The organism is Marinifilum caeruleilacunae (genome assembly GCF_013141825.1).
Taxonomy (GTDB): Bacteria; Bacteroidota; Bacteroidia; order Bacteroidales; family Marinifilaceae; genus Marinifilum; species Marinifilum caeruleilacunae.
The window spans coordinates 1-230,686 of record NZ_RZNH01000003.1; the positions used below are offsets into that span (position 1 = coordinate 1).

199 protein-coding genes, 1 tRNA gene and 1 pseudogene (1 of these 201 cut by a window edge) are annotated in these 230,686 nt (G+C 37.5%); 110 read left to right on the forward strand and 91 right to left on the reverse strand.

Annotated elements, in window-relative coordinates:
* Positions 1-578 precede the first annotated feature (578 nt).
* The 8 genes from ELS83_RS02675 to ELS83_RS02710 all read left to right on the forward strand — a co-directional run bounded on the left by ELS83_RS02675 (position 579) and on the right by ELS83_RS02710 (position 13,271).
* Positions 579-3,896, forward strand: coding sequence for a SusC/RagA family TonB-linked outer membrane protein (locus tag ELS83_RS02675; RefSeq protein ID WP_171593983.1), 3,318 nt, complete (start codon positions 579-581; stop codon positions 3,894-3,896).
* Positions 3,897-3,908: 12 nt separating this feature from the next.
* Complete coding sequence (locus ELS83_RS02680; RefSeq protein WP_171593984.1) at positions 3,909-5,654, forward strand: RagB/SusD family nutrient uptake outer membrane protein; 1,746 nt, start codon at positions 3,909-3,911, stop codon at positions 5,652-5,654.
* Positions 5,655-5,663: 9 nt separating this feature from the next.
* A complete protein-coding gene (locus ELS83_RS02685) occupies positions 5,664-6,572 on the forward strand; it encodes an endonuclease/exonuclease/phosphatase family protein (RefSeq protein WP_171593985.1) in 909 nt (302 codons plus the stop codon).
* A 71-nt stretch (positions 6,573-6,643) separates the two neighbouring features.
* Positions 6,644-7,786, forward strand: coding sequence for an FISUMP domain-containing protein (locus ELS83_RS02690; RefSeq protein ID WP_171593986.1), 1,143 nt, complete (start codon positions 6,644-6,646; stop codon positions 7,784-7,786).
* 73 nt (positions 7,787-7,859) lie between these two features.
* Positions 7,860-8,780 (forward strand): glycerophosphodiester phosphodiesterase family protein, encoded by a 921-nt coding sequence (locus ELS83_RS02695; protein WP_171593987.1) that lies wholly within the window; start codon positions 7,860-7,862, stop codon positions 8,778-8,780.
* A 97-nt stretch (positions 8,781-8,877) separates the two neighbouring features.
* A complete protein-coding gene (locus tag ELS83_RS02700; protein WP_171593988.1) occupies positions 8,878-9,831 on the forward strand; it encodes a hypothetical protein in 954 nt (317 codons plus the stop codon).
* A 25-nt stretch (positions 9,832-9,856) separates the two neighbouring features.
* Entirely contained in the window at positions 9,857-12,085 is a 2,229-nt protein-coding gene (locus ELS83_RS02705; protein ID WP_171593989.1) for a glycerophosphodiester phosphodiesterase, read from the forward strand.
* On the forward strand, positions 12,072-13,271 hold the full coding sequence (locus ELS83_RS02710; RefSeq protein ID WP_171593990.1) for a T9SS type A sorting domain-containing protein: 1,200 nt from the start codon (positions 12,072-12,074) through the stop codon (positions 13,269-13,271). The genes ELS83_RS02705 and ELS83_RS02710 overlap by 14 nt, the downstream gene beginning before the upstream one ends.
* 379 nt (positions 13,272-13,650) lie before the next feature.
* Here the strand turns inward: ELS83_RS02710 and ELS83_RS02715 are convergent, their stop codons facing one another.
* On the reverse strand, positions 13,651-13,809 hold the full coding sequence (locus ELS83_RS02715; protein WP_171593991.1) for a hypothetical protein: 159 nt from the start codon (positions 13,807-13,809) through the stop codon (positions 13,651-13,653).
* A 332-nt stretch (positions 13,810-14,141) separates the two neighbouring features.
* Here ELS83_RS02715 and ELS83_RS02720 point away from each other — a divergent pair, with 332 nt between their 5' ends.
* The 10 genes from ELS83_RS02720 (at position 14,142) to ELS83_RS02765 (ending at position 29,527) form a co-directional block, all read left to right on the forward strand.
* On the forward strand, positions 14,142-17,393 hold the full coding sequence (locus ELS83_RS02720; protein ID WP_171593992.1) for a SusC/RagA family TonB-linked outer membrane protein: 3,252 nt from the start codon (positions 14,142-14,144) through the stop codon (positions 17,391-17,393).
* Between the two features lie 19 nt (positions 17,394-17,412).
* A complete protein-coding gene (locus tag ELS83_RS02725; RefSeq protein WP_171593993.1) occupies positions 17,413-18,825 on the forward strand; it encodes a RagB/SusD family nutrient uptake outer membrane protein in 1,413 nt (470 codons plus the stop codon).
* A gap of 30 nt (positions 18,826-18,855) precedes the next feature.
* Positions 18,856-19,956 carry a glycerophosphodiester phosphodiesterase family protein gene (locus ELS83_RS02730; RefSeq protein ID WP_171593994.1) on the forward strand — a complete coding sequence of 367 codons (1,101 nt, stop codon included), beginning with the start codon at positions 18,856-18,858 and terminating at the stop codon, positions 19,954-19,956.
* Positions 19,957-20,038: 82 nt separating this feature from the next.
* Positions 20,039-21,541 (forward strand): outer membrane protein assembly factor BamB family protein, encoded by a 1,503-nt coding sequence (locus ELS83_RS02735; RefSeq protein WP_171593995.1) that lies wholly within the window; start codon positions 20,039-20,041, stop codon positions 21,539-21,541.
* 64 nt (positions 21,542-21,605) lie between these two features.
* Entirely contained in the window at positions 21,606-22,472 is an 867-nt protein-coding gene (locus tag ELS83_RS02740; RefSeq protein ID WP_171593996.1) for a glycerophosphodiester phosphodiesterase family protein, read from the forward strand.
* A gap of 98 nt (positions 22,473-22,570) precedes the next feature.
* Positions 22,571-23,806 carry a prefoldin domain-containing protein gene (locus tag ELS83_RS02745; RefSeq protein ID WP_171593997.1) on the forward strand — a complete coding sequence of 412 codons (1,236 nt, stop codon included), beginning with the start codon at positions 22,571-22,573 and terminating at the stop codon, positions 23,804-23,806.
* Between the two features lie 155 nt (positions 23,807-23,961).
* Complete coding sequence (locus ELS83_RS02750) at positions 23,962-25,548, forward strand: glycerophosphodiester phosphodiesterase family protein (protein ID WP_171593998.1); 1,587 nt, start codon at positions 23,962-23,964, stop codon at positions 25,546-25,548.
* Positions 25,548-26,576, forward strand: a complete 1,029-nt coding sequence (locus ELS83_RS02755; RefSeq protein ID WP_171593999.1) for a T9SS type A sorting domain-containing protein — start codon at positions 25,548-25,550, stop codon at positions 26,574-26,576. The genes ELS83_RS02750 and ELS83_RS02755 overlap by 1 nt, the downstream gene beginning before the upstream one ends.
* A 57-nt stretch (positions 26,577-26,633) precedes the next feature.
* On the forward strand, positions 26,634-27,806 hold the full coding sequence (locus tag ELS83_RS02760) for an aspartyl protease family protein (protein WP_171594000.1): 1,173 nt from the start codon (positions 26,634-26,636) through the stop codon (positions 27,804-27,806).
* 122 nt (positions 27,807-27,928) lie between these two features.
* A complete protein-coding gene (locus ELS83_RS02765) occupies positions 27,929-29,527 on the forward strand; it encodes a sulfatase family protein (protein ID WP_171594001.1) in 1,599 nt (532 codons plus the stop codon).
* Between the two features lie 80 nt (positions 29,528-29,607).
* Here ELS83_RS02765 and ELS83_RS22670 read toward each other — a convergent pair whose 3' ends face one another.
* The 3 genes from ELS83_RS22670 to ELS83_RS02780 form a co-directional block, all read right to left on the reverse strand.
* A complete protein-coding gene (locus tag ELS83_RS22670) occupies positions 29,608-29,844 on the reverse strand; it encodes an MscL family protein (protein WP_171594203.1) in 237 nt (78 codons plus the stop codon).
* Positions 29,845-30,084: 240 nt separating this feature from the next.
* Positions 30,085-30,303, reverse strand: coding sequence for a large conductance mechanosensitive channel protein MscL (mscL, locus tag ELS83_RS02775; protein ID WP_171594002.1), 219 nt, complete (start codon positions 30,301-30,303; stop codon positions 30,085-30,087).
* A gap of 148 nt (positions 30,304-30,451) precedes the next feature.
* The gene (locus tag ELS83_RS02780; RefSeq protein ID WP_171594003.1) at positions 30,452-31,516 is read right to left on the reverse strand and encodes a putative type IX sorting system protein PorV2; all 1,065 of its coding nucleotides are present in this window, start codon (positions 31,514-31,516) and stop codon (positions 30,452-30,454) included.
* A 124-nt stretch (positions 31,517-31,640) separates the two neighbouring features.
* Between ELS83_RS02780 and ELS83_RS02785 the strand changes: the two genes are divergently transcribed.
* Positions 31,641-32,384 carry a CDP-alcohol phosphatidyltransferase family protein gene (locus tag ELS83_RS02785; protein WP_171594004.1) on the forward strand — a complete coding sequence of 248 codons (744 nt, stop codon included), beginning with the start codon at positions 31,641-31,643 and terminating at the stop codon, positions 32,382-32,384.
* A 52-nt stretch (positions 32,385-32,436) separates the two neighbouring features.
* Here the strand turns inward: ELS83_RS02785 and ELS83_RS02790 are convergent, their stop codons facing one another.
* The 7 genes from ELS83_RS02790 to ELS83_RS02820 form a co-directional block, all read right to left on the reverse strand.
* Positions 32,437-33,261: a CPBP family intramembrane glutamic endopeptidase gene (locus ELS83_RS02790; RefSeq protein WP_171594005.1), complete on the reverse strand. Its 825-nt coding sequence runs from the start codon at positions 33,259-33,261 to the stop codon at positions 32,437-32,439.
* Between the two features lie 12 nt (positions 33,262-33,273).
* A complete protein-coding gene (locus ELS83_RS02795; RefSeq protein WP_171594006.1) occupies positions 33,274-35,211 on the reverse strand; it encodes a transglutaminase family protein in 1,938 nt (645 codons plus the stop codon).
* 218 nt (positions 35,212-35,429) lie between these two features.
* Entirely contained in the window at positions 35,430-37,349 is a 1,920-nt protein-coding gene (locus ELS83_RS02800; protein ID WP_171594007.1) for a transglutaminase family protein, read from the reverse strand.
* A gap of 163 nt (positions 37,350-37,512) precedes the next feature.
* Positions 37,513-38,604 carry a chorismate mutase gene (locus ELS83_RS02805; RefSeq protein ID WP_171594008.1) on the reverse strand — a complete coding sequence of 364 codons (1,092 nt, stop codon included), beginning with the start codon at positions 38,602-38,604 and terminating at the stop codon, positions 37,513-37,515.
* A gap of 220 nt (positions 38,605-38,824) precedes the next feature.
* Positions 38,825-39,958, reverse strand: a complete 1,134-nt coding sequence (cydB, locus tag ELS83_RS02810) for a cytochrome d ubiquinol oxidase subunit II (RefSeq protein ID WP_171594009.1) — start codon at positions 39,956-39,958, stop codon at positions 38,825-38,827.
* Positions 39,959-39,960: 2 nt separating this feature from the next.
* Positions 39,961-41,511: a cytochrome ubiquinol oxidase subunit I gene (locus ELS83_RS02815; protein WP_171594010.1), complete on the reverse strand. Its 1,551-nt coding sequence runs from the start codon at positions 41,509-41,511 to the stop codon at positions 39,961-39,963.
* 9 nt (positions 41,512-41,520) lie between these two features.
* A complete protein-coding gene (locus ELS83_RS02820) occupies positions 41,521-41,745 on the reverse strand; it encodes a DUF4492 domain-containing protein (protein WP_171594011.1) in 225 nt (74 codons plus the stop codon).
* A 648-nt stretch (positions 41,746-42,393) separates the two neighbouring features.
* On the opposite strand from ELS83_RS02820, the gene ELS83_RS02825 reads away from it, so the two are divergent.
* Genes ELS83_RS02825 through ELS83_RS02835 form a run of 3 tightly spaced genes read left to right on the forward strand, consistent with a single transcriptional unit; the run spans position 42,394 to position 45,655 of the window.
* Entirely contained in the window at positions 42,394-43,329 is a 936-nt protein-coding gene (locus tag ELS83_RS02825; protein ID WP_171594012.1) for a 4Fe-4S dicluster domain-containing protein, read from the forward strand.
* A gap of 52 nt (positions 43,330-43,381) precedes the next feature.
* Positions 43,382-44,722 carry an NrfD/PsrC family molybdoenzyme membrane anchor subunit gene (gene nrfD, locus ELS83_RS02830; protein ID WP_171594013.1) on the forward strand — a complete coding sequence of 447 codons (1,341 nt, stop codon included), beginning with the start codon at positions 43,382-43,384 and terminating at the stop codon, positions 44,720-44,722.
* A gap of 12 nt (positions 44,723-44,734) precedes the next feature.
* Positions 44,735-45,655, forward strand: coding sequence for a c-type cytochrome (locus tag ELS83_RS02835; protein ID WP_171594014.1), 921 nt, complete (start codon positions 44,735-44,737; stop codon positions 45,653-45,655).
* On the opposite strand, the gene ELS83_RS02840 is transcribed toward ELS83_RS02835, so the two are convergent.
* Positions 45,652-45,789, reverse strand: a complete 138-nt coding sequence (locus tag ELS83_RS02840; RefSeq protein WP_171594015.1) for a hypothetical protein — start codon at positions 45,787-45,789, stop codon at positions 45,652-45,654. The genes ELS83_RS02835 and ELS83_RS02840 overlap by 4 nt on opposite strands.
* Positions 45,790-45,826: 37 nt before the next feature.
* On the opposite strand from ELS83_RS02840, the gene ELS83_RS02845 reads away from it, so the two are divergent.
* The 22 genes from ELS83_RS02845 (at position 45,827) to ELS83_RS02955 (ending at position 69,022) form a co-directional block, all read left to right on the forward strand.
* Positions 45,827-48,292 (forward strand): heavy metal translocating P-type ATPase, encoded by a 2,466-nt coding sequence (locus tag ELS83_RS02845; protein ID WP_171594016.1) that lies wholly within the window; start codon positions 45,827-45,829, stop codon positions 48,290-48,292.
* 46 nt (positions 48,293-48,338) lie between these two features.
* Positions 48,339-48,539 (forward strand): cbb3-type cytochrome oxidase assembly protein CcoS, encoded by a 201-nt coding sequence (ccoS, locus tag ELS83_RS02850; RefSeq protein ID WP_171594017.1) that lies wholly within the window; start codon positions 48,339-48,341, stop codon positions 48,537-48,539.
* 4 nt (positions 48,540-48,543) lie between these two features.
* The gene (gene ccoN / locus ELS83_RS02855; RefSeq protein ID WP_171594018.1) at positions 48,544-50,688 is read left to right on the forward strand and encodes a cytochrome-c oxidase, cbb3-type subunit I; all 2,145 of its coding nucleotides are present in this window, start codon (positions 48,544-48,546) and stop codon (positions 50,686-50,688) included.
* A 76-nt stretch (positions 50,689-50,764) separates the two neighbouring features.
* Positions 50,765-50,965, forward strand: a complete 201-nt coding sequence (locus ELS83_RS02860; RefSeq protein WP_171594019.1) for a cbb3-type cytochrome oxidase subunit 3 — start codon at positions 50,765-50,767, stop codon at positions 50,963-50,965.
* Positions 50,966-50,981: 16 nt separating this feature from the next.
* Positions 50,982-51,545, forward strand: coding sequence for a cbb3-type cytochrome c oxidase N-terminal domain-containing protein (locus ELS83_RS02865; RefSeq protein WP_171594020.1), 564 nt, complete (start codon positions 50,982-50,984; stop codon positions 51,543-51,545).
* A 76-nt stretch (positions 51,546-51,621) separates the two neighbouring features.
* Positions 51,622-53,022 (forward strand): cytochrome c oxidase accessory protein CcoG, encoded by a 1,401-nt coding sequence (ccoG, locus tag ELS83_RS02870; RefSeq protein ID WP_171594021.1) that lies wholly within the window; start codon positions 51,622-51,624, stop codon positions 53,020-53,022.
* A gap of 30 nt (positions 53,023-53,052) precedes the next feature.
* On the forward strand, positions 53,053-53,499 hold the full coding sequence (locus ELS83_RS02875) for a FixH family protein (protein ID WP_171594022.1): 447 nt from the start codon (positions 53,053-53,055) through the stop codon (positions 53,497-53,499).
* Between the two features lie 73 nt (positions 53,500-53,572).
* The gene (locus ELS83_RS02880; protein ID WP_171594023.1) at positions 53,573-53,965 is read left to right on the forward strand and encodes a GxxExxY protein; all 393 of its coding nucleotides are present in this window, start codon (positions 53,573-53,575) and stop codon (positions 53,963-53,965) included.
* A gap of 58 nt (positions 53,966-54,023) precedes the next feature.
* Entirely contained in the window at positions 54,024-54,749 is a 726-nt protein-coding gene (locus ELS83_RS02885) for a sulfite exporter TauE/SafE family protein (protein ID WP_171594024.1), read from the forward strand.
* Between the two features lie 93 nt (positions 54,750-54,842).
* On the forward strand, positions 54,843-55,232 hold the full coding sequence (locus ELS83_RS02890; protein ID WP_171594025.1) for a hypothetical protein: 390 nt from the start codon (positions 54,843-54,845) through the stop codon (positions 55,230-55,232).
* 3 nt (positions 55,233-55,235) lie between these two features.
* A complete protein-coding gene (locus tag ELS83_RS02895) occupies positions 55,236-55,616 on the forward strand; it encodes a DUF1801 domain-containing protein (RefSeq protein WP_171594026.1) in 381 nt (126 codons plus the stop codon).
* A gap of 66 nt (positions 55,617-55,682) precedes the next feature.
* On the forward strand, positions 55,683-56,582 hold the full coding sequence (locus ELS83_RS02900; protein ID WP_171594027.1) for a DMT family transporter: 900 nt from the start codon (positions 55,683-55,685) through the stop codon (positions 56,580-56,582).
* Between the two features lie 3 nt (positions 56,583-56,585).
* On the forward strand, positions 56,586-57,092 hold the full coding sequence (locus tag ELS83_RS02905; protein ID WP_171594028.1) for a YkgJ family cysteine cluster protein: 507 nt from the start codon (positions 56,586-56,588) through the stop codon (positions 57,090-57,092).
* 48 nt (positions 57,093-57,140) lie between these two features.
* Positions 57,141-58,172, forward strand: coding sequence for a type IX secretion system protein PorQ (gene porQ / locus ELS83_RS02910; RefSeq protein ID WP_171594029.1), 1,032 nt, complete (start codon positions 57,141-57,143; stop codon positions 58,170-58,172).
* A 147-nt stretch (positions 58,173-58,319) separates the two neighbouring features.
* A complete protein-coding gene (gene cmk / locus ELS83_RS02915; protein WP_171594030.1) occupies positions 58,320-59,015 on the forward strand; it encodes a (d)CMP kinase in 696 nt (231 codons plus the stop codon).
* Positions 59,016-59,039: 24 nt separating this feature from the next.
* Positions 59,040-60,887, forward strand: a complete 1,848-nt coding sequence (pfkA, locus tag ELS83_RS22420) for a 6-phosphofructokinase (protein ID WP_283242709.1) — start codon at positions 59,040-59,042, stop codon at positions 60,885-60,887.
* Between the two features lie 246 nt (positions 60,888-61,133).
* Positions 61,134-63,608, forward strand: coding sequence for a replication restart helicase PriA (gene priA, locus ELS83_RS02930; RefSeq protein ID WP_171594031.1), 2,475 nt, complete (start codon positions 61,134-61,136; stop codon positions 63,606-63,608).
* Between the two features lie 108 nt (positions 63,609-63,716).
* Positions 63,717-64,718, forward strand: a complete 1,002-nt coding sequence (locus tag ELS83_RS02935; RefSeq protein WP_216616336.1) for a bifunctional heptose 7-phosphate kinase/heptose 1-phosphate adenyltransferase — start codon at positions 63,717-63,719, stop codon at positions 64,716-64,718.
* Between the two features lie 217 nt (positions 64,719-64,935).
* Positions 64,936-65,739 (forward strand): ParA family protein, encoded by an 804-nt coding sequence (locus ELS83_RS02940; RefSeq protein ID WP_171594033.1) that lies wholly within the window; start codon positions 64,936-64,938, stop codon positions 65,737-65,739.
* Positions 65,740-65,758: 19 nt separating this feature from the next.
* Entirely contained in the window at positions 65,759-66,634 is an 876-nt protein-coding gene (locus tag ELS83_RS02945) for a ParB/RepB/Spo0J family partition protein (protein ID WP_171594034.1), read from the forward strand.
* A gap of 26 nt (positions 66,635-66,660) precedes the next feature.
* Entirely contained in the window at positions 66,661-67,320 is a 660-nt protein-coding gene (locus ELS83_RS02950) for a DUF5683 domain-containing protein (RefSeq protein ID WP_171594035.1), read from the forward strand.
* A gap of 16 nt (positions 67,321-67,336) precedes the next feature.
* Positions 67,337-69,022 carry a lytic transglycosylase domain-containing protein gene (locus ELS83_RS02955; protein ID WP_171594036.1) on the forward strand — a complete coding sequence of 562 codons (1,686 nt, stop codon included), beginning with the start codon at positions 67,337-67,339 and terminating at the stop codon, positions 69,020-69,022.
* Between the two features lie 371 nt (positions 69,023-69,393).
* Here the strand turns inward: ELS83_RS02955 and ELS83_RS02960 are convergent, their stop codons facing one another.
* From ELS83_RS02960 to ELS83_RS02970, 3 genes are read right to left on the reverse strand one after another with little or no spacing between them, the layout of a single operon-like run.
* Complete coding sequence (locus ELS83_RS02960) at positions 69,394-70,908, reverse strand: GldG family protein (protein WP_171594037.1); 1,515 nt, start codon at positions 70,906-70,908, stop codon at positions 69,394-69,396.
* Positions 70,909-70,924: 16 nt separating this feature from the next.
* Entirely contained in the window at positions 70,925-71,650 is a 726-nt protein-coding gene (locus ELS83_RS02965) for an ABC transporter permease subunit (protein WP_171594038.1), read from the reverse strand.
* A 7-nt stretch (positions 71,651-71,657) separates the two neighbouring features.
* The gene (locus ELS83_RS02970; RefSeq protein ID WP_171594039.1) at positions 71,658-72,587 is read right to left on the reverse strand and encodes an ATP-binding cassette domain-containing protein; all 930 of its coding nucleotides are present in this window, start codon (positions 72,585-72,587) and stop codon (positions 71,658-71,660) included.
* A gap of 201 nt (positions 72,588-72,788) precedes the next feature.
* Between ELS83_RS02970 and hxpB the strand changes: the two genes are divergently transcribed.
* Positions 72,789-73,442: a hexitol phosphatase HxpB gene (gene hxpB, locus ELS83_RS02975; RefSeq protein WP_171594040.1), complete on the forward strand. Its 654-nt coding sequence runs from the start codon at positions 72,789-72,791 to the stop codon at positions 73,440-73,442.
* On the opposite strand, the gene ELS83_RS02980 is transcribed toward hxpB, so the two are convergent.
* From ELS83_RS02980 to hpt, 7 genes are all read right to left on the reverse strand, one after another.
* Positions 73,414-73,941: a shikimate kinase gene (locus ELS83_RS02980; protein ID WP_171594041.1), complete on the reverse strand. Its 528-nt coding sequence runs from the start codon at positions 73,939-73,941 to the stop codon at positions 73,414-73,416. The two genes, hxpB and ELS83_RS02980, sit on opposite strands and share 29 nt — an antisense overlap.
* Before the next feature lie 57 nt (positions 73,942-73,998).
* Entirely contained in the window at positions 73,999-76,599 is a 2,601-nt protein-coding gene (locus ELS83_RS02985; RefSeq protein ID WP_171594042.1) for a DNA gyrase/topoisomerase IV subunit A, read from the reverse strand.
* Between the two features lie 56 nt (positions 76,600-76,655).
* Positions 76,656-78,488 (reverse strand): DNA topoisomerase IV subunit B, encoded by a 1,833-nt coding sequence (locus ELS83_RS02990; protein ID WP_171594043.1) that lies wholly within the window; start codon positions 78,486-78,488, stop codon positions 76,656-76,658.
* A 264-nt stretch (positions 78,489-78,752) separates the two neighbouring features.
* Positions 78,753-79,445 (reverse strand): phosphatase PAP2 family protein, encoded by a 693-nt coding sequence (locus ELS83_RS02995; protein WP_171594044.1) that lies wholly within the window; start codon positions 79,443-79,445, stop codon positions 78,753-78,755.
* Positions 79,446-79,459: 14 nt separating this feature from the next.
* A complete protein-coding gene (obgE, locus tag ELS83_RS03000; protein ID WP_171594045.1) occupies positions 79,460-80,449 on the reverse strand; it encodes a GTPase ObgE in 990 nt (329 codons plus the stop codon).
* A gap of 12 nt (positions 80,450-80,461) precedes the next feature.
* Positions 80,462-81,067, reverse strand: coding sequence for an adenylate kinase (locus ELS83_RS03005; RefSeq protein WP_171594046.1), 606 nt, complete (start codon positions 81,065-81,067; stop codon positions 80,462-80,464).
* 3 nt (positions 81,068-81,070) lie between these two features.
* Positions 81,071-81,610, reverse strand: a complete 540-nt coding sequence (hpt, locus tag ELS83_RS03010; protein ID WP_171594047.1) for a hypoxanthine phosphoribosyltransferase — start codon at positions 81,608-81,610, stop codon at positions 81,071-81,073.
* A gap of 291 nt (positions 81,611-81,901) precedes the next feature.
* Between hpt and purE the strand changes: the two genes are divergently transcribed.
* From purE to ELS83_RS03030, 4 genes are all read left to right on the forward strand, one after another.
* A complete protein-coding gene (gene purE / locus ELS83_RS03015) occupies positions 81,902-82,408 on the forward strand; it encodes a 5-(carboxyamino)imidazole ribonucleotide mutase (protein WP_171594048.1) in 507 nt (168 codons plus the stop codon).
* A gap of 180 nt (positions 82,409-82,588) precedes the next feature.
* Entirely contained in the window at positions 82,589-83,398 is an 810-nt protein-coding gene (locus tag ELS83_RS03020; RefSeq protein ID WP_171594049.1) for a PorV/PorQ family protein, read from the forward strand.
* Between the two features lie 9 nt (positions 83,399-83,407).
* Positions 83,408-85,441, forward strand: coding sequence for a helix-hairpin-helix domain-containing protein (locus ELS83_RS03025; RefSeq protein WP_171594050.1), 2,034 nt, complete (start codon positions 83,408-83,410; stop codon positions 85,439-85,441).
* 53 nt (positions 85,442-85,494) lie between these two features.
* Complete coding sequence (locus ELS83_RS03030) at positions 85,495-85,968, forward strand: PaaI family thioesterase (protein WP_171594051.1); 474 nt, start codon at positions 85,495-85,497, stop codon at positions 85,966-85,968.
* A 3-nt stretch (positions 85,969-85,971) separates the two neighbouring features.
* Here the strand turns inward: ELS83_RS03030 and ELS83_RS03035 are convergent, their stop codons facing one another.
* Positions 85,972-86,877, reverse strand: coding sequence for an RluA family pseudouridine synthase (locus ELS83_RS03035; protein ID WP_171594052.1), 906 nt, complete (start codon positions 86,875-86,877; stop codon positions 85,972-85,974).
* A 344-nt stretch (positions 86,878-87,221) separates the two neighbouring features.
* Between ELS83_RS03035 and ybaK the strand changes: the two genes are divergently transcribed.
* From ybaK to ELS83_RS03065, 6 genes are all read left to right on the forward strand, one after another.
* Complete coding sequence (ybaK, locus tag ELS83_RS03040) at positions 87,222-87,713, forward strand: Cys-tRNA(Pro) deacylase (RefSeq protein ID WP_171594053.1); 492 nt, start codon at positions 87,222-87,224, stop codon at positions 87,711-87,713.
* A complete protein-coding gene (locus tag ELS83_RS03045; protein WP_171594054.1) occupies positions 87,707-88,345 on the forward strand; it encodes an HAD family hydrolase in 639 nt (212 codons plus the stop codon). Before ybaK ends, ELS83_RS03045 begins: the two co-directional genes overlap by 7 nt.
* Before the next feature lie 55 nt (positions 88,346-88,400).
* Entirely contained in the window at positions 88,401-89,054 is a 654-nt protein-coding gene (locus ELS83_RS03050; protein WP_171594055.1) for a DUF5020 family protein, read from the forward strand.
* Positions 89,055-89,076: 22 nt separating this feature from the next.
* The gene (locus tag ELS83_RS03055; RefSeq protein WP_171594056.1) at positions 89,077-90,375 is read left to right on the forward strand and encodes an NCS2 family permease; all 1,299 of its coding nucleotides are present in this window, start codon (positions 89,077-89,079) and stop codon (positions 90,373-90,375) included.
* 153 nt (positions 90,376-90,528) lie between these two features.
* Complete coding sequence (locus tag ELS83_RS03060) at positions 90,529-91,188, forward strand: outer membrane beta-barrel protein (protein WP_171594057.1); 660 nt, start codon at positions 90,529-90,531, stop codon at positions 91,186-91,188.
* Between the two features lie 117 nt (positions 91,189-91,305).
* On the forward strand, positions 91,306-92,157 hold the full coding sequence (locus ELS83_RS03065; RefSeq protein ID WP_171594058.1) for a hypothetical protein: 852 nt from the start codon (positions 91,306-91,308) through the stop codon (positions 92,155-92,157).
* Positions 92,158-92,325: 168 nt separating this feature from the next.
* On the opposite strand, the gene ELS83_RS03070 is transcribed toward ELS83_RS03065, so the two are convergent.
* From ELS83_RS03070 to lipA, 4 genes are all read right to left on the reverse strand, one after another.
* Positions 92,326-93,561: a uracil-xanthine permease family protein gene (locus tag ELS83_RS03070; RefSeq protein WP_171594059.1), complete on the reverse strand. Its 1,236-nt coding sequence runs from the start codon at positions 93,559-93,561 to the stop codon at positions 92,326-92,328.
* A 216-nt stretch (positions 93,562-93,777) separates the two neighbouring features.
* Positions 93,778-95,487, reverse strand: coding sequence for a single-stranded-DNA-specific exonuclease RecJ (recJ, locus tag ELS83_RS03075; RefSeq protein WP_171594060.1), 1,710 nt, complete (start codon positions 95,485-95,487; stop codon positions 93,778-93,780).
* Positions 95,488-95,510: 23 nt separating this feature from the next.
* On the reverse strand, positions 95,511-96,215 hold the full coding sequence (lipB, locus tag ELS83_RS03080) for a lipoyl(octanoyl) transferase LipB (RefSeq protein WP_171594061.1): 705 nt from the start codon (positions 96,213-96,215) through the stop codon (positions 95,511-95,513).
* The gene (lipA, locus tag ELS83_RS03085) at positions 96,208-97,086 is read right to left on the reverse strand and encodes a lipoyl synthase (protein ID WP_171594062.1); all 879 of its coding nucleotides are present in this window, start codon (positions 97,084-97,086) and stop codon (positions 96,208-96,210) included. Before lipA ends, lipB begins: the two co-directional genes overlap by 8 nt.
* Positions 97,087-97,507: 421 nt before the next feature.
* Here lipA and lysS point away from each other — a divergent pair, with 421 nt between their 5' ends.
* The 3 genes from lysS to ELS83_RS03100 all read left to right on the forward strand — a co-directional run bounded on the left by lysS (position 97,508) and on the right by ELS83_RS03100 (position 101,837).
* Positions 97,508-99,229: a lysine--tRNA ligase gene (lysS, locus tag ELS83_RS03090; RefSeq protein ID WP_171594063.1), complete on the forward strand. Its 1,722-nt coding sequence runs from the start codon at positions 97,508-97,510 to the stop codon at positions 99,227-99,229.
* A gap of 128 nt (positions 99,230-99,357) precedes the next feature.
* On the forward strand, positions 99,358-100,353 hold the full coding sequence (locus tag ELS83_RS03095; RefSeq protein ID WP_171594064.1) for an NAD(P)H-dependent glycerol-3-phosphate dehydrogenase: 996 nt from the start codon (positions 99,358-99,360) through the stop codon (positions 100,351-100,353).
* 143 nt (positions 100,354-100,496) lie between these two features.
* Complete coding sequence (locus ELS83_RS03100; protein WP_171594065.1) at positions 100,497-101,837, forward strand: glucose-6-phosphate isomerase; 1,341 nt, start codon at positions 100,497-100,499, stop codon at positions 101,835-101,837.
* Between the two features lie 32 nt (positions 101,838-101,869).
* Here ELS83_RS03100 and ELS83_RS03105 read toward each other — a convergent pair whose 3' ends face one another.
* The gene (locus ELS83_RS03105) at positions 101,870-102,172 is read right to left on the reverse strand and encodes a hypothetical protein (protein WP_216616338.1); all 303 of its coding nucleotides are present in this window, start codon (positions 102,170-102,172) and stop codon (positions 101,870-101,872) included.
* A gap of 95 nt (positions 102,173-102,267) precedes the next feature.
* On the opposite strand from ELS83_RS03105, the gene ELS83_RS03110 reads away from it, so the two are divergent.
* Positions 102,268-103,173, forward strand: a complete 906-nt coding sequence (locus ELS83_RS03110; RefSeq protein ID WP_171594066.1) for a DMT family transporter — start codon at positions 102,268-102,270, stop codon at positions 103,171-103,173.
* Here the strand turns inward: ELS83_RS03110 and ELS83_RS03115 are convergent.
* Complete coding sequence (locus ELS83_RS03115) at positions 103,170-105,656, reverse strand: PAS domain S-box protein (RefSeq protein ID WP_171594067.1); 2,487 nt, start codon at positions 105,654-105,656, stop codon at positions 103,170-103,172. The two genes, ELS83_RS03110 and ELS83_RS03115, sit on opposite strands and share 4 nt — an antisense overlap.
* Before the next feature lie 225 nt (positions 105,657-105,881).
* Positions 105,882-107,237 (reverse strand): cyclic 2,3-diphosphoglycerate synthase, encoded by a 1,356-nt coding sequence (locus ELS83_RS03120; protein WP_171594068.1) that lies wholly within the window; start codon positions 107,235-107,237, stop codon positions 105,882-105,884.
* 239 nt (positions 107,238-107,476) lie between these two features.
* Between ELS83_RS03120 and ELS83_RS03125 the strand changes: the two genes are divergently transcribed.
* Positions 107,477-108,100 (forward strand): acyl carrier protein phosphodiesterase, encoded by a 624-nt coding sequence (locus ELS83_RS03125; protein ID WP_171594069.1) that lies wholly within the window; start codon positions 107,477-107,479, stop codon positions 108,098-108,100.
* On the opposite strand, the gene rodA is transcribed toward ELS83_RS03125, so the two are convergent.
* The 8 genes from rodA to rsmA form a co-directional block, all read right to left on the reverse strand.
* Entirely contained in the window at positions 108,054-109,478 is a 1,425-nt protein-coding gene (gene rodA / locus ELS83_RS03130) for a rod shape-determining protein RodA (protein WP_171594070.1), read from the reverse strand. The two genes, ELS83_RS03125 and rodA, sit on opposite strands and share 47 nt — an antisense overlap.
* An 8-nt stretch (positions 109,479-109,486) precedes the next feature.
* On the reverse strand, positions 109,487-111,355 hold the full coding sequence (mrdA, locus tag ELS83_RS03135; protein ID WP_171594071.1) for a penicillin-binding protein 2: 1,869 nt from the start codon (positions 111,353-111,355) through the stop codon (positions 109,487-109,489).
* Between the two features lie 16 nt (positions 111,356-111,371).
* Positions 111,372-111,875, reverse strand: a complete 504-nt coding sequence (gene mreD, locus ELS83_RS03140; RefSeq protein ID WP_171594072.1) for a rod shape-determining protein MreD — start codon at positions 111,873-111,875, stop codon at positions 111,372-111,374.
* The gene (mreC, locus tag ELS83_RS03145) at positions 111,872-112,699 is read right to left on the reverse strand and encodes a rod shape-determining protein MreC (protein WP_171594073.1); all 828 of its coding nucleotides are present in this window, start codon (positions 112,697-112,699) and stop codon (positions 111,872-111,874) included. Before mreC ends, mreD begins: the two co-directional genes overlap by 4 nt.
* Positions 112,700-112,741: 42 nt before the next feature.
* A complete protein-coding gene (locus ELS83_RS03150; RefSeq protein ID WP_171594074.1) occupies positions 112,742-113,764 on the reverse strand; it encodes a rod shape-determining protein in 1,023 nt (340 codons plus the stop codon).
* Positions 113,765-113,844: 80 nt separating this feature from the next.
* Entirely contained in the window at positions 113,845-115,377 is a 1,533-nt protein-coding gene (gene purH, locus ELS83_RS03155) for a bifunctional phosphoribosylaminoimidazolecarboxamide formyltransferase/IMP cyclohydrolase (RefSeq protein ID WP_171594075.1), read from the reverse strand.
* A gap of 267 nt (positions 115,378-115,644) precedes the next feature.
* A complete protein-coding gene (gene mgtE / locus ELS83_RS03160; RefSeq protein ID WP_171594076.1) occupies positions 115,645-117,003 on the reverse strand; it encodes a magnesium transporter in 1,359 nt (452 codons plus the stop codon).
* Positions 117,004-117,027: 24 nt separating this feature from the next.
* Positions 117,028-117,819: a 16S rRNA (adenine(1518)-N(6)/adenine(1519)-N(6))-dimethyltransferase RsmA gene (gene rsmA / locus ELS83_RS03165; protein WP_171594077.1), complete on the reverse strand. Its 792-nt coding sequence runs from the start codon at positions 117,817-117,819 to the stop codon at positions 117,028-117,030.
* A 218-nt stretch (positions 117,820-118,037) separates the two neighbouring features.
* Between rsmA and ELS83_RS03170 the strand changes: the two genes are divergently transcribed.
* The gene (locus tag ELS83_RS03170) at positions 118,038-119,057 is read left to right on the forward strand and encodes a lysylphosphatidylglycerol synthase transmembrane domain-containing protein (protein WP_171594078.1); all 1,020 of its coding nucleotides are present in this window, start codon (positions 118,038-118,040) and stop codon (positions 119,055-119,057) included.
* 1 nt (position 119,058) lies between these two features.
* Positions 119,059-120,237 (forward strand): hypothetical protein, encoded by a 1,179-nt coding sequence (locus ELS83_RS03175; RefSeq protein WP_171594079.1) that lies wholly within the window; start codon positions 119,059-119,061, stop codon positions 120,235-120,237.
* A gap of 53 nt (positions 120,238-120,290) precedes the next feature.
* Here the strand turns inward: ELS83_RS03175 and recQ are convergent, their stop codons facing one another.
* On the reverse strand, positions 120,291-122,468 hold the full coding sequence (gene recQ / locus ELS83_RS03180) for a DNA helicase RecQ (protein WP_171594080.1): 2,178 nt from the start codon (positions 122,466-122,468) through the stop codon (positions 120,291-120,293).
* Positions 122,469-122,728: 260 nt separating this feature from the next.
* Between recQ and ELS83_RS03185 the strand changes: the two genes are divergently transcribed.
* The 8 genes from ELS83_RS03185 to clpX all read left to right on the forward strand — a co-directional run bounded on the left by ELS83_RS03185 (position 122,729) and on the right by clpX (position 131,724).
* A complete protein-coding gene (locus ELS83_RS03185; protein ID WP_216616340.1) occupies positions 122,729-123,697 on the forward strand; it encodes a KpsF/GutQ family sugar-phosphate isomerase in 969 nt (322 codons plus the stop codon).
* A 27-nt stretch (positions 123,698-123,724) separates the two neighbouring features.
* Positions 123,725-124,555 carry a twin-arginine translocase subunit TatC gene (gene tatC / locus ELS83_RS03190; protein ID WP_171594082.1) on the forward strand — a complete coding sequence of 277 codons (831 nt, stop codon included), beginning with the start codon at positions 123,725-123,727 and terminating at the stop codon, positions 124,553-124,555.
* Positions 124,556-124,624: 69 nt separating this feature from the next.
* On the forward strand, positions 124,625-127,135 hold the full coding sequence (locus ELS83_RS03195; protein ID WP_171594083.1) for a DUF5686 and carboxypeptidase-like regulatory domain-containing protein: 2,511 nt from the start codon (positions 124,625-124,627) through the stop codon (positions 127,133-127,135).
* A 54-nt stretch (positions 127,136-127,189) separates the two neighbouring features.
* A complete protein-coding gene (gene lptB / locus ELS83_RS03200; RefSeq protein WP_171594084.1) occupies positions 127,190-127,924 on the forward strand; it encodes an LPS export ABC transporter ATP-binding protein in 735 nt (244 codons plus the stop codon).
* Between the two features lie 140 nt (positions 127,925-128,064).
* Positions 128,065-128,146 (forward strand) — tRNA-Leu (locus ELS83_RS03205).
* Positions 128,147-128,251: 105 nt separating this feature from the next.
* On the forward strand, positions 128,252-129,601 hold the full coding sequence (gene tig / locus ELS83_RS03210; RefSeq protein ID WP_171594085.1) for a trigger factor: 1,350 nt from the start codon (positions 128,252-128,254) through the stop codon (positions 129,599-129,601).
* Between the two features lie 146 nt (positions 129,602-129,747).
* Positions 129,748-130,422 (forward strand): ATP-dependent Clp endopeptidase proteolytic subunit ClpP, encoded by a 675-nt coding sequence (gene clpP / locus ELS83_RS03215; RefSeq protein WP_171594086.1) that lies wholly within the window; start codon positions 129,748-129,750, stop codon positions 130,420-130,422.
* 87 nt (positions 130,423-130,509) lie between these two features.
* A complete protein-coding gene (gene clpX / locus ELS83_RS03220; protein WP_171594087.1) occupies positions 130,510-131,724 on the forward strand; it encodes an ATP-dependent Clp protease ATP-binding subunit ClpX in 1,215 nt (404 codons plus the stop codon).
* Between the two features lie 91 nt (positions 131,725-131,815).
* Here the strand turns inward: clpX and ELS83_RS03225 are convergent, their stop codons facing one another.
* The 5 genes from ELS83_RS03225 to ELS83_RS03245 all read right to left on the reverse strand — a co-directional run bounded on the left by ELS83_RS03225 (position 131,816) and on the right by ELS83_RS03245 (position 135,414).
* Positions 131,816-132,634, reverse strand: coding sequence for a hypothetical protein (locus tag ELS83_RS03225; protein WP_171594088.1), 819 nt, complete (start codon positions 132,632-132,634; stop codon positions 131,816-131,818).
* 61 nt (positions 132,635-132,695) lie between these two features.
* Complete coding sequence (locus tag ELS83_RS03230; protein WP_171594089.1) at positions 132,696-133,181, reverse strand: dihydrofolate reductase; 486 nt, start codon at positions 133,179-133,181, stop codon at positions 132,696-132,698.
* A gap of 18 nt (positions 133,182-133,199) precedes the next feature.
* The gene (locus ELS83_RS03235; protein WP_171594090.1) at positions 133,200-133,559 is read right to left on the reverse strand and encodes a four helix bundle protein; all 360 of its coding nucleotides are present in this window, start codon (positions 133,557-133,559) and stop codon (positions 133,200-133,202) included.
* Positions 133,560-133,579: 20 nt separating this feature from the next.
* Positions 133,580-134,374, reverse strand: a complete 795-nt coding sequence (locus ELS83_RS03240) for a thymidylate synthase (protein ID WP_171594091.1) — start codon at positions 134,372-134,374, stop codon at positions 133,580-133,582.
* A gap of 74 nt (positions 134,375-134,448) precedes the next feature.
* Positions 134,449-135,414, reverse strand: a complete 966-nt coding sequence (locus ELS83_RS03245) for a nucleoside recognition domain-containing protein (protein WP_171594092.1) — start codon at positions 135,412-135,414, stop codon at positions 134,449-134,451.
* 250 nt (positions 135,415-135,664) lie between these two features.
* Between ELS83_RS03245 and ELS83_RS03250 the strand changes: the two genes are divergently transcribed.
* Entirely contained in the window at positions 135,665-136,921 is a 1,257-nt protein-coding gene (locus ELS83_RS03250; RefSeq protein WP_171594093.1) for a nucleoside permease, read from the forward strand.
* Between the two features lie 37 nt (positions 136,922-136,958).
* Here ELS83_RS03250 and ELS83_RS03255 read toward each other — a convergent pair whose 3' ends face one another.
* From ELS83_RS03255 to ELS83_RS03275, 5 genes are all read right to left on the reverse strand, one after another.
* Positions 136,959-137,891, reverse strand: a complete 933-nt coding sequence (locus ELS83_RS03255) for a 5-oxoprolinase subunit C family protein (RefSeq protein ID WP_171594094.1) — start codon at positions 137,889-137,891, stop codon at positions 136,959-136,961.
* Positions 137,892-137,893: 2 nt separating this feature from the next.
* Positions 137,894-138,574, reverse strand: a complete 681-nt coding sequence (gene pxpB / locus ELS83_RS03260) for a 5-oxoprolinase subunit PxpB (protein ID WP_171594095.1) — start codon at positions 138,572-138,574, stop codon at positions 137,894-137,896.
* Entirely contained in the window at positions 138,571-139,329 is a 759-nt protein-coding gene (locus ELS83_RS03265; protein WP_171594096.1) for a LamB/YcsF family protein, read from the reverse strand. Before ELS83_RS03265 ends, pxpB begins: the two co-directional genes overlap by 4 nt.
* Before the next feature lie 10 nt (positions 139,330-139,339).
* Positions 139,340-140,578, reverse strand: a complete 1,239-nt coding sequence (locus ELS83_RS03270; RefSeq protein WP_171594097.1) for an Nramp family divalent metal transporter — start codon at positions 140,576-140,578, stop codon at positions 139,340-139,342.
* A gap of 191 nt (positions 140,579-140,769) precedes the next feature.
* Complete coding sequence (locus tag ELS83_RS03275; protein WP_171594098.1) at positions 140,770-141,372, reverse strand: bifunctional nuclease family protein; 603 nt, start codon at positions 141,370-141,372, stop codon at positions 140,770-140,772.
* Between the two features lie 436 nt (positions 141,373-141,808).
* Here ELS83_RS03275 and rplU point away from each other — a divergent pair, with 436 nt between their 5' ends.
* The 7 genes from rplU to ruvC all read left to right on the forward strand — a co-directional run bounded on the left by rplU (position 141,809) and on the right by ruvC (position 147,605).
* Complete coding sequence (gene rplU / locus ELS83_RS03280; RefSeq protein ID WP_171594099.1) at positions 141,809-142,120, forward strand: 50S ribosomal protein L21; 312 nt, start codon at positions 141,809-141,811, stop codon at positions 142,118-142,120.
* A 19-nt stretch (positions 142,121-142,139) separates the two neighbouring features.
* Complete coding sequence (gene rpmA / locus ELS83_RS03285) at positions 142,140-142,400, forward strand: 50S ribosomal protein L27 (RefSeq protein ID WP_054716802.1); 261 nt, start codon at positions 142,140-142,142, stop codon at positions 142,398-142,400.
* A 117-nt stretch (positions 142,401-142,517) separates the two neighbouring features.
* Complete coding sequence (gene serS, locus ELS83_RS03290) at positions 142,518-143,792, forward strand: serine--tRNA ligase (protein WP_171594100.1); 1,275 nt, start codon at positions 142,518-142,520, stop codon at positions 143,790-143,792.
* An 88-nt stretch (positions 143,793-143,880) separates the two neighbouring features.
* Entirely contained in the window at positions 143,881-145,698 is a 1,818-nt protein-coding gene (locus tag ELS83_RS03295) for a tetratricopeptide repeat protein (protein WP_171594101.1), read from the forward strand.
* 153 nt (positions 145,699-145,851) lie between these two features.
* Entirely contained in the window at positions 145,852-146,154 is a 303-nt protein-coding gene (locus ELS83_RS03300) for a DUF4286 family protein (RefSeq protein ID WP_171594102.1), read from the forward strand.
* Between the two features lie 10 nt (positions 146,155-146,164).
* Positions 146,165-147,058, forward strand: coding sequence for a DMT family transporter (locus ELS83_RS03305; RefSeq protein ID WP_216616342.1), 894 nt, complete (start codon positions 146,165-146,167; stop codon positions 147,056-147,058).
* On the forward strand, positions 147,051-147,605 hold the full coding sequence (ruvC, locus tag ELS83_RS03310) for a crossover junction endodeoxyribonuclease RuvC (protein WP_171594103.1): 555 nt from the start codon (positions 147,051-147,053) through the stop codon (positions 147,603-147,605). The genes ELS83_RS03305 and ruvC overlap by 8 nt, the downstream gene beginning before the upstream one ends.
* 72 nt (positions 147,606-147,677) lie before the next feature.
* Here ruvC and ELS83_RS03315 read toward each other — a convergent pair whose 3' ends face one another.
* The 3 genes from ELS83_RS03315 to ELS83_RS03325 all read right to left on the reverse strand — a co-directional run bounded on the left by ELS83_RS03315 (position 147,678) and on the right by ELS83_RS03325 (position 149,227).
* Entirely contained in the window at positions 147,678-148,073 is a 396-nt protein-coding gene (locus tag ELS83_RS03315; protein WP_171594104.1) for an HIT family protein, read from the reverse strand.
* A gap of 36 nt (positions 148,074-148,109) precedes the next feature.
* Positions 148,110-148,583, reverse strand: a complete 474-nt coding sequence (gene greA / locus ELS83_RS03320; RefSeq protein ID WP_171594105.1) for a transcription elongation factor GreA — start codon at positions 148,581-148,583, stop codon at positions 148,110-148,112.
* A 176-nt stretch (positions 148,584-148,759) separates the two neighbouring features.
* Positions 148,760-149,227, reverse strand: coding sequence for a hypothetical protein (locus ELS83_RS03325; RefSeq protein ID WP_171594106.1), 468 nt, complete (start codon positions 149,225-149,227; stop codon positions 148,760-148,762).
* An 86-nt stretch (positions 149,228-149,313) separates the two neighbouring features.
* On the opposite strand from ELS83_RS03325, the gene ELS83_RS03330 reads away from it, so the two are divergent.
* Together ELS83_RS03330 and ELS83_RS03335 are read left to right on the forward strand one after the other, a co-directional pair.
* Entirely contained in the window at positions 149,314-149,793 is a 480-nt protein-coding gene (locus ELS83_RS03330) for a Rieske (2Fe-2S) protein (RefSeq protein ID WP_171594107.1), read from the forward strand.
* A 202-nt stretch (positions 149,794-149,995) separates the two neighbouring features.
* Positions 149,996-152,515, forward strand: a complete 2,520-nt coding sequence (locus ELS83_RS03335; RefSeq protein ID WP_171594108.1) for a sodium-translocating pyrophosphatase — start codon at positions 149,996-149,998, stop codon at positions 152,513-152,515.
* A gap of 388 nt (positions 152,516-152,903) precedes the next feature.
* On the opposite strand, the gene ELS83_RS03340 is transcribed toward ELS83_RS03335, so the two are convergent.
* The 4 genes from ELS83_RS03340 to ELS83_RS03355 form a co-directional block, all read right to left on the reverse strand.
* Entirely contained in the window at positions 152,904-153,077 is a 174-nt protein-coding gene (locus ELS83_RS03340; protein WP_171594109.1) for a hypothetical protein, read from the reverse strand.
* 165 nt (positions 153,078-153,242) lie between these two features.
* The gene (locus ELS83_RS03345) at positions 153,243-153,593 is read right to left on the reverse strand and encodes a TlpA family protein disulfide reductase (RefSeq protein ID WP_171594110.1); all 351 of its coding nucleotides are present in this window, start codon (positions 153,591-153,593) and stop codon (positions 153,243-153,245) included.
* A 758-nt stretch (positions 153,594-154,351) separates the two neighbouring features.
* Positions 154,352-154,855: a hypothetical protein gene (locus ELS83_RS03350; protein ID WP_171594111.1), complete on the reverse strand. Its 504-nt coding sequence runs from the start codon at positions 154,853-154,855 to the stop codon at positions 154,352-154,354.
* A gap of 725 nt (positions 154,856-155,580) precedes the next feature.
* Positions 155,581-156,510 (reverse strand): bifunctional riboflavin kinase/FAD synthetase, encoded by a 930-nt coding sequence (locus ELS83_RS03355; RefSeq protein ID WP_171594112.1) that lies wholly within the window; start codon positions 156,508-156,510, stop codon positions 155,581-155,583.
* Positions 156,511-156,830: 320 nt separating this feature from the next.
* Here ELS83_RS03355 and ELS83_RS03360 point away from each other — a divergent pair, with 320 nt between their 5' ends.
* The 5 genes from ELS83_RS03360 (at position 156,831) to ELS83_RS03380 (ending at position 162,056) form a co-directional block, all read left to right on the forward strand.
* Positions 156,831-157,985: a TlpA disulfide reductase family protein gene (locus ELS83_RS03360; RefSeq protein WP_171594113.1), complete on the forward strand. Its 1,155-nt coding sequence runs from the start codon at positions 156,831-156,833 to the stop codon at positions 157,983-157,985.
* Positions 157,986-158,081: 96 nt separating this feature from the next.
* On the forward strand, positions 158,082-158,849 hold the full coding sequence (locus ELS83_RS03365; RefSeq protein ID WP_171594114.1) for a UDP-2,3-diacylglucosamine diphosphatase: 768 nt from the start codon (positions 158,082-158,084) through the stop codon (positions 158,847-158,849).
* 74 nt (positions 158,850-158,923) lie between these two features.
* On the forward strand, positions 158,924-160,297 hold the full coding sequence (locus tag ELS83_RS03370; protein ID WP_171594115.1) for a DNA recombination protein RmuC: 1,374 nt from the start codon (positions 158,924-158,926) through the stop codon (positions 160,295-160,297).
* Positions 160,298-160,498: 201 nt separating this feature from the next.
* Entirely contained in the window at positions 160,499-161,311 is an 813-nt protein-coding gene (locus ELS83_RS03375; RefSeq protein WP_171594116.1) for a DUF3575 domain-containing protein, read from the forward strand.
* Positions 161,312-161,360: 49 nt separating this feature from the next.
* Positions 161,361-162,056: a DUF2927 domain-containing protein gene (locus ELS83_RS03380; RefSeq protein WP_171594117.1), complete on the forward strand. Its 696-nt coding sequence runs from the start codon at positions 161,361-161,363 to the stop codon at positions 162,054-162,056.
* 64 nt (positions 162,057-162,120) lie between these two features.
* Here the strand turns inward: ELS83_RS03380 and ELS83_RS03385 are convergent, their stop codons facing one another.
* The 9 genes from ELS83_RS03385 to ELS83_RS03425 all read right to left on the reverse strand — a co-directional run bounded on the left by ELS83_RS03385 (position 162,121) and on the right by ELS83_RS03425 (position 172,601).
* A complete protein-coding gene (locus ELS83_RS03385) occupies positions 162,121-163,290 on the reverse strand; it encodes a trans-sulfuration enzyme family protein (protein ID WP_171594118.1) in 1,170 nt (389 codons plus the stop codon).
* A 79-nt stretch (positions 163,291-163,369) separates the two neighbouring features.
* Positions 163,370-164,695 (reverse strand): 4Fe-4S dicluster domain-containing protein, encoded by a 1,326-nt coding sequence (locus tag ELS83_RS03390; protein WP_171594119.1) that lies wholly within the window; start codon positions 164,693-164,695, stop codon positions 163,370-163,372.
* Between the two features lie 119 nt (positions 164,696-164,814).
* Positions 164,815-166,848: a molybdopterin-containing oxidoreductase family protein gene (locus ELS83_RS03395; RefSeq protein WP_171594120.1), complete on the reverse strand. Its 2,034-nt coding sequence runs from the start codon at positions 166,846-166,848 to the stop codon at positions 164,815-164,817.
* Between the two features lie 124 nt (positions 166,849-166,972).
* Positions 166,973-168,127, reverse strand: coding sequence for an outer membrane beta-barrel protein (locus ELS83_RS03400; RefSeq protein WP_171594121.1), 1,155 nt, complete (start codon positions 168,125-168,127; stop codon positions 166,973-166,975).
* Positions 168,128-168,315: 188 nt separating this feature from the next.
* Positions 168,316-169,536 carry an aminotransferase-like domain-containing protein gene (locus tag ELS83_RS03405; protein ID WP_171594122.1) on the reverse strand — a complete coding sequence of 407 codons (1,221 nt, stop codon included), beginning with the start codon at positions 169,534-169,536 and terminating at the stop codon, positions 168,316-168,318.
* A gap of 51 nt (positions 169,537-169,587) precedes the next feature.
* Positions 169,588-170,496: a thiamine pyrophosphate-dependent enzyme gene (locus ELS83_RS03410; RefSeq protein ID WP_171594123.1), complete on the reverse strand. Its 909-nt coding sequence runs from the start codon at positions 170,494-170,496 to the stop codon at positions 169,588-169,590.
* Complete coding sequence (locus ELS83_RS03415; RefSeq protein ID WP_171594124.1) at positions 170,489-171,679, reverse strand: transketolase C-terminal domain-containing protein; 1,191 nt, start codon at positions 171,677-171,679, stop codon at positions 170,489-170,491. The genes ELS83_RS03410 and ELS83_RS03415 overlap by 8 nt, the downstream gene beginning before the upstream one ends.
* A gap of 76 nt (positions 171,680-171,755) precedes the next feature.
* A complete protein-coding gene (locus ELS83_RS03420) occupies positions 171,756-172,049 on the reverse strand; it encodes a 4Fe-4S binding protein (RefSeq protein ID WP_171594125.1) in 294 nt (97 codons plus the stop codon).
* Between the two features lie 12 nt (positions 172,050-172,061).
* Complete coding sequence (locus ELS83_RS03425) at positions 172,062-172,601, reverse strand: 2-oxoacid:acceptor oxidoreductase family protein (protein WP_171594126.1); 540 nt, start codon at positions 172,599-172,601, stop codon at positions 172,062-172,064.
* Between the two features lie 291 nt (positions 172,602-172,892).
* Between ELS83_RS03425 and ELS83_RS03430 the strand changes: the two genes are divergently transcribed.
* A complete protein-coding gene (locus ELS83_RS03430; protein ID WP_171594127.1) occupies positions 172,893-173,351 on the forward strand; it encodes an Lrp/AsnC family transcriptional regulator in 459 nt (152 codons plus the stop codon).
* A 71-nt stretch (positions 173,352-173,422) separates the two neighbouring features.
* Here ELS83_RS03430 and ELS83_RS03435 read toward each other — a convergent pair whose 3' ends face one another.
* The 8 genes from ELS83_RS03435 to ELS83_RS03470 all read right to left on the reverse strand — a co-directional run bounded on the left by ELS83_RS03435 (position 173,423) and on the right by ELS83_RS03470 (position 182,201).
* Positions 173,423-173,770 (reverse strand): chaperone NapD, encoded by a 348-nt coding sequence (locus ELS83_RS03435; protein ID WP_171594128.1) that lies wholly within the window; start codon positions 173,768-173,770, stop codon positions 173,423-173,425.
* A 117-nt stretch (positions 173,771-173,887) separates the two neighbouring features.
* Complete coding sequence (locus ELS83_RS03440) at positions 173,888-174,466, reverse strand: nitrate reductase cytochrome c-type subunit (protein WP_171594129.1); 579 nt, start codon at positions 174,464-174,466, stop codon at positions 173,888-173,890.
* A gap of 44 nt (positions 174,467-174,510) precedes the next feature.
* Entirely contained in the window at positions 174,511-175,308 is a 798-nt protein-coding gene (gene napH, locus ELS83_RS03445; protein ID WP_171594130.1) for a quinol dehydrogenase ferredoxin subunit NapH, read from the reverse strand.
* Between the two features lie 11 nt (positions 175,309-175,319).
* Positions 175,320-176,111, reverse strand: a complete 792-nt coding sequence (gene napG / locus ELS83_RS03450) for a ferredoxin-type protein NapG (protein WP_171594131.1) — start codon at positions 176,109-176,111, stop codon at positions 175,320-175,322.
* 61 nt (positions 176,112-176,172) lie between these two features.
* Positions 176,173-178,962: a nitrate reductase catalytic subunit NapA gene (gene napA, locus ELS83_RS03455; RefSeq protein WP_171594132.1), complete on the reverse strand. Its 2,790-nt coding sequence runs from the start codon at positions 178,960-178,962 to the stop codon at positions 176,173-176,175.
* A gap of 49 nt (positions 178,963-179,011) precedes the next feature.
* Positions 179,012-179,899 (reverse strand): c-type cytochrome, encoded by an 888-nt coding sequence (locus ELS83_RS03460; protein WP_171594133.1) that lies wholly within the window; start codon positions 179,897-179,899, stop codon positions 179,012-179,014.
* Between the two features lies 1 nt (position 179,900).
* Complete coding sequence (gene nrfD, locus ELS83_RS03465; protein ID WP_171594134.1) at positions 179,901-181,229, reverse strand: NrfD/PsrC family molybdoenzyme membrane anchor subunit; 1,329 nt, start codon at positions 181,227-181,229, stop codon at positions 179,901-179,903.
* A gap of 78 nt (positions 181,230-181,307) precedes the next feature.
* Entirely contained in the window at positions 181,308-182,201 is an 894-nt protein-coding gene (locus ELS83_RS03470; RefSeq protein WP_216616350.1) for a 4Fe-4S dicluster domain-containing protein, read from the reverse strand.
* 639 nt (positions 182,202-182,840) lie between these two features.
* Here ELS83_RS03470 and ELS83_RS03475 point away from each other — a divergent pair.
* Both ELS83_RS03475 and ELS83_RS03480 read left to right on the forward strand, forming a co-directional pair.
* A complete protein-coding gene (locus ELS83_RS03475; RefSeq protein WP_171594136.1) occupies positions 182,841-184,232 on the forward strand; it encodes an OmpA family protein in 1,392 nt (463 codons plus the stop codon).
* 46 nt (positions 184,233-184,278) lie between these two features.
* A complete protein-coding gene (locus ELS83_RS03480) occupies positions 184,279-186,258 on the forward strand; it encodes an outer membrane protein assembly factor BamD (protein ID WP_171594137.1) in 1,980 nt (659 codons plus the stop codon).
* Positions 186,259-186,359: 101 nt separating this feature from the next.
* Here ELS83_RS03480 and ELS83_RS03485 read toward each other — a convergent pair whose 3' ends face one another.
* The 4 genes from ELS83_RS03485 to ELS83_RS03500 all read right to left on the reverse strand — a co-directional run bounded on the left by ELS83_RS03485 (position 186,360) and on the right by ELS83_RS03500 (position 189,800).
* Positions 186,360-186,719: a nuclear transport factor 2 family protein gene (locus tag ELS83_RS03485; RefSeq protein WP_171594138.1), complete on the reverse strand. Its 360-nt coding sequence runs from the start codon at positions 186,717-186,719 to the stop codon at positions 186,360-186,362.
* Positions 186,720-186,763: 44 nt separating this feature from the next.
* Entirely contained in the window at positions 186,764-187,036 is a 273-nt protein-coding gene (locus ELS83_RS03490) for a hypothetical protein (RefSeq protein ID WP_171594139.1), read from the reverse strand.
* Positions 187,037-187,105: 69 nt separating this feature from the next.
* Positions 187,106-188,449 carry a sensor histidine kinase gene (locus tag ELS83_RS03495; protein ID WP_171594140.1) on the reverse strand — a complete coding sequence of 448 codons (1,344 nt, stop codon included), beginning with the start codon at positions 188,447-188,449 and terminating at the stop codon, positions 187,106-187,108.
* The gene (locus tag ELS83_RS03500; protein WP_171594141.1) at positions 188,439-189,800 is read right to left on the reverse strand and encodes a sigma-54-dependent transcriptional regulator; all 1,362 of its coding nucleotides are present in this window, start codon (positions 189,798-189,800) and stop codon (positions 188,439-188,441) included. The genes ELS83_RS03495 and ELS83_RS03500 overlap by 11 nt, the downstream gene beginning before the upstream one ends.
* 213 nt (positions 189,801-190,013) lie before the next feature.
* Between ELS83_RS03500 and ELS83_RS03505 the strand changes: the two genes are divergently transcribed.
* From ELS83_RS03505 to ELS83_RS03525, 5 genes are read left to right on the forward strand one after another with little or no spacing between them, the layout of a single operon-like run.
* Entirely contained in the window at positions 190,014-190,706 is a 693-nt protein-coding gene (locus ELS83_RS03505) for an ABC transporter ATP-binding protein (protein ID WP_171594142.1), read from the forward strand.
* 50 nt (positions 190,707-190,756) lie between these two features.
* Complete coding sequence (locus ELS83_RS03510; protein WP_171594143.1) at positions 190,757-193,075, forward strand: ABC transporter permease; 2,319 nt, start codon at positions 190,757-190,759, stop codon at positions 193,073-193,075.
* Between the two features lie 34 nt (positions 193,076-193,109).
* A complete protein-coding gene (locus tag ELS83_RS03515) occupies positions 193,110-195,515 on the forward strand; it encodes an ABC transporter permease (protein WP_171594144.1) in 2,406 nt (801 codons plus the stop codon).
* A gap of 12 nt (positions 195,516-195,527) precedes the next feature.
* Complete coding sequence (locus ELS83_RS03520; RefSeq protein WP_171594145.1) at positions 195,528-197,891, forward strand: ABC transporter permease; 2,364 nt, start codon at positions 195,528-195,530, stop codon at positions 197,889-197,891.
* 23 nt (positions 197,892-197,914) lie between these two features.
* Positions 197,915-200,287 carry an ABC transporter permease gene (locus ELS83_RS03525; RefSeq protein WP_171594146.1) on the forward strand — a complete coding sequence of 791 codons (2,373 nt, stop codon included), beginning with the start codon at positions 197,915-197,917 and terminating at the stop codon, positions 200,285-200,287.
* Positions 200,288-200,332: 45 nt separating this feature from the next.
* On the opposite strand, the gene ELS83_RS03530 is transcribed toward ELS83_RS03525, so the two are convergent.
* The 3 genes from ELS83_RS03530 to ELS83_RS03540 form a co-directional block, all read right to left on the reverse strand.
* Positions 200,333-200,701 (reverse strand): four helix bundle protein, encoded by a 369-nt coding sequence (locus ELS83_RS03530; RefSeq protein WP_171594147.1) that lies wholly within the window; start codon positions 200,699-200,701, stop codon positions 200,333-200,335.
* Positions 200,702-200,723: 22 nt separating this feature from the next.
* Positions 200,724-201,254: a GNAT family N-acetyltransferase gene (locus ELS83_RS03535; protein ID WP_171594148.1), complete on the reverse strand. Its 531-nt coding sequence runs from the start codon at positions 201,252-201,254 to the stop codon at positions 200,724-200,726.
* Between the two features lie 297 nt (positions 201,255-201,551).
* Positions 201,552-202,223 carry an inorganic pyrophosphatase gene (locus tag ELS83_RS03540; RefSeq protein WP_171594149.1) on the reverse strand — a complete coding sequence of 224 codons (672 nt, stop codon included), beginning with the start codon at positions 202,221-202,223 and terminating at the stop codon, positions 201,552-201,554.
* Positions 202,224-202,515: 292 nt separating this feature from the next.
* On the opposite strand from ELS83_RS03540, the gene ELS83_RS03545 reads away from it, so the two are divergent.
* On the forward strand, positions 202,516-203,307 hold the full coding sequence (locus ELS83_RS03545) for a phosphatase PAP2 family protein (RefSeq protein WP_171594150.1): 792 nt from the start codon (positions 202,516-202,518) through the stop codon (positions 203,305-203,307).
* 50 nt (positions 203,308-203,357) lie between these two features.
* Here ELS83_RS03545 and ELS83_RS03550 read toward each other — a convergent pair whose 3' ends face one another.
* Positions 203,358-203,894, reverse strand: coding sequence for a hypothetical protein (locus ELS83_RS03550; protein WP_171594151.1), 537 nt, complete (start codon positions 203,892-203,894; stop codon positions 203,358-203,360).
* A gap of 265 nt (positions 203,895-204,159) precedes the next feature.
* On the opposite strand from ELS83_RS03550, the gene ELS83_RS03555 reads away from it, so the two are divergent.
* Positions 204,160-205,299: a hypothetical protein gene (locus ELS83_RS03555; RefSeq protein ID WP_171594152.1), complete on the forward strand. Its 1,140-nt coding sequence runs from the start codon at positions 204,160-204,162 to the stop codon at positions 205,297-205,299.
* Positions 205,300-205,471: 172 nt separating this feature from the next.
* Here ELS83_RS03555 and ELS83_RS22210 read toward each other — a convergent pair whose 3' ends face one another.
* Entirely contained in the window at positions 205,472-205,798 is a 327-nt protein-coding gene (locus ELS83_RS22210) for a magnesium chelatase subunit ChlI family protein (protein ID WP_283242714.1), read from the reverse strand.
* 30 nt (positions 205,799-205,828) lie between these two features.
* Positions 205,829-206,146: pseudogene (locus tag ELS83_RS22215) on the reverse strand (ATP-binding protein); the annotation flags it as partial.
* A gap of 122 nt (positions 206,147-206,268) precedes the next feature.
* Between ELS83_RS22215 and ELS83_RS03565 the strand changes: the two are divergent.
* The 11 genes from ELS83_RS03565 (at position 206,269) to ELS83_RS03615 (ending at position 220,314) form a co-directional block, all read left to right on the forward strand.
* Entirely contained in the window at positions 206,269-206,970 is a 702-nt protein-coding gene (locus ELS83_RS03565; protein WP_171594153.1) for a TnsA endonuclease N-terminal domain-containing protein, read from the forward strand.
* Complete coding sequence (locus tag ELS83_RS03570; RefSeq protein WP_171594154.1) at positions 206,955-208,814, forward strand: helix-turn-helix domain-containing protein; 1,860 nt, start codon at positions 206,955-206,957, stop codon at positions 208,812-208,814. The genes ELS83_RS03565 and ELS83_RS03570 overlap by 16 nt, the downstream gene beginning before the upstream one ends.
* Positions 208,795-209,679, forward strand: coding sequence for a TniB family NTP-binding protein (locus ELS83_RS03575; protein WP_171594155.1), 885 nt, complete (start codon positions 208,795-208,797; stop codon positions 209,677-209,679). The genes ELS83_RS03570 and ELS83_RS03575 overlap by 20 nt, the downstream gene beginning before the upstream one ends.
* Positions 209,676-210,656 carry a TniQ family protein gene (locus ELS83_RS22675; protein WP_171594156.1) on the forward strand — a complete coding sequence of 327 codons (981 nt, stop codon included), beginning with the start codon at positions 209,676-209,678 and terminating at the stop codon, positions 210,654-210,656. The genes ELS83_RS03575 and ELS83_RS22675 overlap by 4 nt, the downstream gene beginning before the upstream one ends.
* Before the next feature lie 326 nt (positions 210,657-210,982).
* Positions 210,983-211,459 (forward strand): type II RES/Xre toxin-antitoxin system antitoxin, encoded by a 477-nt coding sequence (gene parS / locus ELS83_RS03585; protein ID WP_171594157.1) that lies wholly within the window; start codon positions 210,983-210,985, stop codon positions 211,457-211,459.
* A 228-nt stretch (positions 211,460-211,687) separates the two neighbouring features.
* Positions 211,688-212,149 carry an RES family NAD+ phosphorylase gene (locus tag ELS83_RS03590; RefSeq protein ID WP_171594158.1) on the forward strand — a complete coding sequence of 154 codons (462 nt, stop codon included), beginning with the start codon at positions 211,688-211,690 and terminating at the stop codon, positions 212,147-212,149.
* A 1,295-nt stretch (positions 212,150-213,444) separates the two neighbouring features.
* Entirely contained in the window at positions 213,445-213,609 is a 165-nt protein-coding gene (locus ELS83_RS03595; RefSeq protein WP_171594159.1) for a hypothetical protein, read from the forward strand.
* A 66-nt stretch (positions 213,610-213,675) separates the two neighbouring features.
* Positions 213,676-215,067 carry a radical SAM/SPASM domain-containing protein gene (locus ELS83_RS03600; protein WP_171594160.1) on the forward strand — a complete coding sequence of 464 codons (1,392 nt, stop codon included), beginning with the start codon at positions 213,676-213,678 and terminating at the stop codon, positions 215,065-215,067.
* On the forward strand, positions 215,055-216,758 hold the full coding sequence (locus ELS83_RS03605) for an ABC transporter ATP-binding protein (protein WP_171594161.1): 1,704 nt from the start codon (positions 215,055-215,057) through the stop codon (positions 216,756-216,758). Before ELS83_RS03600 ends, ELS83_RS03605 begins: the two co-directional genes overlap by 13 nt.
* A gap of 23 nt (positions 216,759-216,781) precedes the next feature.
* Positions 216,782-219,163: an FtsX-like permease family protein gene (locus ELS83_RS03610; protein ID WP_171594162.1), complete on the forward strand. Its 2,382-nt coding sequence runs from the start codon at positions 216,782-216,784 to the stop codon at positions 219,161-219,163.
* 581 nt (positions 219,164-219,744) lie between these two features.
* A complete protein-coding gene (locus ELS83_RS03615) occupies positions 219,745-220,314 on the forward strand; it encodes a recombinase family protein (protein ID WP_171594163.1) in 570 nt (189 codons plus the stop codon).
* Positions 220,315-220,391: 77 nt separating this feature from the next.
* Here the strand turns inward: ELS83_RS03615 and ELS83_RS03620 are convergent, their stop codons facing one another.
* Genes ELS83_RS03620 through ELS83_RS03630 form a run of 3 tightly spaced genes read right to left on the reverse strand, consistent with a single transcriptional unit; the run spans position 220,392 to position 223,193 of the window.
* Complete coding sequence (locus ELS83_RS03620; RefSeq protein ID WP_171594164.1) at positions 220,392-220,820, reverse strand: type II CBASS E2 protein; 429 nt, start codon at positions 220,818-220,820, stop codon at positions 220,392-220,394.
* A complete protein-coding gene (locus tag ELS83_RS03625; protein ID WP_171594165.1) occupies positions 220,813-222,039 on the reverse strand; it encodes a nucleotidyltransferase domain-containing protein in 1,227 nt (408 codons plus the stop codon). The genes ELS83_RS03620 and ELS83_RS03625 overlap by 8 nt, the downstream gene beginning before the upstream one ends.
* Positions 222,040-222,041: 2 nt before the next feature.
* A complete protein-coding gene (locus tag ELS83_RS03630) occupies positions 222,042-223,193 on the reverse strand; it encodes an SAVED domain-containing protein (RefSeq protein ID WP_171594166.1) in 1,152 nt (383 codons plus the stop codon).
* Positions 223,194-223,418: 225 nt separating this feature from the next.
* On the opposite strand from ELS83_RS03630, the gene ELS83_RS03635 reads away from it, so the two are divergent.
* Both ELS83_RS03635 and ELS83_RS03640 read left to right on the forward strand, forming a co-directional pair.
* Complete coding sequence (locus ELS83_RS03635; protein WP_171594167.1) at positions 223,419-224,081, forward strand: RNA polymerase sigma factor; 663 nt, start codon at positions 223,419-223,421, stop codon at positions 224,079-224,081.
* Positions 224,074-224,817: a YbgA family protein gene (locus ELS83_RS03640; protein WP_171594168.1), complete on the forward strand. Its 744-nt coding sequence runs from the start codon at positions 224,074-224,076 to the stop codon at positions 224,815-224,817. Before ELS83_RS03635 ends, ELS83_RS03640 begins: the two co-directional genes overlap by 8 nt.
* Before the next feature lie 42 nt (positions 224,818-224,859).
* Here ELS83_RS03640 and ELS83_RS03645 read toward each other — a convergent pair whose 3' ends face one another.
* Positions 224,860-225,645, reverse strand: coding sequence for a Fic family protein (locus ELS83_RS03645; RefSeq protein WP_171594169.1), 786 nt, complete (start codon positions 225,643-225,645; stop codon positions 224,860-224,862).
* Between the two features lie 698 nt (positions 225,646-226,343).
* Here ELS83_RS03645 and ELS83_RS03650 point away from each other — a divergent pair.
* Entirely contained in the window at positions 226,344-226,577 is a 234-nt protein-coding gene (locus ELS83_RS03650) for a type II toxin-antitoxin system Phd/YefM family antitoxin (protein WP_171594170.1), read from the forward strand.
* A gap of 1 nt (position 226,578) precedes the next feature.
* Here the strand turns inward: ELS83_RS03650 and ELS83_RS03655 are convergent, their stop codons facing one another.
* Entirely contained in the window at positions 226,579-226,770 is a 192-nt protein-coding gene (locus tag ELS83_RS03655) for an amidohydrolase family protein (RefSeq protein WP_171594171.1), read from the reverse strand.
* Between the two features lie 72 nt (positions 226,771-226,842).
* Positions 226,843-227,757: a DNA/RNA non-specific endonuclease gene (locus ELS83_RS03660; protein WP_171594172.1), complete on the reverse strand. Its 915-nt coding sequence runs from the start codon at positions 227,755-227,757 to the stop codon at positions 226,843-226,845.
* A gap of 577 nt (positions 227,758-228,334) precedes the next feature.
* On the opposite strand from ELS83_RS03660, the gene ELS83_RS03665 reads away from it, so the two are divergent.
* Entirely contained in the window at positions 228,335-229,219 is an 885-nt protein-coding gene (locus ELS83_RS03665; RefSeq protein ID WP_171594173.1) for a TniB family NTP-binding protein, read from the forward strand.
* Here the strand turns inward: ELS83_RS03665 and ELS83_RS03670 are convergent.
* Positions 229,201-229,803, reverse strand: a complete 603-nt coding sequence (locus ELS83_RS03670; protein ID WP_171594174.1) for a recombinase family protein — start codon at positions 229,801-229,803, stop codon at positions 229,201-229,203. The two genes, ELS83_RS03665 and ELS83_RS03670, sit on opposite strands and share 19 nt — an antisense overlap.
* A gap of 72 nt (positions 229,804-229,875) precedes the next feature.
* Positions 229,876-230,686, reverse strand: the 3' portion of a protein-coding gene (locus ELS83_RS03675) for a YifB family Mg chelatase-like AAA ATPase (RefSeq protein WP_171594175.1). It continues 32 nt past the right edge of the window; 811 of the gene's 843 nt are visible here — the last part of the coding sequence; its start codon lies beyond the right edge, outside the window; its stop codon occupies positions 229,876-229,878.

The following is a 230,686-nucleotide window of genomic DNA, read 5'->3' on the forward strand; positions in this document are numbered from 1 at the left end:
ACTTTCATACAAAATAACTTGTTGAACACCTACAACCAAGTCATTTAGACCAGAATATCTAACTTTTTTATTCTCACATGAGATTAAAAAGATAATTGCTAATATGAAATAAACTATTCTCATTCTTCATCAAATGGTTGCCAACGTAAGTGTAAAGTGTAATGCACTTTATCTACCTTATCTGTTGGTTTTTGTATTGTATTATTATATAGTCATTTGTCCTTCAAAATAGTCTCCAAAGGACTTTTTATTTTTACAAGAGACATTCCCCACACACAACTGCAAACCTCCCCTGCCTCATCAATGAAAAATAACCGATTGAATTTAACAAGATCTTATTGAATAACAAAATTAAAATTATACGCGACCTATACATTCAAAAACACCCCCTCTTACTCATCAATTTTTCATGCCAATAAAAACTTAAGTCGATGCTCAGTATGCGTTCGTCGATGCTCAGTATGCGATTGTCGATATCGCTTGTATTGTAAAATAGAAAACATTTGGTTTAGAAGTTAGAAATATTCCACGCACTGTCCCTAAGTACCAAGTGTATAATAAACTAAATTATAATTTCTATGAACAAAAAAATGAAAAAAGCCTCAAATTTTGGGCTTATCAGGCAATTGCTAAAGTGTAAATTGCTACTTCTGTTTCTGCTCTATTCCTTTACGGGTTTGGGTGCGAATTTCAAGTCTCAGCAGAGGTTTGCTGCCCCTCTACAAAAGGCAAGTGCAAAAGAGGTATACCAAACCATTACAGAACAAAGCAAATTACACAAGAAAACCATTAGCGGAAAGGTTAGCGACAGCAATGGCGAGCCTTTGCCAGGAGTAACCGTTATTGTGAAAGGCACCACAAATGGGGTTATTACCAATATCGACGGTGCTTATGAATTGCAAGTTGCTCCATCGGCAAAGCTACTCCACTTCTCCTTTATAGGAATGAAAGCCCAGGATATTGAAATTTCGGGGCGCAGCGCAATCGATGTCGTAATGGAAGAAGAGACGATTGGATTGGAAGAATTGGTTGTTATTGGATATGGTACTCAGAAAAAAGAAAACTTAACAGGTGCAGTAGACCAAGTATCGGCCGAGGTACTTAAGAATTCCCCAGTTGGTAGTATTGGAGAAGTATTACAAGGCCAAATGGCCAATGTAAATATTGGGATTGCAGATGGTAAACCAGGTCGAAATGCCAGTTTTAATATCCGAGGAATGACCTCGATCAATGAAGGAGATCCACTCATATTAATCGATGGAGTTCCTGGTGGGGATATCAATTCATTACCACCCCAAGATATTGAAAGTGTGTCCGTATTAAAAGATGCAGCATCCGCAGCTATTTATGGAGGTAGGGCAACTTTCGGTGTCATATTGGTGACAACCAAGCAGGCTAAAAAGGGAAAATTCTCAGTTGATTATTCAAACAGTTTTTCATTTAGCAAACCAATCATCACTCCCGATGTTTATATGGGAAGTGATTATATGGAGGTACAAGAAGAGTTTAGTACCAATATTAATCAAACTTTTTTCACCTCCCAGCAAATTGATTACGCAAAACAAGTTGCCATTGATCCATCCCTACCTCATGCAAAATATGAAAACGGGCAATTGTATTGTGGAGGAGAAGTTCACAACTATTACAAAGAGTGGTTCAGAGAATATACCCCAAAGCAACAGCATCACCTCGCCATAAGTAGCGGTGGAGAAAAACTTGACCTGTATACATCAGTTGATTATAACCATACAGAAGGTCCATTAAAATTGAGCCCTACAGTGATTGATAAGTATTACGTACGTACCAATGCAAAATACACGGTAAGTGACGATTTCTCAATTTTCCAGAACATATCGTTCAGCAAAAAAAAGTCTGATATTCCTGATACTGACATCTATGCATTTCAATCCAACATCTTTCGTTTCTTAGACTTTGTTTGGCCTATGATGCCTGAATATGTAGATGTTAATGGTGAAAAAGTTGCTACAAATACAGGTTGGATGAGAGAATACCTGGGAGAAAAATCTTTCAGGTATGAAGACAAACGTAACCTTCGAAACACCTTCGGCTTTGATTGGTCACTTTTTAATGATGTTGTAAAAATTCATGGTGACTATACCTACGAAAACGTGAACTGGAATAAGGAACGCTTTCGTGATAATTCAGGACCTTTTATCGATAATATCGCAAGTAACAGGAACAATATCATTCCAGCTCACCCAAAATTCAGCTCAGAATATTACCGATCCTCATATCGTATCACAAGGAATGTAGTTAACTTATACGGTTCAGTCGAGAAAAAATTTGAAGACCATTACTTTAAAGGCTTACTTGGTTTTAATCAGGAAGATTACGAAAAAACAAACTATTGGGCTAAAGTTGAGTCTCCCTTAAATATACTTCCTGCAAGATCATTAAGCTTAGGAACGGGAATCCAAACTGCCGATGATGGTGACACTAGCAATGCCTTAAGAAGTGCCTTTTTTAGATTGAATTATAACTTCAAAGAAAGGTATTTGTTAGAACTTAACGGGGCTTATTTTTTATCTTCTAAATTTTCAAAAAGCAAACGATCATCTTTACAACCTTCAGTTTCAGCTGGCTGGATCGTATCAAACGAAAAGTTTTTTGATCCACTTAGTGATGTTGTGAATCACCTTAAATTAAGAGCATCCTATGGAACTCTTGGGAATCAAAATATCGGCTCGTTCGATTACCTGGAGAACATACCAATTGGGACATTGAATTATTTACTGAATGGTAACACTGTAAGTACAGCTACTAGTCCTAACCCTAAATCTTCAAATTTCACGTGGGAAAAGGTTACCACCGTAGACCTTGGGTTTGATATGCATTTGTTGCAAAATCGTATTACAACAACATTTGATTACTATCGAAGAACAACAAGCGGTATGCTGGCAAAATCTTTTTCGCTGCCATCGGTTTTTGGAGCTCCTGTACCTAAAGAAAACAATGCTGAACTTTTGACCAAAGGCTGGGAAGTAAGTATCAATTATAAAAACAGGTTTGAATTAAAAGGAAAACCATTTCAGTATGGGTTCAGACTTTCAGTTTCGGACAACACCAGCGAAATTACCAAGTATAATAACCCAACCGGATATCTGGGAGATTATTACGAAGGGCAAAAGTTAGGTGAAATTTGGGGTTTAACTACTCTTGGCTTATTTAAAGATGACCAGGAAGCTGCTGCCTGGCCTACCAGCACAAGGTTTTATGCCTATAAAAAAGGTGGCATTAAAGCTGGAGATTTGAAGTTTGCAGATAAAAATAATGATGGGGTAATCAGTAAAGGAGAATGGACACTTGCTGATCATGGTGATTACACAAAAATAGGAAATGAAACACCTCGCTATCAATTTGGCTTTACAATGAATGCAAGTTGGAATAATTTCGATTTCAATGCATTCTTTAATGGTGTAGCAAAACGAGATTTTTATCCTGAAAAAGAAACCAACAATTTCTGGTCAGCCTATAACAGAAAGTATTCTGTATTGTTAGATCATGTTGTTAAAAACAGTTGGACAGAAGATAATCCCGATGCTTATTTCCCTAGACGAAGAGGTTATATCGCACAAGGCGGATATGAATTAGACATCCCACAAACAAGATATCTGCAAAATGGGGCTTATATGCGCTTAAAGAACTTAACTGTAGGTTACACTCTTCCTCAACACATTTCTCAAAAAATCAAATTAAAGAAACTTCGGGTTTACTTCAACGGACAAAACCTATGGGAAATTAGCAGCTTGAAAAAGCACTTACTTGATCCTGAGGGACTGGAAAGAGATCCAGATGCAAACTCAAGATATACAGGAAATGGTACTGCTTATTCTCTATCACGAGTGTATTCATTCGGGATTCAGGCAAACTTTTAAAATTCAAATACGATGAAAAAATATTCAATTATAGTAATATTAGCATTTGTGGGGATCTTAAGCTCATGTAATGATGACTACCTAGAAAGATTACCGGAAACAAGCCCCACTAAGGAAACATTTTTCACCTCTGCCGAAGCCTTGGAATTGTATACCAATTCTTTTTATGGCTACTTATCCAAGAATGAATACGAGAATGATTATCAAAGTGATAATATGGCCGAGCAATCTACACCCGAAGCTGTAAAAACAGGTTTATATTCTATGCCAGTAGAATTAGGTTCTGGAGGTTGGAAGTGGACACAATTAAGAGACATCAACTATTTTATTGAAAACTGTAAAGCCTCCAAAGGTATTGCACAGGAAGACAAAGACAAGTATTTGGCTGTTGCCAGATTCTTTCGTGCCAGATTTTACTTTAGAAAAGTAAAACGCTTTGGTGATGTTCCCTGGTATTCTAAAGTATTAGGTTCAAATGATGAAGAATTGTACAAAGCCAGAGATCCAAGAACAATGGTAATGGATTCGGTATTAGCCGATCTAAATTTTGCCGTTCAGCATGCCGAAGTAACCACTTCTAAAAACAGGGTAAACAAGTGGACGGCTTTGGCATTAAAGTCTAGAGTTTGTCTATACGAAGGAAGCTGGAGAAAATATCACACCGAAGCAGGTCTTGCTGATGCAGATAAATTTCTGACCGAAGCAGCAAATGCAGCAGGCGAAATAATAAACAGTGGGCTATATTCAACATACAACACAGGAAGCAGTAAAGATTACTACAATTTGTTTAATGCCGAAAAGGCTGATTCAGATGAAGTAATTATGGCCATTGATCTGGCTGAAGGTAACATTTCGAATTACAATAAAAGCTTTACAACTACTTCTGTGGGTAGAAGAGGCATTACCAAATCACTGGTTCATGAATACCTGATGTCTAATGGAAATACTTTCCAATCAAAATATGCTGATGTTGAAACATTGCCATGGTATGATGAGTTTACAAACCGTGACCCTCGTCTTGCTCAAACTTCGATGCCACCCAACTTTCACAGGATAGATGAAACGGCAATTGTGCTGCCCTGGTTTGGACAAAACCATACGGGTTACCAGGTTGTTAAAAGAGTTGGACCAGCAATATACGACAATGGCGATCCACGTGATATCATTGTATTCAGATTGGGTGAAGTTCTCCTGAATTATGCTGAAGCGCTTGCTGAATTGGGAACCATAACTCAAGCCGATTTAGACAAATCAATTAACGAGCTCAGAAAAAGAGTTCGAATGCCAAAACTAAGCTTAACTCCTGCTTTAGACTCCTATCTGGATGGACAGTATAAAAGCACCTCAAATCCACTCATCCTGGAAATTAGGAGAGAAAGACGAGTAGAATTGGCAATTGAAGGCTTTCGATTTGACGATTTGATGAGATGGAAAGAGGGACACTTACTTCGTGATAACGCAGAAGGCATTTATGTAACACTGAATACATATACCGACAGAGATCAGAATGGAGTTTTCGACTTGTATATCTATGATGGAAACAAGCCTTCGGATGCGGGAAGTTATCCAAAGGTAGATTTCTTCAAACTTGGCGATGCAATGTCTTTAAGCAATGGTGCAAATGGTAGGTTATTACCTTATAACAAAGCACTTCCCTCTTTTGGTGACTGGGAGTATTTATCGCCAATTCCTTTAGAAGAACTTACACTTAATCCTAAGCTAAAACAAAATCCTGAATGGGAAAAAATTAATCCTTAGAAAATGATGATGAGAACTTTATTACTAATATTTACTATTACACTAACAGTATTTGCATCTGCTTGTGACAAAGGCAGTCCTGGAGGCGAAAAACCAGAACCTCCAAGCCCTCAGCCCTCTTCTTCCTCTGATTTTATAAATGCGGCCAGCCTTAATATAAGGTACAGTAATAATACCGATGGTATAAATAATTGGGATCACCGCAAGCAATGGGTAGTCGACTTTATCTATTTTTTTGATATTGATCTAATTGGATTACAGGAAGAAAAAAACGATCAAACGGCTGAATTGAGAACACTTTTATCCGCTGATTATGGAATGATCGGTAAAGCAAGCAGCTCTCAACCAGGTTATGAGTACAATGGCATCTATTATAAAACCGAAAATATTGAACTTTTGGAATCTGGACGTTTTTGGTTATCCGAAACACCAGATGTTGAAAGTGTTGGTTGGGATGCAAAATATCACCGCCAGGTTACATGGGGGAAATTCAGGCATAAAGCAAGCAACAATGAGTTTTATTTTTTTAACACCCATTTTTCGCATGTTGGTGAAACTGCTAGAGAGAATAGTGCCATACTACTAAAAAATAAGATTAAATCCATTGCAAAAGGAGCTGCTGTGATTGCTACTGGCGATTTCAATTTACGCCCTAACTCATCATCATACAACATTCTTACCCAAGACTCTGATTCAGCCAAAAAACTAAGCGAAGGAAGAATTCTGGTAGATCGTCCATACAATGCGTTGTGTACAGGCCATTGTTTCGGAACATGCTATAAGGTTGGCAAGATTGTAGACTACGTCTTTGTCAATGACAAAATTGATGTTGAGAAATATGGAATCTTAACGGAACAAAGAGAAGGTGTTTTCCTGTCTGATCATTATCCTATTTTGACACGATTACGCTTTAAATAAAAGACAACGATTGTAATAGAAGTAATCCTGATTCAATATGTTGATTTTCTAAACAATTATAAAATAGAATTATGAAAGCTAATATAAATAGATCAATAATCTACTACATTTTTATAGTAATGCTTATCAGTTGCGATAAGTCAGATGATATCCCTTTGGACACCACTCCCCCGGCAGAAGTTACAAATCTAACTGCAAGCGCGGGTGATTCAAAAGTGGTATTAGAATGGACCGAGCCTTCAGACCAGGATTTTGCCCAGGTACAAATCACATTTACTCCTGAGAATAATCTGGTACAACCCATACCATTAAGCCCTGGATTCCCAACCAAAGAATTTTCTGGTTTAGAAAATGGGGTTGAATATACTTTCACAATCCAAACTGTAGATTCGACTGCAAATAAATCGACAGGAGTAAGTGTAAAGGCAACTCCTGTTGAACCAGTTGTTGAAGAGCCAACCGAGATGGTTGATGAAAGAGATGGCAAGCGTTATAAAATTGTAAAAATTGGAGAACAGGTTTGGATGGCTGAGAATCTTGCTTACCTGCCTACCGGAGCAAGTTTATCGGCTAACAATGTAGGTAGCAATAAATCCAATTTCACAAAACACTATTATGTATATGGACTAGATAATGGAGGAAGCATGGCTGATGTGAATGCAAACCCTGCTGTAAAAGAGAACTTCGATAAATATGGTGTAATGTATAACTGGTTTGCAGCCATTGACATACCAAGTACTGTAACAGATACAACAACGCTTAAAACATACCTTGAATCATCAGCTACCCTACAAGGAATTGCTCCAAAAGGATGGCACGTACCAACCGATGAAGACTTTAAAGTTCTTGAAGCTACATTGGGTATGAGTGAAGAAACACAGGACAAGACCAGTTACAGAAACGATAACTCGGAGGGAATGAAGCTGAAATCAGAAACAGGTTGGAAAGAAGATTCAGGAACAGATGAGTTTGGTTTTGCCTTATTACCAAGTGGACGTTGGAAGAAAGACAAGTTCCAGTTCCTGACAGAATATGGATACCTATGGACATCTTCTCTTAGCCATTTCAAGAGCAAAACCGATGCTAATGGTGATGAATATTTTGAAACCAGGGCATGGTTACGATATGTAAAATACAACAACAATGGTGTTGGACGTGCCAATTGGGAACATTTTAATGGTTATGCCATTCGATGTGTGAAAGATAGCGAGTAAACTTTTCAAATATGAGACTTATCCCTTTCTAAGGGTAAGTCTCATATAATATCACAAAACAACAGATAAATTTATGAATAAGATATTATTGGTTTTATCACTTGCAATATCATGCTTTGCTTGTTGTACAGAATGCAAGAAGAATGATGATAAAGTTAAAAATAAGGATACATCAGTCTTACTGGATGAGTATGTAAATGGAAGTAATGTTTTGGTCATAGCGCATCGGGGCGATTGGAGAAATGCTTGCGAAAATTCCATTCTCGCCATCGAAAATGCCATTAAAATGGGCGTTGACATTGTGGAAATAGACCTTAAGAGAACTTCAGACAAGCAATTGATTTTAATGCACGACCATACTCTGGACAGGACGACTACCGGCTCTGGTAAAGTAAAAGATCACACACTGAAAGAGATACAGGAGCTTTTTTTAAAAGACGGAGCAGGACACCGAACAGAGTTCAAGATTCCAACTTTAAAGGAAGCCCTATTAAGCACCAAGGGCAAAATATTGGTCAACCTGGATCAGTCCTACAAGTATTTCGAAGAGGTTTTACCGATTCTGAAAGAAACCGGGACAATGAATCAGGTGATTATGAAAGGCTATAACGTGCCCATTGAAGAGGTAAAAAGTAAGCTGGGTGTTTTCTACGACTCTATTCAATATATGCCGATTATAAAATTGGGTGCAAAGGGCTACAAAGAAAGAGTTTTGGAAGTAAAGAAGAATCATTTCGAGGCCGTCGAATTTACTTTTACTTCCGACACCATTCCTACGGTTCATGAGTTTTTTGATTTTCAAGAAAAAGGCACACGAGTATGGGTAAATTCTTTATGGTCGCATCATAACTCTGGACATCACGACGACAGAGCCTATACCGAAAATCCTGATGTTGCCTACGGTTGGTTGGTTTCAAAAGGAATTAATATGATACAAACCGATCGTCCCCAATTGCTTTTAGAATACCTACGCTCCAAAGGCTTGCATCAATAAGCGATAAAACCTCTATGAAAGGCATGAAAACTTATGCCTTTCATACTTCAATAAAATACAACTAACCAATTATTTTTTAATCTAAAACGATTCGAATATGAAAACACAAAAAACATTAACACAGTTTCTTGCAATTGCATTATTAATCTTATCAGTCAATAAATTATCAGCACAAAGAGCAAATGATCGTGATGCAAAAGATGATTGGACCAATCACAATTCATGGTCCTGGACCCTTGATGATGACAACAATGGAAATGGGGCAGGATTCAGGTGGTGGAAAAATGGAGGAAATGATCTGGATGATCTGATGATGAGACTAGATGAAGACAAGAATTTATATAAATATGGCAATACCTTTGTTCAATACAAGGCTTCACAGCGTATTTTTAAGGGATTGTATTTTGTCTCGGATAATATTTCCCCAAAAACAGCCATGCTTGGCTGTAATGAAACCACCCTTTACTTAAGTTCAGATATTGCAAGAAACGAACATCCAAGAAATTTAATCATAAATAGTCTGGGAGACCTTAGCTTACAGAGTAGTTCTGTAACCATTAACGCTACTCCTGAATGCCAGGTATCCATTAATACCGATGCAAAAGTAGAAGATGCTGCTTTAACAGTGGGAGGTGCTATGTATGTTGGACCCAAGTTAAACCTTACCAGTAGTGAAAAATTTTCAGAAGATCACATTACCAATTATAAACTTTGGGTTGAAGACGGAATTGTTACCGAGGATATTGCAATCGTATCGGTTAATACCTGGAGAGATGACGTTTTTGAAGAAGATTATTCATTACCAAGCTTAGCTGAAGTTGAAGGCTTTATTAAGGAACATAAACATTTGGTTGGGATTCCATCGGCCGAAGAGGTTTACAAAGAAGGATATTCTATGCAGGAATTGGATGTGGCACTTCTAGGCAAAGTAGAAGAACTAACCCTGTATACAATTGAACAAGACAAGAAAATTGAAAGCCAGGATTTGAAAATTCAGGAATTAACTGAAAGGCTGCATTTACTGGAGAAGTTACTCGACAAGAACAAATAATTCTCACCTTTAAAAATCAGATATTATGAAATTATTTAAAATATCCTGTTTTGTATTTGGAGTATTCCTTATGTTCTGGTCGCACCAAGCCAATGCCTCTGTTTATACCATTCATACCAGAGCAAAAAAAAGTTTGGCTTTTCCAATTACAACAGATATAAGACAAAATTTTGGAATAAAAGGGAGAGCATCGCAAGGTGCAATTACAGTTCGTATGTATTATGAACCCATGTATAATGATGGTGGAAATCATAGTGATGGACTCATTTATGGTATAAAAATAACGAGAGATTACATTACCAATTTTGGAGGTTTAGGATGGATCATTACTGATGAGACCCCCTGGTACTGTAATCTTGGTGTTTGGACTTGTGGTGATAGAGACTATACTGTCTGGAGCACGGCTTATAAGAACAGATTTTTAAAAGCGATAAGTCGGGAAAGCAAGGGCTTTTTAGATCTAAGTTCTTTAGTACGCGGAGAAAAGGATGAGGACAACGAAATATCAGTCATCATTGAGGTGGAGTTTACTGGAAATACCCATATTGAAGATTTGATTGAAATAAAAGTCCCTGGTATATCGGAGACCATTACCAAGGAAAATCTAGCTGTACTAAAAGTAAAAGGAATTAACTTTCAAAAAAGACCACTTGCCACTAAAGAGCAGCTAGATGCAGCACATGAAGAATACAATGATAAAGCTGTAAATGCTTTTCCAATTGCTGTAAATTATCAGACTGGATCGTTGGAAAGAGCATACACTTTTCTCATTCCACGCCTACCCGATCAAGGCTCGATAAGAAGTAGAGTATATGATACTAATATAGCTCTTCGTCCTCTTTACAATTCCCAAATTGATAAATATGAATATTTTGTGGCCTCAAGCACAAATGCGTTCCTTTTGCCTCCACAAGCCATATCCACAAAGGGAGAAAAACTTTTTCGGGCCCATGCAGAAGGCACCGAACGCGATTTTTATTTATACAAAATTACACTTCCTTCAGGATGGCTGTCAACTCAAAGGGTTTTAATTCATAACATAAACTCAACAGGACCATTTCCGATCTATAATGGCGAAATTCAGATTGAGAGGCCCAGTATTACTAATATCAACCGTAAGATTTACCATAAAAAAAGTCTTTTAGGGGTCAATCGACATTTAATTGCATGGCACAGGGGAGATTGGAGAGGAGCCCCGGAAAATACCATGGAATCTATTGCTGCTGCAGCGGATTATGACTTACTGGAATTAGATCTTGCTCGTGCAGGAGGAGACTTGTCACATGATGGCATTCCACACTACGTTCTTTTTCATGATCCTTTCATGTTTAGAGAATCCAGTACAGGGCCATCTGACCCATGTGTTGATCCCTACGATAAGCTTTTGGTTCCCTCAACATTGCTGGCATTTGCCAAGCGTCAAGAACTACGGAACGAGTTGAAAAGGAGATTCCCAGGCTATACGGAAAGTCAGTACGACGATTGGATTAAAAAACCAGAAGACTTTACTTTTAATGAGTTGACTCAGATGACTGTGAGAGACAGGTTTGGATGTTTAACCGAGGTTACCATTCCATCTTTTCATGAAGCCATCAACCTGGCAAGGGATTTAAACCTTGGTATCATGATAGATAAAGGTTGGGATGATATTGATGGAGTATACTGGACTGCCATTGAGCACAATTATGAGAACAATATATTTTTTAAAGGAGGTCCCAATAGGAATGTAAGTAAACTGGTAGCACAATATGGAGATGAATTAATGCAACAGGTTGGATATACACCATTTTATTTTGATAATCTAGCTCAAAAAGCATCGTCGGTAAATGAGAATGGAGAGATCATATTCCTTGAAGAATTTATTGACAAACATGACCATCATAAATGGAACATCCCTGGATTCGAATTGCAAATTAAAATGATGGCAGAAGATGGAAGTGCTGAAGATGGTTTCTCACCGGATGGTATCAACCGCTTGCTTACCTTCAAAGACAAGTACAAACCAAGCAAATGGATTGGAATCACTCAAATTAACCCAACTGCCAGTAATGGATTTGACAATAAGTTAGTCTATATGGATGCCGGATCTGATCCAAGACAAGCAAATCCGTATTCGTCGAGGTTTGACAGAAGAGCTGATGTAATTTTTAACATTAATTATTTGGAATGTGATTACTGGACTTCCGATCGTCCTGATGTGATCATTGACTTTTTAAAAACACTTGGTAAATTTTCAACTCATGAAGAACAATAAAGCATATATCATTGGGCTATTTCTTATTTTTTGGATGGCAATTAATTTTTCATCTAAAACCCATGGACAATCACTTCCGAAACCCAGCATTCATTGGACTTTTGACTATAATGATGCACTGTATCACCAAAGATTGACTTTTCAGCCAAAAGATGGGGATGGAAATGTACTTCATTATTATGATGGTAACTGTGCGATGCGTGCCCCATCAATTGCAAGTCAAGATGCTCACGGGTATGAGAATTCACATACTGCTTACAGGCTTGAAGGAGATGAATATTTTAAAATTGTTAGCACAACAAATCAGTGTTCTTTTTTTGGCTTATCCAATAATAACGAAGTAGATGCATTTACGCTTACCCTTTGGGTGAAAATGACTTCAGAATCTGCGGAGGAAAGAATTTTGTTTGGAGCAAAATACAGAGAAGACGATGTGGATGTTAAGTTTGGACTGTCTTTAATAGGTCAAACACTTTACTTGAAACAATACTTTGAGGAATGGTGGCGTGATGATCGTTCTAAAACCGTTTCAAGACCATGGAAATACAGGTTATTGGAACCTGCGGCATTTGATGCAGGCCCTGGGTGGTATTATGTCTGTGCCGTTTTTGCTAAAACCCAAAAATACATGCGAGTTTTTGTTGGCAAGCCGGGAGATGGAACCGAATATGGCTATGGCACAAACAAAGTTAGACGCAAATTCGATGGTCGACTCATTTGGATCCCAGGAATTAGAGAAGGTTTGCCTGATTTTTCTGAATGGGTAATCGGTCCGGCAGATGGTCTGGTCTTCTCAGACATGAAAATTTATCACTATGCTCTTGATTTGTTGGAAGCCAGAAACATTTACTATGAAGAGCATGACGAACCCGGCAACATGCGAAATTCATCCAAAACTGCCAGTCTGGAATCAAAAGAGGATCTAAGTGAAGAAATAAATCCCGGAACTCTAAAAGTTTATCCAAACCCCACCGATGGAGAAGCCTATATCGAATTTCCGAACCCCAAGAATACAACTTATCAATTACAGGTGGTTCATGCCGGAACATCGAGTGTGGTTTATTCCAACGATAAGGTAAGTGGAAACCGGGTAATCATAGACCGCAAGTACATCCAGTCTTCGGGTCTTTACATTATCATACTAAGAGGTGAGCAAACCTACAAAGCGAAGTTAATTGTGAAATAAAGTAGTCTATGTAAGGTGCATAGAGAAAAACGAGAAGGTGTCCAAAAAGAATTGGGCACCTTTTTTATTCTGCTAAGCTCCTGTTTTTAACTTACTAAACCATGATATTTCAGATAAAAACCCTCCGCTGCCGCACGAATCCTTTCGTGTGGCTTCTACACAATTGGATTAACTAAATAATATCATATTAAATGTTTATTTTAATTTGCTCAAGTTATTATTCTGAAAAAACCTCAAGTCTTTTATAGAAACATTTTGGTAGTCTCACCACACGAAAGGATTCGTGCGGCAGCGGGGGTTTCCCAACCAAAACTAATGCGAGTGAAAAAGCTCGAAAACCTCTGAAACCCTTATACACTAAACACATTGTTAGCGGTTGTTATTCCGCTATTTTATCATCAACAAAATCATTAATTGCATTTTCAACTTTTTCCGTTTGCTTTTCAACAATCCTCTTAGATTTCCTATCCAGAACTCCTGATAGTTTTGATAAACCAGGAATCTCTGCAAGTTTCACGCTCTTATCTAAAGCATCCATAAGTAAATGGTCCGATTTGTTATAATCAGAAATCAGTTTACCAGGATTTTCAGAACTAACTTCTACAACCGACTGAATTTAACAAGATCTTATTGAATAACAAAATTAAAATTATTCGCGACCTGTTCATTCAAAAATTACCCCTCTTCCTCATCATTTTTTCATGCCAATAAAAACTTAAGTCGGTGCTCAGTATGCGTTCGTCGATGCTCAGTATGCGATTGTCGATATCGCTTGTATTGTAAAATAGAAAGCATTTGGTTTAAAAGTTAGAAATATTCCACGCACTGTCCCTAAGTACCAAGTGCATAATAAACTAAATTATAATTTCTATGAACAAAAAAACGAAAACAGCCTCAAATTTTGGGCTTATCAGGCAATTGCTAAAATGTAAACTGCTGCTTCTGTTTCTGCTCTATTCCTTTACTGGTTTGGGTACGAATTTCAAGTCTCAGCCGAGGTTTTCTGCACCTCTACAGAAGGCAAGTGCAAAAGAGGTATATCAAACCATTACAGAACAAAGCAAATTGCAAAAGAGAACCATTAGCGGAAAGGTTAGCGACAGCAATGGCACTCCCCTGCCAGGAGTTACTGTAATTGTGAAAGGCACCACAAATGGAGTCATCACCAATATCGACGGTGCTTATGAATTGCAAGTTGCTCCATCGGCAAAGCTACTCCACTTCTCTTTTATTGGGATGAAAGCACAGGATATTGAAATTTCGGGCCGCAGTGCAATCGATGTCGTAATGGAAGAGGAGACAATTGGATTGCAAGAGGTGGTTGCCATTGGTTATGGAAAATTGTCAAGACGGAAAGTGCTTGGTGCTGTGTCTTCAATAAAATCAGAAGACATTTCACAATTGCCAGTTGCCAGTGTAAATGAAGCTCTTTCTGGTCGAACTGCAGGTGTTCAAGTGATAACATCGGGTGCCCCGGGTAGTGCTTCAAGAATACAGGTAAGAGGAGTTGGTAGTATTACTGCTGGTCGTTCTCCTTTGGTTGTTGTTGATGGTTACCCACTTACAGAGGGCAGTGACTTAAGCGCTGTGAACCCGCAGGATATTGAAAGTATTTCTCTATTGAAGGATGCTGCATCTACTGCCATTTATGGTTCAAGGGGAGCCAATGGTGTACTGATGGTGACAACCAAAACAGCAAAGTCGGAGAAGGTGACTTTTAATTTTGAAGGATACTACGGATTCCAAAACGTTTTAAATCCTATGGAACTGATAAATGCCTATGAGTTTGCACAACTCACAAAAGAGGCCAGGGACTGGGGATATGTATCTGATGATCCATCAAAAAGATTTGCAACTGATGATAGAGCGACCCGTGAATTAAAAGGAGCATCCTCTAGACAAATTATGCCCGCAAACGTTTCAAAATATCTAGATGGTACTCCTGGCTTAACGGATAACAATTGGTTGGACGATCTGTTTCGCGATGGCAAAATTGAAAGCTATAACCTTTCGGTTTCTGGAAGAAATGGAAATACCAAGTGGATGGTTTCAGGTGGCTATTTTAACCAGGAAGGGATTATTTTAGGATCGGATTACAAACGCTACACTACCAAAATTAACCTTCAAACAAAACTTCATGAGAAAATAAAATTTGGAATCAACCTTGCACCAAGTTTATCCTACCAAAATGCCATAATTGATGGCTGGACCGACAGCCCCTTACAACAGGCTTTTTTAATGGAACCCTATTTTACGCCATATAACGACAAAGGAGAATTGAATATTAGCCAACAAATCAGGTGGCACAACAATGAAGGAACAGGTGGTGCTTTGGCTGAAAATCCCATAGCAATCGCCCTGCAAAAGAAAGATGAAAAAAATAAATTCCGATTGTTTGGAAGCACCTTTATTGAAGTAGAGATCATCGAAGGGCTTACTTTTAAAACCTTACTTGGAGGAGATTTCGACTATACTTTAAGAGAACAGTTCAGACCTTCAACAATAGGAAAATACCGAAAAGATGTAGATGCTGTCGATCCCTGGGCAAAAGAACAAACCAAGGTAAGACAAAACATTCTCACTGAAAACACTCTGACTTACACCAAAAGTTTTGACAAGCACAACCTGAATGCTCTGGCAGGCTATTCTTATCAGAAAGAAAATAAAAAGTACATTACTGTAGATGCCCCGGTATTGGATAACAACTACATTACCAATGTTGCCGGAAGCGCTACAACCAAAAGCAAAAAGGAGTATTACGATTGGTATTTGATTTCCTACTTTGGGCGTATCCAGTACGACTACGACTCAAAATACCTTTTGAGTGTTTCTGCAAGAAGAGACGGTTCTTCCCGATTTGGTGATGATACTAAATTCGGATCATTCCCTTCCCTATCTGCTGGTTGGGTGGTTAGCAATGAGGATTTCTTCCCGAAAGATTTATCGATTAACAATCTGAAATTAAGATACAGCTGGGGAAAAACAGGAAACAATCAAATTTCCGATTATGGCGCAATTGCCACACTAAAAGCCTCGAATGCCTATTTAGATGGGAAACTGGCACCGGGACAAATCCCAGACACTTCTCCAAACTCAGGCCTCTCTTGGGAAACATCAGTTACCAATAACTGGGGTTTCGACCTGGGATTGTTTAACAACAAACTGCTTTTGCAAACCGATTATTTTATTGCCAAAACCAAGGATATGCTCCTGAAACTCCCCGTGTTGGATCAATCAGGATTTTCAAGTTCCCGACAGAATGTTGGCAAAATGGAAAATAAGGGTCTTGAATTTGTACTCTCTGCCAATAATATTAAGCTGGGGAAAGTAAAGTGGACCAGTAGCATCAATTTTTCAAAAGTGAAGAACAAGGTTACGGCTTTGGGACCTGGTCAAACTCAAATTCCAGGAGGGGATACTAATCTAACACAAATAGGAAGAGAGATTGGCGAATTCTACGGTTATGTTGTAGACGGAATCTATAAGTCGCAGGCAGAAATTGATGCGTCAGCTCAAAAAGGCAGCACTGTAAAAGTAGGTGATTGGAGAATTGTGGATGTTTCAGGAAATGGTACTGTTGGTGAAGAAGATAGAAAAGTAATTGGCTCATCGTTGCCTGATTTCACTTATGGTTTCAACAACAGATTCTCATATAAAAATTTCGACTTAAATGTATTTATCGACGGGGTTTACGGCATTGATGTTTTAGACAAAACAGTGCGAAATGCCACGAATGGGCAAGGTTTTTCCAACCAACTTAAATGGTATTACAAAAACAGGTGGCATCCCCAAAATAATCCAAATGGTACATTGGCAAGACCCGATGCAACCCAATCAAGCGAAAGGTTAAGAGCCAATGTTTCAACCGCATTCTTGCAGGATGGTTCCTTCATGCGTATCAGAAACATCACATTAGGGTATAATTTGCCAAAATCTTTATGCTCTAAAATTGGTGCGGATAAATTGCGCTTGTATGTAACCGCAAAAAATCCGGTAATGTTTACAGATTTTAAAGGATTTAATCCTGAACAAGCTACCTCAAACGCACTAAATCCAAGTAATACGCAAGGTGCTTATCCTCAAAATAAATCCTTTGTATTTGGTGTAAATCTATCCTTTTAAACATTAAGAATATTTTATCATGAGAATTTCAATATACTTATCATTAATTGTAGCAATTGTCTTGAGCACAGCTTGTGAAGACGATTTAAACACAGTCCCGGAGGTGAAAAATACCAGTGCCGGATTTTATAAGACTGAAGCCGATATAGAGGCTGCGGTAAATGCTGCTTACGCAGGATTGCAAAAAAGTGGACTCTATGGATACAACTATCACATTTTAATGGAGTGTAGGTCCGACAATACCTTTGAAGAATCGCCAACCAGTTCTGGTGGGTATGGCGATATTGATCTCTTTAACAAGAACACTTCAAATTCGGTAATCAAAAATACCTGGAGTCAGACCTACAAAACAATTCAGGCAGCAAACATTGTCCTGAATAGGATTGACGTGATAGACGACATGTCTGCTGATCTTAAATCAGCCAGGAAAGGTGAAGTAAAATTTATTAGAGCCTTACTTTACTATAATCTTGTTAACCTATATGGAGATGTTCCTTTGGTAACAAAAGAAACAACTGATCCAACAGACTATTTTGGACAGGGAAGAACACCGCTTGCCGAGGTATATCAACAAATCATAACAGATTTAACAGAGGCTGCAAGCGAGCTTCCTTCAACAAATGGTACAGGGCGTGCCACAAAAGGAGCTGCCAATGCTTTACTGGGAAAAGTTTACCTGACTATTGGAGATCCGGCAAAGGCCGAAACTGCATTACGATCAGTTACAGGCTATAGCTGGATTCCAAAATATTCGAATCTGTTTGGTGTTGACAATGAAAACAATGCCGCTTCCATATTTGAAGTTCAGTATGAGTCAAATATCAATGGAAACAGTGAAGGAAGTAAATTTGCGGCAAAGTTCACTGCACAGGCAAATCCAGGTTCAAAAGGGAACAATATCATCACACAGGATTTAATTGATTCATTTGAACCAGGCGACCTAAGACGAAATGAAATTATACCCGACCGCCAAAATTCATCTCTCTTTATATCTACCAAATATATAGATGACAACCGAACTGTGCTTGAAGATGGGGCAAACAATGTGATTGTCTTGCGCTATGCCGATGTTGTATTAATGCTGGCCGAAGCATTAAACGAAAAAGGATATGTGGCCGATGGCGAAGCTTTTAGCTTAATCAACCAGGTTAGAAAAAGAGCTGGGCTGGCAGATTTAACAGCAGCAACTGTAAGCAGCCAGGAGGCATTTAGGGCAGCCTTGTTAAAGGAAAGAAGGCATGAATTTTTCTATGAGTGCCATCGCTGGTTCGACCTGAAACGCCTGGGAGATCCTGTAAAGGTTATGAATGCACACTTTGCTGGTATTCCAGGTCGTAACATCACGATTGCAGCAACTGATTTATTATACCCAATCCCTCAAAATCAGATTGATACTGATCCAGATTTCATGAAACAGAATCCGGGTTACTAGAAGGGTAAATCTTGATTAAAAAAGTACCACATGAAACAATATTTGATATACCTGCTCACTTTCATACTTGCTTTACCCGCATGCACAAAGGATGATAATGATGTATTGAAAGCATCTTTCACATTCTCACCGGAGAATGTTGTAGTTGGAAATGCAGTACAGTTTACCAACGAGAGTTTGGGAACAGATGAGTACACGGTTTATGCATGGAATTTTGGAGACGGTACAACATCCGATTCCAAAAATCCAATCCATACCTACCGGGATATTGGAAAAGGAATTTATGAAGTAAGCCTGACCATTAAAGGTGGCGGTACCGAAAACACCTTTAAGCAGGCCGTTCAGCTTTCCTTACCCGGAACAATAACAGGCAGAAAATCTTTAAAAGAAAGGCTTGCTAGCGATGCAATCGTAGTTTGTGCCCACAGGGCTTGTCATCAGCAAGTGCCGGAAAACTCTATTGCAGCCATACAAAATGCTATTGATGCAGGGATTGATATGGTTGAAATTGATATTCGCAGCACAAACGATGGAGAATTGGTTTTGATGCACGATGCCACAGTCGATAGAACTACGAATGGTACAGGAAAAGTTAGCAATCTGAGTTTAGAAGCAATTCGAAAATTAAAACTGTATGACAATAGCGGCAGGCTTACCGATGAACAAGTACCTACTTTGAAGGAGGTGCTGAAGTTGGCAAGAGGTAAAATCTATATCGATTTGGATATTAGTAAAAAAGCCACATTTGAAAAGGTGTACCCTCTTGTAAAGCAGTTTGGAATGCTGGAGCAGGTCATGTTCTATTCTTCCGAACTCCAGGTAATCAGCAATATGAGCAGTACAGATGATGAGGTATTGGCAATGCCAATGATTCGGGACGAATCCGATTTTAACACTTATTCCAATATGGATATCAATTTGCATGTGGTGCATTATTCCAGTAGTTCTTTTAACGAGAGGCTGGTACAAAAAGCCAAAGATAAAGGGTGGAAAGTTTTTGTGAATGCCTATGTAAACTCCTCTACTACGCCAAGCACAGATAATTACGGAGCAGTAGATAAGGCTCGTGCATTAGAAGGCAATATTATTCAAACCGACTACCCCATTGAAATCAAACAATATTTACAATGAAACTTTCCCGGGCAATTAAAAAAATCGCTCACAAATGTGAATGGAAAGTTTCATCAGGGAAATAAAAACAAATTGAAAACAGATGAAAAACAAGTATAAGATAAGCGTAACAACACTGGCAATTTTAGCAATGAATTTGCTTCTGGCCTCTTGCGACGACGAACCTGGAAGTGTTCATACCATAGAGCCTACTGCTAAATTTTCGGTTGAAGCCGAGAAGATGGAAGCGGAACAAAAAATTATTTTCAAAAGCCTGTCAAACGACGAAGATGGATTTATTACATCCTGCCAATGGAATTTGGGCGATGGAACTACCGCAACAGGAGAAAAAGTAGAGCACTTTTATGCTGTTGGTGGTGAGTATACAGTAAGCTTGGTAGCTACTGATAATACCGGAAGTTCGGGAGAAGCAGCAACAAAAACCATTACAATAGCAGATGCTCCTGCTGCCGGTAGCATTGAACCGGAGAAAGTCTGGAGTTTTGATTTGCCGGGCAAAGTTCACTACTCATCGCCCGCAATTGGAGATGATGGTACATTGTACATTGGCTTTAACCAGGCCACCCGAGAAAACGGCGGTCCAAACCTCTTTGCCATTAAAGACGGAAGCAAAGTATGGGAGCATGCCTTCCTGGAAGGGTCTGCAAACAAATCGGACAAAGTGAGTTCATCACCTGCCATTTCAGAAGATGGCTCGCTATACATGGCAAGCTTTTACAGTAGAAATATTTTCAAGTTAAATGCAGGAACCGGAGCTGTTGACGGAGAATTTTATACCGATGCAAGAATTAGATATTCCTGCCCTGTATTTGCTGCAGATGGAACCGTATACGTTGGTGGTTACAGCAAAGGAGGGAAAGGCTTTTATTCTGTAAATGCACCATTAACCACCCAAAACTGGGTGTTTCAGGCTGGAGAAGATTTTAACTCTACACCTGCTGTTGCAAGCGATGGTACAATCTACGTAAGTTCAACCAACGATTATATCTATGCTGTAAATCCTGATGGTACAGAAAAATGGAATGCCCAATATGGAACCTGGAGTGCTACAGCAATAGCAATTGGTGCTGATGAGACAGTCTATTTTGCGGGAGAAACTTCTACAGGAGGGGTGTTAATTGCCTTTAATCCTGCTGATGGTACCGAAAAATGGAGGGTTGATTTACCTCAGAAAGTAAGTCATGGTGGTCCTGCCATTGCTAGCGATGGTACAATTTACCTTGGCGGATATGAAGAAAAACTAAAAGCTTACAATCCGGATGATGGTTCTGAGAAATGGTCTTATACCGCTAATGGTGCTATTGAAGTCGTTCCTGCCATTGATAACGACGGAAATATCTACTTCGGTGATAAGGCAGGCTTTTTCCATGTGGTAAATCCTGATGGTGAAAAGCAGAGAAAAACAATAAAAATAGGTGATGAAATAATCTCTTCGGCTGCCATTGATTCCAATGGAATCATATATGTGGCTGCCAACGAAGGAGAAATAGGGAAAGTTTTTGCCTACAGAACAGATGCCACCGGACCTGCAAGCGGCGGTTGGCCGATGTATGCCAAAGATGCAAAACATAGTGGAAGAAAATAATTGAATCACGAAAGCCCCTGGACTTCATTGTGGAGTCTAAGGGCTTTTTTAATACTTACATTAAATGCAAAATTTATTAACTGAGAGATATTTGTTAGGGATTGGGATTGTGCTACTTGCAAGTCTATGCCTTAATTCCTGTAAGCAGAATGAATCGACAATCGAAAAAATTGAGTCTCGTTCGAAAAGCGAAGTCTTGGTTTGCGCCCATAGGTCTTTCCATAAAAATGCTCCTGAAAACTCCATGCAATCTATTTTGGATGCCATTGATGCAAAAGTAGATATTGTTGAAATTGATGTTCGCACAACAATAGACGATAGTCTTGTTTTAATGCACGATAAAACCATAGACAGGACCACTACAGGCAAAGGAAAATTAAAAGATTTCACCTACCAGGAATTGCAGGCTTTCCAATTAAAAATGGGCGATTCTGTTACCACACACAAAATTCCGACACTTTACCAGGTTATGATCAAGTTGAAAGACAAACCTAATACAATCGCTAATCTTGACCTGAAAGGTGTTCAACCAGAACATTTAATCAAAAAACTAAAGGAATGGGGCGTGGTACACCAGGTAATAAGCTATACAGGCTCTCAAAAAAAGACCATGGCAATTCTTAAAGAAGACTCCTTGTATGCTGCTATGCCCTTAATTAAAAAAGATGAGGATATTCTGTTTTATAAAGAACATATGAGTTCTCCCTTTATACATTTTACCGATTCAACATTTACAGAAAAAAATGTAAGACTGGCAGTAAAGAACAGGCAGTTGGGCTTTGTAAATATCCTTTGGAATCAGGACAAGGATCTTGTAAAAGGTGACTTTTCTTCGGTTGATAAAGTGATTGCCTTACGACCTGCCATTATTCAAACCGATCATCCCAAATTATTGGTGGATTACCTAAGGTCAAAAGGATTGCATCGATAATTTACAAACATACAAATGAAAGGCATGAAAGCTTATGCCTTTCATACTTCAATAAAATACTATTAAGCAAATATTTTTTAATCTAAAATGATTCGAATATGAAAACACGACAAACATTAACACAATTAACTGTTGGCATCATCTTTCTTTTTTGTACTAACATGCTTTCAGCTCAAGTCGTCTTAGATATCACTAATGCAAACGATCATGATGCATATACTTATCGTAAAAATCAGAACTCTATGTCATGGGTATTGGATAGTGACGACAGTGGAATAGGTGCAGGATTCAGATGGTGGCGCGATGGTGGGCGTTATAAACAGACGCTAATGATGCGACTAAGCGATAATGGAAACCTTGGAATAGGACGTGGACCATCATTAAATCCGGAAGAAACTTTACATGTTAGTGGTAACTTAAAATTAGATTGTTACGGTCCTGACGGAAAAGAAGGAAACATTAAAGGGGTAGATGCACTTGTCGGATATAATGATATCAGGTTCTATAGCACTCTAGCTAGTTATGAGGCAAGCCCCGATGTGGGGGCGCGCATGTTTCTGAGTGCAGATGGAAAACTTTCAATTGGAATGGGAGAACGACAACCGGATGAAAAATTACATGTTTATGGCAATATAAAATTAGATGGCGATAACAGTCAAGGAGACATTAGTGGTATTGATGAAATTAAGGGGCATGATGATCTTCGCTTTTCAGGAAATCCAAATGCAGAAAATCAAATGTACCTATCCTCCGATGGTAAATTGGGAATAGGATGTATACCTACGGTAGCTTTTGATGTGGTTGGACAAGCCAGATTTGTTCGAAATGAAGTTGAAATATGTATTTCAAACAACAAAAATCACAATCAAGGTTGGATAGGAACAAAGTCAAAACATAATTTAAATTTAGGCACAAGGGGCACCGCAAACATTCTTTTAGACACTCTTGATAATGTTGTTATAGGCGGTAATCTTTCAAGAACCATAAATGACCGTCTTTTAAGCTCATACAGCCTATTTGTAAGCGGTGGAGGTATCCTGTCTGAAGACCTTGCAATAGCTTCCGCAAGCAATTGGGCAGATCATGTTTTTTCCGAAGATTACGATTTAAAACCTTTAGAAGAAATTAATGCGTTTATTGAAGAAAATGGCCACTTGCCTAATATTCCTTCTAAGCAAGAGGTAGAGAAGGAAGGGTATTCCGTACATGATATGAATGTTCGTTTTTTAGAAAAAATCGAGGAGTTAACACTTCATATCATCAAACAGGAAGAAAAAATAAAAGCCATGAGTACACAGCTAAATGAACTTAATGCGAAATTAAATCAGGAATAATGCTTATAAATAATTATACAAATACGAAAATTAGAAGAGTTGTATATTGTTTTTTGCCTATATACCTGTTCTTATCTTTATCAATCTCATTCAGTCAGAGGCATTCGTATTCCTCCCCGGTAACATTAACGGGTAACAATGTTCCAATAGAGGACATGATAAAGTTAGATTATAAAGCACTTTATAATCTGGACTATGATATGTCCGAAGGGATTATTGGTCTTACAAATGGAGGGCGAATAGATGTTAGAGTTTACGACTATGACCCATCACAAACAAATGGTAAAGGAGTTGCTATTTACGGGATATATATTACCGAAAATTCTCCTGACTCCTACAGCGAAAATCATATAAATGCACAGGTTGTATTATCGGGAGCCAATATCGATCAATTTAATATTGAAGCAGCTGGTAATGATATCAAAAAACGGGCCCAGGATGCAAGGGTGTATAGTCCCGGTCAATGTAATTTAGATTCCTGGACTGATACTTTTTTATCAATATGGTTTAATGATTGTGTTGGCAATTATGCACCTCCGGTTCAACCCGTGGTGGTAGAAGTAATAAGTTCAGCAAATGCTGAATTTATTAAAGCAAAAATCCCGGGTATTGGAATCATTAGTATTGATGATCAGAACATTGTAAGACGCCAGGCTGTTGCAAGTTTTTATGATTACTGCGAGGATCATGCTAACACTCCACTTTGCCAATTGTTTCACAAAATTATGAATCCCAGCGATGACATCGATGAGGAGGATATTCTTATTGCTGCTCACAGAGGGTGGTGGGGATACAATATGGGCGATGGAGATCCTGAAAATACCCTTGCTTCTTTAATTGCCGCACAGGAACAAAAAGGCATTAACATTGTTGAGATGGATGTTACTACAAGTGCAGATCATCAATTGGTATTGATGCATGATTATGTGATGAGTCGATTAACCAATTATACAGGCAATGAATTCTCTTTTCAATTGCCATGGTTGACCATGAGTCAATATAAAGTGCGAAAAAGAAACGAAAGTGTGAGTGATTTACCCTTAACACAATTCTCAGAAGTACTTTCTGAAGTTCATCACAGAAGTATGATCTTAATGCTTGATATCAAAGAGTTAATAAGCAAAAAAACAGGAAACCAGTGTACTGCAAATTGTGATTTCCAAACCAAGGAACAAAAAAACAGAAGTTGGGTTCAAATTCTGCGTCAGAGCATTCGCCAGGCTGAATCATTAAATGCAAAAAAGAACTTAATCATTAAAACCTATTTTCACTATGATGATTTGTATGGGTTAATTGGCAATCAGGTAGGAAATCTACTTTGGACACCAATGATTGTTCCCAATAACTTTAAAAATGAACACAAGCAACCGGATATTCAATTAATGGCTGATTTTATCGATTCCTGGAATACCCCGGAGAATCAGCACATTGTTGCCTGTTTTGAAACCAATTTTTTTAGAGAAGATGATGTAATGTTACAACCTTTTACACGTAACGGACACCATTACGATAATTTATTGCATTACATCTATGCCACAACAGGGAAACGTAGTGGGATATTTTCAGAAGAGCCTGTCGGTCCAAAAGGAACCGTTAACAGGTGGGGGGATTGGAAGGTGAAAGATGGCACTAATGACATCCGTGGTGATCATTTTAAACTGATGTCAGTTCCCTATGCCAATAAAATGTTAATTACATCCGACCGATTGGATGTATGGCAGGAAATACAAAATATATTCTAATGAAAAGCGACATGATTAACTTAAGAAAAAGCATATTGGTTATAATTTTTGCTGTATTTGCTTTATTTAGCCATGCACAATATTTAACTCCCGAATATAGAACAGTATATACTGCCGATGGAGGTAGCCTTCCAAATAATAATGCTGTAGATTTTGAACAAGAAGTAAGGAGTTTTACAGGCGATGGATTTGCGGTTTACATAGAACCTTCCAAGCTTAAGCCATTACCTTCACCTCAGCAAACAAGTACGCAAATTCCACTTTATGAACTTCGTGTAAATGATCAGGTTATTTTAAGGGTATCTGTTTTAGACAGAACACTTGTTTTAGAACGATACTGGTCAGCCAACAGCTTTATTCACTATCCTCTGTTCGATGAGTTATTTGTTTTTCCTGAACAGAATGGCGAGGCAGGTATGTTTTATGATGTTACCCTATATTTTACAGCCAGTTTTATTTGGGTAGAAACCAAGAAACACAACTCGGAGGAGTCAATTTTTGTGAAACACTCGCCCTTGTTTTGGGGGCTGAACTTTGGAAGGAACTCTTACATGAGTAACTTCTTAAATCGAGATAGAGCAAGTATACATTTTTTTACAGACCCTGCCTGGGAAGATGTTAAAATTTATGATTTTGATACTGCCAGTTTGGTAAATGATATCCAACAACACTTCTGCAAAGGACTTCCTAGAACTGCCGCAGCTGCAAGAATGAAAAGCAGTGTTCTAAACATAGAAAATATTGCTGAAGAAACAGCTTCTGAGCAAGATTTGACAGGAAATCCCGGAACTCTAAAAGTTTACCCCAACCCCACCGATGGAGAAGCCTATATCGAATTTCCGAACCCCAAGAATACAACTTATCAATTACAGGTGGTACATGCTGGAACATCGAGTGTGGTTTACTCCAACGATCAGGTAAGTGGAAACCGGGTAATCGTAGACCGCAAGTACATCCAGTCTTCGGGTCTTTACATTATCATACTAAGAGGTGAGCAAACCTACAAAGCGAAGTTAATTGTGAAATAAAAGTACGATAGCATGGCGGAATAATTTCCGCCTGCTTTCAACACATACACAGAGAAAATGAAAATAGTTATTACATTGTTATTAGGAGTTTTGAGTGTTTATAGTGTAAATGCTCAAATTGCTGTAATTCCATTTGATTTAAAGGATGGAATGATATTTCTAGATGTAAAAGTTAATGATAAAACAGAAGCCAGAACATTTATTTTTGATTCTGGCGCAGTTACCGACGTAATAGATAGTACAATTGCAAATCAATTACATTTAAAAGGTGATTATAAACTAGAGGTTTCCGGTGCGAGTGGTAAAAAAGCACATGATGTTATTTTGAATCAAAAGATAAGACTTCAAAATAACATCGAAATAGACAGCACCCATTTGGTTCTTGCCAACTTAGAAAAACTACGTGCGAAAATCGAGCGTAATTTTGATGGAATTATGGGCTATAGTTTACTTCGGAAGTACATTACAAAAATTGATTATGAAAATCGGAAATTAGAGTTGTATCATAAAATTCAAAATGTGGATACACTTGACTATACAGCGATACCCTTTGTGTTTGATAATGGAATTCCAATACCCCAATTCGATATTTCTTTTACATTAAGAAATGGAGAGTCATTTACGGGTAAGATTTTATTTGATAGTGGTGCATCCTTAACTCTATTCATAAACACTCCTTATAACATACATCACAATATTATCGGAAAATCTGACAAAAGTTTCATATCAACATCCGAAAACATATACGGAGAGACAATTTTTAATAATGTTGCAATTCAATCATTAAATATCTGTGGATATGACTTGGGTGAAATGATTATTCCGATATCACAAGATAAAAATGGGATCAGTAGTCATAAAGATTACCTGGGTCTCCTGGGAGCAAAAGTGATTAGTAGGTTTCATGTAATTTTAGATTACTCATCCTTTACCTTATACTTAAAGCCAAATCGTAAATTCAGTACCCCTTTTGAGTTTCCAACTAGTGGGATAAAACTTAAAATGAAGAATGATTGCATTACTGTAGATCAGGTGGCGAAGATCAGTCCTGCTTATCAAAAAGGAATTCGAAAAGGAGATCAGTTATTATCAGTTAATAAAGATTTATCGGGTAATATCGATACTTACCGAACCCTATTGAAAAAAGAAGGCCAGAAAGTGCACTTAGAAATTCTAAATTCAGAGGGGGAAACAAAAACCATAAGAATTAAATTAGAACGGCTGTTGTAAAGCGCTATCGTTCTTTTCTTTTCAATTATTAGAAGCATAAACACAGGTACATAAAAAGTGAATTTTAATCAAATTCAATAGCCTTAATAATTGCTTCAAAAATTCTTAACAATCGAATCATTATGAAAATTATAAAAAAGAAGGTTATACTCCTGTTCAGGCTGGCACTTGGCTTTGCAATCTTTCTAAACCTGGCCTCCTGCACCAAAGCAAAACAAGAATACAAGCGTCCAAATATTTTAGTCGCCATAATGGACGATGCCAGCATGGAACACATTGGAGCCTATGGTTGCCAATGGGTGAATACACCAAGTATGGATCGACTGGCCACAAACGGTATTCTGTTTTCCAATGCCTATACGCCCAATGCCAAATGCGCACCATCCAGAGCTTCTATTCTAACGGGGCGCAATTCGTGGCAGTTGGAATCGGCAGCAAATCATTATTGCTACTTCCCCAATAAGTTTAAAACCTATTCTGAAGCCTTGGCCGAAAAAGGCTATCATGTTGGATATACTGGCAAAGGCTGGGCTCCCGGCGTGGTAGGGAAAGTGAATGGCAAAAAAAGAAAACTTACCGGGAAATCGTATAACAAGATTAAAAAAAGCCCGCCTACCACATCGATCAACAAAACCGATTATGTGGCAAACTTTATCGAGTTCCTGGATTCCAGAAAAGAAGGAAGCCCCTTCCTCTTTTGGTTTGGCTCAAAAGAACCACACCGTTCCTACGAATATGGATCGGGAATCAGCAAAGGAGGCAAGAAAAAATCTGATATTGATAGTGTTTACTCTTTCTGGCCCGACTGCGATACAGTAAGAACCGATTTGCTCGACTATGCATTTGAAATTGAGTATTTCGATACTTGTTTGAACAAAATTATCGATGAATTGGAAAAAAGGAATGAGTTGGAAAATACACTGATTGTGGTGACTTCGGACAATGGAATGCCTTTCCCCAGGATCAAAGGTCAGGAGTATGAATTTTCAAATCATATGCCCTTGATTGTAATGTGGCCAAAAGGAATTAAGAGGCCAGGAAGAAGGATTGACGATTTTATCAGCTTTATTGATCTTGCTCCTACCTTTCTCGAATTGGCAGAAATTCCCGAAAGTGAAAGCGGCATGCAAGCCATTACGGGAAAAAGCCTGACATCCATATTTTACTCCAGGAAAGAAGGAGTGATTGATACCCAAAGAAATCATGTATTAATTGGAAAAGAGAGACATGATGTGGGTCGCCCGCATGATTGGGGATATCCCATTCGGGGAATCCGAAAAGGAGATTACCTCTACATTCATAATTTTGAACCTTCGCGTTGGCCTGCTGGAAATCCGGAAACGGGTTACCTGAATTGCGATGGAAGCCCTACAAAAACCATTTGCATCGACACAAAAGATCGCGACAGCACACAACAATACTGGCAATGGTCGTTTGGAAAAAGAGCTGAATATGAATTGTATGATGTAAAAAATGACCCGGAATGCATGACTAACTTGTACAAAGACAGTGCATACCGATCGATTGCCAATCTATTGCAGTCGCAGCTGATTAAAGAATTGACAGAACAGCAAGGCCCACGTATATTGGGACACGGAGAGGTGTTCGATACCATAAAATACGCGAAACCTTCGAATCGTAATTTTTACGAAAGATATCAGAACAAGGAAGCGATGGAAGCGGGTTGGGTGAATTCCAGTGATTTTCAAAAAATGCCATAAAAAGCCAATTGGTTTCCTGTTCACATGAGACAAATCCGCTGCAAGGACCTCAAGCATCTGGACAGGAAAGCATTTCCTTTCTACTTCTCACTCTTCTGCTTTAGCAAATCCCTTATTTCAGTAAGCAATTCAATGTCTTTTGGGGTAACCACAGTTTGGTCTTTCACATCCTCCCCTTTTCTTCTGATTCTGTTGATTACTTTCACTACGGCAAAAATAACCAGGGCAATAATGAAAAAATCGAGAGTGACCTGAATAAAGTTGCCATACTTCAGTTCTACCAGGTCTTGGATTAACCTGAGTTCGAATAAAAATATCGGTCACAGAAAATCATATTTATTCGGGATTTGCATTAAAAAATCAGAAAGAATACCGGGGTATTTTGAGGAGTTTTTAATGTAAAGATTGGATGAAGATGATTTTTAAAAGAATTTACCTGCTTTTGGCATAAATTTCCTCAATTTCTCTCGAAATATCCCGATATTACTTCGAGTATTTGAGAAAATTTCTACTCAAAACCAGAACAAACTGTGACAATATTTTTAATCGAACTCAGGTTATAATTTTCCATCGGCATTGAGCTGTTTTTCTTGCAAAACAATGCTTAAACCTTGCAGGTTCACCTTACCAACGATGACACTAAAAACAGGCATCAATATATCATTCACAATTGACGATACAATTTTATTGAAGGCCACACCAATAATAATACCTATGGCCATATCAAACATATTGCCCTTAATGGCAAATTCTTTGAATTCGTTTATGATCTTCATCCTAAAAAACAATTTGGTTAGAAGCTCAATTAAATCATTTTAAGATAGGAAGATATTTTTAGAATTGTGCATTTGCGTTCAGGGCAAATCACATCACAAAAAGGCAAGCTCAATGAGAACCTGCCCTGTTCCTATGCTGTTTATGGCTTTAATCGAAAGAATAAGCCAAAGAGAATACATTGGAGTATCGGGCAATGGACTGATCGCCCACATCGGTTAATGCATAATCGAGGCGGAAGTTTTTGTAATTGATGCCAAGGCCTAAGTTGGGCTGAAAAGTCCAGCTTTTGCTATTGTCGAAATCTGTTTCTTCCTGGAAGTTGTTGACACCCGCTCGCAGGAAAATAAACTTTTTAAAGGATGCTTCTATTCCCATGTGTGGATCAATACTGACAGGATCGCCTTTTACCAGTACATTTCTTTTGCCATCGAAGGTAAAATCGGCATCGAATTCGGCCAATAAGGCAAATTTATCGGACAGTTGAAACTCTCTGCTTACGCCTAAAATTAGTTTCGGCAAAGTCAATTCTGTTGAATTTTCGGGTATTTCGTTTCCGGTAACCGCAAATACTTCTTCGAGCTGATCGGTTTTAAACACCCAGGAATTAAAAGTACTTGTGGCATCGCGCAAAAGCGCACCAAATTTCCAGGACGAAGTGCTGTAAGTTGCTGCCAAATCGATACCAAAACCATAAGCCGAAGCAAAATCGCCAGTATGGCGGTAAATCAATTTCACGTTCCCACCAACATTCAGGCCCTTAATTCCGGTTTTCCTGGCATAGGAAATCAGCAAGGCATAATCGGCCGAAGTAAAAGTGGTAATTCTATCGTAACGCAGGTTTCCTTCCTTATCGATCAACTCCAGGGTATTGGGAATATCATCTACTCCAAAACGAATTAAGCTAAAAGCAATGGCACTTTCCTTGTTCAGTTTCACCGATAATCCTGCATAATCGTAGGCCGATAAACCACCAAAATACTCGGCATGCATGGCAGCCACATCGTATTTTTTATCGATTTGAACCAAAGATGCTGGATTCCAATACGCCGCCTCCACATTCGATTGGGATGCAACACTGGCATTTCCCATGGCAAATGATCGTGCACCTACACCAATGGAAAGGAACTCGTTACTGTAAGTTGGAGCTGTAGTTTGTGCCATCGACAAACTAAAACATCCCAGTATAAAAAAGAGTGTGAGTAATACTCGCATATCGTAAAATTCTTGAATGGTAAAAATAATATGCTTTTTTTAATCTGATGCATAATTGCTTTGTAAATAAGCAGAATCGAAAAAATCACTTATTTTTGTGATTCCATAAACAAAACAATAATTCATGAGCATTGTAAAACACATCCCCAATACCATTACCTGTTTAAATTTATTTTCTGGCTGTACGGCAAGTTTGCTTGCGGTTGAAGGCCATTTGGAGTTGGCTGCTGCATTTGTATTAATTGCTGCTGTATTCGACTTTATGGATGGATTATCTGCCAGGTTATTGAAGGCTTATTCGCCAATGGGTAAAGAGTTGGATTCTCTTGCTGATATGGTAAGCTTTGGATTTACCCCCGGATTGATTGCTTTAGCTTATTTAAAATATGCTGTTTTGGGTGATGTTCATGCCGATTTTAATCCCGCAGAATTGGAGGCATCTCAAATTGCCATCCTATTATCGGCTTTTCTTATTCCTGTTTTTTCTGGATTGAGGTTGGCTAAATTTAATATCGACACCCGTCAAACTGAATCGTTTATAGGGGTAAACACTCCAACCAATGCGATGTTTTGGGCATCAATTCCTTTGGTTTTGCACTTTGGCGATTATCCTTTTATTCAGGAATGGCTTAGCAATCCTCTGTATATTATCATTGCAATTGTAATTACATCACTACTATTGGTTTCTGAAATTCCAATGTTTGCGCTTAAGGTTAAAAACCTGACCTGGAAAGATAATAAAGTGAGATACCTGTTTTTAGCATGCTTAATTCTACTTGCTGTATTGGTAAAATGGCTGGTAATTCCGTTGATTATTTTTGTTTACATCCTGTTTTCACTGATTGATAATCTGACAAAGAAAAAATAAAACCCAGTATAAACAGAAAGGCCGCAATTGAATAATTGCGGCCTTTCTGTTTTTATAGTTCTGATGCTGGTTTTTGACTAAAATACCTTTCAAAATACAGGTAGCAGGAGTACAAGATTACAAGTGCCAGGATAAATATTCCTGTTCTCTCCCATGCATTCAAATCGAAGATTTCAGCATAATTTTCTACTTCCGAAAATTGTAAGGAAACGAAGTAAGCCAATCCATTATTGATGGCATGGATGAGAATACACAAAATCAGCGATTTGGTTTTCCAGTACAGGTAACCGATGGCTACACCTGCAATAAAAGCAGTCACTAATTGCCAGGGATTCAAATGCATTAACCCAAAGAAAAATGCCGACCATAAAATGGCTTTCCAGGGATGATAATTTTTCAACAAGCCGTTCAGAACAATGCCACGCATCAATATCTCCTCGATAATGGGAGCAGCTACCACAACAGTTAAAAATCCCCAAATACTTGGTTCCAGCATACTTTCGAACATCTCTTTCAACAAATCGGGAAGAGGCACCCAGGATGAAATTTCCACATTCAAACTAATGATAGCCAAACACATGATTACAACCACAGGGATAATGGCAAGTGGGAAAGCCTTCAAATTTAATCTGCTCTCATTTTCCTCCTTGCTTTTCCACCACTTGCGGGTAATTAAAATCAGCACCACAAAAGGGATTGCATAATTCAGCAAGAGGAAAGGACCTTTACCGATGTCCTCGTATACCAGGCTTATGAGTCCAATTGGAAAACTGTAAGCAATAACTACTAAAACTAAAATCCCAATTATTCCCCAGCCTTGCTTAATACTTGGGTAAGCATTTTTCTCCACAACAGGCATCTCCTGTTCTTCAATCATTGTATTCTCCATTTACTTCTCCGATATTGTATTGTTCTTTTTGATCACTACCTGTCCTTTTATCGATGATAACATCTGACTGTACAACTCTCTTAATTCACCGTAATAATCTATTGTAAAGGAAGGTTGTTTAATTTCGAATACAGTTCTTAACTGCACTCCATTTGTTTGTTTTTGCGCAGTAATTCTAAAATAACCCAAATTATTCGAAAGTTTTACCAATCGCGATTTAGGGCAGTCTTCTACCATATACTCTTGTGGTAGCTTAATGTTTACCACAATAGATTGATATCGGTTGTAGTTAAAATCTACCCTGTATTGCCTATCTTCTTTCTTAAAAGGATTGTTGTCTAAAACAGCAGGAAATGGCTCAAAATAGATGATGTCATTCTCCAAATCGATTTCTGCCATCGGAAAGTTAGCCTTCACCAACAATGGCTTATTTACATTATCGAGATTTTCAATCGTAAGCGAATCTTTGTGCAATTCCATCTCCGATTCATCCACTACTGTTTTTAAAAATTCTTCTAAACCAAATTCATTAATTAGCTCCCTGGTTTCAGCTGCATAATAACCATTTTCATTCATTTTAAACTGACAGGCAGGCCTCTCTTTATTTGTGAAATCATAATTCAGAATTAACTGGCTACGCGATTTGTTAAATGCCTTCACTTTCTCCCAGCGGGTTTTGTTTTTCTCAAGTACAAAGGCATAGAAATTCAAATCTTTTTCGGCCAGTATCTGATAAGGTCTGAAGGGTGAAGTTGCATTTAAAAATAGCTTATTATTAAAAATTTCAACATAAGCCAATGCTTGGTTAAACTGGCTCATTAATGGATAATCTTTTTGCAGCAATCCCAAATTATTGGTTCTCGACAGTGCAGGTTCCGCTTTAATACCAGCTTCTCTCAATAACAAAACCAAAAGGAAGTTGATCTCGCAATTGGAAGCAATTTTTTCTTCGATAATTTTTGGAGGTGAATTTTCTGGGTAAATTCTGTATTTCCCATCCCATTTGATATTGGTTCTTACATAGTCGTAAATTTTTTCTACTTTCTCCCAGCTGTTTTCATCGCCGTCCAGAATTTGGGCAACAGTTTTCTGAGCAAAATTTTTCCTTCCAAAAAATTCAAATGCATCCAGGTATTCTTCGGCCAGCTTTTCCCAGGTCGATCGGGCAGTTACAAACTCAACACCACCAGACATGTCGCTCCTGCTTTTGTAATATCCAGTCAACTGAAAGCGCATTTGCTCCACAAAATCCATATAGTTGTTCACATAGGGCTCCTCTCTAATCGATTTTAGGTTGGTAAGAATCCACTCGTTGGATTTGCTCATTGGGTATTTCGATTTTAATCGATTCCCGAACATTACAAGGTCATATCGAAAGGATTCAGGCATGTTTACTTTAATAGAACTCCAAAGTGTTGGGATATCATCCTGGAAATACCAGGTATCCAAATAGGTATAAAAATTAGAAATTAAGCTGTATCTGTATTCAATAATGGATCCAACTTTCACATTTGGCATTCCAAATCGAACTGCTCCATAATTTTCATTGATATCAACTTTAAAAACCGATTTTTTCTCAAGAGCATCATCTGTTTTGCCCCCTTTGGCGTCTATATTTACAGTATGAGCCTTTACTCCTGTAATATTCTCCAGTCCATCTTTTCTCCAGTAAGGAATTTCAATATTGGCACGATCCAATCCTTCTTCTTTCAGAATTTTAATTCTAACCAGGTAATTGTACGTTATGGAGCTGTAGCTAATATTAACAGTACAGGTTCTGCTAAGAATGACTGCCTCGGCATCGGGTTCGTAGGCACATTCGGTGAGTAGAATTTCCTCTTTGGAAAACTTTCCATACTTAAACCCCTTAGCATTAACAATATAGACTGACAACAGAAAGCAACAAAAGACAAGTGTGATTTTTATAGATGTTTTCATAGGTGAGATTTTTTGATCACCTTAAACTAAATAAAATCGTAAAGATTGTAAACTTAATGATTCAAAATCATCACCTGTTTTTTCAATATAGATTCTGTAAAAATAAAACAGCTGATCGCATTTTTGCACTTCGCAATTGAAATAGGAAGCTGTTCTGTATAAATACATTAATAGAGCCTTGAGGTAATTTTAACAAGAATAAACAGTAGCCCGAATTTTTATTTCGAAGAATAGGAATTGTCTGTCTGAATCACTACCTGTGCGCTAAGAGATGATAACATGTAGCTAAACATCTCTCGCAAGAGCGGATAATATTCCTTCGAAAATCTGGTTTCTTTCAACACGAATTCACTTCTCAATTGCAGGTATTCATCCTTGTTCTGCCCCATTATCTTAAAACTTCCCAGAGATTTTGGCAATTGAATGGTTTTATTGCCTGGGAAATTTCTTACCTGGTAAGTACTCGGAAGCTTAATATTAATGAGAACTGTTTGATGCATGGGATAGTTAAATTCGATAGGATACAGCCTATTTTCACTTAAGAAGGGATTCTCCCCAAGAATTTTAGGAAAGGGTTCAAAATACAGAATGTCATCCTCTCTCCATTTGGAGTCTATTAAAAACTCACTTGTTAGCATGATCGGCTTATCGATATCATCCGCATTTTTCACCTGGATTTGCTTATCGTTTATCTCATAATTCAGATCTCCAATCAACTGATTTATAAACCATTCAAGTCCATCATCTTTTTGAATCAATTCTCTTTTGCTCAAGGCGTAATAGCCGGTTTCCTGTATTCTAAGCTTACATTTTGGTTTCTTAATATCCGATAAATCGTATGACATCACAATTTGGCTCCTGGAATTGGAGAAGGCTTCGATGTCTTTCCAATAGCCTTTTTCTTTCTCCATTACAAATGCATACAAATTAAGATCATCTTCGTCCAAAACCCAGTAAGGCCTACATTCCGATGTAGCATTTAGAAATAAACTTTCACCATCTATTTCAACATAAGCCAAAGCCTGATTGAATTGACTTAACAATGGAAAATCTTTTGTGATATAACCCGATTTATTTGTTCTTGTTAATGCTGGCTCCGACTTAATTCCTGCCTCCCTTAGCAAAAGCACAAGTAGGAAGTTAATTTCCGAATTGGAACCAATCTTATCTTCCAAAACCCTTTTGGGAGATTTTTTTGGATAGATCCGATATTTCTTGTTCCACTTCACCTGTGTTCTCACAAAATCGTAGATTTTCTGGAGCTTATCCCTGCTGCTATCTGTTTCTGAGCAGATCTCATTTACTATTTTTCGGGCGGCATTTTTTCGTGCCAGGAATTTAAAGGATTCCAGGTATTCTTTCGCCAACTCATCCCAGGTGGCACCAAAAGGTACATAACCTGTACCTGTTGCATAACCCGCCAGTTGAAACCTGATCTGCTCTGTATAATTCTTGCAGTTATTTACAAATGCTTCTTCTTTTATCGATTTCAGATCGTACAAGGTCCATTGATCGATTTCACATCCCCAGTATTTACAGTTAACCCTTTCTCCAAATAAAATTGCTTTAAACTGATATATGGAATTTTCATTGACCTTGATGGAACTTTTTAAGGTTGGGATTTTTTCCTGAAAATACCAGGTATCCAGGAAAGGATTGATCTTCGAAACAAGAGTATATTTATATTCGATAATGGATCCAACTTTAATTTGAGGCAAAGAAAAACGGACCGCTCCATAATTTTCATTCACATCGAGGAAGAAAAATGATTCCTCATTTAACACATGAGTAGTTCTTTTTCCATTGGAATCAAAATTAACGGTTTGTCCCTTTAACTTTATTATTTTTTCCAATTCGTTATTGCGGAAGTATGGAAGTTCTACATCTGCCCAATCGAAGCCTTCCTCTCTCAAAATCTTGATTCGCACATGATAATTGTAATGAATCGATTCTCTTTTGATATTTACCTCGCAAAACTTACCCAACACTACTGCATTAGCATCTTTTTCGTAATCGCATTGGGTCATTTTAATCTCGTAATCCGAGAAGTAAGCAAACATATGTTTTTCACTTCTGCTTTGAAACGAAATCAGCACAATACAAATAAAAATAAGAGAAAGTTTAATTGAATGCTCCATATGGCGGATGCTTAGGTCATCATAAGATAATGAATATCAAAGACATTACAAACACATCAATCAATGATCACTCGAATCCATACAATTTAGATTTTATCAATAGAAATAAAAAACGCCACAATCAACAATTGTGGCGTTTTTCAGATTTATGATAGATCTATGATTATCGATTCATCACCTCATTCTGTTTCAGAATGGCTTCCTTATGGATCATGCGTAACAATTGGGTGGTAAATTTTTCTGTAAGTCCTAAGCTTTTTGCCAGGTCTATCCCTCTTTCTCTCACTTTTTCCCAACGCTCCAATTGCAAAATAGTCATGTTTTTTTCCTGCTTGTAAGCGCCAATTTCTTCAACAATATTCATTCGCTGAGCAAGCAATTCAATCAACTGGGCATCTACCGAATCAATCTGACTGCGGTATTTAACCAACTGATCGATTTCGTCCTCTCCCACTACATCGACACGGCAAACCAAACTTCTCAAAATCTGGTTTAAATCCTGTGGTGTAAGTTGCTGTTCGGCATCACTCAAAGCCTCATCCGGATTGATATGACTTTCAATCATCAAGCCATCCATATTCAAATCCATGGCCTTTTGTGCCATTTCCTGAATGTACTTTCGGCTTCCGGCAATATGACTCGGATCGCAGATAATAGGCAAATTATGAAAACGAGATTTCAATTCGATTGGAATTTCCCATTTTGGGATATTTCGCAGAATGGTTTTTTCGAATGGATAAAACCCACGATGAATAGCAGCCAGTTTTGTAATGCCTGCCTTATGGATTCTTTCCAATGCCCCAATCCAAAGATTGATATCAGGATTAATTGGATTTTTAACCATTACCGGCATATTCATTCCCTGCAAGGCACTGGCCAACTCCTGAACCGAAAACGGATTAGAAGTCGTTCGTGCACCGATCCATAAAATATCTACATTATGGCGCATACACATTTCAACATGCTTTGGCGAAGCAACCTCTACCATGGTAAGCAATCCCGTTTCCAACTTTACGCTGTTAAGCCATTGCAAAGCATCCAAACCTCTTCCTTCAAAAGAATTTGGTCGGGTTCGGGGTTTCCAAACACCTGCACGAAATATCTGTACCTGTTCTGTTTTGTTCAACTCCTTAGCGGTCGATACCAACTGCTCTTCAGATTCTGCACTACACGGACCACTAATTACAATCGGATGAGTATCCAATTTTTTATTGAACCAGTTATGTATAGGTTTGATATTTTCCAATCCACTCATATATTAAAAATTAGGCTGCACAAAAATACATTTTTAGTTGAGATCCTAAAATGATTCAAACAAGATTCGGCAAGCGAAAAAGGGCTACCTGTCAAATTTATTCATCCAATTTCGCCTCTAATTTTAGCAATGCATAACGTACCGCTTTATAGCTGATATAAATGAGCAATGGCCAGGTAAGCAGCCAGATTATTGATGATATATACATAATTTCCCAGTTTTAATATTTATGCTCTTCCGCATTTAATTCTTCTACATCAAGTTTTTTGTTGTTTATGGCTCTCCAGGCCCACACAATATAAGCCGCTACAAAAGGAACCATTAAGGACACGTAACTCATTGCCGTTAAGGTATAATGAGATGATGAAGCATTTTGAATGGTCAACGACGATTGCAAATCGGCTAGCGATGGGTAAAATGCAGTATGATTTAATCCTGCCACCAAAAACAGGGCAAACACAACAAATATGGTTCCTGCACCTGTAAACCAAAATCCTTTGCTATATTTTTCAATCAGGTAAGATTTAATAAGGCCAAACAGAACCAGGCAAACACCTGCCAAAAACAGGAATATAAGCAATGGCATTTCCAGAAAGTTATTCAAGTACTTGTACGCTTCAATGCTTACCAATCCGTTTTCCGGATGAACTGCAAATCCATCCATCAGCAATAAGCGAATGGCAAAAAACAAGAACATGACCAAAAAAGGGATCCCACAATATAAAAGTTGTTTTCTCGATCGCTTTACAATTTCATCCTGATCGATATGATGAATGAAATACAAACTTCCCAACAGGCGAGCCAGAAAAAATACGCTTAGGCCAAGTGCCACATTGTGGATATTCAGTACCGCTTCCAAGCCCCCGTATGGCGTTGCCCATCTCGATTGATTCAAATCATTTACAGTAAATTCGGCTCCATTGAAAAAGGTTCCCACAGCGGTACCAATTAGAATTGTACCCAATAAACCATTGATAAAAAGAAAGATCTCAAAGGTTTTTGCTCCCCAAACATTGGAAGGTTTCGAACGAAACTCATACGATACTGCCTGAATGATAAAACAGAACAAAATTGCCATCCAAACCCAGTAAGCTCCGCCAAAAGAAGTGGAATAGAACAAGGGAAAAGAGGCAAACATAGCTCCTCCAAATGTTACCAATGTGGTAAATGTGAACTCCCATTTTCTACCCAGCGCATTAATCAACAAACTGCGCTCCTCTTCTGTTTTCCCAATTCGGTAAATTAAGGTCTGTCCACCCTGAACAAACATCAGGAACACCAAAATACTTCCCAAAAGTGAGTCGATTACCCACCAATATTGCTGTAATGCCAAATGCGATAAATTCTCAAACATGATTAATGTCCTCCATGATTAGGTCCGATTTTAATTTGCTTTAGCATGATTTTAATTTCAGCAATTAAAAGTCCGGTAAACACAATTAAAAACAAAAAGAAAGTAATCTTAACCGATGTGGTATCGATATTGGAAACTGCCCTTAGGGTTGGCATTAAATCCTGAATTACCCAGGGTTGTCGGCCCATTTCTGCCACAATCCAACCGCTCTGCGAAGCGATATAGGCCAAGGGAATACTCCATATGGCAGCACGCAAAAACCATTTCCTATTTACGATTGTCTCCTTGAACACAAACAAAAGAGCCAATACAAACAAAAGCAGGAACCACATGCCCAGGCCAACCATTATATGAAAGCTATAGAATGTGATCGAAATTGGCGGAACAACATCGTAAGGATCATTAAAATACCCGTATCCAAAATATTTGAAGTTCTCATTTAACACCGCTAATGACGATTGTGCCAATTCAGTATCCTCTTCTTTTTGAGCCAGCTTGTAGTTCTTTAAAGCCAAAATTGCCTTTTGTCCCATCACAATCTTCTCATTTACCGATGGATGAACTTCTCCCTCATTATCGGTATAGCCATTGATAATATCATTTACACCCGGAACAAAAGCATTTTTATCCATATAAGCCATGTAGGACAACAGGTTTGGAATTTCAATCTTAAAATTAAAATCCTTCATGTTCTCATTGCCCGACTCGGAAGATGAAGACATAAATCCCAATGCAACCAGGCCAGCTCCTTCCGATCCATCATATAAACCCTCCATAGCGGCAAACTTCATGGGCTGGTCTCGTACAATTTCCCGAGCCGAATTATCTCCGGTCATCACCGTAAACAAAGAGGTAATTAAACCAAAAACGGCAGCTACCACAATACTCTTTTTTGCAAATGCAACATTCAACTTTTTCAGTAAATACCACGAACTTACTCCGATTACAAAAATTGCAGCCAAAGTATATGCCGACGAAATGGTATGTAAAAACTTATTCACTGCTGTTGGAGAGAAAAGAACCTCCCAGAAGTTAAGCATCTCATTTCTTGCAGTATCGGGATTAAATTGCATTCCAACAGGATTTTGCATCCAACCATTTGCTACCAAAATCCACAATGCCGAAAGGTTCGAACCAACAGCTACCAACCAGGTCGATATCAAATGAAATTTCTTACTCACCTTATTCCAGCCAAAAAACATGACTGCTATAAAAGTTGATTCCATAAAAAAGGCCATTATGCCTTCTATCGCGAGGGGTGCACCAAAAATATCTCCTACAAACCAGGAGTAATTAGACCAGTTGGTACCAAACTCAAACTCCAGAATAATACCTGTTGCTACCCCGATGGCGAAATTGATTCCAAAAAGTGTCATCCAAAATTTGGTAATCTTTTTCCACTCAAGATTACCGGTTTTGTAATAGATGGTTTCCATGATGGCAATAATAAATGCCAAACCCAGTGTTAATGGTACAAAAATCCAATGGTACATTGCCGTTAGTGCAAATTGAGCCCTCGACCAATCGACCAATGACATGTCAAAGTTTTCCATTTCCGTATATTATTTAGGATTAGTTAATTGTTCAATCACGTAATCACCGCGATCTTTATCATTAGAATATTTTGATTTCAGAAAATTGGGAAAGAAGAAAAATTTTAAAATAAAAAACATAATAAATAATTTCAGAATAATAATGAACCACACTTGCCTGCTCCACTCTTTCTGATGGACAAATCCCTCATAATAGAAAAACCATATTTTTCTAAGTATAATCAATGGTTTCATAATTTTTACCCTAAATTAATTTCTTCTAAGTTGATGACACCCACATGATAAATTAAAGACTAATTCATCTCTTATTATTTATCAATAAACAATCCAAATGTATACTATATTCTGCACCATTCATGCACCATCACATAGATACTTTTTATAACAGCATCTAAAAAATCAATAAACATTTAATAAACAGACGGTTGCACAAGGTGTGAATTATCCCACATCTACCTATTAATCTTGATTTTAGCTACATCACACCAGTACAATTCGAGTATAATTAACAGACAATGCAGTATTTCACTAAATAATAGTTGGTGAGCTCAATAAAGCTCCCAAATCACCCTAATTGTCGATCTTTCAAGACATTAGATCAAATCATCGAGAAAATGAATTAAAATAATAAAAAAGGCAGTGTCATTCTTAATGCTAAATAGCACGAATATGAATTCGATATATTTCTTTATATTTGAATGACCACGCAAACGTTGGTATAACATAAAAAGATTAAACAAAAAGCCTTTAAAGCCAGCAGCAACAAGAATTGCCTCTTCTTATTTAGAATGGTTTTAAAGAGTAATTTGAATGATCAATGATACGGATCAGCGATCGGTATTTTGACATTATTTTTTGAAAAAAAACTAACCTTAAAGCATAATGAAAGAAGAGACATCAAACCACAGCAGAAGAAAATTCCTGAAAAGTTTTGGTATTTCGGTTGGTGCTGCGGGCGTTGTCAGTAGCTTTTCTCTAATTGGAGCAGCTAAGGCAGCAGCAAAAAAACCAGCAGAAATGGTGAATTTACTTACACAAGACGGACAACTTGTGCAAGTGGACAAAAACCAGTTGCGACCTACGGTTACTGAACCACTTGATGAACTTCAGAAAAGAGGTCGCGAAGGGATTCCTGGAAAATCATTCGTAATGGTGATTGATTTGAGCAAGTGCCGAAATGCGAGAAAATGTATGGATGCCTGTCAGAATCACCACCAGTTAAGACAAGATCAGCATCACATTAATGTTTTGCAAATGCAGGATGCCGAGCACACAGCTCCTTACTTCATGCCAAAACCTTGTCAGCACTGCGACAACCCTCCTTGTACAAAGGTTTGCCCGGTTGATGCAACTTTCAAGCGTCAGGATGGTATCGTGCTAATCGATAACGAAAGATGTATTGGTTGCCGATTCTGTATTGCAGCTTGTCCTTACTCTGCACGTATTTTCCAATGGACAGAACCTAAGGATGCAGAAAAATACAAAGATCTTACCTATAATATTGAAGCAAACGTTCCTCAGAAGAAAGGTACAGTGAGCAAGTGTCTGTTCAGCGCCGACAGGTTGCGCGAAGATAAGCTTCCATCCTGTGTATCGGCCTGTCCGAATGGCGTATACTACTTTGGTGATCAGAACGAGGATGCCGTTACAAACGGAACCACTGGTGAAACTGTTCGTTTCTCAAAATTAATTGAGGATAACGCTGGTTACACTTTAATGGAAGAATTGGGAACCAAGCCAAGAGTGTACTACCTACCTCCTAAAAACAGAGCCTTTGAATTTAATGGCGATTTGTTAAACGAAGAGAACCTTCACTAGAATATCAATTAAAAAACAATAGATAATTATTTGCCCTAAATAACTTAATCTTATGAATGACTTACCAAAACAGAAAGAAACTACTCTTTCGTTTGAGAAAATAAAAAAAGACATTCTACATCCAATGCAAAACCACAAAGGTCTTGAACTTTGGATTGTATTTCTAATTACTGTAATTAGTGTTTGCGGTTGGGCCTACTATATTCAATTGAAAGATGGATTAGGTGTTACCGGAATGCGCGATTACGTGTCCTGGGGATTATACATTGCCAACTTTGTGTTCTTTGTAGCGGTTAGTTTGGTTGGAATGTTGATTTCCTCAATATTAGGATTGCTTCGAATCGACTGGATAACACCCATTTCCCGAATTGCCGAAATTATAGCCGTCGCCTTTGTGGCCGTGGCAGGTTTGGTAATTGTACTTGATATGGGTCGACCAGACAGAGTGCTAAATGTAATGATTCACGGTCGTTTTCAATCTCCAATTCTTTGGGATGTTACCGTAATCACCACCTATTTAACGGTGAGTGCTTTGTTATTGATTTTACCAATGATTCCCGATTTGGCAATCTGTAAAAAAGAATTAACCAAGGCTTCTCCTATTATGAAGAAGTTGTACAATATTCTTTCTTTAGGATATATTAATACACCAGCACAACACAAGCACTTACACCGAATGATTCGTACCCTGATGGTTCTGATCGTTCCTATCGGTTTGGCAATTCACACTGTTACTTCATGGTTGTTTGCTGCAACATTGCGCAATGGTTGGGATACCACAATTTTTGGTCCTTACTTTGTTGCCGGTGCTTTTGTAGCGGGTTCAGCAGCTTTAATTATTGCCATGTATTTCTTTAGGGTGAATTATAAACTTCAGGATTATATTACCGAATTGCAATTCGATAAAATGGGTAAGCTATTGGTAGCTGTATGTTTGGTATACCTGTATTTCAACTTGAACGAATTTTTGGTTCCTGGATATAAAATGAAGACTGGTGATGACATTCACCTGAAAGAGTTGTTCTATGGAAATTGGGCAATCATGTTCTGGGCTTCTCAATTGCTGGGTAATATCATTCCAATTATCCTATTGGTGAATAATAAGTTCAGAAAGCCACTTCCAATCATGATTATCTCATTATTTGTTTTGGCCGGTGCATGGTTCAAGCGTTACGTAATTGTAATTCCAACAATGCTTCATCCACATTTACCAATTCAGAATGTACCTGAAAACTTTGTACACTACTACCCAAGTGCAATCGAAATTTCGGTTACCGTATTAAGTTTTGCATTGGTATTGTTGATTATCACTGTACTTTCAAAAATTTTCCCTGTAGTTCCAATTGTAGAAACTGCAGAAAGTAAAGGAATTGAAGTAAAAATTGATGCCTAAACGAATCGAATCATGAAGAATACAATGAAAAATATAGCTGCTTTGTTCCTGATTTTTGTTTTCTCAGGCTCAATGGCAAATGCGCAGGGATGGACAGTTCCAGCTTCTGCAAAAAAGAAACAAAATCCTTACGAAGCTACTTCTAAAAACATTAGCTCTGGTAAGAAAATTTATAATATCCAGTGTAAGTCTTGTCATGGCGATCCAACAATGGCAAATATGTTACCATTGGCTCCTGTTGCTCCAACGGATTTAGGAGCCCAAAACTTTTTGGTACAAAGCGATGGTGAAATTTTCTACAAGGTGAATAAAGGTCAAGGAGCAATGCCGGCCTTCGAAAAAACCATTAGCGACGAAGACAAATGGATGGTGATTGCATTTTTAAGATCCTTTGACAAAAATAAAAAGGTGAAACAACAGGTTGCTGAGGTAAAAAATCCAGAAGTAACTGATGTTAAGCTTGAACTAAATGTTAACGAAGAAGACAAAACCATGTTGGCCAAATTAAGCGGCCTAACGGACAAAGGAAAACGCGTGGGATTGCAAGGCATCGAAATGAGCTTTCTTGTAAAGAGAAGCTTCGGATATCTTGATGTATCGGGCGAAGACCCATACACAAACGAAACGGGTGATGTTCAGATTCAGTTTCCTGTAGATCTTCCTGGCGACAGAGAAGGACAAGTAAACATGCTTGTAAAGGTAACTGATGATGCTTTCTACGGAAAATTGGAAGAAGCCAGGGTGGTAACGCTTGGTGTTCCTACCGACCCGGTAAATCCGCTTGACGAAAGAGCAATGTGGGGAACAAGAGCTAATGCTCCAATCTGGATCATTGTCACTTTTGTAGGTGGTGTACTGGCCATTTGGAGTGTGATCTTTATGGTACTGTTCCAAATGATCAAACTGCCAAAATTGGCAAAAAGCAAAGACTAATCGGTTTCTTCACTTTCATCCTTTTTGGATTTTGACGGTCTTCCCAGTTTATACAGAAGATATCCAATACCAAATAGAAAGTGAAGGGCGGTTATCGCAACAACAATATAAATTAAACTTGAATCTGTTCTCATAGTCAGAATTTAAATTACGCTCTGCAAGATGGCAAATATGCAGCAAGAAACAAAAAATCAAATTTGTGTACACTGTGGCGACGACTGTGGCAAACATCCCGTTATGTGGAATGATAAGCCATTTTGTTGCAACGGTTGTTCAACTGTATACCAGCTCTTGCACGAGAATGAACTTTGTTCGTACTACGATTTTGAAGCCAATCCGGGAATTAAAATCGAAACGGCCAGGTTCAAGGAAAAATTTGCATTCCTCGATGAAGATGAGATTGCAAATCAGCTCTACGATTTCTCTGAAGGAAATATCAGGAAACTCAACTTATACATTCCTGCAATTCATTGTAGTTCTTGTATTTGGTTGCTTGAGAATTTAAATATCCTGAATAAGGGTGTGCTAAAATCGGTGGTTAACTTTGTAAAGAAAGAGGTGAGTCTCACCTTCGATTCGGAGCAGCTAAGCATTCGCCAGCTGGCAGAATTGCTTTCGTCGATTCACTATGTGCCTGAAATTACCCTGGACAAGTTGCAGCAAAAGCAAAACAAGGATGCCAACAAAAAATTGCTTTACAAAATTGGAATCGCAGGCTTTTGCTTTGGAAACATCATGCTTTTAAGCTTGCCAGAATATGTACCCGGGAATGAATACCTGGAAACACATTTCAAAAATTTCTTTGGAATGATGAATTTCTTCCTGGTTCTTCCGGTATTTCTATATAGTGGAAACGACTACCTGTTTTCGGCATACAAAGCCATTAAGCATCGTTTTGTAAACATCGATGTGCCCATTTCATTGGGGATTTTAACCCTCTTTATTCAAAGTTCCTTCGAAATTTTTAGCGGCACTGGCGCAGGTTATATGGATTCCCTTACTGGATTGATCTTTTTCCTACTGATTGGAAAATGGTATCAAAACAGAACCTACCAGGCTTTATCATTCGAAAGAGACTACCGTTCCTATTTCCCTGTTGCTGTAAGTAAAATGGAAAAGGGGCAGGAAGTAAGCACTCCTATCGAGAAACTGAAAAAAGGTGATATCATTCTAATCAGGAACCAGGAATTGATTCCTGCCGATAGTATCTTAACCAAAGGAGATGCCCAGATTGATTACAGCTTTGTTACAGGAGAATCGAAACCAGTATTTAAAGAAGCTGGCGACCAGATTTTTGCCGGAGGAAAGCAGATGGGTAGTGCCATTGAACTGACCATTGAGAAAGATGTGGTTCAAAGCCGTCTTACCCAGTTATGGAACCAGTTTGAAGAAGAGAATAGTGAAGCTTCCAAATTGAATTCATTGATTGACAGGATTAGCAAACATTTTACACTTATCATTATTGCCATTGCAGTATTAAGTGGTGTTTACTGGCTGTTTAATGATACCAGCAAAGCCATTTACGCCTTTACTTCTGTGCTTATTGTTGCATGCCCTTGTGCCCTGGCACTATCGGCACCATTTGCATTGGGAAATACCATGCGCTTAATGGGACGTGTGGGAATTTATTTAAAATCTTCCCACGTAATCGAAAAATTAAATGCCATTACAAGCATCGTTTTCGATAAAACGGGAACCATTACCCAGGCCGACGAAGTAAAAATTTCTTTTAAAGGTGATAAACTGACTGCAGAAGATTATGTAGCTGTAAAATCCTTAACCAGGCATTCTACCCACATCTTAAGCTCATCCATTTACGATTACCTAAAAGATATTAGTCCAGAAAATGTAGAAGACTATCATGAGCTTCCATCAATGGGGATATCGGGTAAAGTGAATGGACGTGAGATCAAACTCGGTTCAGCAAAATTTATATCGGAAGGAATCTCAGAAAGCAAATCGCTAACAACAGAGGTTTACTATTCTGTTGATGATAAAGTGAAAGGTCATTTCAGTTTGAGCAATCAGTACAGGCATGGTTTATCTGACTTGATCAACAGCTTATCATCGAAGTACGATTTGCATGTACTTACTGGCGATAATGACTCGGAAAGAGAGAACCTGGAAAAAATATTCCCGGCCTCATCCAACCTGAGATATGACCAGTCGCCTAAGGATAAATTGGATTACATTAATAAGCTGAAGAGCGAAGGAAAAAAAGTGCTGATGATTGGTGATGGCTTGAATGATGCAGGTGCATTAAAGTCGAGCGATGTAGGAATTTCAATTGCAGATGATGTCTATCATTTTTCACCTGCTTGCGATGCCATTCTGGAATCATCTAAGTTTTCTGATTTGACTCGTTTCCTATCCATTACAAAAAAGAGCATTTGGATTGTAAAATTGAGCTTTTTGCTTTCTTTTATGTATAACTTTGTGGGCCTTTATTTTGCCATACAAGGGATATTATCGCCAATTGTAGCGGCATTATTAATGCCAATTAGTTCGGTGTCGATTGTTGCATTTACGACCATCACAACCAATTTAATTGTAAAGAATAGAGAGAATCAGATCAATAGAAAAAAATCGGATAGAATGGAGATGTATCAAACATCAAAATCTGTTCAGTTGAATTAATATAAACCAGCTGAAAGCATAGGCAGACAGCTAATAGATAATAAACATGAGTGTTTTGTTCGTTTTAATCGGTGTGAGTATGATCGTGGCAGGAGGATTCCTATTCGGATTTCTATGGGCCGTGAAAAAAGGACAATACGATGACTCTTACTCTCCTTCGGTAAGAATTTTATTCGAAGACAAAGAGAAGAAATCAGAAGAATTACTTGAATTAGAAAACACAGCAAAGAAGAACCATAAATCTTAATTTAATGGAAACACAACATTTTTCGTACGATAACAAAATCGTTAAATATTTTGCCTACGCAACCATACTTTGGGGAGTAGTCGGAATGTTGGTAGGGTTATTGGCAGCATTACAGCTTGCTTTCCCTGTTTTTAATTTTAATTTGGAATACACCACTTTTGGTCGAATTCGTCCAATCCATACCAATGCGGTAATTTTTGCCTTTGTTGGTAATGGAATTTTCGCAGCGGTATACTATTCGCTACAGCGATTGCTAAAAGCCAGAATGTTTAGCGACAAGCTAAGCTGGGTTCACTTTTGGGGATGGCAGGCGATTATCGTTTCAGCTGCAATAACATTTGTACTTGGTATCACTACAAGTAAAGAATATGCCGAGCTTGAATGGCCAATCGATATTGCAATTACCATTATTTGGGTTGTATTCGGATGGAACATGTTTGGTACAATTCTTAGACGTAGAGCTGACCACCTTTATGTTTCCATTTGGTTCTACATTGCAACATTTGTAACTGTTGCCGTGCTTCACATTGGAAACTCTATTGAGCTTCCATACAGCTGGATTCAGTCTTACCCTGTTTACGCAGGTGTTCAGGATGCATTGGTTCAGTGGTGGTACGGTCATAATGCAGTAGCATTTTTCTTAACCACTCCATACCTGGGATTAATGTACTACTTCCTGCCTAAGGCTGCTAACCGACCTGTATATTCTTACAGATTGTCGATTATTCACTTCTGGGCATTGGTATTCCTTTATATCTGGGCTGGTCCTCACCACTTGTTATACACTGCTCTTCCTGATTGGGCTCAATCATTAGGAGTTGTATTCTCAATCATGTTGATTGCACCATCCTGGGGAGGTATGTTCAACGGTTTGCTTACCCTTCGTGGTGCATGGGATAAAGTTCGCGATAGCGCAACACTGAAGTTTATGGTAGTTGCCGTTACAGCTTATGGTATGTCAACATTCGAAGGTCCAATGATGTCCTTGAAATGGGTAAACTCATTAACTCACTACACCGACTGGACAATTGCTCACGTACATATTGGAGCAATGGGTTGGAACGGTTTCTTAACATTCGGTATGCTTTACTACTTGTTCCCTAAAATGTGGAAAACCAAGTTGTATTCAGAAAAGCTTGCCAACGCACACTTCTGGATGGGTACATTAGGGATGATTTTCTACGCTCTGCCATTGTACTGGGGTGCAGTAGTTCAAACTTTAATGTGGAAAGAGTTTACTCCTGACGGATTATTGGCTTACCCTAACTTCCTTGAAACAATTACACAAATTCTTCCAATGTACCACGTTCGTGTACTGGGTGGATTATTATACTTTGCAAGTTTGTTCCTGATGGTTTACAACCTTCTTAAAACAGCTGCTTCAGGTAAATGTGCCGACAATGAAGAAGCTTCGGCTCCTGCATTGCATGCACCTAAAAAACGTGAAAAAGGAGAAGGTTTACACCGTTGGTTGGAAAGAAAGCCTATACAATTTATGATATTGTCGACAGTGGCAATTCTAATTGGTGGTGCCTTCGAGATTATTCCAACTTACCTGATTAAATCGAATGTTCCAACAATTGAAAGTGTAAAACCATATACTCCACTTGAATTACAAGGTAGAGATATTTATATCCGTGAAGGTTGTAATACTTGTCACTCGCAAATGGTTCGTCCGTTCCGTTCAGAAACTGAACGTTACGGTGAGTACTCTAAAGCTGGTGAGTTTGTTTACGATCATCCACACCTTTGGGGATCGAAACGTACAGGTCCGGATTTGGCTCGTACAGGTGTTCCTGGTGGTAAGATGTACAAGACCAATGTATGGCATTACAACCACATGCTGGACCCTCAAAAAATGAATGCTCAATCCATCATGCCGAAGTATCCATGGTTGATTAAAGACGAGTTGGATATTTCATCAACCCCGGCTAAGATTAGAGCAATGACAACACTTGGGGTTCCTTACGATGAAGAGCCTTATCCTGCTAATTACGACCAGGTAGCAAACGAAGACTTGAAAAAACAAGCCCAGGAAATTGCTGCTGATTTGAATGCAAATGGGATCGATGTAACCAGCGATAGAGAAATTATTGCTTTGATTGCTTACCTACAGCGTTTGGGTAGAGATATATCAGTAAAAGAATAGACATGAGATACAGGATATGAGAATTGAGATAAAACTTGTCTCACTTCTCATGTCGCTCATCTAAAATCGAAAGAATATGAAATTAGTTAGTCATTACTTACAAGGAATAGCAGATGTGGGATTCTTTCCAAGCATTTCACTGATGATTTTCTTCCTGTTTTTTGCAGGAATGGTTTGGTGGGCTTTTAAGAAAAGCAACAAAACCTATTTTGCTCAAATGGAAAGCTATGCTCTTGATGAAGATGATATGAATTCTTCTGAAATAAATAATAATTGACCCTAAATCTATAGCAATGGATAACGATAAATATATTGAAGAAAACAAACACCTGATTAGCGACCACGATTACGATGGTATCAGAGAATTGAATAATCCTATGCCAAAATGGTGGCGATACTTATTCTATGCAACAATCGTATTTTCGGCTGTTTACATTTTCCGTTACCATGTATTCGGTGACGACTTACAAATCGCTGAGTACAATAAAGAAATGGCTTTGGCAGAAGCAAACAAACCAAAACCAAAGTTCGATGAAAGCGCATTGGTTTTAATGACAGATGCTGAAAATCTTGCCAAAGGAAAGGAAATTTACGACAAGAACTGTATTGCCTGCCATGGACCCGTTGGAGAAGGAAATGCCATTGGTCCAAACCTTACCGATAAATATTGGTTAAACGGTGGTTCTTTAGAAGATGTTTACCAAATTATTAAAGTTGGTAGACCACTGAAAGGAATGTTAGCATGGCAAAATCAACTTTCACCAGAACAAATGTTACAAGTTTCTAGTTACACCATGAGTTTGCAAGGAACAAATCCTCCTAATGCACGAGAAGCTCAAGGTGAATTGGTAGAATAAAATTCAAAATACTCAAAAGAGTCATCAGCATAGGCTGGTAGACTCTTTTGCTTTTATATCCGACAATAAACAAAAAATGACACCCGAAAATCCTTACAACACTTATCGTGATCAGTTGGCCACACTGAACGATAGTGGAAAGCGAAAATGGGTTTACGCCCAAAAACCCAAAGGTAAACTTTACAACTACAGAAATGTGGTAAGCTACATCCTGCTTGCGCTGATGTTTGGCCTGCCATTTGTGAAAATTGGCGGCGAGCCATTGTTTCTGTTTCAAGTTCTGGAGCGTAAGTTTATTGTATTTGGGGTTCGTTTTTGGCCCCAGGATTTCCATATCTTCCTGTTTTCGATGATTACACTCTTTGTATTTATCGTATTTTTTACGGTGAGCTATGGTAGAATATGGTGTGGATGGACATGTCCGCAAACCGTATTTATGGAGTTTATTTTCAGGAAAATTGAATATTTAATTGAAGGATCGCACCAGGAACAACGAAAGCTTGATGCACAATCGTATAACTTCGAGAAATTCTGGAAAAAATCGCTGAAAGCAATCATTTTTTACGCGATCTGTTTTCTCATTACCAACACCTTTCTGTCATACATCATTGGAATTGATGAGCTTTGGAAAATCATGAATGATCCCATTTCAGAACACAAAGTTGGATTTACAGTAGCATTGGCCTTCTCGGCTGTAATGTACTTTGTATTTGCAAAATTGCGCGAACAGGTATGTTCCATGATTTGTCCTTACGGCAGATTACAAGGCGTTTTGTTGGATTCTAACACCATTGTTGTAGCATACGACTACAAACGAGGTGAAGAACGCGCTCCGCTAGAGGCAGGAGAAGATCGAGAAGAGGAAGGTAAAGGCGATTGTATCGATTGTTATCAGTGCGTTGATGTTTGTCCAACAGGTATCGACGTAAGAGATGGCACACAGCTGGAATGTATCAATTGTACTGCTTGTATTGACGAATGCAACTCGGTAATGGAATGGGTAGGAAAACCTAAGGGATTGATTCGTTTCGATTCTGAAAAAAACATTGCCGAAGGGAAAAAGAACAACTGGCCAGTGCGAAAAATTGCCTATACCATCGTGCTAACGGCATTAATTGGAGTTGTAATTGCTTTGTTTGCTTCCAGAACCGATTTAGAGGCAATCATTCTACGCACTCCTGGATTAATGTATCAGCAACAGGATGATGGTAAAATCAGCAATATGTATAACTTTAAAGTGGTTAACAAAACCACACAGGAGGTGCCAATTCACTTTAAAATCATGGATCATGAGGGCGAAATAAAAGTGATTGGAGAAGAACTAAAAGCAAATGCAAGCTCCATTAGAGAAGGAGTCTTTTTTGCCATTCTTCCTATGCAGGAAATAAAAGGAGATCAAATTCCAATTCAAATTGGAGTTTATGCCGATGATAGATTAATAGAGGAAGTAGAATTAACTTTTGTTGGACCCAATTAAAAGTCGAACAAAAATATAGAGGGTTAAAACATGAAGAAAATCAATTGGGGAACAAAATTGGGAATCATGGCATCGATATATGTGATTGGTGTATTGATTTTTGTGGGATTTAGTACCACTCAAAAAATCAATTTGGTTTCGAAAGATTATTATCCAACAGGGGTGAAACATCAGGATAAAATCGATAAAATAAGGAATGCACAACAACTTGAAACGCCTGTTAGCATTAAACAAACTGGAGAAAGCATTGAAATTAGCTTTCCATCTGAAATGAAATCCGGCATTGAAGGTAACATTATTGTGTACCGCCCTGCCGATTACGATTTAGATCTAAAGTATAAGCTGGCTGTAAATGATAGCGGAATTCATACCCTAAAAACAGATCAGCTCTTACAAGGTAGATATACCATTAAAATAGACTGGGTTCACAACAATATTCCATACTATAAGGAAGAGGCGATTTATTTGAGTAAGTAATTAACCACTAAGGACACAAAGGCATTTCACAAAGAACACAAAGTTTATAATTAACAGTTAGTAACATCAAAGTATGGTACCACGCACTTCAATCTTAAGCAGAGAAATAATCTATAAGAAAGTTCTCGACTGTGCATTTAGAGTTCATACGGCTTTAGGGCCTGGCTTATTGGAAAGTGCCTATGAAGAGTGTTTATTTTATGAACTTTGTCAGGAAGGCTTGCATGTTGAGAAGCAAAAAGCGCTTCCTCTGGTTTATAAAGATGTAAAACTTGAAAGTGGATATAGACTAGACCTTCTAGTAGAAAGCTCTGTAATTGTAGAAATAAAGGCTGTTGAAACTTTAAATGATGTTCATTTGGCACAGATATTAACATACCTGAAACTTTCCAAATGCAAATTGGGCTTGTTGGTTAACTTCAATGTCAAATCTCTAAAACATGGTATTAAAAGAGTAATATTTTAAAACTTAGTGTTCTTTGTGAATGAACTTAGCGCACTTTGTGGTTAATAATAAAAAATTCATGGTATACATATCAGCATTAACATTAGGACTTTTAGGCAGTTTTCACTGCGTTGGAATGTGTGGACCTATTGCATTGGCCATTCCACTGAAAACAGATTCTTGGCTGGCCAGAATCTTTGGAGGCGTTTTGTACAATTTAGGCAGAGCCATTACCTATGCAGTAATGGGAGCTGTATTCGGACTTTTGGGGCGCGGCCTGGTAATGAGTGGTTTCCAACAGTGGGTTTCCATTATTATGGGTGCCATTATGATTCTTTCGGTAATTACACCATCGATTTATAAAAACCGATTCAACGCCGATAAAGGTGTATTCTCTTTTGTTGGCAAGCTAAAAATGTCGCTGGGCAAACTATTTGCACAACGCAGCTACGGATCATTACTTATGATTGGCTTGCTAAATGGCTTATTGCCTTGCGGTTTGGTCTACTTCGCCATAGCAGGAGCCATTGCAACCGGTTCGTCGGCAAGTGGTAGCTTATTCATGTTTATTTTCGGATTGGGTACACTACCCATGTTATTGGCCATTTCGCTTTTGGGCAATATGATTACATTGGAACTCCGAAAAAAAATCACCAAGCTCATTCCTTACGCCATAGTATTTATTGGTGTGCTATTTATCCTTCGAGGATTAAGTCTTGGTATCCCTTACCTAAGTCCGCCAGAAAAGGCAATGACTGTACCGGTTGAAGAAGCTCAGCAGGAAGAACCTTCTTGTTGTCATTAAATCGATCAAAAAAAAATAAAATTTAAACTTTCATAAACATAGCTTTGTGAAAGTTTTTTTATTTTTGGTAAGCCCACATTACCAAATTAAAATATGATTACTACCCACTTAAACCCTACATCCAAAATTCTGGAGGTTACCTACACTGGTGATATTTTTTGTGAAGATATAATTGAATACATTCATGCTACCATGAATCGATCGGATTACCCAAGAGATCTGAAAATTTTAACCAATGCCATTGATGCAACAATGTGTTTTGGCCCCGACGACATTCCAAAAATAGTTGCGGCCAACAATCAATCTCTCGAAAAATACGATAGCATCACCGATGCTTTAATTGTTGCAAACCCAAACGAAACGGCACTTACTATCTTTTTCAAATTTCTTTCCGAGAACGATAAGTACGCCGTAAATGCATTTGCAACCGAAGAGGCAGCACGTGAGTGGTTGCAATTCAAAACTCACATAAAAGAATATTAAAATATGGATCATATTGAGGAATACATCTACAATTGTGAAGGAGAGCAAAGAGAAATTCTTTTACAAGTCCATCAATTGCTTTTGTCTTATCCTCATGTAGTTGCAAAATACAAGTATAAAACTCCATTCTACTACCGAAAATCGTGGATTTGCTACCTGCTTGCCAATAAAAATGGAAGTGTAGATCTCTCATTTACAAGAGCGCTCGAATTTGCCGACGAAAACAAAAAACTTGATTTCAGAGATCGAAAAATGGTCGGCAGCATCTGTCTTAGCAAACTTACAGACATTAATGAAGATGTAATGCTCCTGATTCAAGAAGCACTTCTGATTGATGATACAGTGCCGTATACAAAAAAGTGGTTTGGGAAGGATAAGAAGTAATTCTCCAAACTCAAAAGCTCAAAATAATTCAGTAATTTCGCCTCAAATTTCTGAAGCTAACTGAAAATGAACAAACAATCTCTTATGGTATACGCCAGTATTGTATTGGCGATGCTTTTCTGGAGTTTCTCTTTTGTATGGGTAAAAATTGTGTACCTGGTGTACAATCCAATGACAACAGTTTTATTGCGCCTTATTATTTCGTCTGCACTTTTATTCCTAATTGGCAAAAGTCTAAAACGAATTCAAGGCATAAGAAAAGAAGACAGAATGCACCTGGTTCTCCTGGCATTTTTTGAACCTTTCTTGTATTTCCTGGGCGAGAGTTTTGGGTTAAAACTGGTCTCATCTACACTAGGTGCGGTAATTATTTCAACCATACCACTCTTCTCCCCTTTCGGCGCTTACTTTTTCCACAAAGAAAAAATCAGTCCGAAAATTGTGCTGGGAATTCTCTTTTCGGTGATTGGTGTGGGTGTAATCATTTTCAACAAACAATTCGATTTGGTAGCTTCGCCATTGGGCATTGCCTTAATGTTTGTAGCGGTAGCAGCCGCAGTTGGCTATTCCATTGTGCTAAAAGGCCTGGCTTCAAAATACAATCCGCTTACGCTGATATCTTATCAAAACCTGATTGGAATCGCATTCTTTTTGCCTTTGTTCCTCACATTCGAATTCAATCATTTTATGAATGCTGAACCTACGGCCGAAGTGTGGATTGCATTGGTAGAATTGGCAGTTTTTGCATCATCATTGGCCTTTATCTTTTTTACTTACGGAATAAAACACCTGGGCATTAACAAATCCAACATTTTTATCAATGCCATTCCTGTGTTTACTGCAATCTTTGCATTTTTTGTACTGAACGAAACACTAACATTTCAAAAAATGCTTGGAATTTCTATCGTAATTTCCGGATTGTTCCTATCGCAGGCCAAACTAAAATTCTCAAAAGTTAAAAAGTAAATCATGAGCAAAATAAAGGTCGATTTAGAGCAGTTGAAGGTTAAAGCCAAAAACACCGAGGCCGATACCAAAGAGTTTTTTGCCAGGTTGAAAAAGAAGAAACCAAAACAACTGGATACAATTGTTCATGCACTTCACGACGAAGTATTTGAAGAACTGGACTGCCTTGAATGTGCCAATTGTTGCAAAAGCATTAGTCCAATTATTATCGATAAAGACATTGAACGCCTGGCCAAACATCTTCGTATGAAACCTGCCGAAGTCATTGATCAATATCTGGAAATGGACAAGGACAACGACTACGTATTTCGCGAAGCTCCTTGCCCATTTTTAATGCCCGATAATTACTGCATGGTATACGAGAGTCGCCCAAGAGCTTGTCGCGAATACCCGCACACCGATCGAAAACGCTTTTACCAAATTCTGAATCTTACCTTAAAAAACACACATTATTGCCCGGCAGTGTACGAGGTAACCGATCGATTGAAAAAGAAAAAAGATCAATTGTAAGCCTCGTTTCAATTCGGATTTATATCTTTAGATTTCTTAAAATATAAGATGAACAGAACACTTTCCATATGTCTCTTCCTAATCCTGTTTGGTTTTCAGACTTTTGCCCAGTCTGCAGGCGAGAACATCTATGAATTCCTGAACCTGGGAAGCTCGGCTCGTGTTGCCGCTTTGGGTGGCGACCAGGTGGCTTTGGGAAATGTTGATGCCGACTATGCCTTTTATAACCCGGCGGCTCTTCATCCTGAGTTGGATCAGTCAATCAACCTGAACTATGTAAGTTATTTGGCCGATATCAATTATGGATATGCCTCCTACACAAAAAGCTACAAAAAGATCGGAACCTTCTCATTGGGCATGCACTACGTAAACTATGGGAAATTTACCGAAGCCGACGAACTCGGCGATATCACAGGTAATTTTAAAGCTTCCGATTATGCTCTTTTTATCAGTTACGGAAAACAAATCAATGAAAATGTAAGGATTGGAGTAACGCTTAAACCCATTTATTCTTCGCTGGAAAAATACAATTCATTTGGTTTGGCAACCGATATGGCAGTAATTTACGATAGTTCTGATAAACTTTTTAGGGCGGCTCTTGTTGCCAGAAATTTTGGATACCAGGTAAAACCTTACTATGGTTCGCACCGTGAAGATCTTCCCAACGAAGTGCTAATTGGACTCAGCACTAAATTACAGCATGCTCCTTTCCGATTTGCCTTAACCTATCGTCATCTCGAAAAATTTGATCAATCCTACCAATCGGAATTGAACCAGGTGGATGATTCGTTTTCCAATCAATCTTCGGAAGATGGATTTGTGGAAAAAGCATTAAAGCACGTAATTTTAGGAGCCGAATTTCTTCCTACCAAGAATTTCTCGGTACGATTGGGATATAATTTTCAAAGAAGAGACGAGCTAAGCGTAGAAGAAAAAAAATCGACCGTTGGCTTTACATGGGGTTTTGGTTTCAAAATTTCTCGCTTTCGCATCAATTTTGCTTCGGCCAAATATCATTTGGCTGGTTCGAGCAATCATTTTTCTGTAAGTACACGACTTAGTGACTTTAATTTTAGGTAATTTCCGAATATAAATATCGCATTGCAATCGTTTACAGGCGAGTAAGCGCAGGAATAGTCTGCATTTTTTAAACCACGAAACCTATTTTTGATCGATTTTCTTACTACTTTTGTACCCAATTGCACAAAAAAATCAGCAATACAAAGAATGAACATATCTGAAAAGAAACTAATTATAGCGATTGATGGCCATTCATCTTGTGGTAAAAGCACAGTGGCCAAAGATTTAGCAAAAAAAATAAATTACACTTATATCGATAGTGGAGCAATGTACAGAGTGGTTACCCTGTTTGCCATGCGAAACAATCTGGTAAGTAACGACAAGGTAGATGAAAATAAACTGAACCATTTAATCGATCAGGTCTCTATCTCGTTTCAGTATAATGATGCAAAGCAACGACATGAAACCTATTTAAATGGTGAGTTGGTAGAAGATGAAATTCGTTCGCTTGAAGTATCGAACAATGTAAGCTTAATTGCAAAAATTAAGTTTGTACGAGAAAAAATGGTTGCTTTTCAGCGTGAGTTAAGCAAAGAAGGCGGAGTGATTATGGATGGTCGCGACATTGGAACAGTAGTATTTCCCAATGCCGAACTTAAAATTTTCATGACTGCCGATGTTGAGGTGAGAGCCGTTCGTCGTTATAAAGAACTGAAAGATAAAGGCGAAGATATATCACTTGATGATATCCGTGAAAATGTAAAGAAAAGAGATTATATCGACGAAAACAGAGATGAAAGTCCATTGCGAAAAGCCGATGATGCCATTGTTTTGAACAATAGCAACCTGAGCAAGGAAGAGCAATTGGATTGGATTGTTGAAAGAATGAATGAAGTCGTTTAATTTGCTTTTAATACAAATAGAAGAATGAAGATTGAAATTGATCCTAATGCAGGTTTTTGTTTTGGTGTAGTAAATGCCATTGGTAAGGCTGAAGAAAACCTTAGCAAAGATGGTCAGCTATACTGTATTGGCGATATTGTTCACAATAGTATTGAGGTAAATCGCCTTAACGATTTAGGATTACAGACAATCGAGCACGATGAGTTTAAAGGCTTAAAAGGGAAAAAAGTGCTATTTCGAGCACATGGCGAACCGCCATCTTCGTATCAAATGGCGAAGAAAAATAAAATCGAAATTATAGACGCTACTTGCCCGGTAGTATTAAACCTTCAGAAAAGAATCAAAAAAGCCTACCGTGCCATTAAAGAAGAAAAGGGCCAGATTTTAATTTACGGAAAAAAAGGCCATGCCGAAGTAAACGGCCTGGTGGGTCAGACAGAAGGAAATGCAATTGTAATTGAAACAGTTAAAGACCTTAAATCTGTAAATCTTGAATTACCCGTTGAATTGTTTTCGCAAACCACAAAAACACTTGAAGGTTTTAAGCTGGTAAGGGAACAATTGAAAAACACAATGAAAGCCTCTTTTAAGGCGCATGATACCATTTGCAGAAAGGTGGCAAACCGGGTTCCTTACATCAAGGAATTTGCACAAAAACACGATGTAGTAGTTTTTGTAAGTGGTAAAAAAAGTTCAAATGGCAAATTGCTGTTCAATGTTTGCAAAGGAGCAAATCGAAACAGTTATTTCATATCGGAGCCACAAGATATCGATATGAGTTGGTTTGCCAATGCCAAATCGATTGGTGTTAGTGGTGCTACCTCTACTCCAGCCTGGTTGATGAACGAGATTAGTGAGAAAATCAAACTTGAAAATAAAATAAATATTAGCATGTCAAGAATTAAGAAAATAGGTGTGCTTACATCAGGAGGTGATGCTCCGGGAATGAATGCAGCGATTCGCGCAGTTGTTCGTACTGCAATCTTCAACAAACTTGAAGTTGTTGGTATCAAACAAGGTTATGAAGGACTGATCAATGGTGATTTCAAAAAAATGAAATCTCACGATGTAAGTAACATCATAGGAAAAGGAGGAACTATTCTTCGTTCGGCAAGAAGCCAGGAGTTTAGAACTGTAGAGGGAAGACAAAAAGCTTATCAGCAAATGCTTGATAACAAAATCGATGCTTTGGTTGTAATCGGTGGTGATGGTACTTTTTCGGGTGCTCGCATCTTTACCCAGGAACACGATATTCCTGTGGTAGGAATACCAGGAACGATCGATAACGATTTGTATGGTACTGACTATACAATTGGTTACGATACTGCCATCAATACTGTAATCGATGCTGTAGATAAAATTCGCGACACTGCAAGTGCTCACAACCGTTTATTCTTTATCGAAGTAATGGGTCGTGATGCTGGTTTTATCGCTTTGCGTAGTGGTATTGCTACTGGTGCTGAGGCAATTCTGATTCCAGAAAAAGAAACTCACGCAAAAGAGTTGCAGTCTTACCTTGAAAAAGGATACAAAGAGCACAAATCAAGCGGTATTGTAATTGTTGCCGAAGGTGATAAATCAGGTGGTGCTTATACCATTGCCAAAGAAATTGAAAAAGAACATCCTGAATATGATATTCGCGTTTCGATACTTGGTCATATGCAGCGTGGTGGTTCTCCATCGGCTTTCGACCGTGTAACAGCTTCTACTTTGGGTGTTGCTGCTGTTGAAGCATTATTGGATGATCAAAAAAGTATCATGGTAGGATTGGTTCATGGTGATGTAACCCACGTTCCATTCAACAAAACCATTAAGAACAAAAAGAAAGTAAAGGATACTTACTTACACATCAACGAGATTCTTTCTATCTAATTGTTTCGTACTGAACTTGAATTGTTTGAAAAGCTTTTGGCCATAAGCCAGTTTCAAACAGCTAAAAGCTTATCTGATTCTGTTAAGCAGATCTAAATCAGACCAGAACCAAAGCAATACCAAGCTCGAAACGAACTTAGTTACATAATTTGCGACAGCTATTGTTCAAGATATATTTCTTCTGATTGGAATTCCAGCCTTGGGATTTCAATCAGAACTAATAACTTTGGGAAAAATGCCTTAAGAATGAACAATCATCCTAAATTCGCAGATATCATACTGCCGCTTCCACTGGCCGGAGTTTTTACTTATTCTATACCAGGAGAGTTACAAACCGAATTGGCCATTGGGAAAAGGGTAGTTGTTCCTTTGGGAAGCAAAAAAATGTACACAGGCATTGTACAATCACTTCACAGCAATGCCCCAGACGATTATCAAACCAAAGACATCCTGTCATGTCTCGATCATTTTCCGATAATCAATCACATTCAATTGAAATTTTGGGACTGGATTTCGCAATACTATCAAGCCGTATTGGGCGATGTTTATAAAGCTGCCGTACCTTCCGGCCTTAAACTCGAAAGTCAGACAAAAATTACATTGAACGAAGCTTTTATGGCCGAAAAGGCACTCAGCAAAAGTGAAGATCAAATTCTGGACATTTTAGGCAATTCAAAAGATGTAAGCATTGCCAGCTTAAACCAGGCAACGGGTTTAAAAAATACGCTTCCGCAGATTAAATCCCTTTTGGAAAAAGGTGCAGTTTTTGTCGAAGAACAAATATCATCGAATTACAAAGAGAAAAAACAAGAGTATGTTTGCTTGCATTCAGATTTCTCTGAAGAGCAAATTGGAGACATTCTCGATGGATTAAAAAGAGCAAAAAAACAACAGGAACTCCTGTATTCATACCTGAATTTATCGAAACATTATTTCGAAGATATCCCTGAAAAAGTAAGTAGCAACGACCTTCTGCAAGCAAGCAATTGCTCAAGAGCTATTCTTAAATCGCTGGTAGAAAAAAACATTCTCAAATTTTACTTTGAAAAGTTAGACCGACTCGATTTAAGCGAGACTCCACTAAGGGGTTTAAAACAATTAAATCAGCACCAGGAAAAGGCCATTCACGAAATTCGTGAGAATTTCGAAGAGCAAAATTGTGTGCTCTTGCATGGGGTAACATCGAGCGGAAAAACCGAGATTTACATTCACCTGATTGAAGAGCAAATCAAACAAGGAAATCAAGTTCTTTACCTGCTTCCTGAAATTGCACTTACCACTCAAATTATCAATCGTTTAAAATCTGTTTTTGGCAACAAAGTTGGTGTTTACCATTCCAAATTTAACGATGCCGAACGCGTTGAAATTTACAATAACGTACTCGAAAATAAATCTGATAAAGCTTACCAGGTAATTTTAGGAGTTCGCTCTTCGGTTTTTTTGCCATTCAGTAAGCTGGGATTGATAATTGTAGATGAAGAACACGAAAACACCTACAAACAATTCGATCCTTCGCCACGCTATCACGCACGCGATGCTGCTTTATACCTGGCCAACCTGCACGGTGCAAAAACCTTGTTGGGTACTGCAACTCCGGCCGTTGAAAGTTACTACAATGCTCAAACTGGCAAATATGGCCTGGTAGAACTGTTTAAGCGACACCAGGAAATTGAAATGCCAGAAATTATTGTGGCCGATATCAAAGAAGCCCGAAGGAAAAAGATGATGAAATCTATTTTTTCTCCCGAGCTTATGGCACACATGACCGAAAGTCTGGAAAATAAGGAACAAATCATCTTGTTTCAGAACCGAAGAGGTTATGCGCCTTACCTGGAATGTAAATCCTGTGGCTGGGTTCCTCACTGCCCAAATTGTTCGGTAAGCCTTACCTATCATCGTCATAATAACCTACTGGTTTGCCACTACTGTGGTCATGGTATGGCTCCACCCAACAATTGTGATCATTGCAGATCGACAGGAATGGAGGATCGTGGTTTCGGAACAGAAAAAATAGAAGAAGAACTACTCTCCTACTTCCCCGAAGCACGAGTTGGAAGAATGGATTTGGATACTACACGTAAGAAAAATGCTTACGAAAAGTTGATATACAAGTTCGAGAAACAAGAGTTGGATATCCTGGTAGGAACCCAAATGGTTTCGAAAGGTTTGGATTTCGATCATGTTGGACTGGTTGGGATTCTAAATGCCGATTCGATGTTGAATTACCCCGATTTTAGAGCCTATGAACGCAGCTTTCAGATGATGGCCCAGGTTTCGGGGCGTGCTGGAAGAAAAAAGAAAAGGGGTAAAGTGTTAATTCAGACCTATACTCCCGATCACGAAATCATTAAAAATGTTGTAAAGAACGATTATTTTGAAATGTACTCATCACAGCTGTCCGAACGAAAAGAGTACATCTATCCCCCATTTTATCGTTTAATCAATATCAGTTTAAAACACAAAAACCAACGTTTGGTAAACGAAGCGGCCAACTACCTGGCTCAATCGCTTCGAAAGATTTTTGGTATCCGGGTTTTTGGCCCTCAGTCGCCTGTAATTAATCGAATCCAAAATTCCTTTATTGTGAACATTCTTTTAAAAATTGAAAAGAAAAGTTCTCCCGCCAAGGCAAAATGGATACTGAATCAACAAGCCAATTTCCTAAAAGAGATCGAAAAGTTTAAGAGCATTCAAATTCATTTTGATGTAGATCCAATGTAATAAGCTGAGTTCGATTAAGTGTTAAAAAAATATAAGGCATTTCCTACCTGTTTCCTAACAAACGAATTTGTTTATCTTTGCTGACATAACTTCGAAAATCGAATGATCGTGAACAAAATAGAACTTGAAAAAACTTTCGAAAGTTTTGCTGATTATAATGTGCTAATTATTGGTGATGTAATGGTTGATGCCTATGTATGGGGCAAAGTAGAACGTATTTCTCCAGAAGCACCTGTACCCATTGTTTCGTGCGCAAATCGCGAAAGCCGATTGGGAGGAGCAGCCAATGTTGCTTTAAATATCAAATCGATGGGCGCAAATCCTATCCTTTGCTCAGTAATTGGAAAAGATGAAAAAGGAAAAGAATTCCTGGAATTGCTAACCGAAATTCAGGAAGAACAATATGGAATTGTAAGCAGCGATCACAGGAGAACCACTGTAAAAACAAGATTTATCAGCGACAACCAACACATTATTCGAGTTGATGAAGAAGATACGCATGAGTTGGCTGATGAGATCGAAATTGAATTTATCGATCACATTAAAAGTTTAATAGACAAACACGAAATTCATGCGGTAGTATTCGAGGATTACGACAAGGGAGTAATCACTAAAAAGTTAATTGAAGAGATTACTGATATCGCCAATAGCAAGAACATTCCGATTCTTGTGGATCCTAAAAAACGACACTATTCTGATTATAAGAATGTGACCTTGTTCAAACCCAATTTCAAAGAGTTTGTTGAGGGGTCGAACCTTCAGCTTGAAAAAGGTGATATTGAAGGATTATTTGCCGAGGCTAAGAAGTTTCAGAACGAAATGGGTATCCACAAACTGTTAATTACGCTATCTGAATTGGGCGTTTTTATCAGCAATGAAAATACATATGAACACATTCCGGCTGTAGTTCGCGAAATTGCAGATGTATCGGGTGCTGGAGATACCGTAATTAGCGTTGCAACCCTTTGTTTGGCTGCAGGAATGGAAGCAAAAGATATTGCCGCAATCTCGAATTTGGCCGGTGGTATTGTTTGTGAAATTCCGGTTGTAGTACCGATTGAAAAAGATCAATTACTGAAAGAGAGCGTTAAATTATTTGCGGAAGCATAAATTTTCGGAGCATGCTTTTATTGATTATGAAAATCGCTGAATTTGACCTAGTTCAGATTTAAAAGCCTTTCTAAAAATCATGACAGAAATATGTTGATAAATTAATTGTTTCGAGTGCTATTTTAGAATGACTCAAAATTTTAAATGTCGCTTAAAATTGTATCTTTGGAACTACATCAAATCATTTAATTTTAAATCCTTGTAATACGAATTGTTTATGGCTAAAATTATTGCTCTGGCGAACCAAAAAGGAGGGGTTGGAAAAACCACAACGGCTATCAACCTGGCATCGAGCCTTGCCGTTTTGGAGTATAAGGTTTTGATCGTTGACGCTGATCCACAGGCAAATTCTACATCGGGTATTGGTTACGACGTACGCACCATCGAGAAAAGTATTTACGAATGCATCGTTGATGGAATTGATCCGAAAGAAGCTGTTCTTACAAGTGATATTGAAGGATTTGATATCATCCCTTCTCACATCGATTTGGTTGGTGCCGAAATTGAAATGCTAAACCTTTCGAACCGTGAGAAAATTCTTTCGAAAGTATTGGAACAGGTGAGCCCTGATTACGATTTTATTTTGATAGACTGTTCTCCATCATTAGGTTTGATTACCGTGAATGCTTTAACAGCTGCCGATTCGGTAATTATTCCTGTACAATGCGAATATTTTGCTTTGGAAGGACTTGGAAAACTTTTAAATACAATTAAAATTATTCAGTCTCGTTTAAATACTGAATTGGAAATTGAAGGCTTCCTTCTAACCATGTACGATAGCCGTTTAAGATTATCGAACCAGGTGGTTAGCGAGGTTAAAAAACATTTCCAGGATATGGTATTTGAAACCATTATCCAGCGTAACACCAAGCTTGGAGAAGCGCCAAGCTACGGAAAACCTGCAATTCTTTACGATGCAGACTCGGCAGGTGCAATTAATTACTTAAATTTGGCTCGTGAATTGTTGCAGAATAACAACATGACCAAAATGAGTAATAAAGAAAAGATTATCAGCGAATAACAAATATTGAAAGAGTAAGATGGCAAAGAAAAGCGCACTAGGAAGGGGATTAGGAGCACTAATCGACGATGTTGATGACGTACAGGCAAAACCGGAAAGAAATTTAAGCAACGAAGTTGAAATTTCAAAAATCGAAGCCAACCCATATCAGCCAAGAACAAAATTCGACGAGGAAGCTTTGAATGAACTTGCACAGTCGATCAAAGAACTTGGTATTGTTCAGCCTTTAACGGTACGCAAAATCAACAACAACTCCTACCAGTTGATTGCCGGGGAACGAAGATTTAGAGCAGCAAAAATTGCTGGTTTAAGCAAAGTTCCTGTATACATTCGCGTTGCCGACGACGACAAAATGTTAGAATTGGCCCTGGTGGAAAATATTCAACGTGAAGATCTTGATTCTATCGAAGTTGCCATTAGTTACCAACGCCTGATTGATGAAATTAAGCTAACCCAGGAGAGTTTATCCGAACGTGTCGGAAAAAAACGATCTACCATATCCAACTATTTACGATTACTTAAGCTACCTGCTGAAATTCAGAAAGGAATTCGAGAGAAAAGACTACTTATGGGCCATGCTCGCGCTCTGGTAAATGTTGATGATCCGAAATCGCAGCTTGATATTTTCCAGTTAACAGTTCAGAACGATTTCTCTGTAAGAAAAGTAGAGGAACTGGTTCGTGAACTAAACAATGGGAAAAAGGAGAATAAAGCTCCTTCGAAATCTGCATTGCCGAAAGAATATGAATCGTTGAAAGATCATCTTTCTAATCATTTTAAAACCAAAGTTGATTTAAAGCGTACCAACAATGGGAAAGGAAAAATTATCATTCCATTTAAATCGGATGATGATTTAGAGCGTATTTTGGCCGTTATGGATCAAATGAATTCGTAAATAGTAATAAAATAAAACAATACAAATTGAACAAATTACGCCCACTTTTAAGTACAGTGGCGGTTTTGCTTGTATTCATCTTTGCCGGAAATTTTAAAGTTCAGGCTCAGCGTCTTACAGCAGATACCGTGGAGGTGAAATCGAGTGTAAAAGTACACTCGCCTCATAAGGCTACCATGTATTCGGTAATGCTTCCGGGTTTAGGACAAGCTTACAACAAAAAGTACTGGAAAATTCCTATTCTTTATGCAGGAATCGGTGCAACCATCTATGCAATAAGCTGGAACACTTCTCGTTATAAAGAATATAAAAATGGATTTAGGGATTTTTCAAATTTCTACGATTACAAATACCAATCGCCAGATTTAGAAACTCCAATTCCAAAACCTACTGCGGATAGTTACAACGAAATATTGGACCTGGATTGGGAAAATACTGATTTAGGAAGAGACAATTGGTTCAAAAATCAATTACAGAACAATAAGGACTCCTATAAACACGACAGAGACCTGAGCTATATCATTTTAGCCGGAGTTTACGTATTAAATATCATCGATGCAGCAGTTGATGCCCATTTGATGAACTTTAACGTGAACGATGAACTTACTCTTAGAGTAGAGCCTGCTGTTAGTTATTCAGCATTTACGGGCAATTCGTTAGGATTTAGATGCCAAATTACTTTTTAGAAGAGAGAAAGAGACAATGAGAAGAAAGATTTTTTTTATCCCCCTGATTTTATTGGGAACTAGTTTTGCGTGCAGTACAATTCAGCCAAACACAACACAAAATATACAAGAGGAAAGGGTAGTAACAGAAAACGTTCTTTCCGAAATAGATACCGTAAAAACCGAAATTGTTGCCACCGAAACGGCTCAGGAAACCGATACTTTGGCATTTTTAAAACTGAATAATGTTGATGTTCGCTACGATTTAGATGACAAGATCAACCCTAATTTTTCGAGTAATTTAGACAGTTTATTGCATTTGTGGTACCTAAACCATAACGAATCGCAGTACAGCAACGAAACAGTTAATACCAATGTTCCACTTAACGATTCTGTTTACATTAATCGCTTAAAAGAAATTCCTTCATTAATCGATTTATCGTATAACAAAATTGTAAAGAACTACATTAAACTCTATTCTGAAAAAAGAAGATCACAGGTAGAGTACATGATGGGTTTATCGGAATATTACTTCCCTTTGTTTGAAGAAATTCTTGACAAAGAAGGACTTCCACAGGAGTTGAAATATTTGCCAATTATTGAATCGGCATTAAATCCGAAAGCTTTATCGCGTGCTGGTGCCAGCGGACTTTGGCAGTTCATGTACGGAACCGGAAGAATGTACAAGCTGGATATCAACTCATTTGTTGATGAGAGAAGAGATCCTGTTAAGTCGAGTTATGCAGCGGTAAAATACCTAAAGGATATGTACAAAGTGTATGGCAACTGGCATTTGGTAATTGCCGCCTACAATTGTGGTCCTGGAAACGTAAACAAAGCAATTCGCCGCAGCGGTGGCAAACGTAACTATTGGGATATTTACTACAGGTTGCCTCGCGAAACAAGAGGTTATGTTCCTGCATTTATTGCAGCAATCTACACATTTAACTACCACAAGGAACACAATTTATATCCGAAGAAATCGAATTTCCCAATTGCCTGCGATACTTTAATGATTGACGAAACTCTGCATTTCGATCAGGTTTCGAATGTAATTCATATCCCAAAAGAGCAATTAAGAGATTTGAACCCACAATATCGTGCAGATATTTTGCCAGGAGGAAAAGCATATTCGCTGAAATTGCCTTTGGAACTGACATCGAAGTTTATTGATATGCAGGATTCAATCTTTGCATACAAAAAAGACTATTATTTTAGCCAAAAAGACAAGGTTGTTAACCCTAGAGACAGATATCAGAAATTTGCCCATGTAACACCTAAAAACAAGGCTAAAGTCTATTATAAAGTGAAACCGGGTGATGCAGTAGGATTAATTGCCTCATGGTTTCATGTAAGAACATCTGATTTGAGATATTGGAATAACATCAGAAGAAATCTGATTAAAGTGGGACAAAAACTTGTGGTGTATGTGCCAAAATCGAAAGCTGATTATTACAAAGGATTCAACACGATGAGCTACGCCCAAAAACAAGCTACATTGGGTAAATCGGTTAGTACCAGTAAAACAGTTAGCAAAAGTACTCCTGCTCCAACAAACGATGGTTCCTATGTTTATTACACTGTTCGCCGTGGAGATAACTTCTGGACAATCGCTAAAAAATTCCCTGGTGTATCTAACTATGATATCATGAAATTGAATAATATTAAAGATGCACGAAGCCTGAAAGTAGGTCAGAAATTAAGAATTAAACGAAAGAGTTAATCCATTAATTGATATAAGAAAAGCGAAGAGAAATCTTCGCTTTTTTTTATGCCAGTTATAAACATTACATGCTAACTTATTAACATTGAGCTTTTAGCATTATTTAAATGGAATTTAAATTACAAAACTCTACAATATCGGATAACATTCATATCCTGCTACTTACATCATTTTAAAGAAAAATATCGAATCGCAAGCAAGTATTTTTTTTGATTACTCATTTTAATATAATTAAATTGCTTTCGATAAATAAAAACCAAGCGTTTTTATTTGTTCCCCGATTCATTGATATGCTAATTAGCTTCCGGTAAAATCGTTCCCCGGTTTACCGGAAGCCGGGAACAAAATACCTTTCTTAGCACAATTTTTCCTTACTTAATAAATCCAGGTCGCATTCTTTTCGTTCTCTTTAGCGTTCTTCGTCTAAATCGTATTGCCCCATAGATAATCAGCAATACAACAGGGATTAGAAAATTAAAGTATTTGATCATAAATACTTTACCATCTGTAATTTCTCGCAATGGACGTGAAGAAACTCCTTTGGTTCTTAAGCTCATTAAACCTGAATCATCCGAGAGCCAGTCGATGGCATTGGCAAAGAGGTTAATATTGTCTTTTTGAATCGAAATTTTATTGGCGCCAAAACCATTTACAATAAAGTCGCCATCACCAATCAGGCATATTTTTGCTTCTTCGTTTCCTCCCATTGTACCTGAAAGTGTGGCTGCAACGGTTAAATCAGGATATAAAAAGTCTTGAGTGCGCCAATCTCTTCCAATGTTAAAACTAATAGGCGCCATTAGTTTCCCCGAAACTTTTGAAGTGTAAGCCAATGGGCGGTATTCCATTAATGTATCGCCAACGTATTTTATCGGACTGGCAAACTGCAGGATCAAGGTTTCAATACCATCAGTAATGCTATGATTGGCAAAGCGCGAAATCACGGGTAGATATGGGAAATTAATTTGTCTTGGGAAGGAGAAAAATCCTTGCTGTTGAACTGTAACCGTACCACATTTTTTATCTACAATAAAAGAATCCTCGACATATAAACCTTTATTTTGTAGCCATTTTTCAAGACCAGTATTTACGCTAACACCAATTCCTTCATTCAACATCCCTCTTACACGTTCCATGGCAATCATCAGCGATCCACCTTTTTGCAAATAGTTATCCAAACTACCCAACTGTGTAGGAGAAATGGTTCCGGTTGGTCCAATCAACATCAGGCATTTGTATTTCTCCAAATCTGGCTCAGAGAGCAGGTAAACTGGCTTTACGTCATAGAGTATGGATAGTTCGTCCAAGACCTGCTCGATGGCAGCAAATTCGGGCTCTCCATGCCCCATAATGTAACCAATCTGAGGTTTGTCTTTAATGGTTAATCTTTTAATCAAAGTAGACAAGGTATACTCCATTGCAATCCCTGGCTTAATCAATGGAATTGCCTCGAATTCATCTCCTACCTGTATCACAACACCCAAAAAAACACGTTGAACTTTGAGTTGGTCTTTCTCCCTGATCTCCAGTGGTACAGGGTGAATTCCAGCCTCGATGGCCTCTTGTTCCAACTTCTCGTTTTTATTTGGATTTACATATTCGAAAGAAATTTTTCTCTTGCTGTAATGATTGTACTCGGTTAAGAGGTTTTTAAAATCCTGAACTGTTCTGTTCACATCTGGTGGCAGATCATCAGAAATGTACAAGGTGATGATGATAGGCTCGTCAACCTCGCTTAGAATTCGTTTCGTTGATCGATCTAAGGTATATCTTTTATCTTCCGTAAAATCGGCTCTAAGAAAGAAAACTGAAGACAGGGCATTCAGCACGATCAGAATGCCGGCTACCATTAAAATATTATATAGAACTTTCCTCTTTTTTATCATACCACGTATCTAACGATTAAACTTGTAGATTTCTATTAGAGAGAATCATTTTTGATGCATACAGGCAAAAGAATGCAATGGAAAAGAAATAAATTAAATCTTTTGTATCCACTACACCACGCGTAATTGATTCGAAATGTGTTGAAAGGCTAAGAAAGCTAAATAAACTTCCGGCAAAACCAACAAAGTTCGAGGCCAAAACATCAAAAATAATATGGAAAAATATACCTATCGATAAGGCTGTTAATGAAGCTACAATAGGATTTGAAAACAAACAACTGGTAAGCAAACCAATGCTGATATACACCATACTCATGAGCAGCAAACCAACATATCCAAGAACAATAGCCGAATGATCGACCGGACCAATGGCCCATAAGGTAAAGTAGTAAAATAATGTAGGTGCCAGTGCAATGCCGATTAGGAAAAAAGTGGACAGGAATTTTCCAAGAATCAATTGCCAGTCGCTAACCGGTTTTGTTAATAGAAGCTCCAAAGTTCCGGCCTTTAATTCCCCGGCTATGGATCTCATGGTTAATGCAGGAATAAAGATGAACAAACTCCAGTATGCCACGGTAAAGAACGTGCTCAGGCTGGCTTGTCCAACGAAAAATACATCTGCACCATATATCCAGGTAAAAAATCCACTAAAGCCCAAAAAAATTACAATAAGTACATAAGCTGTTAATGAATCGAAAAATGTATTTAATTCGCGATTTGCAATGTGTAAAATTTGCTTCATATTTCTATTAATGAAGAGTTAATTGACGGAAGATATCTTCCAGTTTTTTCTCGCTTGGCGTTAATTCCGAAATATAATAATTGTTTTGCACACAAAGGTCGAAGATGGATTTTACCGAACTTACCTCTTCTTTTGACTGTACCTCGAACAATTGACGGTCTACATCAATAAAATCAACAGCGTCTACAGTTTCAAGATGAATCAGGTTTTCGAAAATGTCATTGACATCGCCACCCTGTATTCCCAATTTCAGAATTTCATTTCCGGCAGCCTGCTTTCTTAGCTCCTCGGCTGTACCATCCACCACTATTCGTCCATTATTAATGATTAAAATACGATCGCAGGTGGCCTCTACCTCGGCAAGAATATGTGAGCTTAATATAACTGTTTTCTCCTTTCCAATTCGTTTGATTAATTCCCTGATTTCTACAATCTGATTAGGATCCAGACCTGTTGTAGGCTCATCGAGTATTAAAATTTCAGGATCATGAATTAAAGCCTGTGCCAAACCAACTCTTTGTTGATATCCTTTCGATAACTCACTAATTAATTTGTGTTTCTCGCCTTCCAGGCCACAAATCCTTACCATATCCAGAATTCGTTCAGGTATCAGGTATTTTGGAATGCCATGAATTTTTGCGATAAAATCTAAAAAATCAATGATATTCATATCCTGATAAAGAGGATTATTCTCTGGTAAATAACCAATATTCTTTTTGATGATTTCAGGATGTTCCTTAATGGAATAACCACCCACTTTAATATCTCCCTCTTCGGGATTAATATAGCAGGCAATGGCTTTCATTGTGGTTGTTTTTCCCGCACCATTGGGCCCCAAAAAACCTAATACTTCGCCAGCTTTTACTCTAAACGAGACATTGTCTACTGCTTTTTGTGGTCCATATCTTTTGGTTAGATGCTCAACAACTATATCCATACTTAGAAAATTTCATTTGGTACACTGTAAAACTGTATCCCACCATTCAATTTGTACATGCGCTCTGGTGCAATCAGTTTCTAACAAATTTAAAAAAATCGCCTCCTATATAATTGACTACATAGGGATTTAACAATTATTAACAATTTGATAAAATCTATTGATTTTAAATATCATTTAAAAAAAGACTACTTTTGCCCCATGATTAAGGCAGTAATATTTGATATGGATGGGTTGTTGATCAACTCTGAACCATTTTGGCAAGAAAGCGAGAGGCTGGTTTTTAATGCTTTAGGTGTAGCAACCAGTAAAGAATTGTTCGAAATTTTTATGGGCAAAAGAATCGATGAAGTGGTTGATGCCATGTGGGACATTCAAAGCTGGAATCACAAATCAAAAGCCGATGTGGTGGAAGATATTGTAAACAATGTAATCAAGCTTGTGAATGAAAAGGGAGAAGCCTTAACAGGCGTTTACAATATTTTAGAATCTTTAAAGCAATCTTCCTTAAAAGTTGGCCTGGCTTCCTCTTCAAAAATGAAAATTATAGAAGCTGTTCTTGATAAACTGAAGATTCGCGAATATTTTGAAGTAGTTCATTCTGCTGAATTCGAAGAATATGGCAAACCTCATCCGCAGATTTTCATTTCAACTGCAAACATGCTAGGTGTACAAGCACATGAATGTTTGGTGTTTGAAGATTCGTTAAACGGTGTAATTTCTGCTCTTGCAGCTAACATGAAATGTTACGCGATACCGGAATCAGGCGCACTAAACCTTAACAAGTTTATTATTGCCAATAAAACTTTAAATAACCTGGACGAATTTAAGCTTTCTGATTTAAAGAGTTTATAATTGGATCTAAAAGCTGGATAAAACTTTCCAATTCTAAATCACCTGAAATGATTTTATACTTTGCCTGTTCATAAAATCCTTTTCTTGAATCGAGGTGCTTTGTGATGTATTCAAGAAGTTCATCATGAGAAAAGTTTTTCACAAGCGGACGCTCTGTCTTTGAGCTTGTTATGCGCTCTCTTAACAGTTCAGGAGATCCTTCAATATAAAGGGTTTCTCCCATCTTGTTCATTTGCTCCATATTATTGTTGAAGCAGGGTGCTCCTCCTCCTGTGGCTACGATAACCTGATCAAATTCGGCGATAGACTGTAAGGCAGCATATTCTCTTTCACGAAATCCTTTTTCTTCAAATTTTGCAAATATTTCAGGAATAGTCATCCCTTCACGCTCCTCAATATGCGTATCCAAATCAAGAAATCGAAATCCATAATGATTGGCAATCATCTTGCCCCATCTCGATTTTCCACATCCCATATATCCTACTAAGAATATTCGCATAGCTATCAGAAAAAACAGGTGTCTACGACACCTGATTGATTACATTTTTATTTCCATTTAATCGTCACTACTCTGGGTTTCGGGCTCATTCACCTCAACCGTCTCGGCCTGATCTTCTGTAATTTCGTTTTCGCGCGGAAGCGGTTCAAGCTCCTTAATCTTGGCAATTTCGTAGATACTTAAACGTTTCCCTCTTGCCTTGTAAGATTTAACGCCAATAAAGTCCTCACCTTCGATAATTTCATTTGGACGGTCTTCATTCTTTCCGCCAAAGGCAATCTCGAATCTCGGATATTTTTCGTCGGTAAGAATCAGCATTTTGTTTTCCGGATTATCACCGATAAAACCAGTTGGTTTACCATTTCCTTCCATGGTAAATCTTTTCAGGTACCAATATTCCTGATCGGCATCATAAAATACGGCCGACCATACTTTTTCCGCTTCGAATTTTTCAATTATGCTGATATTATCAGAGTAATGATTGCTCAAATCGAAACTTGTAAAATGGAAAGACGCCGGTCTGCTAACAACCAAAATTCGATCATCGCCAAGGAATTCTCCAAGGAAATCTCCTCGCTGATCGGTATTCAATCTCAATACATCAGGATCGAACCAAATTTTACGACCTCCCAGGGTCGAAACACCTTCATGCTTCAGAGTGATTTTATGCACATCATTTCTGGATAAAATGTTACCCATCGATGCTCGTCCTTTTACTGCCAATTCTGCAAAATCGAACTCGAAGTTCAATTTCTTCAATCTTGGTTTTGGTTTCAAGACAACGCGAATTATTTCCGCTTCACCATTTGGATTGGCAGTAAAGTATAAAATTCTGGAACCTGCACTACCTTTTGTAAGGTCGTATTCTTTATCCCTGGTAATACTAGTTACCGAGAAACGTTTCACATAGCAAATTCCACCTCTGCCATCGCGATAAGCGACATTGTAAATGGTTCGTTTATCGTTTTTACGGAAAACGGCTATGTGTAGTATATTTTTACCAATGAATGACTTCTCTGCAACCTTGGTTACAAAGTAAGTTCCATCTTTTCTAAATACGATAATATCATCAATATCAGAACAATCGCAAACATATTCATCTTTTTTCAGACCCGTTCCCATGAAACCATCTTCACGGTTGATGAATAATTTTTGATTGGCCACCACCACTTTGGTAGCAACAATATTTTCGAAAGATCTGATTTCTGTTTTTCTCTCTTTTCCTTTGCCATATTTCTTCTTAATGGCCTGGAAGTAACGAATTGTAAACGGAATAATGTTAGCAATGTGTACATTGATTTCCTCAATTTCGTCCTCAATCGATTGGATGTAATCCTTGGCTTTATCGATATCGAATTTCGAAATGCGCTTGATTTTGATCTCTGTTAATCGAACAATATCGTCGTGGGTTACAGCTCTCATTAAGTGCTTTGTATGAGGTTTCAATCCCTCATCAATGGTTTCAATGATTGCTTCCCAGGTTTCACATTCCTCAATATCGCGATAGATTCTGTTTTCGATAAAGATTCTTTCCAAGGATGCATAATGCCATGCCTCTTCCAGCTCACGTTTGCGAATTTCCAGCTCAAGTTTCAGTAGGGCAACTGTATTATCTGCCGAACGTTTCAGAATTTCCGATACTCCAATAAATTTTGGGGTATCATCTTCGATAATACATGCATTTGGCGAAATTGATGTTTCACAATCGGTAAATGCATAAAGTGCATCTATGGTTTTATCTGATGAAATACCATTCCCCAAATGAATTAGGATCTCAACATTTGCGGCAGTATTGTCATCGATTTTTTTGATCTTGATTTTTCCCTTATCATTGGCCTTAATGATTGAATCGATCAGGCTGGAAGTAGTCTTCCCGTAAGGTATTTCAGTAATCTTTAGTGTCTTGTTATCAACTTTCTCAATTCTGGCACGAACTTTAACTGCACCACCTCTTAATCCATCATTGTAACGACTTACCTCTACCATACCGGCAGTTGGGAAATCCGGATAAAGTTCAAACTCTTCCTCTTTAAGATAGGCAATACAAGCCTGAATCAACTCATTGAAGTTGTGAGGTAGAATTTTTGATGCCAAACCTACAGCAATCCCTTCAACACCTTGTGCCAGCAACAATGGGAATTTTACAGGAAGGGTAATTGGCTCCTTGTTTCTACCATCGTAAGACAGTTTCCAATTGGTGGTTTTAGGATTGAATAAAACCTCGAGGGCAAACTTCGACAAACGGGCCTCGATATAACGAGGTGCTGCTGAAGAATCTCCGGTAAGTATGTTTCCCCAGTTCCCCTGGGTATCTATCAACAAATCTTTTTGTCCCAACTGAACCAAAGCATCACCAATGGAAGCATCACCATGCGGATGATACTGCATTGTGTTACCAATAATGTTCGCTACTTTATTGTAACGTCCATCGTCCAGTTGTTTCATGGCATGCAAGATCCTACGCTGAACAGGTTTAAGACCATCGTTCACGTATGGAACAGCACGTTCAAGGATTACATAAGATGCATAATCGAGAAACCAATCCTGGTACATACCTGACAGGTAGGTCACATTTCGCATGGCTTCTGATTGGGCACCGTTCAACTCATTGTCCAACTCCTCCGGGTTCTCCATATCTTGTCTCTCTTCGCTACTCATAGAGATTTTAGGGTTTAAAGGTTTTTATTCGATTTGCTGCTTTGGGTCATCAAGGATTAGATCTCATCTTTCTCTACATACAAGTTGTCGATAATAAACTCCTGTCGTTTCGGAGTATTCTTACCCATGTAGAATTCCAGCATTCCTGATACTGAATCATCTTTCTTCATCACAACAGGATCAAGTCTGATGTCTTTACCAATGAAATTTTTGAACTCATCAGGTGAAATCTCACCCAATCCCTTAAATCGTGTAATTTCTGGTTTTGCACCTACACGTTTAATTGCTTTTTCTCTTTCCTCATCGGAGTAGCAATAAAAGGTTTTTCTTTTATTTCTCACCCTGAACAAAGGGGTTTGCAAAATGTAAAGGTGTCCTCCTCTTACCAAATCAGGGAAGAACTGTAGAAAGAAGGTGATCAACAACAACCTGATGTGCATACCATCCACATCGGCATCCGTTGCGATAATTACGTTGTTGTAACGTAATCCTTCCATTCCATCCTCAATATTTAAAGCTGCTTGCAGCAAATTAAATTCTTCGTTTTCGTAAACAATCTTTTTGGTTAGTCCATAAGTATTAAGCGGCTTCCCTTTCAAGCTAAATACCGCTTGTGTGTTTACATTTCTTGATTTTGTTATCGATCCACTTGCAGAATCACCCTCGGTAATAAAAATGGATGTTTCTGATTTTTGTTCATGCTTTGAATTGAAGTGAACTCGACAATCGCGTAATTTTCGGTTGTGCAGACTTGCTTTCTTCGCTCTCTCTTTGGCAATCTTCTTAATTCCCGATATGGCTTTACGCTCTTTCTCGTTCTCAAGAATCTTTTTGTACAGAACATCGGCTACCTCCGGATTTTTATGCAAGTAATTATCCAGGTTAGAGGTTACAAAATCCATAATGAAATTACGTACCGACGGACCATTCGGGCCAATATCTTTCGATCCCAATTTGGTTTTGGTCTGCGACTCGAAAACCGGTTCTTCCACTTTCACACTAATGGCAGCAATAATGGAAGTTCTGATATCTGAAGTATCGAAATCTTTTTTGTAAAAGTCGCGAATTGTTTTCACTACTGCCTCGCGAAATGCGGCAAGGTGTGTACCACCCTGTGTGGTGTGCTGCCCATTCACGAAAGAATAGTATTCCTCTCCATATTGGCGACCATGAGTCAGGGCAATTTCAATATCGTCACCTTTCATGTGAACAATATTGTACAATCCCTCTGAGTTCATATTTTCTGTCAGAAGGTCTAAGAGACCATTTTTCGACAAGAATTTTTCCCCGTTAAAGTAAATGGAAAGACCAGCGTTCAGATACACATAGTTCTTAAGCATGGTTTCGATGTACTCCGAAATATAACGGTAGTTCGGAAACATCTCTTCGTCGGGGTGGAAAGTAATTTTCACACCATTTTTTTCTTCTGTTGACTGTACCTCTTCTTCGTTTAAAAGCACACCTCTTGAGAAATGGGCTTTTTTAACCTCTCCTTCCCGATAAGATTCAATCACGAAATCGTCCGAAAGGGCATTCACAGCCTTAATCCCGACACCATTCAAACCAACAGACTTTTTAAAGGCTTTGGAATCGTACTTTGCCCCGGTATTCATTTTAGAGGTTACATCAATCACCTTTCCTAAGGGAATTCCTCGTCCGTAATCACGAACGGTTACTTTGCGATCGGAAATGGTAACCTCAATGGATTTACCAATTCCCATTGCGAATTCATCAATGGAATTATCAATTACCTCTTTTAATAGAATATAGATACCATCGTCATGGGAAGATCCATCGCCCAATTTCCCGATATACATGCCGGGACGTTTACGAATGTGTTCTTTCCAATCGAGTGTACGTATTGAGTCTTCAGAATATTTTGCAGTCATGAAAATTTCGCGTTTTTACAAATATAGCTAAAAGAACGTTTCCTAAGAAAGTAGTTTATCAACAGCCTGTTAAAAGGCAGTAGGAATCATACATTCGAGAAAGAATGCCTCAAACATATTTCTCTAAAAATCAACCCAAATGATCATGAAAATCAAAATCATTCCAAATTAAGGGGAAGTTTAATTTTATCGAAAATGCAAGCTTCTATTTATCAATAATCGCATGAAAATGATATTTGAAGCTTCGAGAAAGAAAATATCAGCTTAAAACAAACCGTACTTTAAGAGCTTTCTTACCACCAGGCAAATGGTTAAGATTTCGACTGATGCAACAGCAACAATCAGCCAGACTGCGGAGTAATTTAAGACATCTATACTTCGTCTTCCTCTCGATACAGATCCACTTCGAGAACTTGTAAACCACTTGCATAAGCGATAAACTGCGTAACCCAAAATTAAGCCTAGAATCATACCTCCAATAACATCTCCGGGAAAATGAACACCAAGATAAATACGCGTGTAAATCACCAACAAAGACCAGGAGAAAATGAAGAATGTGTACAATTTATTCCTGAACAAAAGGGAGGTAAATAGCGCAAACCCAAATGAATTGGTTGCATGAGAAGATACAAATCCATATCTCCCTCCCTTGTATCCACTTACCAGGTTTACAATACCTTCCAGGCTTGGATCGTGACTTGGACGAAATCGTTCAAACACATTTTTGAACAATTGTGTTGAAATCTGATCGCATAAAAAGATCAGGAAAAATGCTCCCAGTATCCACCACAAAGCTTCTTTGCCTTTCACTTTGTAGATTTGATACAGCAGGAGAAGGTACAAAGGAATCCAAAATTCTTTTCGGGTAAAAAACATCATTACAACATCCCAAAATGGTGTATTATGGCTGTTCAACCATATTAAAAGCTCTTTATCCAATTGAATTAGGGTATCCATTCGCAAGTTTATTTTTATTCGTTAATTGCTTTCCAAATCATGTCTTTTAGTTCCATGATTCCTTTTTGAGCCACTGAAGATATGAAAACAGATGGAACATCAGGCAAATCCTTCTTAATTTCATCCATTAATTCCTCATCGAGCATATCCGATTTGGTAATTGCCAGCAAACGTTGCTTATCCAGCAGCTCAGGATTGAATTGCTTTAGCTCGTTTAAAAGTATCTTGTACTCGTTGTGGATATCGTTGCTATCTGCAGCCACCATAAACAACAGTACGGAGTTTCTTTCGATATGACGCAGGAATCGTAATCCCAGTCCTCTTCCCTCATGAGCCCCTTCAATAATTCCAGGAATATCAGCCATAATAAAGGAGCGATCGTCGCGATAGGCTACAATTCCAAGGTTGGGAACCAGTGTGGTAAAATGATATTCTGCAATTTTTGGTTTTGCTGCCGAAACAACAGAAAGAAGTGTAGATTTTCCAACACTCGGGAATCCTACCAAACCAACATCAGCAAGAACCTTAAGTTCCAAAATCACCGATCGTTCTACTCTCTCGCCTCCCGATTGAGCATATCGTGGTGTTTGGTTGGTTGAAGATCTGAAGTGCCAGTTTCCCAGTCCTCCACGGCCACCTTTCACCAAAACTTTTTCTTCGCCATCTTCGGTTACGTCGAAAATTACTTCGCCGGTTTCGGCGTCGCGGGCTACTGTTCCAAGTGGTACTTCAATTACTTTATCTTCACCATCGAAACCGGTACTTCTACTCTGACTTCCCGATCCACCATCGCCAGCAAATACATGTCGGCTAAACTTCAGGTGAATCAAGGTCCAAAGTTGCGCATTGGCACGTATAACAATGTGACCACCACGACCACCATCACCACCATCAGGACCTCCTTTCATCGTTAATTTATCACGATGAAGGTGTGTTGAACCATTTCCTCCAGCTCCCGATCTACAAAAAATCTTTACGTAATCAACAAAATTAGATCCCGACATAGTTTTAATTTTCTATCGCACTTCTGCATAAACAGGTTTTATCGATAATTGTTCCTCAACAAGTACCGATACTCTATCCAATACTTCATTCATCGATCCCATGGCATCGACAGAGAAATAGACTCCTGCTTTCTTATAATCTTCTGCAATTGGTGCAGTTACATCATCATAAATTCGCAAACGCTTTTCTATTACTTGACGTCCGCTATCATCTGGTCTACCCGAGGTTTCTCCACGCTTCAACAGTCGCTGAACCAACTCCTCTTCCTCTACCTTAAGTTCGACCACAATATCAACCTTACTGTTTCGTTTGCTTAGCATTTCGGCAAAAACGGGAACTTGTCCTACATGTCGAGGCATGCCATCGTACACAAAACCTTTCGCTTCGCTATTGGAATCGATAAATTTCTCAACAATACGGTATGCCAACTGATCTGGAAAAAAGTTTCCTCCATCAATCAATCTTTTCGCCTCTAATCCTTCAGGAGTCGCTTTTTTAATCTCTTCCCTGCAAACATCTCCGGTCGAAAGATGAATCAAGCCAAATCGTTCTTCCAACAATTTAGATTGTGTTCCTTTTCCCGAGCCCGGAGGTCCAAACAAAACAATATTCAGCATTCTTTATTCAATTACAGTATAGATATCCGGAAGGTTACGTCCCATTCCATCATAATCTAATCCTCTACCAACAATAAAATCATTAGGAATATCCATTCCAACATAGTGCAATTTCACATCTCTGATTAAGGCATCAGGCTTGAATAACATTGTTGCTACCAATACCTCTTTTGCTTCGTAATCTTTAATTTGCTCTAGGGTATTCGAAATGGTGATTCCTGTATCAACAATATCTTCCAGTAAAACAACAGTACGATCTTTTAAATCTTCGGTAAAGCCCATCAATTTTTTCACTTTACCAGTTGTACTTGTTCCTTCGTACGATGACAAACGCATGAATGTAATTTGAGCGTTATCAACGGTAATTTGCTTCATCAAATCTGATGCAAACATGAAAGAACCATTTAAAATACAAATGAATAATGGATCTTTTCCTGCCAGTTCCTTATTCATTTTTTCAGCCATTTGGGCAATTACTTTATCAATTTCCTCAGCTGGAATTGATACTCGAAATTCTCGATCAAGAAGTTTTACAGTTTTCATTAGTCTTTAATAATTTGTCTTAGTTGTCCGATTTCCCCCTTCAAATAACCTGAATTATCGGGCGATTAAGGCAATGCCCTAAGCTATCGTTAATGTATTCTTATCCAATTTCCGATCAGAAAATAAAAAATGTTTCAACTCCATATGGAACATACATATTTTTTTTTCATTTTTACGCCATAAAATTAGCGACGGATGCAGGTTCACATTTTGGAATTAAAACAATTCCTGATTTTGCTGCAAAAGTACAATTTTTTGTCATTTTATTTATTAAATCCACGAAAAAACCAGATGAAAGCAAAAGTTAGTATTATAATGGGCAGCACATCGGATCTGCCAGTTATGGAAAAAGCGGCAAAAGTTCTTAATGATTTTAAAATTCCTTTCGAAATCAATGCATTATCTGCTCACAGAACGCCGGAACAAGTAGAAAAGTTTGCTAAAAATGCCAAAGATAACGGTATCCAGGCAATTATTGCAGGTGCAGGAATGGCAGCTCACCTTCCGGGTGTTATTGCAGCAATGACTTCAATTCCTGTTATTGGTGTACCGATTAAGGCTTCTCTTGATGGAATGGATGCTCTTTTGAGTATCGCTCAGATGCCTCCGGGAATTCCTGTTGCAACAGTTGGTATTAACGGTGCAATGAACGCAGGTATTTTAGCGGCACAAATTCTTGCTGTTGGTGATGAAAATTTGCAAGAAGCTGTGATCGAATTCAAAGAAGGCTTGAAAGATAAAATCGTAAAAGCAAACGAAGAACTATCGACTGTAAAGTACGATTTCAAAACAAACTAGGATAGGATATACCTAATTTTCAAAATAAATCTGCATTTCTTTATGATTTGCAGATTTTTTTATTTTATTTTAACAATAAGATCCTCATATTGATAATCTAAGATTAAGCCATAAAGCGCATAAGCGGTTTGAGTTCAAGTCAAATGATTGAAATTTGATTCATGAATTCAAGACAAAACCATGCGCAAACTGTTACTCATTCTGCTAATTGCTCCCTTTGCAGCTAGTGCTTCTGATGGCAACAGACCTTCAGGAGCCAGGGCATTTTCTTTAGGCAATGCTTCTGTTGCTCTTTTTGATGAATGGTCGGGCTTTTATAACCAGGCAGGCCTCTCATTGCTGAAGAAAAAATCCTTTGGTGCATACTACGAAAACCGTTTCTCAATTAAAGAGTTAAGCACCAAATCTCTTCACCTCAATTTTCCAGGCAAATTTGGAACATTTGCCGGAAGCTACTCACAGTTTGGGTTTGAATTATACAAAGAATCTAAAATTGGCATTGCCTATTCCAGAGAATTAGGCAAAAATCTCTGGGCTGGCATTCAATTCAATCAGCACAGTAAAAAACTGAGTTCGGAATTTGGCTCTCAATCGAAGTATACATTTGAAATTGGTTTACTTGCCGAAATCAGCTCAAATTTTTATTTGGGATTTCACATCTCAAATCCCAACCAGGAAAAATTCCAATACACGGATTACGATGAGCCTATTCCCACAATTGGTCGGTTTGGATTTTCATGGAAACTTTCCAATGGAGCAATGATCTGCTCCGAAATACAAAAAAATCTAGATGATGATCTCCAAGTAAAAGCTGGCATTGAATACCCTATTCATAAAAAACTATCTCTGCGTGTCGGTGTACATAATCATCCAAACTCGATTTGTTTAGGCCTTGGTTTCAACTTTAGCCATTTAAAAGCAAATATTGGCTTCTCTCGCCATCCTGTTCTTGGTTACACCCCTTCTGCCGACATTAGTTTTCAATTTTAAATCCAGAAAATGAAATCAATTCGAATCTTATTGCCAGTTTTAATTTTGATCTGTTTTTTGAAGGTCGCACAAACCCAGAACACTGCCAATGAACAGGATATCATCGAGAATATCATTGAAAACATTGCGGCACAGGATGAAAACAACACAGATTTCACAAATTTGCTGGAAGAAATTCGCAGCTTGATTCAAAATCCGATTAATGTAAATACGGCCCATTCGCGTGAATTAGAGAAGCTTTACCTTTTAAATAAAAACCAAATTGAACAACTTTTAAAATACCGTGAAGAGAATGGAGAAATTCTAAGCATTTACGAACTGCAATTAATTCCAGGTTTTTCAACTGATCTTCTGAGAAATATCGCACCACTGATTTCTACAAAAACAAAGCTAAAAAGCTACCAGTCCAAATCCTTATGGCAACTGCTCTTGCTGCGAAGCGAATACAGTTTCGAAAAGGAAGAAGGATATTTCACCGCAAACAGCAATTCGAGATATTTGGGAAACGCCTGGAAATATTATAGCAGATACCAGCTGGAAACACCAAAATCAGGTATTCAATTTGGTATCACTGCAGAAAATGACAAAGGCGAGGCTTTTTTTACACATCCAAACTCCACGGGTTTTGATTTCTACTCTGCTCATTTGCAGAAAAAATCGAATGGATTTATTCAACAAATCAATCTGGGCGATTACCAGGTTAAATTTGGGCAAGGACTAATTTTATGGTCGGGAATGGCCGGTAAAAAATCTTCATTTACCACCCAAAATGCAAAGAAATACCAGGGGATCAGAGCCTATAAATCAAGCGATGAAAATCGTTTTTTTCGAGGAGCTGCAATAGTACTCAATCCTTTCAAGCAAATTCAACTGGCTACTTTTGCTTCCTATAAAAAAATAGATGCAAGCACTGAAGATGTTCCAAACCCTACTTATATTTCGAGCATTGTAAACACCGGTTTGCATCGCAACAGAAATGAGATGAAGCAAAAAGACGCCTTGGAAGAAAATCTTTATGGCGGATGTGTAAACTGGAATATCAAGAATTTCGAGCTCGGGATCTCCTACATCCAATACACTTATTCACCAAAAATTAAAATCAATGAAAAGGCCTACTCCCAGTATTATTTCAAAGGAACACACAATCACAACTTAAGTTTTACCTACCAATGCCAAATCAGTAATTTTCATTTGTTTGGAGAAATTGCCCAATCAAAATCCGGGGGCAAGGCAATTTTGCAAGCTGCAAACATCCATATCCATCCTAAATTAAATCTGGAAAGCATTTATCGCAAGTTCGAAAAGGATTACCATGCACATTTTTCAAATGCTTTCTCGGAGCAAAGCAAAAATCAAAATGAGGAAGGATTGTATTTTGGCATCACTTTTCATCCTTTTCCTAAGTGGACCATTAAAGCTTATTACGATCAGTTTGAGTTTCCATGGTTGCGTTACAAGGGTAGTGCTCCAGGCACGGGACATGAGTATTTCTCACAAATTGAGTATACAAAAAATGAAAACCTATCGCTTTATTTTAGATACAAACAAGAAAATAAAGCAGAGAATACAGTTTCCGAATTTATTAGTACGCCGCTGGAATTTGAAAAAACACAATATCGTCTTCACCTTTCGGCAAAACCAGGCAGCCAGTGGGAAATTAGAAACCGGGTGGAATTTTCACATTATAAACAGTCAGAAAAAAGTGAAAATGGATTCTTAATCTACCAGGATATTATTTACAGAATGCAGCAAATCCCCCTGCAATTTAGTTTGCGATATGCCATATTCGATACAGATTCGTACAAGACCCGAATTTACGCCTATGAAAGCGATATTTTATACGCCTATTCGGTTCCTGCTTACTACAAAAAAGGCAGTCGATTTTATTTCAACATGTCTTACAAAATCAGCAAGAAATTAAGCCTGTATGCAAGGTATGCACAAAGCAAATATGCACATACCGAAGGCATTGGCACAGGCACCTCGAGAATAAAAGGCAATGTGAAATCCGACTTAAAAGTTCAGCTAAAATTCAGATTTTAGATTTTTCTCTATCGAATACTTGTTGTACTTTCGAACTCATAAAATTGAGAATAATGAAAAAAATAATCAACCCATATCGTTCCACTGAAAATGGCAAGTGTTTTGGCTGCTCCACTGATAATGAGCAAGGTTTACAAATGGAATTTTTCGAAGAAGGCGACTATGTGATCTCTGAATGGGAACCAAAATCCCATTTATCTGGTTTTAAGAATGTACTACATGGTGGGATTCAAACTACCATACTGGATGAAATTGCTTGCTGGGTTGTTTTCGTAAAGTGCGAAACAGCTGGTGTGACCACTGCTTTAAATGCAAAATTTAAAAATTCGGCTTTTACCGATAAAGGAAAACTTACGGTTCGTGGCAAACTTATTTCCAAAGACAGACGGTTTGCAAATATTCATGCCGAAATTCTCGATCCGGAGGGAAAAGTTTGTTCGGAAGCCGAAGTTCAGTATATGATTTTCCCACAAGAAATGGCCATTAAAAAATTTGAATATCCAGGAATTGATGCATTTTACCAGTAGGCATTAGACCTTTTCAGTTTCTGAATTGTATTTCAACCATCGCTTCTCCTCCATTTCCATAAATCGACCGAATTTATATGGAGGATCGATGGTAATTCTCATCTCCTCTGAGCTATCGGGATGGATAAATTGCAATTCGGTGGCGCATAAAAACAAACCTTTTCCCCTCAGAATTTCACCTTCGGTACCATATATTTTATCGCCCAAAATTGGATTTCCCAATCCTGCCATATGAATTCGCAATTGGTGTGTTCTTCCAGTTTCGGGATACAAATCAACCAAACTTAAAAATCGGTTTCGAATGGAAGGTGACTTTTTTACAAGTCGGAAGGTACTTACCGCATCCTTACCATCGACCTGCATATCAATTTTACCTCTCTCGGGTAGAGAGCCGATTACCACGGCAGTATATCGTTTTTTGATGACTCTTTCCTCGAACTGCTGTCCCAATTTCGCAGCAGCATCGCCCGTTTTTGCGATCAACAACAAACCACAGGTTGGACTATCAATTCGGTGAACCGGGCGAAAAACTGGCAGGGCATTCTTCCTCATAGAAGGACGCAAGTTGTAGGACAAAGCATTTTGAATGGTTCGAAATTGATTTCCACTCACCGAAATTCCACCTGGCTTATTAATCAAAGCGATATAGTCATCCTCGTAAATAATTTCCAATGGCAATTTATACACTTTACTTGGAGGGAGTTCCAGGTCGCATAATTCAATTTTAAATCCTGCTTTTACCCATAAACCAGTTGAAGCTTCACTACCATTTACCCTGATCAATCCTCTTTTTATGGCCTTTTTAATTCCTTGATTGGTATTGATACTTTCGAAAATTTGCAAAGCATATTCTTGCAATCGAATGGTTTCCGTTCCTTCTGGAACAACGTGAGCTTCAATGACTACCATGACTCAATAAAATAGTTAGGAAATGTGATTTCTTTATAAAAGATAGCAAATTCGGAACAAAAAATAATTTTAAATAAGATATCAGCAATGTAAATGTAAAGAAAGTCCGAAATGTTAAGACTAGCCCAATTTTAATTCAATAAAAATTAAAACTACATTTTTTTAAGGTCTCGAATCGGCCTTAAAACAGGACATTTGGGACAAACTGTTTTGCAAATCGTCTTGAAACAATTTTGAAATTTAAAATTTTTACTATTTTTGCCGCTCATTAAAAAATATCATCTGGGAAACTGGTAATTCCCGATCCGAAGAAAATCTTCAGGCTCGGGCCAAAAAACGAAAGGATGAAGAAAACCAATGCAGCCCGTATACTAGACAGGGCAAACATAGAATATGCGATTATCGATTACGATACAGATCCAATCGAATTGGGAGCTGAACGCGTAGCCGAGAAAACGGGTCAGCATATTCGTCACATCTACAAAACTCTTGTACTTTCCGGAGACAAAACGGGAGTTATTGTTGCCTGCATACCTGGTTCATCCGAACTCGATCTTAAATCCATCGCACAAATTAGCGGAAATAAAAAATGTGCAATGGTTCCTATGAAAAACATTCAAGAACTTACCGGTTACATCCGTGGTGGATGTTCTCCCCTTGGCATGAAAAAAGATTACCCTTTATATCTCGATCAATCGGCATTAGAAATGGATTATATCCTGATAAGTGCTGGTTTAAGAGGCAAACAAATCAAAATAGATCCTACCGATCTTCATTCGGTAACCAAAGCAACCTCTTGTTTCATCTCAAATCCCAAAAGCGAAAAAGCATGTTAAATTATAAAGCATTCATATGGGATTACAACGGAACTTTACTCGACGATTTATCGATTGGAGTTTTGAGTATCAACAAAATGCTTGAAAAAAGAGGATTGCCTTTGCTAACCATTGAACATTATCGTGAGGTTTTCACTTTTCCGGTGAAAAGTTATTACGAAGCTGTAGGATTTGATTTCGAAACCGAAGATTGGGATAAAGCGGCAAACGAATTTATAGATCATTATACTGAGTTGTTGCCACAATCCGGAATTTTCCCGGAAGCCATCGATCTGCTTTCGCTTTTTAACAAAGAAGGCAAAAAGCAATTTATTTTATCGGCAATGGAACAAAATATGCTTCACAATTCGACACAAAGTGAAGAAATCAGCCAGTATTTTGACGAGATATCAGGAATTGATAACATATACGCAAGCTCGAAAATTGACAACGGCTTACAATTGATGAAAAAACATGAATTACAAGCAAATGAGGTATGCCTTTTTGGCGATACGACTCACGATTTCGAAGTGGCAAAAAAATTGGGTTGCGATTGCATTTTAATTGCTTCCGGTCATCAATCCTATCAAAAATTAAAGGAAACTGGTTGTCCTAAGGTAGTCAACCACATTAAAGAGATCATAAAGAATTAAACAACCATTTATAATATTTTTACCTAATTAATTTCTATTAAACAATCATTTTATTATGAAAAAACTAATTGCAATTTTCGCTGTTTTGGTATCTTTTGCTGCTAATGCACAAAACTTTCAAATTCACCGCGATTTCGACAGAGGTCATTTCACTTCTACTTTTGAAATGTTCAAAATGGACAAGTGGGGTAACACTTTCACATTCATCGATTTTGATTACGATGCTGAAAACGGAATCAACCAGGGTTACTTTGAAATTGCTCGTGTATTGAAAACAGAAAAAATGCCTATCGGTTTGCATATTGAGTACAATGGTGGTGTAGGTAGCGCAGAAACACCTGTTGGTAATTTTGGTTACACAATCAACAATGCATGGATTTATGGTGTAAACTATGCTAAAGGTGGTGCTAAGAGCGGTTTCTCAACTTATGCAGGTTACAAAGCAATTAAAGATGCTGGCGAAGCTAACTTCCAAATCACTGGTACATGGTATGTTAACTTCTTCGAAGGTAAAATGACTTTCTCAGGATTTGCTGATCTTTGGACTGAAAATGGTTTGTCTGATGACACTGTATTCCTAACAGAGCCACAATTGTGGTACAACTGTTCTAAAAACATCTCATTTGGTGGTGAGGTTGAAATTTCTAACAACTTTGCAGGTGGCGATTTCGAAGTTCGTCCAACCCTTGCTGTGAAATGGAATTTCTAATCAATTTTAAAAACAAAACATCATGTTAGATAAGTTTTTTAACATTACAAAACAGGGTTCGAACGTAAAAACTGAGGTTGTTGCCGGTATCACTACCTTTATGACAATGGCATACATCCTAGCGGTGAACCCGGATATTTTAAGTGCAACCGGAATGGACAAAGGAGCTGTATTTACTGCAACTGCTATTTCGGCGATTATCGCAACTTTGGTAATGGCCTTGGTTGCCAAACTTCCTTTCGCATTGGCTCCAGGTATGGGTTTGAATGCATTCTTCGCTTTTACCGTAGTATTGGGAATGGGATACAGCTGGCAATTTGCATTAACAGCAGTATTTCTTGAAGGTATTATCTTCCTTTTACTTACAGCGTTCAACATTCGTGAGCTCATAGTAAACTCCATTCCGTTAAACCTAAAACATTCTGTTTCGGTAGGTATCGGTCTATTTATTGCATTTATTGGTTTAAAAGGAGCTGGTGTAATTGTTGATAACCCTGCAACATTGGTAAGCCTTGGCGATATGAAAAGCCCAAGCGTAATTGTTGGGTTAGTTGGTATCCTTGTAACAGGTGTTCTTTTTGCAAGAAATGTAAAAGGATCTTTGTTAATCGGTATTCTTTTCTCAACAATTTTAGCACTGATTTTAGGTGTAACTCAAATGCCGGAAAACTACAAGTTTGTAAGTCTTCCGCCATCTGTTTCTCCAATTTTCTTCCAGTTCGATTTCTCTCAGATCTTGACCATTGACATGGCTATCGTACTTTTCACATTCTTATTTGTGGATATGTTCGATACTGTTGGAACTCTTGTTGGTGTAGCTTCTAAAGCTGATATGTTGGACAAAGACGGTCGTGTACCACGCGTGAAGCAAGCATTATTTGCTGATGCTATTGGTACTTTCTTCGGATCAATCTTAGGTACTTCAACCGTAACTACTTACGTAGAGAGTGCTGCTGGTGTATCTGAAGGTGGTAAAACGGGTATGACTGCTCTTACAACAGCTGGTATGTTTGCTCTTGCATTGTTATTTGCTCCTGTATTTATCATGATTCCTTCGGCTGCTACTGCTCCTGCTTTGGTTATTGTAGGTTTGTTCATGATGTCGCCAATTTTGAAGGTAGACTTAAACGATTTTACAGAAGCAATTCCTGCATTCCTTTGTATCATTATGATGCCATTAACATTTAGCATCGCTGATGGTATTGTATTCGGAATGTTGGCATATGTAACCTTGAAGTTACTAACTGGTCGTTACAAAGAAATTAGTCCGGTAATGCTTATAATCGCGGTATTGTTTATAATTAAATTCTATTTTGCCTAATTGATAGCTTAATTCAAAATAGAATTTTCCATATTCAAAATCCCTTTTCACTTCGGTGGAAAGGGATTTTCTTTTGCCCACAATGCATCTCTTTTCAACAATATCAAAATCTATTTGTTACAAGAGAGATAGAAATTAATAAAAACTCCAGCTATGAGATTAGTACAATTCATTGCAATAATTATGTCTGTATTCTGTTTTTCAAGCATTAAAACAGAAGCTCAGAATAAAAATCAAGAGCGTAAATTTTTTCTGAAACTGTATGGTGGTGGAAGCCATGTTTCCAACATGAATATCAACGGACAAGATGCTGAATTGTTGAATTCAATAAATGTAGATACAAAAATTGGTTTTTCATCGGGCATCTCGATCGGATATCAATGGAACGAAAAAATAGCAACTGTTTTGGGCTGGGAATACAAATCAAACAGTTCGTCCACAAGTATCGACAATATGGAATACGATGGAAATTATGCCTCAAACACCATTTATCTAGATGGACTTTATTCATTGTACAAAAATGACAAATCAACCCTTTATACCGGGGCAGGATTGGCGATGATAGAAGAAATAGATTTAGATTATGAAACCAATGGTTCAGAAGTATCATTCTCAGACTCTGGACGTATTGGGGTTCATTTAATTCTGGCATACGATTATGAATTAAGTCGAAGATGGATACTCAACACTGAACTGAGAAAATCCTTTTTCTCAAAATTCGACCTTAAGGAGGAAGGCGGTTCAAACCAAACACTTGTTGATTTAAAATACAACCCAACGACTTTAAATATTGGCATCAAGTACATGTTCTAATGCTTGCTTGTTCTTACTTCAAAAACATTTCAAGTCATCTGCTTGATTTTATTCTTGTATAACTTTTCTTAAACAATTTCGTAAACCTCTGCATATCACCCTTAAAGAAGTTGCTGTATGAGGATAAGAAAAGAATTATGCTACTTTGTAGCCTCTATTATCATGTTTGGCTCATGCGATTCTACAGAGCACGAATTGGAGGTCAACATTACCAACCCGGTAAACGTTGAAGAAAATGCCATGGTAAATTGCATTATCGAAAATATCTTAAACGAAGTTGAATACAATGTTCTGAGCATTGAAAACGGTTTTACCACAAAGCAAGATTCCCTTCCACAGGTTAAGGTTGTATATAATGACAATTCAGATCAGGCAAGTTCCGTAATTATAGACTATGGCAGCGAAAACAGAGCTGATTACCTGGGCAGATTAAAGAGAGGAAAAATCAGCACCAAGCTAGATGGGATTATCTCTGACAAAAACTGTTGTCTCGCTATTGAGTTCCAGCATTTTTACATCAATAATCTTAATGTATCCGGGCATATCGAACTGAATGGTTCAGGCTTGTCATCCAATCAGAATTTACAATTTGAAGTAATATTTAATGATCTGATTTTTACCGACGAAAAAGGCAATTCCTATTCATTGGAAGGTACAAAAACAAGAGAATGGATTGAAGGTTTCGAAACGGCGGATAATCCCTGGGACGATCAGTTTCTCATTGGTGGAATAACAACAGGTGTCAATTCTGAAGGCAGGGAATACAAATCAGAGATATTAACACCATTGTTAATAAGTCATGCCTGCCAATTTATTCCTGTAGGCGAGGTTCTTTTTTCTCTCAAAAACGAAGAATGCACCTACAATTATGGCTCAAACTTATGCGACAATAAGGGTTTCTACATCAAAGAAGATGAGAAAATAGACTTCGAATACGGAAGGTATCAGTTCCGCTACCAAAGCAAGTAAACACATCCATCAATTGAATAAAATAAAAAAGCCCCAAAAAGGGGCTTTATATATAAAAGGGATGTTAAAACCTAAACTAAGATTCAGGTTAACAGAATCAAATTTAATCAATTTTTAACAGAATACTTATTAAAAGAGCAATTATTTCAATAAGCATCTAATTATCAGCTATTCTTTTACTTCACTTCCTTTAATTGGATTCGATTTATCTGGCAATATCAGGTTTAACACAACGCCTACTACCGAAGCCAAACCAATTCCTGCTAAAGAGAAGTTTCCATAACTAATTTGAGCACCACCAATACCAACTGTTAAAACAACAGAGATAATTACCTGGTTTCTTGTTTTTGTAAAGTCGGTTTTTGCATCAATCAATGTCTTGATACCAATACCAGCAATCATACCAAAAAGCAATAGCATAATACCACCCAATACAGCCTGTGGAATGGTTTTTAAGAATGCACTTACCTTACCAATTAAAGAGAAAACCAAAGCGGTAACCGCCGCAATTCTCAATACTCTAGGGTCAACAACCTTTGTTAATGCAATTGCACCTGTTACTTCCGAATAAGTGGTATTTGGAGGTCCTCCAAAGAATCCTGCAAAAGCAGTAGCAACACCATCGCCCAATAAGGTTCTGTTTAATCCTGGCTTTTTCACAAACTCTTTGTTTGCTACACCACCAATTGCGTACATATCACCAACGTGCTCGATAATTGGGGCAAAAGCAACCGGAATCATATACAAAATTGCACTCCAGTTTAATTCCGGACGAACAAACTCAGGCAAAGCGAACCACGCAGCTTCTTGAATTGGCGTAAAATCAACCTGTCCTAAAACCACAGATACGACATAACCCACAACAATTGCCGAGAAAATAGGAATCAGCTTAAGCATTCCTTTGGTATACACAACAATTAAAATTGCAGTTAACAAAGCAACCGAAGAGATAATCCAGTTGGTTTTAGCCATATTAACAGCAACTGGTGCCAATGACAAACCAATAATCATGATTACAGGTCCAACCACAATAGAAGGGAAAATTTTCTCAATTACTCGCAATCCCCAAACTTTAATAATTCCTGACACCAGGCCATAAACCACACCAACGGCGATTAATCCCGATAAGGTTCCAGGCAAACCATAAAGTTCTGTTGCTGCAACAATTGGAGCAATAAAGGCAAAACTACTGCCTAAAAAAACAGGAACCATACCTTTTGTGATTAAATGAAAAATCAAGGTTCCGATTCCTGCTGTAAATAATGCGACTGCTGGGTCAATACCAACTAACAATGGGACTAGTACTGTTGCGCCAAATGCAACAAAGAGAAATTGTACTCCCAAAACAATTCTTTTCGTGGGACTTTGGAATCCCGGAGCCGTAGCTTCTTGAGTAAGGATCATAAAATGGATTTAAAAATTCACAAATTGGCGCAAAGATAATAAGCTTCGCGAAACTGACAAATTTGAAACCCCCAATAAATCAACGCAAAGGAGTGCATGAATCAGAAAAATCTCAATTAGATCCTTGATTAGAAAAAATTAATCTTTTAATCTGTTTTTTCTTAAACAGATCGAGACTAATTAAACTGTAAACAATAATTTTTGGAAGTATAAATTCTAGAATTTAATATCGCGAACCATCAATTGGGTCTCCACTTTCCCCATATATTCATTCTCTTGTACCGAGTAACAAACATCGAAAGGTGAACCGCTTGATATTTTAGAATACAAATTCCCCATCGAAAAAGCAATACCGCCTTTTACATCTCCTTCGCGGATATCATCAACCACCGAAAGTTTCAGGTGTTCCTTATTTCTGCCAACTGGTCGGCTGTAGCCATAATCAACCACTTTCTCGCTAATAAAAACAGGAGTCATATTTTTAGGACCAAATGGCTCAAATTGTTTCAAGATGCGGAAAAATTTAGGTGTAATGTCAGATAGTTTAATACTGGCATCAACCTTAATTTGAGGAACCAACATGTCGTCGGTAATGTTCTCGCAAACATACTCTTCGAAACGCTGTTGAAATGCACTTACATTTTCAATTTTCATGGTTAATCCGGCTGCATATTTGTGTCCACCAAAGTTTTCCAACAAATCACTGCAAGCCGAAATGGCATTGTACAAATCAAAGCCATCAACCGAACGGGCACTACCCGTTGCAAAGCCATTCGATTCGGTAAGAATTACTGTTGGCTTGTAATAGGTTTCGATCATACGAGATGCTACAATTCCAATTACTCCTTTGTGCCAGTTACGATCGAATAGAACAGTACTTTTCTTTTCAAGTAAGGCTTTGCTTTTTGCAACACGATCCAGGGCATCATCGGTAATGGTGTGATCCAACTCTTTTCTATCCTCGTTTAAACCATTAATGGTATCTCCAATTAAAGTTGCAGCTTCTTCCCTTTCGGCGATTAGCAACTGCACGGCATGATTTCCAGACTGGATTCGACCTGCTGCATTAATTCTCGGGCCGATCTTAAAAACGATATCATTCACACTTAAATCCTTGGTTACCCCTGCAAGATTTAAGATCGTTTTTAATCCCAGGCGTGGACTTTCATTCAGCTGCTTTAAACCAAAATAAGTCAACACACGATTTTCGCCGGTAATGGGAACAATATCCGAAGCAATGCTTACCGCGAGTAGATCAAGCAAAGGAATTAAAGTTTCAAAGTCCCAGTTTTTCTTTTGGGCTAATCCTTGCATCAATTTAAATCCAACACCGCAACCCGAAAGTACATCACAAGGGTAGTCGCAATCACTTCTTTTCGGATCAAGAACTGCCACAGCATCAGGCAGAGTTTCATCTGGTGTATGATGATCACAAATGATAAAATCTACCCCTTTTTCGCTTGCATAGGCAATTTTTTCGATGGCTTTAATACCACAGTCCAAAGCAATTATTAGGCTGATATTATTTTCGGCAGCATAATCGATTCCGGTTTTCGAAATTCCATAACCTTCCGAATAACGATCTGGAATATAGTAATCGATAAAATCGAAATGAGATTTTAGATAAGTGTATACAAGAGCAACAGAAGTGGTTCCATCAACATCGTAATCGCCATAGACCATTACGCGCTCTTGTTTTTCCATAGCAGTCACCAAACGATCTACTGCATGGGTCATATCTTTCATCAGGAATGGATCGTGCAGATCTTCAAGACTGGGACGAAAAAAAGCCTTGGCCATTTCGAAGTTTGTGATTCCTCTCTGAACTAACAGATTGGCAATCACTCGGTCAACACCCAATGATTCCATTAGTGCGCCAACCGTTTCTTCTTCGCCCGGCTCATTTATTACCCATCTTTTTTCCATACCCAAGATTTTAGCTAGCCAAATTAGTCAATTTCCAGCTTCATATCAAACAGATTTGCGATATGATTTTTTAAATTATGTTTTACCTCTTCAATATCAAGCTCTTTGCCTAGCTCTTTTTTTAATGAAGTTACACCTTTATCAACAAATCCGCATGGGTTTATGTAATCGAAATACTTTAAATCGGTATTTACATTGAAGGCAAAACCGTGCATACTTACCCAACGGCTTACACGCACACCTATGGCACAAATCTTTCTCACTCTTGGAGTACCTACATCTAACCACACACCAGTTGCACTATCAAGGCGTGTTCCTGTTAAGCCATAATCAGCAATACAGTTAATCACGGCCTGCTCTAATGTTTCGATGTATTTTTTAATTCCCATATCGTAAGTTTCCAGGTTTAGAATCGGATATCCCACAATTTGTCCCGGACCATGATAGGTGATGTCGCCACCTCGATTTATTTTATGAAAACTTGCCTCTTTTGCTTGCAACTGCAGCATATTAAGCAACATGTTCTGCTCTTTTCCACTTTTCCCTAAAGTGTACACATGCGGGTGCTCACAAAACAAAAGGTAGTTGTTCGATAATTTTTTCTCTTCTGCAGGAAGATCGGCATTGGCCTGACGCGATTGTAATACTTCCTGAAACAAGTTCTCCTGGTAATCCCATGCCTCTTTATAATCGATTGAGGCCAGGTCTCTGAAAATCGTATTAATCATTTTTTAAAGCCTGCTTTAAGTTCAGCGCATTCACATGTCGCTCTGCATGATATGATGAACGAACAAGAGGTGTACTTTCCACAAAAGAAAATCCTTTTTCAAGTCCTACTTGCTCATATTTTTTAAACACTTCAGGTGTAATATACTCCTGTAACTCAAGATGCTTTCGGGTTGGCTGTAAATACTGACCTATGGTCATAACTCTTACACCTACTGCCAACAAATCATCCATGGTCTGATATATTTCCTCTTCGGTTTCACCAAGCCCAAGCATGATACCTGATTTTGCAACAATTCCCGAATCTGAAATTTGCTTCAGAACCTTAAGGCTGACATCGTAACGTGCACGACTTCTTACCTCTGGGGTTAGTCGGCGAACGGTTTCCAGGTTATGAGAAATTACCTCAGGTTTTTCTTGAATCACGCGATCCACATCTTCTGGTTTCCCATTAAAATCGGGAATCAAAACTTCTAATGTAGTACCAGGAGTGGTAGCTTTAATCTCTTTGATACATTCTGCCCAAATTCCTGATCCTCCATCTTCCAAATCGTCACGATCTACCGAAGTAATTACAGCATGTTTTAGTTTCATCAGCTTAATGGAACGAGCCAATCGCTTTGGTTCTTTCGTATCCACCGGAAGTGGTTTTCCGGTTGGAACATTACAAAACTTACACGCCCTGGTACAAATATTCCCCAAAATCATGAAAGTAGCCGTTCCATTTCCCCAACATTCTCCTACATTCGGACATTTACCACTAGAACAAATGGTATGCAATCCGTGTTCCTGAACAATGCCGTTTACATAGGCATAATCATCTCCTTTTGGCAACTGTATTTTTAGCCAATCCGGCTTTCTTTTTATTTTCATTTTTACTTCTCCCTATTTCAAGCGAAAATCGGTTTTTACACCTGATTATCAAGCTAAAAATTCTACAACAATATGAATTTTTGCAATAAAATTTCAGTTCATGCAAAGGTATTCGAAAGGATTGAATTAGCACTCAATTTCAAAAGTTTTTTCCTTGTTTTTGAGGATCGATATTATTTTGATTCAATCTAAATACCGTTAATTATGATGCAATATTAAAAAATAAAATTTTGACTACCATGCCATTTGCATGGCAATTAAGAATTTTTAACCCGATGGGCTCTAAATCTGCAATTTGAGTGCCACTATTTCCGTAAAAATCACAACTAGTTTATTTTTTTACAAGTATTTATAGCGATGAATTCACAAATTGCTCAGGTTATTATATCTTTGTGCCCGAATAAACTTTATTGAGATTAAGATGAATGCGTTAGAACTTAGTGAACAAGAGATCATTAGAAGAAATTCCCTAAAGGAAATGCAGAGTTTGGGTATCGATCCATTCCCTGCGGCACAATATCATGTAAACAATTATTCTACAGATATTTTGAAAGACTTCGATCCTGAAAAAAACAACCTACAAGAGGTTTGTATTGCAGGTAGAATTATGAGTAGAAGAATTATGGGTAAAGCTTCTTTTATTGAACTTCAGGATTCAAAAGGAAGAATTCAGGTATACATTGCCAGAGATTCAATCTGCCCTGAAGAGGATAAAACTCTTTACAACACAGTATTCAAAAAGCTTTTGGATATTGGTGATTTTATTGGAATTAAGGGATACGTATTTAAAACCAAGGTTGGTGAAACTTCTGTTCACACCACCGAAATGACTGTTCTTTCAAAATCAGTTCGTCCGCTTCCGATTGTAAAGGAAAAAGATGGAAAAGTATACGACTCATTCAGTGATCCTGAATTGCGTTACCGTCAGCGTTATGTAGACCTTGTGGTAAACCCGGATGTAAAAGATGTGTTCCTGAAGAGAACCAAAATTATCAACTCAATGCGTGAATTATTCAACAGCAAAGGATACCTTGAAGTTGAAACTCCAATTCTGCAGGCAATTCCAGGTGGTGCATCGGCTCGTCCGTTCATTACACATCACAATGCTTTGGATATTCCTTTGTACATGCGTATTGCAAACGAGTTGTATCTGAAAAGATTAATTGTTGGTGGTTTCGAAGGTGTTTATGAGTTTGCAAAAGACTTCCGTAACGAAGGTATGGATAGAACTCACAACCCGGAGTTTACGGTAATGGAAATCTATGTAGCTTACAAAGACTACAACTGGATGATGGATTTCACCGAAGAGATGATTGAAAAAGTTGCTTTGGATCTTCATGGAACTACAAAAGTTCAGGTTGGCGATAAAGAGATCGACTTTAAGCGTCCATTCAAGCGTATTTCGATGATTGATTCGATAAAAGAACACACCGGAATTGATATCAACGGAATGGATGAAAGCCAGCTTCGAGATGTTTGCAAGCAATTGGAAATTGAAGTGGATGAAACTTTTGGAAAAGGAAAGTTAATTGATGAAATTTTTGGGGAGAAGTGTGAAGGAAACTACATTCAGCCAACTTTCATTACCGATTATCCGATTGAAATGTCTCCTCTTTGTAAGAAACACAGAGAAAATCCGGAATTAACAGAACGTTTTGAGCTGATGGTGAACGGTAAAGAAGTATGTAACGCATACTCTGAGCTGAACGATCCAATCGATCAGTTGGAAAGATTCCAGGAGCAAATGAAATTGAGCGAGAAAGGTGACGATGAAGCAATGTTTATCGACATGGATTTTGTTCGTGCTTTGGAATATGGTATGCCTCCAACATCGGGTATGGGAATTGGTATCGACCGTTTAGCCATGCTGATGACAAACTCTCAGTCGATTCAGGATGTACTTTTCTTCCCTCAAATGAGACCAGAGAAGAAAGCTGCTGTTGACAGCGATGAAAAATTTGCTGAAATTGGAATTGCACCTGAGTGGATGCCAGTAATCAGAAAAGCAGGTTTCCAAACAGTAGAGGCATTGAAAGAAGAGAAGCCAACAAAACTACACCAGGACATTTGTGGTTTAAACAAAAAACTAAAAATGGGCTTAAAAAATCCTAGCCAGGACGAAGTAAAAGCGTGGTTAGCTTAAGCTTATTTTTATCAGAATATTACATGATCGGAGGTCGGGGATTTTTCCCTTCCTCCGATATTTATTAAATTAGAGATCTGATACTTACAAAAACAACTCTCTATTTAAAACAGACTTAGCATTATTATATGAACGAATCTTCGAGAATTGCCATTATTGGCGGTGGTAGTTGGGCAACAGCCATAGCGAAAATCCTTCGCGAAAACGAGCTTAAGCTGAACTGGTACATGCGAAACCCTGACACCATCAGTCAATTTAAACAATTGAGTCACAACCCAAGATATCTTACAGGAGTAGAGTTTGACCTGGATCAGATTGATTTCTACAACAACCTGGATGAAGTGGTAAAAAATTCGGATGTGATAATTTTTGCAGTTCCTTCGGCCTTTCTGAAAAATGCACTAAAAAGATTAACTGTTAGCATAGAAGATAAGTTCATTGTTTCGGCCATTAAAGGGATTGTACCCGATGAAAATATGATTATCGGTGAATTCTTTAATGAACACTATAATGTACCTTTGGATAGCATTGGTGTGATATCAGGCCCTTGTCATGCCGAAGAGGTTGCCATGGAAAGATTATCATATCTTACCATTGCCTGCCAGGATACCAGGAAGGCCCGTTCGCTGGCCTTAAACCTTGAATGTCCTTACATCAAAACTACCATATCAGATGATATTTACGGAACCGAATATGCAGCCGTACTAAAAAATGTATTTGCAATTGCAGCAGGCATTTGTCATGGCCTTCGATATGGTGATAATTTCCAGGCTGTATTGATATCGAATGCAATTCAGGAAATTAAACGTTTTGTAGATACAGTACATCCAATTAGCCGTGATATCAAAAGCTCGGCTTATCTTGGCGATTTGCTGGTAACCTGTTACTCGCAATTTAGTCGTAACCGTACCTTTGGAACCATGATTGGGAAAGGATACACCGTTAAATCGGCACAACTTGAAATGCATATGATTGCCGAAGGTTACTATGCTGTAAAATGTATCAAAGAAATCAACGACGAGTACAATGTAAACATGCCAATTACCATGGCAGTTTACAACATCTTATACGAACGTATTTCTCCAACTATCGAGATTAAATTATTAACGGAAGATTTACGTTAGACTAAAATATTCGCTGTATTTTTGCAGCTGATTATCGTAAAAATTAACTTTTTAAATACAACTTTTACATTCTGCAACTGTCAAACTATTTGGAGGGGTATCGGTTCGGACAGCAGCAAAATGTAAGGCTTAATTTCTACACAATGGAACACATTAAATTGAGTATCGACAAATCTCTTGATTTTGTTAGTAAGGAAGAGATTTTCAAGTTTGAAGAAAGCAGTAAGAAACACCTTATTTCCCTTCACGAAGGAACCGGAAAAGGGAACGATTATGTAGGTTGGGTTGATCTACCATCGAGAATTACCGAAGCTGAATTGAACGACATAGAAGCAACGGCAAAATCGTTGAAAGACAAAGTAGAAGTATTGGTAGTTGTTGGTATTGGTGGATCTTACCTTGGTGCCAAAGCTGTAAACGATGCACTTGCTCACTCATTCGATCACCTGAATGCAGGCGACGAAAATCCTTTGGTGCTATACGCAGGCCAGAACATTAGCGAAGATTATTTATACGAGTTAACTGATATCCTTAAAAGCATTGAGTTTGGGATCTGTGTAATTTCAAAATCGGGAACTACAACTGAGCCAGCTATCGCTTTCAGATTGTTAAAAGAGATGTTGGAAGAGAAAGTTGGTAAGGAAGAAGCTCGTGAGAGAATTGTTGCCATTACCGATGAATCGAAAGGTGCTTTAAGAACTCTTGCCGATCAGGAAGGATACAAGACATTCGTAATTCCAGATAATGTTGGTGGACGTTATTCGGTTTTAACTCCGGTTGGTTTGTTGCCAATCGCTGTAGCGGGACACGATATTAAAGCTTTGGTAGCAGGAGCAAAATCGATGCAAGATTATTCGGTTGCTGCAGCTTTTGATGAGAACCCTGCTTTGCTTTATGCGGCTACAAGAAATGCTTTATACCAAAAAGGAAAAGGCATTGAAATTTTGGCCAACTACAATCCAAAACTTCACAATGTGGCTGAGTGGTGGAAACAACTTTATGGTGAAAGTGAAGGAAAAGAAAACAAAGGTATTTTCCCGGCTAGCGTTGACTTTACCAGTGATCTTCACTCAATGGGTCAGTACATTCAGGAAGGGCAAAGAAATATTTTTGAGACCGTAATTTCTGTTGCCAAGCCAAATCACACAGTTTTAATCCCGGAAGACAAAGATAATCTTGATAAACTAAATTATCTTGCTGGAAAACGTGTTGATGAAGTAAATAAAATGGCTGAGTTGGGAACTCAATTGGCTCACGTTGATGGTGGTGTTCCTAATCTTCAAATTGAAATGCCTCAGCTAAACGAATTTTACCTTGGTGAGTTGCTTTACTTCTTCGAAATTGCTTGTGGAGTAAGCGGGTACATTTTGGATGTAAATCCGTTCGATCAACCAGGTGTTGAAGCATACAAGAGCAATATGTTCGCCTTGTTGGAAAAACCAGGATTCGAAGAGGAAACAAAGAAAATTAAAGAGAGATTATAAGATTAATCTTAATGATATGATAAAGACCGGTTTTAGGACCGGTCTTTTTTTGTATCTGTAAGTTCAACTTCTTGTTTTAGTTTTTTGGCATCGAAATAAATTCTGGTTTTCTTTCCTGTAAATTGCCCTAGAAAAAAGGCTGACACCATAATTGGATAGGTGTACAATTCGAACCCCAATCCGAAAAGGTGACGAAATAAAACGACAAATGGTATTGGAGCATGAATGGCAATAAACCACATCACTGAAAACTTCTTATATCCCTGCCGCACATATCCGAAGGGCACATTTAACACATAAGTTGCAAGTGCCGCCAATATCAAATTCATTTCCATACGAACGAATATATCAATAATAATTGTCAATGCGCAGCACACGCTTAGAAATCATTAAAATTTAGATACATTTGTGGCCGTAAATTCTAGTTCTTATGGGTAACAAGTCGAAGCTAAAAGGGATTGTTCTGGCCATTGCTGCCACCATCAGCTTTTCAAATGTATATTTGTTTAGCAAAATGGCCATGGAAGACAGCAACCTGGCTTCTTTTGGGGTGCTTTGGTTTGGCCTGGCTTTGGTTTACAACTTGATTTACAATCGTTTTTTTACCCAACGAAAAAGCTTTGGTGCATTAGCGCGAAAATCAAAAAAAATCCTACTTCTGATTGGTTGCTCTGAGTTCATTTCCATTTCAGCCTTTTTCCTTTCCATTCAGCTCACCGAGAATCCGGCAATCGTATCCTTTTTGGCCAATACCAGTCCGATATTTGTAATCATTATTGGTTTTTTATTCTATAAGACACGATACAGTTTGGTCTCGATATTAGGCGTTGTAATTACCCTAAGTGGAGTTTTGATCATGAACACGTCGGCATCGGAATTCAACTGGCAAAGTTTATTGAAGCCTTCGAGCATTAGCGCATTGATATTTGCGTTGTTTTATGGGGTAAGCCTGGTTTTGGCACGATCAGAAATTAAAAATATTCCTACCACAATGATTAGTGTTTGCCGAAACCTGTTCCTTTTTATTGGTTTTACCATTTACCTTTTGTGGATGTGGGAAATGCCTCAATACAGTTCGGAGTCGGTATTTTACATAGCTCTTGGATCGCTACTTGGCCCATTTCTTGGCATTCTTTTAACCTATGCATCACTTCAATTCGTCGATGCCTCCATCACCACACTAATTGGAACTTCGAGAAGTATTTTTATTGTAGCAGGTGCATTTGCATTCATGGGAATATTGCCCAGCACAAATCAATTGTTGGGTGGCACTTGTACCATATTGGGGATACTAATAATTACCATTGCCGATATCAAACTGGCAAAATCGACTTAGGCCATTGCTTTTCGCACCTGGCTAAAAAACTCTTCCTTGCTAAAAGGTTTTATTAAATAACCATCGCATCCGGCATCTAAACAACGCTCCTCCTGTCCGTTTAAAACAAAGGCTGTTTGTGCAATTACCCTGGTCGAAATCTCCGTTTTTTTTATCTCATTCAAACACTGCATGCTATCTCGCCCGGGAATATTTAAATCCATAATTAACAAATCGGGTGAAGTTTGTTTTAACTTATCCAGCATCACATTGCTGTTCTCGGCATACAATATTTCCACATCCTCATCATCAAATAACTTTTTCACGTACAAAAATGAGTTGTAGTCGTTTTCAGCAATCAGTATTTTTTTTGAAGTACTGGATTCAGAATCGATTGCCGACCTCTTTACAAATTCATCACTTAATGGTATGCTAAAATAAAAAGTGCTTCCTTCTCCAACTTCCGATTCAAATCGAATTGTTCCTCCAAGTAACTCAACCAATCCTTTACAGATGCTTAATCCAAGGCCTGTGCCATCAATAAAATGTTCCTCATCGCCTTGTCTAAACCTCTCAAAAATCACTTCATGTCGATCTTCTGGGATACCAATTCCATCGTCTTTTACATACACTTCGGCAAATGCACTGTTTTCTTTTTCAATCAAATTACAACCAATTTCAACGATGCCCGAATCGGAAAATTTAATGGAGTTATCAATCAGGTTATCCAAGACTTGTTGAATTCTAGTTTGATCAGAACTTAAATCCAGCACTTCCAGTTCAGGATTCGATTTGATTCTTACATCGAGGTTTGGTTTGCTTCTTAGCTGTTCACTGTTTTTATGAATTTCAATACACTCACGCATCAGGCAAAACAGGTTAAACTCCGAATTTTTAACTGCAATCTGATTCATTTCCAGTTTCGAAAGATCTACAATATCATCAATAATCTGTAACAATCTATTTCCCGATTGCTGAATGATATTTACGTACTGCATGCGCTCAACCTCTTCGATGCCGGAATCGATCAGAAGTTCAGAGAATCCCATGATAGCATTCATAGGTGTACGAATTTCATGACTCATATTGGCCAGGAAAATCGATTTTAACTTGTCCGATTCTTCGGCTTGTTCTTTAGCTCTTCTTAACTCTTCTTCAGCCTTTTTAATTTCGGATATGTCTCTGGAAACTCCCAACACTCCAGTGATATTGCCTTTCGAATCGTACATTGGGGTTTTTATGGTTTCAGTAAGAATTTCCCTGTCGTTAGTCGCCGATTTTGCCACATTAACGAATCGAACCGTACTGGCCGATTTAATGACATCAAGGTCTTTCTGAAAATAAAAGTCAGCTAATTCCTCACTATCATAAATCATATGATCTGAATGTCCGATCAAATCTTTCTCTTTTACCCCCAGAAAATCGGCAAAATTATTATTGCAAGCCAGGTATTTTCCTTCACGATCTTTCAGCCAAATCATTTCAGGAACTGTTTCCAAAATGGTTTCTAATCGGGCTCTCTCATTGTCGATTTCATTCAGTGCATTTACCCTAATGCTAATATCTCTGATAATGGCCCAATATCCTTTGGGCTCATCATATTCATCTCTCAATAAATGAACTCGAAGTTCAACAGGAACAATGCTGCCATCTTTTTTCACACATTCTTTTTCATACAAACGCGAACTCCCCTTTTGATGCACTTCCCGGGTGATATTTTCATCAATATCCAGCCATTTATCCGGCGTAATCTCTTTGCAATTCATTCGCAATAGTTCGGCCTCAGAAAAGCCTAGTATCTCTTGAAGGGCATAATTGCATTCCATGATATTGTGTTCGATATCCATTACCACATAAGCATCGGACATACTTTCATACAGTTGCGAATATTTTTCTTCTGTATTAGACAAATTGGATCTGTTTTGGGCATTTTGTATTTGTCGGTTCATAAACAAACCCAGCAGCATATTTACAAAAGGGTAGATGGTTAATAGCGGCAATACCATATAGGATAATACAGCATATATTTTCTCTGAAGGCAAGAGGAAAGTACAAAATAGCATCACAATATGAACCACGAATCCCATTAGGAGCAACTCGATCCATTTTAGCTGATTTCCAATTCTGGGGAACATATATTTCCAAATAATCCCAATACTTCCCGAACAGATGATTACCGCAATTCCCATGACTACGCCATCACCTCCCATCCATAAACGATACAAGCTGGTAATCAGCATGGCAACAAGGGTTGGAATCGCACCAAAAAATAATCCTGAAATTGAAAGGGCAACAGACCTGGTATCAAATACAATTCCCGATGATGCTTTCCACGAAGTCATCATGAGAATAATACAGATAACACCGAATATCATCCCGAAAAGCACTTGTTTGCTTCGCGAATTGGTTTCGGTCTTATTCACCCACAAATACTCGTTAAGAATGCTCAGGCTCAACAAAATTGCGGCATTCTGAACGAGCCCTAGAAGAATAGAGTCGCTCATAAGTTAGTCTTCAAATAGTAGTTTTTTAGTAATAGTCGTTTATTGCTTCATCTTAGGGGCAAAGCAATATATTTTATACTCGAATTCTTCAAAAAGGTTATCATGAATTGAACTATTTTATAACATCTTGTTAATTGCTCTCCTCTTTTCACCAAATCTATTAAAATTAAAAGGGAGCAGTTCTAAAACCACTCCCCTTATTTCACCTTTAATCAATTATTATAATCACTCAACAGTTTCTTCAACTAGGTTATGCTCTTTAACAAACTGGTTAATAATGTGTGACATTTTTGGATATCCAATTTCTTCCAAATCGTAATACACTCGTGTATTCGGCTTCTTAATATTAATGATACGATTCAAATCTATCGGAGTACCAATAATTACGGTATCGCAATCACTCGCATTAATGGTTGCTTCAAGATCCTTTAATTGTTGATCTGAATAACCCATTGCAGGAAGAATATTGCCAATCTCAGGATAGATTTCATAAGTTTCTTTCAACTTACCAACCAAATATGGACGAGCATCAATTTCTTCTGCGGCACCAAACTTACGAGCTGCAATTGTACCTGCACCAATCTTCATTTCACCGTGAGTCAATGTAGGTCCATCTTCTACGATCAATACCTTCTTACCACGAATCATTTCAGGATCATCAACGCTGATAGGCGATGCACCGTCAACCACCTGGGCAGTTGGATTTGCATAAGCAATACTTTCACGAACTTCCTGAATTCCTTCAGGAGCAGCAGAATCCATTTTATTAATCACAACAACATCGGCCATTCTTAAATTTACCTCTCCAGGATAATAGCTCAATTCAGCTCCCGGACGATGTGGATCGGCAACAGTAACTGTCAGGTCAGGCTTATAGAATGCGAAATCATTGTTTCCACCATCCCAAAGAATTACATCACATCCATCAGGATCTTCTTCGGCAGCTCGAACAATTGCTTCATAATCTACACCTGCATATATTACATTACCTCTTGTTACATGTGGTTCATACTCTTCCATTTCTTCAACAGTACATTTGTGCTTTTTCAAGTCTTCAACTGTTGCGAAACGCTGAACTTTCTGTGCAACCAAATCGCCGTAAGGCATTGGGTGACGAATTGCAATTACTTTTAATCCTTTTGCCATTAACTCTTCTATCACCTTACGTGAGGTTTGAGATTTACCGCAACCTGTACGAGTTGCAACAACAGCAATAACTGGCTTATGGCTTTTAATCATTGTATCACCAGGACCTAATAACTTAAAGTTCGATCCGGCAGCATTAACAATCGCACTTACGTTCATTACTTTCTTATACGACACATCCGAATAAGAGAAAACGCAGTCATCAATACAATATTCCTTTATCAACTTAGGCAGATCTTCTTCCGCATAAATTGGAATTCCATCCGGATAAAGCGAACCTGCTAGCTCGGCAGGGTATTTTCTTCCGTCGATGTCAGGAATCTGAGCAGCTGTAAAAGCTACAACATTGTACTCTGAATTGTCTCTGAAATAGGTGTTGAAGTTGTGAAAATCACGACCCGCAGCACCCACGATAATGACATTTTTTTTAGCCATAATTTCTCTTTCTTTAGTTTAAATTCAACATTAGGTGTATGAGTTTATAAAATTATTACTTTAAAAGAATTTTGCTAATTTTATCGACCTTTAGTTCCTTATTTAGAGCGTGTTGCTTAACACGGGCAAAAAACTTGACATTGGTTAAAAATCGCCGTAACTTATAAAGTTATGCCCTGTTTAAATAATCATAACTCGCCTTTTAACTGCATCAATTTGCTTTTTTGTATTTTTGCTTCATGAATTTTTTAGCGCATTTGTATTTGTCCGGGGAATCGGAGAAGGTTAAAGTGGGAAACTTTATCGGTGATTACATCAAAGGAAAAAAGTATATGAACTATCATCCTGATGTACAAAAGGGGATTATTCTGCATCGGAATATTGATCATTTTACCGATAAGCACCCTTTGGTGATTCAGAGTTCTCAAAAATTAAAAGATGGCTTCGGAAGGTATTCGGGAGTGGTGGTTGATTTGATATACGATCATTTTCTGGCCAATTACTGGTCGGAATATCATAGCTCTTCCATTGAGCAATTTGTTACAAAATCGCATGAGATACTGGTAAAAAACTACCTAATACTTCCCAATAAGGTGAAGATGTTTCTTCCCTTTCTCATTCAAAGCCGACGATTGGAAAGCTATGCCCATCTTGATGGATTACAAACTGCCCTTGACATTATGGCACGCAGAACAAGCTTACCAGATCAATCTGAATATGCCATTGACACTTTACAGGAGCACTACAAAGATTTCGAAGAGGAATTCAAATCATTTATGAAAGACATGTTAATATACGTTACCAATGAACACCATATTAACGTAGCAACTCCAAACGGTTGGCATCCAAACGAAGGAAGATAAATAACAGAATGGTAAATGACCAAAGTGAAGATCCACCATAGCTAAAAAATGGCAGAGGTATCCCAATTACCGGTGCAAGACCAATGGTCATACCAACATTAATAGCGAGGTGAAAAAACAGGATACAGGCCACACCATAACCATAAACCCGGCTAAATGATGATCGTTGTCGCTCAGCCAAAAACATCAGTCGCAATATCAGCGTAAGCAATAAAAGCAAGACTACACTGGAACCAACAAAGCCCCACTCCTCGCCTACGGTACAGAAAATAAAATCGGTACTTTGTTCCGGCACAAACTTAAATTTAGTCTGTGTTCCATTTAAAAACCCTTTCCCGCTAAATCCGCCCGAACCTATGGCAATTTTCGATTGAGCTACATTGTATCCCGATCCGTAAGGATTTGATTCAATTCCCAGCAATTCGTTGATCCTGGTTCTTTGGTGAGCTTCCAGAATGTTATCGAAAATATAACCTACCGAGAAGGTGTAAAAGATGCTTCCGAATACGATTAAAACGATCCAGGCTACATTTTGCAGCTTATTTTTATAGGTATGAACCAAAAAAGGAATGGCACATAAGACTAGTGATATGATTAGAATCAAATAGTTCGACAATTCTATTTTCAGGCCTTTTGCAGCCAACCAAATTAATCCTGAGCTAACAGCCAACATGGCCAGAGCCTTGGCAAAGGCCAACCATTTTAGCCCACTGGCTTTCGCTACCAAAAGACTTACTCCTACAATAATTATTAGCACTGTGAACTTCGGCCATATAAGGGTAAACACAAATAAAAGGGCAGCCAGAAAAGCTAAAAACAGTACAATTCCCGAAAGGCCTTCTCGATACAAAACAAGCAGAAACACAGAATACACCAGGGCCGAACCAGCATCACCCTGCAATACAATAAGGGCCATTGGGGTAAACAATATCACTCCTGATATAAAGAGGGATTTAATATTATGAATTTTGAAATTGTACTGCGTAACGTACCTCGATATGGCCAAACATGTAGCAAACTTCGCAAATTCGGCAGGTTGAAAACGAATTGGCCCCAACTCGAACCACGATTTTGCTCCCTTAATATCGCGCCCAAGCACGAGCACTGCCACCAGAAGAACAATCATGAATATATAGGTGGGATATGCAAAGGCGGAGTAAAATTTACTCTCAATTATCAAGATAATGATGGCCAGCACTGCCGCAGCACCTATCCACAACAATTGTTTACCATATCTTTGACTAACATCTAAAATACTCTGGTGCTCTTCGTTGTACACCGCTGCATATATGTTGATCCATCCCAAAAAAACAAGCACGGCATACAATAAAATTGTCCACCAATCTAAATTTTTTATCAAGCTTACTCTCCTGGTCATATCTCTTCTTAGTGATTATTCGATTCTGAAATTTTCTTCTCTGCATCTGCCTGGTGAATCAGGTCAGCTTCCAACATGCGTTTCTCTGTCCATTTTTTACTATCGGATATGTCTCCACGAATGTATTTTTCTATCATTAAACCGGCAATAGGCGCACCGTATCTCGATCCCCAAACTCCATTTTCAACATATACCAAAATGGCAATCTGTGGATTTTCACGAGGAGCAAATGCAACAAATACAGAATGATCGTCGCCATGAGGATTTTGAACGGTTCCTGTCTTACCACAGACACGAATCCCTGGAATGGCTGCCAAGCCTCCGGTACTTCCTTCACCTCCGGTAATTACCATTTCCATACCATCAATAATTGGAGTGAAATACGATGAATCGACACTGGTTTCGTTTCTTTTTATGTATTTCTCATCAATGCCTTTTTCTTCGCCTACGGCTTTAATAATATGAGGTGTATAGTAATATCCTCTATTGGCAATAGCAGCACACATATTGGCCATTTGCATGGGTGTAATTAATAGCTCACCCTGCCCTATCGAGAGAGAAATTACATTTAATGCTCGTAAATTCTTTCGTCGGTAAAGCTTTAAATAAGAATCGAGAGTCGGAATACTTCCTTTCAACTCGTGAGGCAAATCGGTACCCAAGGATTTCCCAAGACCAAATGACATGACATGATTTCTCCAAACATCGTAACCATTGTTAACCGAACCAAACTTTGGTGATTCTACGATATAACGAAAGGTATTCGCATAGTAAGCATTACATGAATGCATAATGGAGTGTCTCATATCCAAAGGTGAAACATGGGCATGACATCCCATGGTAAAAGAACCTACATGATAACCACTGTGGCATTCGAACCTTGTAAAAGGGCTTATCACCTTTTCCTGCAGCCCGATTAAAGCATTTACCATCTTAAAAATAGATCCTGGCGGATATTGAGCCATTAATGCGCGATCGAACAATGGATTTAAACTATCGTTTTGTACCAATGCTTTGTAATTTTTTCCCATGACTCTACCCACAAGCATTTCAGGATCGTAGCCCGGACTGGAAATCTTGGCTAAAATCTCACCACTTGAAGGTTCTATAGCAACAATACCTCCTTTTTTATTCTGCATTAATAGTTCACCATACTCCTGCAGGTCGATATCCAGGGTAGAAACCAAATCTTTTCCTGATACGGGTTGCTTATCGAATTTTCCATCGCGATAAGAACCTTTGATTCTATTGTAAACATCCACCCAATAGATTTTCTTGCCTTTCTCTCCTCTCAGGTCTTTCTCGTAGGTAAGCTCGATACCACTTTTACCAATGTAATCGCCTTGTTTGTAGTAAGAGTCGGCCTTAATTTCTTTATTATTTACCTCGTTTAGGTAACCCAAAGCATGGGCTGCACTCTGGCGAGGATACTTTCTAAGGGTACGTGGCTGAACGAAGAATCCGGGAAACTTATACAGTTTTTCCTGCAGCACAGCATAGCGCTCCGAAGACAACTGTTTTAAAAAGACAGATGCTTTTCGACGGGAATATTTTTTTGCTTTTGCCAATTTTTTAATGGCATCGAGCTTTTCGATTCCCAGAAGATTGCAAAAATCAAGCGTATCGAAAACTTTAACCTGCCTTGGAATAATCATTACATCGTATACCGCCTGGTTGTACACCAGCAACTTTCCGTTACGGTCGTAAATTAATCCCCTTGCGGGATATTGGGTAACCTGTCGTTGAGAATTGTTCTCTGCCGATAATTTATAGGAGTCGTTAACAATTTGGAGGTTAAATAGTTTGATCATAAAAATCAGAACAACCAGAACAAAGATTCCTCCTATTACATATATTCGATTTGAGAAATTATTCATTTGCTATTGTGTTGATCTATTTTTTGAACATCAAAAACTGAGAAGTGATTATTAAGGTTAACGTGAAAAAGGTACTAAAAATTATACGCATTAATGTTTCGCTAAAGTTAGCAAACGAGAAAGCTTCGATAACAAACAGGAAGGTATGATGTGCTACAATAAGTGTAAGCGCATATTTAAAGAACCATGCAAATCCGAAATGAGCAATTCCCGGATAGGTTCCCACTTCGTATCCATCGCGAAGCGAAAGGTAGTTTAGAATATAAGGGCGAATATATCCCATAAATACACAAGCCGAGGCATGCATTCCCACAGTTCCACTAAAAATATCGATGCTAAATCCTAAGAAAAAGGACAATACCAAAAGCAGCCAGTTCGGAATTTCAAATGGCAACAACAGAATAAACAAGATATACATGTATGGATTCACAAATCCACTCACCTGGATATTGTTTAGGATTGCTACCTGTATCAAAACAAGAACTACAAAACGAATGATATTTTTTAAAATGATGTTCATTCTTCAGCTTCCTCCTCTAATTGTAAACGCTCTTCCTTCATCAAATCGCCAACTACTTTCACATAAGAAATGCTTTTAAAATCGTTGGATAGCAAAACCTTCACATCCTGAAAATTGCTTCCCGATGATGATAAAACCTCATCCACAACACCCAACTGCACACCTTCAGGGAAAATTGCAGAAAAACCACTGGTAACAATAGTATCTCCTTTGGCAATATTTACATGAAAAGGAATATCTTTTAACAAAGCTTTACGGTAATCGACTCCATCCCAAGTTAATGAACCATGGTAGTTGTTCCCTTTTAGTTTTGCAGATACCCTAAGGCGATTATTCAAAAGCGAAATCACCGAAGAAAAATTCTCCGAAACACTTTTTACTACCCCAACAACACCATTATCGGTAACAACTGCCATTTCTCGCTCTATTCCGTGAACTTTCCCCTTATTTAGGGTGATATAGTTCAACTGTTTATTAACAGAGTTGTTAATAATTTTTGCAGTACGATAAATGTATTGCTGTTTATAAAGAGTATCGGTAAAAGTAAAAGAAGAATCAGCCGATAAAGAGTAGGATGATTTCAAAAGGTTTCTCAAACGCACGTTTTCGCGATTTAATTCCTCATTGGTTCTGGCCAGGGAAAGATAGTCAGTAACGGAGGATACTTTTTGGTAGATTCCTCCGCTAATGGCATTACTTGAATTCAGGAATTGTGATTTTTGATAGTTGTTGTAGTTGACCAATAACAACAAACAAAATATTTCGAATACAATAAATAAAATCGTAAAGTGAAAACGTACGATAAAGTGCAACAGATTCTTCATTCGAAAATCAATTCCTGACTATAACATATGGTTCGTTCCCGATTATCTTCTCAGGAACGAAAATTTATCAACATTCTTAAGGGCTATTCCGGTTCCACGTGCTACCGCTCTTAACGGATCTTCAGCAATGTGGAAAGGAATATTAATCTTATCGGTCAGTCTCTTATCAAGACCTCGCAATAAGGCTCCACCACCGGCAAGGTAAATACCTCTGTTTACAATATCGGCGTACAATTCTGGCGGGGTTTGTTCTAATGCACTTAGAATTGCAATTTCAATTTTAGAGATCGATTTCTCCAAACAGTGCGCTATTTCCTGGTACGAAACCGGCACTTCAATTGGTAATGCAGTCATTTGGTTTGGACCCTGAACACGGTAATCAGCCGGAGGATCTTCGAGCTCCGACAATGCCGATCCAACGTGGATCTTAATTTCTTCCGCAGTTCTCTCACCAATTTTGATATTGTGCTGATGACGCATGTATTCCTGGATATCCACAGTTAAATCATCACCTGCAATACGGATTGATTTATTGGTAACAATACCACCTAATGAGATAACTGCAATTTCGGTGGTACCACCACCTATATCAACTACCATGTTTCCTTCCGGAGCTTCTACATCAATTCCGATACCTATAGCTGCTGCCATTGGTTCGTAAATCATGTAAACATCTCTACCGCCTGCATGCTCCGAAGAGTCGCGTACCGCACGCATTTCTACCTCGGTACTGCCCGATGGAATACACACTACAATTCTTAATGATGGAGGAAACAATCGTGGCTTTTTATTGATCATCTTGATCATTCCACGTATCATTTGCTCTGCCGCGTTAAAGTCGGCAATAACACCATCCCTTAGTGGACGAATGGTTTTTAGATCTTCGTGTGTTTTACCTTGCATTTGGCGAGCTTTCTCACCAATCGCAACCATTTTTTCGGTGCGGCGATCGAGAGCTACGATCGAAGGTTCGTCAACAACAATTTTATCATTACAGATAATGATGGTGTTAGCGGTCCCCAAATCAATAGCAATCTCCTGAGTTAAAAATGAAAATAATCCCATATGGTAGCTATATCTCTGTTATCTTATATATGTTGTGATTCGGATATGGTGTGCGTATCATATCCGAATCAGCAAATTCTTTAGTGTTTAAAATGTCTCATTCCGGTAAACACCATAGCAATACCGAATTCGTCAGCAGCTTTAATTGAATCTTCATCCCTAATCGATCCACCTGGCTGAATAATTGCGGTAACACCTGCTTTATGAGCTGCTTCAACACAATCCGAGAATGGGAAGAATGCATCAGAAGCCATAACGCTTCCCTGTATTCTTTCTGCTCCCTGGCGAATTGCGTTTTCCAAAGCCCAGATGCGACTCACCTGTCCTGGTCCAACACCAGTTGTGGTTTTGTCTTTTGCTAAGGCAATACCATTCGATTTTGCATGCTTCACGGTTTTCCATGCAAACATCAAGTCTTCCATCTCTTTTTCAGATGGCTGTCTTTTGGTAACTACTTTTAGTTCTTCTCCGATCAATTTCTGATCCTGATCCTGAACCAATAATCCACCCAATACAGTTCTGCCTTTCATTGCAGTATAATCTGATTTTAGGATTTCTGGCAATTCCAAAAGTCTTAAATTTTTCTTCTTGGTCAATACTTCAAGAGCTTCCTTGCTAAACGAAGGTGCAACAATTACTTCCAGGAAGATGCCGCTCATGATTTCAGCTGTTGCCTTGTCAATTTCGCGATTCGCTGCTACAATTCCACCAAAAATTGAAACCGGATCGGCATCATAAGCTTTTTGGAATGCTTCAGAAATGCTATCTGCACTCCCAATTCCACATGGATTTGCATGCTTGGCAGCTACAATTGTTGGCTCATCGAATTCTTTCAATGTTTCCAATGCTCCATCGGTATCACCAATGTTGTTATACGATAATTCCTTACCGTGAATTTTATTGGCCGCAGTTAATGTACCTTCTGTCTCTTGAATTTGAGCGTAGAATGCAGCATTCTGATGCGGGTTTTCTCCGTAACGTAAATCTTGTTTCTTTTCGTATGTAAGCGTTAAAGTTTTTGGCGATTTCACATTCAATTTTTTATTGAAATATCCTGAAATCAATGCATCGTAGTGTGCTGTGTGTTCAAAAACCTTAGCTGCCAGGTATTCTTTTGTTTCGTGGCTTGTATCACCTGATTCTTTTAGTTCTGCAATTACTTTTGTGTAATCTGCAGGATCGGTAATTACCGAAACAAAATTATAATTCTTGGCTGCTGCTCTTAACATGGTTGGTCCACCTATATCGATATTTTCAACAATGTCTTCGTGGCTTGATTCCGGGTTTAAAACAGTTTGCTTAAACGGATAAAGGTTACAAACTACAATATCGATTGGATCAATTCCCAACTCAACCATTTGCTTTTGATGAACTTCATTATCGCGAATTGCAAGAATTCCACCTTCTACATGCGGATGTATGGTTTTTAAACGACCATCGAAACATTCCGGGAATTTCGTTACATCCGAAATATCCATTACAGGGATTCCTTCTGCCTTAAATTTTGCAGATGTTCCGCCTGTAGAGATAATTTCCCAACCCATTTCGCTTAGGTCTTTTGCAAACTCAACAACATTTGTTTTATCAAAAACACTGATAAGAGCTCTCTTCATAATTCTTTGTTTTGGAGGTATTTTATAAAATGGTATAAATTAAATTTTCCTACGAAAATACAATTCTGGCTCATCGATTTTGCAAATCATTCACTTACAATAATTTACAAGACCCCTGAAAACCTCATGCAAAGTTAAGAAAAACCTAAAAAAATCCACTTCATGAAAAGAGTTTTTATTGATCTTTTTTTCTTCATCATAATAAACCGAATGGTTTACAATAAGCATTGAAATCCAATTGGGAATATTCAATTCCTCAATCAAAAATTATAAAGAATTAAAGAAATAGACACTAATGCCAAAATAAATGAAAATACCTACAATATCGTTCAATGTTGTAATAAACGGACCAGTTGCCAAAGCAGGGTCAATTTTTGCCTTATTTAGCATTAATGGAATTAAGGTTCCCGCAATTGCCGCAAAAATAATAACTGCAAATAGCGCAACCGAAACAGCTATGGTTAAGGTAAAATCTCCAGAGTAAAAGTAATTGCATACGAACAGCAGCAACGAACAGGTTAAACCATTAATAATAGCTCCTCCCAGTTCACGCATAATTCGGCTAAAAACACTTTCGAAACCTAAGGAATTACTTGCAATACCTTGCACAATAATCGCCGATGACTGAACCCCAACATTACCTGCCATTGCCGTAATTAGCGGAATAAATATTGCCATTTCAGGATTCAACCCGATATCACCTTCGTAGTTATGAATTACCATTGCTGCAAAAATTCCACCAATCAATCCGATTACAAGCCATGGTAAGCGTGCTCGTATTTGAAGCCAAACAGAGTCACTGGCTTCAACATCTTCGGTAAGACCCGATGCCATCTGGTAATCTTTCTCTGCCTCGTCACGGATTACATCTACCACATCATCGATGGTGATTCGTCCCATTAAACGGCCAATACTATCGACTACTGGAATTGCTACGAGGTCGTACTTTTCCATGATCAAAGCAACTTCCTCATCTTCTTCGTCGGTATGCACTGACATAACGTCTGGTGTGTAGATATTGATAATTTTAGCTGAGGTCGGACTCAGAATCATTTTCTTTAAGGAAAGGGTTCCTTTTAGAATCCCATCATCATCTACAACATACACATAGTAGATCTCATCTATATCTTCGGCCTGTCGACTTAGTTCTCTCAAACAGGTTAAAACGGTCCAGTTTTCATTAACAATTACAAGCTCTTTGGCCATCAGACCACCGGCTGTATCTTCATCGTAGTGCAAAAGATCCACAATATCGCCAGCTTGCTCAATATCTTCAATATGGGAAAGAATCTCCTCCTGTTTCTCATCCGATAAACCGCCAATCACATCGGCTGCATCATCGGAATCCATATTGTCGATAAACTTTTTGGCAACTACCTCGGCAGGCAGTGCTTTTACGAACCGCTCACGGTCGTCTTCTTCCAATTCTGCCAGCACATCGGCAGCCGTGTCTCCATCAAGTAAAAGGTATAGGAATTTTGCCTCATCAATACTCAAATCGTCGTAGATTTCGGCAATATCTGCTGGATGCAATTCTTCCATTAAACCAATTGCCTCAGCTTCATTCTTTTCTTCGATTACTCTTTTTATTTCATCGATATATTCGCGAGTCAATTCAAATTGCATAACAAAAAATTTTAGGTGTAAATTTTATTCTCTTAACTGCGTATTCAGTAACTCCTGAATTTTATTGGTCAAGTTCACAAACTCTTCGATACTTAACTGTTCAGGTCTTTTCGACATGATTTCGTCTTCAAGCTTGTGTTCTCCCAATACCGGTTTCAAGGAATTTCGTAAAGTTTTACGGCGTTGATTGAACCCCGTCTTCACGACTCGAAAAAATAATTTTTCATCACACTCTAAATTAGAGGTTGTATTGCGCACCATTCTAATTACAGCGGATTTTACTTTTGGAGGTGGATCGAATACCTTTTCACTTACAGTGAATAGATATTCTATATCGTAAAATGCCTGCATCAGGACACTTAAAATTCCATAGGTTTTATTTCCCGGAACCGCGCTCATACGTTCAGCAACTTCTTTCTGTATCATTCCCACAACTTCAGGAATCTGATCGCGGTGCTCCAGAATCTTAAAGAAGATTTGTGAAGAAATATTGTATGGGAAATTCCCAATTACAGCAAATGGCTCATCGAAAAGAGATGCCAAATCATATTTCAGAAAATCTTCACCAATAATTCGATCTGAAAGTTCAGGATAATTCTCCTGCAAATAAGCTACCGATTCGGTATCAATTTCCACTACATGCGTTTGGAAATTATTGTTTTGTAAAAGATATTGAGTCAGCACACCCATACCAGGGCCAATTTCAAGGACTTTGGAAACTTTATCGGCCTGCATTCCTGCCACAATTTTTTTAGCAATATTGAGGTCTTTCAAAAAGTGTTGTCCCAGATTTTTCTTTGCCCTAACGTATCCCATACCTATCCTTTTTATTCTCTTTTTACGTAAAATCCCAGATTAACAAAAGTTAAATTCGGAATCTTTTCAAAGGAGATTACAAACATTTACTTATTTTTGTAGCTTATTTTAATGCTCGGCAAAATTAGGACTTAATACCGAATAAGTCGGTATTCGCGCCGAAAAATTAATCATTGTTAGTTTTTTCTGTAAAAATTCTAACATTAAAAATATTAAAATTGAAGAAAAAGCTCGCAAATACTCTCAAATTTTTAATCTTCTTTTCGATAGGAGCCTTCTTATTTTGGATCACATATCGCGATCAAAATGCATCGGAACTGCTTCACACGATTAAACACGATGTTAATTATTACTACATTTTACTTTCATTATTCTTTGGTTTGCTCAGTCATATCAGCAGAACCATCAGGTGGAACTTATTAATCGAATCGCTGGGTAAAAAACCACGTACAGTCAATACTTTTCTGGCTGTTATGGTTGGGTATTTTGCAAATCTTGCACTGCCCAGAATGGGAGAAATTTCGAGATGTGGGATTATCAGCAGGTATGAAAAAATTTCCTTTTCGCAGTTGGTTGGTACCGTAGTACTCGAACGCGTTCTGGATATCATCATGCTTTTCGTTTTCCTTTTGATCGCCTTATCTACACAATTTTCGGTTATCGCGAACTTCTTTACCAACAATCCTGAGGTGAGCGAAAAACTATCAAATGTTTTTGCTTCGGCATATACCTTATATACTGTATTGGCAATTGTTCTTGTTGTTTGGCTGCTTCGAAAAAAATTCAAGCACACAAGATTTTTCAAAAAAATAGATCAAACCCTAAAGAATTTCATGGATGGTTTCAGAACCATCAAAAAAATTGAAAACAAATGGCCATTTGTACTGCATACCGTTTTTATCTGGCTGATGTATTACTTAATGACCTACATTTGTTTCTTTAGCTTTGGATTTACTTCTAACCTTCCGGCATTGGCAGGTTTAACTGTTTTTGTAATGAGTGCATTTGGTATGGTAGCTCCGGTGCAGGGTGGTATTGGTGCCTGGCATTTTATGGTAATAGGAACATTGCTTGTTTACCTTCCGGGTGTTCAAAATATTGAAAGCATGTCGAGAAGTTTTGCCTTGGTAGTTCATGGTGCACAAACAGCCATGATTATTATTGTTGGGGCACTCTCTGTAATTGCTCTTCCTTTTGCCAACAGAAAAGAATTAATCAAAAACAAAGCTCAAGCTTAAGATGGGAAGTTTTACGATCATAGAGGTAAACGATGATAAATCCAGAAAGGAATTTCTCGAATTGCCTGTTCGATTGTATCGAAATGAAAAAAACTGGGTAAGACCTCTCGATTTTGAAATCGATAACATTTTTAATCCTGAAGTAAATAAAATGTTTCAGCATGGAGAATGTGGTCGTTGGATTCTAATGAACGATTCCAATGAAACCATTGGTCGTGTTGCCGCTTTTATCGATCACAAAACAAAAGATTTGAATGATCAGCCCACGGGTGGAATGGGTTTTTTTGAGTGTATCGAAGACAAAGAAGCTGCTTTTTTTCTTTTCGATCATTGTAAAAAATGGCTACAGGAGAGAAATATTGAGGCAATGGATGGCCCAGTCAATTTTGGCGAAAGACACCAATGGTGGGGATTACATGTAGAAGGAGATCATCGTCCGGTGTATAACATGCCATATCACAAAGCTTATTACAAAAGTTATTTTGAAGAGTATGGATTCCAGGTTTACTTCAAACAGTTTACCTACAAAACCATATTTTCTCCTGATAGCGTAAGCGATATCATCAAATGGAAGGCTGATCGATTAACAAAAAATCCGGATTATAAAGTAAAGCACTTTTCAAAATCAAAAACAAATGGGTTTATTAAGGATTTTGTACATATCTACAACGAAGCATGGGTAAAAGAAATACCCGGAATCGAAGGCATTAGCGAGTATCAAACCCAAAACTTGTTCGCCGAACTTAAGCCAATTATTCACGAAAAACTAATGTGGTTCGCCTACCATAAAGATCAACCCATTGGTTTCTTTATCATGATTCAGGATTTAAATGAATACCTGATGCATATCAATGGTAAAATTAATTTGTACGGCAAACTTAGGTTTCTGTACTATAAATATTTCCAAAAAAATAAAAATGCCATTGGATTAATATTTGGTGTTGTGCCAGAATTCCAAAAGCGTGGAATCGAAGCTGCCATGATTTATGAGTTTTCAAAATCTGGTTGGGATAAAAGTTTCCCATTCAAAACACTTGAAATGAATTGGATTGGCGATTTCAACCCTAGAATGAGTCATTTAATGAAACACATCGGTGCCGAAGTGTACAAAACACACCATACCTATCGAAAACTATTCGATGAAAAGAAAAAATTTAAACGATCGGAAATCATAAAATAAAAAGAAAGGCTGCAAAAATTTGCAGCCTTTTTCTGTAATATATTCATGTGTTTTTACAAACCATTTTCCGAATGAAACAGGATTCGCATCAAACGAATATCTTCTTCCGAATAATCTTCCTCTCCCAATTCATCCAAAGCATCATCAATATTATCCGAATCAGCTTCGTAGAAATAATCAAGGATCTCCTCTTGCTTATCTTCATCAATTACCTCATCAACGTAGTAATCAAGATTTAACTTGGTTCCCGAATAAACGATCGCCTCCATTTCTTTCAGCAGATCTTCATATTCCATCCCCTTGGCTTCGGCAATATCTTCCAGGTCCAGTTTTCTATCTATACTTTGAATAATATAAACCTTAAACTTCGATTTGTCAGCAACCGATCGCACCACCAAATCCTGAGGTCTTTCGATATCATTTTCCTCAACGTGCTTCCCGATTAAAGCAATAAAATCCTTTCCAAATCGCTTGGCTTTTCCTCCACCAACACCTTGTATATGTGCCAATTCTTCAATTGTGGTTGGATAATGAATGGCCATTTCTTCCAGGGAAGGATCCTGGAACACCACATAAGGAGGCACATCTTTTTGCTTGGCTACCTTCTTTCTTAAATCCTTAAGCATCGATAATAAGGCCTCATCCACTGCTGCAGTACCACCACTCTTCGGAGCTTCGGCATCTACTCCTTCAAAGTCATGATCATCGGTTAACATGAATGGATATGGACTTTCCAAAAATTTGTGGCCTTCTGGTCGAATTTTAATTACACCATACTGCTCAATATCTTTCTCGATAAATGAATTGATAAGTGCACGACGGAAAACCATATTCCAGAAATGTTGATCTTTCTCATCGCCACTTCCATATTGTTCCAGCAGATCGTGTTTGTATGATTTGATAGCTGAATTTTGCGATCCGATTAAAATATTCACAAGGTGATCCACCTTAAATCTTTCCTTTACTTCTTTCACCAGATTTAAAGCTTTCACAACATATTCTTCTCCCTGGAACTCCTTTTTCGGATGCAGACAGTTGTCACAACTTCCGCAATTTTCTTGTGTATGTTTCTCTCCAAAGTAATGCAATAAAACAGTTCTTCTACAAACTGCCGATTCGGCATAGGAAACGGTTTCCATCAAGAGTTGCTTCCCAATTTCCTGTTCAGCAACTGGTTTCCCCTGCATAAACTTCTCCAGCTTCTGAATATCTTTATAACTATAGAAAGTAAGGCATCGCCCTTCGCCGCCATCGCGACCTGCTCTACCCGTTTCCTGATAATATCCTTCCAAACTTTTCGGAATATCGTAATGAATCACAAATCGCACATCTGGTTTGTCAATCCCCATTCCAAAAGCAATAGTAGCCACCACAACATCTACATCTTCCATCAGGAATTTATCCTGATTTCCCGAACGGGTTGATGAATCCATACCAGCATGATATGGTACAGCCTTGATTCCATTCACCTGTAGGGTTTCAGCAAGCTCTTCTACTTTCTTTCTACTCAAACAGTAGATAATTCCCGACTTGCCAGTATTTCCCTTTATGAATTTTATGATTTCTTTGGTTGCATTTACTTTTGGAAGTACCTCATAATACAAGTTTGGTCGGTTAAACGACGATTTAAAAACCGTTGCATCCAACATACCAAGATTCTTTTGAATATCATGCTGTACTTTGGGTGTTGCAGTTGCTGTAAGAGCAATAATAGGTGCATTTCCTATTTCCTGCACTATTGGCCTGATTTTTCTGTACTCTGGTCGGAAATCGTGCCCCCACTCAGAAATACAATGAGCCTCATCAACAGCATAAAAAGAAATCTTTACCTGCTTTAAGAATTCAATATTACTCTCCTTGGTTAAAGATTCTGGAGCGACATACAGTAATTTTGTACGCCCTTCTATTACATCTTCTTTCACCTTCAAGGTTGCCGATTTAGACAAAGATGAGTTCAAGAAGTGAGCAATTCCATCATCTTCCCCGAAGTTTCTCATTGCATCAACCTGATTTTTCATCAGCGCAATAAGCGGAGATATAACGATTGCAGTACCTTCTAACATTAATGAAGGTAACTGGTAACAAAGTGACTTTCCTCCCCCTGTCGGCATCAACACAAATGTGTCGTTCCCATCTAGTATATTTTGAATTACAGGCTCCTGATTCCCCTTGAAATGCTCGAATCCAAAATACTTCTTTAAATTAGATGATAATTCAAAGTTTTTTCCCATGCTTTATTAGATATGCTTACAATTTTGCTATGCGGCCCGCTAAATTAATATTTTATTAACGACCGTAATTTTTTTTACCAATGATTTTTACATCATCAGCAATCCCCGAATTACAAAAATTAGATACTTTTGTATTTTAAATTTAGATAAACACTTGTACAATTCAAAACGATTTTAGCTTTTAACAGATTTTAACTGGAAAGTATAAATCGAAATAAATGAGTTTAGTTAGCTTTGTACAAACAAAAAATCAAGCTACTGTGAAGTCAACAGAGGATATTAAAAATATTGCAATAAAAACGATAGAAGAGGAAGCAAATTCCATTTATCAATTAAAAAATTACATTGACGAAGATTTTGTAAAAACCGTTGAGTTAATACTGGAAAGTAATGGAAGAGTTGTAATTACGGGCATTGGAAAAAGCGCTAACATTGCGAATAAAATTGTAGCAACCCTTAATTCAACTGGCACTCCGGCTCTATTCATGCATGCTGCAGATGCAATTCATGGAGATTTAGGGATGATTCGTCCAAACGACACAGTAATCTGTATTTCAAAAAGTGGAAATACTCCAGAAATCAAAGTTTTGGTGCCACTTATCAAAAATATGGGCAATAAACTGGTTGCAATGGTTTCCGGACTGGATTCGTTCCTTGCTCTCAATTCGGATTATGTATTAAAAGCAAAAGTTGAAAAAGAGGCTTGTCCAAATAACTTAGCACCTACTAATTCAACTACAGCCCAATTGGTTATGGGCGACGCCCTGGCTGTGTCACTTTTAGAATGTCGTCAGTTCACCGATAGAGATTTTGCTAAATACCATCCAGGAGGTGCATTGGGTAAAAAATTATACTTACGTGTAAGCGATTTGGTATCCAGCGAAAATCCTCCAAAAGTGGCTTTAGATGAAAAAATAAGACCAATCATTCTTGAAATTTCTTCGAAAAGAATGGGCTCAACGGCTGTTGTTAACGAAAATGATGAGCTATTAGGGATTATTACCGATGGTGACTTGCGAAGAATGTTGGAAAAAAACGAAGATGTAAGCCACCTTACGGCTAAAGATATTATGACAACAACTCCAAAAACAACCAGTTCGGATGTATTGGCCATAAATGCATTCCAAACCATGGAAAAACACAACATTACAGGATTAGCAGTTGTTGACGAAGGAAAATATATCGGCATGGTTCATCTGCACGATATTTTGAAAGAAGGAATTGTTTAATATCTTAGCTTCACAAAATAATTAACTATGTCAGAAAAAGAACAACAGTCGGAAGAAAATCAAATGAGCTTTCTGGAGCATCTTGAAGTGTTAAGATGGCACCTGATGCGCTCTGTAATTGCGGTACTTGTTTTTGCCGTTGCGGCTTTTGTATTTTACGATTTCATTTTTGATTATTTGATTTTAGCTCCTAAAAATCCAGATTTTTTCACCAATAAAATGTTCGCAAAACTTGGTGATTTTACTGGAGTTGAAGCTTTAAAAATTAATACTGCACCATTCCAGGTCATCAATATCAATATGGCAGGACAGTTTGCCACACACATTAGTGTATCGCTGGTGGCCGGGATTATTGCAGGATTTCCATATATTTTTTACGAGTTCTGGTGCTTTATTAAACCAGCACTATACTCAAACGAAAAGAAACACGCACGCGGATCAATTTTTTACACCAGCTTTTTGTTCGCCTTAGGTGTTCTTTTCGGTTACTATGTTATTACCCCACTATCGGTTCACTTCTTAGGATCATACAGCGTAAGTGATCAGGTGATGAACCAAATTAATCTAAAATCCTACATCTCATCGGTAACTTCAATTGTGTTGGCAAGTGGAGTTATTTTCGAGCTACCAGTTCTAATTTTCTTTTTAAGTAAAATTGGTTTGGTAACTCCTGATTTTTTGAAAAAGTACAGAAAGCATTCTGTGGTATTAATTCTGATTTTATCAGCAATTATTACTCCTCCTGATATTTTTAGTCAGGTTTTGGTTTGTATGCCTTTAATGTTGCTTTACGAAATCGGTATTAAAATCTCGAAGCGAATTCAGAAGAAACAAGAAGCTGAATTGGCTCAAGAGTAATACAAACAACAAATAATTGTATTAAACATTATTTAAGTCTGAGTGTTATTACTCAGACATTATTTATTTATGAAGATGCAGATATTAAAAAAAGGATATTTCTTTTTAATCGTTCTTTTATTGTCTCTGTTCAGCTTTAATGCTGCAGGTCAATCTACCAAAGTTAGAGGGCAGGTTGTTGATTCCAAAACCAAGCAAGCTTTACCATTCGTAAATATTGCTTACAAAGGAACCACAATTGGTACCACTACCGATTTTGATGGAAATTATTTCCTGGAAACCAGAACACCAGGAGATTCCATTCACATTTCTTTTGTTGGATACAAAGAAAAAGTGTTTGCCGTTCAGAAAGGCAAGTTTCAAACCTTAAATGTTGAATTGGAAGCGGAAACATTCGATTTACAAGAGGTTGTTGTTGTGCCAGGCGAAAATCCTGCTCATGTTCTACTTCGTAAAATCATCAAAAACAAGAAAAAAAACAATCCGTCGCGATTTAATTCTTTCCAGGCCGAAACCTATACAAAAATGGAAATGGACCTGAACAACATCAAAGATGATTTTAAGGACAAGAAAATCATGCGCCAGTTCCAATTTGTTTTCGATTATATGGATACCTCTGTAATTACAGGGAAACCATATCTTCCAATCTTTATTACAGAATCACTGTCCGATTACTATTACCAGGATAAACCAAGAGTTGAACGCGAGGTAATTAAGGCATCACAGATGTCGGGTATTCAGGACAATGCCAGTTTGGCTCAGTTTACCGGACAATTGCATCAAAATGTAAACATCTACGATAATTTTATCGATTTATTCGACATGGGTTTTGTGAGCCCGATTGCAGATGGTGGATTGCGATACTACAAATACTATCTAACCGATAGTGCATATCGCGATGGAAACTGGTGTTATCACATGTCTTTTAAGCCAAAAAGAAAACAAGAACCAACCTTTATTGGAGATTTTTGGGTTGCTGATACCACCTTCGCCATCCAGAATATGCAAATGCGAATTGCCAAAGATGTAAACCTGAACTGGGTAAAAGATTTGGTGAGCAACAGTGAATTTCAACAGCTGAATGATACCACCTGGTTTTTAAAAAAATCCAATCTTTTTGTCGATTTCATGCTATCCGAAAAAGATTCCACAAAGCAAATGGGATTCTTCGGAAGAAAGACTGTCTCCTATAAAAATGTAAAGGTAAATGTGCCTTTGCAGGAAGAAATTATCAAGCTAGATAACAATGTAATTGTTAATGAGGATGCTTTAACACAACCCAAAGAGTATTGGGACAATGCTCGTCCATATAAATTATCGGAACGCGAATCGGGCATTTATGCAATGGTAGACTCCATACAGAATGTTCCGCTTTATAAGAATATTGTCGATGTAGTCACCACATTTATTACAGGTTATTATGTACATGGAAATTTTGAATACGGTCCTTATTATAAGCTATACAGTTTCAACGAAATTGAAGGAAACCGATTCATGTTTGGGGGTAGAACCTCGAATGCCTTCAGTACCAAAATCATGCTAAATGGCCATTTGGCTTATGGAACAAAAGATGAAAAACTGAAATATGGCTTAGGTTTCCTTTATATGATTAACAAGCTACCAAGAGAAACCTTTGGAATGCAATACAAGCACGATATTCATCAGCTTGGAAAAAGTCCGAATGCATTTACCGAAGGGAACATCCTGGCTTCTTTGCTAAAAAGAAATCCGAACAACAAACTAACCATGTTGAACCAATTCGAAACTCATTATGAGAAGGAGTGGTTTCAAGGTTTTTCAAATACATTAAAATTTCGATATCGAGATATCAAGCCAACAGAATTTGTTCCATTCCAGGATCGATTTGGGGATCCAATATCCCGAATTACAACTTCGGAGCTGGAGCTGAGAACTCGTTGGACCAAAAACGAAAAAGTGGTAATGGGCGAATTTGAAAGAATTCACCTGGGCGGACCAGTACCTATCATTAACCTATATCTAACTATGGGAATGAAAGATGTACTGGGTTCGAATTACGATTATCAGAAAATCGACTTAAGTGTTGAACACACATTTGAGCTGCCACCACTTGGGAACCTGTATTTTCTTGCTTCGGCCGGAAAGCTATTCGGTAAAGTGCCCTACCCTTTATTGCATTTGCACGAAGGGAACGAGACCTATGCTTTCGATCCTTACGCCTTTAACATGATGAACTATTACGAATTTGCAAGTGACCAATATGCAAGTTTATTTGTAGAGCATCATTTCAATGGCTTAATTCTTAATCGCATTCCATTGTTCCGCAAATTGAAGTGGAGAACCGTGGTTTCGGGGAAAGGATTGATTGGAAACTTGAGCGACAAGAACAATGGAGCTTTGGCAAACAGCGAAGCATACATGCAATTTCCACAAGGCTTATCGGATGTGAGCAAGCCATATTTTGAGGCAAGTATCGGAATCGAAAACATTTTCAAATTTATTAGAATTGATGCCATGTGGCGATTGACCCACCTGGATGATAATCCGTACCAGGATTTTGAAGATTTTGGCATTCGCGCGATGCTACAAATCACATTCTAATGATATCTTTCCTATATTTGCAAAACTCCACATGATTAAAACAATTGGACAAGAATGATATTAAGAGCTGAGAATTTAATTAAAAGATACAAAAGTCGTACGGTTGTAAAAGGCGTATCGGTTGATGTAAAACAAGGTGAAATTGTTGGATTACTTGGTCCGAACGGTGCAGGTAAAACAACATCTTTTTACATGATTGTGGGATTGATTCAACCCAATGGAGGTAGAATATTCCTTGATGATCGTGAAATTACCCAGGAACCTGTTTATAAAAGAGCTCAGCTTGGTGTGGGCTACCTGGCCCAGGAAGCATCAGTTTTTAGAAAGCTAAGTGTTGAGGACAACATTAAGTCGGTACTGGAAATGTCCGATTTCTCAAAAGAGTACCAGGAACACCGACTGGAAGAGATGCTAAACGAATTTAGCCTTCAAAAAATCAGGAAAAGTTTGGGAATTCAGTTGTCTGGTGGAGAAAGACGCAGAACCGAAATTGCACGAGCTCTTTCTATCAAGCCAAAATTTATTTTGCTGGACGAACCCTTTGCAGGTGTAGACCCTATTGCAGTAGAAGACATACAGGATATTGTTCGTCATTTAAAAGACAAGAATATTGGAATTCTGATTACCGACCATAACGTACAGGAAACACTTTCGATTACCGAAAGAGCCTACTTGTTGTTTGAAGGTAACATCTTAAAATCGGGAACTGCCGAAGAACTGGCTGCCGACGAAGATGTAAGAAGAGTATATCTAGGAAAGAATTTCGAACTTAGAAAACCAGTAAAATAAAAGGATACAGTTGGTTCCGGCCACTGTATTTTACTTATAGATTTTTACCCCTGATTATTCTGTAAAAAAATCTTCATTTTTTTTACAATTGCTATTGCAAATTATAAAAAACAGCTCTATATTTGCACCGCAATTAACCCGCGGATGTGGCGTAATTGGTAGCCGCGCTAGACTTAGGATCTAGTGCCGTAAGGCGTGGGGGTTCGAGTCCCTTCATCCGCACTACAGAAAAAATAACCTTAAACCGCCCATACTTAAGATACGATGTATCGATGGTTGAGCGGTTTTTTTTCAATTAATAAGGTTTTATCTTTTAATAGCTAAAAAATGAACATCACAAAAACCAACATTGATGATTTAAACGCTGTAATCAAATTACAGATTGTTAAAGAAGACTATGAAAGTCGTGTAAACGATGTTTTAAAAGACTATCGTAAAAAAGCAAATATCAATGGTTTCCGCCAAGGTAAAGTACCTATGGGTGTGATCAAGAAAATGTATGGTACTCCTGTTTTAGCTGACGAAGTGAACAAACTTCTTAGCGAGGAGCTAATGAAGTACATTCGCGAAAATGATTTGAAAATTTTAGGCGAGCCACTTCCTAACGAAACTGAGCAAAAAGAAATCAACTGGGAAAAAGATACCGATTTCGAATTTGCATTCGATATTGCTTTGACTCCAGAATACACTCTTAACCTTAGCAAAAGAGATAAGATGACTTTCTTCAAAATTGCTGTTGATGAAAAAATGATCGAGAATGGTGTTGAAATGCACGCTCGTCGTTTCGGATCAAACGAGCCAGCTGAAGCTGTTGAAGAAAAAGAACTTTTGAAAGGTAACTTCGCACAAGTTGACGCAGAAGGCAAACTTGTTGAAGAAGGAATTACTAGCAACGATGTAGCACTTTCATTAGAATATATGGCTGATGAAGATGCGAAGAAGAAATTTGTTGGTGCTAAGAAAGATGATGTTGTGGTATTCAACCCAGCTAAAGCTTTCGCTAACAAAACTGACTTGGCTTCTATGCTTAATATTGCTAAAGAAGAAGCTGAAAACTTAGATGCTGATTTCCAATTCACAATTACAGAAATTAACAAATTTGTTAATGCTGAGTTGAACCAGGAATTATTCGATAAAGTATTTGGTGAAGGAACTGTTTCTTCTGAAGAAGAATTCAAAGCCAAAATCAAAGAAGATATCGAAAAACAATTGGTTAACGATAGCGATTACAAATTCTTGATTGATGCAAAAGAGAAATTGGTGAAGAAATCGAAAATGGATCTTCCTGAAGCATTCTTGAAGCGTTGGATTATTGCAACCAACAAAGAAATGAACGAAGAGCAAGTTGAGAAAGATTTCGCAAACTACGTTGACGAGTTCAAATGGCAGTTGATTAAAAACAGATTGACTGAAGAAAACGAACTTAAAGTTGAGCAGGAAGAAATTATGGAATTTGCTAAGCAACAAGCTTTAATGCAGTTCCAGCAGTACGGTATGATGGATGTACCAGAAGAGTACTTGACAAACTACGCTCAGCAAATGATGCAAAATCAGGAAGAACAAAGAAAGATCTACGAAAGAATGATCGACAACAAAATTGTTGAGTTCCTGAAAGGTGCTATCAAAATTGAAGAAAAAGAAGTTTCTACAGAAGAATTCAACAAAATGTTTGAATAAGAGAAACTCTTACAATACAGAAAAAACCACGCTTCATTGAGGCGTGGTTTTCTTTTTGATCCTTAAACAGGTTTTTGTTAAATGTTTCTTTTCAAATGGAGAAATTTTAACTAATTTAGGTCTACGAAATTTAAAATCATATCTATATGGTACCAAAAGACGAATTCAGAAAATTTGCCACACAGCACATGGGCATTAACAGCCTGACATTAGATAAATATACTTCGATTAGCAACAGCTATATTTCTCCAACAATTATTGAAGAGAGACAGCTAAACGTTGCATCAATGGATGTTTTCTCTCGTCTGATGATGGATAGAATCATTTTCCTTGGTGTTCCGATTGATGACTATGTTGCCAACATCATCATGGCTCAGTTATTGTTCCTTGAATCTACCGATCCTTCGAAGGACATTCAGATTTATTTTAACTCGCCAGGTGGTTCGGTTCATGCTGGACTAGGTATTTACGATACAATGCAGTACATTAAGTGTGATGTTGCCACTATCTGTACTGGTATGGCTGCATCGATGGGCGCTGTATTGCTAACTGCCGGAACAAAAGGCAAACGTTCTGCATTAAAACACTCAAGAATCATGATTCACCAGCCAATGGGTGGTGCACAAGGTCAAGCTTCGGATATCGAAATTACCGCTCGCGAAATCTTGAAATTAAAGAAAGAATTGTATACCATTATTGCTGATCATTCAGGAAATACTTACGAAAAAGTAGAAAAAGATTCCGACCGTGATTACTGGATGACAGCCATGGAAGCTAAAGAATATGGTATGATTGATGAAGTGCTAATGCGCGAGAAATAATCAATCATCTCAAAATCAAAACAAACCTAATGCAGAGTTAATCGTAAAATCATTAACTTTGCATTTTTAGTACTATAAATCAATATCATGGATAAATGCTCGTTTTGCGGGAGAGAGAAGAAAGATACAAATCTTCTGATTGCAGGAATCAGTGGTCATATCTGCGACAGCTGTATTGACCAGGCGTATTCTATTGTACAGGAAGAATTAAAAAATCGTTCGGATCTTAACCTGAAAGAGATAAAATTGTTGAAACCAATGGAAATTAAAGCTTTCCTCGATCAGTATGTAATTGGTCAGGAAGAAGCTAAAAAATACCTTTCCGTTGCGGTTTACAATCATTACAAAAGATTACTTCAGGAGAGAGATGATGAAGATATCGAGATTGAAAAATCGAATATCATTCTTGTGGGTGAGACTGGAACCGGCAAAACGCTTTTGGCAAGAACCATTGCTAAAATGTTGCATGTTCCTTTTACCATTGTTGATGCTACTGTATTAACAGAAGCAGGTTATGTGGGTGAAGATATTGAATCAATTCTAACAAGACTTTTACAAGCTTCGGACTACGATGTTGAAGCTGCCGAAAAAGGAATTGTATTTATTGACGAAATCGATAAAATTGCTCGTAAGAGCGATAATCCATCAATCACTCGTGATGTTTCGGGAGAAGGTGTTCAGCAGGGATTACTTAAATTATTGGAAGGTTCGGTTGTAAACGTGCCACCTCAGGGAGGTCGTAAGCATCCTGATCAGAAAATGATTCCGGTGAACACGAAAAACATTCTTTTTGTTTGTGGTGGAGCCTTCGATGGCATTCAAAGAAAGATTGCGCAAAGAATGAACACCCAGGTTGTTGGGTTTAATGCAAGTAAGGAAAAAGAGCAGGTTGATCAGGAAAACTTCCTACAGTATATTGCTCCTCAGGATTTGAAATCATTCGGATTAATTCCTGAAATTATTGGTCGTTTGCCAGTATTAACTTATTTGGAACCTCTTAATAGAGAAGCGCTTCGCAACATCTTAACCGAACCAAAAAACTCGATTGTAAAACAGTACACCAAGCTATTTAAGATCGATGATATTGAGTTAACTTTTGACGAGAGTGCGCTTGAGTATATTGTTGATAAAGCAGTTGAGTTTAAATTGGGTGCTCGTGGACTGCGCTCAATTTGCGAAGCCATTATGATGGATGCAATGTTTGAATTGCCTTCGGGAGAAGAAAAGAAAATTTCGATAGATAGTAAATACGCTAGCGAGAAACTTGAAAAAGTAAATCTAAAGCGTTTAAAAGTCGCATAACCGATACCAGGCATTAATTGTATCGGAATCAGATAAAAAAAATACCGGAGAAAAGCTCCGGTATTTTTTTATATCAAGATTTGTAATCTGTTTACAAACTAATGGTAATGGTCGATCCTTCGGCGCTCACGCTTACATCACCATCGCAATCGTCAAAGCTATCGCCTCCCCCGTAATTTACGATACCTTCGCCTACATTTTGCAGGGTAAACAATGCAGTGCCTCCAATTACATTTTTACATGTATAAGCATAAGTCAGGTCCGACTGACTGGTTAAAGTCATTAGTGCCCCATCAGGATAAGTAATGGCAACATCATTGGTGATGGTATAGATATCATCCACATAATCCATATCATCTTCCTCGCTTCTCACATAGGTATATGTGGCCTCGTACGAGGTCATCGGAAAAATAATATCATTTTCATCCGAATCTTTAAACGAGAACTGAACATTTGTAGCAGCAACCGAAAAATTTCGACCTGCTTCTCTTCCTATCACGTTAAAGCTCATCTTTCCACTTACATCAAATCCATTCACCACTAGATCGGTAAACCTGATTTCAAAATCCAATAAGTTTTCATCATCAGGATCTACAATTACTTTACCCGTATATCTTCCTCCTATCGAGGTACAATTTGATGTTCCATAATCAATCACTACCGAATCAATAATGCTATTCGTACGATGAATCACCGGAGTAACGCAGTCTGCAATTTCATCGTCGATGGTATCCTTTACAGTTTCGAGGTTGTTCATAACTATGGCATTTACATCCATAATAATGTCGTTCATTCCATTATTAATTAAGAGGCAATACTCAGCCGGAACCGAAAAAACTTCCTCTATTATATCCTCCGGATCGGAACCTGTTGAACATGAATGAGCCGTTCCCAAAAAGAACAATGCCATCAACGCTATTTTTAAAAATCTAAAATTCATTTTATACCACTTATTTTTGATTTACCTGGTATTATTTTCTTACGTAATCGATAAATGAATATGGATATTCATTCTTTTCGTCGGGCATACAATCCACCCTTGCTACCGATTCCCATTCTTCAGCTTTTACTTCTGGAAAGAAAGTATCGCCGTCAAACTCCTTGTGCACCAGGGTAAGGTACAATTCATCGGCCTTTTCCATAGCCTGTTCGTAAATTGTTCCTCCTCCAATAATAAATACTTTTTCCTGATCTTTTACCGCTTCAAGTGCTTCTTCCAAAGAATGAACCACAATACATCCTTCCTGCTTGTAGTCTTCCTGTCGGGTAATAATTACCGATGTGCGGTTTGGCAGTGGCTTTCCAATAGAATCGAAAGTTTTTCTTCCCATAATAATGGTATGCCCGGTTGTTAATGCTTTAAACCTTTTCAAATCTGCCGAAAGGCGCCATATAAGCTGGTTATCTTTTCCGATAACATTGTTTCTTGATGCGGCAACTATAATAGCTATATTCATAGAATTACGAATTATTAATTACGAATTACGAGACTTTATTGTCTTTTGGATACTCCCAATTATTCTTAATAACTCTTCAGTATCATCTAAAAGACTTTGTCCTTCACCATTTGTTAAGTAATGAGTTGCTGATAGCAATCTCACCCAATAATGTGTTTCTCTTGTTTCTTTATATGCTATAGTTAGCTTTGCAAAAAAATCCTTTTCACTCTGTCCTCCAATAGCTTCTTCAACATTAGCCCCAATTGAAGTACCTGAACGCAATAGCTGTTTACTTAAGGTATATTCCTTTTTTTCCTCATTTAAGTACCTACACAAATTCACAATCCGAACTGCAAAATCAAAACTTTTTTGTTGCAATACATTGATCTTTTTCATTCGTAATTGTTAATTCGTAATTAAACCGATATCGCTCCTTTAATGTGAGGATGAGCTTCATAATTCTCCAGACTGAAATCTTCATATTTGAAGTCGAAAATGCTTTTCACATCAGGATTAATTTTCATTTGTGGCAAATTCTTTGGTTCCCTGCTCAACTGCAATTTCACCTGCTCAAGATGGTTCATGTAGATATGAGCATCGCCTAATGTATGCACAAATTCTCCCGGTTCAAGATCACAAACCTGTGCCATCATCAAGGTAAGTAATGCATAGGAGGCAATATTAAAAGGCACTCCAAGAAAAATATCTGCGCTACGCTGATACAGTTGGCAGGAAAGTTTTCCATTTGCTACATAAAACTGGAATAAGGCATGACAAGGTGGCAAAGCCATATTTTCAATATCGCCAGCATTCCAGGCACTTACAATTAACCTGCGCGAATCAGGATTGTTTTTAATATCGTGAACGACCTGCTTGATCTGATCCAAAGACTCTCCGTTCTCTTTTGGCCAGGATCTCCACTGGTAACCATATACATGGCCCAAATCTCCATTTTCATCGGCCCATTCGTTCCAAATGCGAACCCCATTATCCTGAAGGTACTTTACATTTGTATCACCTTGCAGGAACCAAAGCAATTCATGAATGATCGATTTTAAGTGAAGTTTCTTGGTGGTCAGAACTGGAAAACCTTTTGACAAATCGAAACGCATCTGATGCCCGAAAACACTAACTGTTCCGGTTCCTGTTCTGTCTTCCTTTTTATTCCCTTCCTCAAGAACTCTTTCTAATAGTTGAAGATATTGTTGCATAATTTTACAGCTCGAAATTTTAATTTTTAAAGATACATTAATTCACAAATAGTATCTAGCATATCACAATTACTTTAACTTTTTTTACCAATTGCCTTTTTAATGTATCGCTCCAGTCGGCACATCCAAACTACCAGAATTCCCAGTAACAATCGGGGTATTATCATCCAGCCTAATGGAACACCAATGGCGGCAAAAAGCAATGGATCTTCCAATTGCGAATGCGATACAGCAATATGATGGTTCAGCAAATCAGCATCATCCTTACTCATTTTTCCTTCTTCTACCTGTTCCATGATAATGGCAGCGCCGTAGGCCAAGCCTAAAGTATTGGCAACAATCCACGAAAATGATGTCGACTCTGGCAATCCCATCACCACTTGTAATGGTTTTAAAAACCTGGAAATCCACCTGATGATTCCAAAAAGCTCGAGGATTTTTTGAAAAATCATTAATAAAGTAATCAGAACAATGACTTTTACAGTTAGAATTAGTGATGATTCGGCCCAATTCATAAACATTACAGAGAATGATTCCTTTTCTAGATTTATACTACTGATATTTTGAATTGCTTCGCCTGGTAAGAGCCAATTTAAGACAGCTCCTATGGCAAAACTTCCCAGCAATCGCAGCAAAATCATGCGGCTAACAGAAGATCCTGTTTTCTTTAAAACTGCCGTTTCAATCACAAAACCATGGGCTACCAAACACATTACAGCCAAAATGGTAACTACCCTGCCCTGCATTTCGAGACTGGTAATTACGGCAATTGCCGTGTAAATATTGGTAAATATGCTGGTTAATAAAACAAAGGCCGATTCGCCTGGCAAACCAATTAATTCAAATGCCGGAGATAAATAAGACGATACCATTGCCAAAATTCCGGTGTAATTTAAAATCATTACTCCAAAAGAAACTGGTAGCATAATACTTAGCAACCATTTACTGGTCGAATAAGCTTTGGGCAAGGCGATTCGCACTGCTTCTTTTACTTTTTCTATTGCCGACTGTTTGCTTTGGTAACTTTTGTTTAGCTGCATCTGCTCATTTGTTTTAGGGAGCAAAAGTATCATTTTTTGAAATGATTATCAGTAAGATTCACGATTTATTGGCCTGCTTTCCAGCTTTTAATTGATCGCTTTAAGCGAACACTTTTACCTTTCTCCTTTTTTTGTTAGATTTGGATCTTTTAAAATTGATATGCAATTCGTTGTATTAATTTTGAACTACTAGAACAACCAAACCATTTAGAAAAACATTTACTAATCTTATTTATTTAAACGACGAATTATGGGAATTAAAGGTCGATTGACGCTACTAAACTTCCTACAGTTTTTTATCTGGGGAGCATGGCTAATAACCATTGCAAATTATTGGTTTGGAACTAAACAATGGTCGCCTGCTGAATTTGGTGCGGTTTTCTCAACCATGGGAATTTCATCACTGTTTATGCCTACACTAACCGGTATTATTGCCGACAGATGGATGAATGCCGAAAGACTTTATGGTATCCTTCATCTATTGGGTGGTATTGCTTTGTTGTATCTTCCACAGATCGAAACTCCGGCAATGTTCATTACGGTAATTTTATTGGCAATGATATGTTACATGCCAACCATTGCCCTGATGAATACCATATCGTACACGGTTTTAAAGAACAACAATTACGATGTAATTAAGGTGTTTCCTCCAATTCGTGTATGGGGAACCATTGGTTTTATTGCAGCCATGTGGGTAACCAACCTTACAGGATCCAAAGCATCAGAAAATCAGTTTTATATTGCTGGTTTTGTATCTTTCGTTTTGGCAGCTTACTCTTTTAGTATGCCACAGTGTAAGCCACAAAACAAGGGACAAAAAGGTGCTCCTTTGGTTGAAACTTTAGGTTTAAATGCCTTCAAATTGTTCAAGAACTACAAAATGGCCTTGTTCTTCATTTTCTCAATGTTCCTTGGTGCAGCATTACAGCTTACAAATATGTACGGTGATCGATTCTTGTCAGAATTCGAAAAGATTCCTCAATATGCCGATTCTTTTGTTGTAAAATATTCGACCATTATCATGTCGATTTCTCAGATCTCTGAAACCTTATTCATTCTTGCTATACCATTCTTCCTAAAGAAATTTGGTATAAAGAAGGTAATGCTGATCAGTATGGTTGCTTGGGTTCTTCGCTTTGCATTATTCGCTTATGGCGATCCTGCAGGAGGCTTATGGATGATCATTCTATCCTGTATTATTTACGGTATGGCTTTCGATTTCTTCAACATCTCGGGTTCATTGTTCGTTGAAACACAATGCGACTCAAGCATTAGAGCAAGTGCACAAGGATTGTTTATGATGATGACAAATGGTTTTGGAGCCATTATGGGATCATGGATCAGCGGTATTATTATCGGAACATTCTTTACTGGCAGCGATGGTAATTTTATCTGGATGGATATCTGGAATACCTTCGCAATTTACTCGCTTGTTATTGCAATTTTCTTCTGGATTCTGTTCAAACACAAACACGATCCTCAGCAAGTAGAAAATATTGCACACTAAAATACAGCAGAAAGGCAGGTTTAAAACCTGCCTTTTTTTATTCGATTCCGTGTTGCTTAAGCCATTGGTTTCTTTCCAATAGTAATTGCTGAGCCTGATCCAAATTCACCTCCTTAAATTTAATCTGATCACCAGGTTTCATTTGTCCCAGTAAAGGCAAGTCGACCGAAATGACCTGTGCTATTTTGGTGTAGCCACCTACTGTCTGATGATCCGACATCATGATAATCGGCTCTCCATGCCCAGGAACCTGAATGGCTCCAGTTACAATTCCTGAAGAGATAATATCGGCCCCATTGGCATGTTCAATTTTCTGTCCTGAAAGTCGGTAACCCATTCTGTCGCTCTGCGGACTTATGCTGTAAACCGAACAGAGAAAAGTTTTGACTCCATCCATGGTGAATCGCTTGATCTCTGCACCCGATGTAATCCGAATTTCAGTAAAATTGGAATAATTTGGAATCAATTCTTCAGGCACAACACCCTTTAGGCGTCTTTCATAGTCTGCAATTTCCAGCTCATCGCCTGCCTTTAGCGCACGACCTTCGAAGCCTCCTAGATTACCCCTAAGGTAAGTCGATTTACTTTCCATCAATTCCGGGATATCAAAACCGCCGGCAATGGCAATATAAATTCTGCAGCCAGTCTGAATGCTTCCAAAACTTAACACATCGCCAGCGCGTACCTTAATTCCGGCATTCATATTTATTGCCTGCTCGTTTACGAAAGGCTGAATAGTGGCTCCGCTTATCGCAATATAGGTATCCGATTGAAATTCGATTGTTGGCCCCAATATGGTTGCTTCAATACATGCCTCATGAGCAGGATTTCTCACACACCAATTGGCCAATTGCAAGGAGTGCAGGTCCATGGCTCCTGCAACAGGCATTCCATATTGCTGATATCCAAAACGACCTCCATCCTGAATGGTACTCAACAAACCTGGATTCAAAATCTTTATCTTTCCCATGATTAGTCGTTTTCGTTTAATTTATAATACTCTTCTTCGCTTATCGGGTAAAACTTAAGATAGTCTCCGGCTTGCAATAGAAACTCTGGCTTTCGATTCGGATCGAAAAGTCGATATGGCGTGCGGCCAATGATTTGCCAACCTCCCGGACTTTCAATTGGGTAAATTCCGGTTTGTTCCGCCGCAAGTCCTACCGATCCGGCCAGTATTTTCTGACTTGGCACTTCCTTTCGCGGTGTAGCAATACTTTTATCCATGCCTCCCAGGTAGCAAAATCCAGGTGTAAAACCAAGCATATAAACCAGGTAAGAATTCTGTGAATGTTTCTCTATAATCTCCTGCTCTCTTAAACCTGTATGTGCTATTACAGCATCCATATCTTCCCCAAAATTTCCACCATAACAAACTGGTATCTCAACAGTTTTTGCCTCGGGAATTTCAATCTCCGAAATGTTTTCAGCCAATATTTTCAGCTCCTTCAATAAACTTTTGTACTGAATCTTCAAAGGATCGTATAGCACCATCAAATCGGTATAAGATGGAACGCACTCTATAATCCCTTCCAATTTCTTATTGCTTAAAGCGATAAAGTAAGCCCTTACTTTCCGGTTGATTTCTTCAGAAATTTCGTTTCCAAATTTGACCAGAAATGCAGAATCTCCCGATGGAATATATTCAATCATCTTAATGCCCTTATTTGAATTTCATTCTCTGCTAAACACTCGTAAATCCTTACTGCCAATTCGAAGGCTGCAGGATTATCTCCATGAATACAAATGGTATCAGCTTTTAAAGCAACTTCTTTTCGGTTTATGCTTTTCACCTTTCCATGTTTTACCATTTCCAAAACCCTTTCACAAACCATATCGGGCTCATGAATTACAGCTCCTTCTCTACTTCTTGGTACCAGCTTTCCTTCATCGGTATAAGCTCTGTCGGCAAAAATTTCCGAAGCGAATATCAATCCAACACTATCGGCAGCTTCCTGCATGCATGAATTTGCCAGCCCCATAAATATAAGATTAGGGTCAATTTCCTTGATTCCTTCTGCTATTGCAATTGCCATATCCAGATTGGCTGCCGCCTGGTTGTACATGGCACCATGTGGTTTTACATGTTGTAGTTTGCCTCCCAAACTTTCCGTCATTCCTTTAAGTGCCGAAACCTGGTACTTCACCATGGTTTTCAACTCTTCCAGGGAAACCGACATGTTTCTTCTTCCAAATCCAATCAAATCAGGGTAGCCCGGATGCGCACCAATGGCCACTCCATGTTTCAGGGCCATGCGAATTGTTTTTTCCATAATCAATGGATCTCCGGCATGATATCCACAAGCAATATTGGCCGAACTGATGTATTTCATCAATTCTTCATCCATACCAATTTTGTAGTTGCCAAAACTCTCTCCAAGGTCACTATTTAAATCTATACGAATCATATTGTTTGAATTAAAATACACCTGCAACATGCAGAATACTCTTTATGCCTAAACCTATCATGATACAAACCACGATGGCTCCAATAATATTTTGAACGATTTTGTTTCTGTGCTCTCCCAACACCTTTTTGCTATTCATAATAAGTAAAAGATATATGGCGATTACCGGCAGTAAAATTCCATTGGCAATTTGTGCAAATACAATAGCCTTTATCGGGCTAAAACCAATGGCTGAAAACACAATGCCGATCAACAAAATGAGCATCCAAACGGCTTTGAATTTAAAGGATTTCAGATCTACTTTCCAGCCCAGGATTCCTGCTGTGGCATAAGCTGCTGCAAGAGGTGCTGTAATGGCCGATGAAATTCCGGCAGCAAACAAACCTACCGACATAATAATTCCTGCCCAATCGCCCAGCAAAGGTTTAAGCTGAGAAGCCAAATCGCTGGCTCCTTTTATTTCAGCTCCTGTACCAAAAAATGCTGCCGCAGATGTAATCACAATCGACATGGATATGACACCACCCAAAATCACAGAAAAAAACAAGTCCGTTCGGGCGGTAGAAAGGTCTTCTTTTTTCGACCACTTTTCCCGAACCACCGAAGCATGCAAGAACAAGTTATAGGGAACCACTGTTGTTCCAATCAAACCAATTAACATGTATACACTTTCGGCTGGTAAGGATGGAACAAACATTCCTTTTAGAATGGGTAATAAGTCTGGGCCAATAATAATCATGGTAGAAATAAAAGAAATACTCATCAGCAATACCAAAGCAATAAGAATACGCTCCAGGCTTTTATAACTGCCCATTACCAGAAGAGCGAAGGCAATAAGGCCAATTACTGGTCCCCAGATCTGAATCTCACCCCCACCCAGGTCGACAGTTGAAATTCCGGTAACTTCTATCATTCCCAGTGAAGCACCAAGAATGTTTCCTGTTTCATATGCCGCATTTCCAATTAGGATGGCTGAAAGTACAAGTACTATAGCCATTAATTTTAAAAACGGATTTCGAAACTGATGGCGCAATGCCTCTCCCAAACCTTTCTGACCTATGATTCCTAAACGGGCTGTCATCTCTTGAAGCACAATGGTTGCCAGCACACTGAAAACAAGTCCCCAGAGTAGGGCATATCCGAATCCGGCACCGGTTAAGGTACAGGTTGTGATGGTTCCCGGACCAATAAATGCAGCGGTTACTAGTATTCCCGGTCCAAGATTTTTTAGTTTTTCTTTTAGCTTCATAGGGTTATTTAGGGTTTGTTGTAGAGCCTTAAATTTAGCTTTTTATTCAGTTTTTTATGATTTGAGAATCAAGTTTTTTCATGATTCTTATCACAAATATGAATCTACCCTAAAGACAAGCTAAAACCTAAAATGGGTGAATAAAAAAAGGCAGGTAACTTACCTGCCTCTGTTCTTATTTTATCTTTTAATTATTCTCCTCTTTTGTCCAGTTCGTCTCGAATTAAAGAAGCTTTCTCATAATCCTCATCGCGAATGGCATCATCTAGCATTCCTTGTAATTGTGCGATTGAATAATCGCTAAACTGACTGCTCGAACTGGATTCAGTCGCACCGTAATCTGCCGTTGGAGCAGTAATAGTAGGCTCCTGAGGCTCGCCTTCTATTGATAAAACAATACCAGCCTTATCAATAATTTCATCGGTCGTGTAAATTGGGCATTTAAATCGCAGGGCAATGGCCACAGCATCCGAAGTTCTCGAATCGATTCGAATTCTGTTTGCACCTTTCTCACAAATCAATTCGGAGTAGAAGATTCCTTCTTCCAAACGATATATATTTACCTCGATTACATTCACCGCAAAAGCCTCAGCAAAACTTTTAAATAAGTCGTGAGTTAAAGGTCTTGGCGGATCCAACTCTTCCAATTGTATGGCTATCGATTGAGCCTCAACTCCACCAATAATAATGGGAATCCGTCTATCGCCATCTTCTTCGGACAATACCAATGCATACGCACCGGTTTGTGTCTGACTATATGACAATCCAAGAACGTTTAGTTTTATTTTACCCATAGGTTTCTACAAATTTCCATCTTTCGTGTAGCAAATATAATAATTGTTTTGAAGCTTATTAAAAATAAAGGAAATCAAGACATTTTTATTTATTCGCATTCAGTTCGTCCACTTCACAAACCCCTTTTATCAGTTACATGAAGTCGGATTTGCAAATGTATTATATGAAGATACAATTATTAGCCTACATAATCCAAACATGAATCGGGAAAGTTTCTACATTTGCAGGTAAATCATCTTGGATTTTGTAACATAGGAAATTACAAATGAAAAAAGTGGAGAAAATCCTTCATTTCTATCCTTAAAACTTTGTTTATCAATTATTCTTTTCTATTTTTGCAATCCGAAAAATAAATTTCTTCGGGGGTTCACCAAGAGGAATAACTTGATTAGCAGGTTGCCCACCCCCTGGAACAAACCGTAAAATTGTATTAAAATGTACGCAATTGTAGAAATCGCGGGTCAGCAATTTAAAGTTGAAAAAGACCAGAAGATTTTCGTTCACAGATTAGAAGCTGAAGAAGGTGGACAAGTTGAGTTCGCTAAAGTTCTTTTAGTTGATAATGAAGGTGAAGTTGTAGTTGGTGCTCCTGCTGTTGAAGGCGCAAAAGTAACTGCAAAAGTTTTATCACACATGAAAGGTGATAAGGTTAAAGTATTCAAAAAGAAAAGAAGAAAAGGATACAAAAAACTGAACGGTCACCGTCAGTACCTTTCACAAATTCAAATTGAAGAAATTGTAGCTTAATCCTTAAAAATATTACAAAATGGCACATAAAAAAGGAGTTGGTAGCTCGAAGAACGGTAGAGAATCGGAAAGTAAACGATTAGGAGTTAAAATTTACGGCGGACAATTTGCACAAGCTGGAAATATTCTAGTACGCCAAAGAGGAACTAAGCATAACGCAGGTGAAAACGTAGGTTGTGGTAAAGATCACACTCTATTTGCACTTGTTGATGGAACTGTTGTTTTCAGAAAGAAAAGAGACAACAAATCTTACGTTTCTATTGAACCTCTTGCTGAATAGTTAATTCAGTATTAAAATATTTAAATCTCCTGCTTTATCAAGGTATAAAGACAGGAGATTTTTTTATTTTTACACTTTCATAAAAATCAGGGAATAATCATCAACAAAAGAAAATAGATGCTAAGCCTAAAATATTTACAGGAAAACCAGGAAGAAGCCATTAAGGCTTTAGAGATCAAAAATTTTGATGCCAAAGAAATCATCGGAAAAATTATTGGTCTTGATGAGAATAGAAAAGCTACCCAAGCTGAACAAGATGCTATGCAGGCTGAAATGAACAGTTTATCGAAAGAGATTGGTATGCTTTTTAAAAGTGGAAAGGCTGAAGAAGCCAATGCTGCAAAAGCAAAAACAGGTGAGTTGAAAAACGCCATTGCAGAATTGAGTTCGAAGCAAAGTTCCATTGTTGAAGAATTAAACGATTTGCTTTTGCAAATTCCTAACATTCCTCACTCATCGGTTCCTGCAGGTAAAGGCGAAGAGGATAATGTGATTGAAAAAACTGTTGGTGAAGCTCCAGCTTTGGCTCCAGGTTCAGTTCCACACTGGGAATTGGCAAAAAAATACAATCTGATCGATTTCGATTTAGGGGTGAAAATTACTGGCGCAGGTTTCCCATTGTATCGTGGAAAGGGAGCAATTCTTCAGAGAGCATTAATCAATTTCTTCCTTGATGAAAACCGCAAAGCGGGTTACGAAGAAGTTATTCCTCCATTGGTGGTGAACGAAGATTCTGGTTATGGTACAGGTCAGTTGCCTGATAAGGAAGGGCAAATGTATCATGTAACGGAAGACAACTTGTATTTGATTCCAACAGCCGAGGTTCCGGTAACCAATATTTACCGCGATGTAATTCTTAAGGGAGAAGAATTCCCAGTTAAGAATACCGCTTATTCGGCTTGTTTCAGAAGAGAAGCAGGATCGTACGGTAAAGATGTAAGAGGTTTGAACCGCCTACACCAATTCGATAAGGTAGAGATTGTACAATTGCAGCACCCTGAAAAATCATATGAAACGCTTGATGAAATGGTGAAGCATGTTGAAGGAATTATTCAGAAGCTTGAATTGCCGTACCGTCTATTGCGTTTATGTGGTGGCGATACAAGTTTTACAGCTGCTTTAACTTTTGATTTTGAAGTGTACTCTGCAGCCCAAGACAAGTGGTTAGAGGTAAGTTCTGTTTCCAACTTTGAATCGTACCAGGCAAACCGCCTAAAACTTAGATTCAAAGACAAGGATATGAAGAAGCCTCAATTGGCTCACACCTTAAATGGTAGTGCATTGGCATTGCCAAGAATCGTTGCTGCTTTATTGGAAAATCATCAAACCCCGGAAGGAATCAAAATTCCAAAAGCATTGGTTCCATACACAGGATTCGATATGATCGATTAAATCAATATTCAAAATATTTGTCAAAGCCCGAACATTAAAGTCGGGCTTTTTTTTATTTTTATGGTGGCGAATCCTTAAATATTACATTTTGAAAAAGATACTTACAAGCTTATTACTGATTTCTCTGATATCCGGAACGCTTTCTGTTTTCGGACAATTGAACATTCAATCGGGAAGTTCATTGGCCTTTAAATATTTTCGTGATAAAGAATACAAACCTGCTTCTACTCTTTTTTATGATTTGTATGATGTTACAAAATCAAAAACCTATTACAATTATTATATCGATTGTTTGCTGGCGCTTGAAGAGTTTAAAGACGCAGAAAGTTTTGTAAAGAAGCAGATTCGAAAAAATCCGAATGACAATAGTTTTCTAATCAGCCTGGGATATGTGTATAAAAAGTGGAACCAAGAGGAACAAGCAGTCCTTCAATTCAACAAAGCAATTGAAAAATTAAAACCCATTAAGGTAGATATTAACAATGCTGCCAACGCCTTTATCGCAAAGCGCGAATACGATTTTGCTGCCAAGGTGTATCAAAAAGGCCGCGAACTATTACAACAGCCTCATCTTTATCATCTCGAATTGGGTAATATTTATCTCTACCAGAGAGATTTTGAGAAAATGCTTGCCGAATTCCTGATTGCAGTTTCTATCGATCCCACAAAAGTAAGCACGGTTCAAAACCGTCTGCAATCAGCATTAAATCAAGATATCGATTCAAGCCTCGACCCCATAATTCGAAATCAGCTCCTGAATAAAATGCGTACCGAACCCGACAATTTTGCCTTAAAGGAATTGTTGCAGTGGTATTTTATGCAGAAAAAGCAGTTTCAGCCGGCATTAGCGCAGGCCAGATCAATCGATTTGATTAAAAAAGAAGATGGTTTCAGATTGATGACATTGGGATTCACCGCCAGAACCAATAAAGATTTCGAAACAGCTATTGAAGCCTTTCAGCTGGTGATTGATAAAGGTCCGGAAGTTTCCAACTTTCTAAGAGCGAAAATTGAGCTTTTGGAAACCAATTATTTGCAGTTACAAGAAAGCAAAACTGCCAAGCAGGAAGATTGGCAAAAACTGGCCACTGACTACGATTCATTCCTAAACAAGGAGAAAAACATTGGGCAAACCAGCAAGGCTATTGTGCGATATTCGCATATCTTATCGGCTTATTTAAATCAAAGCGACAAGGCCATCGAAAAGCTGGAAGCTGTGCTAAAAGTTCGCAGTATTCATCCGCAATACAAGTCGGAAATTAAAATGGAGCTAGCCGATATTAAATTGTTTGCCGATGAAAAATGGGATGCCATTCTGCTCTATTCTCAATTGGAAAAAGCGAATAAAAACAATACCATTGGTTTCGAAGCAAAATTTAAAAAAGCAAAGGTTTCTTATTATATGGGCGAATTAAAATGGGCTAAAGCTCAGCTGGATGCTTTAAAAGGAAGTACATCGAAATTAATTGCCAACGATGCCATTGCCCTTTCTCAATTAATTAACGACAATACAACCCTGGATACGAGCTATACAGCAATGAAAACCTATGCTGAAGCAGATTTCCTGCTCTACCAAAAAAAGGAAGAAGCAGCACTCAATAAATTGGATGAACTGATTAGAAATCAACCAGCACACAGCTTAATTGACGAAGTGTACCTGAAAAAGTATGAGATATACTATCAGCAAAATCAACTGGAAAAAGCTTTGGAAAACCTTGAAAAGATCATTAACGATCACCCCTGGGATTCGCTAGCCGATAAAGCCTTATTCAAAAAAGGTGAATTATTGGAAAAAATGCAAAATGCAAGTGCTGCCATGGACTGTTACAAATCGATAATAACAGATTATCCAGACAGTATTTTTTCGGTTGAAGCAAGGCAAAAACTGAATGCACTGCGTCAGTAATTGATTGAAAATCACAAGCGAAAATGATATGAATCCACGTCAATATTCATAACTTTAAATGGGTAAGCAAGAATATAAAAGCTGAACTACTTTTATGAGTTTGCGACATCTGTGGATTTTCATACTTTTGCCCCACTTAAAAAACGTAAGACTATGTTATTATACAATACAAGCTATTTATTCGATCAGGAACTGGAAAAAGAATTTGTTGAATGGATGAAGATCAAATTTATTCCACTTTTAAAGGAAACAGGAACTTTTTCGAAGAGTTATTTCTGTAAGGTGATGGTTGCACAGGAAGATGGAGGCTTAACTTATTCTTTACAACTTTTATTCAATACTCCTGAGCAACTTGAAAAGTACATCAATAGTTTTGAGCCTAGAACCAAGGCAGTTTTTGGTGCAAGGTTCCAAAACCAGGTTATCAGCTTTTCATCACTTTTACAGGAAGTTTAAAGCCGTTTCATTGACAAAGCAAACAAGAGCATACACATACGCTTTATTGGCAATTTTATGCTGGTCTACCGTGGCAACAGCATTTAAAATTGCGCTAAATGGCATGGACTTTTTGCACTTGTTATTGATCTCATCGGGAACCGCACTGCTTTTTCTTTCGGTGATCCTAATCCTGAAAAAGCAATTCACACAAAGTTTTTCGGTGAGCAGGAAGCATTACCTTAGTTCTGCAATATTAGGATTTCTGAACCCATTCCTGTACTATTTGGTACTACTGAAAGCCTATGCCATTTTGCCGGCCCAATTTGCCATGAGCCTGAATTACATTTGGCCCATTACACTGGTATTGCTTTCTATTCCGCTTTTAAAACAGAAAATTGGCCTTAGAAGCATTCTTTGCATCCTGCTTAGTTTTTGCGGCGTAATTGTGATTGCCAACAAGGGTTCTCTTGCTTCTATCGAAACACCCAATCCATTTGGGGTTGTATTGGCCATAGGTAGTTCCATTTTCTGGGCCTTGTACTGGATTTATAATGTAAAAGACAAGAGAAAGGAAGTGGCAAAACTGTTTCTGAATTTCATTTTTGGATTTATATACATTGCCATTACCATTGCCCTGTTTTCGAAATTTACCCTTCCAGATTCCAAATCTTTCCTGGCAGGAATTTATATTGGAATTGTTGAATGTGGAATTGCATATGTACTTTGGCTTAAAGCGATGAAATTAAGCAGCTCAACCGACAAAATTGGACACCTGGTTTTCCTGAGCCCATTTGTTTCGCTGATTTTTATTCACCTGATTCTCGGAGAATCTATCTATCTTAGTACACTGGCAGGATTGATCCTGATTATCGCAGGAATTGTGCTGCAAAAACTCATTCAAAAATCCAATTCAATTGAGTAACGACAGAATTATTATGGGAATTGATCCGGGAACCAATTTAATGGGATACGGATTGATTAGAGTGGTAAACAAAAAACCGGAAATTTTGGTTTCGGGCGTGCTTGACTTAAAGAAAATTGACGATCCCTACATCAAACTTCAAAAGATCTTTCAGCGCACCCTACAGGTAATCGATGAGTATCATCCCGATGAACTGGCCATTGAATCCCAGTTTTTTGGTAAGAACATACAGTCGATGCTGAAACTTGGTCGTGCACAAGGAGTTGCCATTGCCGCTGCATTACAGAGAAATATTCCCATTTTCGAATATGCTCCGCGAAAAATTAAACTGGCCATTACGGGTACAGGAACGGCTTCTAAAGAACAGTTGGCTGTCATCCTTCAGCGCTACTTTAAGATGAAAGATTTTCCTCAAAATCCCGATGAATCGGATGCTATTGCTATCGCACTTTGCCATTTCTTCCAGGATAATGCATTGGTCACTGCAAAAAAATCCAGCTCATGGGCCGATTTTATAAAGAACAATCCCAACAGGATTAAAAAGTAAATTTCTTGTAAAATACAGATACAAAAAAAGCCGCTCATCAAGCGGCTTTGTTATATATGCTATGAGATACTCTTATTCCAAATTTTTACGGATTGCCTCAGCAACTTCTGCCAATTCTTCCTGACTTGGTGATAATTTCGGACTTTCGAAATTCAAATCACCAATACGATTTAATGGTACCAGGTGGATATGCGTATGCGGAACTTCCAAACCAATAACGGCAACTCCAACTCTTTTACATTCCACACTTTTATCAATTGCTTTTGCAATTTTCTTTGCGAAAAGGTTTAAACCGGCCAATACATCATCTTCCAAATCGAAAATGTAATCCACTTCCTGTTTTGGAATCACCAAAGTATGACCTTTAGCCAATGGACTAATATCCAAAAAGGCAAAATACTTATCGTCTTCAGCAATTTTGTGGCAAGGAATCTCGCCCTGTACTATTTTTGTGAAAATTGAAGCCATTTATTCTTGTTTTACGAAGTTTCCTTTTTTGTTCTATTAGATAGAGATTTCGATAATTTCGAAAGGAATAATTCCGTTAGGAACCTGGATATCTACAATATCACCCACTTCCTTACCAATCAAACCTTTTGCAATTGGGGTGTTGATTGAAAGTTTTCCTTTCTTAAAATCTGCTTCACTTTCCGATACCAAAGTGTAAGTCATAACAGCACCATTTTTCTGATTTTTAATGGTCACCTTATTCATCATCTGAACTTTTGAAGTATCGATTTTGGTTTCATCAATTACTCTACTGTTTGCAATTACTCCTCTTAACTGGGCAATTTTTGCTTCCAACAGTCCCTGAGCTTCTTTAGCAGCATCGTACTCAGCATTTTCCGACAAATCCCCCTTGTCGATTGCTTCTCCAATTTGTTTTGAAATTTTTGGACGCTCAATTGTTTCAAGCTGTTCCAATTCTTCTCTTAGTTTTTTTAAACCATCTGCTGTTACGTATGAATAACCAGACATAATATCCTCCTATTTATTTTTTCTTGATTTCTGAATTCCCAGATCGTAAACGACCTATAAAACAAAAAGAATCCCGAACACTCGGAACTCTTCAGAGATTCAAATATACAAAATTTATATTTTATGCTCCTGTTCTATCCTATAACTGGGACTTATAAAAGTACTAAAAAATTAAACTAATTGTACTTTCTATCTAAAATTTCCTTGTAAATTATTGCCTGACGCCAGTCAATCTCCTCTCTTTCTACTTCTTCCTCATCCTCTTCATCGCTGTACAGTTTCTTAAGGGCATCAAAAGAAGAAATTTTTCGCTCTTCGTTATACTCAATGCTCGTTTCAAGCGGATTTTTTTGTTCGGGTACCGAATCTAAAACCGTTTCTTTCTCTGCAAATATCTCCTCTTCTTCCTCTTCCCATTCGGTTTCTTCCTGGTAAGGCTGTGGCGCAGGCTGTCCTAAAAGAGCTTCGAATACCGATTCGAAATCGCTTTCCTGCTTAGGAGGCTGTGGAGCTGTTTGCTCCGCCACTTCTCCATCGTCGGGTGGCGACATAGGAATTGGTTTCTTCTTCTTTTTTAAAGAGCTAAAAATACCTACAATGGCTGCTATAATCAGGTAAATTATATTTCCCCATCCGTCTTCCATGAGAGTTCTGATATTTAATTGTTAGATTTACACTTTGGCAATACTAAGCAGGCTTTTCCTGCGTTTAATAATGCAAACTATAAATTATGTCAGTCAACAAATCAAATTTACTATATTTTTTCGTTTTCTTTTCATTGTGCCTAAGTATTTGTTCGTGCAGCTCCGATTCGGTTGATGTGAACGATATTGTTCCCTACAGAAAAATCGATGTGAGCTTAAATCTCGATTATCACAATGAATTGACCAATAATACCGCGCTTTACTTTAGCGATGTTTACGGACAAAGTGTGGGGTACAGAAACCATGGTATTATTGTATTCAGAGCCAACGACCAATATTACGCTTACGATGCCACCTGCACACACGATGTTGAGGCCGATGAACATGTTGAACTCAACGATCCGGATGATCCGGATGCATGGGAAGGTGTTGCAGTATGCCCGATTTGCGAAAGCGAATTTTTAATCCAGAATGGAGCCTTTCCAATTAATGAATCTGTGGCCAAACATCCATTAAAATCATACAGAACCAGTAAATCTGGCAATATGCTTAGGATATACAACTAATCAGTATGTAAAAGGCACAAAAAAATTAGTCCCATTTGCAACAGAACTAATTTTGACATCATAAATATAACAAAATCAGGATACAAAGCAAATCGACGAAAGTTTTTCTGAATACATATTATTCAAAAAAAACCTTGACACAGTAAACAATAATGCATAATTTGATAGGAAATTCACCTATTCAAATTAATTTTTTAATCTTATGAAGAAAGCATTATTACTACTTGTGTTCGGGGTATTATTTGCACCGTTCGCATCTTTCGCAAGCGAAGCCGATTTGGTAGTTCCTGATTTAAGACAGAGTGTTTTTGAGGGAATCGGAGGCATGAATGGCTGGGACTTGCTCCTCTACGGAATTATCATTATTGTCCTTGGTTTATTGTTTGGGATGGTTCAATTCAACAGAATCAAGAAGCTTCCTACCCATAAATCGATGGCAAAAGTTTCCAATATTATTTATGAAACTTGTAAAACCTACTTGTTACAGCAGGGTAAATTCCTGATCATTCTTTTCGTGATCATTGGCGTTGCCATTGGTTACTACTTTATTGGCCTTGCCCATGTTTCAGTTCCTAAAACCATGTTAATTCTGTTATGGACAGTATTGGGTATTTTAGGTTCATATGGTGTTGCATGGTTCGGTATCAGAATTAATACCTATGCAAACAGTAGAACTTCATTTGCAGCATTAAAGAAAAAGCCTTTCGATGTAATGTCGATTCCGCTACAAGCAGGTATGAGTGTTGGTTTACTATTGATTTGTGTTGAGCTGATCATGATGATTGCCATCCTTCTTTTTATTCCTGGCGAAAGTGCTGGTGCTTGTTTCGTTGGTTTTGCAATTGGAGAATCGCTTGGTGCTTCTGCCTTAAGAATTGCCGGTGGTATCTTTACTAAAATTGCTGATATTGGAGCCGACTTAATGAAGATTGTATTTAAAATTGGAGAAGATGATCCAAGAAACCCTGGTGTAATTGCCGACTGTACTGGTGATAACGCAGGTGATAGCGTTGGGCCAACTGCCGATGGTTTTGAAACTTATGGTGTAACAGGTGTTGCATTAATTACCTTTATTATTTTAATGTTTGGCGAAACGGGTCTGATTCCTAATGTTGGGTTCGCATCTACTCTTATTGTTTGGATTTTTGCCATGCGTGTTCTGATGATTTTCACCTCGGTTCTTGCCTATTTGGTAAACCAGGCAATTGCAAAGGCAAAATATAGCAAAGCAGATAGTTTCGATTTCGAAGCTCCTTTAACTGCATTGGTATGGATTACTTCAATCATCTCTATTGTTGTAACCTATGCTTTGAGTTATGTCTTAATTTCCGACCTTCCTAACGGATTGTGGTGGAAACTTTCTACCATTATTTCCTGTGGTACTTTGGCGGCTGCCATTATTCCTGAATTTACAAAAGCCTTTACAAGCTCGAATTCTCGCCATGTAGGCGAAGTAGTAAGTGCTTCTCGCGAAGGTGGCGCTTCACTTACCATTCTTTCGGGTATGGTTGCAGGTAATTTCTCGGCATTCTGGAAAGGTATGGTCATGATGGCATTAATGGCCGTTGCATTCTACACGGTTCAGGATATCGATGTATTTGGTGAGTATCCTGGTATTTTTGCATTCGGTTTGGTGGCCTTTGGTTTCCTTGGTATGGGGCCGGTTACCATTGCGGTTGACTCTTACGGACCGGTAACCGATAATGCTCAGTCGGTATTTGAATTATCGCAGATTGAGAGCATTCCTAACATTAGCGAGGAAATTGAAAAAGACTTTGGTTTTGCACCAAACTTCGAAACAGGAAAACACAACCTGGAAGATAACGACTCGGCAGGTAACACCTTTAAGGCAACAGCTAAGCCAGTATTAATTGGTACTGCGGTAATTGGAGCAACTACCATGATTTTTGCCATCATTCTATTGCTAAAAGGAACCATTCTTTCTACGGGAGAATCCTTGCTGCAAATCGAACTGACCGATCCTTCGGTAATTCTTGGTCTGATTACCGGTGGTGCTGTAATTTACTGGTTCTCGGGTGCTTCGATGCAAGCCGTAACAACTGGTGCTTACCGTGCAGTAGAGTACATCAAGAAAAACATTAACCTCGATAAAGCTGAGGCTGATATTAACGACTCGAAGAATGTGGTAAAAATTTGTACCCAGTATGCACAGTCGGGTATGTGGAACATTTTTGCAGTAATTCTGAGTTTGACCCTGGCATTTGCATTCTTTAGCCCGAACTTCTTTGTGGCTTACCTAATTTCAATTGCCATTTTCGGACTGTTCCAGGCAATGTATATGGCCAATGCAGGTGGTGCGTGGGACAATGCCAAGAAAGTAGTTGAAGTAGATCTAAAAGAGAAAAACACAGCTCTTCACGATGCTACAATTGTAGGTGATACAGTTGGTGATCCTTACAAAGACACTTCGTCGGTAGCATTGAACCCAATTATTAAGTTCTCTACCCTATTTGGCTTATTGGCAGCCGAAATTGCAATCGAGTTGATTATTCATGCAGACAAAACAGGCGAAGCAAATATGGCTCCTTACATTGGTGGTGTATTCTTGTTAATCGGATTGTTCTTTGTATATCGTTCGTTCTACGGAATGAGAATTCCTGACAAACCAATTGGAGAAGGAAATCCAACACCGCAAGCAAAAAAAGAAGAACCTGGAACCAATCACCAGGAAGATGTAAAAATAGAAGCTAGTAACAACTAATAATTTGATTTCAATACGAACGGCCCCGGGGATTTTCTTCGGGGTTGTTTTTTAGCCTACACTGATAAGTCTGAACAATAGGACTTGCTTCTTATTCCTTTTTCAGATTTGTAAACATGGAGATCGATAGTATTGAAATGCATAAGATAACACTAGAATTAAAAGCTGTCATGGGAAAATGAAAGTAATCGAGAACGATTAATAAGGATACTGTATAGGGTAGCCACAAGGATATAGCAATTACAAAAAGGACTCTGCAAACTGCTTGAAGCCGAAATACTTTTTGAAGCTGATCGTTTAATGGATATTTCCATATTAAATAGTTGGCTAAAAATACAATTGCTATAATAAAATAACTCATAATTTACCTCCCTCCTGCTTTTAATTATTACTCCTTTCTTTGCCTGGCTCCAAGCCTGGGAACAAAAAGAACCACTCCTGTGATAATAGTAGAATTTACAACGGACTCCATCAGACTTTCATTGCTGCTCCACTGAAAAAGAATGGTAAAGGTGCTTATGGATAGAAGAGGTAAGAGAATATCATTTACTATTTTTTTCATATGTTGCTTGCTTTCATTCTAACTTAAACTTATCTGCTTTAAAAGCCGAATTATGAATACGAAGTACATTTCCTTCATTATCGAAAAGCAAATATGTTGGTAAAGAAATTTCAGTTGAATAATTCGGTATCAGATCATTGATAAACCTTTCCAATCTATTCCAATTCATGAACTCGGTTCCATATTAATTGATAGCATTGGGTGAGAGGCAAAATCATATTTGTTCAACATTTTTCGATCTGAATTGACTTCCAACCAATCCACACTAGAGATAAAAATAATTTCAATCTCATCTCGCTTTTGAAGATAAAAGCTCCTTAAGTCAGGCATAGATTCATGACATGGAATACACCAATGTGCAAAAAACACCAGCAAAACCTTTTTATGCTTTGAAGAAGATATCAGTTCCTTTACTTGATTTGAATTTACACTATAAGCTACTTCGGTTTTATCGTAGTAATCCTTTTTACTCATCAATTCAGGCAAAGCAAATTTCTCCTTCGTTCTTTTAGACATCTTAACATACCTGGGATTTATCCAATAACCACAAGAGGTTAGCAACAAAAGCTGGAAACACAGCAATAGACAAATAACTCTCATACTAACAATTCAAGATTAAATAAAGTATGTTCATACCTGATAAACAAGCGATATCGACAAACATAGCCTGAGCATCGACAAGTGAGCACCCGTGATCGACAAAGCTGATTTTCAACAACTTTTGTGACACTAAAAATGCTTTAAAAAAAGCAATGAGAAAATTTGTAGGTAAAGAGAATTACAGAAAAAGTTATTGCAGCCTGTCACTTTTTTGCTTTCATCACCATCTGATAAATAAAAGGACAAAGTATATTGCCTAAACTTATGGATATAAAAACAACTGCTATTTCTATAAACTCGTCATAAATATTGAGATAGAAACCCAAGATCGCAAATAGTAAGTTTAGCAATACTACAGTTAGTAAAACAAGCAATTTTTTCATGACTAAGACATGCTTTAAAATAATTAAAGAGAACACAGAGAAAATTCACAAAGCTTGTTTCTATTTTTTCTTGTTTAATACTCTTATAATATCTGCTCCAACTCCCCCAACAATTATTGCATTAACTATTGAGTATGCATCAAAAGTGTATAGCTGTAGATGGTAGAATATAAAATTCAACATGAAAAGAAATAGAGCAAATATTAGCATTCCTATCACAAGCTTCATGTTGTTTGCTTTTTGTTCATAATTCGAATTAAATCAGCCTGCCAACCTCCTGAAAATTCCGACTTATTGACTCCCTAAATCAGCTTCCTCTATGGTAAATTTTATATAACCTCTAATATCTGGATCCGTCGTCCTGTTTATTCCCCAGGATTCCTTATTATAAGGGCTGTGTCCAATTTCACCTTCTCTTATAAACCATTTCTTTAAAATAGTTTCACCATTATGCACAATATATCCTTCCCTATTATAATTCTCTAAATAATACTGTATCGGGTTGTAACTCATATCTTCGGAACTTACATCGCTTATGCTTACAGTCGAATCTGGTAATAGTTTATAATTCTTAAAAAAATCATTAATATCAATTTCAGTGGTGTCATAACAAATTTGAAAGAAATTAGTGTCTCTTGTTCCATTTTGAATTAAAACCTGATATTGGTAAGTTTCTTTTATTTGATCAATTTCAAATAAAAAACAAGAACCTAAGGAAGTCATCAATAATAACAATAAGATATTACGACAAATAACCTTACTTTCACGCTTGTCATGAAGGAAGATTATAGTCATCCTTATATATTTCATCAATTTTATCATCATAAATAGTGGAGGTTTTTAGTCTATCTCTTAATTTCGGAAGGCTCGTAACGGAGTTTGTCAAACAATAAGACACCTCTTGTATCGTTAAATCAGGTATCTCATTTACCGCATCTTTTAAAAAGCCGGGTGCGTAATAATCTTCATCTGCTGTCCACCCAGGAGATGTTGATACTCCATACATATCCCTATAGAAATAATCTGCACAAAAGTTCGCCCACATTTCTCCAACAACGCAATATCCTGCATTTTTTTTGATTAATAATGGCAGGAGAAATTCCCGAAATTTGACTTACAGCAAGCATTTGAAACTTTCTATTTTTAAAGTCTCTATCACATTTGCATTGGTAAGGAATTGCGTTTTATTCGGCATTTGTAACCGAAAGAAGAGTATTCAAAACGAGTCGGGCTTAACAGTAAGCTAGAATAAATAAAGCCTGTTAAGATTTTATAAGCAAGCGATATCGACAAACATAGCCTGAGCATCGACAAGTGAGTGCCTGTGATCGACAAGACTGATTTTCAACCACTTTCTTGAAGCTGAAAATGTCTTAGATTGAGGAAGTGATGAGAAAATAAGATGGGGAAATGGCACAATTTGCACCCTGCCGAAGCAGAGATTCGGCTACAGAATAAAGGGTACAGCAATACAGAGCACGAGGCATACTGTACTTACAATTGATTATAGAAATGGAGTTTTATTGGAGCAAATCCAGAACAGCCTGCTTGTCTTTTGCCAATTGTGCCTTTAGTTCATCAAGGGAGGCAAAAAACTGCTCGTTTCGAATTCTCTGGTAAAAATGAATGGTAATGTTTTTGTAGTAAATGTCCTGGTCGAAATCGAGTATGTGCACCTCTATTGATCGATTATCCAATTGATTGTTTACCGTTGGGCGCACACCAATGTTTAGCATGCCCAGGTAACGCTTGTCGCCAACATCTACCTTTACGGCATACACGCCATCTTTAGGTACAAGTTTGTAGCTTTCCTGCGGATCGATATTTGCTGTTGGGAAGCCAATTTTGTGGCCCAGTTTTTTCCCATCGACCACATCGCCTTTGATAAAAAATCGGTAGCCCAAATACTTGTTGGCGGTTTTAATATCGCCTTCGCCAATGGCTTTACGGATTTTGGTAGAGCTCACATTAATGGCATCCATATTGAGCACATCTTGTCGCTCAATTTTGAAGTTCAACTGATCGGCAAATACTTTTAAATCTTCGTATTTTCCTTCACGATTGTGGCCAAATCGGTGATCGTAACCCACCACCAGGTATTTCATACCCAATTGCTTGACCAAAATCTGTTCAACAAATTCGATATAGGAAAGCTGAGAAAACTCTTTGGTAAATGGGTAAATTACCAGGTGATCGATACCGGCCGCCTCGAGTAGTACTTTTTTCTCTTCCAGGGTGTTAATCAGGCGAAGACCATTGTCCTCTTTGTTTAGCACCAGGCGCGGATGCGGATAGAATGTAAAAATTACGGTTTCCCCTTTTACCCTGTGTGCCAATTCCTGTAATCGGCGAATTACTTTTCGGTGTCCCAAATGAACACCATCGAAGGTTCCAATGGTAACCACAGGGTTTAGTGCAGAAAAATCTTTAAGATCCGTATATATTTTCATCCGTAATAGCTCTTGTAATGGGCGAAACTCTTTTTCTCTCCTCTTTCTCCTCTTCGAACTCAGCCAGAATATTTCCCCCTTCTAATTCGAAAGCAAAAATATGAAAAATTCCCGAACAAGATCGATTCCTATAACATCTCGCACGACTCGATAATGATTATACAGGAAATTATTAGTAAATTTCCGCCTGAAGTTTCGCAGCCCTTTGGCTTTGGAAATGGATGTAAAATCGTTCAATACTTCCAAAGCTTTTGATTTTAAACATTTTGATAGCGAAACCTAGCTTAATAGCAGTTTAAATAACACAATCGAGACATCGTATGAGAAAACTATTATTTGTACTTCCACTGGTTTTATTTTGGGCTTGTGGCCAAAAAGGAAATGTTAGCATCGAAGGAAAAATTGATAACGCAGAAGGCAAAACTTTGTATTTGGACCATTTACATGTTGCCAATACAACAACTATTGATTCTGTTACACTTGATGAAGAAGGTAGATTTGAATTTGATGTAAATGTGATTCAACCTGAATTTTATTTGTTGCGTTTATCGAATGGTAAATTGCTAACCCTTTTGGCTGAAGAAAACGATAAGATGCTGGTATATAGCAAGGCCGAAAACATGAACAAAAAGTATATTGTTGAAGGATCGAAAGGTTCGAAGCTTGTAAAGCAAATTAACGATACTTTAAATGTTACTAAGGCGAAAATTGCCAAGATCCGTAAGCAGTTGGAAGAGAAGAAAAAGGATGCTGATTTCTCGACTGTTTCGCAAAATTTAGTGGCTGAATATGTACAGGCCATTCAGGCGCAGAGAGAGTTTTCTATCGATTTTATCATGCAAAATGCTACATCGCTGGCAAGTTATATGGCTTTGTACCAGAAAATCGATGACAAAACCTTTACCCTGAACGAAAACAAGGACATTCAGTTCGTGAAAATTGTTGCTTCGTCGATGCGTGCGCTTTATCCTGAGCATGAATACACCAAAGCAATTTTGGCCAACTATAAAACATTGGAAAAAAGAATGTCGAACCTTAACATTGCCAATATGATTAAGGAAAAAGGCAGAAACTTTCCAGAAATTAAGTTGCCTGATACCAATGGCAAAGAGGTGGCATTATCGTCTTTAGACGGGAAATTTATCATTCTAAGTTTCTGGGCTTCCCAGGATGCCAATTCTCGCAAGCAAAACCAAACCTTAAAGAAAATCTACGACAAGTATAAAAACAAAGGTTTAAGAATTTACCAGATTTCGGTTGATCAGGATGAAGAGCTTTGGAAAAAGGCCATTAAAGAAGACAAGATGAACTGGATTAATGTTTGTGATCCTAAAACCGGTAGTGGTTACGCTGCCCGCTTGTTGAATGTACAACGTGTTCCTGCCAACTACCTTATCGATCAGAGAGGTGAAGTTGTTGGGAAAGATCTGTTTACCAGACGACTGGAAGAGAAAGTTGCCGAATACGTAAAGTAATACAACAATAATATATTAAATGCCTAAAGTATAAAGGTGAAAACTTATTTTCATTACTTTTAAACTTTAGGCATTTTAAGTACTTGATACTTTCATATGAGTGAGAATAAAAAAATATATTTCGCATCGGATGTACATTTGGGTGCGCCAGCTTTGAATAACAATCGCGAACGCGAATTGCTTTTTGTAAAATGGCTGGATATGGCAAAAAAAGATGCCGAAGCCATTTACCTGATGGGCGATATTTTTGACTTTTGGTTTGAGTACAAACGTGCTGTACCAAGAGGTTTTACCAGGGTTCTGGGCAAACTTGCCGAAATTACCGACTCGGGCATCCCGGTACACTTTTTTACCGGAAACCACGACATTTGGGTTTTCGATTACCTGCCAAGCGAAATTGGAGTAATTGTGCATCGCGATATTGTGAAAACACAGCTTCAGGGCAAGAAATTTTTTCTTGGACATGGCGATGGCCTTGGACCTTACGACAAGGGATATAAGTTTCTTAAAAGCATTTTTACCAATAAATTTTTACAATGGTCCTTTGCCAGGATTCACCCCAACTTTGCCATATGGCTGGCACACAAATGGTCGGGCCACAGCCGATTGAGCAATGGCATGATAGAGGCGGAAAATTTTAGAGGAGTAGATAAGGAATGGCTGGTGCTTTTTGCAAAAGATGAGCTAAAGAAAGAACATTTCGACTATTTTGTATTTGGGCACAGACATTGGCCCTGCGATATCGATTTGAATGGGAAGAGCAGGTACATTAATACCGGCGATTGGGTAACCAACTTTACCTATGCTGTTTTGGATAATGGGATGATGGAGCTAAAGGAGTTTGAAAAACCGAAAGCCAAATAAAAGATCACGAATTAAACGAAAAGACTCATAACAGTTTATCAGGCAAACTTTATTTGTGTAAACAATAAAATAAGATGGAATATTTATATATCGGAATTGGAATTCTAAAAGGCTTCATTATCGGGTGGTTGGTAATGAGAAAAAAAGTGACCCAACAAGCCACTCTGGGCCGCGAAGAGCTATTGAAACAGGAGAATGATTTTATCAAGGAAAAATCGGAATTATCGCATCAATTATCGATACTGGAAGAGCGATTGGCTAACATAAAACGAGAAAAAGAAGAAGCCGCGAATTTATTGAGCGAAGAAAGGGAGAAAAACGATAAGCTCACCCGTTCGGTCTCGATTTCGGCTACCGAAAGAAAGAATTTAGAGGAGCGCCTGGAGAACCAGAAAAATGAACTGGAAGAATTGCAAAAGAAATTCACTACCGAGTTCGAAAACATTGCCTCTAAAATACTGAAAGAAAACACCAAAGAATTTACCAGTTCGAACCAAAAGAATATGGATGATATTCTGGGTCCGATAAAGGAAAAGTTAAGCTCCTTTGAGAAGAAAGTTGAGGAAACCTATGATAAAGAGCTGCGTGATAAGATAAGCCTGAAAGAGGAAGTGAAGAAACTTTACGACCTGAATGCTAAAATTAGCGATGAAGCCAATAACCTGACCAAAGCCTTAAAAGGCGATGTAAAAAAACAGGGAAATTGGGGTGAAGTTGTACTGGAAAGAATTTTGGAACGCTCGGGTTTAACAAAAGGAGAAGAATACGAGCGCGAAGTGGTGACCCAAAACATCGAAGGACAGACCATTCGCCCAGACGTAATCATACGTTTACCAGAAGAGAAGCATGTGATTGTAGATTCGAAAGTTTCGCTGGTTGCCTACGAAAGATTTGTGAATTCCAATGGGGAAGAAGACAAGGATAAGTTCCTGAAAGATCATATCACTTCGATGAAAGCACATGTGAAGGAATTGGCTGACAAGCATTATCAAAGTTCAGAGGAATTAAATTCGCCTGATTTTGTTTTGATGTTTGTTCCAATTGAATCTTCATTTGCCATGGCGGTGCAAGCCGACCAGGAATTGTTCAGCTTTGCGTGGGAAAATAAGATTGTAATTGTGAGCCCTTCTACCCTGCTGGCTACACTGCGCACCATTGCTTCGATCTGGAAACAGGAACACCAAAACCGAAATGTATTGGAGATTGCACGCCAGGGTGGAGCACTTTACGACAAATTTGTTGGTTTTGTGGATGATATGATCAGCCTGGGCCGTCAAATGGATACAGCTAAAAAAACCTACGCCACATCGATGAATAAATTAACCGATGGTCGTGGTAACCTGGTTAGAAGTGCCGAAAAAATTCGAGAACTGGGTGCTAAAGTGAAGAAAAAGCTGCCACAGGCCTTAATCGACCGAATGGATGATGCTCCAACACTAAATGAATAATTTAATCAACAGATATTTCTAAAAGCCGCGAATTTTCGTGGCTTTTTTTGTATCCATATGATTCAAAAACTGTCATTCTTCGAAAAAATTAAATCACATTTTGATAAACTGATAAAAATCTTTATGTTTGATTATCAATAAAATTAAATTACCTGCCAGTAATTTATTGAACCATGTAATCAAAGACCAAAAAACCACATCATGAAAAAGTTATTATTGGGAAGCATTGCCTTCTTTTGTGCTTTTTATCAGCTCAATGCACAAGATCGAATCCTTAAAACAAACCAGGATACCATACACTGTATCGTAAAAGAGATCAATACCGACGAGGTAAAATACATTCTCCCAGAAACCTCCAGTAGTATCCTTTTTGGGATCGATAAGAATGACATTATCAAAATTATTCTGGAGAATGGAAAAGAGTTGAGTTTTTCTCATTCATTGTATGGTGCAAAAACCTATGAGAACCAGAAAAAACATGCCATAAAACTGAATTTTCTGGCTCCCTTAACAGGTAACACCACCATATCTTATGAACGTCTAATACGACCTTCGAGAAGTTGGGAGGCCAGTCTGGGAATTATAGGACTTGGAGTGGATAATAATGATGAAAATCCGAGAGGAGCCTTTGCTAAATTTGGAATAAAGTATATCAAAAATCCAGATTTCTATTTGAAAGGAATGCGATATGCCCACGTGCTTAAAGGTACTTATGTGAAACCAGAATTATGCTTCTCGGTTTATTCTCTGGACAACAGCTATGATTACTATTGGGGCAGTATGCTTTCAACCCGAGATGAAAGATATACAAATTGGGCAATAGCTTTTAATATTGTTGTGGGTAAGCAATACGTTTTTAACGATAATTTCCTCCTTGATTTCTACATCGGTGCAGGATATGGATACAGACATGATCATGACGATGAAGTTTATCATTATGGATTTCTGGGAGCTGATTCGGATACCCCATTAACCATTACGGCAGGATTGAAAATTGGTTTGTTGCTGAAGTAAAATTTATCAACAATTCACAGACAATACTACATATTACTTAATCAAAACAATGAATCTTAAATCAAAACGTAACACAATCATCAAAAGAGTTTTACCATTGATGATTGCATTCTCTTTTTGTGCTTGCACAGAAAACAAATCAGAGCTTACTACACTTTGCGACAGCTATTCGACAGATGCCATCTCATATTTTTCCGAGGTTGGATTCAGGGATCATCAAAACATGCAAAGATGGGCGAAGGATATTAAAATATTGGTAAGCGAGAGCAACAATCCAAGCGATTTAAAAGCCATAGATGATTTTATTGAAACTTTCAACCAATATGCATTTGGAATTAGAATGAAAAGAGTAACGAGTGAGGGAAATCTTGAAATAAAATTTCATGACAATGAAAAACTGAATCCCAAAAGACTAAATGGATTGTGTACCACTGAAGTACCTATGTTTTCAAATCATATCACATCGGCAAACATTTTAATTGTACCATTTAATAGTGATGAGACAAAACGCAGAGTTATTCATAGAGAACTACTAAAAGCAATTGGTTTAAAGCCAACAAATCAGGAGTACGACGAGTACAATTTAATGGGTAAATACACCTTTAAATCAATTGAAGATAGTGAGAATAAATTATATGATTTTCGAGTTCCAAATCTTGATAAACAAGCCATTCGCTTACTCTATGATTACAAGTTAGAAGCAGGATTGAAAAGAGATGTATTTCTAAAAGCTGTAAATGGCTAAATGTTTTAAAACAATAAATAGCTGTATCGAAGGAAATCAACTCCTTTGATACAGCTTCAATATTTTAAATTTCCTCCAAGGCAGTTTCTATCCAGCCTTTCAATTTTTCAATATTTTCGATTCCTACTGAAAGTCGAATGGTTCCAGGCAGTGGATATTTCGCACCCCAAACCGGCTCTACTGGCAACAATATAGTGTCTACTTCGCCAAGTGTTGGTACCAATGGAATGCTGTCTTCCAGAGCAGCTACAAATCGATTGCATTTCTCTCGTTTGTCTTCATCCGATTCGCCCTTGATATCGAAAGTAACCATGCCTCCAAAACCTTTATTGCCAAATAAAGCCACGGCTTCTTTTCGGGTTGGGTGCGATTCCAAACCTGGGTATAAAACTTCTTCAATTTTTGGATGTTTTTGCAGGTATTCTGCCAAAGCAAGCGCATTATCGCAATGTTGCCTGAAGCGCAATTCGAAACTTTTAAGCTGTGATCCCAATCGGTAGGCATCATCGGGACTTAAAAAATGACCAGCCCATTTACGATACTCGATTGCTTCCTTCAGTAACTCCTCATCGTTTCCACAAATTACACCGGCTGTAATGTTTCCATGGCCGCTCATGTATTTGGTGGCCGAATGAATTACAAGGTCGGCTCCGTCTAACAATGGTTTCCACAAATAAGGTGTTCCAAAAGTATTATCTACAATAATTTTACAATCGTGCTGCTTGGCCAGTTCCATAATTCGTTTTACATCGGCAACAATTAACATTGGGTTCGAAACGGCTTCGAAGTACAAAAATTCCGGCTGAATTTCCTTCAGCATTCTTTCCAGTTCTTCAAAATCGTATAAACCATTGTTGGCATAAAATCGATGCACATCCAGGTTACGGCGCTTAATCAGTACGGTATCAATAAAGGAGTTGGTTCCACCATAAATTTCGTGAAAGAAGAGCCATGGTCGGGTATCTTTTCCTTTTTGAAAAACTGATACGGCAACATCAATGGCAGCCATTCCGGTTTCTACCAGTAATGCCCAATTACAGCATTCGAGTTCCATAATTTGTTGCTCAACTGCTACGGTGGTTGGGTTGCGATATCGTGAATAGATATAGTTTTCGGGCTCGTGCGGATGATCCAATTCTGCAGCAAAAGCCTCTTTTGTGGTTTTCGAATCTTTTAGGTTGAATCCCGCTTCACGATAAAGCGGAGTGTGCGATGCATTGATGTTTTTTTTCATGGCATATGAGTAATTGTGTGTCCCAATAGTTATCGAGAGTTAGATTGTATGATTGAGTAAGTTTGAATCTTCGTAATTTTTAACTCGTCATTCTTAATTGTTTCTCCGGTGTGATCACATCCGATTCATGATAGAATTCTGCCCTATCGATAATTTCGCCAACAAATACGATTGGTAATAGGATGGCAAGGCTTTGTTCCCATTCTAAATCAAATAGAAGATAAGGGATGAATAAACACAAAATTCGAAGCAGTGAAAGCATTGGAAAATAAGTAATATTCTTAGCTCTTAATGATATTTTTCTCCATGCGTACAAAATTGCTTTTAAAAGGATCATTGTCTCCAGTATAATAGAGATCCCGCCTATCCAGGCAAAGAAAAAGATGCCTGTAAGAACAACCATTCCTGAGTGGAGTAACAAATTGTCCTTTCTCTGCAAAAGTTTGTATACCATATCAACCGATATCAAGGCAAGAATTCCAAAAATCGAAGCTGCAATTCCGAACCAAATGTTGCCTGTAATTAATTGCAATCCTGTAAGTCCCAGAAATCCCGAAAAGGAGAATATTTCGCGACTTAACCATGAGCCTTTTAAGTTGAGAATAAAGCGCCACATGCGCATTTTTTTCCCAATGTGTAGCGATGTTAAGGCAATTGCCAGCACAGAAAGAATACTGAAAGGAAGCAATTGCATTGGCAAGAAGCTTAATAAATGAGCCGCCTGCCAGGCAAACAAACCAGCTACTGCAATGGTAAAGAGTACCAGTGTCCATTCCTTATCGAGGGCCACCTTATCTTTTGCTTTTGGTAGCCACTCCTTTATTTTCTTCGGGTCAATTTCTACCTTATCGGTGTTCTCAATTTTTGGAGTTGAGTGTTCTTCGCGTAATGGAATCAGCTGAATGGATGGTTTGATGCCCATATCAACAAAGCCAGGTGTTACACGATCTTCCTCTTTTAATGCCAGCTGACCGAAATCAAGTGCACCTACCGGACAAGCTTCGACACATGCAGGACGTTTTCCATCTGAAATTCTGTCGACACAGAAATTACATTTCTCGACAATTTTTGTTGTCGGGTTAAATTTTGGAGCATCATACGGACATGCCCAGGTACAATAAGTACAACCAATGCAAGCTTCGGCATGATGAATAATTGCACCCGTCTTCTCGTCGCGGGTGTAAGACAGTGCAGGACAGTTTTTCATGCAAGGCGCATCCTCACAATGGTTACAGGCCAAAGAGAAATGAAAGACAGGCAATCCTGGGTGTTTGATTTTATTCCCTGTATTTACCTCGCGCCAATTTACACGGAAATCGGTTCCATTTTCGATGCTGCAACCAGCCACGCAAGCATTACAAGCTACGCATTTGTTCGTATTGAATATGAATGAGTTTTTTTCCACGACCTCTAAAATTATAATTTCAAGTCAAACTTTTCTTTATCATTATTCTCAATTAGGACTGGTATCACTTACTTGATCGAAACAGTTCCTTAATCCAAATACTCGTTGATCATTGATCATTACTCATTATTAATTTTTTTAATATCGATCCAGGTATTGTGAAAGGCAGTTCCGTGCCCCATATCGGTTTCGCAGCCTTTGGTAAACAAGTTAGGCGCAGCTCCCAAATGCGACTGATGACCATTGGTCAGAACTACATTTTTTCGACGCAAGCCCATATCGTATTGAAGTTTTACTTCCGCTCTTCCCTGCTGGTTATACATTTCCACTTTTTCTCCATTTTTCATGTTCAGCTCTTCTGCATCGAGCGGATGAACGAAAAGATAAGCTTCAGGTTCGAATTGTTTGATCACATTCAGATTTCCAAACTGAGAATGAATTCTGTTTTTCGAATTGGGAGATATCAGTTGAAACTGAAATTCACTTTGCTTTTCCAATGGCACATAATCGGGCAATTCATCAACTCCCCACATATGTTTTGCCAGTTTGCTATACAGCTCAATTTTTCCCGAGGCTGTAGGAAAACGGTGATCCGAGAAGGGAATTTCTTCGAAGCTATTGGCCAATTGTGGCCTTTTCTTCAATTCCTCCAGGCTCAGCTCGGGAAATTCTTTTAAGAATCCGTTCAGGTATTCTTCAACGGCTTCATCTGTAGGTTCGGGTATATTTTCTTGTATCTCACTTTCCTCGAAGCCCAACTTTTTTGCCAAAAGGTAATAGATTTCACTTTCAGGTTTCACTTCTCCTGCCGGCTCCATTACTTTTTGTCGCAATTGCACATATGGATTCCAGTATGAACCAATGATATCGGTCTGTTCGAACATATTTTTGGCAGGCAGAATTAAATCAGCCTCCAATGTGGTATCAGTCATAAACTGATCCACAACAACTCTAAAATCTGCCTTTCTAAATGCTTTTCTGATTTGATTGGTATCCGGATTTTGAGATAAAGGATTTCCCCTTTCCACCCAAATGAATTTGACCTCAGGATCGGAGATCTTCAACAAATCTTCACCCAATTTGGCTACCGATATCTTTCTTCTAAAACTTGGGTGTTCGCATCCCGGGAAGTATGATTCCGGTTCTTTCAAATCATCGAAAACATAACTCTGCAAGTTCGCATAGTGAAAGCACGCTCCTGCTTTTCCAATATTTCCGGTGATTACCGATAGGGCCAAAATACAGCGTGTTGTCTGGCCACCATTCTCGTATCGTTGCATTCCATAACCCGGAATGAGGGTCATGGCATCGCTGCTTCCTATTTGACTGGCCAATTCCTGAATGGCTGCAATCGGAATACGACATATTTCTGATACTCTTTCGAGTGTATAAGTTTCTACTCTTTCTTTAAATTGCTCGAAACCATTCACATATTTGCTGATGAAATCATGATCGATCCAATCATTCTGAATCAATTCCCTGGCAATTCCCAGGGCCAATGCCCCATCGGTTCCCGATTGAATCTGGAACAAGGAATTGGCTCTTTCGCTGGAAGGTGTTCTGCGGGGATCAACTACAATGAGTTTTGCCCCTTTTTCCTGTGCTTTTTCAATCGGGATCATCTCCTGTATATTGGTCTCGGCAGGATTTTTCCCCCACAATACAATCAGTTTTGCATTTTCGAGATCCCAGGGTGCATTGTGCTTGTTGGCTCCCAATGTTAATCTTGTTGCCTCTAAACCTGCCGGCCAACAAAGGTTCCCATAGCAGGTTGTGGCGCCTCCAAACAGTTTCCAGAAATTTGCCCCAACACCATTCAATAGGCCAGACATGCCACTGGCTGCGAAATAAAGAACAGAATGTGGCCCATCAATTTGCTTGCAATCAGTCAGTTTATCACTAATAATTTCCAATGCCTCTTCCCAGGAAATTCGATCGTATTTTCCCTCTGCAATTCGCTTCAGCGGATATAAAATCCTTTCCCTGGAATTGGCTCTTTCTACATAAGCCAAACCTTTAATACATGGTCCTTCGGGTGTAGCCAGATTTTCAGGATGTGGATCAATTCCAATCACTCTATCATTTTCTACACGAACTTTAATGCTACAAGTACTGTAGCAGTTTCTAGGACAAGCTGTTGAATAGGTTTTCATTGTTTCAAATCTGAAAAATTCATCGAAAATTAATTAAAAAAAAGAAAAGGGAGTATATACAGACTGAATCATGTAAAATACACCCTAATGTGTTCTTTAAATGCAACGAGCTAACTACACCAAGTTACTTAGAAAGAATTAAAACAAATGAAAAACGATCTTCGTTAAAATTTACCTGCTGTCTGTCGTATAAAATACTACTTAACTTGTTGTATCTAAAATCAAATCTGGCATTAAACTTTTTGAATTTCTTTTCAACACCCATACCAGCCCAAAGACCAATTTGACTTTTATCCGTACTGAAGAAATTCAAAAGCTCTTCTGGTTCGGTATTCAAATCATTGGTTCTATAGATCATTGTGTAATGATCTATATTGAAATTAATATCTGCTACAAATCCAGCCAAAGCATGCCAATTCAATTTCTTCGTATGCAAATCATATTTCAAACCAAGTGGAATACTCAACTTTGTTGTTTTGATAAAATGTTCTTTATATGTTCCATAAAACGATGTGCCTTTAGCATCCAACTTGCATAACTGTGCTTCAATCTGGAAGCTAAATTTTTCGGATAGCCTTGGTGAAGAAATATTATAATATAATCCGATAAATGGAGACGTATGATTAAAATCATCTATGTACGAAGAAGTTTTAGCTTCATCTAAATAGAATCTATGAATATTTACGCCACCCACAGCACCATAATGAGTAATGGCCCAGGGAATATCTGCTTTGGTTTCTGTATATTCTTTTCCTCCTTTAATGTTATATTTTCGAACCAGCTCGGTCAAATACTTTTCTGAAAATCTGAAGTTTTTGCTATTTACCTGACCTTCCAAACGATCTTTAACCAGGAATAACATAATGCCTTTCCATCTTTTATTCTCAGTCTTTACCTCCTTGTCTTTAAGATATTGTTCCAAAATGTGAATCTCTCCACCATTTTTCTGCACATAATAAACAAGGTCTTTTTTGTAAAGACTAATTTCTCCTTCAATCAATGTTTCCACAAAAAAATCAGGAACTATACCACTGGCAAATGCCCTGATTCCATCTATGGAATATATCTTTAATTCAGCAGGTGAGTACTTGGTGATACTTTCACCTTGCTTAAACGTACAGGACTTGTAATTTTTCGATTTTAAGGTATATGCAATCTCACCTTTTATGGTGTCTCCATTGGAAGTTACAATATAACCTATTCTAAAATCGCCTTGAGCAAAAGACGAGAATGTGAGTAGACTTAGCAGTACGAAAAGTACGATAAAATGCTTTTTCATAATTCAATAGGGATTAGTAAAAATATAGTGCTTTAAACTATTATTTTTACATTACTTTTCCTATTATTATGTACTTAAAATAACTCTAAATTAAGCCTTTGTGTAACTTAAAATAAAATTTTATACCAGACACTGATAGAATATCAACATCCATCAGTGTCTGATCATATTTTATTTTTCTTAATCGATTAGCAAGTCTCAACCGCCACTTCTGCTTCGATAATTTCAGCCAGGCGTTGAATTCCTGCAATGGCCTTCTCGTTGTTCACATAAGAGAAGTTCAAACGCATGGTATTGCTACCTCCTCCATCGCAATAGAATACATTACCTGTTACGAAAGCCACTTTCTTTTCAATGGCTTTGTGGAAGAGCTCCATTGCATCCATATCTTCAGGAAGAGTGATGAACAGGAACATTCCTCCTTCTGGATGCGTCCATTTCACACAATCAGGCATGTGTTTTTCCATTTCGGCCAACATCACATCTCTGCGCTGGTGATACAAATCGATGGTTTTTTGCAGATTTTCTTCGAAAACACCAGATTGCATGTAGCGAATTGCTATTTTCTGAACAAAAGTTGGGGTACACAAATCAGACGATTGTTTGGCCACCACAATTTTATCATTCACATCTTTTGGTCCAAGAATCCAGCCAATGCGGAATCCCGGAGCAAAAATTTTCGAGAAAGTACCTAAAGTGATTACATGATCATCCTGATCCAAATCGTACATCAACCTTTGTGGTTCTCCATCGAATCTTACTTCACGGTACGGACAATCTTCAACAATCAGCACATCGTATTTGTGTGCCAAAGCAATAATTTCCAGACGACGAGATTCAGGCATGGTAATTCCTGTTGGGTTTTGAAAATCAGGAATAATGTAAATGAATTTCGGTTTGATGCCCTGATCTCTCAACTCAACCAATTTGGCTTCCAGAAGCTCAGCACTCATACCATACTCATCCATTGGTACACCTTCCATTTTGGCTCCATAAGCCTGGAAAGCACTGATACCGCCCAAATACGAAGGCAAACCACAGATAACTACATCACCCTGGTTTACAAAAACTTTTCCTACCAAATCCAAACCTTGTTGCGATCCGGTGGTTACAATCATATTCTCAAGTGAACACTGTACTCCCTCGTTCTGATACTTTTGAACAAGTAATTCTCTTAATTCGGTAACTCCCTCGGTTGCATCGTACTGAAGAACTGCTGCACCTTCTTCGCGCAACATATCCGAAACAATACTATCTAAAGCATCTACAGGAAATGATTCTGGTGCTGGTAAACCTCCTGCGAATGAAATGATCTCAGGATTTTGAGTCAATTTCAGAATTTCGCGAATTGCCGATCGCTTGTTGTTGTTACTGATTTGGGAAAAAGTTCCTTTTAAATCACTGATCATGTTATTTAGTTTATTGTTGTTTTGGTTTTGTTTATTGTTTCAGCCAATTGCTTACAGCCAATTTTTACGCATTCTTTCCCACTTCTTATCGCGGTTCTCAATTACGCATTGAATATCTGCATCGCTCATGTGCTTGAATCTTCCTTGTTTTTTCAGATAGTCTTCTACCGACCTGAACTCCTTCGGATTACGATTCAATTTGTATTCACCATCTTCGTATTCTGCAAGAAAAATCAAACCACAATCCACTGCATCCTTTGCAATTTCCACCGAAGTTTCGGTTGGTGTTCCCCATCCTGTTGGACATGATGCATACACATGAATAAAAGAAGCTCCTTTTACATGCTTGGCTTTGTTTACCTTATTCAGAAAATCCTGAGGATAACCAATACTAGCGGTGGCAGCATACTGAATATCGTGGGCAGCAATAATCTCAAACAAATTTTTCTTATGAGTTACCGTTCCCGGGATATTCTGACCTGCTGGAGTAGTAGTTGTTTTGGTTCCATAAGGCGTTAATCCACTTTTTTGGATTCCGGTATTCATATAGGCTTCGTTATCGTAACAGATATACAATACATCGTCGTTACGGTCTATCATTCCCGATAGCGCCTGAAAACCAATGTCGGCTGTTCCACCGTCGCCGGCAAACACTACGGTTTTGAAATCTTCTTGTCCCAAAGCTTTCGCTCCAGCAGCAATACCTGCGGCCATACTAGCCGAACCCGGGAAAGTTGTAATAATTGCATTGGAGTTGAATGCCATTTGAGGATAAATGAATCCTACTGCCGACATACATCCTGCTGGCAGAGCTGAATAAGTTCGCTCGCCCAATACTTTTAAAGCCAAACGTACAGCAATACTACCGCCACATCCGGCACAAGCTTTATGACCGTAGAAAAATTCCTTTTCGGTCATGTTTTTTGCATTCACTTTTGGGATATCTAATACTTTAGTCATTGCTTTCTACATTTAGGCTGAAAAATTCCACTGTTTCTTCACTCTTGTTTTCAAGTCCTGCGTATAACTTGTTATACATGTCTTCGATTTCAGCTTTGGTGATATCACGACCACCTAAACCGCCAACAAAATTGCTCTTGAATACATATTTATCGATTTGCGAAATGGCTGAGTTCACATTGGTGTATACTGTTCCTTCGTAACCAAAGGAAATGTCTTTGTCTATTACTCCAATTGCTTTCACTCTTTTTGCCAAATCTTTCACTTCCTCAACCGGGAATGGGCGCATGTAGCGAATTTTTAACAATCCAACTTTTTTGCCTTCTGCACGCATTTTGTCGATTACAACACGAACCGTACCGCAAACACTTCCTAATGCTACCAATACTACATCTGCATCTTCGCACATGTACTCTTCCACCATACCGTGGTATTTTCTGCCAAACATATCCGCAAAATCCTTATCGGTTTTGTGAATTACATCAATGGCATTAAACATGGCTTCGTTTTGCTGATATTTAAATTCGGTATTGTCATCAGGACGAGAACTGAAACCTAAATTTTTAGGATTCTCAAAAGACATTTTGTTTGGCGTTTCGAAAGCTGGCAAGAAATGATCTACCATTTCCTGATCAGGAATCTCTACCAATTCGTAAGTATGAGTCAGGATAAAGCCATCCAAGTTTACCATCATTGGTGTTAATACATCTTTGTGCTCCGCAATTTTATAGGCCTGAATGATCATATCCAATGCTTCCTGCGCATCTTCAACATATACTTGAATCCAACCCGAATCTAAAAGAGAAAGTGAATCTCTCTGATCGCCATAAATACTCCATGGCAAAGCAACTGAACGGTTGGCATTCATCATCACTACAGGCCAACGTCCGCCACTACAATAGTGTAAACCTTCGGCCATGTACAACAAACCTTGCGATGAAGATGCTGTAAAAGTTCTGGCGCCAACTGCGCTGGCACCCATGGTAGCAGAGATTGCAGAGTGCTCAGACTCTACGTGCATATATTCCGCATCCATCTCGCCTGCCTCTACCATTTCGGACAAACGTTCAACTGTGATGGTTTGCGGGGTAATTGGGTATGCAGCTACAACATGAGGACGAGATAATCTCACGCCCTGGGCTACTGCCTCATCACCTGATATAAAAACCTTATTATTTTTCATTTCGATTGTTTCTTAATTCTGTTTGCCAAAAACTGTTTAAATCAACACCTTTATGGCTCACCACTTTCAGCTTTACTTACTCTTTTTCCATTGCAATTGCATCTTTCGGGCACTCGTGGGCACAAACGCCACATCCCTTGCAATAGTCCATGTCAATTTTAATTTTGCCATTGTCTTTCATGATGGTTCCATCAGGACAAAGCAAATAGCAACGCAAGCAGTAAATACATTCGTCGTGATTTACTACAGGCTTGAAAGTTCTCCAACCTGCATTCTTTTCAGGAAGAAATCCAGCATCGTACTGAGGCCCGGTTGGGTAATCGTTTATGTGTTGAGGAATTTGGTATTCCGTATGTTTAGGACGACTCATTGTAATCAGTTCTTAATTGTTCATTAGTTCAAATGCTTTTTCTACAATCTGCTCATTTAGTTGGGCAAGTTTCGGCTTCATTTCGGTATGAATACTGGCAATTGCAGCTTCCTTACTAACCAAACCCGATGCAGCTGCCAAAGCTCCATACATTGCTGTATTGGTAATGGGTCTTCCCAATACTTCCATCGCTAAAGAAGTGGCATCGATCCCTTTCAATTCGAAGTCTTTTAGCTGTTCTGCGTACTGACTTACATCCTGGGTATTAATCAACACACAAGCGCCCGGTTTAATTCCTTTCTCGAATCCTGGAACAATTAAAGTTTCATCCATTACCACTACAAAGTCGCTTTCCTGCACCTCGCTGCGATCATGAATTTTGGTTTCATCAATTTTAGTGAATGCCAATACTGGCGCACCTCTACGCTCAGGTCCAAAAGATGGAAAAGCCAAAGCGTGCTTTCCGCCATGAACACTGGCAGCAATTCCTAACAAACGAGAAGCAGTAAATCCTCCCTGACCTCCTCGTCCATGCCATCTGATTTCTTTCATTATTTATTTAGTGTTTGTTTTTTCTTTTACTAAAAATTACACCTTTTACTACGGCTTTTTTCCCTTTTGGGGAGAAACTAAAAATCAAGAACCAAATCATGATTTATTCTTAATTGTTAATTCTTAGTTGAACATTGGCGTAATATAGTCTTGTAAAAATACCTAAGAGCCAAATGATTTACTAGTATTTAAAATAAATACAGAAAACTAATCTAGAAGAAATACATTTACTTAGAATTTATATCTTTACAAAAGCGCAAAAAAGGCATATCAATAGAAAAATTTTCTCTTATGGAAAATCTCGACAGAACAGATCGTAAAATTTTGGAACTGCTGCAGCAGGATTGTAGAATCACCATCAAGGAGTTAGCTGAGAAGTTACACCTGAGTAACACACCAGTTTATGAGCGGGTAAAAAAATTGGAAAGAAGTGGAATTATCAAGAACTATGTTGCCATGCTCGATCCTGAAAAAATAGACCGAAGCATGACGGTTTTTATCTCCATATTGCTCACCAAACACACCAGGGATGTGGTTGATTCTTTTCGTGAAGAAGCTTTGGCCTTACCCGAAGTGATGGAGTTTTACTACACTTCGGGTAATTTTGATGCCATGCTTAAGATTATGGTGAAGGATATGAACGAGTTTCAATATTTTATCCAGGAGAAACTTTCGAAATTTGAATTTCTAACTCGTTTCAATTCTACCTTTGTAATTGCTTCGTCGGAGAAGGTTGGCTTTGATTTGTGAAAGCACACCATTAAAATTCATATAACAATCACATATTCAATAAAAAAGGCCACCTAAGGTAGCCTTTCAATTTATAGTTTTTTCTTTTTCAGGTCTCCAGCATAGGAAATGATACCGGCATCTTTGCTGTTATCATTGAGCCAGGGTTTGATGCCGTCTGATTGATCAATTTTATCTCTCTCCTGATCCAATTCATCCTCGGAATAGGAATACATCATATCGGCAGAAAGCACATTTTTCATGGCCTGAATCTGCTTTAATTTGGCAATTTCTTCACTGATTCCTTCTCCTTCGATTGTGACAATTATTTTCCCCTCATCATGCAAATGGTAATCGCACAAATCACTCTCTTTAAGTTTGCCTACCAAATGTTCGGTATTCTCTGGCAATACACGAACTACTACACTGGATATATTCATCTTATTCCTCCTTTTGAGTGCTTACAAAGTTTGTAGAAATTTTCATCTAAAAAAATCTACATCATACTACTTTGGCTGTTGGATTTTTACAACTCACCAACAGCCAAATGCCAATTATTAGTTATTTACTCCGTCTCCAATATTATCCTGCAAATTGGATTCTTTGATCCCAAATTCTTCCCTGAATTCAACGGTAAACAGGTTTTCGATATCAATGGTAACTTCAGCCTGAGGTGCATGGCATTGCGAACAATTAAAATAAGCCATATTTAAATCTTTCACCTCTTTTACAAATACCTTATTGTCTTCTTTTGGATTTGAATACACGCCATCTTTCACATCCATTTGCGGACGCCAGCTTTGAAAATGGGTTTTCGAAATTTCACGTGCTCCCGACTCTTCCACTTTATCGGGCATGTGACAGCTCAAACAAATGTTATTGTCCATTTTAATTGGGAAAAAGCCAGCGGTTGTATGTGGAATCATAGGTGGCGCATTTTCAAATGAGCGTTCTATGGTTACTCCTACCTCTGGTTTTTCTTCATTAAAATTGGCCTTCATTTTAAAATTGGTTTCATCCGAATGCAAATCTGCATCAATAAAACCCAACTGATCTTCATCAATTGTTGTCTCTTTTGCCTGATTACAGGCTACTAAAAAGAACAAAGCAATTAGGGCTAGATATTGATATTTCATGTTTTTAGATTTTATTTTTATAATCCTGAAGTTTAGCTTATACATTATTTTTTAAGATCGAATTTTAGCGAATATTTCATGGCATCATCCTTACATACTTCTATGCATCTTCCGCAGTTGGTACAAGCTCCGCCACGAATATAATCGCTTTTCTTTCCTACGATAGACAGTACAGGTTCTTCCACACATACATCGAAACAGTCCATACAATTAGTACATTTTTCTTTGTTGTGTTTCACCTTAATTACAGCTTGTTTTCCCACAAGAGAATAAAAACCTCCCAACGGACAAATGTGTCCGCACCAACCTGCTTTTAAGATGAACAGGTCGACCAGGAAAACCACTGCAACAATTGCCCATCCGGCTCCCGAACCAAATACAATGGCCCTGTGAAGCATGGATATCGGACTGATTATTTCGAAGGCAGCCAAACCAAAAATTGCCGACACAATCAGGCTTAAAGCTAGAATGTAATACCTCAAATTTCTTGAAAGAGAGACTTTCGAATCACTTTCAATCTTTAAGATTCTGCGCAAGCGAAATGCAATATCAGAAATGATGTTCATCGGACAAATCCAGGAACAGAACATTCTTCCTCCTATTAATACATAGATCAGGAAGATGAGTAATGCTCCAAATAAAACCGAACTCGATGCAAGGAAACCAGACACTAAAATCTGGAGCACCGCATAAGGATCGCTCAAATGCAATGAATCTGCAATGATGGCTGAACTGTAATTGCCTCGCAGCAATTCCCATCCAAAATAGTTTCCTCCAACAAAAAGGAAGAGAATGGAAAGCTGAATGATTCGCCTTAGTAGTAAAAACTTCATATTTTTCATCAGCTTTTTATTTAGTCATCAATTAAATCATCATCATTTAAGTAGTCGATGGCAGATTTTACATCCTTATCGTCATCTGCTTTTTCAACATCCTCATTGATTCGTTGTTCATCTTTTTTCTCCCAGCTCTTGATGTAATGGTCGCCCACTTCTCCTGTTGATTTATCGAGAGGCAATACGAAAATGGCAGCTTTTTCGGCTACACAAGCCTGTTCGCATACGCCGCAACCTGTGCAAACATCGGAATGCACAATTGGAAGCAGTTTGGCATGTTTACCGGTTCTTTCGTTTACTTCATAATCGAGGGTAATGGCTTTATCAACCAAAGGACAAGCTCGATAACAAGCCTCGCAACGAATTCCCCAATAGGCCAGGCAGGATTCTTTATGAATCACTGCCAATCCCATTCTCGAATTAAGGATATCTGCCTTTTCATCTTCTTTGGTAAGTGCTTTTAAATCTAAAGCACCCGACGGACAAGAATCGGTACAGGGCATATCGGTGCAGAGGTAACAAGGAATTGTTCTGGGTTCGAAAAAAGGTGTTCCATTCGCAATACCATCGCCAGGTTCTGCCAGCTTTAAGGTATCGTAGGGACATGCTTCAACACATTGCCCACACTTGATACAAGCTTTCAGAAATTGTTTTTCTTTCAAAGCTCCTGGAGGACGCAGGACATAATCGGCCTTGGTGCTTGCGTTCACGGATTTCCCCCAAAGCAAGCCTCCACCGCCCATAAATACAGCTCCTTCCAGCATTCTTTGAATCACTTTTCTTCTTGTGGCCATAGATTCTTCTTTCATAGATATGAGTTTATAGAAGTGAGACAGGAGATATTCTCATATCTCACTTCTCATATCTTGTTTACGCTTTGCTTATTTTCACTGCACACTTCTTAAAGTCTGTCTCTTTCGACATCGGACAAGTGGCATCCAAACAAAGTTTGTTTACAAATACCTTCTCATCGAACCAAGGGATATAAATCAGACCTCTTGGCACACGATTTCTTCCACGTGTTTCGATGTGAGCTTTAATGCGTCCACGTCTGGATTCTACCCAAACTAAATCGCCTTCTACCAGGCCTTGCTCAGCAGCATCTTTTGGGTGAATGTAACAAAGAGCTTCCGGAACTGCTCGGTACAACTCTGGTACACGCATGGTCATGGTTCCCGAATGCCAGTGCTCCAATACACGACCTGTACACATCCAGTATGGATACTCTTTATCTGGCACCTCTGGTGCTTCCATATATGGTCTGAAGAAGATCTTTGCTTTGTTTGCCAGATCGATTTTTGGTTTAGACATATCAGGTTTTGAAATGGATCCCTGTGGCATTTTCTTCAATGCTTTTCCGTAGAATGCAAATGGTCCAACTCCTGCTTTTTTGGCATACACATCATATTCTGAGTTGAAACGCCATAAGGTTTCTTTTCCATCAACAACAGGCCACTTTAATCCACGACAGTGGTGGTAGGTGTCAAAGTCGGCCAAATCGTGACCATTTCCAATACCAAACTGGCGGTATTCTTCCCAAATGTATTTGTGGATAAAGAATCCATATCCTTCAAATGGTTTTCCATCAGATCCTTTTACCTTACGCTTATCACCTGCTGCTTCGGTGTTGATTCTGCCTTCTCCAATTGGATCTGGCCAAGCATACTTCTTGGCATCTTCGTTGGCAAACAAGACATCGTAAAGGGTATCATCAGGTGAATAACCCATTGCTTTTGCGCCTTCTAAAACATCAGGAAGTCCATCCTTTAAACCAGGAACTTTTTGTGCTCCCCAAACTTCGCTTAGCTTGAATCGCTTGGCGAGTTCTACAAATTGCCACACATCAGGCATTGCTTCACCTACTGGCGTTACCTGCTGTTTCCAGTGCTGGGTTCTGCGCTCTGCATTTCCATATGCGCCCCACTTTTCGTAAATCATTGCCGAAGGCAAAATCAAATCGGAAACTTTGGCCGAAATGCCAGGGTAAGCATCGGAACAAACAATAAAGTTATCCATTTCACGTGCTGCACGAATCCAGTGGTTGGCATTGGCAGTATTCATATATGGATTACAAACATTGATCCATGCAAATTTGATTTTTCCATCCTCAATATCGCGGTGGATTTTCATTAAATGACTACCCACTTTTGGATTAATGGTTCCTGCAGGAACTTTCCACAATTTCTCGGATATTTCACGGTGTTTTGCATTGGCAACAACCATATCAGCTGGCAGGCGATGTGCAAATGTACCTACCTCGCGAGCAGTTCCACATGCCGATGGCTGGCCTGTTAAACTAAAGGCACCATCACCCGGCTTCGATTGTTTTCCCAGTAAAAGGTGAACCATATAGGCTTGCTCGTTTACCCATGAACCCCTTGTATGCTGATTGAATCCCATGGTCCAGTAGGAACAAACCTTTCGTCCTTCTTCAATATATAAATCAGCCAAAGCTTTTAGTTTCTTCTTGTAGTCTTCCATCGATTCTTCAGGGTCACCTTTAGAAACGCTGGCTACATAATCCAAATCGTAAGGCTTTAATGCTTTCTTAAACTCCTCGTACTGAATAATCCAGTGATTCACAGCCTTGTTACGATGTTTCATTTCCATCATATCACCTTCCTTGTAACCAAGGTATGCTAAAGCTTTTCCTTCATCAGCAGTCAGCTTCTTAGCTACTTCGTGCTTTACGGTTTCTTTTTCCTTATCGGTGAATTTTGGATGATCAGGCGTACGCATTCCATAGCCTATATCCACAAAACCTGTTGCAAACACGGTATATTTCTTTACAAAATCCCAATCGATTGCCTCTGGCTGATTGTATACAATTTCGTGAGCAATGTAGTTCCAGATTGCCAAATCGGTATTTGGTTTGAAGATGATTTCGATATCAGCCAAATCGGAAGTACGATTGGTATAAGTGGAAAGGTTCACCACCTTGGTTCTATCTGGATTACTTAATTTATTTTCGGTAATTCTCGACCAAAGGATCGGGTGCATCTCGGCCATATTTGCCCCCCAGGTTACAACGGTATCGGTAATTTCCATATCGTCGTAGTTTCCTGCTGGCTCATCGATACCAAAGGCCTGTATAAATGCCACTACGGCCGATGCCATACAATGGCGGGCATTTGGGTCGATATTGTGAGAACGGAAACCTGCCTTCATCAATTTTGATGCTGCATAACCTTCCATAATGGTGTACTGGCCTGAGCTAAAAATTCCGATTCCGGTTGGTCCCAATTCCTGCATCGCCGATTTCATGTGCTTTTCCATTTCGTCGAAAGCACGTTCCCAGCTTATTGCTTTAAACTTTCCGTTTTTACTAAAGTTTCCATTCTCGTCGACACGAAGTAAAGGTTTTTTCAGACGGTCGGCACCGTACATTATTTTTGCATTAAAATATCCTTTGATACAGTTCAACCCACGGTTTACAGGAGCCAGTGGATCACCTTTTACAGCAAGTATTTTATCATCTTTTGTGGCAATCATGATACCACAACCTGTTCCACAGAAACGACATACAGCCTTATCCCATGTCCAGCCACTTTCGGCTTCGCGAGCTTCTGCTTTCAGAGTTTCAGGTACAGCAACTCCAACTGCGGTTGCAGCGGCGATTGCTGCCGAACTCTTTAAAAAATCACGCCTTGCAAGTTTCATATATTTTGATTTTTTTATTTTCTACAATTATTACTTAAGCCTCTTCTATTTATGATTCTTCTCGTGCTCTTTTAATGTTTCTCAATCCGAACACGATAAACAGAAGTGCAAACCACACTCCAAACACCGAAACGAAAAATGTGATTTTTAACCAGATAGGAGCCATTCTGTCTGTACTCCAAATGTGACGTCCTTCGATGGCTGAATGAATCTCTGTTGGCATTGCTATGGCTAGATCTTGCTGAACTTTTGCTCTTGCAAACTCTTTGGTAGCTTTTACCAGTACATTTACTTTTCCTTCTGCATCACCAGGAAGTGCAGGGTCCACATCTACATAGGCAATTCCCAATTCATTGGTTTGTGCCTTGCCCAATAAATGTTTCCCAAAAGTTCCCATTACATAGGCGCTTACGCTTACTTCGGCTTGTGGTAGTTCCTCGGCCAGTACTTTAACCACCAGTTTGTCTACATTCTGATCGAAACTTAGCTTCATTGCATATACAGGAATTTCAACACCTTCCATATTTGGCAATTGCTGTTTGTAGTTTTCATTAAAGCTTCGAATGTAGGCTACAATGTTCCACAACTCGTCATCTGCGAAAGCATCTTCGAATTTTGGCATGCTTGCACGGCCCATTTTAATTTTATAGAACAAGGAGCCGTCGCTTTGAGCCTGAAACTGCTCAGCTGCCGGATCGCCCGGAGGTGGAGACATTGGGGTAAAATCGTCCTGTCCAGGTGTTCCGTGACATGATGTACAGGAGTTTTCGTAGGCAACTCGCCCCTCCAGTATCATATCATCATCGAAAAGGAAAGGGCTTAGGTTCTCGTTATCTTTGGCAGGTACTTGCCAATCGCTTTGTGCATTCACATTCGCCACAGCCAAAAAGCAAAGGCAGAACAGAATGATCAGTTTATATCTTTTATTGTTCTTCATCTTACTTGTTGTTATTGTGGTTCATTTCCTCTTTCACTTCCCAAATTGGAACAACTGGGAATAATTTTGCCAGTACGGTAATAATCATCAATACCAAAATAAATGATGCAATGGTAATGGCAATTTCTGGTGTAGTTGGTGAATATCCGCTCCAAGCTTCAGGAACATTTTGAATTGGATAGTAAGGTGCCAACTGTGTAGGAACTACAATCAATACTCTCTTGAACCAAGCTCCGGCCAAAATAATTACCGCAATAATGGTTAATGGCAGTGGCTTTCGCATTGGTCTGAACAATATCAGTAGGAAAGGGATAACCAAGCCGCCCAACTGAACCAGCCAGAACATTACAGAATCGTGTCCATAAAGCATTTCGTGTACATGCTTTGCATCGGCGGTATTGGCTTTATATCCGGGAACGATAATTTCATTGATATTGAAATATACATACACAAGGGCAACCAAAACCAATAGTTTACCCATACGGTCGAAATGATCGCTGGTGATATAATCTTTAAGTTTATAGTTACTGCGGAAAAAATACATGGCAATAATTACGGCTGCACAACCTGCTACGAATGCTCCCGATACGAAATAAGGACCAAAAATTGGAGAATCCCAACCCGATCGCAAGGTCATTGCAAACAACCATGAAGTTACGGTATGAATGGACAGTGCAATTGGAATAATCAAGATTAGAAGCATGCGTGTGTAGCGATTCATCAAACGGAATTGCTTTGCAGTGTTGTTCCAGCCCAATGACAAGCGCTGATACATTTTTTGCTGCCATTTTGGAACATTATTCAGCTTATCGCGACAAAGCGCAATATCGGGCAACATTGGAATATAAAGCAGTAAAGCACTAATGGCCACATAGGTTACCACCACAGCGATATCCCAAACAATTGGCGATTGTACTCTACCATGTATAAAAACGTTCAACAGACGATCGGGGCGACCCATATCGGTAATGATAATTAAACCTGCTACCATGGCGAAGGCAACAGCTACCAACTCGGCAATTCTGGAAACGGGTCTTACCCAGTCTACCTTCATCATTCCGAGTACCGATGAAACCAACATCCCGATAAGAGAAGTGGCAACAAAGAAAACAAAGTTGGAAATATAGATTCCCCAGGATACATAGTCGTGAAGACCTGTAACGCCCAATCCGTTTTGCAATTGTTGGTAATAGTAATACAAGCAGATTATAAGTGACACTGTAAGAAAGCCCATCCATAGCTTAAATTTGCCTCCCCAGTTCACATTTTTTAAAAGATCCTGATCAATTTGCTCCTCGCTCAGGTGTTCTTTTGCTATTGTTTCATTCATGTTATTAGTAATTAGTAAGTGGGTATTAGTCAATGAGCAATTGTATCCTTAATTGTTCATTACTACTTATTAATTGATTTATCCCTCACTCTCTCTTGGAGGCAAATAGTAAACGCTAGGTTTTGTTCCCAGTTCGGGCATAAGCGTATAGGCCGCATTCTCTTCCAGTAAGTGACTTAGGCGCACAGTTTTCTTTGTGGTTCCATTGGTAACCAAATCTTCGTTCTGATCGCCAAAATAGTATACCCCATTTGGACATGCCGATACACAATAAGGAAGTTTCCCATATCTTAACTGATCGGCAGAAAATGCACACTTGGTAACGGTACCTTTCTTCTGTGGAACATTCAGTTCCATATCGTAAGTAACATCAGCCATTTTATCGGAATTCTTAGGTTCTGTCCAGTTAAAGGTACGAGCCGAGTACGGGCAGGCTGCCACACAGAATCTACAACCTATACAACGCTCGTTGTCGATTAATACGATTCCATCCTGACGCTTGAAAGTTGCATCAACCGGGCATACCGATACACAAGGTGGGTTATCGCAATGCTGACATGTTTTCGGCATCCAGTAAGAGGTTTTCTTTACCGGATCTTCCATTTCCAGAACATTAAGGTGGTGCATTTCGGGTTTTAGCTGGTGTGCGCTCTGGCAGGCTTTCATGCACTTGCGGGCATTTTTACACTTGGCCAAATCAACAACCATTACAAATTTCTTTCCCGGAATTCCTTCGCGACCTCTTTTCTGTAGGTACGATAAATCCTGAATTTTATCTCCAGGTTTTAGGTGGGCTACGTCTACTTCTACCAATTTGTTATCGGCAGTAAGTACTTTTACTTTGTTACCGCTGGCTTGGTTTGAATCGCTACACCCCTGCAATAGCAAGGCCGATCCGGCAACGGTACTCGCTCCTGCAATACCCAATTTTTGCAGGAATCTTCTTCTCGACTTGTCGTTTTTGTTCGCCATGTTCATCTGTGACTTTTAGGTTTTCTTTTTTGCAGATGGAACATTCCGATGATGAAGGATCATGTCATTGTAGTAGCTTGATCGATCCTTGAATCACGGACGTTTCATAGATTTATTATTGAGTCTAGCTTTCAATAGATCTAATAAATATATGAATTATAGGCCTCTATGACTCCCGTTATGTTTAGATATCTAGATGTGTATTAATTAATAGTTTAAGATAATAAACTCTGAATACCCCATTTTTAAAACGATATAGCGCATTTTCGGATATAAAGATAATCTCATCGTTTTATGCAGTTTGTATTTAGAATAAATTTAGATTGGAAGGTTTAAAGCATGAATTGGTTATTGAGTTGAAATCGTAAATAAATTATAGTCTTGCAGAGCTTCTTGTATTCACAATTGGAAAAGCAGAGAAATATCCTTAATAATCTTGTTTTGAATATGTTTTGTTAATACATTTGAAATGATCGGATGAATTTAGGAGCATTCATTTCGTTTTGAATCCTTTAAAACAATCCATATCCTCCTATTTTCTTTATTGACAAACCTCCTGTAATAGCAATAAATATTGAGCAATTGAGATTTTGATTTTTATTATTGGAGAGCGATCGCTTAACTATAACTTTACTTATAATGAAGAACATCTACCTAAAGTATCTCATTGTATTGAGTGCTGTTTTTACCTGCTTTGGAAGCTATGCCCAAGTGGAAAATATGGTGCTTAATCCCAGCTTTGAAGAGTATGAAGAATGCCCCGAAAGCTACACTTTTATGGATAAGACTCACAAGCTGATTCCGAATTGGACCTATCCATCATTTACCACTCCCGATTATTTTAACGAATGTAGTTCTGGAGAAGTGGGCGTGCCCGATAATTTTGCAGGCTATAGCAAAGCCAAATCAGGCAAAGGCTACATGGGAGCCATTCTTAGTGGGAGCAATCGAAACTTCAGGGAATATTTTCAGGGCACTTTAAGCAGTCCGATGATTGAAGGTCAGAAATATTGCGTTTCATTTTGGTACAAACTGGCATCGGGAAGTAAGTTTGCGGTTGATCAGTTGGGCATGCATTTTTCTGAAACGAAAATCGCGAATGGCAACAAAAGCCATTTAAATTTTAAAGCTCACTTAAGCAATAAGGCAGGCCTTTTTCTTGATAATACGGAAGAATGGGTTCAGTTCTGTATGATATATACTGCCCAAGGTTACGAGGAGTACTTTATTGTAGGAAACTTTAAGAACTATGAAAACACCAACTATGTAGTTACCGGTCGTGATACCAAAAACAAAAAAGGCAAATCTTACGCTTACTACTTTTTCGACGATTTTGAGATTCGTCCTTTAGTTGATTGCACCTCATGCGCATGTGTTCCCAAAGGCTTGGAAACCGTAGTGATTGACTCTTCATATACAGGAGGTAAAAATCCTGTAACAGGCCAAATCAGCAAAATTATAAACGATGGTGTGATTAGCTTAGGCATATCAGGCGGGCAGCCTCCGTATAATATCGATTGGAGCAATGGAATAAAAAACAGCACAAAACTTAGCAATCTGGAAGCAGGTACATATACCTATCACGTAAGTGACCAAAACAATTGCCACTCGCATGGAAGCATAACTTTTATTGAGCCCGAATTGCCCAAAGATTTATTTAGCGAAGAGCTACGAAAAATTGAAGAAGGAGCTGCACTTGTTTTAGACAATATCTTTTTTGAAACCAATAAAAGTACACTTCTACCAACCTCTTTTGAAGAACTCGACAAGGTTGTTAATTTCTTACAAGAAGGAATTGTGAGTCAGATTCAGATTAGCGGACATACCGATAATGTAGGCTCAGATGAATTGAATGAGGGTTTAAGTCAGCGACGTGCCGAGGCGGTGGTAAAATACCTTGCTGACAAAGGAATCGATGCCAACAGAATGAAAGCCGCTGGTTATGGAGATTCAAGGCCCATCGATACAAATCAAAGTGTTGAAGGACGATCGAAAAATCGTCGTGTAGAATTTTTAGTCTTAAAAAAATAAGCCCCTACTTATGATTTCAAGAAAAATAAATATACTCATCCTTTTCATGCTAGTATCATTGCTTGGTTTGGCACAAAATCCGAAAAGGATATACAATAATTCTTTATTTAAAGGCATGGAAGCCCGGGCTAAAGCTGATATTGACAGTGAGTTTGCCAAGGCCAAAGCTAATTTTGAGAAAGTATTGGCAAAAGAGCCTGAATCACCAATGGCAAATATTGGAATGGCCGCAGTTTACGCTTTCGATCAATATTCTGGTAAAGATTACTTTTATGCCTTACAATATTTTCAGAAGGTATATGAGGCAAAACCTCAGTTTTCTGAAGAAGACAAAGAAGTTTTAAATGAATTGTTTACGAGACAAGATAAGAAGCGCAAAAACAGGCCCATAGCTAAAAACATGGACTGGGAATATCAATATCTCGAGGAGAAGTTAATCAAGTTTGTGAGGGAGGAGAACAATGCCGATCATGCAAAGAGATTTTTAAAAGAATTTCCAGAATCGAAATACTACACCAATGTGTCGCACATATTAAGCTACATTAAATTTCGTGAAGCAGAGACGCAAAATTCTGTTGAGGCTCTTGATCAGTTTTTAAAAGATTATCCTGAATCGGCTCAAGTTAGTATTGCAACTAAAATGCGAAACGACCTGGCTTATCAGCATGCGATTAGTAAAGGCACATTAAACGATTTGCGCATTTTTGTGACCAATTACCCTGAAGCACAACAAGTAAATGCGGTAAAGAAACGCATGGCAGAATTGGCCTTTAAGGAGGCATCTGCACAAAAGACACTTGAGGCCATCGAGAATTTTATGGCAGACTTTCCCAATTCTTCGAAAATATCAGCAGCTAAAATCTTAAAGAAGAAATTGCTTTTTGAATGGGCCAAAAGTGTAAAAAGTTTGGAGGCTTACAACAAATTTGTGTCTTTATATCCCGAAGGAGAACAATACATTGATATTTTTAATTTGAAAGCCAGCATTTTGGGAGAAGAGATGCTGGCAGATTTTCCAGGGGAAAATTACCAATTTGCTAAAGGATTTGACAATCAGGAGTTCAAGGATTTTGGGGGTGGAATTGCCACACGCCCCAATGGAGAACTTGTGGTGGTTTCGGCCACTCCAAAAGCCGAAAGAGAAATGTACGACTCCTGGATTTTAGGTCTGGATGCCAATGGAAAAATGCTCTGGAATAAGATTTTGGGAAATCCCTTCGATGATATTGTAAATAAAGTGAGCGTGAGTGCTCAGAATGAAATTTATGTGGCAGGCATTACCAATGCCATTGTTGATAGTGTGGCAGGGCAGGCATGGATTTACAAGCTTGCTGCCAATGGGCAGAATGTATTCAATCAGAAAGTAAGCATGGCTGAAGCGCTCGATTTTATAGTGTACCCCAACAATAACATATTAATTGCCGGCTATACCAAAAATGCAGAAGACTCCTTGTTCACTCCTGCCCTTGTAAAGCTAAATGCCAATGGCAAAAAACTGTGGTCGCGTAATTATACTAATAAAGGCAAAGTGTATGCTTTGGCAAGCGATACTGTTTCAAACAATGCTTTTGCCGCAGCCGGGAACTGGATTTTTGCCATCGATGCGGCTGGTTACTTAGAATGGGATGTCGTACTGCCCGAAGATCAGCAGGCCACTGCCATTGGCATAAATGCCAACAAAAAAGTTCTCTTTTCTGGATCGACGGCTAATGGCGCCTATGCGGCAACTTACGACTGCCTTGGTAAAAAACTTTGGGAAACGCCACTAGCGTTTTCAGGCGAAGGCATGCCTGAGCACGTGGTGACTTTGGCCGATCAAAGTTTTGTGATTGCCGGCACCTACAATAAGAAAATAAAACTGGTGCAGATTGATGAACTGGGCAATGTGAAAAGTGAAAAAGAATTCAGTTTGCCGCAGGGTGTAGAACTGAATGATATTGCAGTCTGCGATGCCAATGCTGTAGCCATTAGTGCCAGCCGATTAGGAGACAAAGCTGATTTGATGGTGTTTAAATTGATATTGTAAGCAAAAAATCACGATAGAGTGAAGGGCGAGCTTGTGGCTTGCCCTTTGTTTTTTTCCATAGAAAATTCTAACTGGCTTGTAATTTTCGATCATCTATCAAATCACTCCTTTGGAATAGGCAAACCTTGCATCCTCAGAAAAGAAAGCTTATCCCAATAGCCTCGCTGCAGAATGATTTTGTCGCCTGAAAACTGGAAGAAACCACAGCCTCTCAGACCGAGTGGATCTTTCCACTCCAATATGGCCCAATCGCCATCTTCGAAAATATTTTCTACAATGCAGGTCATATCTGCGGCAGCAAATTCTTCGGCAAACATATTTCGAATGGCTTCTTTGCCTTTTACAGGTTCGTTGGCCACCTGGTGGTTTAGGGCATCCTGGTGGTAAAAGTTTGCAATCTGGTCGGCATCGCCTTCATTAAAGGCCTCAACCCAGTTTTGTAGGATTTGTTTGGGTGTCATTTTATTGATTGATATTGGGGTTTATTTATGAGTTCTTTTGTAGATTATTTCAAAATCAGAAGTAAGGCAACAATTAATAATACACTCACCACAAAACTGGCAATGTAATACCTTCTTTTTTCGAGCATGGCTTTGCTGCGAATTCCTTCTTTCAGGATCTCCATTTCTGCTTTGGGGATCTTTTTAAAACGCACAAAGGTTCGGCGCTTCTCCTTAATCGGGATATTCTCGCGAAAACCTTCCTTATTAGAGGTCAGTTGAGATCGGTTGCCTCTTAGGCGGCGAATCATATCAAATATGTGACCAGCTGAAGACATGAAAAAGATTTTGAATTGTTAGCAACATAAAAGATAAGAATTGCAAATCATATACTGATCATATTTCCATTAAAATCTCAACTTAAACACCGTTTGTTTTGGCTTTGAACTGCAATACAAACTTCCGCCGTGAGCACGAAGAATTTGTCGAGAATAACTCAAGCCAACACCGCTGCCATTGGTTTTGGTAGTAAAGAATGGAATGAAAATTTCATCGGCAATTTCGGCGGGTATTCCCGGACCATTATCGAGCACATTGATTTCACAATTTTGCCCTTTCCTACTGCAATTCACAACAATTTTGCCTTGCTCAGCTTCTCCATTAAATGCTTCTTTTGCGTTCTTTACCAGGTTAATAATTACCTGTACAATCATCTGTTCATCGGCAACAAAATCGAATGATCTTTTTGGAGTTTGAATTTCCAAATTGCCAGCAAACTCCTCCTTAATCGGCGAAAGCAAAATGCTTAAGCGATCGAAAAAATCGATAGAATTTACCTTACCCATAATTGGTTTTGGTGGTTTCGACAGCATTCTGTACGATTTTACAAAATGAATCAGTGCCTCGCTCATTTCGGTAATCACCCCCAATCCGCTAATGGTTTTTGCCACATTCATGTCATCCTTTTGCGCCTCATCTTCCTTCACTTGTTCTTCCCAAATCCGCTTTAGCGATTGAGCAATAGAAGTAACCGGAGCCAGTGAATTCATAATTTCATGGCTCAAAACACGAATCAGTTTGATCCAGGCATCCACCTCTTTGCGTTCCAGTTCTCCGCGAATATCCTGCAAAGTAATTAGTTTTATCAGTTCGTTATCGATACGAATTTCGGAGCAAGCAGTACTAATCTGAACCCGCTCTTTGGGTGTCGAAAGTTCCAAAACCTGTTTCTGTTTGTTGCCAATCTCAAGCAAAGCTTTTGTAAATCGGGTATCCATTCTGTTGAGCTGACTGATATGGGTAAGCGCAGGCAAGCCCAACAATTCGAGGGCAGCGGAATTCACATCGCTAATGTGTGTATTTTCCGATAAGACCATCACTCCGGTTGAGATGTTCTGCAAAATCTCACCAAAATACTTTTCCCTGATTCTCGATTTGGTTTGTACCTGTTGCAGGATGCCATTCAGCTCGTTTAAACTGCTGTGTAGCTCGTTGATTATTTTATTGCCCGATTTTTCGGGGAAACGCAAGCTGGTATCTTCATTTTTAATGGCTTTGATAAAAAAATCGATCTGCTTGTGGGTTTTGTTCAGGAAGCGATGCAATTCCCAGACTTCCACCATCAGAAACAAAGCAGAAAATCCAATGCTAATGTATGCTGTTGTGGCTATTGAATGCCCACACCAAATGGCGGTGATCAACAAAACTGAAATTCGCAGAATAAGCGCCAGGTTGTAGTTTTTATAGCCCATATTTCTTGATTTTATTGTAGAGGGTTTGACGAGAAATTCCAAGTTGGCCTGATACGGCAGAAAGATTGCCGGCATGTTTTTCAATGGCCGAAGCAATCAGCTGTGCTTCCATATCTTCCAGGGTTCCTCCAAAATTGTTCACATTGTTTAGTTCATCATTTTTGAATACAAAATCGTTGGCCGCTAGCTGTGGATGATCCGATAAAATCACCGCTTTTTCGACCGAATGTTGCAATTCTCTTACATTTCCCGGCCAGGCATAATCTGTAAGCTTTGCAATGGCCTGGCTGGTAATTTTCAAATCTTTCCCATACTTATCGGCATATTTCTGAACAAAGAATTCGGCCAGTTCCGGAATGTCATCTTTCCGATCGCGCAAAGGTGGCACTTCAATATGAATGGTGTTGATACGATACAAAAGATCTTCCCTGAATTTGCCATCGCTTACCATCTGTTGCAGGTTGCCATTGGTTGCACAAATCAAACGCAAATCGACCTTGGTTTGCGAATTGTCTCCCACTTTTGTAAGCAAACGATTTTGCAGCACCGATAACAATTTGGCCTGCATGGGCATGCTCAAATTTCCAATCTCATCCAGAAAGAGTGTGCCTTTGTTGGCCGCTTCAATCTTTCCCATTCTATCAGAATGTGCATCGGTAAAAGCGCCTTTTTTGTGTCCAAACAATTCGCTTTCAAACAAACTTTCAGCCACAGCGCCCATATCCACACTCACCATTACTTTATTCGATCGTTTCGACAGACGGTGAATTTCTCTGGCAATCAGCTCCTTTCCCGTTCCATTCTCTCCTGTAATCAGCACATTGGCATTGGTATCGGCAACCTTTCGAACCATTTTCATGGCACGTTCCCATGTAGCCGACGAGCCAATCAAATCTTTGCTATTTCCATTAATTTCTTCAATCAGCTGCTTTTCTTTCAGCTGCATCTTTTTCAATTCCTTTTTCGATTGACTCAATTTGCAGGCCGTATCAACGGTAGCAATCATTTTTTCGTTGTCCCAGGGTTTCAGCACAAAATCGGTAGCTCCCAAACGAACTGCTTTCACTGCCAGTTCCACATCGCCGTAAGCGGTAATCATTACAACGCTTACACGCGGATATTGCTCCAGAATCTGGCTCAGCCAGTAAATGCCTTCATTGCCGTTGTTAATTCCGGCGGTAAAGTTCATATCCAGTAAAACCACATCGTAGTCGTTCGATTGCAATTCGGCAAACAAGGTTTTGGGCGATGATAAACATTTCAGATTTGCGCAATAAGGCGATAGTAAAAGGTCAAGAGCACTCTGTACACTCCTGTTGTCGTCGACAATTAAGATGTTCGATTTTTTCATGAAGAAAAGATAGGTTCGGGTTCGTCTATTATGATTGTTCCCCTAAATTAATCAGCTTTTCAAAATATTTGACATACACTGTCTAATATTTTTACACCCTCATGCCACAAGCTACACCTTACATGTTGACTTTCTGTTTGTTACAGGTTTCGGCACAGCATTCGCAATGCTAAGCAATAAATTAATGAATCCATTATTTATAAAACAAAGAATATGATTTCTATTAAGAATTTATCGAAAGTTTTCAGAACTGATGAAATTGAAACTTTGGCCCTAAACGATGTGAATCTGGACATCAAAGAAGGCGAATTTGTAGCCATTATGGGACCTTCGGGTTGTGGCAAATCTACTCTTTTAAACATTTTGGGGTTACTCGACAATCCATCGGAAGGAGAATACAATTTTAAGCAAACTGCTGTTGCGAATTTAAAAGAAGGTCAGCGTACCGATTTGCGAAAAGGGAATATTGGTTTCGTATTTCAATCTTTTAACCTGATTGATGAGCTAAATGTTTCCGAAAATGTGGAAATGCCATTGGTATATCAGCGTATCAGCTCTAAAAAGAGAAAAGAAATGGTAAGTAATGTCTTGGATCGCATGAACATGAGTCACCGAGCAAAACATTATCCACAGCAATTGTCAGGTGGTCAGCAACAGCGTGTTGCCATTGCCCGTGCAGTAGTTTCCAACCCGGGTTTGATACTTGCCGATGAGCCTACCGGTAACCTCGATTCAAGAAACGGACAGGAAGTCATGGAACTGCTTACAGAACTAAACCGCGAAGGAACAACCATTATCATGGTAACTCACTCAACCAAAGATGCGGGTTATGCACACCGAATTATCAACCTGTTTGATGGAAAAGTAGTCACCGAAGAAAGTGTGGTTGCCGATCAGGTATTTTAGAGTTCAAACCTACTAACAATCCTATTTCCTAACTCTCTAATTTCTTTATCATGATATCAAAACATTTAAAAACCTTCCTTTTACACCTTTGGAAAAACAAACTGTATAGTTTCATTACCATTTTTGGTTTTTCCATTTCCTTAATGTTCATTCTACTATTAAGCATTTACATTAAGAATGAATATTCTGCCGATCAGTTTCATGAGAAAAAGGATAGAATTTTTAGATTGACACATGGTGAAGAATGCGGCTTTGCACCTCCATCGGGACCTCTTTTGATGGACAAATTTCCAGAAGTTGAAAACTATGCCAGAACCAGAGCTTTCGACGGATTCTTAAAATCAGGAGATAGTTCAAAGTTGAAAGCAAGCCTCATGTTTGCTGATTCTTCCTTTCTGAACATCTTCACTTTTAAGATGATAAAGGGGAATTCTAAAAACGCTTTGTACCGAAAAAACAGCATAGTTCTTACCAAAACATTTGCTTATAAAATGTTTGGTGGGCTTCCCGAAATTGGAACAAAAGTTACTTTAAACGACATTGCCGATCTGGAGGTGAGTGGAATTATAGAGGATGTCCCAACAAAAACACATTTTAAATCATTCGAAGCACTTATCCACTTCCCAAGTATGGGAGAAATTTTTGAGATTGAAAATTTTCTTACTTCATTCGGGAGTAATTCCTACGGATTGTACATCCTGGCCAAGCCTGGCACTCATTTTCCCGCTAAGGCTAACGAAATTCTTACATTATTCAAAGAAGTAAACTGGATGTTTAAACAAGGCTACGCAAAGAGCCTGGAAGTAGAGCCCATTGCGGATTCCTATTTTAGTAAATCAACTTCATATAATTCCCAAAATAAAAGCAAACGCTTTGTTTTGGTTCTATCGGGAATTGTGATTTTAATTTTAATACTCTCTATTTTCAATTACGTAAACTTAACGGTAGCACAATCCTCATTCCGCAGTCGGGAAATTGCAATTAGAAAGCTTATTGGCGGCAAAAAGCACATCTTACTAATGCAGAGTTTATTGGAATCAATCATTGTCTGTTTTATAGCTCTTGTACTTGCTATCCTATTAAGCTTTCAGGTCGAAACCATATTCAATTCCCTTTTAAATACTGATATTAACCTGTGGAACGAAATTAACGTGGCAAATATCACCAGGCTCATACTTTTTATGGTACTTGTAGCCTTAGTGGCAGGAATTGTTCCTTCCCTAAAAATTGCCAGCTTCGATCCTATTGAAGTTATGAAAGGAAAGTATCGCATGAAGGAAAAGAGTGTCTACTCAAAACTCATGATTTGCTTCCAATATGTAATTATTATCAGCCTGATTACCTGTGCTTTTTTCATTCATAAGCAAACCTCTTTCATGCGGAACTATCAGTTGGGTTTCGAAAAGGAAAACATGCTGACCTTTGAATGCGAGATCCCTGCAAAAAAGCAGAGAGTTCTACAGGAAATTCTACAAAAAATTCCAGGTGTAGAACATGTTTGCCTGACTTGTGGTACTCCTTTAGATGGTGGTAACAATAGCTGCTTTACCTACAATGATAAGCAGGTGAGCTTTCAGTACTTTTATGTAGATACTACTTTCTTTAAAATGATGAATATTCCGGTTCAAAAAACCGGGGTTGGATATGCAAAGAATATGTGTTGGATCAACCAAAAAGGTCTGAAGGAATTAGGCTTGCCAGAAAACGCGAGCAATTTTAAACGAAATGACCAAAACTACCCAATTTATGGTATTGTTCAAGATTTTCATTTCAGAGATTTGAAAAGTGAACTGGGACCAGCCCTGTTTCGAATTCTTAAGCCTGAGGATGCTGCATGGAGCTTTACCATTAAAATGAATGGTGCAAACAATTATGAAACCATTCAGCACATCAAAAAAGCTCATAGCAATTTCACCAATGGCGTTCCTTTAAAAATTGATTTTTTCAACGAATCGGTTCAATCCTGGTACGATAAGGAAGAAAAGACGGGTAAAATCGTGAAATATTTCGCTTTGCTTACCATTATTATTTCGGTAATGGGATTGTTCGCCATGGCCTTGTACTACGTGCAGCAAAAACAAAAAGAAATTGGTCTTCGAAAAGTAAATGGCGCCAAAACGCATGAGATTATGAGAATGTTGAATAAAGACTATTCCAACTGGGTGCTTATTGCCTTCGTCATTTCATGCCCCATTTCATACTTTGCCATGAACAGATGGCTCGAAAACTTTGCTTACAGAACTGAATTAAGCTGGTGGATTTTTGCCTTAGCAGGAGTTATTGCCATGGGCATTGCGCTGCTTACCGTTTCATGGCAGTCGTGGAGAGCTGCAAGGAGGAATCCTGTTGAGAGTTTGAGATATGAATAGTACAAGTTTGCTTAATCACAAATAATCTGTCCTAATGATAACAAGCATATTAAAATACAAATTCAATAAATTTTTCCATTCTGACAGGAAGGTTCTAGTTAGTTTGTTGGGTCTGGTAATCGCTCTTATGGTCGTTATCATTATAGCAGGCATAGCTCATTTCGAATTGGGTTTCGACAAGCATTACAACAACTCACAGAACATTTACAGGATTCAAAACAATCGTATCTATAGCAAGCTCGAAGATAGAAGTGCGGGTTGTCCGCCGGCAACAGCTCCAAGCATTAAACAAGAAATCAGCGGAGTTTCTGAAGCAACAAGAATACGCCCCTTGTTTAATTGCGTACTAAACATTACGAAGAATGGCATTCCCAATCCTTTTAATGAAACAGGAATTTACTATGCCGAAAGCTCATTCTTTAAGATCTTTAATCAGGATTTTCTGTTGGGAAACCCGACCGAAGCTTTGAAAGAAGCAAATACTGCAGTTATTACAGAATCCTTTGCCGAAAAACACTTTGAAAGTAAAGATGTTCTTGGAGAATCGTTTACCTGTAATAGTGAAGAAGGAGAAGTAAAATTACGAATTGTTGGGATCATTAAAGATGTAAGGCCCGATTCCTATTTTCAATTCAATTGCCTGATTTCATATCCAACATTAATTGAGCACAATGCCGATGCTCAATATTCATGGGGCTGGAATGCATTCAATACATTTGTTCTTGTAGAGCCGACAGTTTCTATCGGCCATATCGAACAACAGTTAGAAGAGCTTGTAACAAAATACCAATTATCGCGTGACGAAATGAAACGTGTTTTCACACTTCAAGCTTTAACTGATATTCATTTAAACTCAAAGTTGAGACATGAAATAGGGGTTCGCGGAAATTTGTTCTCATTAAAGGTTCTAATTGCCATTGCTCTCTTTATTTTATGTGTTGCCTGGATCAATTACATTAATATTTCATCGGCCAAATCGAAAAAAGAACTCATGGAAGCCGAAATGAAAGCCATTTTCGGAAACAAAAAATCTTTACGATTTATTGAGAGTATTTTTGATTCGGTATTACTGAATACCATAGGACTCATTGTATCGATCATTTTACTACAAGTTCTTAGTGCTGAGTTGAATCAGCTTTTCCAGATTAGCTTGCCGAAAATTTCCATTTCAAAATGGTTTCTTCTCATTGCTTGCACCTATCTAATTGCAATTATTTCTGGCTTAATACCAGCCTTTTATCTTGAAAGAAGCTTTACATTTAAACGCAAGGCGAAAGCCAATGTAAATCAACGTTACTTAGGAGTAAGGAATGCCTTGGTGGTGTTTCAGTTCACGGTTTCAAGCATCTTTATCATTACCACTTTGCTTGTGCTGCAACAAATCATGTTTATGGATAAAAAGCAGGAGAAGCTTAATCTTAAAAATATTGCCACCATAAGTTCGCTCAACTCCAGTAAAGATCTGCAGAAAGCACAGAGTACTTTTATGCAAGAACTAAGCAGAATACCAGAAATTACATTTGTTTCTACATCCTCATCAATTCCTGGTGGAAATTATTCAAATGTAATTGGTGGCATCAGGCCAATTGGAGTGGACTTAGACAAAGGAATCAAGTGTCATTTTATTGATGTAAGTGAGAATTACTTTAAACTCTACAATATTAAGCTGTTGGCTGGAAGAACTTTTTATTCCAACACAACAAACCCGTCCAATTCAGTAATTGTGAACCAAAAAGCAGCCTTGATGCTAGGTTATGAAAAGCCGTCCGAAATAATCGATAAAGAGATCGTGATGGAGGAGTTTTTTGGACTGAAAAGAACGATCATTGGAGTCGTGGAAGACTTTAATCACCAAACTTTAGATGAACCCATTCAACCACTAATTTATCATTACAAAAAAAGCGGACAGTATATCTCTATTAAACACAACGCTCCATTAAGCGCTGATGTAACACAAAAAATTAAATCTATCTGGAATACCTACTGTCCACAACAGGCTTTTGAACTGCAAAATAATGATCAGTATTACGCATTGAAATACGCCAAACACAAAAAATTCAGCAAACTCAGCAGCACTTTTGCGCTCTTAATTATTCTAATCTCCAGCATTGGTTTGTATTCTCTTGCCCTTTTTTCAATAAGCAGCAGAACCAAAGAAATTGGGATTCGAAAAGCCAATGGCGCCAAAACTCATGAGATTGTAAGTATGCTCAACAAAACATTTATCCGCTGGGTTGTGCTTTCTTTTGCCATTGCTTGTCCAATAGCATGGTATATCATGAATCAATGGTTGCAAAGTTTTGCATACAGAACTCAAATTAGTTGGTGGATCTTTTTCCTTGCCGCAGGAATTTCAATAGGAATTGCACTCCTAACGGTTACCTGGCAATCGTGGAAAGCCGCAAAAAAGAATCCTGTTGTGAGTTTGAGGTATGAATAAATCAAAAAAGAAATGAATATGATTGGATACTATATAAAATCAGCCATAAAGAGCCTTTGGGCCAATGGAAAATTCTCATTGATAAATATCATTGGATTCTCCTTTGCCATCTCGGTTTGCCTGGCCATAAGCCTGTTTGTGATTCATGAGTATTCCTACGATAAATATCATGAAAATGGGGATAGAATATACCGTTTGGTAGATTCAAAGCTCAAATCGAGCAGTATCGATTACCGCACGAAAGATTTGTTGGTGGAAAATTTCCCTGAAATAGAAAAAGCATGCATTCTGCATTGCACCTACTTTAAGCCCATTATTAATGTTGGAAATCAATCCTATTATATGGATCAGTTCCTGTCTGCCGATGCGGACCTATTCCAGGTATTCGATATTCCTTTAATCCTGGGAAACAAGGAAAAGCCATTTACAGATTTAAATTCTGTGTTGATATCGGAAAGTACTTCGAAACTGCTTTTTGGAGATGAAAACCCGCTGGGTAAAGAGATTCTTTACCAAAGAGAAACCCGCCTGGTGGTTACGGGAGTATTTAAAGATATGCCCGAATCGTCGAGTATAAAGGCCAGGTTTATTGCCAATGCCGCAAAAAAGGAATTTCGCTTTTCCTTCTCCTGCACTCAATATGCCGATAAAAGCACACACCGATATCCATTCAGGATCTACTTTTTACTGAATGAGAAGAGCAATCCTGAAGATTTCAGAAGCAAACTTGTCGAGAAATCGGCAGCCTTACAACCTTATGTGCATGAAGCCGATTTATTGGCATTAAAAGACATGTATCTTTTTGATACGACCAAAGGGAGTCAAAATAAAAGAGGCAATTACAAGCTATTGCAGATATTGGGTTCCATTGCAGTAATCATCCTGATTTTAGCCATTGTAAACTACATAAACCTGGCATTGGCACAGCAGAAAAAGAAGAACCGAATTAGTGGAATTAAGAAAAGCTATGGCGCATCGGGCAGCCATTTGTGGGGACAATTTATTACAGAGGCCATCCTGATTTCAAGCCTTGCCTTTCTGTTTGCATTCTTGCTTCTTTGGATGCTTTCGCCTGTTTATGCACTGGTCTTTAACATTCCTTTCAATATCGATATTTTTGTGCATCCATTTTTGATTCTTGCGCTTTTTGCAAGCATTTTATTGCTTGGTTTTCTGAGCGGATTTGCTCCTGCCTTTATTCTTTCAAAGGTGAGTCCCATAAGCGTGATGCGAGATACCAACTCAAAAGGATCGAGTAAATCTTACTCCAGGAATGCGTTAATCGTATTCCAGTTTAGCGTGTCCATTGCCTTAATTGTTTGTGTAATTATTGTTGAAAGGCAGATGTATTACGTAAAGCATAAAAATCTTGGTTTCGAGCCTGAATTATTAATTAGGTTACATTCACCTATGCAAACGCCTAAAGATTTTCAGCTGCTAAAAAGCTTTGTATCCGAAATTCAAAACAATCCAAACATTGAAAATGTAAGTCTTACCAAAGGAAACCCCGGTGGTGTAACCTTATGGATGGGCGTGGGAGAAGATTACTGGGATCAGGAAACCTACATCCCAACCATTGAAGTAGATACTTCTTTCATTTCCACTTTTAAAATTAAGCTGATAGAAGGACGAAATGCCCAACCACACGAAATGGGTAAAGTATGTCTTGTAAACCAAACTTTTTACGATTACTTCAGAATGGATAACATCATTGACAAGAGATATGCAAACTACGACGATGATGAAGGCTACAAAATTATTGGTGTGTTTGAAGACTACAACTATTCGTCATTACACGAGAAAATTGAGCCAATGGCGATGATTCTGCAAGATGATCAACCCAATGCAGTTTCGCTGAGAATCAATTCCAACAATATTTCCGAAACCATGGATTATTTAAAAACGAGTTGGGACCGAGTCCTTTCTTATTATCCGGTTTCCATGAGCTTCTACAAAGAAAGGTATAACAAGATGTACAAGAAAGAGGAGCGATTGGGGAAAACAATTAGTCTGTTCGCCCTTTTGGCCATAGCCATTTCTTGTTTTGGCATACTGGGTCTTTCCATTTTCTCGGCCGAACAGCGCACCAAAGAAATTGGAGTAAGAAAAACCAATGGAGCCAAAACCTACGAAATTATTCAGATGCTGAACCGCGATTTCCTGAAATGGGTAGCACTTTCTTTTCTCATTGCAAGCCCAATTGCCTGGTATATCATGAACAAATGGCTGCAAAACTTCGCCTATAAAATTGAACTCAGCTGGTGGATTTTCGCCCTGGCCGGAATCATTGCCCTGGGCATTGCACTGCTTACGGTTTCGTGGCAGTCGTGGAGGGCAGCAAACAGAAATCCGGTGGAAAGTTTGAGGTATGAATAATGAGAAACTTAATCTATTGAAAAATGATTTTATACAATATTAAATTGGCAATCAGGTCAATCGTTAGAAGCAAATTAATCTCCGGGATTAACATTTTAGGATTAAGCCTGGGAATTACGGTTTGCATGCTTGTTTTCGGTTTTGTGAACAAGGAGTACAGCACCGATAAGTACCTACCCGAATTTGATAATATTTATGCTATTCTGTTCGATGATCATGCCAATATATCCCAACCCGTTGTGAATATTTTTAACAACAGGCTTTCGGAAGTTGAAGAAGTTACGCATTATACCCACGAATGGGCTCCACAGGTGTATTTGGAAGATGATGCAAAAAATACCTTTAAGTTGAATTACCTGATGGTTGCCGATACAGCTTTCTTTAGAGTTTTTCAATTCAAAACCTTATATGGCGAGCCAAAGAAAAACCTGGTAGGTCCTAATAAAATTGTACTGACCCAATCGCTGGCACAAAGAATTTTTGGCAAGTCCAATCCAATTGGGAAGACCATCACATACAATTCCACTTACATTCAAAACGAATTGGTTGAAATTGTCGGGGTTATCGAGGATCTTCCTCACAATTCCTCCTGGAAATTTGATGCGGTTTTATCCATGGAAACCGATTATAAAATGAAAGGTTTCAAGGCCAATCAAACCGCTTGGGGGAATGAGAATTTTAATGCCTACTTAAAAACCAAAGAAGGTGCAGATAAAACTGCCCTGGAAGAACGTTTGAACAAGTTGTTTAAGGAGCATGCCATAGAAAACTACAAGCGATTCAGCATCAAAATTATTCCTTATCGCGATGTATATTTTCACCAGCACGATCTTTCCCACCAAAAACATGGCAACGAGTTCAATGTGAAAATCATTAACACCATTGGCTTGCTGATTTTTATTTTGGCCATTTTTAATTTTATCAATCTGGATACTGCACAACGTGAGAAAAAATTAAAAACGCATGGCGTAATAAAGCTCTACGGTGGCAAGAAAAACAAGATGCTTCGATTCTTCTCTACCGACTCTTTTTTGGTAGTTTGCGCTGCCTTCTGTTTGATGCTCCTGCTCACCACACTGATTCTGCCATACTATAACAAGCTTACAGAATCGGATTATATCCTCCTAGATTTTTTCAAAGGCTGGAATCTTGTTTTCCTCACAAGCATTTTTCTACTAACCATTATCATTACCAATTTCGTTCACACGGTTCTTAACCGAAAGCATCGTATTTTGGATTTGTTAAGGTCCAACAAAAACGTAAAAAGAAAGAATTACCTGCGAAATTCGCTATTGCTGATACAGTTCGTTCTGTCAATTATTCTAATTACAAGCATCATTGCGGTTCAGAAACAGAATTACTACGTTAAAAATTTTGATACAGGATTCGAGCTGGAAAAAATCATTTACGCCAACACCAATAAAACACTAAGCAGTAAAATCAATGCTTTCAAAGATAAGTTGTCCGATTTGCCCGAAGTTTCAGACATCACCTTCTCTGGCGAAACCATTGGCTTTATCGATCAGAATTGGAGCTTGTCCATTAACAACAGGGGAGAGCGACAGCAAGTGAGTTTTGCAAAAACCGATGTCACCGAAAACTTCTTCGATTTTATGGGGATTGAATTTCTGAAAGGAGATGCTTTCCGACCAGATTCGCACAAAAGAGTAGAATTTATTTTTAACGAGGCAGCATTTAAAGAGTTTAACATCAAAAAGCTGGAAGATGCAAGGGTGTTGATTTCCAATGATAACAGTCGCGGTAGAATTGTAGGTCAAACCGAAAATTTCCATTTTGAATCCGTTCATTCCAAAATCAGGCCCATTGGCTTTATGCATTCACCAGATGCCGACAAGGTGGTTTATATCAAGATTAAATCGGATCAGATGAAAAGCATGCATACTACCATCGAAAAAATAAATGCCATTTGGAACGAGCTCTCTCCTTCTTTCCCATTCGAGTTTCATTTTCTGGATCAATCCTGGGAACAGCTTTACAAAAAGGAGATTCAGTTTACCAAGATATTAAACCTGGCTACCATAGTCTCGATTCTTTTAACCTGCATGGGATTAATAGGCTTAAGCTTTTTTGTTGCCGAAAATCGAACCAAGGAAATCGGCATTAGAAAAACCAATGGTGCCAAAACCCACGAAATTAATCTGATGCTCAATGGCGATATCCTGAAATGGGTACTTATTGCCTTTGTCATCTCATGTCCAATATCTTATTATGCCATGGATAAATGGCTCGAGAATTTTGCTTACAGAACCGAACTCAGTTGGTGGATTTTCGCCCTGGCCGGAATCATCGCCCTGGGCATTGCCTTGTTAACGGTTTCGTGGCAATCGTGGAGGGCGGCCCGAAGAAATCCAGTTGAAAGCTTACGATATGAATAGATTACCATTAACAATTATCAATGATCAATTAATAATTATCAATTATTAAGAATTTTCAGTTCTGGAGCTATTAATGATGGAAAACAAAATCTTTAATAGCTCCTGATTATCATGATCCAAAGATTTAAACAATTTCTCTTCGATATATTCTGTATCATTCAATAACCTTATCCAGTAATTGGTTTCCCTGGCTTCTTTATAAGCAATAGACATTTTAGAAATAAAGTCTTTTTTCGAAATGCCTCCTATTGCTTCTTCAATATTAGCTCCGACTGATGTTCCGCTTTTCATCAGTTGCCTTGATAACACAAACTCTCTCTTCTCTTTATTCAGATATTGACAGAGCTTTACGATTCTAATGGCAAAAGCATATGATTTTTCAACAATAACATTATGAAACTCTTTTTGCGGCATCCTAATTGATCATTGATAATTCTTAATTGTTAATTGTATTTTCTCGTTTGTACCAAGTAATCTCATCGCCCTGATACATGAATTTGTCTACCAGTTTCAGGCCTAGTTTATCGAGTACTTTCTGAGATTTTTCGTTGGTGGTTAAGGTCATGCTGCAAATTTCTTTGATATCGAGCTTTTCGAAAGCATATTCGATGGCTGCTTTAGTTGCCTCGGTAATGTAGCCTTTGCCCCAAAATTTACGCAGCAATCGGAAACGCAAATCGTAATAATTGCTGTAGCCGTTTAGCTCTTCTTTTTCGAGTTTAAAACCTGTCCAGCCCATAAAATTATTGGTTTCCTTATCGATAATGGCCCAGCGCCCAATCCCATTCTCCTGGTATTGTTGCATGATTCCTTTAATCATTTTTCTGCTCTGGTCGATATCGCGAATGGGTTTGCGCCCTAAAAATTTGTAGACTTCCGGATCGGAGTCCATTTCGAACATTTTTTCGTCGTCGCTTGGTAATATTTCTCGTAGGTATAGTCGGTCGGTTTCAAGTATAATATTCATTTCTGATTTCTCGTTTTTTAAAGCCTGATTATACATTGGGACTTCCTAATGCAAATTACAGGTATTGATTTAACTGAATGATTTAATCTCGTACAAATCTGCGAATTGTGCAAGTTTTTCTTTAGAATAATTCTAATTTAGAACGACAAAAATGCTTCAATTGTCTGATTTCCCCTGTATATTCTTATGTTAGGAACACTCTCCAGTTTTTTAGATCAATATTGGCAACAGGCATAAAAAAAAGCGACAACCTCACAGGTCATCGCTTTTATATCTTAGTCAATCCTTATTTATGGATTATACATGCTTTAAAATGTCTTCCAAATTCTCAAATTTGGTTTTGTAATCAGCCATCGAACGAGTGATCACTTCATGAGCTTCCTCCACGCCATAAGTATGGGTAATTTCAGCCTCACTATCTAAACCTGGCATATCCTTATAGGTTAGGAAATAATGCTTTAAACGATCCACAATTACATCTGGCATGCATTTAATATCAGTAAATTCACCATAAGTAGCATCGTTTATTAGCACAGCAATAATCTTATCATCAGCTTCATTTCCGTCAATCATTCTAAATCCACCAATCGGACGAACTTCTGCAATAATATCTCCATGCGAAATTGATTTCTCGGTAAGAACACAAATATCCAAAGGGTCTGCATCACCTTTAATATCAGGTTTACCCGATTTTTCGCTACAATAATCACCAACCGACTGTCCACAATAGGTTTGCGGTAAAAATCCATACAATGCCGGAATTACATTCGAATATTTCTGCGGACGATCAATTTTCAAGTAACCACTTGTTTTGTCAACTTCATATTTAACGGTATCGGTAGGAACCATTTCAATAAAAGCCATAACCGATTCCGGCGCCTCATCACCCACATCAAGTCCATGCCAAGGATGCGACTTGTAACGCAAGCCCATTAGTCTTGCAATCGGATCGTTTAGTTTATTTCCCATAGTTAAAAATTTCGTTTGTTGTTTTAGCACAAACAACACAATTCGTTAGCGTATAGCAAATGTAGTAAAACAATATAAAAATCTACCCTGAAGTCTTTTTCTTTTACACTTAATTCATAATAATGGGTATTTTCCGACAAGCAACTGTCCTAATTCAATGATTTCTACCTGCTAAACACATTCCTGCAAGCATTTCAAAAACTCTTTTCACCAAGCAGTTTAATAATTTTTAACAATCTTTTACAGTCAAATTCGGCAAATGACAGATTTCTGTTAGAACTCCTACTCACTTTTGTTGCAAAAAGTAAGAAGAACCAAACAGATTTCATTTACCAGCATGATTTGTAAGATTAAATTTATCCCAGCATTCATTTGCATTGTACTGATTCATTTGAGCCATGTAACCCACGCCCAGTATAGCGATTACTACACTTTTGAAGCCAAGAAAGAAAAGAAGAAAAAATCGAACATGCCACTCACCATAGCAGGCGGAGTAATAGGTGCCGGTTTGCTTTTGGAATATTCCGGGGTATTCAACAAAAGTAAATTCCAGGACCAGGTATTGTACCGCTTCCCCAATGTTACCACCAGTATCGACGATTACTTTCAGTACACACCCATTGCCATTGGCATGGGATTAAATGCTTTTGGCGTAAGAGGAGAACACAAATTCACCCATCAGCTAAAACGCCTGGCTTTTGCCGAGGCCATTTGCAATGCAACAGTCTTTACCATTAAAACCCAAACCAAGCATACCCGCCCCGATGGTTCGGCTGCCAACTCTTTTCCTTCGGGACATACAGCACAGGCTTTTTGTGCCGCAGCCTTTCTCGATCGGGAATATGGCAAAAAATACCCCTGGTTGCGCTGGCTGGGTTATGGCATGGCCACCACAACAGGAGTATGCAGAATACTTAAAAACAGGCATTGGGCCAGCGATGTGGTTCTGGGCGCAGGTATTGGCTACCTATCGGTCGATTTAAGTTATCGCCTCTTCGACAGGTGGGAAAGGAACAAAAACCTGCAAATTACACCCATGGTGGGGAATAAAACTTATGGTTTGAATGTGGTTTATAGGTTTTAGGTGGGGTGATGCAATTCTGTTCCCCCACCTAAATCATTATTAATTACTCATTAAAAATGATAGCCTATTCGTAACCTTATATTTGGTGCAGGACCATCCATGTTATGGCTAAAGCCAAGATCTTTGGTATATCGACGCTGAAAACCCCAACCTGCGCCAATTTCATAATCAAAATGTTTCCCTATTGCTCGGCGCATCCCGATAGATGGAATGCAAAGAAATGCTCCCATTTTTTCTTTCCTGCTTCCAACTTCAAACCAGTCGAAAGTATAACTGGTTTTTAGTGCCAGGAAGAAGCCTTTATCTCTATTTTCCTTTGAATACCACCTGGGCTCAAGAGTAAAAACAGGAGAAGAAAATAGGAATGACCGGTCATCATAGAACGACCCCCAAGCTCCTATATCAATTCCCATTTCACCCCGAATGGCAACTTTATTTAGAACTTCATATTCACCATAAATCCAAGCCCCTAAAAATCCGGCCTGAAGTCCAAATATGCTTTTGTCTTGATTTTGCAATTCCTGTTTTTGCGATTTAGCAGGAACGCTTAATACTAGAATTGATAAAATTACGATTACTTTTTTCATTTTATGATTAATTTATGAAATGATTAATAATCGTAGTGTTATTATTTTAATAAGGTCTTCTAATCTAGCAAATATTTTTAATTACCAATAACTTAATTTGATATATATTCCCGAAAATATCAAAAAATATGATTAATCCGGATTTTATTTATCCGATCAACACACTAAAATAAGATCATACATAATTAATTTATTTTTATTAAATTGCCTTAATTTATTTTAAGGCAAAATCTCGCTCATATAACCTCTTTTAATTGTAAATTTGATGAAACACATATCCATCACAATTTGTTTTATTATTTATTCTATTGTGACTTTCGCACAATTAAGAATATCAGAAAATTCTGGTTTCCCAGAATTTGACACTAAAACACAGATAAAAGAATTATTGGTAAATTATTTCAATTCCAGTCCTGATAGTACTTACAACAACCCTTATTGGACTGAAATAGAGAAACAATCGTATAAACATTTCGATTTTCTTAGTAAAGAATTAAGACCAAGTATATATATGGGCTTACCTGTTCATATACTTCAAATTGATCAGGTAAAGGATTCTCTATACAAAGCAAAGGTGATGTTCTATGGGGTACAAAAAGACAATACCCCATACGTATTAGGCATTTTTAATTATATGATCGATATCAATAAGAAAAAACTTTCTAATGCCTTATTCTACAATAGAGAATATTGGAACAAGTTTGAAGTAGGAATGATAGATTACTATGTTTCCCCTAAAATTGCTTTTAATAATAAGGAAGCTAAAATCATGCTTCGTCAATCTCAAAATCTCTGCAATTATTTTGACAAGCCAATGAAAAAAGTTGAATATTATTTTGCGGATAATTACGAAGAGGTTTTACGAGTAAAGGGAATTGATTTTTTATATGGCGCCGGTGGTTCTAAAAAACCAACAGGAACAGCCTTTCAAGGCAAGATATTTTGTTCTGGTCAGAATGAAACCTACGGACACGAGATATTTCATATTTTAATTGATCCTCATTTTGTGAATAAACATTATTACGTGAGTGAAGGAATGGCTTGTTTACTATTTGGCAGCCGTGGTAAACCTTTGAATTGGCATCTCCAAAGAGCACATCACCATTTGAAAGAGCACCCTGAAATTGACTTAAGTGATTTTTTCAATCTATACGCTATAGATGAATATACTTCTTACCCTTATATTATAGGAGGACTTTTTTGTTGGTTGATTTACGAAGAACATGGCAAAGAGGGACTCTTGCAACTCATGAACTCAGGCAAATCGGATATGGAATACCAAAGACACATCATAAAGACCCTTCGGCTAGAAGGGAAAGATTTGAATAAATATATCAGAAAAAAGATAGAGGAGAAATCGCAAAGAACACAGAATGTATTAAGACAACAAATTCTTGATTCCTAGCCTTTAATAACATAAATACCTGAACTAATAACAAATAAAATATCAGAAGAAAAGTTCTTGCAGAATCAACACTTGAAAATCTCAATCCAAAACGTAATCCGTCATCAATTGTGAACTAGAGCAACATATTCAATTCACCTCCCAAAAAATCATTACTAATTACCAATTGCCATCACCCTCCCCAGCCATCACGATCCAGGCTTCGGTATTGAATGGCTTCGGCCAGGTGTTCGCTTTCGATGTCCTGCGATCCGGCCAGGTCGGCAATGGTTCTGGAAACTTTCAGGATACGGTCGTAAGCACGGGCCGAGAGTCCCACTTTTTCCATGGCATTTTTGAGCAATTCTTTTCCTTCGGCTTTGGGCTGACAGTATTGTCGCAAAAGCTTGGAGGTCATTTGGGCATTGCAATGCATTCCTTCAATTTCCTCAAACCTCTCTTCCTGAATTTGCCTTGCCTTTTCTACCCTTGCCCTAATTTCTTCGCTCTTTTCAGACAAGCGGCTGTCCGATATCTTCTCGAAAGAGACAGGAACAACTTCGATATGAATGTCGATTCGATCTAATAAGGGGCCGCTGATTTTACTCAGGTATTTTTGCACCATGCCGGGCGCACAAACGCAGTCTTTCTCGGGGTGATTGTAATATCCGCAAGGACATGGATTCATAGACGAGATGAGCATGGTACTGGCTGGGTAATCCACAGTGAATTTTGCCCGTGAAATGGTAATGGTCCGATCTTCGAGAGGTTGGCGCATTACCTCTAGAACAGTTCTTTTGAATTCGGGCAATTCATCGAGAAAGAGTACACCATTGTGCGATAAGGAAATTTCGCCTGGCTGGGGAAAGGTTCCACCTGTTAATTTTAAAACAAAATGCTAAAAACGACAAATAAATCATGACTTTTTATACAAAAGAAGGTGCAAAAACTATAAAATTATTAACAATAACACTTTAATATTTACAAAACATGATGCTAAATTTTAATAAGCGTATAAGAGAAATTCCCTTAAAAAACTCCTCTTTATCAGGCGTAATTAACTCCTCTCAGATAAATAAAATTATTCAATTTGAATCATCATTAGAGCGTGATTTCATTTATCTTCTAGAGTTTGATATTTACGTTGACAAATATTTAGAACAACCTCTAGAGATTTCATACAATGATACTATAGGTAATTCTAAAAAATACATACCGGATTTCGCTATTAGCTATCTCGATGATAGACCAAATGAAATAATAGAAATTAAACATTGTAGTTCACTACAAGAAAAACAGGAAGAATTAATTCCTAAATTTAGAGCTGCAGAACAGTTCTGTGAAGAAAATAATTCAATTTTTAAGGTAATTACCGAGGAACATATAAGAAAAGACAAAGGTATTGAACTTGAAAATTATAAGTTTTTATCTAGGTATCGTAATTATTTTAACAATTTAAACTCTAATAATAGCGTGTTGTTTACTCAAAATTCAGATCATCTTGTTTTATACAATAGGATGTTTGAATTCAAAAAATGTACTGTAAAGTATCTGATTGATCAGTGTACCTCGGATTTTGAGAAAAAAGCTGAATTATTATTTTTAACTTGGTGTCTAGTCGCAACAAATTTCTTTTCAATTGATTTTACTAAAAAAATCAATACTAATTCTATAATATGGTACAACGAATAGTCTTTGAAATTGGTAACAAAGTAGAGTTTAAAGGAAACCATGCTGTCATAATAAAGATAGCTGACATTGATAAAGTAAGCATACAAATGTTAGAAACAAACATTGTACATACTGTCAAAACTTCAGAAATTAGATATGTTGAGAAATCTAGACAAATTAAGTATAGACCGTTCGATGCTTTAACTGATAAAGAATGGCATATTGCTAATAAGAGATATAAAATCATCAAACCTATACTGGAAGAGAAAGCCAGTTTAGATAAAATCAAGCAGATTGCAATCGAAAATCATGTTCATTATACTACATTGTATCGATGGATAAAAGCATATCGAAAAGAAGGGTTAATATCTGCATTGGCATCACAAAAAAGGTCTGGTGGTAAAAATAAAAGTAGATTATCTATCCTTGTTGATACTATAATAGATGAAACCATTGTTAATGTCTATTTAACCCCTTCAAAGAAATCCATTTCAAAAGTAATAAGAACAATCATTATGGAGTGTAAAGATCAAGATATCAATCCTCCACATCCTAATACCATTAGAAATCGAATTAAAAATCTTTCTGAGGAAGAAGTTCTGAAATCAAGGTATGGTAAAAAAATATCAAGAGATAAATTCGAACCAATAAAGTCACATTTCCCTGGTGCTAACTATCCTCTATCCGTTGTGCAGATAGATCATACTTGTGTAGATATTATTTTGGTTGATGAATTATATCGAAAACCTTTCATGAGACCGTATATAACAGCAGCAATTGATGTATATAGCCGTATGGTCGTTGGTTTACACCTATCATTTGATCCTCCTGGAGCAATGGGAACAGGTATGTGCCTTGCGAATGCAATATTAGGCAAAGAAATGACATTAGAAAGGCATAACATCAAAGGCGAATGGCCTTGTTGGGGAACAATGGCTACAATTCACGTGGATAATGCAAAAGAGTTTAGAGGTCATATGCTCAAACGTGCATGTATGGAATATGGAATAAATATTGAGCATAGACCAGTTGCAACTCCTCACTGGGGTGGTCATATTGAAAGAGTACTTGGTACCTTTACAAAAGAAATCCACAACCTGCCTGGCTCCACATTTTCAAATGTAAAAGACAGAAAAAATTATAACTCTCAAGTAAAGGCTGCACTAACAATCTCAGAATTTGAAAAGTGGTTACTTACATATATAATAAATGTATACCACAAAAAAATACATTCCTCAATTGGAGTTACTCCATTAGAAAAATTTAAACAAGGAATTCTAGGAGAAAACGGAACTGGTCTTCCTTCTAAGATATTTGATGAAAGGCGGGTGCGATTAGATTTTATGCCATTCTTTGAAAGAACAATTCAGGAATATGGCGTTGTTATAGATCATGTCTATTATTATGATGATGTTCTAAGAAAATACATTCACTCAAGAGAAAAAAGCACGAAATACAGCCCTAAAAAGAAGTTTGTTTTTAAACGAGATCCACGAGATATCAGTCAAATTTATTTCTATGATCCTGAACTTAACGACTATTTCGACATCCCATACCGTGATACATCTAAACCTCCAATTTCCATTTGGGAATTCAATGAAGTAGTAACTAAACTTCAGAAAGAAAATGAATCAATAAATGAAGACATGATATTCGAAGCTTACAGGGATATGGAAAAAATTGAACTTAAAGCAATTCGTGAAACAAGGAGGCTTAAACGGTTTTCTCGCCTTTCCGATAAAAGAAATGAGAATATACACGATGAATTAAACAGGCAGGAAGAAATCAACCAAGATAATAAAGCGAATAACATTCCAAATATTTTACCATTTGATGACATCGATGATGAAGCATTTACATCCTAGAACAGCAAAGATAGTAGAGAATTTCACTGATGAAAATCGGATCTTTTCCATAAAAAAACCGAAATGGATAGGCTATACTCATGCACATACCATTCTAAAAAAACTGGAGAATCTTAGAGATTATCCAAGGAATTTACGCATGCCAAACCTTTTATTAGTCGGTGATTCCAACAACGGAAAGACTATTTTACTTAATAAATTCACCGAAGAAAATAAAAGCTACGTTGAAGAAGCTAGCCAAGAAAAACGAATCCCTATTTTAATGATACAAGCCCCTCCTGATCCTGACGAAAAAAGATTTTATAATACAATTTTAGAAAGTCTATTTGCCCCATATAAATCATCTGAAAAGATAGAGATGCGACAGCAAAGAGTTATTCACCTTTTAAGGAAAGTTCAACTAAAAATGCTTATTATTGATGAAATTCATCACTTGTTAGCCGGCACTATGGCAAAACAACGATCCTTTCTAAATGTACTTAAGTATTTGGCTAATGAACTAATGATTCCTTTTGTATGTTCAGGAACGCGCGAAGCTTTACACGCCATTCAAACTGACCCTCAACTTGCAAATCGATTTGAACCAAAAGTTTTACCCAGATGGCAAAATGACGAAGATTATTTGAGGCTACTAGCATCTTTTGAGCGTATACTTCCATTAAAAAATGCTTCTCTACTAATAGAAAACTCTCTGGCAAGTACAATTCTTTTAAAAAGCGAAGGATTAATTGGTGAAATCTCAAAAATATTGGAGTTATCATCGATACTTGCTATTGAATCAGGAATTGAAAAAATTAATCAAAATATTTTAGAAAATATAGATTACACCCCTCCAAGTGAACGTAAAAAAATGATGTATCGATGAAATCTTTTAGGGGAAATAAACATATTTGGCCAGGTTATGTTCCCCCAAATAAAAATGAATTATTATCCAGTTGGATATTTAGAAATTCAAGAGAGCACAAAATTAAGCCTCATTCTTTTACCAAGTATTATTTGGATACATCAAGTTTCTGGACTAGAGATGTTGATAAATTTATCAATAATAAAATTTTACATTTAATTTATAATCAAACTCCATTATCGTTCAATCAGATCAAGAACATGCAGCTTACTAGTTATCAAGATATTATTTTCAACGGCGAGCTCTTAACTTCATATTCACAAGGAATATCTAACCTAGGTATATATCATAGAAAAAGAAAACAAAATGGACTTTTAATATGTCCAACTTGTTTAGGACGAGATAAGTATTATAAAAAAAACTGGAGGTTATTAACTTCTATTGGGTGCCTGGTGTGTAACTCTTATTATATTGACTGTTGTCCCAAATGTCTTTCCCCAATTATATTTCAACGACTTGCCATTGGAGAAAAGGCTATTTATAATGAATACCCAATGTATTTGTGTTGGAAATGTCTCTATGATTACAGAAAAATAAGACAAACTAAATTACCTCAAATAGTATGGGACTATCAGAATTATATTGATAAAACCATTTTTGACGGTTATAATACACACATAAAATATTCATTCTTATATTTCCAAGTAATATTCTTAATTCTTAGAAGAGTTCAATCAAGTTCTATTCTATGGACACGAATTAGAGATGCTTTTATTAAAGAGTTTGACATTTCGGAGCTTGAATTATTTCAGAGAAGTCAATTCCCATCTTTTAAACTAAGATCGAAGATTCTTCCCTTAATTTTTGTCATATTGGAAGGCTGGCCTGATAATTTTGTGACTTTTTGTAAAAAGTATAACCTTAGATACTCAGATTTTACAAGAGGGGAACAGGAGCTACCGTATTGGTTTTACAAAGTTTTCAGAGATTTCTTTTAATTCTACCTTGAAAAAATAATATTGGCAGAATCTTCAAGAATATCCTTGCTCATAGCCTTTTATTTTCTTCATCCTCTAGTATACTTCTATTATGCTTTACTCATATTAGAATTGTTATTTCACATTCACACTTTATGCACCCCAAAATTAAGAATAATCTATTTAATGCTTTTTACAAATTTCTCGATAAGGAACGGTCAATTATCAGAAATAACACAGATTATTAGATCTACTCAACAAGTTGTATTTTGCCTTAATTTAACGACAATTTGCACATTAGCGAAAAAATATGTATATTTGTCTAAAATAAAAGACAAAATGCACTTATGATAGCAGAAAAGAAAAAAACACGCACAAATGTGGGATTATCTAACATTGAAGAATATTTAAAGGATGTTCGATCAAAGAGTTCCGATGCTTTATCGTCAGAATGGGCTTTTGTCACGATTTTAAACAAAAATCTTTCAGCAGATGATTTCAGTCTATTTTACAACAAAGCATCAGAATTAGGAATCTCTAAAAAAGAGTACGCTAAGGTTCTACACATAAACGTAAGAACATTAGAAAGAAATCTTAAAAATGAATTTACTCTTAAAGTTGACAAATACGAAAATGCTGTACGAATCTTCTCTATGATGATTCACGGCATAGAAGTATTTGGTGAAACTGCTAGGTTTTCAAACTGGCTAAAAAACCATAGCCGAGCATTAGGTTGTAGACCTGTAGAATTACTTGAAACTATTGCCGGAATACAGATAGTAGACGATGAAATTACTCGAATAGAGTATGGCGTTTACTTCTAATTCTTGATATTCAATTTAAATTTTAAAAACCAATGAAATGAGATACGACACAAGCTAAAAAAACATGGGGAAAGTTGAGCAACTGGAAAATATCGATGGGTACTTGACCTAATAAGACTCAACGTAAAGATAACGATATATTAAATTTTAGATTTTTGATACATGAAGAAAACAATTACTAGTCCTGATTAGCTCCAAAAGTAGTAGGCAGGCATAAATAGAGAAATTATGCAAAAAAAGGTATACAGGATATGTCCAACAGTTAGAGCTGAAGACATATCGGGTTATGGTTCAAAGATGGTAGGTGGCCGTTTTAACTCAAAAGGAAGAGCTGTAGTTTACACATCTTCCTCAATTTCTCTCTCAATAGTTGAAGTGCTTGCACATTACTCTATTGAGACAAGTCCGAAGGATTTGTCTTTAGTGACAATTTCCTTTCCGGAAGATTCTATTAAGATTAAAAGTGCAGAAGATTTAGATTCAAGCTGGAAAGATACCCCAGTAAGCACTTATGCTAAATCTATTGGGGATGCTTGGATAGACAGTTTAGAAAGCTTGGTTCTTGCAGTTCCAAGTGTTGTAAATCCTTACGAAGTTAATTATATCATTAACCCAAATCACCCAAGGTTTAATGAAGTCACAATAGAAAAAGTTGAAGATTGGTTCTTCGACGACAGATTAATAAAGTAAACAATCAAAAAGACAACAATAAAAAAAAGGAGACTTGACAAGTCTCCTTTTTTTTAGTTTTCAACAGTTCGTACAAATCAACTAGGTTATCCTTGTCTTACTGAGTAATTCAAGTATTCTCAACTTGCAAACAAACCCTAATAATAAACCTATTTTACAATACAGTAACACTTCCAATCAACTAAACTAACGTTAGATCATATTTAGGCCAAAAAGGAAGCGGCGAAGTTACAATAGTATATAATGGGAGTTCAACCGAATTAGATAAACCTCTTATAGTATTTGAAAGATTTGATACATGGAAAATTCTTACTCCTAATGCCTCTAGCACTAATGTGACTTGGGATGATTATCTCAACAATGAACTTTTCTGATTCATTTTAATGATAACTTTCAAGGAGATTTAAACGCTAGAGGTTATGATTTAGTTTTTGTAGACTATGAAAATGGTACAGAATATATTCAACGAAATGCTTATTTACTCCATAGAATTCCTACAAATCTGTGACAAACTGCATCCATGTTGTAGCTTATAAATTAACAGATTATTCAGCTTTAAAAACAGATTTCATGCTTGATAGACCAGTAATATAACATACAGATCCAAAGTATAATCTTTATGAATCCTGCTTGCAACGAGTTGTGATATGTCTTCATCACTGCAAAGAGTCTTATTTGCTTCATTATTTACACAATCTCATTCTTAACGCCTTTAAATGTACCACTTATTGCATACTAAAATTGTATTTTTGTTCATAAATTATTTTTAGACCTTTGTTTGTTATTGAATTTTCAGTTATTTCTCATGACCGTGTATTAAAGTTTTAGTTTCTAAAAATTTTAAAACTTAAAAAATATACAGAATTAGCACTCTACTAACTCGAGCTCGCCATAATATATAGTTTAATTGATCCAATAAAACTCTTACACCAATCCAATGTCAAATGTTTTAATACAATTAAACACAACTTTTTCTTCTATGTTTTTATGTATTTTTACATATTTATTATTTAGGATCCTTATAAATTTCATAAATAATTATTTCGTAATATTATCCTCTTTCCCGCACTATTGCTCAAACATTGTGTTTTAACCTTTTACGGGCATTGATTTCGATTTAATTTATTATTTATCAGCTAATGAAATTTTATTAGATTTAGTTATTAGAAATTTTTAAAAAGCCTACAACAGCTTACCGTTGTTTTTTATGTTTTTTCGAAATTTTGCTGACTTGAAGCAATAAAGATATGGGATCCCTATTATTAATTTTTATTAACTTTTAATTTTTTTTAATTATGAATGATTTATTAGGTTTTGAATTAGTAGATCTAAGTGACATTTCTCAGCTTAATCTAGCAAAAACTCCAACATGTGGTGGATGTGGAGGAAGTAATGGAAACTGTGAAGGCGGAGGATGTGGCAAAGATTGGGGCAATTGCGGGGGAGCAAAATTAGAATAGTGACACAAATATAAAGACTTTAGGGTAATAACCCTAAAGTCTAAACTTCTTAAAACACACCAAAAAATGCTAGAAGATTTTCATTTTATAAAGAATAAAACAACATATGTAGCTTTTCATATCCCATCGAGCAAATTTTTTCGATTAACATCTAAAAGTTATAGTCTGGCTGAAGATGTTGCTAATGATGAAAACATATCAATTCTATCTAAGATTCATAATTTGTCAGAAGATGATATTATGATGTTTGTAGATAACCTTAACAGTTCTGTACCTACTATTAATAATGTATCTTCAAAAAACAAAAAAAAGATTGCAAGAGTGACAATTCATGTAGCAAATGATTGCAATTTAGCTTGCACTTATTGTTATGGTAATGAAGGCACTTATAATCATGAAAAAAAATTAATGAGTGCTAAAACAGCTGAAGATATTGCTTATTTCTTAATAAACAACTTTACAGAAGTAGAAGGAATTGTTTTTTTCGGAGGCGAACCACTTTTGAATCCTCAAATCATAAAGTTAATCTGTGAAATATTTAGGAAACATGAAAAAGAGTTTCCTATACCAAAGTTCAGCATTATAACCAATGGCACGATACTTAATTCTTGCATAATTGATCTTATTGATGAATACCTCGAAACTGTAGTGGTAAGTATAGATGGTCCACAAGAAGCAAATGATTTACACAGGAAATATAAAAATGGCAATGGTAGTTATAATAAAATTGAAAAGTTCATAACAACCATAAAAAGCAAGACTAAAGCGTTAGTAAAATTTGAAGCTACTTACACAAATGATCATTATAGCAGAGGTTATTCAAAACAAGCTATAAGTTCTTTCATAAAAAATACGTTCAAAATTCAAGGTTCTCTTGTTGAAGAAATGTTTGATGATTCTTATGATGATAGAGTTTCAGATACTCCAACATCAAAAGAAATTAAAGAGTTATTTTACTCTTCAAATGGCGAAAATATCGTATTAAGTGAAAATTTTATTGATATAATCCTCTCTATTGCAAAAGGGGCTAAAAGGCAAATGTGTCCAATTGGAGAAGATATAGTCGCAATTTCAGTTGACGGTGAGATCCTTCCATGTCACGTTTTACTTAACGATGATAAATTCAGCTTTGGAAATATTTATTCAGAAAACATATTTAACAACCCATCAATATACTATGACCAATTTCCATTTTTAAAAACTAGCTCATTAAAAATTGGCACATGTAGCTCTTGTTGGATAAGGAATTTATGTGGCGGCTGTGTTTTAAGATGGTTTTACGATAATAATAAAAAGGTATTCTTTAATAATCCACATCCAGAATTGTGCAAAGCCACCAAGAGCTTTTATGAAGAAATTATTTTGAATTTAGCAGAGCTTCAAAAAGATAATGATCAATACATTAAGTTTGTTAATGTATTGACAAAAGAATTAAATCCATCGACATGTTCAATGTGAAAATCAATCATAAATATAGTGTCCTAATTGGATATTTTCGACAACATAAGAAAAAAGCCCTTTGGGGAGGGCTTTTTATGATGCTAAATGTATTATTGATTCTTCCAACACCGCTGATTACAATGTATTTAATTGATACAATATTACCAGCAAAAAATTATAATTTATTAGGCATTATTAGCATGTCAGCAATTGCACTAATTGCATTAAAGGGAGTTTCAAATTCACTTCAGCATTTATTTTTTCAGAGCTTTAATGAATGTGTTATTTTTAAAATTCAATTAGATCTGTTTGAAAAAGTACAAACAATACCTCAGTTTATTCGAAAGAAAATGCATACTGGATATATAATGTCCAGAATTAAAGAAGATCCAGAAAGATTACAAAGTCTTTTAATTGAGTCTTTTTTTACAATAATTAAAGATGGGTTGACTTTTATCGTTGGAATAAGTATTATTTTCTATTTACATTGGAAATTAGCATTAATTTCTGTGGTACTATTACCTTTATATACTCTAACATTACAATTTTATAGTAAAAAAGTTAAAAAAGCTTCTCAAATTTACTATGAGCATAAAGCTATAGTGTCCAAGAAAGTTCAAGAATCTATTTCTTTGTTAGATTTGTTTAAACAATTTAATGCACAAAAATATGATGCTATTAAATTTGTAAAATTATTGAAAAATTCCACAAAAAGTAGTCTCAAAAAAACAATGCTAAATGCATATAGTTCTATTATGGTGGGGTTTATAGGTGGTCTTGGTCCTATTCTCATTATATGGTATGGAATAGCAGAAATTATGAATGGTAATTTATTATTAGGTGAATTAATTGCATTTAACTCATTTCTAGGGTATTTATTTGGCCCAACAGATAGACTCACAAAACTCAACATAAACATACAGCAATCTTTGGTGGCCTGGGATCGTATTTATGAATATTTATTTGAATTATATAAAGAACCGATTTCTTTATCTAATAAAAATATTAGTAAAACTCTAATTGGTGAGATAAAATTTAATGAAATTTCGTTTTCATATGATTCAAAAAAAATACTGAACAAATGTAATTTATTTATTCCAGGAAAATCAACAGTTGCTATAATAGGAGAAAGTGGATGTGGAAAATCAACATTAGTAAGTTTATTAACCTTGGTTAACACAAATTACGATGGAAGTATATTAATCGATAATCTTAATATCAAGGATTTAGATTCTTTTAAGTATAAAGATCAAATAGCTATCGTGACACAGGAACCTATGCTTTTTCATAACACCATTTATAACAATATAGCTTTAGGCAAAAATTCAATTACATTAGACAAAATAATTTATGCTTGTAAAATAGTAAAAATACATGATTTTGTATCATCACTGCCAAAAGGTTATGATACTATTCTAGATGAAAGGGGTATTAATTTATCAATAGGCCAAAAACAAAGAATTGCATTAGCAAGAGCAATTGTTAGGGATCCAAAAATTCTCATTTTAGACGAACCAACCTCAAATTTAGATTTGGAAACGGAAAAATTACTATTCAATGACCTTAACAACTTTATAAAATCACGAACTACAATTATTATCACTCATAGACTTGACATAAATCTAAGATTGGATTACCTAATAACTTTAAAATCGAACCAAATCACAGTATCTGAAAAACTGAAAGAATCTCTTAGTTCCTTAATCTAATAAACTTCTCATATTTACACTGCATGAAAAATTCATTTTTAAAGATCGCTTTTAAGAATATAATTAATGAAAAAGTTAGTTCTGCTTTTAATATAATTGGATTTTCGCTTACACTAACAACAGTATTGTTGATTTCTTTTTATGTAATTAATGAATTGAGTTATGATACCTTTCATAAAGATTATAAAAACATATTTCGCAGTACGATAAAAAGCACTTTTGAAAATGGAGAGGTAAGCGAAACAGCAGGTGTAATTCATTCCATAGGACCTCGAATAAATGAAGAAGTTCCATCTATAGAATCCTTTACTCGAATTTATCCAGAATGGCAAACATTGGTAATTAAAAATAAATTAAACTCTTATTCTGAGTCGGAAATAGCCTATGTTGATCCAGGCTTCTTTTCTGTGTTTTCATTCCAATTTATAGAAGGTAATTCTACTCAATTTATCAAGAAAAATAGCTTGATAATAAACAAAAAAACGGCGATTAAGTATTTTGGCAATAAATCAGGATTAAATGAAATATTAACAATAAAAAACATTGAATATAGGGTAATTGGAATCATAGAAGACTTTCCTCCAAATTCACATTTTGATTTTAACTTATTAATACCAATTTCCTCTAAAGATTTTGGAGAGAATTTATTTTATCAAGGAGGTAGTTTCTACACATATTTCAAAATTAAATACCAAGCTAATCAAGTTAATGTTCTATCGCAAGTTAATTCAATTGCACGTAGATTATACTTGGAATACGATGAAAGAAAAAAGAATGAAACTAGATCAATACAAATGGCTTTACAGCCATTAAATAGAATTCATCTACACTCTCACTTTAGAAATGAATTAAAAGTCAATGGGAATCTATTCTATGTTAAGATTAATATATTCCTAGCAATACTTTTACTTTTAATTTCGACAATTAACTTCATTAATACAACTACTGTTATATCAGAAAAAAGATCAAAAAGCATTGGAATTCAAAAAGTTCTCGGAGCATCAAGAATTCAGTTAATCCAAAATATAATTCTTGAGATAATGATACCGCCTCTGATTGCATTAATTATCGCAATCCTATTAGCGTTTAGTCTAAATAATTATTTCATGCCACTATTAGGGTTTTCAATTCCATTAAGTGCAATATTATCATGGAAATCTATAATGATACTAATTATTTTAGGCATTATAGTTATTCTCCTATCAACAGTATATCCCGCTTTATATCTTTCAAAACTACCAGTATTAAATATTATGTCAGGATATAGTGCAACAGGAATTCATAGAAATTCACTATTATATAAAATTTTATTATGCTTTCAATTTGCATCCTCTATCTTTTTAATAATTTCCTTATTGCAGATTACCCAACAAATCAATTATTTAAAGAAAAAAGATTTAGGATTCAATAAGAACAATGTTTTAGTTTTTACAAATATTTCGCATCAAACAAAGAAAAAACTACCTATTATCCAAGGTGAGCTATGTAAATTACCATTTGTTAAAAATGTATCTAGCTCGAAACAAATTCCAGGCGAAAGAATGCCCGAGGCTGAATTCAAATTATTTCAGGCCCATGATTCTAAATGGTCCGAATGTAATGTTATAAGAGGTGACTGTCATTATATCCCTACACTTGAATTAAACTTACTTGAAGGAAGAAACTTTAGAAATTACAAGAATTTAGATAAAGACGTAACTATAATAAACGAGAGTGCAGCGAAAGCAATTGGAAAAGAAAGTCTATTAGGAACGCAAATTAATCTAGATGGGAAGATTTACTCCATCATTGGAATTGTACAAAATTTTCATATTGAATCACTTCATAATAATATTAAACCTATATTTATTGTTTTAGGAAAATCCGGCACAACTGATTTAGCTATAAATATTAATTCAATAAATCAAAAGAATAATATAAATCGCATAAAATCAATTTTTAATGATATTGCTCCTGAGTATATACCGTTTTCATACTTCTTAAAGGATCGATTCAATCAAATGTATAAAAGCGAAGATCAAATCCAAAGAATTTTATTAACATTTTGTTATATTGCCATTATCATTTCAATAATGGGAGTATGGGCATTCTCATCTCTTTTTCTTCAAAAAAAGCAGAAAGAAATTGCAATTCGAAAAGTATTGGGAGCAAACAATATAAACTTATTTACTTTATTAATAAAGAATTTTTTACCATGGATACTAATTGCGTTTATTATATCATCCCCTCTTGTTTTTATATTTATATCTACTTGGTTAGATGCGTATATTTATAAAATAGAAATTTCCATATTATATTATATATATACTATAATTAGTGTTATTGTAGTAGTTATTATGGCAGTAATCTATCACTACCTTGTAATGATTAAAGCTCAGCCAGTTACAATTTTAAAGAAGGAATAAAAATTAAATCTTACTCGTTAGTATTTTGTCTAATCATAACATCCAAGGGTAAAATCACAAACTCCACTTTAAAGAAAATTACATTAATTAGATTTTTCAACTGAAATACTTTTAGAGAGGGAATTTTTAATATCATATAAATACAAAAGAGAACATTCAAGTATTTTGTTGATATTTTCTCACTGTATACATTTTTATTATCAAATTCTTTCACAGCTTTTATTATTTTAGATGTTCCTTTAGCATCTCAAAATTCCAGAGATAAAATAACTTCAAATTCTAATATATTTTAATGATTCGAAATATTATATAGAATTGCCACTTATATTAAAAACTATCAAAATTCTTTTACTAAAGAAGATTATAAGATTTTATTTTCTGTAATATGTTCCCATATAAATTCAATTAGAGTAATTGAATCAAACTTGGATGATCATTAAAGTATTGTAGAGTAAAATAAAGTTCATAAAATCGTCCGTTTTATAAAACAAATCAGATAATCAAAAATAATCATAGCTTAATAGTTACATTTTCCGTTTTATTTAATAGTTTTATAAATTATGCATTTATAAAACTAATTTATGATATTTGGATATGCTCGGGTCTCTACTCCAGAGCAAAACATTAGTAGTCAAATTTCGATGTTAAAAGATGCTGGTTGTAAGAAAGTTTATACTGATACTGCAAGTGGAGTTAGAGAAAATAGAAATGGTCTCAAAGAATTAATGCAAACAATTAGAAAAGGAGATACTGTAATTGTATATCGCGTTGATAGAATTTTTCGATCACTCAAAAATATGGTCGAGTTAATTGAAACATTCAATCAAATGCAAGTAAACTTCACAAGTTTATCTGAACCACAATTTGACACAACCTCTGCCAATGGTAAATTCTTACTTCAGATTTTTGGAGCTGTAGCTGAATTTGAGCGTAATCTAATTAGTGAAAGAACTAAAATAGGTCTAGTTAATGCCAGAAAAAGGAAAAAGTTATTAGGAAGACCTAAGGGACCTACGAAAGATAGCCTTGATAAATACGAATACGCCTGTCATTTATATGAAAATAAAAATTATCCTATTGATAAAGCATGTCAAGCAGCTGGGATTAGTAAGACAACTTTTTATCGTATAGATAAAATGAAAAATAAATAATCATGGATGTAGAAGGATTGCCTGATTATATCTATCAATTCATGACTTCGATGTTTGTAGTTTAATTTTTCTAAATATTAATTTATATCCATATCATGCTGAATTCCTCCTCCATTCCATTTACCTGTCACTGACCAAATTTCATAATGAAGTAACCATTCCGATATCCATGGTACCAATATATCAGCAAGCAACATGCTTGTATCCCACTCTCTTGCCCTTTTATAATAAAGACATAACCATTGCTTATCCTCGCTGTATAAATGATTGAAATCGTCTTCTTTTTTTCTTTTTCTTAAAACTGGTGAAAGGACATAAACATTGGGAGATTTCCCTAGCCTGTAGATCAATTTAATTTTATACTTTTCACTTAATGGACTTGGCTGCAAGTTATGTTTCCATGTAAGTACATTTTTGCTAATTGTAACAGTAGAAGAGGGAAATAAACTCTTCAATTTCCCTCTTTGTATTCCTAAATTAATGATATTTTTTTTTATTTTATCCATGAAAATTGTGGTTTTTTACTGTTTCTCCTACCGCTCCTAAAATTCCAGTTCCTCTTGCCATTTTAAGGGCGCCTACTTCCCGTTTTTTCAAAAGTCGCTCTCCATAAGCATTAAAAGCCTTATTCATAACATCTTCACCAAAGGGCCTTTTAAGAGATTCAACAATTAATGGTAATGAAGGTTTCAGTGATAGAGCACTTATATCTTTTTTTACCTGATTTAACCAAGAATAAAAATTTTCCTGCTTTTTAGGATTCTCTGGCCATTTATCTGCAAAATTTTCTTCCTGATTCACAGGATTTCCAATCCATTTAATCATTCTTCCATGCTCTTCGGAATATCTCTCTTCAATTTCTAATTCCAATTGATTAACAATATTTACAAGAGCATCCATTATATTTCCTTCCCTTCGGTATGCCTTAGCCGAAAGTGTTGTAATAATGATTGAAATTGGCTTGTGTTCATCTCCATTAAACATGATGTCACGATGTCGTTTTAATATCTGGATCACGCGTTGTAAGGGCAATTTATTCTCCTGGTATTTTGGAACAGGTTGAACTGCCTCACTCATCCAAATAGCTTTTTTAAAATCAATGTTTGCAATATTGAAAAACCACTTGCCGTAACCAAAAGGATTGCTTTTCATCCAATTAAGATGATTGGTGTCTGAATAATAATTCTCATCCTGATTATCCGTAATTCGAATTGCCAAATCGTTTACCTCTCCTAGATCAGTTGCAGCAAAGGCCTTTTCTAATACTTCACGATAACCAGAGTCTACTACTGCAGGAAGAATATCCATATGATATCGTTCTTTTATATTTGGCGAATCCTGACGATATTCAAGTGTCCAACATCTCCTTCCTTCATCGTCAAGCATTTTTTTGTAAGTTTCGTTATCTTTTATGCGATCACCTACTTTTTGTTTTACTCCGTACTGAGCCCAGTTTGGATTTTTTCCTTTTAATTGGCAAACCAGATCAATATCCATATCATCATTTTCGTTAATAGGCTTGATCATAGTTCCAAGCATAAAAGAGCCTTGAGGTAAAATTTCAGGCATATAAGGTGCCAAACTTGATTTCTCATCCGAAAGCCATTTTCCTACTGCCTGATAACTGTCAACAGCTGCGTTATATTGTGTCTCATTAATGTCAAGGGATTCTCCCAAGTTTTCCAACAAATCATTAATTTGTATTTTCTGTTCAGGTGTCATCATTTTCAATTGGGTTTTATTTCAATAGTTTTTACAAATCCTTTTCTCTTACTGTTTTGGTCATAAATTAACATTCCCATATCTGCTTTAGGCATCCAAACTCTTCCCAGTTCAACCGCAGTAGCAACAGGCATTGAAGGGAAAATATTTAAAACCGTATCCTGTCCATGTTTTGCTTTAATTTCATCAAAAGCATAACGCATAAGTTTCCTAAATTCCATAAGTTGATTTCTGGTTCTTAAAAAATCATTGCTAGGGGAATCTATTTTTATTGACCAAATAGAGGTATCCTCACCAAGGACAGATTCAATTCTATCGTCAGTGATTGTTGCACTAAGTTCAAATTTTAAGGCTACTTTTTTTGTTATTTTATCTGGAGCAACCAATCGAAATTTGATCAGTTCCGTTTCATCAAGCCACTTCCATGTTGAAGGTTCCCGGTGTAATTGGTAAACTTCAGCAGGATAAATATCATTTAATAGGGTACCTAATTGAATCAACAAGGGTTGAGGAGCTAATGCAAAAATAGAGTAATGGTGGTGTGGACTGTTTTCTTCTAAATATTTTAATTTTTCAGAAAATTGATTGTTTAAGTTTTCTCTTTGAATTTCCCAAAAGATTTCTTTATCGTCCTCAAAAAGTGTATTGTGCATACCAAGATCTATAGTTTTATATTCCGCCGGAAAATAGTTTGGTATTACTGCTTCACGAACACGATTATAGGACAAAGGAGTATCATGAGTTCCTACTTTTGCACCAAACAAAACAATGTGTGACTTCTTATCCGGACTGATACCTGTTAATAATTCAATTCTTTCCTCATGATCCTTTTTCATTTGGATTAATCGTATAGCAGAAAATTCATCCTCGCGCTTTTTATCATCAATTAAACGATGGCATTCATCGCATACCAGCATCAAATTAGAAAAATCGATTTCCAATTTTGGAGATAAGACTTCATCGTAGCGAGGTCCATTTGGAGAATAAGCATAAATATGTGCTATATATGAAATATTCATTTGATTCATAGTAGCACCATGGCGCCAAAGCGGTTTGTTACAACCTTCAAATTGACACCGACCTGCAGAACTTGTCCACAATTGGGTTTTTACTAATACTGGTATTGAGGGCCTGCTGTTAGATTGTTTTTTTGTCATTTAAAATACTAATTCATTTTTATATTAATTTACCATGTTTGAAGCCATATCCAATAAATATCATTGCATCCTTTATCATACTTACAAATCATATCGAATTTTATTTATCACATAATTATATTTTTTGTACATTTAAAAATTAATTATTGAAAATTTTCGACACCTTGCAATTTCAATACGAAAATCGTTACCAACGCTTTTGCGTATATAATATGAACAGGCATAATGATCCAATCATTACAATTAAAAAAAGTAGATACACAAGAGCTAATTCTTCAATTTCAAAATATTAAGTCTTCAGAAGAAAATCGGGATCAAGCTTTTGCAGTTTTATGTACTCGTTTTAGAGAGAGAATTCTTAATAAATGTGAGATAAGATGTAATCAATTTGGTTATAATATAACTGTTGCTGAGACAATTGCAGAAAGAACATTTTATAAATATGCTAAAAGCCCAGGGTTTGATATTACAAAATCAAAAGCTTCAAGTATTGATATTGCTTTTGAACTGTATCTGCTTGGGATTGCTAAAAGAGAGTTAACAAATTATTTTAGAGAAGAAAAGAAGAAACTAAATGGCACTTATTATGATGGTAATGAGCAAATTATTGAAAACTTACCTAAAGTTGACATTAGTAAAATGAATCTCAAAGCAAGAATTATGCATTTGGCTATTTTATCACTCCCTGATAAACATCGAACTATATATCTAACATATAAATACTATGAAAAAATTGGTTGTAATTTACCAAGATCATTACTCTCTAAACTCCGTGAGCATCTAGGTGTTAGTCAAAACACTATCCGTTCATATAAAAAGGAGGCCATTGATAAAATCAATAGTTATATTGAAGTTATGGAAGCAACTAAAAACATTTCAAATGAATAATTCTATTTTTGATGATTATTGGGGAGAAATAGGAATTGATTTTCCTAAAAATGAAGCTCAATTAAATTCTTTCAATAAACAGTACTGTGATTACTCGTTTGAGGGAAATATTAATGCTATCAATCCATCGTCAATACTCAAATCTTTAAAAAAAGAATCAAAAGTTATATCCGGTGTTGACTATCACAAAAGAACTATCCTAGCTGCTGAAATTGTTTATCAATTACATAAGGAGTTTACGATGGGGCATTTAAAACTTCAGAAACTTATTTATTTGTGCGAACAATGCACTAATATGCAAATACACACAAATTTTTTAAAGCAAGCAATGGGTCCTTTTGATCCACATATGATGAGATCAATTGATAAACAACTTAAAAAAAACAAATGGTTTAATTTCACAAAAAATGATTTTCCTTTATATAAACCACTGGATAATATTGGAAGTCATAAAATCTGGTATGATAGATACTTTGAAGATTATTCTACTCAAATTAATTTCTTAATTGAAACCTTCCGTAAAAGTAAAAGTGACAAAGTAGAACTGGTTGCTACTATTTATGCATGCTGGCTAGAAGCAATTGACAATAATCAAATTGTTAGTGAAAATTTACTGTTAGAGAAAGTTTATAAATGGTCTAAAGAAAAAATTAAATTTCCTGCCTCAAGTATCCAAAGAGCTATAAAATGGATGGATGAAAAAGGCATCAAACCATCTGAAGAGGTAATTATCTAACAATTTACAACAAACCTCTCCATAATTTTTGGAGGAGAAGTATCATTTTTTATTATTAGCAATACAATCTTGCATAAATAACAACAACCTTTGTTGAACATACGCAAATAGTTTATCGCCATTCTCAGTCAAATAGTCATTCACCATGATTTGATTGTAATTTTTTCCATTTATATCTTCATAAGAAAATAATGGATACCCCTCTTTCATTGTGAAGTAATTAATTAATAATCTTCCAAGCCTTTTATTTCCATCAATAAATGATTGATGCAGCCAAATAAACTTTGCTAGTTTTACGCCTTTCATAATAGGACAACCATTCCCAGAATTAATTTCATGAATTATTTTATTCATATTCTCGTAAACATCATTTATCGAACTTAGTGGTTCGATTTTTTTAATTCCAAACTCCGGAGAATAAATAGATAGAAGATTATCAACTTGTTTTAATGAATAATTGTGTTGTTTATTTTCCTTAGCTTCAAAATAATAAACATCATCTTCCCAGAATTCCTCAAATAAAGAACCATGCATGTTAATAACCAATTCTATTGAAAATTTCTCATTTTGGTTTATAGCTTGTATCATCCGATTTAGAGCCCTAAACATTCCTCTCTGCTCATAGATATCCCTTACTTTTATATTTTTTCCTGAAATAAGACCACTACCAAGCAATTGAATAGTTTGTTCAAGGGTTAATTTATTTCCTTCCAGACGATTTGTGCAGTTCACATATCTGCACTGCTCTAAAAATTTATCCTCCTTTGATTGTGATAAATCTAATTTACGATATTCTTTGAAAACATTCTCTATGTCAACTGATCCCATTCTATTTTTTTCATTTAGCAATTAATTCTCTAAATTTAAGGAATTAGTACATTAAAAATTTATAGGCTTATTACACTCCTGATGTAGTTCCAATTTTGGACTATAGTTATCAACACCACTAACTCACAAAAGGATAGCTAATTAGTTAAAATAAAAGAATCATTTTCTAAGTTCGTAACTTTAAATGGAAAAATGATCTAATTATAAACTCATAAATCCAGCAAAAAGATGAAGGTAATAATAGTTAAAGGAGATATTAAAATAGATATTGAACTTCCAAATGAAACTTGCAATAGACTTAACTTAAGAGAAGATATTCAGTACAATTTAAATCTTAGAAATGGAGTAATTACTTTTACCCCAATTAGAAGGAGAAAGTATATATTGAAGAACCTATTAAACCAAATCAACGATTCCAATTTACATAACGATATGTTATTTTAAAAAAGCTTCAGGAGTTTAAAAAATCCAGAATATATGAACAGAAAATGTCCTAAATGTGGAAGCTCTAAAATAAAAACTATTAAGCCGATTAAAATTGATCTGTTTGTGAGCTATTATTTAGTAAGTTGTGAAACTTTCGATCATGAATTTGAAATTCAAAAATCCGATTGATTACCTTATTACGACATTTATAATAGTGCAGTTAATTATTATAAATTTTTATTAGGTTTATTCAAATTTGTAACAATCACAATATGGAAATTACATCATATTCAGATTTCAGAAGGAATTTAAAAAATCATCTAGATGCACTATGTGCATCCAATGCTCCCTTATATATAACTAGATCGAAAGGTGACGATATTGTTGTTATCTCTAAATCAGAATATATGAGCATCCAAGAAACAATTTATTTGATGTCTAATCCGAGAAATGCTCAAAGATTAGCTGAATCTTTGGATGAATATCAGAAAAGAGAAATTAACTAGTTTAGTAATTACTTTTAACAATTTTATAGCCTGCCTTATCTAATTCATGATAAATATCTCTAACTATTTGGTTACATTCTTCAGGAGTTAAAACCGCAGTCATCGAAGTTTTAGCCTCATTCCATCTCATAAGATATATTGCTTCAAACAATGCTAATTCAACCTTTTCATTTTTATCTTCACTATTTCTCATCAGTCCAAATTTGTAATAATATTATTTTACCTATTCGAAACCTTTTAAGTTTACTTTTCTTAAAATAAGTAATTAAAATTGTCTCCAAAAAGTTGTATCAAACTCTTTAGTTTCAAATTCGGTTTGAATAGCTTCAGGGTATGTATCGAAAAAATCATATCCTGTTATTGCTTCAAGATAATCTATTGTAACAGTGTATTTAAATATATCCTTCTCAATATAATCATTCTTACTATCATGGTGTGGAAAATAGAATACAATCACATGTGGAAAGTCAGCACCATTCTCCATCACAACAACTTTATAGAAGTAGTCTGGAACAAAAATTGAATTATTATCTCCAACCTTTTCAGCTTCTCTGTCATCAATTAAAATACCTCCAGAATAAACCCATACTTCATTTCCTTTAGCAACGATATCATCCTGTATCCATCTTTCAGCCTTAAACCAAACTCCACCACTACCGTTGAGTCCATAATGTAGCTGAGGCACTATATTAGACATATAGTTGCCTTCAAAAATTGTTAATTCATCGTCTATATCTGACATTTTTTTGTCAAAATTGGCATATTTCCCATCTTTATCCCTATCTCCTCCAAGAACCTTATAAGGGCAATAATGACCACGAGCATAGTTAAAGGCTCTGAATAATCCATCATATTCATTATCCTTAACTGCATCATTAATATCGGGATCCTCGCGAAATTTCTTAAAGCGTGATTTTCGTTCTGGTGTTTTTAAGTAATCAGGAATTATATGATATACAGTATAGTTAGGGATTCTACATTCAGCATTAAAACTATTTACATAAGCAGTACGTACCAAAATTTTATTATTATCCGGTTGTCCCCATTTCATATGCTCATCATATAAGGATTTCTCTCTAATAGTAAGCTCATCGAAATACTTTTGTGCAATTGCAGTGCTTGAATAAAACGAAGTAAAAAATACTATAAGAATATAGAACTGTTTTTTAAAAGTCTTCATGTCTTATTGATCTATTTTAGTTAATAATTATTGGCTTGCAGATGATTAGTTCAAGTTATTTTCAATATTATGCATTTCGATATATGTAAATTAACACTCAAAACTTTTTACTTTACCGCAATATTATAGTACATAAGTTATAACATATTTTGAGAAAAAAATATATTCCTCTTCTAATATTTTTTTTGATTATCCATATTTTAGAACTAATTACTTGAAAGAAAGTTACCGCTTTCATATTTTCCGGTAATAGACCATTCAAACTAAGCATTTTTAGTGGAATAATCAATAACTCTATTGATTTCAACATTATAGGACCAAGAGAAAGTTGGATCTGCATTTCTCGTATAATTATAAATTATAATATTTGGATGAATTGCTTCTGAATATGCTGTACCAAATTTAAAAGCCAATGATATTAGGTCCTGCATAAAATAAATGCCCCCTCTTAATTTTATCTGAAATCACTTTTTTATTTAATAAATGTTTTTAATTTTATAATGCAAAAAAAATCACAAATCTCATTAGTAATCTATTACTTAACTCTTGCAAAGAATCCCCTTAACTTTATACAACAGTGCAACACATAGATGAATCAATTAGATATATTTTAGATAAAAGTAAGGAGGATAGAATTTTCTTTTCAAAATGTGATAAATGGTTCGATTACAGGAAGGCAAGCGAAATATTTAAAATATTGGAGGACTTACTAAAACATCCACCTGTTCTCCGCATGCCAAATCTACTAATTACAGCAGAGACGAATAATGGAAAAACTGCATTAGTACGTAAGTTCTACTCAAAATATAAGCCACATGTCGAAATTGAAAATAATAGAATATCTGGAAGAGCAATATATGTGCAAGCCCCTCCAATACCAGATGAAAGAAGATTTTACAACACCTTACTTGAAGAACTAAATATTTCATACTGCATTTCAGATAAACTCGAAAAAAAAAGAATCCAAGTTCTTAATGCTTTGCAAAACTTAGGAACGAAGATGGTTATTATTGATGAAATTCATCATATACAAGCAGGATCGCTTGTCAAACAAATAGCATTTATAAACATGCTTATAACACTATCTGATCTTCTTCAAATTGTGATAATTACAGTGGGTATTTTTGAAGCACATAGCTCTTTCGCAATTTCCTCTCAATTCTCCAATCGCTTCGATTGGATTTCTTTGCCAAAATGGGAGTTGAACGAAGACTATTTTCGACTTTTAGAAAATTTTGCAAAGTTTCTGCCTCTGCATCATCCATCAACTATACAAGATCCCAAAATAGCTTCAAAAATACTAAAAATGAGTGAGGGCACCATTGGTGAAATATCAAAAATACTTACTATTGCGAGTATAAAAGCCATTATTTCTGAGACAGAACAAGTTGATAGTCATATTCTAGAAAATATCAATTATTTGACACCATCAAATCGGAGAGCTTATTCATCTTTTTTTTGATCAATTAGAATACTCTTTCTGTAACAATTAGTAACACCTTCACGATTTAAATATCTGTATATTGTAGCCCTAGATTTATTTAATATTTTAACGATCTTTTCAACTTCAATTCCTTTTAAATACATATTTTTGGCTTTTCGAGCTGCAACCTTATCGTAATTTCCTTTAATTCGCCCCCCTACCACTCCTTTCAATTTAGCTTTTGCAAGACCAACTCTCGTATCCCGTAGATAAACGGAATCTTTCATATCAATAAAATTTCGGCAAATTACGAGAAATTGCCTATTTGTCTCAGTATTAAAGCATGGCTCTGAAAGACTTTTATAATGAATTCCCATTCCCTCTAATTCCAATAGAAATCGGATAAAATTAACTACTTGTATGCCTAAACGATCATTGGAATAGACTACCAGAGTATCATCACGATAGAGAGAATCTTTAATCCTTTCCAATAAAGACCTTTCTCTTTCACCCTTTATGTAATTAAATTGAATAATTTTTTCACACCCTTCTTTTTGAAGAGCAATGATATCGTTCTCTACTTCTCCATCTTTAAAATAACTATAAGTAAAGCCTATTTTCATGTTTATAACTTTAAATTTAAAAAATTAAATTTTTATAAATTTGGAATATTGTTTTATATCGGAGAAATGGTATTAGCATATGTTAATGTAAATTTGCAAAAGCAATTGTATTTTTGCATCTTCTAATGTAAATGACACCAATGTTCCGGCAACCGAGTGAATTTTGGTGGTTTCCAATGCTTCCTGCAGACTCAAAGGCGGTAATATTCCGGGAATTCGTTTGGCCAGCATGGTTTTTCCTGCACCCGGAGGACCAATCATGATGATGTTATGCCCACCGGCTGCCGCAATTTCCAAAGCTCGTTTTACATTCTCCTGCCCCTTTACATCGGCAAAATCGTGTGGGAACTGATTCAGATGAGCGTAAAATTCGGCCCTGGTATCTACTTCGGTAGCGGGAATTTCTGCATCGCCTTTTAAAAATCCGATCACCTCGCTTATATTTTCTGCCCCATACACTTTTAGCTTGTTGACCACTGCAGCTTCGCGGGCATTTTCTTTGGGCAATATCAAGGCTTTGAATCCTTCTTCCCGGGCCTGAATGGCCATTGGCAAAACTCCTTTTATGGGCACCAAACTTCCATCCAATGACAGTTCGCCCATAATTACGAATTCCTCCAGATTCTCGCATTGCATCTGTTCAGTTGCTGTTAATATACCAATGGCAAGTGGCAAATCGTAGGCCGACCCTTCTTTTCTGATATCGGCAGGAGCCATATTGATAATGATCTTCTTCCCGGGGATTTTATAGCCGGCTTCTCTCAAAGCAGAATCGATGCGTTGCTGACTTTCCTTTACTGCATTATCGGGCAATCCAACAATGGAAAATCGCACACCGGGAAAAACATTCACCTCAATGGTAATTGTAGTTGCATGAATGCCA

Excerpts from the sequence above, each read along its gene's own strand:
- ELS83_RS03370 (WP_171594115.1), top strand. The coding sequence starts at position 158,924 with ATGGAATATTTATATATCGGAATTGGAATTCTAAAAGGCTTCATTATC.
- ELS83_RS03555 (WP_171594152.1), top strand. The coding sequence starts at position 204,160 with ATGAAACACATATCCATCACAATTTGTTTTATTATTTATTCTATTGTG.
- nrfD (WP_171594134.1), bottom strand. The coding sequence starts at position 181,229 with ATGAATGAAACAATAGCAAAAGAACACCTGAGCGAGGAGCAAATTGAT.
- ELS83_RS02945 (WP_171594034.1), top strand. The coding sequence starts at position 65,759 with ATGGCAAAGAAAAGCGCACTAGGAAGGGGATTAGGAGCACTAATCGAC.
- ELS83_RS02740 (WP_171593996.1), top strand. The coding sequence starts at position 21,606 with ATGCAAAATTTATTAACTGAGAGATATTTGTTAGGGATTGGGATTGTG.
- ELS83_RS03115 (WP_171594067.1), bottom strand. The coding sequence starts at position 105,656 with ATGAGCGACTCTATTCTTCTAGGGCTCGTTCAGAATGCCGCAATTTTG.
- cydB (WP_171594009.1), bottom strand. The coding sequence starts at position 39,958 with ATGTTTGAGAATTTATCGCATTTGGCATTACAGCAATATTGGTGGGTA.
- ELS83_RS02790 (WP_171594005.1), bottom strand. The coding sequence starts at position 33,261 with ATGATTGAAGAACAGGAGATGCCTGTTGTGGAGAAAAATGCTTACCCA.
- ELS83_RS03635 (WP_171594167.1), top strand. The coding sequence starts at position 223,419 with ATGATCCAATCATTACAATTAAAAAAAGTAGATACACAAGAGCTAATT.
- ELS83_RS03510 (WP_171594143.1), top strand. The coding sequence starts at position 190,757 with ATGATATCAAAACATTTAAAAACCTTCCTTTTACACCTTTGGAAAAAC.
- purE (WP_171594048.1), top strand. The coding sequence starts at position 81,902 with ATGAAAGCAAAAGTTAGTATTATAATGGGCAGCACATCGGATCTGCCA.
- clpP (WP_171594086.1), top strand. The coding sequence starts at position 129,748 with ATGGTACCAAAAGACGAATTCAGAAAATTTGCCACACAGCACATGGGC.
- ELS83_RS02845 (WP_171594016.1), top strand. The coding sequence starts at position 45,827 with ATGCAGCAAGAAACAAAAAATCAAATTTGTGTACACTGTGGCGACGAC.
- ELS83_RS02795 (WP_171594006.1), bottom strand. The coding sequence starts at position 35,211 with ATGAAAACATCTATAAAAATCACACTTGTCTTTTGTTGCTTTCTGTTG.
- ELS83_RS02985 (WP_171594042.1), bottom strand. The coding sequence starts at position 76,599 with ATGAGTAGCGAAGAGAGACAAGATATGGAGAACCCGGAGGAGTTGGAC.
- ELS83_RS03620 (WP_171594164.1), bottom strand. The coding sequence starts at position 220,820 with ATGGATAAAATAAAAAAAAATATCATTAATTTAGGAATACAAAGAGGG.
- ELS83_RS03670 (WP_171594174.1), bottom strand. The coding sequence starts at position 229,803 with ATGAAAATAGGCTTTACTTATAGTTATTTTAAAGATGGAGAAGTAGAG.
- ELS83_RS02700 (WP_171593988.1), top strand. The coding sequence starts at position 8,878 with ATGAAAACACAAAAAACATTAACACAGTTTCTTGCAATTGCATTATTA.
- ELS83_RS03265 (WP_171594096.1), bottom strand. The coding sequence starts at position 139,329 with ATGATTCGTATAGATTTAAATAGTGACCTTGGAGAGAGTTTTGGCAAC.
- ELS83_RS03340 (WP_171594109.1), bottom strand. The coding sequence starts at position 153,077 with ATGAAAAAAATAGTAAATGATATTCTCTTACCTCTTCTATCCATAAGC.
- ELS83_RS02980 (WP_171594041.1), bottom strand. The coding sequence starts at position 73,941 with ATGCGAATATTCTTAGTAGGATATATGGGATGTGGAAAATCGAGATGG.
- ELS83_RS02820 (WP_171594011.1), bottom strand. The coding sequence starts at position 41,745 with ATGAAACCATTGATTATACTTAGAAAAATATGGTTTTTCTATTATGAG.
- ELS83_RS03110 (WP_171594066.1), top strand. The coding sequence starts at position 102,268 with ATGGGTAACAAGTCGAAGCTAAAAGGGATTGTTCTGGCCATTGCTGCC.
- ELS83_RS03630 (WP_171594166.1), bottom strand. The coding sequence starts at position 223,193 with ATGACAAAAAAACAATCTAACAGCAGGCCCTCAATACCAGTATTAGTA.
- ELS83_RS03045 (WP_171594054.1), top strand. The coding sequence starts at position 87,707 with ATGTTAAATTATAAAGCATTCATATGGGATTACAACGGAACTTTACTC.
- ELS83_RS03425 (WP_171594126.1), bottom strand. The coding sequence starts at position 172,601 with ATGAAAGAAATCAGATGGCATGGACGAGGAGGTCAGGGAGGATTTACT.
- ELS83_RS03270 (WP_171594097.1), bottom strand. The coding sequence starts at position 140,578 with ATGAAGCTAAAAGAAAAACTAAAAAATCTTGGACCGGGAATACTAGTA.
- ELS83_RS03655 (WP_171594171.1), bottom strand. The coding sequence starts at position 226,770 with ATGAGAAATAGTGAAGATAAAAATGAAAAGGTTGAATTAGCATTGTTT.
- ELS83_RS03250 (WP_171594093.1), top strand. The coding sequence starts at position 135,665 with ATGGGAATTAAAGGTCGATTGACGCTACTAAACTTCCTACAGTTTTTT.
- ELS83_RS03615 (WP_171594163.1), top strand. The coding sequence starts at position 219,745 with ATGATATTTGGATATGCTCGGGTCTCTACTCCAGAGCAAAACATTAGT.
- ELS83_RS03255 (WP_171594094.1), bottom strand. The coding sequence starts at position 137,891 with ATGGGAAAGATAAAGATTTTGAATCCAGGTTTGTTGAGTACCATTCAG.
- ELS83_RS02725 (WP_171593993.1), top strand. The coding sequence starts at position 17,413 with ATGAGAATTTCAATATACTTATCATTAATTGTAGCAATTGTCTTGAGC.
- ELS83_RS03055 (WP_171594056.1), top strand. The coding sequence starts at position 89,077 with ATGTTAGATAAGTTTTTTAACATTACAAAACAGGGTTCGAACGTAAAA.
- ELS83_RS02890 (WP_171594025.1), top strand. The coding sequence starts at position 54,843 with ATGATTACTACCCACTTAAACCCTACATCCAAAATTCTGGAGGTTACC.
- mreD (WP_171594072.1), bottom strand. The coding sequence starts at position 111,875 with ATGAACATCATTTTAAAAAATATCATTCGTTTTGTAGTTCTTGTTTTG.
- ELS83_RS03120 (WP_171594068.1), bottom strand. The coding sequence starts at position 107,237 with ATGGCTAAAAAAAATGTCATTATCGTGGGTGCTGCGGGTCGTGATTTT.
- ELS83_RS03660 (WP_171594172.1), bottom strand. The coding sequence starts at position 227,757 with ATGAAGACTTTTAAAAAACAGTTCTATATTCTTATAGTATTTTTTACT.
- ELS83_RS03400 (WP_171594121.1), bottom strand. The coding sequence starts at position 168,127 with ATGAAAAAGCATTTTATCGTACTTTTCGTACTGCTAAGTCTACTCACA.
- ybaK (WP_171594053.1), top strand. The coding sequence starts at position 87,222 with ATGAAGAAAACCAATGCAGCCCGTATACTAGACAGGGCAAACATAGAA.
- ELS83_RS03475 (WP_171594136.1), top strand. The coding sequence starts at position 182,841 with ATGAAGAACATCTACCTAAAGTATCTCATTGTATTGAGTGCTGTTTTT.
- ELS83_RS02695 (WP_171593987.1), top strand. The coding sequence starts at position 7,860 with ATGAATAAGATATTATTGGTTTTATCACTTGCAATATCATGCTTTGCT.
- ELS83_RS03275 (WP_171594098.1), bottom strand. The coding sequence starts at position 141,372 with ATGGGTAAAATAAAACTAAACGTTCTTGGATTGTCATATAGTCAGACA.
- ELS83_RS03420 (WP_171594125.1), bottom strand. The coding sequence starts at position 172,049 with ATGAGTCGTCCTAAACATACGGAATACCAAATTCCTCAACACATAAAC.
- parS (WP_171594157.1), top strand. The coding sequence starts at position 210,983 with ATGATAGCAGAAAAGAAAAAAACACGCACAAATGTGGGATTATCTAAC.
- ELS83_RS03235 (WP_171594090.1), bottom strand. The coding sequence starts at position 133,559 with ATGAAAAAGATCAATGTATTGCAACAAAAAAGTTTTGATTTTGCAGTT.
- ELS83_RS03375 (WP_171594116.1), top strand. The coding sequence starts at position 160,499 with ATGAAAAAGTTATTATTGGGAAGCATTGCCTTCTTTTGTGCTTTTTAT.
- rpmA (WP_054716802.1), top strand. The coding sequence starts at position 142,140 with ATGGCACATAAAAAAGGAGTTGGTAGCTCGAAGAACGGTAGAGAATCG.
- ELS83_RS03505 (WP_171594142.1), top strand. The coding sequence starts at position 190,014 with ATGATTTCTATTAAGAATTTATCGAAAGTTTTCAGAACTGATGAAATT.
- ccoG (WP_171594021.1), top strand. The coding sequence starts at position 51,622 with ATGACACCCGAAAATCCTTACAACACTTATCGTGATCAGTTGGCCACA.
- ELS83_RS03035 (WP_171594052.1), bottom strand. The coding sequence starts at position 86,877 with ATGGTAGTCATTGAAGCTCACGTTGTTCCAGAAGGAACGGAAACCATT.
- ELS83_RS02750 (WP_171593998.1), top strand. The coding sequence starts at position 23,962 with ATGATAAAGTTAGATTATAAAGCACTTTATAATCTGGACTATGATATG.
- ELS83_RS02730 (WP_171593994.1), top strand. The coding sequence starts at position 18,856 with ATGAAACAATATTTGATATACCTGCTCACTTTCATACTTGCTTTACCC.
- ELS83_RS02785 (WP_171594004.1), top strand. The coding sequence starts at position 31,641 with ATGAGCATTGTAAAACACATCCCCAATACCATTACCTGTTTAAATTTA.
- rodA (WP_171594070.1), bottom strand. The coding sequence starts at position 109,478 with ATGACCAGGAGAGTAAGCTTGATAAAAAATTTAGATTGGTGGACAATT.
- ELS83_RS03245 (WP_171594092.1), bottom strand. The coding sequence starts at position 135,414 with ATGCAGCTAAACAAAAGTTACCAAAGCAAACAGTCGGCAATAGAAAAA.
- ELS83_RS03460 (WP_171594133.1), bottom strand. The coding sequence starts at position 179,899 with ATGAAGAACAATAAAAGATATAAACTGATCATTCTGTTCTGCCTTTGC.
- ELS83_RS03540 (WP_171594149.1), bottom strand. The coding sequence starts at position 202,223 with ATGGGAAATAAACTAAACGATCCGATTGCAAGACTAATGGGCTTGCGT.
- ELS83_RS03395 (WP_171594120.1), bottom strand. The coding sequence starts at position 166,848 with ATGAAAACCTATTCAACAGCTTGTCCTAGAAACTGCTACAGTACTTGT.
- ELS83_RS03050 (WP_171594055.1), top strand. The coding sequence starts at position 88,401 with ATGAAAAAACTAATTGCAATTTTCGCTGTTTTGGTATCTTTTGCTGCT.
- ELS83_RS03300 (WP_171594102.1), top strand. The coding sequence starts at position 145,852 with ATGTTATTATACAATACAAGCTATTTATTCGATCAGGAACTGGAAAAA.
- rsmA (WP_171594077.1), bottom strand. The coding sequence starts at position 117,819 with ATGGGATACGTTAGGGCAAAGAAAAATCTGGGACAACACTTTTTGAAA.
- ELS83_RS02760 (WP_171594000.1), top strand. The coding sequence starts at position 26,634 with ATGAAAATAGTTATTACATTGTTATTAGGAGTTTTGAGTGTTTATAGT.
- ELS83_RS02685 (WP_171593985.1), top strand. The coding sequence starts at position 5,664 with ATGAGAACTTTATTACTAATATTTACTATTACACTAACAGTATTTGCA.
- ELS83_RS03470 (WP_216616350.1), bottom strand. The coding sequence starts at position 182,201 with ATGGCGAACAAAAACGACAAGTCGAGAAGAAGATTCCTGCAAAAATTG.
- ELS83_RS03430 (WP_171594127.1), top strand. The coding sequence starts at position 172,893 with ATGGAAAATCTCGACAGAACAGATCGTAAAATTTTGGAACTGCTGCAG.
- cmk (WP_171594030.1), top strand. The coding sequence starts at position 58,320 with ATGAACATATCTGAAAAGAAACTAATTATAGCGATTGATGGCCATTCA.
- ELS83_RS03315 (WP_171594104.1), bottom strand. The coding sequence starts at position 148,073 with ATGGCTTCAATTTTCACAAAAATAGTACAGGGCGAGATTCCTTGCCAC.
- hxpB (WP_171594040.1), top strand. The coding sequence starts at position 72,789 with ATGATTAAGGCAGTAATATTTGATATGGATGGGTTGTTGATCAACTCT.
- pxpB (WP_171594095.1), bottom strand. The coding sequence starts at position 138,574 with ATGATTGAATATATTCCATCGGGAGATTCTGCATTTCTGGTCAAATTT.
- ELS83_RS03550 (WP_171594151.1), bottom strand. The coding sequence starts at position 203,894 with ATGAAAAAAGTAATCGTAATTTTATCAATTCTAGTATTAAGCGTTCCT.
- ELS83_RS02720 (WP_171593992.1), top strand. The coding sequence starts at position 14,142 with ATGAACAAAAAAACGAAAACAGCCTCAAATTTTGGGCTTATCAGGCAA.
- ccoN (WP_171594018.1), top strand. The coding sequence starts at position 48,544 with ATGGAAACACAACATTTTTCGTACGATAACAAAATCGTTAAATATTTT.
- ELS83_RS03065 (WP_171594058.1), top strand. The coding sequence starts at position 91,306 with ATGAGGATAAGAAAAGAATTATGCTACTTTGTAGCCTCTATTATCATG.
- ELS83_RS03225 (WP_171594088.1), bottom strand. The coding sequence starts at position 132,634 with ATGGCATTGTTCTTTTTGGGAACGGCTCATTCATGTTCAACAGGTTCC.
- lipA (WP_171594062.1), bottom strand. The coding sequence starts at position 97,086 with ATGAAAATAAAAAGAAAGCCGGATTGGCTAAAAATACAGTTGCCAAAA.
- ELS83_RS02900 (WP_171594027.1), top strand. The coding sequence starts at position 55,683 with ATGAACAAACAATCTCTTATGGTATACGCCAGTATTGTATTGGCGATG.
- ELS83_RS03520 (WP_171594145.1), top strand. The coding sequence starts at position 195,528 with ATGAATATGATTGGATACTATATAAAATCAGCCATAAAGAGCCTTTGG.
- ELS83_RS02735 (WP_171593995.1), top strand. The coding sequence starts at position 20,039 with ATGAAAAACAAGTATAAGATAAGCGTAACAACACTGGCAATTTTAGCA.
- ELS83_RS02905 (WP_171594028.1), top strand. The coding sequence starts at position 56,586 with ATGAGCAAAATAAAGGTCGATTTAGAGCAGTTGAAGGTTAAAGCCAAA.
- ELS83_RS02875 (WP_171594022.1), top strand. The coding sequence starts at position 53,053 with ATGAAGAAAATCAATTGGGGAACAAAATTGGGAATCATGGCATCGATA.
- ELS83_RS02800 (WP_171594007.1), bottom strand. The coding sequence starts at position 37,349 with ATGGAGCATTCAATTAAACTTTCTCTTATTTTTATTTGTATTGTGCTG.
- ELS83_RS03325 (WP_171594106.1), bottom strand. The coding sequence starts at position 149,227 with ATGGAAGACGGATGGGGAAATATAATTTACCTGATTATAGCAGCCATT.
- ELS83_RS03610 (WP_171594162.1), top strand. The coding sequence starts at position 216,782 with ATGAAAAATTCATTTTTAAAGATCGCTTTTAAGAATATAATTAATGAA.
- ELS83_RS03570 (WP_171594154.1), top strand. The coding sequence starts at position 206,955 with ATGGTACAACGAATAGTCTTTGAAATTGGTAACAAAGTAGAGTTTAAA.
- ELS83_RS02765 (WP_171594001.1), top strand. The coding sequence starts at position 27,929 with ATGAAAATTATAAAAAAGAAGGTTATACTCCTGTTCAGGCTGGCACTT.
- ELS83_RS03175 (WP_171594079.1), top strand. The coding sequence starts at position 119,059 with ATGGGAAGTTTTACGATCATAGAGGTAAACGATGATAAATCCAGAAAG.
- ELS83_RS03195 (WP_171594083.1), top strand. The coding sequence starts at position 124,625 with ATGAAGATGCAGATATTAAAAAAAGGATATTTCTTTTTAATCGTTCTT.
- mrdA (WP_171594071.1), bottom strand. The coding sequence starts at position 111,355 with ATGAATAATTTCTCAAATCGAATATATGTAATAGGAGGAATCTTTGTT.
- ELS83_RS03595 (WP_171594159.1), top strand. The coding sequence starts at position 213,445 with ATGAATGATTTATTAGGTTTTGAATTAGTAGATCTAAGTGACATTTCT.
- purH (WP_171594075.1), bottom strand. The coding sequence starts at position 115,377 with ATGAAGAGAGCTCTTATCAGTGTTTTTGATAAAACAAATGTTGTTGAG.
- ELS83_RS02895 (WP_171594026.1), top strand. The coding sequence starts at position 55,236 with ATGGATCATATTGAGGAATACATCTACAATTGTGAAGGAGAGCAAAGA.
- ELS83_RS02780 (WP_171594003.1), bottom strand. The coding sequence starts at position 31,516 with ATGCGAGTATTACTCACACTCTTTTTTATACTGGGATGTTTTAGTTTG.
- lptB (WP_171594084.1), top strand. The coding sequence starts at position 127,190 with ATGATATTAAGAGCTGAGAATTTAATTAAAAGATACAAAAGTCGTACG.
- serS (WP_171594100.1), top strand. The coding sequence starts at position 142,518 with ATGCTAAGCCTAAAATATTTACAGGAAAACCAGGAAGAAGCCATTAAG.
- ELS83_RS02865 (WP_171594020.1), top strand. The coding sequence starts at position 50,982 with ATGGATAACGATAAATATATTGAAGAAAACAAACACCTGATTAGCGAC.
- ELS83_RS02815 (WP_171594010.1), bottom strand. The coding sequence starts at position 41,511 with ATGGAAAACTTTGACATGTCATTGGTCGATTGGTCGAGGGCTCAATTT.
- ELS83_RS03515 (WP_171594144.1), top strand. The coding sequence starts at position 193,110 with ATGATAACAAGCATATTAAAATACAAATTCAATAAATTTTTCCATTCT.
- ELS83_RS02705 (WP_171593989.1), top strand. The coding sequence starts at position 9,857 with ATGAAATTATTTAAAATATCCTGTTTTGTATTTGGAGTATTCCTTATG.
- ELS83_RS03645 (WP_171594169.1), bottom strand. The coding sequence starts at position 225,645 with ATGGGATCAGTTGACATAGAGAATGTTTTCAAAGAATATCGTAAATTA.
- lysS (WP_171594063.1), top strand. The coding sequence starts at position 97,508 with ATGAATGCGTTAGAACTTAGTGAACAAGAGATCATTAGAAGAAATTCC.
- ELS83_RS03385 (WP_171594118.1), bottom strand. The coding sequence starts at position 163,290 with ATGAAAAAAAACATCAATGCATCGCACACTCCGCTTTATCGTGAAGCG.
- ELS83_RS03380 (WP_171594117.1), top strand. The coding sequence starts at position 161,361 with ATGAATCTTAAATCAAAACGTAACACAATCATCAAAAGAGTTTTACCA.
- ELS83_RS22675 (WP_171594156.1), top strand. The coding sequence starts at position 209,676 with ATGAAATCTTTTAGGGGAAATAAACATATTTGGCCAGGTTATGTTCCC.
- ELS83_RS03525 (WP_171594146.1), top strand. The coding sequence starts at position 197,915 with ATGATTTTATACAATATTAAATTGGCAATCAGGTCAATCGTTAGAAGC.
- ELS83_RS02835 (WP_171594014.1), top strand. The coding sequence starts at position 44,735 with ATGAAGAATACAATGAAAAATATAGCTGCTTTGTTCCTGATTTTTGTT.
- ELS83_RS03495 (WP_171594140.1), bottom strand. The coding sequence starts at position 188,449 with ATGGGCTATAAAAACTACAACCTGGCGCTTATTCTGCGAATTTCAGTT.
- ELS83_RS03070 (WP_171594059.1), bottom strand. The coding sequence starts at position 93,561 with ATGATCCTTACTCAAGAAGCTACGGCTCCGGGATTCCAAAGTCCCACG.
- napA (WP_171594132.1), bottom strand. The coding sequence starts at position 178,962 with ATGAAACTTGCAAGGCGTGATTTTTTAAAGAGTTCGGCAGCAATCGCC.
- ELS83_RS03230 (WP_171594089.1), bottom strand. The coding sequence starts at position 133,181 with ATGAATATAGCTATTATAGTTGCCGCATCAAGAAACAATGTTATCGGA.
- ELS83_RS03480 (WP_171594137.1), top strand. The coding sequence starts at position 184,279 with ATGCTAGTATCATTGCTTGGTTTGGCACAAAATCCGAAAAGGATATAC.
- rplU (WP_171594099.1), top strand. The coding sequence starts at position 141,809 with ATGTACGCAATTGTAGAAATCGCGGGTCAGCAATTTAAAGTTGAAAAA.
- ELS83_RS02940 (WP_171594033.1), top strand. The coding sequence starts at position 64,936 with ATGGCTAAAATTATTGCTCTGGCGAACCAAAAAGGAGGGGTTGGAAAA.
- ELS83_RS03640 (WP_171594168.1), top strand. The coding sequence starts at position 224,074 with ATGAATAATTCTATTTTTGATGATTATTGGGGAGAAATAGGAATTGAT.
- recQ (WP_171594080.1), bottom strand. The coding sequence starts at position 122,468 with ATGGGAAAAAACTTTGAATTATCATCTAATTTAAAGAAGTATTTTGGA.
- ELS83_RS02955 (WP_171594036.1), top strand. The coding sequence starts at position 67,337 with ATGAGAAGAAAGATTTTTTTTATCCCCCTGATTTTATTGGGAACTAGT.
- ELS83_RS03100 (WP_171594065.1), top strand. The coding sequence starts at position 100,497 with ATGGAACACATTAAATTGAGTATCGACAAATCTCTTGATTTTGTTAGT.
- ELS83_RS03095 (WP_171594064.1), top strand. The coding sequence starts at position 99,358 with ATGAACGAATCTTCGAGAATTGCCATTATTGGCGGTGGTAGTTGGGCA.
- ELS83_RS02710 (WP_171593990.1), top strand. The coding sequence starts at position 12,072 with ATGAAGAACAATAAAGCATATATCATTGGGCTATTTCTTATTTTTTGG.
- ELS83_RS03605 (WP_171594161.1), top strand. The coding sequence starts at position 215,055 with ATGTTCAATGTGAAAATCAATCATAAATATAGTGTCCTAATTGGATAT.
- ELS83_RS02755 (WP_171593999.1), top strand. The coding sequence starts at position 25,548 with ATGAAAAGCGACATGATTAACTTAAGAAAAAGCATATTGGTTATAATT.
- ELS83_RS02965 (WP_171594038.1), bottom strand. The coding sequence starts at position 71,650 with ATGAAGCAAATTTTACACATTGCAAATCGCGAATTAAATACATTTTTC.
- ELS83_RS03650 (WP_171594170.1), top strand. The coding sequence starts at position 226,344 with ATGGAAATTACATCATATTCAGATTTCAGAAGGAATTTAAAAAATCAT.
- ELS83_RS02860 (WP_171594019.1), top strand. The coding sequence starts at position 50,765 with ATGAAATTAGTTAGTCATTACTTACAAGGAATAGCAGATGTGGGATTC.
- tig (WP_171594085.1), top strand. The coding sequence starts at position 128,252 with ATGAACATCACAAAAACCAACATTGATGATTTAAACGCTGTAATCAAA.
- ELS83_RS03105 (WP_216616338.1), bottom strand. The coding sequence starts at position 102,172 with ATGGAAATGAATTTGATATTGGCGGCACTTGCAACTTATGTGTTAAAT.
- ELS83_RS02825 (WP_171594012.1), top strand. The coding sequence starts at position 42,394 with ATGAAAGAAGAGACATCAAACCACAGCAGAAGAAAATTCCTGAAAAGT.
- lipB (WP_171594061.1), bottom strand. The coding sequence starts at position 96,215 with ATGATTAATACGATTTTCAGAGACCTGGCCTCAATCGATTATAAAGAG.
- ELS83_RS02675 (WP_171593983.1), top strand. The coding sequence starts at position 579 with ATGAACAAAAAAATGAAAAAAGCCTCAAATTTTGGGCTTATCAGGCAA.
- ELS83_RS02745 (WP_171593997.1), top strand. The coding sequence starts at position 22,571 with ATGAAAACACGACAAACATTAACACAATTAACTGTTGGCATCATCTTT.
- ELS83_RS03575 (WP_171594155.1), top strand. The coding sequence starts at position 208,795 with ATGAAGCATTTACATCCTAGAACAGCAAAGATAGTAGAGAATTTCACT.
- ELS83_RS03240 (WP_171594091.1), bottom strand. The coding sequence starts at position 134,374 with ATGCAACAATATCTTCAACTATTAGAAAGAGTTCTTGAGGAAGGGAAT.
- ELS83_RS03030 (WP_171594051.1), top strand. The coding sequence starts at position 85,495 with ATGAAAAAAATAATCAACCCATATCGTTCCACTGAAAATGGCAAGTGT.
- ELS83_RS03535 (WP_171594148.1), bottom strand. The coding sequence starts at position 201,254 with ATGAATATTATACTTGAAACCGACCGACTATACCTACGAGAAATATTA.
- mscL (WP_171594002.1), bottom strand. The coding sequence starts at position 30,303 with ATGAAGATCATAAACGAATTCAAAGAATTTGCCATTAAGGGCAATATG.
- ELS83_RS03060 (WP_171594057.1), top strand. The coding sequence starts at position 90,529 with ATGAGATTAGTACAATTCATTGCAATAATTATGTCTGTATTCTGTTTT.
- ELS83_RS03350 (WP_171594111.1), bottom strand. The coding sequence starts at position 154,855 with ATGACTATAATCTTCCTTCATGACAAGCGTGAAAGTAAGGTTATTTGT.
- pfkA (WP_283242709.1), top strand. The coding sequence starts at position 59,040 with ATGAAGATTGAAATTGATCCTAATGCAGGTTTTTGTTTTGGTGTAGTA.
- ELS83_RS03410 (WP_171594123.1), bottom strand. The coding sequence starts at position 170,496 with ATGACTAAAGTATTAGATATCCCAAAAGTGAATGCAAAAAACATGACC.
- ELS83_RS03330 (WP_171594107.1), top strand. The coding sequence starts at position 149,314 with ATGTCAGTCAACAAATCAAATTTACTATATTTTTTCGTTTTCTTTTCA.
- ELS83_RS02885 (WP_171594024.1), top strand. The coding sequence starts at position 54,024 with ATGGTATACATATCAGCATTAACATTAGGACTTTTAGGCAGTTTTCAC.
- ELS83_RS03590 (WP_171594158.1), top strand. The coding sequence starts at position 211,688 with ATGCAAAAAAAGGTATACAGGATATGTCCAACAGTTAGAGCTGAAGAC.
- ELS83_RS02970 (WP_171594039.1), bottom strand. The coding sequence starts at position 72,587 with ATGGATATAGTTGTTGAGCATCTAACCAAAAGATATGGACCACAAAAA.
- ELS83_RS03125 (WP_171594069.1), top strand. The coding sequence starts at position 107,477 with ATGAATTTTTTAGCGCATTTGTATTTGTCCGGGGAATCGGAGAAGGTT.
- ELS83_RS02990 (WP_171594043.1), bottom strand. The coding sequence starts at position 78,488 with ATGACTGCAAAATATTCTGAAGACTCAATACGTACACTCGATTGGAAA.
- ELS83_RS03335 (WP_171594108.1), top strand. The coding sequence starts at position 149,996 with ATGAAGAAAGCATTATTACTACTTGTGTTCGGGGTATTATTTGCACCG.
- ELS83_RS03625 (WP_171594165.1), bottom strand. The coding sequence starts at position 222,039 with ATGATGACACCTGAACAGAAAATACAAATTAATGATTTGTTGGAAAAC.
- clpX (WP_171594087.1), top strand. The coding sequence starts at position 130,510 with ATGGATAAATGCTCGTTTTGCGGGAGAGAGAAGAAAGATACAAATCTT.
- ELS83_RS03435 (WP_171594128.1), bottom strand. The coding sequence starts at position 173,770 with ATGAATATATCCAGTGTAGTAGTTCGTGTATTGCCAGAGAATACCGAA.
- ELS83_RS03490 (WP_171594139.1), bottom strand. The coding sequence starts at position 187,036 with ATGTCTTCAGCTGGTCACATATTTGATATGATTCGCCGCCTAAGAGGC.
- ELS83_RS02715 (WP_171593991.1), bottom strand. The coding sequence starts at position 13,809 with ATGGATGCTTTAGATAAGAGCGTGAAACTTGCAGAGATTCCTGGTTTA.
- ELS83_RS03440 (WP_171594129.1), bottom strand. The coding sequence starts at position 174,466 with ATGAAATATCAATATCTAGCCCTAATTGCTTTGTTCTTTTTAGTAGCC.
- ELS83_RS03355 (WP_171594112.1), bottom strand. The coding sequence starts at position 156,510 with ATGAAAATATATACGGATCTTAAAGATTTTTCTGCACTAAACCCTGTG.
- tatC (WP_171594082.1), top strand. The coding sequence starts at position 123,725 with ATGTCAGAAAAAGAACAACAGTCGGAAGAAAATCAAATGAGCTTTCTG.
- ELS83_RS03020 (WP_171594049.1), top strand. The coding sequence starts at position 82,589 with ATGCGCAAACTGTTACTCATTCTGCTAATTGCTCCCTTTGCAGCTAGT.
- ELS83_RS03500 (WP_171594141.1), bottom strand. The coding sequence starts at position 189,800 with ATGAAAAAATCGAACATCTTAATTGTCGACGACAACAGGAGTGTACAG.
- ELS83_RS02805 (WP_171594008.1), bottom strand. The coding sequence starts at position 38,604 with ATGAGTGGATTGGAAAATATCAAACCTATACATAACTGGTTCAATAAA.
- ELS83_RS02960 (WP_171594037.1), bottom strand. The coding sequence starts at position 70,908 with ATGATAAAAAAGAGGAAAGTTCTATATAATATTTTAATGGTAGCCGGC.
- ELS83_RS03600 (WP_171594160.1), top strand. The coding sequence starts at position 213,676 with ATGCTAGAAGATTTTCATTTTATAAAGAATAAAACAACATATGTAGCT.
- ELS83_RS03345 (WP_171594110.1), bottom strand. The coding sequence starts at position 153,593 with ATGTCTAAAAGAACGAAGGAGAAATTTGCTTTGCCTGAATTGATGAGT.
- napH (WP_171594130.1), bottom strand. The coding sequence starts at position 175,308 with ATGAAAAATATGAAGTTTTTACTACTAAGGCGAATCATTCAGCTTTCC.
- ELS83_RS03405 (WP_171594122.1), bottom strand. The coding sequence starts at position 169,536 with ATGATCAGTGATTTAAAAGGAACTTTTTCCCAAATCAGTAACAACAAC.
- ELS83_RS03485 (WP_171594138.1), bottom strand. The coding sequence starts at position 186,719 with ATGACACCCAAACAAATCCTACAAAACTGGGTTGAGGCCTTTAATGAA.
- ELS83_RS02690 (WP_171593986.1), top strand. The coding sequence starts at position 6,644 with ATGAAAGCTAATATAAATAGATCAATAATCTACTACATTTTTATAGTA.
- ELS83_RS03565 (WP_171594153.1), top strand. The coding sequence starts at position 206,269 with ATGATGCTAAATTTTAATAAGCGTATAAGAGAAATTCCCTTAAAAAAC.
- hpt (WP_171594047.1), bottom strand. The coding sequence starts at position 81,610 with ATGAAAACTGTAAAACTTCTTGATCGAGAATTTCGAGTATCAATTCCA.
- obgE (WP_171594045.1), bottom strand. The coding sequence starts at position 80,449 with ATGTCGGGATCTAATTTTGTTGATTACGTAAAGATTTTTTGTAGATCG.
- ELS83_RS03150 (WP_171594074.1), bottom strand. The coding sequence starts at position 113,764 with ATGGGATTATTTTCATTTTTAACTCAGGAGATTGCTATTGATTTGGGG.
- ELS83_RS03005 (WP_171594046.1), bottom strand. The coding sequence starts at position 81,067 with ATGCTGAATATTGTTTTGTTTGGACCTCCGGGCTCGGGAAAAGGAACA.
- priA (WP_171594031.1), top strand. The coding sequence starts at position 61,134 with ATGAACAATCATCCTAAATTCGCAGATATCATACTGCCGCTTCCACTG.
- ELS83_RS03415 (WP_171594124.1), bottom strand. The coding sequence starts at position 171,679 with ATGAAAAATAATAAGGTTTTTATATCAGGTGATGAGGCAGTAGCCCAG.
- ELS83_RS03365 (WP_171594114.1), top strand. The coding sequence starts at position 158,082 with ATGAGTGAGAATAAAAAAATATATTTCGCATCGGATGTACATTTGGGT.
- greA (WP_171594105.1), bottom strand. The coding sequence starts at position 148,583 with ATGTCTGGTTATTCATACGTAACAGCAGATGGTTTAAAAAAACTAAGA.
- ELS83_RS02680 (WP_171593984.1), top strand. The coding sequence starts at position 3,909 with ATGAAAAAATATTCAATTATAGTAATATTAGCATTTGTGGGGATCTTA.
- ELS83_RS03360 (WP_171594113.1), top strand. The coding sequence starts at position 156,831 with ATGAGAAAACTATTATTTGTACTTCCACTGGTTTTATTTTGGGCTTGT.
- nrfD (WP_171594013.1), top strand. The coding sequence starts at position 43,382 with ATGAATGACTTACCAAAACAGAAAGAAACTACTCTTTCGTTTGAGAAA.
- ELS83_RS03025 (WP_171594050.1), top strand. The coding sequence starts at position 83,408 with ATGAAATCAATTCGAATCTTATTGCCAGTTTTAATTTTGATCTGTTTT.
- napG (WP_171594131.1), bottom strand. The coding sequence starts at position 176,111 with ATGAAAGAAGAATCTATGGCCACAAGAAGAAAAGTGATTCAAAGAATG.
- ELS83_RS02995 (WP_171594044.1), bottom strand. The coding sequence starts at position 79,445 with ATGGATACCCTAATTCAATTGGATAAAGAGCTTTTAATATGGTTGAAC.
- porQ (WP_171594029.1), top strand. The coding sequence starts at position 57,141 with ATGAACAGAACACTTTCCATATGTCTCTTCCTAATCCTGTTTGGTTTT.
- mreC (WP_171594073.1), bottom strand. The coding sequence starts at position 112,699 with ATGAAGAATCTGTTGCACTTTATCGTACGTTTTCACTTTACGATTTTA.
- mgtE (WP_171594076.1), bottom strand. The coding sequence starts at position 117,003 with ATGCAATTTGAATTGACTCGCGAATATATCGATGAAATAAAAAGAGTA.
- ELS83_RS02880 (WP_171594023.1), top strand. The coding sequence starts at position 53,573 with ATGGTACCACGCACTTCAATCTTAAGCAGAGAAATAATCTATAAGAAA.
- ELS83_RS02840 (WP_171594015.1), bottom strand. The coding sequence starts at position 45,789 with ATGAGAACAGATTCAAGTTTAATTTATATTGTTGTTGCGATAACCGCC.
- ccoS (WP_171594017.1), top strand. The coding sequence starts at position 48,339 with ATGAGTGTTTTGTTCGTTTTAATCGGTGTGAGTATGATCGTGGCAGGA.
- ELS83_RS03530 (WP_171594147.1), bottom strand. The coding sequence starts at position 200,701 with ATGCCGCAAAAAGAGTTTCATAATGTTATTGTTGAAAAATCATATGCT.
- recJ (WP_171594060.1), bottom strand. The coding sequence starts at position 95,487 with ATGGAAAAAAGATGGGTAATAAATGAGCCGGGCGAAGAAGAAACGGTT.